General features: G+C 64.8%; 203 protein-coding genes, 1 tRNA gene and 4 pseudogenes. 115 read left to right on the top strand and 93 right to left on the bottom strand.

Annotated features, from left to right (window positions below):
- Positions 1-100: 100 nt before the first annotated feature.
- Positions 101-412, bottom strand: coding sequence for a hypothetical protein (locus tag BMY25_RS12465; protein ID WP_092496979.1), 312 nt, complete (start codon positions 410-412; stop codon positions 101-103).
- Between the two features lie 239 nt (positions 413-651).
- Here BMY25_RS12465 and BMY25_RS12460 point away from each other — a divergent pair, with 239 nt between their 5' ends.
- A complete protein-coding gene (locus BMY25_RS12460; RefSeq protein ID WP_177176848.1) occupies positions 652-1,485 on the top strand; it encodes a hypothetical protein in 834 nt (277 codons plus the stop codon).
- 10 nt (positions 1,486-1,495) lie between these two features.
- Here BMY25_RS12460 and BMY25_RS12455 read toward each other — a convergent pair whose 3' ends face one another.
- Positions 1,496-1,879, bottom strand: a complete 384-nt coding sequence (locus BMY25_RS12455) for a hypothetical protein (protein WP_092496975.1) — start codon at positions 1,877-1,879, stop codon at positions 1,496-1,498.
- A 118-nt stretch (positions 1,880-1,997) separates the two neighbouring features.
- Here BMY25_RS12455 and BMY25_RS20470 point away from each other — a divergent pair.
- The 7 genes and pseudogenes from BMY25_RS20470 to BMY25_RS12425 form a co-directional block, all read left to right on the top strand.
- Positions 1,998-2,129 (top strand): annotated as a pseudogene (locus BMY25_RS20470) (IS5/IS1182 family transposase); the annotation flags it as partial.
- A gap of 121 nt (positions 2,130-2,250) precedes the next feature.
- Positions 2,251-2,697, top strand: coding sequence for a hypothetical protein (locus BMY25_RS12450; protein WP_092496973.1), 447 nt, complete (start codon positions 2,251-2,253; stop codon positions 2,695-2,697).
- A 57-nt stretch (positions 2,698-2,754) separates the two neighbouring features.
- The gene (locus BMY25_RS12445) at positions 2,755-3,390 is read left to right on the top strand and encodes an HD domain-containing protein (RefSeq protein ID WP_092496971.1); all 636 of its coding nucleotides are present in this window, start codon (positions 2,755-2,757) and stop codon (positions 3,388-3,390) included.
- A gap of 122 nt (positions 3,391-3,512) precedes the next feature.
- A complete protein-coding gene (locus BMY25_RS12440) occupies positions 3,513-3,812 on the top strand; it encodes a hypothetical protein (protein ID WP_092496969.1) in 300 nt (99 codons plus the stop codon).
- A gap of 87 nt (positions 3,813-3,899) precedes the next feature.
- Positions 3,900-4,889, top strand: coding sequence for a cation diffusion facilitator family transporter (locus BMY25_RS12435; protein ID WP_092496967.1), 990 nt, complete (start codon positions 3,900-3,902; stop codon positions 4,887-4,889).
- Positions 4,890-4,917: 28 nt separating this feature from the next.
- Positions 4,918-5,085 carry a hypothetical protein gene (locus BMY25_RS20850; RefSeq protein ID WP_177176847.1) on the top strand — a complete coding sequence of 56 codons (168 nt, stop codon included), beginning with the start codon at positions 4,918-4,920 and terminating at the stop codon, positions 5,083-5,085.
- Positions 5,086-5,098: 13 nt separating this feature from the next.
- Positions 5,099-5,461, top strand: a complete 363-nt coding sequence (locus BMY25_RS12425) for an ADP-ribosylation/crystallin J1 (protein WP_092496963.1) — start codon at positions 5,099-5,101, stop codon at positions 5,459-5,461.
- A 259-nt stretch (positions 5,462-5,720) separates the two neighbouring features.
- Here BMY25_RS12425 and BMY25_RS12420 read toward each other — a convergent pair whose 3' ends face one another.
- Positions 5,721-6,245 carry an MbcA/ParS/Xre antitoxin family protein gene (locus BMY25_RS12420; RefSeq protein ID WP_092496962.1) on the bottom strand — a complete coding sequence of 175 codons (525 nt, stop codon included), beginning with the start codon at positions 6,243-6,245 and terminating at the stop codon, positions 5,721-5,723.
- A gap of 196 nt (positions 6,246-6,441) precedes the next feature.
- Here BMY25_RS12420 and BMY25_RS12415 point away from each other — a divergent pair, with 196 nt between their 5' ends.
- Positions 6,442-6,804 carry a hypothetical protein gene (locus tag BMY25_RS12415; protein WP_092496961.1) on the top strand — a complete coding sequence of 121 codons (363 nt, stop codon included), beginning with the start codon at positions 6,442-6,444 and terminating at the stop codon, positions 6,802-6,804.
- Between the two features lie 35 nt (positions 6,805-6,839).
- Here the strand turns inward: BMY25_RS12415 and BMY25_RS12410 are convergent, their stop codons facing one another.
- Together BMY25_RS12410 and BMY25_RS12405 are read right to left on the bottom strand one after the other, a co-directional pair.
- Positions 6,840-7,274, bottom strand: coding sequence for a cupin domain-containing protein (locus tag BMY25_RS12410; protein ID WP_143061967.1), 435 nt, complete (start codon positions 7,272-7,274; stop codon positions 6,840-6,842).
- Positions 7,275-7,730: 456 nt separating this feature from the next.
- A complete protein-coding gene (locus BMY25_RS12405; protein WP_092496959.1) occupies positions 7,731-8,795 on the bottom strand; it encodes a serine endopeptidase in 1,065 nt (354 codons plus the stop codon).
- A 192-nt stretch (positions 8,796-8,987) separates the two neighbouring features.
- On the opposite strand from BMY25_RS12405, the gene BMY25_RS20465 reads away from it, so the two are divergent.
- Complete coding sequence (locus tag BMY25_RS20465; protein WP_177176846.1) at positions 8,988-9,128, top strand: hypothetical protein; 141 nt, start codon at positions 8,988-8,990, stop codon at positions 9,126-9,128.
- Positions 9,129-9,132: 4 nt separating this feature from the next.
- On the opposite strand, the gene BMY25_RS12395 is transcribed toward BMY25_RS20465, so the two are convergent.
- From BMY25_RS12395 to BMY25_RS12330, 11 genes and pseudogenes are all read right to left on the bottom strand, one after another.
- Positions 9,133-10,467 carry a type II toxin-antitoxin system HipA family toxin gene (locus tag BMY25_RS12395; protein WP_092496958.1) on the bottom strand — a complete coding sequence of 445 codons (1,335 nt, stop codon included), beginning with the start codon at positions 10,465-10,467 and terminating at the stop codon, positions 9,133-9,135.
- On the bottom strand, positions 10,467-10,829 hold the full coding sequence (locus BMY25_RS12390; protein ID WP_092496957.1) for a helix-turn-helix domain-containing protein: 363 nt from the start codon (positions 10,827-10,829) through the stop codon (positions 10,467-10,469). Before BMY25_RS12390 ends, BMY25_RS12395 begins: the two co-directional genes overlap by 1 nt.
- Before the next feature lie 106 nt (positions 10,830-10,935).
- On the bottom strand, positions 10,936-11,427 hold the full coding sequence (locus BMY25_RS12385) for a hypothetical protein (RefSeq protein ID WP_092496956.1): 492 nt from the start codon (positions 11,425-11,427) through the stop codon (positions 10,936-10,938).
- 47 nt (positions 11,428-11,474) lie between these two features.
- Positions 11,475-12,020: a hypothetical protein gene (locus tag BMY25_RS20460; RefSeq protein ID WP_238858305.1), complete on the bottom strand. Its 546-nt coding sequence runs from the start codon at positions 12,018-12,020 to the stop codon at positions 11,475-11,477.
- Positions 12,021-12,383: 363 nt separating this feature from the next.
- Positions 12,384-12,566, bottom strand: a complete 183-nt coding sequence (locus BMY25_RS12370; RefSeq protein ID WP_143061965.1) for a hypothetical protein — start codon at positions 12,564-12,566, stop codon at positions 12,384-12,386.
- Positions 12,567-12,727: 161 nt separating this feature from the next.
- The gene (locus BMY25_RS12365; protein ID WP_092496952.1) at positions 12,728-13,327 is read right to left on the bottom strand and encodes a hypothetical protein; all 600 of its coding nucleotides are present in this window, start codon (positions 13,325-13,327) and stop codon (positions 12,728-12,730) included.
- A gap of 1,438 nt (positions 13,328-14,765) precedes the next feature.
- Positions 14,766-14,926 (bottom strand): annotated as a pseudogene (locus BMY25_RS21160) (VOC family protein); the annotation flags it as partial.
- Between the two features lie 527 nt (positions 14,927-15,453).
- Entirely contained in the window at positions 15,454-15,648 is a 195-nt protein-coding gene (locus BMY25_RS12340; protein ID WP_092496949.1) for a hypothetical protein, read from the bottom strand.
- A complete protein-coding gene (locus BMY25_RS20845) occupies positions 15,645-15,782 on the bottom strand; it encodes a hypothetical protein (RefSeq protein ID WP_177176844.1) in 138 nt (45 codons plus the stop codon). Before BMY25_RS20845 ends, BMY25_RS12340 begins: the two co-directional genes overlap by 4 nt.
- Positions 15,783-15,920: 138 nt before the next feature.
- A complete protein-coding gene (locus tag BMY25_RS12335; protein WP_092496948.1) occupies positions 15,921-16,607 on the bottom strand; it encodes a hypothetical protein in 687 nt (228 codons plus the stop codon).
- Between the two features lie 27 nt (positions 16,608-16,634).
- Positions 16,635-16,994, bottom strand: coding sequence for a hypothetical protein (locus tag BMY25_RS12330; RefSeq protein WP_092496947.1), 360 nt, complete (start codon positions 16,992-16,994; stop codon positions 16,635-16,637).
- A gap of 454 nt (positions 16,995-17,448) precedes the next feature.
- Here BMY25_RS12330 and BMY25_RS12325 point away from each other — a divergent pair, with 454 nt between their 5' ends.
- The 6 genes from BMY25_RS12325 (at position 17,449) to BMY25_RS12295 (ending at position 20,285) form a co-directional block, all read left to right on the top strand.
- A complete protein-coding gene (locus tag BMY25_RS12325; protein WP_092496946.1) occupies positions 17,449-17,904 on the top strand; it encodes an N-acetylmuramidase domain-containing protein in 456 nt (151 codons plus the stop codon).
- Positions 17,901-18,188, top strand: coding sequence for an XRE family transcriptional regulator (locus tag BMY25_RS12320; protein ID WP_177176843.1), 288 nt, complete (start codon positions 17,901-17,903; stop codon positions 18,186-18,188). Before BMY25_RS12325 ends, BMY25_RS12320 begins: the two co-directional genes overlap by 4 nt.
- Positions 18,185-18,520 carry a hypothetical protein gene (locus BMY25_RS12315; protein WP_092496944.1) on the top strand — a complete coding sequence of 112 codons (336 nt, stop codon included), beginning with the start codon at positions 18,185-18,187 and terminating at the stop codon, positions 18,518-18,520. The genes BMY25_RS12320 and BMY25_RS12315 overlap by 4 nt, the downstream gene beginning before the upstream one ends.
- Positions 18,521-18,585: 65 nt before the next feature.
- A complete protein-coding gene (locus BMY25_RS12310; protein WP_092496943.1) occupies positions 18,586-18,963 on the top strand; it encodes a hypothetical protein in 378 nt (125 codons plus the stop codon).
- The gene (gene lysC / locus BMY25_RS12305; RefSeq protein ID WP_143061964.1) at positions 18,960-19,280 is read left to right on the top strand and encodes an Rz1-like lysis system protein LysC; all 321 of its coding nucleotides are present in this window, start codon (positions 18,960-18,962) and stop codon (positions 19,278-19,280) included. Before BMY25_RS12310 ends, lysC begins: the two co-directional genes overlap by 4 nt.
- A gap of 603 nt (positions 19,281-19,883) precedes the next feature.
- On the top strand, positions 19,884-20,285 hold the full coding sequence (locus tag BMY25_RS12295; RefSeq protein WP_092496940.1) for a hypothetical protein: 402 nt from the start codon (positions 19,884-19,886) through the stop codon (positions 20,283-20,285).
- Positions 20,286-20,484: 199 nt separating this feature from the next.
- Here the strand turns inward: BMY25_RS12295 and BMY25_RS12290 are convergent.
- From BMY25_RS12290 to BMY25_RS20450, 5 genes and pseudogenes are all read right to left on the bottom strand, one after another.
- Positions 20,485-21,006 (bottom strand): annotated as a pseudogene (locus BMY25_RS12290) (3'-5' exonuclease).
- A 334-nt stretch (positions 21,007-21,340) separates the two neighbouring features.
- Positions 21,341-21,637 (bottom strand): hypothetical protein, encoded by a 297-nt coding sequence (locus tag BMY25_RS20455; protein WP_143061963.1) that lies wholly within the window; start codon positions 21,635-21,637, stop codon positions 21,341-21,343.
- Positions 21,637-21,828: a hypothetical protein gene (locus tag BMY25_RS12275; protein WP_092496936.1), complete on the bottom strand. Its 192-nt coding sequence runs from the start codon at positions 21,826-21,828 to the stop codon at positions 21,637-21,639. The genes BMY25_RS20455 and BMY25_RS12275 overlap by 1 nt, the downstream gene beginning before the upstream one ends.
- A gap of 10 nt (positions 21,829-21,838) precedes the next feature.
- Positions 21,839-22,006, bottom strand: coding sequence for a hypothetical protein (locus tag BMY25_RS20840; RefSeq protein ID WP_177176841.1), 168 nt, complete (start codon positions 22,004-22,006; stop codon positions 21,839-21,841).
- 14 nt (positions 22,007-22,020) lie between these two features.
- Positions 22,021-22,422, bottom strand: a complete 402-nt coding sequence (locus BMY25_RS20450; RefSeq protein WP_143061962.1) for a hypothetical protein — start codon at positions 22,420-22,422, stop codon at positions 22,021-22,023.
- A 339-nt stretch (positions 22,423-22,761) separates the two neighbouring features.
- On the opposite strand from BMY25_RS20450, the gene BMY25_RS12265 reads away from it, so the two are divergent.
- Positions 22,762-23,523 carry a hypothetical protein gene (locus tag BMY25_RS12265; RefSeq protein WP_143061961.1) on the top strand — a complete coding sequence of 254 codons (762 nt, stop codon included), beginning with the start codon at positions 22,762-22,764 and terminating at the stop codon, positions 23,521-23,523.
- A gap of 53 nt (positions 23,524-23,576) precedes the next feature.
- On the opposite strand, the gene BMY25_RS12260 is transcribed toward BMY25_RS12265, so the two are convergent.
- Together BMY25_RS12260 and BMY25_RS12255 are read right to left on the bottom strand one after the other, a co-directional pair.
- Positions 23,577-23,849: a hypothetical protein gene (locus tag BMY25_RS12260; protein ID WP_092496933.1), complete on the bottom strand. Its 273-nt coding sequence runs from the start codon at positions 23,847-23,849 to the stop codon at positions 23,577-23,579.
- Between the two features lie 236 nt (positions 23,850-24,085).
- Positions 24,086-24,162: transfer RNA gene (locus tag BMY25_RS12255), tRNA-Pro, on the bottom strand.
- Positions 24,163-24,315: 153 nt separating this feature from the next.
- On the opposite strand from BMY25_RS12255, the gene BMY25_RS12250 reads away from it, so the two are divergent.
- The 3 genes from BMY25_RS12250 (at position 24,316) to phoA (ending at position 26,934) form a co-directional block, all read left to right on the top strand.
- Entirely contained in the window at positions 24,316-24,867 is a 552-nt protein-coding gene (locus tag BMY25_RS12250) for a 3'-5' exonuclease (protein WP_092496932.1), read from the top strand.
- Between the two features lie 73 nt (positions 24,868-24,940).
- On the top strand, positions 24,941-25,363 hold the full coding sequence (locus BMY25_RS12245; RefSeq protein ID WP_092496931.1) for a GFA family protein: 423 nt from the start codon (positions 24,941-24,943) through the stop codon (positions 25,361-25,363).
- A gap of 137 nt (positions 25,364-25,500) precedes the next feature.
- A complete protein-coding gene (gene phoA / locus BMY25_RS12240; RefSeq protein ID WP_092496930.1) occupies positions 25,501-26,934 on the top strand; it encodes an alkaline phosphatase in 1,434 nt (477 codons plus the stop codon).
- 89 nt (positions 26,935-27,023) lie between these two features.
- On the opposite strand, the gene BMY25_RS12235 is transcribed toward phoA, so the two are convergent.
- The 3 genes from BMY25_RS12235 to BMY25_RS12225 all read right to left on the bottom strand — a co-directional run bounded on the left by BMY25_RS12235 (position 27,024) and on the right by BMY25_RS12225 (position 32,274).
- Positions 27,024-27,455 (bottom strand): lysozyme inhibitor LprI family protein, encoded by a 432-nt coding sequence (locus BMY25_RS12235; RefSeq protein ID WP_092496929.1) that lies wholly within the window; start codon positions 27,453-27,455, stop codon positions 27,024-27,026.
- Between the two features lie 76 nt (positions 27,456-27,531).
- Positions 27,532-28,203, bottom strand: coding sequence for a toll/interleukin-1 receptor domain-containing protein (locus BMY25_RS21455; RefSeq protein WP_092496928.1), 672 nt, complete (start codon positions 28,201-28,203; stop codon positions 27,532-27,534).
- Between the two features lie 273 nt (positions 28,204-28,476).
- The gene (locus BMY25_RS12225) at positions 28,477-32,274 is read right to left on the bottom strand and encodes a vitamin B12-dependent ribonucleotide reductase (protein ID WP_092496927.1); all 3,798 of its coding nucleotides are present in this window, start codon (positions 32,272-32,274) and stop codon (positions 28,477-28,479) included.
- Positions 32,275-33,124: 850 nt separating this feature from the next.
- Between BMY25_RS12225 and accB the strand changes: the two genes are divergently transcribed.
- Genes accB through BMY25_RS12205 form a run of 4 tightly spaced genes read left to right on the top strand, consistent with a single transcriptional unit; the run spans position 33,125 to position 36,180 of the window.
- Positions 33,125-33,595, top strand: a complete 471-nt coding sequence (accB, locus tag BMY25_RS12220; RefSeq protein ID WP_092496926.1) for an acetyl-CoA carboxylase biotin carboxyl carrier protein — start codon at positions 33,125-33,127, stop codon at positions 33,593-33,595.
- 21 nt (positions 33,596-33,616) lie between these two features.
- Entirely contained in the window at positions 33,617-34,978 is a 1,362-nt protein-coding gene (accC, locus tag BMY25_RS12215; RefSeq protein ID WP_092496925.1) for an acetyl-CoA carboxylase biotin carboxylase subunit, read from the top strand.
- A 21-nt stretch (positions 34,979-34,999) separates the two neighbouring features.
- Positions 35,000-35,590 carry a leucyl/phenylalanyl-tRNA--protein transferase gene (gene aat, locus BMY25_RS12210; RefSeq protein ID WP_092496924.1) on the top strand — a complete coding sequence of 197 codons (591 nt, stop codon included), beginning with the start codon at positions 35,000-35,002 and terminating at the stop codon, positions 35,588-35,590.
- 59 nt (positions 35,591-35,649) lie between these two features.
- Entirely contained in the window at positions 35,650-36,180 is a 531-nt protein-coding gene (locus BMY25_RS12205; protein WP_092496923.1) for a VOC family protein, read from the top strand.
- A 59-nt stretch (positions 36,181-36,239) separates the two neighbouring features.
- Here BMY25_RS12205 and BMY25_RS12200 read toward each other — a convergent pair.
- The 4 genes and pseudogenes from BMY25_RS12200 to BMY25_RS12185 all read right to left on the bottom strand — a co-directional run.
- A pseudogene (locus BMY25_RS12200) lies at positions 36,240-36,698 on the bottom strand (DUF2155 domain-containing protein); the annotation flags it as partial.
- A 50-nt stretch (positions 36,699-36,748) separates the two neighbouring features.
- Positions 36,749-37,522 carry a class I SAM-dependent methyltransferase gene (locus BMY25_RS12195; RefSeq protein WP_092496921.1) on the bottom strand — a complete coding sequence of 258 codons (774 nt, stop codon included), beginning with the start codon at positions 37,520-37,522 and terminating at the stop codon, positions 36,749-36,751.
- A gap of 11 nt (positions 37,523-37,533) precedes the next feature.
- A complete protein-coding gene (locus BMY25_RS12190) occupies positions 37,534-37,914 on the bottom strand; it encodes an NADH:ubiquinone oxidoreductase subunit NDUFA12 (RefSeq protein ID WP_092496920.1) in 381 nt (126 codons plus the stop codon).
- A 75-nt stretch (positions 37,915-37,989) separates the two neighbouring features.
- On the bottom strand, positions 37,990-38,748 hold the full coding sequence (locus tag BMY25_RS12185) for a DsbA family protein (RefSeq protein ID WP_092496919.1): 759 nt from the start codon (positions 38,746-38,748) through the stop codon (positions 37,990-37,992).
- Positions 38,749-38,895: 147 nt separating this feature from the next.
- On the opposite strand from BMY25_RS12185, the gene BMY25_RS12180 reads away from it, so the two are divergent.
- Positions 38,896-39,507 (top strand): LysE/ArgO family amino acid transporter, encoded by a 612-nt coding sequence (locus BMY25_RS12180; protein ID WP_092496918.1) that lies wholly within the window; start codon positions 38,896-38,898, stop codon positions 39,505-39,507.
- Positions 39,508-39,519: 12 nt separating this feature from the next.
- On the opposite strand, the gene BMY25_RS12175 is transcribed toward BMY25_RS12180, so the two are convergent.
- Positions 39,520-39,969, bottom strand: a complete 450-nt coding sequence (locus BMY25_RS12175) for a hypothetical protein (RefSeq protein WP_143061959.1) — start codon at positions 39,967-39,969, stop codon at positions 39,520-39,522.
- A 193-nt stretch (positions 39,970-40,162) separates the two neighbouring features.
- On the opposite strand from BMY25_RS12175, the gene BMY25_RS12170 reads away from it, so the two are divergent.
- A complete protein-coding gene (locus BMY25_RS12170; RefSeq protein WP_092496916.1) occupies positions 40,163-40,933 on the top strand; it encodes a DUF1499 domain-containing protein in 771 nt (256 codons plus the stop codon).
- Here the strand turns inward: BMY25_RS12170 and BMY25_RS12165 are convergent.
- The gene (locus tag BMY25_RS12165) at positions 40,900-41,823 is read right to left on the bottom strand and encodes an MBL fold metallo-hydrolase (protein WP_092496915.1); all 924 of its coding nucleotides are present in this window, start codon (positions 41,821-41,823) and stop codon (positions 40,900-40,902) included. The genes BMY25_RS12170 and BMY25_RS12165 overlap by 34 nt on opposite strands.
- An 83-nt stretch (positions 41,824-41,906) precedes the next feature.
- Here BMY25_RS12165 and BMY25_RS12160 point away from each other — a divergent pair, with 83 nt between their 5' ends.
- Positions 41,907-42,497: a biotin transporter BioY gene (locus BMY25_RS12160; RefSeq protein WP_092496914.1), complete on the top strand. Its 591-nt coding sequence runs from the start codon at positions 41,907-41,909 to the stop codon at positions 42,495-42,497.
- 17 nt (positions 42,498-42,514) lie between these two features.
- On the opposite strand, the gene BMY25_RS12155 is transcribed toward BMY25_RS12160, so the two are convergent.
- The 9 genes from BMY25_RS12155 to BMY25_RS12115 all read right to left on the bottom strand — a co-directional run bounded on the left by BMY25_RS12155 (position 42,515) and on the right by BMY25_RS12115 (position 51,375).
- Entirely contained in the window at positions 42,515-43,543 is a 1,029-nt protein-coding gene (locus BMY25_RS12155; protein ID WP_092496913.1) for a dipeptide ABC transporter ATP-binding protein, read from the bottom strand.
- Positions 43,540-44,514 carry an ABC transporter ATP-binding protein gene (locus BMY25_RS12150; protein WP_092496912.1) on the bottom strand — a complete coding sequence of 325 codons (975 nt, stop codon included), beginning with the start codon at positions 44,512-44,514 and terminating at the stop codon, positions 43,540-43,542. The genes BMY25_RS12155 and BMY25_RS12150 overlap by 4 nt, the downstream gene beginning before the upstream one ends.
- Before the next feature lie 88 nt (positions 44,515-44,602).
- Positions 44,603-45,175: a hypothetical protein gene (locus tag BMY25_RS12145; RefSeq protein ID WP_092496911.1), complete on the bottom strand. Its 573-nt coding sequence runs from the start codon at positions 45,173-45,175 to the stop codon at positions 44,603-44,605.
- 3 nt (positions 45,176-45,178) lie between these two features.
- A complete protein-coding gene (locus BMY25_RS12140; protein ID WP_092497013.1) occupies positions 45,179-46,072 on the bottom strand; it encodes an ABC transporter permease subunit in 894 nt (297 codons plus the stop codon).
- 40 nt (positions 46,073-46,112) lie between these two features.
- A complete protein-coding gene (locus BMY25_RS12135; protein WP_092496910.1) occupies positions 46,113-47,120 on the bottom strand; it encodes an ABC transporter permease subunit in 1,008 nt (335 codons plus the stop codon).
- Positions 47,121-47,210: 90 nt separating this feature from the next.
- Positions 47,211-48,815 carry an ABC transporter substrate-binding protein gene (locus tag BMY25_RS12130; RefSeq protein ID WP_092496909.1) on the bottom strand — a complete coding sequence of 535 codons (1,605 nt, stop codon included), beginning with the start codon at positions 48,813-48,815 and terminating at the stop codon, positions 47,211-47,213.
- Positions 48,816-48,955: 140 nt separating this feature from the next.
- Positions 48,956-49,366 carry a DUF2000 domain-containing protein gene (locus BMY25_RS12125; protein ID WP_092496908.1) on the bottom strand — a complete coding sequence of 137 codons (411 nt, stop codon included), beginning with the start codon at positions 49,364-49,366 and terminating at the stop codon, positions 48,956-48,958.
- 34 nt (positions 49,367-49,400) lie between these two features.
- Positions 49,401-50,231, bottom strand: a complete 831-nt coding sequence (locus tag BMY25_RS12120; protein ID WP_238858304.1) for an AraC family transcriptional regulator — start codon at positions 50,229-50,231, stop codon at positions 49,401-49,403.
- Positions 50,232-50,289: 58 nt separating this feature from the next.
- Positions 50,290-51,375: a magnesium transporter CorA family protein gene (locus BMY25_RS12115; RefSeq protein WP_092496906.1), complete on the bottom strand. Its 1,086-nt coding sequence runs from the start codon at positions 51,373-51,375 to the stop codon at positions 50,290-50,292.
- A gap of 156 nt (positions 51,376-51,531) precedes the next feature.
- Here BMY25_RS12115 and BMY25_RS12110 point away from each other — a divergent pair, with 156 nt between their 5' ends.
- From BMY25_RS12110 to BMY25_RS12090, 5 genes are all read left to right on the top strand, one after another.
- Positions 51,532-52,971, top strand: a complete 1,440-nt coding sequence (locus BMY25_RS12110; protein ID WP_092496905.1) for a YihY/virulence factor BrkB family protein — start codon at positions 51,532-51,534, stop codon at positions 52,969-52,971.
- 37 nt (positions 52,972-53,008) lie between these two features.
- Positions 53,009-53,377, top strand: coding sequence for a hypothetical protein (locus tag BMY25_RS12105; RefSeq protein WP_143061958.1), 369 nt, complete (start codon positions 53,009-53,011; stop codon positions 53,375-53,377).
- Positions 53,378-53,574: 197 nt separating this feature from the next.
- Entirely contained in the window at positions 53,575-54,921 is a 1,347-nt protein-coding gene (gene glmU / locus BMY25_RS12100; protein WP_092496903.1) for a bifunctional UDP-N-acetylglucosamine diphosphorylase/glucosamine-1-phosphate N-acetyltransferase GlmU, read from the top strand.
- Between the two features lie 74 nt (positions 54,922-54,995).
- Positions 54,996-56,822, top strand: a complete 1,827-nt coding sequence (gene glmS, locus BMY25_RS12095) for a glutamine--fructose-6-phosphate transaminase (isomerizing) (protein ID WP_092496902.1) — start codon at positions 54,996-54,998, stop codon at positions 56,820-56,822.
- Positions 56,823-56,885: 63 nt separating this feature from the next.
- Entirely contained in the window at positions 56,886-57,626 is a 741-nt protein-coding gene (locus BMY25_RS12090) for a DUF502 domain-containing protein (protein WP_092496901.1), read from the top strand.
- On the opposite strand, the gene recG is transcribed toward BMY25_RS12090, so the two are convergent.
- Positions 57,564-59,663, bottom strand: coding sequence for an ATP-dependent DNA helicase RecG (recG, locus tag BMY25_RS12085; RefSeq protein ID WP_092496900.1), 2,100 nt, complete (start codon positions 59,661-59,663; stop codon positions 57,564-57,566). The two genes, BMY25_RS12090 and recG, sit on opposite strands and share 63 nt — an antisense overlap.
- A 117-nt stretch (positions 59,664-59,780) precedes the next feature.
- Here recG and BMY25_RS12080 point away from each other — a divergent pair, with 117 nt between their 5' ends.
- Positions 59,781-60,077, top strand: coding sequence for an FAD assembly factor SdhE (locus tag BMY25_RS12080; protein WP_092497011.1), 297 nt, complete (start codon positions 59,781-59,783; stop codon positions 60,075-60,077).
- Positions 60,049-63,591: a transcription-repair coupling factor gene (gene mfd, locus BMY25_RS12075; protein WP_092496899.1), complete on the top strand. Its 3,543-nt coding sequence runs from the start codon at positions 60,049-60,051 to the stop codon at positions 63,589-63,591. The genes BMY25_RS12080 and mfd overlap by 29 nt, the downstream gene beginning before the upstream one ends.
- Positions 63,592-63,609: 18 nt before the next feature.
- Here the strand turns inward: mfd and BMY25_RS12070 are convergent, their stop codons facing one another.
- Complete coding sequence (locus tag BMY25_RS12070) at positions 63,610-64,344, bottom strand: cytochrome c biogenesis CcdA family protein (protein WP_092496898.1); 735 nt, start codon at positions 64,342-64,344, stop codon at positions 63,610-63,612.
- A 225-nt stretch (positions 64,345-64,569) separates the two neighbouring features.
- Between BMY25_RS12070 and BMY25_RS12065 the strand changes: the two genes are divergently transcribed.
- Positions 64,570-65,244: a malonic semialdehyde reductase gene (locus BMY25_RS12065; protein ID WP_092496897.1), complete on the top strand. Its 675-nt coding sequence runs from the start codon at positions 64,570-64,572 to the stop codon at positions 65,242-65,244.
- A 126-nt stretch (positions 65,245-65,370) separates the two neighbouring features.
- Entirely contained in the window at positions 65,371-65,676 is a 306-nt protein-coding gene (locus tag BMY25_RS12060) for a hypothetical protein (protein WP_092496896.1), read from the top strand.
- 68 nt (positions 65,677-65,744) lie between these two features.
- Here BMY25_RS12060 and BMY25_RS12055 read toward each other — a convergent pair whose 3' ends face one another.
- Positions 65,745-66,995: a YeeE/YedE family protein gene (locus BMY25_RS12055; protein WP_092496895.1), complete on the bottom strand. Its 1,251-nt coding sequence runs from the start codon at positions 66,993-66,995 to the stop codon at positions 65,745-65,747.
- A 104-nt stretch (positions 66,996-67,099) separates the two neighbouring features.
- Here BMY25_RS12055 and dusA point away from each other — a divergent pair, with 104 nt between their 5' ends.
- The gene (dusA, locus tag BMY25_RS12050; protein WP_092496894.1) at positions 67,100-68,101 is read left to right on the top strand and encodes a tRNA dihydrouridine(20/20a) synthase DusA; all 1,002 of its coding nucleotides are present in this window, start codon (positions 67,100-67,102) and stop codon (positions 68,099-68,101) included.
- A gap of 78 nt (positions 68,102-68,179) precedes the next feature.
- Here dusA and BMY25_RS12045 read toward each other — a convergent pair whose 3' ends face one another.
- Both BMY25_RS12045 and BMY25_RS12040 read right to left on the bottom strand, forming a co-directional pair.
- A complete protein-coding gene (locus BMY25_RS12045) occupies positions 68,180-68,599 on the bottom strand; it encodes a PRC-barrel domain-containing protein (RefSeq protein ID WP_092496893.1) in 420 nt (139 codons plus the stop codon).
- A 75-nt stretch (positions 68,600-68,674) separates the two neighbouring features.
- A complete protein-coding gene (locus tag BMY25_RS12040; RefSeq protein ID WP_092496892.1) occupies positions 68,675-69,472 on the bottom strand; it encodes an adenosylcobinamide-GDP ribazoletransferase in 798 nt (265 codons plus the stop codon).
- Between the two features lie 99 nt (positions 69,473-69,571).
- On the opposite strand from BMY25_RS12040, the gene cobT reads away from it, so the two are divergent.
- Complete coding sequence (gene cobT / locus BMY25_RS12035) at positions 69,572-70,621, top strand: nicotinate-nucleotide--dimethylbenzimidazole phosphoribosyltransferase (RefSeq protein ID WP_092496891.1); 1,050 nt, start codon at positions 69,572-69,574, stop codon at positions 70,619-70,621.
- 15 nt (positions 70,622-70,636) lie between these two features.
- Here cobT and BMY25_RS12030 read toward each other — a convergent pair whose 3' ends face one another.
- On the bottom strand, positions 70,637-72,124 hold the full coding sequence (locus BMY25_RS12030; RefSeq protein WP_092497010.1) for a sensor histidine kinase: 1,488 nt from the start codon (positions 72,122-72,124) through the stop codon (positions 70,637-70,639).
- Positions 72,125-72,420: 296 nt separating this feature from the next.
- On the opposite strand from BMY25_RS12030, the gene BMY25_RS12025 reads away from it, so the two are divergent.
- The gene (locus BMY25_RS12025) at positions 72,421-72,909 is read left to right on the top strand and encodes an Lrp/AsnC family transcriptional regulator (protein ID WP_092496890.1); all 489 of its coding nucleotides are present in this window, start codon (positions 72,421-72,423) and stop codon (positions 72,907-72,909) included.
- 36 nt (positions 72,910-72,945) lie between these two features.
- On the opposite strand, the gene BMY25_RS12020 is transcribed toward BMY25_RS12025, so the two are convergent.
- The 5 genes from BMY25_RS12020 to mobA form a co-directional block, all read right to left on the bottom strand.
- A complete protein-coding gene (locus BMY25_RS12020; RefSeq protein ID WP_092496889.1) occupies positions 72,946-73,818 on the bottom strand; it encodes an NAD(P)-dependent oxidoreductase in 873 nt (290 codons plus the stop codon).
- 16 nt (positions 73,819-73,834) lie between these two features.
- Complete coding sequence (locus BMY25_RS12015) at positions 73,835-74,599, bottom strand: ABC transporter permease (RefSeq protein WP_092496888.1); 765 nt, start codon at positions 74,597-74,599, stop codon at positions 73,835-73,837.
- Positions 74,599-75,336 carry an ABC transporter permease gene (locus BMY25_RS12010; RefSeq protein ID WP_092496887.1) on the bottom strand — a complete coding sequence of 246 codons (738 nt, stop codon included), beginning with the start codon at positions 75,334-75,336 and terminating at the stop codon, positions 74,599-74,601. The genes BMY25_RS12015 and BMY25_RS12010 overlap by 1 nt, the downstream gene beginning before the upstream one ends.
- A gap of 82 nt (positions 75,337-75,418) precedes the next feature.
- Entirely contained in the window at positions 75,419-76,201 is a 783-nt protein-coding gene (locus BMY25_RS12005; protein WP_092496886.1) for an ABC transporter substrate-binding protein, read from the bottom strand.
- A 152-nt stretch (positions 76,202-76,353) separates the two neighbouring features.
- Positions 76,354-77,082 carry a molybdenum cofactor guanylyltransferase MobA gene (gene mobA, locus BMY25_RS12000; RefSeq protein WP_238858303.1) on the bottom strand — a complete coding sequence of 243 codons (729 nt, stop codon included), beginning with the start codon at positions 77,080-77,082 and terminating at the stop codon, positions 76,354-76,356.
- A gap of 103 nt (positions 77,083-77,185) precedes the next feature.
- Here mobA and apbC point away from each other — a divergent pair, with 103 nt between their 5' ends.
- Positions 77,186-78,391 carry an iron-sulfur cluster carrier protein ApbC gene (gene apbC, locus BMY25_RS11995; protein ID WP_092496884.1) on the top strand — a complete coding sequence of 402 codons (1,206 nt, stop codon included), beginning with the start codon at positions 77,186-77,188 and terminating at the stop codon, positions 78,389-78,391.
- Here the strand turns inward: apbC and BMY25_RS11990 are convergent.
- Together BMY25_RS11990 and moaA are read right to left on the bottom strand one after the other, a co-directional pair.
- Entirely contained in the window at positions 78,378-79,544 is a 1,167-nt protein-coding gene (locus BMY25_RS11990) for a patatin-like phospholipase family protein (RefSeq protein ID WP_238858302.1), read from the bottom strand. The genes apbC and BMY25_RS11990 overlap by 14 nt on opposite strands.
- Positions 79,545-79,694: 150 nt before the next feature.
- The gene (moaA, locus tag BMY25_RS11985) at positions 79,695-80,729 is read right to left on the bottom strand and encodes a GTP 3',8-cyclase MoaA (protein WP_238858301.1); all 1,035 of its coding nucleotides are present in this window, start codon (positions 80,727-80,729) and stop codon (positions 79,695-79,697) included.
- A 129-nt stretch (positions 80,730-80,858) separates the two neighbouring features.
- Between moaA and BMY25_RS11980 the strand changes: the two genes are divergently transcribed.
- Complete coding sequence (locus tag BMY25_RS11980) at positions 80,859-81,218, top strand: gamma-butyrobetaine hydroxylase family protein (RefSeq protein ID WP_092496882.1); 360 nt, start codon at positions 80,859-80,861, stop codon at positions 81,216-81,218.
- 75 nt (positions 81,219-81,293) lie between these two features.
- Here the strand turns inward: BMY25_RS11980 and BMY25_RS11975 are convergent, their stop codons facing one another.
- Together BMY25_RS11975 and hpf are read right to left on the bottom strand one after the other, a co-directional pair.
- On the bottom strand, positions 81,294-81,938 hold the full coding sequence (locus tag BMY25_RS11975; RefSeq protein ID WP_092496881.1) for an outer membrane protein: 645 nt from the start codon (positions 81,936-81,938) through the stop codon (positions 81,294-81,296).
- Positions 81,939-82,193: 255 nt separating this feature from the next.
- Positions 82,194-82,583: a ribosome hibernation-promoting factor, HPF/YfiA family gene (hpf, locus tag BMY25_RS20835; protein WP_177176838.1), complete on the bottom strand. Its 390-nt coding sequence runs from the start codon at positions 82,581-82,583 to the stop codon at positions 82,194-82,196.
- A gap of 277 nt (positions 82,584-82,860) precedes the next feature.
- On the opposite strand from hpf, the gene BMY25_RS11965 reads away from it, so the two are divergent.
- Entirely contained in the window at positions 82,861-84,000 is a 1,140-nt protein-coding gene (locus BMY25_RS11965; RefSeq protein ID WP_238858300.1) for an alpha/beta hydrolase, read from the top strand.
- A gap of 154 nt (positions 84,001-84,154) precedes the next feature.
- Here BMY25_RS11965 and BMY25_RS20830 read toward each other — a convergent pair whose 3' ends face one another.
- The gene (locus BMY25_RS20830) at positions 84,155-84,301 is read right to left on the bottom strand and encodes a hypothetical protein (protein WP_177176837.1); all 147 of its coding nucleotides are present in this window, start codon (positions 84,299-84,301) and stop codon (positions 84,155-84,157) included.
- A gap of 68 nt (positions 84,302-84,369) precedes the next feature.
- Positions 84,370-84,855, bottom strand: coding sequence for a hypothetical protein (locus BMY25_RS20440; RefSeq protein ID WP_143061956.1), 486 nt, complete (start codon positions 84,853-84,855; stop codon positions 84,370-84,372).
- On the opposite strand from BMY25_RS20440, the gene BMY25_RS11950 reads away from it, so the two are divergent.
- Positions 84,854-86,431, top strand: coding sequence for an aldehyde dehydrogenase (NADP(+)) (locus BMY25_RS11950; protein WP_092496877.1), 1,578 nt, complete (start codon positions 84,854-84,856; stop codon positions 86,429-86,431). The genes BMY25_RS20440 and BMY25_RS11950 overlap by 2 nt on opposite strands.
- A 123-nt stretch (positions 86,432-86,554) precedes the next feature.
- Here BMY25_RS11950 and BMY25_RS11945 read toward each other — a convergent pair whose 3' ends face one another.
- The 3 genes from BMY25_RS11945 to BMY25_RS11935 form a co-directional block, all read right to left on the bottom strand.
- Positions 86,555-86,716: a DUF1127 domain-containing protein gene (locus tag BMY25_RS11945; RefSeq protein ID WP_428976967.1), complete on the bottom strand. Its 162-nt coding sequence runs from the start codon at positions 86,714-86,716 to the stop codon at positions 86,555-86,557.
- Between the two features lie 155 nt (positions 86,717-86,871).
- Positions 86,872-87,666, bottom strand: coding sequence for an SDR family NAD(P)-dependent oxidoreductase (locus tag BMY25_RS11940; RefSeq protein WP_092496876.1), 795 nt, complete (start codon positions 87,664-87,666; stop codon positions 86,872-86,874).
- A gap of 62 nt (positions 87,667-87,728) precedes the next feature.
- A complete protein-coding gene (locus BMY25_RS11935) occupies positions 87,729-88,253 on the bottom strand; it encodes a GNAT family N-acetyltransferase (protein ID WP_092496875.1) in 525 nt (174 codons plus the stop codon).
- 170 nt (positions 88,254-88,423) lie between these two features.
- On the opposite strand from BMY25_RS11935, the gene BMY25_RS11930 reads away from it, so the two are divergent.
- Complete coding sequence (locus BMY25_RS11930; RefSeq protein WP_143061955.1) at positions 88,424-88,672, top strand: hypothetical protein; 249 nt, start codon at positions 88,424-88,426, stop codon at positions 88,670-88,672.
- A 65-nt stretch (positions 88,673-88,737) separates the two neighbouring features.
- Here BMY25_RS11930 and BMY25_RS11925 read toward each other — a convergent pair whose 3' ends face one another.
- Both BMY25_RS11925 and BMY25_RS11920 read right to left on the bottom strand, forming a co-directional pair.
- Complete coding sequence (locus BMY25_RS11925; protein WP_487312990.1) at positions 88,738-89,514, bottom strand: SGNH/GDSL hydrolase family protein; 777 nt, start codon at positions 89,512-89,514, stop codon at positions 88,738-88,740.
- Positions 89,454-90,641, bottom strand: coding sequence for an OpgC family protein (locus BMY25_RS11920; protein ID WP_143061953.1), 1,188 nt, complete (start codon positions 90,639-90,641; stop codon positions 89,454-89,456). Before BMY25_RS11920 ends, BMY25_RS11925 begins: the two co-directional genes overlap by 61 nt.
- A 430-nt stretch (positions 90,642-91,071) precedes the next feature.
- On the opposite strand from BMY25_RS11920, the gene BMY25_RS11915 reads away from it, so the two are divergent.
- The 3 genes from BMY25_RS11915 to BMY25_RS11905 all read left to right on the top strand — a co-directional run bounded on the left by BMY25_RS11915 (position 91,072) and on the right by BMY25_RS11905 (position 93,742).
- Complete coding sequence (locus BMY25_RS11915) at positions 91,072-91,818, top strand: class I SAM-dependent DNA methyltransferase (protein ID WP_177176836.1); 747 nt, start codon at positions 91,072-91,074, stop codon at positions 91,816-91,818.
- A gap of 133 nt (positions 91,819-91,951) precedes the next feature.
- The gene (locus tag BMY25_RS11910; RefSeq protein ID WP_092496870.1) at positions 91,952-93,460 is read left to right on the top strand and encodes a sensor domain-containing diguanylate cyclase; all 1,509 of its coding nucleotides are present in this window, start codon (positions 91,952-91,954) and stop codon (positions 93,458-93,460) included.
- Positions 93,461-93,547: 87 nt separating this feature from the next.
- Positions 93,548-93,742 (top strand): hypothetical protein, encoded by a 195-nt coding sequence (locus BMY25_RS11905; protein WP_092496869.1) that lies wholly within the window; start codon positions 93,548-93,550, stop codon positions 93,740-93,742.
- A gap of 149 nt (positions 93,743-93,891) precedes the next feature.
- Here the strand turns inward: BMY25_RS11905 and BMY25_RS11900 are convergent, their stop codons facing one another.
- From BMY25_RS11900 to BMY25_RS11890, 4 genes are all read right to left on the bottom strand, one after another.
- Complete coding sequence (locus tag BMY25_RS11900; protein ID WP_092496868.1) at positions 93,892-94,113, bottom strand: hypothetical protein; 222 nt, start codon at positions 94,111-94,113, stop codon at positions 93,892-93,894.
- 139 nt (positions 94,114-94,252) lie between these two features.
- Positions 94,253-94,633 (bottom strand): BA14K family protein, encoded by a 381-nt coding sequence (locus tag BMY25_RS11895; protein ID WP_092496867.1) that lies wholly within the window; start codon positions 94,631-94,633, stop codon positions 94,253-94,255.
- 380 nt (positions 94,634-95,013) lie between these two features.
- A complete protein-coding gene (locus tag BMY25_RS20825) occupies positions 95,014-95,181 on the bottom strand; it encodes a hypothetical protein (protein ID WP_177176835.1) in 168 nt (55 codons plus the stop codon).
- A 17-nt stretch (positions 95,182-95,198) separates the two neighbouring features.
- Positions 95,199-96,050, bottom strand: coding sequence for an XRE family transcriptional regulator (locus BMY25_RS11890; RefSeq protein WP_092496866.1), 852 nt, complete (start codon positions 96,048-96,050; stop codon positions 95,199-95,201).
- 156 nt (positions 96,051-96,206) lie between these two features.
- On the opposite strand from BMY25_RS11890, the gene BMY25_RS11885 reads away from it, so the two are divergent.
- Together BMY25_RS11885 and BMY25_RS11880 are read left to right on the top strand one after the other, a co-directional pair.
- Positions 96,207-96,872: an HAD family hydrolase gene (locus tag BMY25_RS11885; RefSeq protein WP_092496865.1), complete on the top strand. Its 666-nt coding sequence runs from the start codon at positions 96,207-96,209 to the stop codon at positions 96,870-96,872.
- A gap of 93 nt (positions 96,873-96,965) precedes the next feature.
- Complete coding sequence (locus tag BMY25_RS11880; RefSeq protein ID WP_092496864.1) at positions 96,966-99,173, top strand: hybrid sensor histidine kinase/response regulator; 2,208 nt, start codon at positions 96,966-96,968, stop codon at positions 99,171-99,173.
- Positions 99,174-99,197: 24 nt separating this feature from the next.
- Here BMY25_RS11880 and BMY25_RS11875 read toward each other — a convergent pair whose 3' ends face one another.
- From BMY25_RS11875 to BMY25_RS11860, 4 genes are read right to left on the bottom strand one after another with little or no spacing between them, the layout of a single operon-like run.
- On the bottom strand, positions 99,198-99,980 hold the full coding sequence (locus BMY25_RS11875; RefSeq protein WP_092496863.1) for a proteasome-type protease: 783 nt from the start codon (positions 99,978-99,980) through the stop codon (positions 99,198-99,200).
- 27 nt (positions 99,981-100,007) lie between these two features.
- Positions 100,008-100,817, bottom strand: coding sequence for a transglutaminase family protein (locus BMY25_RS11870; protein ID WP_238858299.1), 810 nt, complete (start codon positions 100,815-100,817; stop codon positions 100,008-100,010).
- Between the two features lie 7 nt (positions 100,818-100,824).
- The gene (locus tag BMY25_RS11865) at positions 100,825-101,769 is read right to left on the bottom strand and encodes an alpha-E domain-containing protein (RefSeq protein ID WP_092496862.1); all 945 of its coding nucleotides are present in this window, start codon (positions 101,767-101,769) and stop codon (positions 100,825-100,827) included.
- A 1-nt stretch (position 101,770) separates the two neighbouring features.
- Positions 101,771-103,168, bottom strand: coding sequence for a circularly permuted type 2 ATP-grasp protein (locus BMY25_RS11860; RefSeq protein ID WP_092497000.1), 1,398 nt, complete (start codon positions 103,166-103,168; stop codon positions 101,771-101,773).
- Between the two features lie 202 nt (positions 103,169-103,370).
- On the opposite strand from BMY25_RS11860, the gene BMY25_RS11855 reads away from it, so the two are divergent.
- The 4 genes from BMY25_RS11855 (at position 103,371) to BMY25_RS11840 (ending at position 105,810) form a co-directional block, all read left to right on the top strand.
- Positions 103,371-104,396, top strand: a complete 1,026-nt coding sequence (locus BMY25_RS11855; protein ID WP_092496861.1) for an aldose epimerase family protein — start codon at positions 103,371-103,373, stop codon at positions 104,394-104,396.
- Between the two features lie 68 nt (positions 104,397-104,464).
- On the top strand, positions 104,465-104,776 hold the full coding sequence (locus tag BMY25_RS11850; RefSeq protein WP_092496860.1) for a polyhydroxyalkanoic acid system family protein: 312 nt from the start codon (positions 104,465-104,467) through the stop codon (positions 104,774-104,776).
- 114 nt (positions 104,777-104,890) lie between these two features.
- Positions 104,891-105,106 (top strand): hypothetical protein, encoded by a 216-nt coding sequence (locus BMY25_RS11845; RefSeq protein ID WP_143061952.1) that lies wholly within the window; start codon positions 104,891-104,893, stop codon positions 105,104-105,106.
- A gap of 281 nt (positions 105,107-105,387) precedes the next feature.
- A complete protein-coding gene (locus BMY25_RS11840; protein ID WP_177176830.1) occupies positions 105,388-105,810 on the top strand; it encodes a hypothetical protein in 423 nt (140 codons plus the stop codon).
- 39 nt (positions 105,811-105,849) lie between these two features.
- On the opposite strand, the gene BMY25_RS11835 is transcribed toward BMY25_RS11840, so the two are convergent.
- A complete protein-coding gene (locus BMY25_RS11835; protein WP_092496858.1) occupies positions 105,850-106,248 on the bottom strand; it encodes an Ig-like domain-containing protein in 399 nt (132 codons plus the stop codon).
- Positions 106,249-106,444: 196 nt separating this feature from the next.
- Positions 106,445-106,882 (bottom strand): GlcG/HbpS family heme-binding protein, encoded by a 438-nt coding sequence (locus BMY25_RS11830; protein ID WP_092496857.1) that lies wholly within the window; start codon positions 106,880-106,882, stop codon positions 106,445-106,447.
- A gap of 183 nt (positions 106,883-107,065) precedes the next feature.
- Between BMY25_RS11830 and BMY25_RS11825 the strand changes: the two genes are divergently transcribed.
- Both BMY25_RS11825 and BMY25_RS11820 read left to right on the top strand, forming a co-directional pair.
- The gene (locus BMY25_RS11825; RefSeq protein WP_177176834.1) at positions 107,066-107,431 is read left to right on the top strand and encodes a dihydroneopterin aldolase; all 366 of its coding nucleotides are present in this window, start codon (positions 107,066-107,068) and stop codon (positions 107,429-107,431) included.
- 132 nt (positions 107,432-107,563) lie between these two features.
- Positions 107,564-108,904 (top strand): UDP-glucose dehydrogenase family protein, encoded by a 1,341-nt coding sequence (locus BMY25_RS11820; protein ID WP_092496855.1) that lies wholly within the window; start codon positions 107,564-107,566, stop codon positions 108,902-108,904.
- A 63-nt stretch (positions 108,905-108,967) separates the two neighbouring features.
- Here BMY25_RS11820 and BMY25_RS11815 read toward each other — a convergent pair whose 3' ends face one another.
- On the bottom strand, positions 108,968-109,378 hold the full coding sequence (locus BMY25_RS11815) for a Plus-3 domain-containing protein (RefSeq protein ID WP_092496854.1): 411 nt from the start codon (positions 109,376-109,378) through the stop codon (positions 108,968-108,970).
- Between the two features lie 71 nt (positions 109,379-109,449).
- Positions 109,450-110,538, bottom strand: a complete 1,089-nt coding sequence (locus BMY25_RS11810; protein WP_092496853.1) for a PQQ-dependent sugar dehydrogenase — start codon at positions 110,536-110,538, stop codon at positions 109,450-109,452.
- A 168-nt stretch (positions 110,539-110,706) separates the two neighbouring features.
- On the opposite strand from BMY25_RS11810, the gene BMY25_RS11805 reads away from it, so the two are divergent.
- The 5 genes from BMY25_RS11805 to BMY25_RS11785 all read left to right on the top strand — a co-directional run bounded on the left by BMY25_RS11805 (position 110,707) and on the right by BMY25_RS11785 (position 117,084).
- Entirely contained in the window at positions 110,707-111,285 is a 579-nt protein-coding gene (locus BMY25_RS11805) for an NnrU family protein (protein WP_092496852.1), read from the top strand.
- 112 nt (positions 111,286-111,397) lie between these two features.
- Entirely contained in the window at positions 111,398-112,063 is a 666-nt protein-coding gene (locus BMY25_RS11800) for a protein-L-isoaspartate O-methyltransferase family protein (RefSeq protein WP_092496851.1), read from the top strand.
- 158 nt (positions 112,064-112,221) lie between these two features.
- A complete protein-coding gene (locus BMY25_RS11795) occupies positions 112,222-113,619 on the top strand; it encodes a TolC family outer membrane protein (protein WP_143061951.1) in 1,398 nt (465 codons plus the stop codon).
- A 112-nt stretch (positions 113,620-113,731) separates the two neighbouring features.
- Positions 113,732-114,253: a PopZ family protein gene (locus tag BMY25_RS11790; RefSeq protein ID WP_238858298.1), complete on the top strand. Its 522-nt coding sequence runs from the start codon at positions 113,732-113,734 to the stop codon at positions 114,251-114,253.
- 119 nt (positions 114,254-114,372) lie between these two features.
- Positions 114,373-117,084, top strand: a complete 2,712-nt coding sequence (locus BMY25_RS11785; protein WP_092496848.1) for a valine--tRNA ligase — start codon at positions 114,373-114,375, stop codon at positions 117,082-117,084.
- A gap of 102 nt (positions 117,085-117,186) precedes the next feature.
- Here BMY25_RS11785 and BMY25_RS11780 read toward each other — a convergent pair whose 3' ends face one another.
- Positions 117,187-118,077 carry a 1-acyl-sn-glycerol-3-phosphate acyltransferase gene (locus BMY25_RS11780; protein ID WP_092496847.1) on the bottom strand — a complete coding sequence of 297 codons (891 nt, stop codon included), beginning with the start codon at positions 118,075-118,077 and terminating at the stop codon, positions 117,187-117,189.
- A gap of 132 nt (positions 118,078-118,209) precedes the next feature.
- Between BMY25_RS11780 and BMY25_RS11775 the strand changes: the two genes are divergently transcribed.
- The 8 genes from BMY25_RS11775 to lpdA all read left to right on the top strand — a co-directional run bounded on the left by BMY25_RS11775 (position 118,210) and on the right by lpdA (position 129,077).
- Positions 118,210-118,791, top strand: a complete 582-nt coding sequence (locus BMY25_RS11775) for an AprI/Inh family metalloprotease inhibitor (protein ID WP_238858297.1) — start codon at positions 118,210-118,212, stop codon at positions 118,789-118,791.
- A 92-nt stretch (positions 118,792-118,883) separates the two neighbouring features.
- Positions 118,884-120,044: a cell division protein ZapE gene (gene zapE, locus BMY25_RS11770; RefSeq protein WP_092496846.1), complete on the top strand. Its 1,161-nt coding sequence runs from the start codon at positions 118,884-118,886 to the stop codon at positions 120,042-120,044.
- A gap of 119 nt (positions 120,045-120,163) precedes the next feature.
- On the top strand, positions 120,164-121,126 hold the full coding sequence (gene mdh, locus BMY25_RS11765) for a malate dehydrogenase (RefSeq protein WP_092496845.1): 963 nt from the start codon (positions 120,164-120,166) through the stop codon (positions 121,124-121,126).
- Between the two features lie 13 nt (positions 121,127-121,139).
- A complete protein-coding gene (sucC, locus tag BMY25_RS11760; RefSeq protein ID WP_092496844.1) occupies positions 121,140-122,339 on the top strand; it encodes an ADP-forming succinate--CoA ligase subunit beta in 1,200 nt (399 codons plus the stop codon).
- A gap of 1 nt (position 122,340) precedes the next feature.
- Positions 122,341-123,225, top strand: coding sequence for a succinate--CoA ligase subunit alpha (sucD, locus tag BMY25_RS11755; protein ID WP_092496843.1), 885 nt, complete (start codon positions 122,341-122,343; stop codon positions 123,223-123,225).
- Between the two features lie 100 nt (positions 123,226-123,325).
- Positions 123,326-126,292: a 2-oxoglutarate dehydrogenase E1 component gene (locus BMY25_RS11750; RefSeq protein ID WP_092496842.1), complete on the top strand. Its 2,967-nt coding sequence runs from the start codon at positions 123,326-123,328 to the stop codon at positions 126,290-126,292.
- Between the two features lie 36 nt (positions 126,293-126,328).
- The gene (odhB, locus tag BMY25_RS11745) at positions 126,329-127,591 is read left to right on the top strand and encodes a 2-oxoglutarate dehydrogenase complex dihydrolipoyllysine-residue succinyltransferase (protein ID WP_092496841.1); all 1,263 of its coding nucleotides are present in this window, start codon (positions 126,329-126,331) and stop codon (positions 127,589-127,591) included.
- Positions 127,592-127,667: 76 nt separating this feature from the next.
- Positions 127,668-129,077, top strand: a complete 1,410-nt coding sequence (lpdA, locus tag BMY25_RS11740; protein WP_092496840.1) for a dihydrolipoyl dehydrogenase — start codon at positions 127,668-127,670, stop codon at positions 129,075-129,077.
- Positions 129,078-129,284: 207 nt separating this feature from the next.
- Here the strand turns inward: lpdA and BMY25_RS11735 are convergent, their stop codons facing one another.
- Complete coding sequence (locus BMY25_RS11735; protein ID WP_238858296.1) at positions 129,285-130,235, bottom strand: tyrosine recombinase XerC; 951 nt, start codon at positions 130,233-130,235, stop codon at positions 129,285-129,287.
- A 235-nt stretch (positions 130,236-130,470) separates the two neighbouring features.
- Positions 130,471-131,445, bottom strand: a complete 975-nt coding sequence (locus BMY25_RS11730; protein ID WP_092496838.1) for an omptin family outer membrane protease — start codon at positions 131,443-131,445, stop codon at positions 130,471-130,473.
- Positions 131,446-131,673: 228 nt separating this feature from the next.
- On the opposite strand from BMY25_RS11730, the gene gltX (BMY25_RS11725) reads away from it, so the two are divergent.
- Complete coding sequence (gene gltX / locus BMY25_RS11725) at positions 131,674-133,053, top strand: glutamate--tRNA ligase (RefSeq protein ID WP_092496837.1); 1,380 nt, start codon at positions 131,674-131,676, stop codon at positions 133,051-133,053.
- Here gltX (BMY25_RS11725) and BMY25_RS11720 read toward each other — a convergent pair.
- Positions 132,965-134,089: a DUF2865 domain-containing protein gene (locus BMY25_RS11720; RefSeq protein ID WP_092496836.1), complete on the bottom strand. Its 1,125-nt coding sequence runs from the start codon at positions 134,087-134,089 to the stop codon at positions 132,965-132,967. The genes gltX (BMY25_RS11725) and BMY25_RS11720 overlap by 89 nt on opposite strands.
- 168 nt (positions 134,090-134,257) lie before the next feature.
- Between BMY25_RS11720 and BMY25_RS11715 the strand changes: the two genes are divergently transcribed.
- The 5 genes from BMY25_RS11715 to cimA all read left to right on the top strand — a co-directional run bounded on the left by BMY25_RS11715 (position 134,258) and on the right by cimA (position 139,449).
- The gene (locus BMY25_RS11715; RefSeq protein WP_092496997.1) at positions 134,258-134,758 is read left to right on the top strand and encodes a CreA family protein; all 501 of its coding nucleotides are present in this window, start codon (positions 134,258-134,260) and stop codon (positions 134,756-134,758) included.
- A 78-nt stretch (positions 134,759-134,836) separates the two neighbouring features.
- On the top strand, positions 134,837-135,619 hold the full coding sequence (locus BMY25_RS11710) for a calcium-binding protein (RefSeq protein ID WP_177176833.1): 783 nt from the start codon (positions 134,837-134,839) through the stop codon (positions 135,617-135,619).
- A gap of 322 nt (positions 135,620-135,941) precedes the next feature.
- A complete protein-coding gene (cysS, locus tag BMY25_RS11705; RefSeq protein ID WP_092496834.1) occupies positions 135,942-137,342 on the top strand; it encodes a cysteine--tRNA ligase in 1,401 nt (466 codons plus the stop codon).
- Entirely contained in the window at positions 137,339-137,833 is a 495-nt protein-coding gene (locus tag BMY25_RS11700; RefSeq protein WP_092496833.1) for a GFA family protein, read from the top strand. The genes cysS and BMY25_RS11700 overlap by 4 nt, the downstream gene beginning before the upstream one ends.
- Complete coding sequence (gene cimA / locus BMY25_RS11695; protein WP_092496832.1) at positions 137,830-139,449, top strand: citramalate synthase; 1,620 nt, start codon at positions 137,830-137,832, stop codon at positions 139,447-139,449. The genes BMY25_RS11700 and cimA overlap by 4 nt, the downstream gene beginning before the upstream one ends.
- Positions 139,450-139,490: 41 nt before the next feature.
- Here cimA and BMY25_RS11690 read toward each other — a convergent pair whose 3' ends face one another.
- Complete coding sequence (locus BMY25_RS11690) at positions 139,491-139,772, bottom strand: PilZ domain-containing protein (protein WP_092496831.1); 282 nt, start codon at positions 139,770-139,772, stop codon at positions 139,491-139,493.
- Between the two features lie 2,172 nt (positions 139,773-141,944).
- On the opposite strand from BMY25_RS11690, the gene BMY25_RS11680 reads away from it, so the two are divergent.
- From BMY25_RS11680 to lpxB, 39 genes are all read left to right on the top strand, one after another.
- The gene (locus tag BMY25_RS11680; RefSeq protein ID WP_092496829.1) at positions 141,945-143,834 is read left to right on the top strand and encodes an ABCB family ABC transporter ATP-binding protein/permease; all 1,890 of its coding nucleotides are present in this window, start codon (positions 141,945-141,947) and stop codon (positions 143,832-143,834) included.
- A 60-nt stretch (positions 143,835-143,894) separates the two neighbouring features.
- Complete coding sequence (locus BMY25_RS11675) at positions 143,895-144,629, top strand: phosphatidylserine decarboxylase (RefSeq protein ID WP_092496828.1); 735 nt, start codon at positions 143,895-143,897, stop codon at positions 144,627-144,629.
- Positions 144,629-145,429 (top strand): CDP-diacylglycerol--serine O-phosphatidyltransferase, encoded by an 801-nt coding sequence (pssA, locus tag BMY25_RS11670; protein WP_092496827.1) that lies wholly within the window; start codon positions 144,629-144,631, stop codon positions 145,427-145,429. Before BMY25_RS11675 ends, pssA begins: the two co-directional genes overlap by 1 nt.
- A 69-nt stretch (positions 145,430-145,498) precedes the next feature.
- Entirely contained in the window at positions 145,499-145,720 is a 222-nt protein-coding gene (locus tag BMY25_RS11665) for a hypothetical protein (RefSeq protein ID WP_092496826.1), read from the top strand.
- 700 nt (positions 145,721-146,420) lie between these two features.
- Complete coding sequence (locus tag BMY25_RS11655; RefSeq protein ID WP_092496824.1) at positions 146,421-146,786, top strand: NADH-quinone oxidoreductase subunit A; 366 nt, start codon at positions 146,421-146,423, stop codon at positions 146,784-146,786.
- Entirely contained in the window at positions 146,786-147,349 is a 564-nt protein-coding gene (locus BMY25_RS11650; RefSeq protein WP_428976966.1) for a NuoB/complex I 20 kDa subunit family protein, read from the top strand. The genes BMY25_RS11655 and BMY25_RS11650 overlap by 1 nt, the downstream gene beginning before the upstream one ends.
- Positions 147,350-147,351: 2 nt before the next feature.
- On the top strand, positions 147,352-147,990 hold the full coding sequence (locus BMY25_RS11645; protein WP_092496822.1) for an NADH-quinone oxidoreductase subunit C: 639 nt from the start codon (positions 147,352-147,354) through the stop codon (positions 147,988-147,990).
- A gap of 61 nt (positions 147,991-148,051) precedes the next feature.
- Positions 148,052-149,242: an NADH-quinone oxidoreductase subunit D gene (locus tag BMY25_RS11640; protein ID WP_092496821.1), complete on the top strand. Its 1,191-nt coding sequence runs from the start codon at positions 148,052-148,054 to the stop codon at positions 149,240-149,242.
- Positions 149,242-150,264, top strand: coding sequence for an NADH-quinone oxidoreductase subunit NuoE (gene nuoE, locus BMY25_RS11635; RefSeq protein WP_092496820.1), 1,023 nt, complete (start codon positions 149,242-149,244; stop codon positions 150,262-150,264). Before BMY25_RS11640 ends, nuoE begins: the two co-directional genes overlap by 1 nt.
- Positions 150,265-150,267: 3 nt before the next feature.
- Entirely contained in the window at positions 150,268-151,575 is a 1,308-nt protein-coding gene (gene nuoF / locus BMY25_RS11630; protein ID WP_092496819.1) for an NADH-quinone oxidoreductase subunit NuoF, read from the top strand.
- Positions 151,576-151,731: 156 nt separating this feature from the next.
- Complete coding sequence (gene nuoG / locus BMY25_RS11625; protein WP_092496995.1) at positions 151,732-153,828, top strand: NADH-quinone oxidoreductase subunit NuoG; 2,097 nt, start codon at positions 151,732-151,734, stop codon at positions 153,826-153,828.
- 12 nt (positions 153,829-153,840) lie between these two features.
- The gene (gene nuoH / locus BMY25_RS11620) at positions 153,841-154,902 is read left to right on the top strand and encodes an NADH-quinone oxidoreductase subunit NuoH (RefSeq protein WP_092496818.1); all 1,062 of its coding nucleotides are present in this window, start codon (positions 153,841-153,843) and stop codon (positions 154,900-154,902) included.
- Between the two features lies 1 nt (position 154,903).
- On the top strand, positions 154,904-155,116 hold the full coding sequence (locus BMY25_RS11615) for a hypothetical protein (protein ID WP_092496817.1): 213 nt from the start codon (positions 154,904-154,906) through the stop codon (positions 155,114-155,116).
- Between the two features lies 1 nt (position 155,117).
- Complete coding sequence (gene nuoI, locus BMY25_RS11610) at positions 155,118-155,609, top strand: NADH-quinone oxidoreductase subunit NuoI (RefSeq protein ID WP_092496816.1); 492 nt, start codon at positions 155,118-155,120, stop codon at positions 155,607-155,609.
- Between the two features lie 104 nt (positions 155,610-155,713).
- Positions 155,714-156,328, top strand: a complete 615-nt coding sequence (locus BMY25_RS11605) for an NADH-quinone oxidoreductase subunit J (RefSeq protein WP_092496815.1) — start codon at positions 155,714-155,716, stop codon at positions 156,326-156,328.
- A 2-nt stretch (positions 156,329-156,330) separates the two neighbouring features.
- Complete coding sequence (gene nuoK / locus BMY25_RS11600) at positions 156,331-156,639, top strand: NADH-quinone oxidoreductase subunit NuoK (RefSeq protein ID WP_092496814.1); 309 nt, start codon at positions 156,331-156,333, stop codon at positions 156,637-156,639.
- Between the two features lie 3 nt (positions 156,640-156,642).
- Complete coding sequence (gene nuoL / locus BMY25_RS11595; RefSeq protein WP_092496813.1) at positions 156,643-158,754, top strand: NADH-quinone oxidoreductase subunit L; 2,112 nt, start codon at positions 156,643-156,645, stop codon at positions 158,752-158,754.
- A 12-nt stretch (positions 158,755-158,766) separates the two neighbouring features.
- Positions 158,767-160,284, top strand: coding sequence for an NADH-quinone oxidoreductase subunit M (locus BMY25_RS11590; protein WP_092496812.1), 1,518 nt, complete (start codon positions 158,767-158,769; stop codon positions 160,282-160,284).
- Between the two features lie 17 nt (positions 160,285-160,301).
- Positions 160,302-161,738: an NADH-quinone oxidoreductase subunit NuoN gene (gene nuoN, locus BMY25_RS11585; RefSeq protein WP_428976965.1), complete on the top strand. Its 1,437-nt coding sequence runs from the start codon at positions 160,302-160,304 to the stop codon at positions 161,736-161,738.
- Positions 161,739-161,741: 3 nt separating this feature from the next.
- On the top strand, positions 161,742-162,566 hold the full coding sequence (locus BMY25_RS11580) for a biotin--[acetyl-CoA-carboxylase] ligase (protein WP_092496811.1): 825 nt from the start codon (positions 161,742-161,744) through the stop codon (positions 162,564-162,566).
- Between the two features lies 1 nt (position 162,567).
- Entirely contained in the window at positions 162,568-164,241 is a 1,674-nt protein-coding gene (locus BMY25_RS11575; protein ID WP_092496810.1) for a ribonuclease J, read from the top strand.
- Between the two features lie 558 nt (positions 164,242-164,799).
- Positions 164,800-166,125: a proline--tRNA ligase gene (proS, locus tag BMY25_RS11570; protein ID WP_092496809.1), complete on the top strand. Its 1,326-nt coding sequence runs from the start codon at positions 164,800-164,802 to the stop codon at positions 166,123-166,125.
- A 163-nt stretch (positions 166,126-166,288) separates the two neighbouring features.
- Complete coding sequence (locus BMY25_RS11565; RefSeq protein ID WP_092496808.1) at positions 166,289-167,518, top strand: lipoprotein-releasing ABC transporter permease subunit; 1,230 nt, start codon at positions 166,289-166,291, stop codon at positions 167,516-167,518.
- Entirely contained in the window at positions 167,515-168,228 is a 714-nt protein-coding gene (locus BMY25_RS11560; RefSeq protein ID WP_092496807.1) for an ABC transporter ATP-binding protein, read from the top strand. Before BMY25_RS11565 ends, BMY25_RS11560 begins: the two co-directional genes overlap by 4 nt.
- A gap of 295 nt (positions 168,229-168,523) precedes the next feature.
- Entirely contained in the window at positions 168,524-171,991 is a 3,468-nt protein-coding gene (dnaE, locus tag BMY25_RS11555; protein ID WP_092496991.1) for a DNA polymerase III subunit alpha, read from the top strand.
- A gap of 278 nt (positions 171,992-172,269) precedes the next feature.
- Complete coding sequence (gene rpsB / locus BMY25_RS11550; protein WP_092496806.1) at positions 172,270-173,157, top strand: 30S ribosomal protein S2; 888 nt, start codon at positions 172,270-172,272, stop codon at positions 173,155-173,157.
- Between the two features lie 35 nt (positions 173,158-173,192).
- The gene (tsf, locus tag BMY25_RS11545) at positions 173,193-174,119 is read left to right on the top strand and encodes a translation elongation factor Ts (RefSeq protein WP_092496805.1); all 927 of its coding nucleotides are present in this window, start codon (positions 173,193-173,195) and stop codon (positions 174,117-174,119) included.
- A 108-nt stretch (positions 174,120-174,227) separates the two neighbouring features.
- Positions 174,228-174,950, top strand: a complete 723-nt coding sequence (pyrH, locus tag BMY25_RS11540; RefSeq protein WP_092496804.1) for a UMP kinase — start codon at positions 174,228-174,230, stop codon at positions 174,948-174,950.
- Positions 174,951-174,975: 25 nt separating this feature from the next.
- Entirely contained in the window at positions 174,976-175,527 is a 552-nt protein-coding gene (frr, locus tag BMY25_RS11535) for a ribosome recycling factor (RefSeq protein ID WP_092496803.1), read from the top strand.
- 76 nt (positions 175,528-175,603) lie between these two features.
- A complete protein-coding gene (locus BMY25_RS11530) occupies positions 175,604-176,320 on the top strand; it encodes an isoprenyl transferase (RefSeq protein WP_092496989.1) in 717 nt (238 codons plus the stop codon).
- Positions 176,313-177,164: a phosphatidate cytidylyltransferase gene (locus tag BMY25_RS11525; protein ID WP_238858294.1), complete on the top strand. Its 852-nt coding sequence runs from the start codon at positions 176,313-176,315 to the stop codon at positions 177,162-177,164. The genes BMY25_RS11530 and BMY25_RS11525 overlap by 8 nt, the downstream gene beginning before the upstream one ends.
- Entirely contained in the window at positions 177,161-178,330 is a 1,170-nt protein-coding gene (gene dxr / locus BMY25_RS11520; protein WP_092496801.1) for a 1-deoxy-D-xylulose-5-phosphate reductoisomerase, read from the top strand. The genes BMY25_RS11525 and dxr overlap by 4 nt, the downstream gene beginning before the upstream one ends.
- 30 nt (positions 178,331-178,360) lie before the next feature.
- Positions 178,361-179,500, top strand: a complete 1,140-nt coding sequence (gene rseP, locus BMY25_RS11515) for an RIP metalloprotease RseP (protein ID WP_092496987.1) — start codon at positions 178,361-178,363, stop codon at positions 179,498-179,500.
- A 233-nt stretch (positions 179,501-179,733) separates the two neighbouring features.
- Positions 179,734-182,007: an outer membrane protein assembly factor BamA gene (bamA, locus tag BMY25_RS11510; RefSeq protein WP_238858293.1), complete on the top strand. Its 2,274-nt coding sequence runs from the start codon at positions 179,734-179,736 to the stop codon at positions 182,005-182,007.
- Positions 182,008-182,063: 56 nt separating this feature from the next.
- Positions 182,064-183,155, top strand: coding sequence for a UDP-3-O-(3-hydroxymyristoyl)glucosamine N-acyltransferase (gene lpxD, locus BMY25_RS11505; RefSeq protein WP_092496799.1), 1,092 nt, complete (start codon positions 182,064-182,066; stop codon positions 183,153-183,155).
- Positions 183,145-183,618, top strand: a complete 474-nt coding sequence (fabZ, locus tag BMY25_RS11500) for a 3-hydroxyacyl-ACP dehydratase FabZ (protein ID WP_092496798.1) — start codon at positions 183,145-183,147, stop codon at positions 183,616-183,618. The genes lpxD and fabZ overlap by 11 nt, the downstream gene beginning before the upstream one ends.
- Positions 183,611-184,414, top strand: a complete 804-nt coding sequence (lpxA, locus tag BMY25_RS11495) for an acyl-ACP--UDP-N-acetylglucosamine O-acyltransferase (RefSeq protein WP_092496797.1) — start codon at positions 183,611-183,613, stop codon at positions 184,412-184,414. The genes fabZ and lpxA overlap by 8 nt, the downstream gene beginning before the upstream one ends.
- Positions 184,401-185,267 (top strand): LpxI family protein, encoded by an 867-nt coding sequence (locus BMY25_RS11490; RefSeq protein ID WP_143061949.1) that lies wholly within the window; start codon positions 184,401-184,403, stop codon positions 185,265-185,267. Before lpxA ends, BMY25_RS11490 begins: the two co-directional genes overlap by 14 nt.
- A gap of 11 nt (positions 185,268-185,278) precedes the next feature.
- On the top strand, positions 185,279-186,442 hold the full coding sequence (gene lpxB, locus BMY25_RS11485) for a lipid-A-disaccharide synthase (RefSeq protein WP_428976964.1): 1,164 nt from the start codon (positions 185,279-185,281) through the stop codon (positions 186,440-186,442).
- Between the two features lie 48 nt (positions 186,443-186,490).
- Here the strand turns inward: lpxB and gltA are convergent, their stop codons facing one another.
- Positions 186,491-187,780, bottom strand: a complete 1,290-nt coding sequence (gene gltA / locus BMY25_RS11480; protein WP_092496795.1) for a citrate synthase — start codon at positions 187,778-187,780, stop codon at positions 186,491-186,493.
- Between the two features lie 154 nt (positions 187,781-187,934).
- Positions 187,935-189,353, bottom strand: coding sequence for a glutamate--tRNA ligase (gltX, locus tag BMY25_RS11475; RefSeq protein ID WP_092496794.1), 1,419 nt, complete (start codon positions 189,351-189,353; stop codon positions 187,935-187,937).
- Positions 189,354-189,441: 88 nt separating this feature from the next.
- Between gltX (BMY25_RS11475) and BMY25_RS11470 the strand changes: the two genes are divergently transcribed.
- On the top strand, positions 189,442-191,745 hold the full coding sequence (locus BMY25_RS11470; RefSeq protein ID WP_092496793.1) for a ComEC/Rec2 family competence protein: 2,304 nt from the start codon (positions 189,442-189,444) through the stop codon (positions 191,743-191,745).
- Here the strand turns inward: BMY25_RS11470 and lexA are convergent.
- The 4 genes from lexA to BMY25_RS11450 form a co-directional block, all read right to left on the bottom strand.
- Complete coding sequence (gene lexA, locus BMY25_RS11465) at positions 191,731-192,450, bottom strand: transcriptional repressor LexA (RefSeq protein ID WP_092496792.1); 720 nt, start codon at positions 192,448-192,450, stop codon at positions 191,731-191,733. The two genes, BMY25_RS11470 and lexA, sit on opposite strands and share 15 nt — an antisense overlap.
- A gap of 110 nt (positions 192,451-192,560) precedes the next feature.
- Positions 192,561-193,409, bottom strand: coding sequence for an SDR family NAD(P)-dependent oxidoreductase (locus tag BMY25_RS11460; protein ID WP_092496791.1), 849 nt, complete (start codon positions 193,407-193,409; stop codon positions 192,561-192,563).
- Positions 193,410-193,514: 105 nt separating this feature from the next.
- Positions 193,515-195,755 carry a glycogen debranching protein GlgX gene (glgX, locus tag BMY25_RS11455; protein ID WP_092496790.1) on the bottom strand — a complete coding sequence of 747 codons (2,241 nt, stop codon included), beginning with the start codon at positions 195,753-195,755 and terminating at the stop codon, positions 193,515-193,517.
- 93 nt (positions 195,756-195,848) lie between these two features.
- Positions 195,849-196,343, bottom strand: a complete 495-nt coding sequence (locus tag BMY25_RS11450) for a GFA family protein (RefSeq protein ID WP_092496789.1) — start codon at positions 196,341-196,343, stop codon at positions 195,849-195,851.
- A 122-nt stretch (positions 196,344-196,465) separates the two neighbouring features.
- Between BMY25_RS11450 and BMY25_RS11445 the strand changes: the two genes are divergently transcribed.
- Positions 196,466-196,666 (top strand): hypothetical protein, encoded by a 201-nt coding sequence (locus BMY25_RS11445; protein ID WP_143061948.1) that lies wholly within the window; start codon positions 196,466-196,468, stop codon positions 196,664-196,666.
- A 91-nt stretch (positions 196,667-196,757) separates the two neighbouring features.
- Here the strand turns inward: BMY25_RS11445 and BMY25_RS11440 are convergent, their stop codons facing one another.
- The 7 genes from BMY25_RS11440 to BMY25_RS11410 form a co-directional block, all read right to left on the bottom strand.
- Positions 196,758-197,951, bottom strand: a complete 1,194-nt coding sequence (locus tag BMY25_RS11440) for a molybdopterin molybdotransferase MoeA (protein ID WP_092496787.1) — start codon at positions 197,949-197,951, stop codon at positions 196,758-196,760.
- A gap of 2 nt (positions 197,952-197,953) precedes the next feature.
- A complete protein-coding gene (gene moaC / locus BMY25_RS11435) occupies positions 197,954-198,430 on the bottom strand; it encodes a cyclic pyranopterin monophosphate synthase MoaC (protein ID WP_143061947.1) in 477 nt (158 codons plus the stop codon).
- 2 nt (positions 198,431-198,432) lie between these two features.
- A complete protein-coding gene (gene trpC, locus BMY25_RS11430) occupies positions 198,433-199,257 on the bottom strand; it encodes an indole-3-glycerol phosphate synthase TrpC (protein ID WP_092496786.1) in 825 nt (274 codons plus the stop codon).
- Between the two features lie 3 nt (positions 199,258-199,260).
- Positions 199,261-200,286 (bottom strand): anthranilate phosphoribosyltransferase, encoded by a 1,026-nt coding sequence (gene trpD / locus BMY25_RS11425; RefSeq protein WP_092496981.1) that lies wholly within the window; start codon positions 200,284-200,286, stop codon positions 199,261-199,263.
- Between the two features lie 23 nt (positions 200,287-200,309).
- Positions 200,310-200,915: an anthranilate synthase component II gene (locus BMY25_RS11420; protein ID WP_092496785.1), complete on the bottom strand. Its 606-nt coding sequence runs from the start codon at positions 200,913-200,915 to the stop codon at positions 200,310-200,312.
- Between the two features lie 102 nt (positions 200,916-201,017).
- Entirely contained in the window at positions 201,018-201,428 is a 411-nt protein-coding gene (locus BMY25_RS11415; RefSeq protein WP_255365503.1) for a low affinity iron permease family protein, read from the bottom strand.
- Between the two features lie 107 nt (positions 201,429-201,535).
- On the bottom strand, positions 201,536-201,893 hold a 358-nt coding region (locus tag BMY25_RS11410; protein WP_177176831.1), incomplete at its 5' end, for a transposase.

Here is a 201,893-nt window from a genome sequence, read left to right as displayed (position 1 = left end):
GCAGGATCCCGATGATCTGCTCTTCCGTGAATCTCGCTCGCTTCATTCCGTCCGTCCGTCCTTTCAAGGGCCGGACTCTAACGCCGCGTGGAGGAAATTCTTAGGGGCAGGTCAGCTCGAAACCTCCGGTCATGAGCCTTTGGCGGGAGGGATGGATCAGGGCAGACGAAAGCATCTGCTCCTGGGTCTTCAACCGAAGTGTGAACACTTCGAACTTGAAGGCGATGTCATGTTCTACGACGGTCACCAGCAACGGAGGCATCGATCCCCGGAGAAGCCATAGTCCCCATACAAGCTCCGGATAGCTCTCCGGCAAGTCTGCCTTGGCGAGGCAGTACCCGGTCAGCGAATCGTGCAACGAGCGCAGATCGTCTGGGGAGGCTTCTATGAAAATCGGAGGCGCTTCAATCATGGCGGTCTTGTACCATGGTTGCGGAGCTGAGCGCCTACCGTCGGGCCTAAAGTTCAGTCCGAACAGACTACCGAAGCCAAGAGCACCTGTAGCATCGAAGGCGAGCGAGATCGTCGCCGTAAGATGGAGGCTATGAAAGAGTCAGCATGATACGGGTACAAACGGTTACGCGCCGAGAGAAGATTACGTTGTCCAGGCAACCTCAGTCGGATCACAGCTGGGAAGCGCGCGCAACCTCGTTGCGTCAGGAGAAAGCCGCAAGCGTAGCGATCCTGTCCGCCATCTTCTCGGTTCTGGCTTCCCTGGCGGCGTGGGTGGTCGTGCTCGTCCCGGGAGGCGACGTCCGTGGCAGTCCAGTGTTCTGGTTGCTCGCCATTCCGGTCATGTGCTGGACGACGCCGCTGCTCGGCTACCGGGCTTGGGCTGTGAAGACAGTCAGGCTCGCCTTCCTCGTAGCACCCCTGCTTGCCATGAGCGCACTCTTAGCCGCTCCCTATTTCCGTGTCGTCGGTTCCCTAGGCACGCATCCTGCGATGCTGATCATCCTGGCCGTAACGGTTTTGCTGTCGGCCGTAGGTCTGCTCGTATTGCGCCGCTCCAGCCTTCCGGGCGGCACACGACCCGCTGCGTACCTCCCGCCCGGAACGCCCCCGAAGGGAGTGCGTCCGATGACGGCCAGCATGAGGAGCATGCTTGCCGTGGGCTCCCTTTCGCTCAGCGGTGTGCTGGTCAACGGCGTGTTCTTCAGCATCGTGGCGTCGCTAGACCCTGTGGCAGGAGATTTCAACTTGCCCTGGCCTGCCGCGCTTCCTGTCGGGCTGTCGATCGTCGCGGGCACAATGACGATCCGCGGCAGCCGTGGCCTGATCCGTGATCAACCTGAAGCAACGCGGCGCTTGCGCCAGGGCTGGACGTTCGGGGCTGCCGGGACCTGCCTGCTACTGGCTCTTGTCTGGATCTGGCCCGCGGAGCTCGCTGGGAAACTGGCGCTGAGCATCTTCATGGTACCCATGGCGGTCGGAGCCGTGTGGGGGCGCGAAGTGCGTCTGCGCAACTACGTCGTAAACTCATAAAGCGAGCGGGCTAGATCGAACGGATGGCGGCTATTTGAATCCAGACCCACTCAGGATTTTTGTCGTCCTCCGCCCATATCTCGATCGGCATCGGTCCTTGGGGGACAGGAACGTTCAAGTATCGAAAAGCGCTACTATCCGTGAGAGTTACCACGCCGCTTTGGGCGTTGATCGATCCGCTGAACAGCTTCTTATTTGCGGTCTGGCAGGCCTCATCTGTAATGGTCACGATTGATGCGCCATCGACATAGTGCATGACCCAGAACGCTAGGCAGTCATCGGTTGCCGTAACGAACACGGCATTCGTTTCCGACGGGATCGAGACGAGCGATCCAGAGTCGGCCAAGAAGAGGACTCCATGCGCTGTGTCCATTTGCATCTCGAACCTAGCCATGCGTCGGCATCTCCATCGTTTCGCTCAATGAATCACCTTCCCGTGCCAGTTGAAAGGTGATTCAGCATCGGCATGACCCGATACGATCTGACCGACTTCGAGTGGCGCGTGATCGAGCCGTTTCTTTTCGAAGTCGAAGAACTTCCGCCGCGTCGCCACCCGCTACGACAAGCTCCCCGCCAAATTCTTCGCCATGGTCCAACTCGCCTCGATGCAGCTGTGGCTCCGTGCTAATAATGTTACACCCTAGCAGCTTCGGAGAAGCGGAAGTGCGATGACTTGACACGGATTTCGCGGACGCTTCGCCGCTGATACCAGGAGGCATGACAACAACTGCGTCACGTCGCGGCGCGTACAGATCTGGAAGTCAGATGGACAAAAAGATTCTTGCGGAAATCGTAAACGTCTTGAACTTCGATGCTTGGAACTACACGGTCTTTTTGGACTTCCGCGAAGTGTCCTTGCCGGAGCCCACCGAGACAGCGGTCATCATCAAAACGGCTTTTGGCGCAGAAGCAACACTCGGCGGCATCAAAGACGTTGAAAAGACGTCCGTTTGGCCCTTCGTGAAAGACGCCTTGCTCTATACGGGTGACTATGCCCATGGCCCCGCCGCCGCAACAATGCAATCAGGGAAACTGCTCGCTTTGCTTGAGGATCTTGAAGGCGAGGTCTGTGACCTTGTAGCCGTTGCGAGCAGCATAAAGTCGTTTTGGATGAACGCAGGGCACCCAGCATACCCAGTGTTCTGGGACTTCGCCGTTCTGTTCTCAAGCAAATCGCGCGCAAGCATTCTGATAGGGTCGAGCTCCGATTGAGAGCGCGAAGTGCCTCCGCCTAGTTTGCTGGCTTCGAGAAGCGGAAAGGGAGGTGACATGAACAGCGAGCTTCGTGTTCGGTTTGCGTCATTGTGGACCCGTACGGTCGGTCCAACGAGAGTGGATGCGGCGTGGCACTCGCTTGAGGAAGGCTATGGCAGCCCCAATCGGCATTACCACAACTGGCGGCACGTAGAAGCCTTGCTGGGCGGGCATGACGCAGTCCGGTCCCGGACGGAGTTCGCAGTCGCCAATGCGGATGTGATCGACCTGGCGATCTTCTTCCACGACGCAATCTACGATCCCGACCGCCAGGACAACGAAGCCCGAAGCGCCGCTCTGCTCTTGAATAGTGCGGCGGCCGCATCTGATCGAGAAGGCGTTGGTCGAGCAGACGACATGATCATGGCCACCGCCGATCACGGCCCGAGCAAAGATCCGGCAACTCAGCTCCTCCTGGATCTCGATCTCGCGATCCTCGGCGCGCCGCGTCCGGAGTACGACGCTTATGTCGCTGCCATCCGACGTGAATACGCTGAGATCCCCGACGACGCTTGGCGAGCGGGCCGCGGGGCCGTCCTCGACCGTTTCCTGGCCCGACCGCGTCTCTATCTGACCGACTACTTCCGCAACAAACTGGAATCCACAGCACGGACGAACCTGGCCTCAGAGGCGGCGTCTCTTCGATCCTGATTGAAGGCGAAGGGACTCCTGCGAGGTGAGGGTTCCCGCGGCTGAGTCACTGTCGCGCACGCCATCGTTGACGCCTCATTCCGCCGTCGGCCTGCTGATCTTAGGAACGGAGATCAACAGCAATGAATTCGACCCGGCAGATGCAAGAAGACGTCCTTAAGGCGGTACGAGCCCTTGAGTACACGGGAGGGTACCAGAACCTGCATCTCGAACCTCTTGTTGGACTTCCTACACGAGCCACTGGGTCAGGCGCCTCTCTGGAATCCAACGTTCGCTACACCTTCGCCCTGCTGTTCGACTCTGGCTTTATCGATGGCAACTGGGACAGGGAGCATTCCCCTAACGTCGTTCAGGTGCGCTCGCTCACCGCGAAGGGTGAGCAGGCCGATCAGCGGCTGAATCAGGGCGGATCGATCTTCTGATCAGATCTGGCGCTGAGCGTTGGCCCTACCGGCATGTTGCCAATACCCGACAGATAGGGCTCCTTAGGTCATCAACCAGGAGCCCTCATGTCTGCCCACGCTTCCAAGCGCGCCCTCTTTGCTGCCCTTGCCGCTAACGCCGGGATCGCCGTCGCCAAGTTCGCAGGCGCGGCCTACACCGGATCGTCGGCCATGGCTTCGGAAGGGATCCACAGCCTGGTGGACACGGGCAACCAGCTTCTCCTGCTGTTCGGCATGAAGGACTCCAGCCGACCCGCGGACGCCTCCCATCCCTTCGGCTATGGCCTGCGGCTCTACTTCTGGGGCTTCGTCGTCGCCATGGCGGTCTTCGCCCTCGGCTCCGGCGTCGCGATTTACGAAGGCGCCGAGAAGGTCGCCCATCCGCAGCCGATCGAGAACGCCTGGGTCAACTGCGCGATCCTGATCTTTGCCATGCTGCTGGAAGGCTCCTCCCTGCTGGTCGCCATGCGAGAGGTCCGGGAGGAGTGCCGGCGCCGCGGCACCGCTTTGTTCGAGACCATCCGCACCCACCGGGACCCGACGATCTTTGCGGTGGTCTACGAGGAGACCGCAGCGCTGGCCGGGCTGGTGGCCGCGCTTGTCGGCGTAATCCTGGCGGTCGTGCTGGACAAGCCTGCATTGGACGGCTGGACGTCGATCGTCATCGGTCTGATCCTGGCGGCCACGTCGCTCAGCCTGGCGCGCCAGTGCTACGTGCTGATGACCGGCACAGCGGCGGATCCCACTATCGAGGAACGCCTGCGGGAGATCCTGGCGCGAGTGAAGTGCATCGAGCACGTCAACGAGGTCCGTACCATGCACTTCGGTCCGTCCGAGGTCCTGGTGCTCGTCTCGGCCGACTTCGCCAATGACACGCTGGCGGGCACGGTGGAGACCATCGTCTCTGACGTCGAGGACGGCATCCGCGAAGAATTCCCGGAGGTACGCCGGGTCTACATCGAGGCCCAGTCGTCGACCCGCCATGTGGAAGCGCTGGAAGACATCGGCGAAGATGTCGATGCGCTGGAGCGAGAAGAGGACGAGGAGGCGGCCTGAGGGCGATGCAGCAGGGGAGGAGGATAAAGTGACCACTCTGGATACGTTCGCAGCAGTCGGCGCTGGACTCGCCTTCCTCCTCTTCGTCGCCTCTGTCTACGTCGGCTCCCGCGAGGTGCGCGAGTTACGCCGGACCACAGGCGATAGGAGCATCCTGACCTTCATTCTGGGGCTGGAATTCCTACGTCGGCAGTGACACACCTGATCGTATGAGCGAACCGACAACGACATTGTGGAGGCCCGTAGGGCCGAAAGAGCTGGAGCTGATCGAGGCCTCCGGGATGACGGCGTTCCCGCCTCGCTTGCCCGATCAGCCGATCTTCTATCCCGTGCTGTCTGAAGACTATGCGGTGAAGATCGCGCGGGATTGGAATGTGCCCGCCAGTGGCTCAGGTTTCGTCACGCGCTTTGAAGTGCGATCCTCTTACCTGGCCGAATATGAGGTCCAGGAGGCTGGTGGACGTTCGCATCTCGAATACTGGATTCCGGCCGAGCACATGGCGGCCTTCAACGTTGCGATCGTCGGTAAGATCAAGGTGATCCGGGAATTCCGAGAAGCGGCTCAAGGCTGACTTGTCGAAGATTCTAACAATGGCGATCGTGGCCGGATCCACCGGCCGAGTGCTCGTACTGCAATGATGGTCGCGGCATGCACTCGAAGGACTCGGGGCGGAATGGCCTCATCTCGATCCTTATGATGACCGAGATGCGGCGTTCAAGGCCGCATCCGATCTGAAACGGGCTGACATGAAACCCTGCAGGTCCTGCGATCCCTGACCAACGAGGAGTCCGATCAACCCTGGATCGGCTCCATCAGTTCAGGAGCCATCGTCAGGTCACGACGATATCAGCGTCTGTGTAGGGGTGGAAGTCGTGATCGACCTCATTGGGAGACATGTAGAGCCCGTCCCGAGCCCCGTCCAGAAAACGCCGAACTGAAAGCAGGCCGTCCTGCGTACCGCTTGCGACCAGATCTACCGGAGGCCGACCAGAGAAGGGCGCCGCGGTATGGGGAGTTCGAAGCCATGCAACACCGTCGGCCTCGTCCTCGTGAAGAACGCCCAGAGCCTGGTGGATCCAAAGCGTGGCAGAAATGCGGATCAAGACGTCGACGTCGAGCGTGATGTCGCGGTGTTCTCGGACAGCTTTCAGCCAACGATAGTAGGTCGAACGAGATGGTAGGCCGAGAACCAGAAGTCGTTGCGTCTCGTCCAGCCTCCACAGATCTGCGATCATCAGGAATGTCCGGAGACCCGGAGAGCTAAGGCGGCGGCGGTTCGATGGCTGATATCGCTTCGCATCCCGAACGGATGAGTTGCCGCCGATCACTGATGTCTCTGTCGCGAGTTCCGGCATGAGCAAACCCTGTGTCTGGATTCGAATGTCGTCCGAAGCTAGCCAGACGGCAAGAACGCCGCAACATCCTAGAACCGATCGTCTATGTCTTGGAAGGGTCGGAAGCTGCCCAACATTCGAGATGGGACTCGGTCCATGAGAGCGGTGCCTAGAAAGACGGATTATAGATCAGCAGCTTCCGACGTGAGATCACGACATGCAGACGCCCGCGCAGATACTTGAACGACTGAAGCCGCTGTCCAGTATCGAGGGATACGATACGGTCGACCGGTTCTTACGCGATCCAGGGACCTATTTGGAAGAGAGCAAGTCCGACGGGCGGGTCACGGTCAAAATGGTCGATCATGCTTGGGGAACACGGCTTCAGATCGCGCGGAAGAAGGGACTAAGGCCTCTACCCGGTTGCGAGCATCTGGTTCAATCTTTGGCCCGCTTGCCAGATGCGATGATCCTCAAGGTTGTGATCCTTCTGGGGACGAGCATGATCGGAGCTGTTTGGTTCATCGAGGAGAACCAGGAACCTGTAGGATTTGTGGTCGGAGAACTAACGACCCTTTGAGATCGCCCACTGACTGACCCCAAATGGCCGATTGCTTACGCAAGTGGCTGGCCCGGCGTTCCAGCCGACCCCTGATATGTCGGATGCACATAGATCGTACGCCATGGCCCGACTGCGCAGCCGAAGATCACCGCGTCTTCGTGCGATCCGTCGAAGTGAACGGCATGCGCGGGCACAATCACCAATGATCCCGCTGGAAATGCCTGGAGCAGGCTTTCGTCCTCGATGTTCCCGTAACCGAGATACAGCGTGCCCTTGGCGACAAAGACCCTGGCCGTCTGGGTATGCCGATGCGGCGGATCCCAGAACCCGGCGGGAATGGAGAACGCATAGGTGAAGGGGTCGCCGTCTTGGCCACGGACGCCCTCAAGAAGAGCGTATTTGCTCCCGTCCTTCGCGATTTCTTGCCAGGCGACGGTATCCGGATCCCAACTCGTGTTTTGCATTTTAAGCTCCCTTCCGTCCAACATAGGGAGCATCGAAAATGGACAGCCACCCGTTTCTTGCTCCTGACTGCGGAGCCAGTCGTACAGACGGCGGCCATGCCCCACAGGAAGAACTTACCCTTGCTGTTCGACTAGTATTCCATGGACGTTCGACCCTATCGAACATAGGTCGAGAAGTTTTCACTCCACGAGAAGCAGAATATCGGGTATGTACTGACTATCGCGGGACCTGCCGTGATGATGCTGGCGGCCTATTGAGCGGTGCAGCGGGGCCGCCAGCACCTCCTCGCCTGACCTGAGTACATCATGTCGGATGATCTCTTCCTCGCCCAACTGGCTCTTCCGCATTCATCCGACATGCAGTGTAGCCAGGGATGAACGATGCAGCGGAGCGGGGCATTTCCCGATCGGGAAACTTCGTACGGTGAGCAGATCGAAACCGTTGGGCTTGTCCCGATCGGGAAATTCCGCTTCCTGACATCACTCCGCCAAGGCCAGACCATCCGTCGGCACGGTAGAGGGCGCACCGCATGCCTGGCAGTAACGCGCGAAGGCACTCTTGCGGGTGTTGCAGGTCCGGCAATTCTCGAAGATGCCGATGCCGCAATGCGGGCAGAAGGTAACCTCGCCGCTGCTCAGGTTCACCGACCGCTCGCAGCCGGGGCAGACGCTCTTGGCCAGGCGGTCGTTTGCGGTGTCGTAATCCAATTCCTTGCGGCGGAGACTGTCAGGCTGCTGCTCTGCCGCCTTCTGCCGGGCTAGGTATTGGTTCAGCGCGACGATAACGCTTCGGCCAACGACGACGGTGAGGACCAGGCCTACGGCGTAACGGACATAGCCGCCGTAGCTCGGCAGGTAGGGCACGAGCTCGACGAAGAACGTGAACACCGCGAAGAAGATGAAGCCCCAAGTGAACGGCCACCAGGCGCCGTTCCGCTGCGTGCGGAAGAGCCAGAAGGCGATGAGGAGCAAGGGCAGGGTGAGCGCCAGGCGATAGCCGAAAACCCGGAACTCGGTCTTGCGAAGCTCCACCTCCAGCTGCTGGTCCGCCGCTGTCTCAAGCCCAGCCAATCGCGCCTGCGCGGCATTCCTGCTTTGCTGGGCATCGAGCGATTTCTGGTTCTGGGCGTCGACCGCGTGCTGCGCGTCCTCCTGCTCCTTCTTCAGGGTATCCAGAGCATTGGTGCGAGCGATCAGTTCGCTGTCCTGCGAGGGAAGGTTGGTCGCCTTGCGGGTTTCCAGCCAGTTGGCGAAGGTGTCGCGCGCATTCCTGTAGGTACTCTGCGCGGCCTCCAACAGGAGACTGGACCGTTCGAGCTCCGCCGTAGCGACCGCCTCCTGGCCCCGCGCCCCTTCGATCGCCAACCGCAACGGCTGGGCAGCAGACTGGTCGAGGAGGTCCTCGCGACTGAGTTGCCGGTCAACATGGGGCAGGTCGCGGATCAAGAGCCCGCCGAAGCCGACCAGGAACACAGCGAAGACAACGGCAACCAGCCAGAGCCCGCGCTGAAACCACTTCTCGGAAAGCCGCCCGGACCTGCTCATCCTGTTCCTCGACTTTGCGGCCGTCCTATCTATGCAACATGGCCCATTTCAATGGGTGACACACCGACCAGCGCAGGTCGACACGCCTGGTCCGCCGACGTCGAACAAGGCTCCAGAGAGTGGCAGGCAATCAGAAAACATGACCTCGTGAGCTAGGATATCGCGCTGATCATCTTCGCCTTCGGGGTCGTCGTGATCGCGCTCGACTATGTCCGGATCGGCCGCGTGAAGCCTGCTCTCGATGCGGCGATGGAGAAGAGCCAGGCGAACGCACATCTGGTCGGCAATGCCGTCGCCGTCATCGACACGCTGCTAGGCCAAGGCGAGTTGTAGGTTCTTAGAGCGAGGGTCCGCTATTGAAATCCAAAGCTTCGTCCTCGTTCTGGCGGGAAGCACTCCCCTCCGGTGCTTTGACAAGCGCTCGCGCCTCTAACGCCTCTTTGTGATCGAAAGCGGGCTTGTAGATGTTGATCTCAGCGCCGTTCATTCCAGCCTGGCGAGCAAGCCCTTGCCAGTTGCCCTCGATCGTGTGGGCCATCTCCCCGATAAGCTTGGCAGCCGCGTCCTCGCTCAGCTCGAAATAAAAGGCGTAGTCCATCAGCAGCGAGATCGAAGCGTCCGGCACGGCCGGATCTCCAATCGCCGTTTTCAGCTCCTTGAAGCGCTCTGGTGCTGGATTCACGTCGAAGACGGGCGAAAGTTGCCATTGGCCGTTCCCCTTGTAGAGAAAACCATGGTTTTTCAGGTGATCATCAACGTTTGAGACGAGGATCGTGAACGCGATCCGGCTGAACAGCTCTCGCAGCTCGCCTGGGGGCGTCAACGCGTTGACCCGAATTGCGTCTGCAAGCTGCACATAGCTGCTGCCAACGGCCACGTTCGCTTCCAGCATGCTTTGAGCTGACAGGTAGGAAGCTCGGCCGCCACTGGCAGAGCGGTCGAAGCGCTCGATGACGGCCACGGGAAGACCCCCGCTCATCTCCACCCTGGCCGCTGGCGTTCTCAGGCCACAAAGCTTCGCCAGGTTCAGTGTCATGACCTCCGCACGCTCTACCGGGTATGTGTCATGCCTGGAAGTGAACTTCGCGATCGTCAGTCTGCCATCATGATCGATGACCGAGCACTTTGGGCGAGCGCCACCAAGCGCCGTTCCGATCTGTCGTACGCGCCGCAACGCCGTCATCTCCGGTTCATCCTTCTCGGCCTCGGAGATCAAGTGGCCTAACTGATCGAGATGCAGAAGGGGTGGAATTGGATGACGGCCGCTTGGCTCCGAAGCCAGGAAGGGTGCTCCTTCTTCCGTTCGAAGGCGCAGCGCGCCGATGCGGCTGAAATCGTCTACCGTCATGAGGATGTCGATCTCCGTCAGCGGTGCCGATCGATCTCCCCTTGTCCTGGCATCTTTGCGGATGATGTTGCGGCCCCACGAGTCCGGCGTCGTGTCGGCAAGCGGCGGCGGCAAGGGCGAAGCATGTTCATTCGCCGCCTTGAAAAACATTTGCCCTGGATTGAGCGGCATGCCTGGCGCCAGGGCGAAAGCGCGCGGGTGGTTGAGCCAGCTGTCGAAATACTCGAAAACCGAATGCTCACGGCCGCCCGCGCTCTCGAACCAAAGGGTTCCAACCTCCTGAGCAGTGTCACCAATGCAAACTTGGAGCTTGGTCTGCGCCATCAGAACCACACCGGCTGACCAGTGTCGGCCGCCTCTGGCTTCTGGATCTCGGACGCGTCCGGCCGAGGCCGGCGCGTACCCTTCGGCCGAACTCGCTTCGGGAGCTGCGCAACATCGCGGGCAAGTCCGATATCGTCGCTAGCAATGTCCATCAGCTTCGACAAACGCCCGTTTTCACCCAGCGTCAGCAGCACCATAGCCAAGACGCTGAGCGCTACGCCGCCGTCACCCTTTTCGAGGCGACGGATGGTAGCAACATTGACGCCAGCGCCCTCAGCCAGGCGCTGCTGCGTAAAGCGTCGCTTTTTGCGCGCGATCGCGATGTCATCACCGAGCTTTCTAAGCTCAGCTTCCATACGCATTGAAGGGATCGGGTTCTTTTTGATAAGATGTATATATAAAGCCTTACAGGCGAAAAGGCTACATATTTAGCGCCTTAGCAAGCCTGGTGCGTTATCCAAACCATAATCAGCGTCGTTGTCCATAACGGGTTCTGAACGACCAGCGCGGCTGGACGAGCGGCTCGGGCGAGATCACGCTCGACACGTCCTGCATGTAGGTGGTGGCGATCTTCTCCGCGTTGAATTTGAGGCTGCCGGTCGCGGCATCGACGAACTTGCCGACGGCAAAGGCCACGCCCTCGTTCTTGCGGACGATGCAGAACACGTTGGCATAGCTTTTCAACAGGCTGCTGTTGGCGATCTGCGCCACCGTCCGCTTGGCGATCATCTGCATGGACACATTGCCGATGCTGCCGAGCAGGAACGATCCGATGACGACGCAGGCGGCGGCGAACAGCTCGCCGGCTTCCTTGTCGGCCTGCTTCTGCCTGTCCAGCGTCTCCTTATAGGCGGCATAGGCCTTGGTGTAGGCGCCGACATAGGGATTGCCGACGATGATGCGCCAGTCATTGTCGGCGATCGTCAGCTGCTGGGTAAACCGGGTAAATCGTTCGCTCACAGTCGCGGTTCTTGTTCAGGCATCCCTATCCGGCCCGCCAGCATCCTTCAGCGGGCCGGCCAATCGGCGGCGATGCAGGTGAAAACCTGCTTGGCGCTATCCCGGTCGGTGGCGGCGCCGAGCCGGTCCTCGCAACCTGCCTTCAAGCGATCGAACTTCGTGCCATCGGCATGCCGATAGGCTTCCAGGGTCTGCGTCATCTGCTTGTTCTCGGCAATGGCGCGATCGTTTTCGGCGATGAATGCGTCAGGATCGGTTGTCGCCGAAGCCGAGGCGGTCGGCGGCGGCGCGGCGGCGGGCGATGGAGCGGATACGGTCGCGGTGGCGATGTCATTCCCGGATGCCTCGCCAGACGGCTGCGGCTGGAATGCCGCCAGTGTCAGCGCTGGCAGCAGCAGGGCGAAATATCCCGGTCGTCGGATCATGCTTCCTCCCCTTTGGCACACCCGGCGGGGGGTGCGGCATTCTGTGCATAAACGCAATCGACGGTGCCGCATCTGGTTCCATCGGCGGGGTGGACCGGAGTCCTGGCGCGGCGGGCAGACCATGGCGGGCCGGTCGAGCGCAGGAACCGGCCGGGTCTGGCGCAACATGCTCGATCGCTTCGATGAGAGCGCTACCTACGCCCTTGCCTCTGGCCGCTGGATCGACGAACAGCCTCTTCATCTCCACTGCGCCTTCCGAGATCCGGATGTATCCACCGCAACCAAGAGCCAAGCGTCACTTCTGGCGACAAAGAATCGGACGTCGGCCTGGAGAAGCTGTGACAGCGTCATCCCGGAGCGATCGTCATTCGGGTAAAGCCGCCTCGACCTCTCGTCCGCCTGGGCCAGGAAGCGGAAGACGTCTGCTTGATCGGGAGTTTCGCGCTCTACAGTCAGCAGCATGGCGCTCCAATGAAACCTGAGCGAGCGGCTCAATTGGACACTTATCCCGCCACGAGGTGCTCAGAACGTTCAGCCACCTTCGGGAAAAGGATAGCTTGCCAGAAGTTGACGCCCGATCGCGAAGGCACGCGCGTCACCGCGCTCCATCAGGGCACTGGCAACCACCCGGGCGCGGGATGCCACGCTATCGAGAGCCGATAGGTCCACGTTGTCGAGAACACGAACTCGATAGAGGTTGACCGCCTTCTCCAAGAGGGCCTCCCCCCGCGAGCAATCCACAAACTTCTCGGGAACGGCGTGACGCATTCTTCTGCTTCTTCAACCGAAACAAAGTGACACCTACAGGGAACGACAAAGCCAGAGATGACGCTCCGTGCTGGATACCGAAGAAGCAGATCCTCGGTGCAACTCCGCTATCGGAGCTTTTGCTCCCCAGCCGAGCTCGCTACCCAACCCTGTGGCAAACGATGACCAGGCTGATCCGGGAAGCGCCTAGCGTATTCTTCGCGAACGCGTCGCTCCCGCCAGACGGGGCCGCCAACATGCCACTCGGCCGCCTCGGCACCGAAGTCGGCTGTCAGTCGTTGCGGGATATGATGCTCCGCATCCCAAGCGGCGATCACCTCGGCATCCTGGATGGCTGGGTCGTCCGGAGTCGTCTCGAACTGCCGTGTACCTCCCGACCAGACGATCACCTTGAATGATGCTGGCGGCCACTGCACCCGCAATGTCGGCTGGTGAAGCACTTCCGGAAGCGCGAAGCGCCCGAGCTTCTTCCAATGGCCGGAGCGCAGGGCGCGACCGATCGACGGACGCGAGACGCTGACCACAGCCATGATCGGTGAACTCAGGATCTCGTCCGGGGATGCAACGGTTCGATCCCGGCGGGCAAAGAAGGCGACGTTCTTCTCGGCCGTGACCTGACCGTAGTACAGCCAATCGCTTTCTCCGCGGACGGCGTACAGCGTCCCGGTTGTCAGGTCGGCTCTTGCCTTGGGGTCAGAAGAGGACATAGGGCGGGCGTTCTCAGTTGCTGGTCAGAGCCGAAGATCGGCACAGCCTCTATCATGCGGCGCAGAATAGCGGTTCGAGGCGTGTGTGCTGAATGCAAGTCATTGACCCGATTGCGTTTACCCCAATCGCACTCAATTTCGAACGCAATTGGGGTAATGCTTGAAGAATCAGAGAGATAGGCATTCCTGCCGTTCCGCATCTGTGCGCCCAAGGCTACAGGAAGAGCCTTTTTTGAGAGGCAGTTGGAAAACTATAAGATCGGCGGTGCCTTTCCAGGTCCTGCATCTCTCAGCGTGAACGGCGGCGCATGCCTAAGGATAGATCCACGTCCAGCAAAACGTCATCCGTCGGTAAGCGGGTGGGCGGCTTCGTCTACATCCACCGATCGGCCGCCGACCTGCTTTCGGATACTGATCGACAACTCCTGGCCGCAGCGACGTCTCAGATGCAGGACTTCGACTGGAACGTCTGCAAGGTCGGCACGGGTGCCGTATCGCTCCTGCGCTATGAGGACTTCGACAAGGCGCCGTTCCCCGCTCTCCTGGCGCCCGCCGCTCCGACCTATTACTCGACGCGGGAGAACCCGCCCATCCTGCACCGCAAGGAGCTTCTCCTTCCGCCGGATGATCCACGTCGGGAGCGTTTCGCCGCCCTGACGCGGGACGCGGAAGCGGCGTGCCGCTTTGAGGAGGCACAAGGACGGAGTTCAAGGAGCTTGGCAGGAGCAGCTAGACAGTGTCAGACTGATGGTGCCCGAGCATCGGCTCGCGTTTTCCGGTGACGGACCTACACATCGAGGTCGAGCGGCATAAGAGGAGGCATGATGTTCTTCGCAGAGATCACCAGGGATGGTATAGCGTTTTGTGCCTTCGAGACCGAGCGCGAAGCATCCGAATGGATCGTTGATGAGCTCGGATCCGATTACAGTAACGACTTCTGGGTGGGCAATAACGGTAAGCTACACTGTTCGGGGCGTTCTCTCGACTTCAGTGCGATTGTCCACAACAGTCTTGAGCATGCGATTACCTCTAACGCGGCAATAGATCCGGAGGCTATGCCCACCGTATTCCGGGCTCTCTGCGATGCAGTCGAAATAGCTCAGGACGCTTACTAACGCGCGCTCCATATCGGGGCGTTGAACTTTTCCTCGCGTTGTCTGGATGAAGCGACGCTTTCTACTGCGATGCGGTCTGAAAAGTGATTGTCCCCTGATGGGGAGTTTGCCCGCTAGACCTTGGATCGTGGCCGAATTTTACCGGGCCGATCGTTCGTACTGCAATGATGGTCGTGGCATGCACTAGAGGAACTCGGGGCGGAATGGACGCTGGTTCGGTCCCTACGATGACCGGGATGTAGTGTTTAAGGCCGAAGCTGATCTGAAAGGGACTGATATGAAACCCTGCCGGACCTGTGATCCCTAACCAACCCCGGAGCTGATCAATCCTCGGCCGGCTCCATCAACTCGATCCGATTGCCGAATGGATCGCTGACGTAGCGCCTTTCGAACCTTCCAGGGATTCGTCCTCCTTCACCTCGCACCCAGCCTCTTCAAGCCGTCGGCTCAGCGACTACAGGTCGGAGACGATGAAAGCCGGGTGAGGGTCAACCCCCGCCGACGCCTCCGATCTGCCCAGTACCGCTTAGAGGTCTCGACCGCTGCCGGACCTGGATGGCCCCTCGACGGTGACTGTCGGCCCGGACGTTTCTCTCTCTGTCCACGCGAGATGACCAACACCGAGACGGAGCGGGGAGTCGCAAACTCCCGGGATGCCAGCGACACCTTTAGGAAGTCTCTCGCCGTCGGAACGGACAGGGATCGAGCGTGCATCGACCTAAGTTGCTTGGAGCTCCGTACAGAGCAGTGGCTTCGTTCGCTGACCGCTGTCGAGAGGCATCGCCTCCGGTCGGCAGAAAGAATAGCGCCTACGCTACACCTCTACGAGGCGCGCGACCTTCAGGGTGTCCGACGAGCGCCCTTGGTGATCTCTCCTCAGGACCTGCAAGCTGACGAAAATTGCCGGACGTGGGCGATAACGTCCGTCTGCGGCTTAACAGACGCCGTTGCTTGATACCTGCGGCGTTGGGGAGGATGGCAACGTGAGGCACGGGCTGAGAGATCGGCACGTCAGCGGTCGTATGTCTTCCCGCCCGTACTAATCTTGTACAGGGTCTCCGAGTAAGGGCAGGCGTAGCAAACCTTGTCCTCCTGCACCATCCGGCTGGCCACCATCATCCGGCAGATCAGGCTGACGCCGCCCTCGGTCCGCTCACACCGGCCATCGGCGCCGTTGATTAAATAAAGCCGCTTGGCACGCGTCATGCTGATCGTCCGGCCTCTGGGACGGCATCGATCGGCTGGATCACGAAGACGGTGAGTGCCTGCCAAGCTATCAGGCCAAGCACCTCCAGAATGCCCAGAACGTAAAGCGCGATGATGCCGCCGCGCGACCTCACTGGTCGCATCCGATAATCTGCCCCGTCGGCGTGATAGTGCACTAGTGGCGTCCGCTCCATCGTATGTGCCACCCGCGGCTTCTCGGTTGTTGTTTGCCAGCGTGAACTTCAGAAACGCTGACCTTCTCCGGAGCCGTGTCACTTGGCCCTGGTATAGATTCCGGTGAATGAGACGCCAGCGCCGCCACAGGAACCGTTGTCTCGTACCGTCAGGAAAGGCCCACGTCGTAGCATTCGAACCTCACATATACCTTCATCGGCTACGTCGTAGGGCAAAGTCTCGTCTTCGTCGCCCATACCGAAGGCCAGTACTCCGCTGATCGGCTCGATCTTCCCTTCGATCTCGCCCGTGTTGATCGCGCCGCGGCGGACGCGGTCTGGATCCGACGCTCCGTATGTCGCACTTCCGCTGACAACCAGCTTGCTGCCTTCGCCAGGCTGGATGGTGATGTCCTTCTCAGGTCCAATCCAGTGTCCGGCAAACTCATCCGACATGAAGCCGAGCGCCTTTGTCGGGATCCACCCGACAGTCGTAGCGCCCTTCGCGCCGACATAGCTGGCGCAGGTGAATTCGCCTTCTGTCTTTCCGGTGAGGACGGTGTCGCCAGGAACAACAAAGGTCGGCAACTGACAGAGGCTGCCCAAAGCCGGGCAACCGTTCTTGAATTCTCCGCTTTGGACGAAGTGAACCCGCTTATCTGGTGTCTTGACGGTCGCCGTACGGGATGCGTCAACAAGGACGTCTTCAAGGTCACATGCGGCCGTCGCAGCCGAGGGTAGCGCCACAGCCAAAACCGCTACAATGAGGCAGGCTTTCATGCTCATTCTATTACCCCCAGTCTCACGGACACATCACTGATGCCCGGCATTCAAGATTTTCAGAAGCTCCTTGAGTGTGCCGTCGAGATTGGGATGCTCTCCGTGCAGACTGACGCCACTGAGGACCAGCGTGTTGTCATCATAGGACAGAGCCAGAAAGAACTTCTGAACGTCGCCACCGTGCCCTGGACAGAAGTACAGGAGGTGCTGCTCGTCCAGGAGATCCTGCTGGCACTTCCTCTTAGGGAAGATCCGGAAAAAGTCCTTGGCTGTCCCGAGATCATTCGGCTCGGAGGTGAATGCTACGATTGACCGATCCTCGATTGGAACCGCCAGCGCCGGGGAAGTCAGAAGACCAAGGCAGGCAAAGGCCGCCAGCAGACGCGACTCCATAGATCACTCCTCCGGGAGTTGTATTTTGATGGATTCGTCTACCACATAGGAGCGGCCGCGAACTCTCGATTTCTACGCCGCCCGATCATTCTACGCCGCGGCGGCGGAGCCGCGACTTTGACGCATGCGTTCTTCTTTGTTGTCATCAGAACAAAGAGGGAGCAAGCGGCGGGTGGGCATGGGTTTTTCGAAACCATTGGGGCGGTACTGAGCGGCGGGCACCCGAGCCCGTCTGATCCTCGTCATCTCTGGCAACCAGCTCAGGCGCCTGCTCCGGTGCCCGTTGCTGTCCCCGTGCCTCGTCCGACAACTCCGGCGCTACGCTTCGTGTCGCAGAACCCGGCCCGCCTGACGGCCGAGGACTTCGCCATGGTCGCTGAGGAGTACAGCCTCCAGCCCGCCCATCTGATCGCGATCGCGAAGACGGAAACGAACGGCAGGAGATACCTGGCCGATGGTCGCCCCCGTGCCTTTCGAGTCCTACGAGTTCCATAAGAGGACAGGCGGCGCCTTCGATCGCGGCTCTCCGAACCTCTCTACGCCCTCGTGGGACCAGCACACGTATGGCGTTGCGGGAGCCCACCAGTACGACCGACTGGCGCAGGCGATCTCCTTGAACGAGGAGGCGGTCCTGCAGTCCACCTCCTGGGGGCTCTTCCAGCTCATGGGCTGGCATGCCGCGGAGTGCGGCTGCGAAACCGCCGTCGCCTTCGTGGAGGGCATGGTCGACGGCGGGGAGATCGAACACCTCCGATCTGCCGTAGCATGGATGAATGCCGCAGGACTCCTTCCGTATCTCAAGCGCGGCTCCTGGGCCGAGGTGGCTCGCCGCTACAACGGCGCAGGCTACGCGAAAAATCACTACGACACGAAGCTTGCGGCCGCGTTTAAAGCGGCGGGGGGTCGATGATGGGAGGTTCCACTCCAATCCTTCCAAATCGCTACCAGTGCGTGTCCGCCCAGGCGGCGAAGGACGTCATCGGCGGCGCCCTGGCGAACGCGATCCAGGCCCGGCGCCTGAAGCCCTCACAGGTCGCCGCGTCGTATTCGCGGATACGGGCAGGGGAAGTCGGCAAGATCTTGGACGGCGACTGGCAGGTGTTCGGCATCAACCGCCTCATGGCCATCGGCGAGGCCCTGGGCGTCCAGGTCGAGATCCGGGCTAGCGGGTCCGAGGAGAGGGCCGCCGCATGATCGAGATCTCCGAAGCTGCCACCACATCGACGGCGCCGAAGGCCTCGACCGTCCGGAAGGTCGCCCTGCCGTCGCCCAAGGCTCGAACCTTCACGAAGCGCTTCATCGTCTGCTGCACCTGCGCGCTCTTCGTGGTCGCCGCCGGAGGCACGTTCTTCTCTTACGCCGAAGCCCCGAACCTCGTCCGCGAGCTCGGCGTGATCACGTTCGCTTACCTCGGCGCCTACGTGTCCGTGGGCCATCTCGACTGGAGGGCCTACCTGGATCACACCACGGAACTCCTCACCGGACGGGGCAGGGGGCGCACGCCTCCGGTTCCGTTCCTGGCGTAGCAGACCGTGGCGCCGGACCCTGCCGCCGTCGATCCTGCGACCGCCGTCCGTCCTGGAGAACCCTCATGATCTCGCTGTTCTCAAACATCGGCGGAAAGATCCTGGGCGCCGTGGTCGTGCTGTCTGTCTTGGTGGCGGCATGCTTCTACGTCTGGCACCTGCACGATGCCCTGAGCGCCGCCAGGACCGCCACGGCCGCCGCCCAGCACCAGGCCGACCAATACCGCCAGCTGGCGGCAGACAACGCCGTTGCGGCAGCCGCCGCCAAGGACGACGCGTCCAAGGTCCAGTCAGCCCTGGATGCCGAACGCCAGGCGGCCGACGCCCGTGAGGACGAGATGTCTGCGTTGCGCAGCGAAATCGACCGCTCTCCGGACAGCGAGGACGCGGCCGTGGCTCCCGTCCTGGACAAGGCCCTGGACGGGCTGGGGAGACGCCGATGAACCCGAAACCGATTACGGGAACCCCGAAACGCATTATGAGCGGGTCCTTCCACCCGAAACACGTTACGGTAGCAGTTGTCCTGCTGGCGGCCCTGTCCTCTGGAGCCTGTGCAACCAAGCCCGCCGACCCGCCGATCCGCGTCGTCTACCAACGCCAGGAGCTTCCGTCGACGCTGCTGTCGTGCAAGGCTGAGCCTGCTGTCCCGGCCAAGCCGCGGACCCAGAAGGCGGTCGCACGCTATGTCGTCGCGCTGGCGGACGCCGGGGCCGATTGCCGGGGGAAGGTGGCTGCAGTCCGCCAGGCTGTCGTCAAGTGACCCGCGTCCTGGCGCTCGATCTTGCAACCAACGCAGGCTGGGCTGTCGGCGCCGGACAGGAAGTTTTCTCCGGCGCCGTCAGACTTCTCCGAAGGCATCCCCGGCTCCGGAGCTATCCGCCATCCAGAGATTCTGCTGAGGGCGCACACAGTGATCAGCGGCCTGATCCGGGAGCATGGCGCCCAGGTCCTGGTCACGGAGGAAGGCTTCTCCCGAGGTCGGTCATCCCAGCTTCTGCACCGTCTCCTGGGCATCGCCCAGCTTGCCGCAGCACAGGCGGGGATTCCGCATCTTAGCCTGAATGTATCTTCGGCGCGGCTCCGGGTCCTGGGCCGTGGCAACGCCACCAAGGACGACGTCATCGCTTGGTGCCAGGCGGGAGGTAACGAGCCAGCGACAGATGATGAGGCGGACGCCAGGCTCCTTCTGGCCGGACTGGTCGTCGGCAGGCGCCAGGTGCCAGCCAGAAAATTACCCCCTTCGCGTGAAGAATCGACCTCAATCGGGGTAATGCGTGTAAGATCAATGTTTTAGCGAGACCCATTTCAGTGGGTTGATTTCCGGTGTTGCGTCACGGAAATTGCCTATCGGAAGGGGAGAGAAATGTGGCTGGTCCTATACTTCACCAAGGAAGGCGGCTCCGCGGCCTGGACCGAACATGATGCGGAGATCGCCGCAGACATGTCGCTCACATCACGGGACTTCCAGTGGACCGCCTCGAAGATCTCTGACCAAGCCTTGAGAGCCGTCGAGCAGGCTGGTCTGGTCTATGACACGGTGCGTGGCCTCACTTGTGAAGATCCCGATGTGATCGTCTCCTCGTTCGAGCCTGGGATCTCTCCGCGGCTACGGGGTGCAATTCAGGTCGCTCTGGCGCACGCAGGTGAACTTGCTGATCTCAGGACACCTGAAGAGCTACCTGACGTCGGATCGGCCGTCGACGGCCTTGAGGCCTGCATCCGAGACTATCTCGACAGCCTTCCGCCACCTCCGGAGGTGGCATAACCGGACGAGGATATCGGGGGTCGATAAGAGAGCTGATCACCGGGCGGGGATAAGGAGGCTATCTGTCGGCACAGGGAGGGAGGAGGAGTCCTCCTGGAACTCCGAAAAGACTCCTGACGTCGAGCCGTGACAACGAAAAACCCCGGAACTCTGGGGTTTCTGGATTTCGAACCTGAAGCCGGGCTGCCGAAACGGAGGCTCAATTCCTGTGCCGCACGATCCGGTAAGCCTCTATCACCTGTTTCACCTGGTGCTTGCAGTCATCCAGGGGAGAGTGCTTCACCCCCTCGAACGGCACTTCCGGTACCCCCCCAGCAAGCCAGAAGAGAGTTCTGGTATCGCGGCCCGCTCGGTGTCCCCACAGCGGGGGAATCCCCTCTTTATAGAGCGCATGGGAGAGAATGGGCAGGTCGAAAGTCAAGCCATGAGACCAGACCATCGTTTCGGAGCCGATCAGGGGATGCGCCCAGGAATGGAATTCGCGCAACACTTCAGCCGTCGGCTTGATGGCTTGGTCCATCATCGACCGAAGGCCTTCTCGTTGACCGTCATCAAGCCACCAGCGCAGCGTTTTTCAGTCGGCCGGGGTTCGTTCAAGGTCTGGAATGCGGTAGTCTTCGAAGGTCGCGCCGACCTGTCCGTTCTCCGGGTTGAAGACGCAGGCACCGATGGCGGTGATCGGCGCGTCCATGTTCGTGGTCAGAGTCTCAAGATCGATCATCAGGTGATCAGCGACGCCGTTATGCCGTGTGGTGTCGAGCATTATGAGTCTCCCTTTCATCTACGGAATGGAGCTGCGGGGGCGGCCTTCGGAGTCGCTTGCTCCTCGGCCATGTCCGCTCTCCCGTGTCTGGAAACCCACAACTCCTCGGCCTGCTGCCTGGCGGCCACGTCCTCCGGACTGCTCGCCCGGCACCAGCCAATACCGGGCCTTGGGGTGGACCCCGTGAACGTCGGGAAGTGGACTGCCTGGACACCTTCGGGTGAGGTCTGCCAGAGTCTCCAGACCTCCCGTCTGGGCGTCTAGGCGGCCATCTGCGCGGTGTTCCTGCGGGTCACCATGCGTGTTCCTCCCGCTCGCGGTGATCAATCCGACGTTCAATGCGCTTGAGGAGATCGCCTCCTTTTACCAGGAGTCCCTGATCGGCCAGCGTCGAGACGGCCTGATCTCTGGCCATCGACCGCATGCGAGCGATCACCTTGTCTGGAGCCGGCCGACCGGAGCTGCGCTGAACGCCGTATCGCTGCACGGTCTCGACCGTCTTTCCGAGCAGTGGCGCGAGTTCCTCGGCCGTCAGCCCGATTGACCGCTTCAAGTCCTGGAACTCTCGATGTCGTTTGAAGTCCTGCATCACTGTCCCTCCCGGCTTTGCTTCTGCTTCCTGGCGACCGCCGCCTGTCGCTCCTCCTCGACGAATTCCGCGAACGCCTTGAAGGCGTCTTCGCAGTGCATCTTCTCCTGGTCCGGCGGCCAAGCTCGCGAGGTGTCCGGCACTTGGTGCCACTCACCGCCCGCGTAGGACCATTTGATCTTGCGTGACATCCTGGTCTCCTCAACCGCAGAAGGTGACGGCATGGTCCGCCAGGCGGACACCCACGTCCCAGCCGGGATGGTCACCGCCAGCCGCCATTGCTGCTTCCCGGTCCGGGTATTCGCCGATCTCGGCACCCGAGGGGTCCGACAGTACCCAGGCGACGATCTCGTTCTCGATTTGTTCCATGATACAGCCCCCGTTCAGAAGTGGTTGTGATGGCGGTGCTCGCCTTCGAACGCACGCCTCCAGTCGCGATAAGCGCGGGCGGAGTCCCCGCGCTCGTGCTTCTCGTCGAGAGCTTCCTGGCGGGCGTTCTGGTCCGCCCAAGGTTTCCGGTAGACGCCGTTCGAGTAGAGATTCCGGCCCTTGATCCGGGTCTTCGTCCCGTCGCCCAGGAGGATGGTGAAGGTGTGCTGCTGCTTCGCGGAACCATAGGAGTCCGAGATGATCTTCCCCGTCACACGCTCAAAACCCTCGAAGCTGGCGCGTCGGTACGATCCGCTGAAGATCGCGCGATAGAACCGGACTTCGTCACCCCGACAGGCGTCGCCAGTGCAGCGAATGCTGTATTCTTCGTCTCCGCAATAGTCTGAACTCTGCATCTTTCTGGTCCCCGTTTACCCGGCGACCCCCGCCGCGGATGACAGAAGGATTTTGCAGAGGTCCTGTCGGCGCAAGGGGTGGTGGCATCCGCCGACGGCCCCCTGGGAGATCGTTCGTTGACGAAGCCGCCTAGTTGCGTGGGTTATCGAGCGGATCTGCCCGCAGATTTTTTTTCAAGGAGCCTGTCGGCGGTCGATGTCGATTATCTTCCGTGACGCGACGGCCAGCATCTGTGCCGCCGACGACCCTTCTCGCTTGCAGGCCTCCGCCATATTCCTTGGCTGTGGACGCCGCCGAGGGGTTGGCGGTTGAACCAGGGGGAAATGATCATGAGAGGCATGCTGATCGCCATCGCGCGGGCCGTGAAGAACGCCATGCGCAGCGTCGTCAAGGCTGTGCTGCGAGGTGGCCAGATCACCTGGGAGCGTGTCTTCAAACCAACGGTCGAGAGTGCCCTGGACGTGGCCGACGCGGTCCTGTCGGCGCCTGGCGCCATCGCAAAGGGCCTGGTCTCAGGCGGCCCGGGTGAGGGCAATGATCCGCAGTCGGTCCAGGACGTTAAGCGTCAAACGCGGTTGCCGTCTGACGTCCCGGGTTCGACGCAGCGGTCGAGGCCGCGGCCGGACCTGGAGATGCCTTCAACGCTCACGGTCGGCCCTGACGGCCTGCTTTACCGCCGTGAGATGACCGAGCGCGAAATGGAGAAGGCTGCGGCCGACATTCGCTCCGCCGACGCCACCTACAAGCAGTTCATCATGGCGTCGACGGACAAGGACCGCGCCCGCGTCGACCTGTCCTGTTTCGAGCTGAAGACCGAGCACTGGCTCCGGTCTCTCAACGCGGCCGAGCGGCACCGTCTTCGGTCTTCTGATCCGATGGAGCAGAGGCTTCACGTCTACGGCGGCCGCAACATCGCTGGCGTACGGCAGGCGCCGACGCTGATCTCTCCTGCGGCGGTGGATAGGATGGAAGCGGCTGCCGCCACGGCGCCACGGCAGTCATTCCAGGATCGCGTCCTGGAACTGCGCGGCCGTCGTGAGCGAGAACTCGACGAGGAGGTGGAGCGGCAACTTCCGCCCGTCCTCCTGGCGGCCTGTTGACGGTAGGTGCAGGGCCAGAATCAGAAAGCCCCGGCAGGTCCGGGGCTTTCTTTTCAAGACGTGAGGATGTGGTGCAGGAGAAGGTACTCATTGGCTTGTCGGCGGGCGGCCGACACCTCGCTACGAAGCCGGGCGATCTCTCGGTTGGCCGCCGCCAGCGCTGCCTCCGCTGCATCGGCTCGGGCCTCCTGCGCCTGGGCCTCGCGGACCCAGCCCCAGGCGACTTGCTGAAGGTTCTGACGCTGAGCATTCTGATACCCTCGGCGGGCGCCGTTAAGGGCAGCGAAGCCGACACCCATGATGCCTGCCGTGAAGGCTTCGTCCATTCCTGCGACTGGATTGCTACTCATGATTCGAAACTCCCCACCCCGTCGGTTGCCCGCCAAGGGAAAGATGAGCTCACGGGATTACCGCGTCAACGGATTTGTCGTGTATCTGCAGTCACTTGGTTAAGGCCAAGCGATCGAGGAGGGGGGTGGACTGACCCGCCAACGGATCTATCGTTTCGTTGGCGGTATCATTGGCGGGAGTTTCGGGCCTCCCGCTAAGTCCTTGAAATCATTGGTCGGAGCGAGAGGATTCGAACCTCCGACCCCCTCGTCCCGAACGAGGTGCGCTACCAGGCTGCGCTACGCTCCGCCAAAGTGGGCTTCGTATAGCGCCCGCTCTCGCGGTGCGCAAGCCGTCTCTTTCATGTTCTTCACAGGCAGTTATCAAAGTGGGGATGAAAATGGACGGTCGTTGAAACCTCCCGCGCATATCGCGGCTTGTTCCTGCGAACGAGGGAACGCGATGCTTGTCTTCTTGGATTTCGAAGCCTCTTCGCTTGGCAAGAAGAGCTACCCCATCGAGGTGGGTTGGGTCTTCGAGGATGGCCGGGAGGAGGCGCATCTCATCCGGCCCGCGCCGGACTGGATCGACTGGGACGACGAAGCCGCGGCAATTCACAACATCACGCGGGAGATGCTGGTGGGCGAGGGCACCTCGCACGTGGTGGTGGCGGAGCGGATGGCGAGCGAACTGGGCGGGCACCGGCTTTGCGCCAGCGCGCCCTCCTGGGATGGCAAGTGGCTGAGTGCGCTCCTGCGCGCGGGCGGCCGGCCCCGCCACGAGCTGCGATTGGAGAAAACCGACGATGTGCAGGCCGAGACGGCACGCTCCATGCTTCTTGCGCGGGGCGTGGTTCCGAATGAAATCGCGGGGTTGACGGCGGAGATCCTCGCCGCCGCCCGCGCCGAAGCCGAGCAACGCGTGCCCCGGCACAGGGCGCTGGAAGACGCACGGCAGGAACTCGCGACCTGGCGGGAGGTGCGGCGGCTGGCGGAAGCGGCGGAGTTGTTGTGATAATCGGCGGCCAGGTGATAGTCCCGGCATGGCGACGCATGCTTCGTCACCGAAGCGGGCAAGGGAGGCGACGTTGAACTACGACATCGACCAGATCGAGGGGGCCTGCCATTGCGGCGCGGTGCGCTTTCGCGTGAAGCTGACGGATGGGCTTCACACGGCGCGGCGTTGCACCTGTTCCTATTGCCGGATGCGCGGGGCGGTCGCGGTCTCGGCAGCGGTGGGCGATCTGGAGATTCTGCAGGGCGCCGACGCGCTGACGCTCTACGAGTTCAACACGCACGTCGCGAAGCATTATTTCTGCTCGCGCTGCGGTATCTACACGCATCACAAGCGCCGCTCCGACCCGAACCTCTTCGGCGTCAACGTCGCGTGCCTTTCCGGGATCAGCCCCTTCGATTTTCCCGAGGTGCCGGTGAACGACGGCGTGACCCATCCACAGGATAGCGGCAGTCATCGTGTGGCCGGGGTCCTGAAGTTCATCCCGACGGAATAGACCCTCGAAACGCGCCCGATCGTGCGTTCAAGGCCGCTTTAGCCTCGGCTGCGGCTGTCATCAAACCGTGACCTGCTCGGGACAGAAGGGCGTCAGCGCGCATTTCTCGCGCCTTTTCGAACCCGGAGCCGGACACCATGGCCAATCGTAATCTTCTGAGGACAACTTTTTCGTCCGTCATCCTGCTGGTTTCCGGCGCGGCCGTGGGCCATGCGCAGGAGCCTGCTTCGGCCAATGCGACGACGGTACGCGCGGCGCAGGGCGACCTGAAGGCGCCCGGCGGCGCGCGCCGTCTCAGTGGCGATGCGACGGAGGCCATGCGGGCGGCGCTCGTCACCGGCCCGGCGAAGAACGTGATCCTGCTGATCGGCGACGGCATGGGCGATTCGGAGATCACGCTCGCCCGCAACTATGCGGAAGGCGCCGGCGGCTTCTTCAAGGGGATCGACGCGTTGCCGGTCACCGGACAGTACACGCACTATTCCCTGCACAAGGATACAGGCAAGCCGGACTACGTGACCGACTCCGCCGCGTCCGGCACAGCGTGGTCCACGGGCGTGAAGAGCTATAACGGCGCGATCGGCGTCGATGTGGAAGGCAAGCCGCACCGGACGATCCTGGAGCTGGCGAAGGCCGCCGGGCTTGCCACGGGCGACGTATCCACCGCCGAGTTGCAGGACGCCACCCCGGCCGTGCTCGTGGCGCATGTCACGGACCGCAAATGCTATGGCCCCAAGGCCACGACCGCGAAGTGTGCCGGCAACGCGCTGGAAAAGGGCGGCGCGGGCTCCATCGCCGAGCAGATGCTGAACACGCGTCCGGACGTGATGCTGGGCGGCGGCGCTGAAACCTTCAACGAGATCGCGACGGCCGGCGAGTGGCAGGGCAAGACCCTGATGGATCAGGCGCAGACGCGCGGATTCAAGGTCGTGAAGAACGCCGACGAGCTGAAGGCCGTCACAAAGGCCAACGGGGACGCGCCGGTGCTCGGCCTCTTCGCGCCTAGCAACATGCCCGTTCGCTGGAACGGCCCGAAGGCCAGCCTGCATGGCAATCTCGACAAGCCGGCCGTGACCTGCGAGCCAAATGCCGAGCGCACCGCCGCGATCCCGACTTTGGCCGACATGACGGGCAAGGCGATCGAGCTCCTCAGCACCAACGAAAAGGGCTTCTTCCTGCAGGTGGAGGGCGCGTCCATCGACAAGCAGGACCATGCCGCCAATCCCTGCGGCCAGATCGGCGAGACGGTGGACCTCGACGAAGCCGTGCAGAAGGCGCTGGAATTCGCCCGCAAGGATGGTCACACTCTGGTCGTCGTCACGGCCGACCACGCCCATTCCAGCCAGATCGTCGAGCCCGACACCAAGGCGCCGGGGCTGACGGAAGCGCTGATGACCAAGGACGGCTCGGTGATGGCGGTGAGCTACGGCAATTCCGAGACCGACTCGCAGGGCCATACCGGCACGCAGCTTCGCGTCGCCGCCTTCGGTCCGGGCGCCGCCAACGTCATGGGCCTGACGGACCAGACGGACCTCTTCTTCACCATGCGCGATGCGCTCAGCCTGAAGTAAGCCTCAAGCCGCACAGGCAGTTCAGAGAGCCCGTCGCCTCCCCGGAGGCGGCGGGTTTTCGTTTTGGCGGTTGGCGGTGTCCGGCGGTGTCACGGACCGGTGGCGAGGACCCGGAGATAGGATTCCAGCCGCAGCGCCCGTTCGCGCGTCAGCGCCATGACCTCGTCGGCCTGCATCGGGACATACATCGTGCCCTGCAACGTCTCGAACAGCGCGCTTTGCGTCTTGCGCTCACTGTCGCGGAAGGCGAGCCACGCGCGCTGGGAAAGCTTCAGCTTCTCCGCGGCCGGGGCGGCCAGCGCCTTTACCAGCGCGCCATAGGCCTTGTTCAGCCGCCGATCATAATCCTTCGCCGCAGTATCCTCGCAATCGGTCATGCCGGCGGTCGAGGTGCCACGATCGCTGTTGAGGCAGGCGTCCAGGGTTTTGGCTGTCGGGTCTTCCGGCGCGTCAGAGGCGGCGAGCGCCGGCGTGGCGGCGGTGAGAAGAAGGGCGGCGAGAGCGGGGCGAATAGGGATCATCAATTAACCTGCAACGCCGTTCGGCCGAAGATCAAACCCATTCTCGCGAGCCAAGATTGCGAGTAGCCGAATCTAATTAGGCAGTTTTGGAGTTTGGGCGCTGAGTACGTGTAGCTGCGGAGCGCTTTGAAGCTGTTTTTGTCGGAGCGCCGGCGATGCCTTTCCTGGGCGATGTTGGTTTTGCGCCAACTTGCCCGGCAGGTTTACCGAGGCCGCTAGACTTCGGTCTTTGCCGTCGCTTGTCTGTCTCTCGGGAGAGGGGAGGCTTGCTCGCCTGCTCAGCTACAACGGCTGCGACCACTCGACGTAAACCGGCTGCGATATCTTCGTAAGCTGAGTCTCTATTCTTCCACTCGGTTACCGACTTGCCGTCTTTCGGAAGCGATCTATACCGCACCATCTCAGTATGCTTCCACTCGCAGGGGCGAATGATCGCAGCAACTACATGCATGGTCTTTCGCTGGCGTCGGCGGAGCGCGTACTGGTACTCTATGTCGAAGCAGTAGTGAGATGCTAGGTAATCGGGGCTGACCAAGGCCACGAACACGTTGGATTGCCGCAAGGCTTTCCGGATCTCTGGAGTGAGTTCTCCCCCTTCGAGGATGTCGTGATCCCACCAGAGGGAAATGAGTCCTTGGCGCTTCAACGGAGCGAGGTGCGTCCGCAGCTTGTCCCAGTGAACTTCGTCCTTGTGAGAGTACGAGACGAAGACATTCACAGTGTTCTTTGTCTCGGGCAAACGGATCATCTCCGCCGGCTTAGTTCACCAACCTTTTGCAAGGTCAGTGCGTTTGCAGCGGGGGCAATGAATGCGCCCGAGCTGAGTTTCGCGTCGTTGAGCCTCCTGTATCTCCTCTTTCGTGAGAACAGTTTCTTCGAACCGGTTGCCGCAATTGTCGCACCGAAAGCGAACTTGGGATGGCATCGCCGCTACTCCGTTACGGGTGAACTCTCTTCCGCTTCCACTCCTGATAAGGTGCCTCCGCGTAAGCCGCGGAGGCATCTGTTATCGTCCTGTTTCTCAGCTGCAGCCGCTCGTGGAGCCGCAGGTGTCGCACTTCAGGCAGGTGCCGTTGCGGACCATCGTGAAGTTGCCGCACTCCGAGCAGTTCTCGCCCTCGTAGCCCTTCATCCGGGCTTCCGCGACCTTGGCCGCCTTGTTGGCGCGGGCATGATGCTCGGCGTCGTGCTGACGGTCGTGCTCGTGCTCATGATGGTGCTCGTGAGCCTCGAAGCCGGAGATCTCCGTTTCCGGCGCCAGTTCCCGCTTGAAGGCGGTGTTGCCGGAAACCGCGACCGCGATCGAACCCGGAGCCTTGGCGACAGCCACGGCCGGAGCGAGCGTCACGCCGCCTTTGCCCGCGGCCGAACCACCGGCCGAGCCGCCATTGCCGCCGCCGAAGCCCTTCGGCTCGCCGGAGACCAGCTGCAGCGAAGTCTGCCGGCCCCGGGTGTAGCCGCTGGAAACCGGAGCCGCGTTCACCTGCCGATCGTCGGCGACGCCGCGGCCGATGGTGGTGGAATGCGTGTCGTCGGGGGTGACATGCGCGAGGTCGTGGCGGCTGAGATAGGAGACGGCCAGCTCGCGGAACACGTAATCCAGGATCGACGTGGCGTTCTTGATCGCGGCATTGCCGGAGACCATGCCGGCCGGCTCGAAGCGGGTGAAGGTGAAGGCCTCCACGTATTCCTCGAGCGGCACGCCGTATTGCAGGCCCAGCGAGATCGCGATGGCGAAGTTGTTCATCATCGCGCGGAAGGCGGCGCCTTCCTTGTGCATGTCGATGAAGATCTCGCCGAGGCGGCCGTCGTCGTATTCGCCGGTGTGGATATAGACCTTGTGGCCGCCGACGATCGCCTTCTGGGCATAGCCCTTGCGGCGGTCCGGCATCTTCTCGCGGGTGCGGACCTGGCGCTCGATGATGCGCTCCACGATGCGCTCGGCCGCGATCGCCGCCTTGGCCGGGGCGGGGGCCGCGATCAGGGCTTCCATCAGGTCCTCTTCCTCGTCCTCCTCGTCGGCGATAAGAGACGCGTTCAGCGGCTGCGACAGCTTGGAGCCGTCGCGATAGAGCGCGTTGGCCTTCAGGGCGAGGCGCCAGGAGAGCATGTAGGCCTCCTTGCAATCATCGACCGTCGCGGAGTTCGGCATGTTGATGGTCTTGGAGATCGAGCCCGAGATAAAGGGCTGCGCCGCCGCCAGCATGTGAATGTGGCTGTTGACCGAAAGGTAGCGCTTGCCGAGGCGGCCGCAGGGATTGGCGCAATCGAAGACGGCGAGATGCTCGTCCTTCAGCTCCGGCGCGCCTTCCACGGTCATCGCGCCGCAGCAGAAGATGTTGGCGGCGTCGATGTCCTTGCGGGAGAAGCCGATGGCGGCGAGCAGGTCGAACGACATGTCGTTCAGCTGCTCGTCGGTGAGCTTCAGCACGTCCTTGCAGAAGTCCTCGCCCAGCGACCACTTGTTGAAGGCGAACTTGATGTCGAAGGCCGCACCCAGGCCGCCTTCGAGCGCCGCGATCTTCTCCTCGGTGAAGCCCTTGGCCTTCAGCGTCTCGTGGTTGACGCCGGGCGCGTTCTTCAGCGTGCCGTGGCCGACCGCATAGGAGATGATGTTGTCGACCTGCCTCTGGTCGTAGCCGAGCGTGGCGAGCGCTTCCGGCACCGCGCGGTTGATAATCTTGAAGTAGCCACCGCCGGCGAGCTTCTTGAACTTCACCAGCGCGAAGTCCGGCTCGATGCCCGTCGTGTCGCAATCCATGATCAGGCCGATCGTGCCGGTCGGCGCGACGACGGTGGACTGGGCGTTGCGGTAGCCGTGCCATTCGCCGAGCGCCAGCGCCTGGTCCCAGGCATGGACGGCGCGGGCGGCGAGGTTGTCGCCGTTGCCGCCGAGCGTCTTCAGCGACGAGTGGTCGAGCGGCACGGGCGTGACATGCAGCTTCTCGTAGCCGGCGGTCTCGCCACGGGCGGCGCGGGCATGGTTGCGCATGACCTTGAGCATGACCTCGCGGTTGCGCTCGAAGCCGGCGAAGGGCCCGCGCTCCTTGGCCATCTCGGCCGAGGTCGCATAGGACACGCCCGTCATGATCGCGGTGATTGCGCCGCAGATGGCGCGGCCTTCCGCCGAATCGTAGGGAATGCCGGAGGTCATCAGCAGGCCGCCGATATTGGCGTAGCCGAGGCCCAGCGTCCGGTACTCGTAGGAGAGGCGGGCGATTTCCTTGGACGGGAACTGCGCCATCAGCACGGACACTTCCAGAACGACGGTCCACAGGCGCGTGGCGTGCTCGAAGGCGACCGTGTCGAACTCCTGGCCGTTCTTGCGGAACTGCAGGAGGTTCATGGAGGCGAGATTGCAGGCCGTGTCGTCCAGGAACATGTATTCCGAGCACGGGTTGGAAGCGCGGATCTCGCCGTCGTTCAGGCAGGTGTGCCAGTCGTTGATCGTGGTGTGGAAGTGAATGCCCGGATCGGCGGACGCCCAGGCGGCATAGCCGATGCGCTCCCAGAGATCGCGGGCCTGCAGGGTCTTGGCGACCTTGCCGTCGGTGCGGCGGATCAGGTTCCAGTCGCCGTCATTCTCAACGGCGTTGAGGAAGCCGTCTTCCACGCGCACGGTGTTGTTGGAGTTCTGGCCGGCAACGGTCAGGTACGCCTCGGAATCCCAGTCGGTGTTGTAGACGGGGAATTCGATGTCCTTGTAGCCCTGCTTGGCGAACTGGATCACGCGCTGGACGTAGTTTTCCGGCACCTGCGCCTTCTTGGCGGCGCGGATCTCGCGCTTCAGGGCGGGGTTCTTCGCGGGGTCGAAGCAGTCGCCCTCCGGCCCGTCGCAATTGACGCAGGCCTTCATCACGGCGCTCAGGTGCCTTGAGACGACCTTGGAACCGGTGACGAGAGCGGCGACCTTCTGCTCTTCCTTCACCTTCCAGTCGATGTAGGCCTCGATGTCGGGATGGTCGATGTCGACCACGACCATCTTGGCCGCGCGGCGCGTCGTGCCACCGGACTTGATGGCGCCGGCCGCGCGGTCGCCGATCTTCAGGAAGGACATCAGGCCGGAGGACTTGCCGCCGCCGGACAGCCGCTCGCCTTCGCCGCGCAGACGCGAGAAGTTGGAGCCGGTGCCGGAGCCGTACTTGAAGAGGCGGGCTTCGCGCACCCACAGGTCCATGATGCCGCCCTCGTTGACGAGGTCGTCGCCGACGGACTGGATGAAGCAGGCATGCGGCTGCGGATGCTCGTAGGCCGACTTGGACTTCACTAGCTTGCCGGTCTCGAAGTCCACGTAATAGTGGCCCTGGCCGGGGCCGTCGATGCCATAGGCCCAGTGCAGGCCGGTGTTGAACCATTGCGGCGAGTTCGGCGCGGCCTTCTGCGTCGCCAGCATGAAGCGCAGCTCGTCATAGAAGGCCTGCGCGTCGGCCTCGCCGTCGAAGTACTGGCCCTTCCAGCCCCAGTAGGTCCACGCGCCGGCAAGGCGATCGAAGACCTGGCGCGAATCGATCTCGGAGCCGTAGCGCTCGCCGGCGGGAAGGGCGGCCAGCGCTTCCGTGTCGGCGACCGAGCGCCAGAGCCATGAGGGGATGGAGGTTTCCTCCACCTTCTTCAGGCGGGCGGGGACGCCGGCCTTGCGGAAGTACTTCTGGGCGATGATGTCGCTGGCGACCTGGCTCCAGGAGGCCGGCACCTGGATATCGGCCAGGCGGAAGACGATCGAGCCGTCCGGGTTGCGGATTTCGCTGGTGGCGGTCCGGAACGCGATCCCCTCGTAGGGCGACTGGCCTTCGCTCGTATAATGCCGCTCGATCCGCATGTTCAGCCTCGTCGTTGGCAAGCACTACATATGGTGCTTCAGCCGAGTGTTATCCATAAATCTTGCGTTTGTCTAAATGGCGGACGTGCAAAGGCGTTCGGCGGGAACAGGGGTTCCGCCGCTTGACGCCTTACGCAACTGACACGCTGATCAAGACACTCGCCCCCGATTTCGCGGGGCATGCCGGAAGCTACTGGTAGTGAGGCCGAGGCGTCAAGAACGTCTAGTTCTGGGGTTTGGCGGTTTCCCGCTGTCAATATCTAGATTTTTTTCTTCGCTCGGATTGGGGGGCGAACGGACAATGCGGACGGGACTTCGGGGATAAACGCCTAAGCCCCTGATTTCACGTGCGAGTCTCGCGCCGTCAGCCGGTGGATAAGTCTGAACGAAGCATGTTGCGATTTTGAGACAGCCGCTTTGCCTCTGCACGAGATGCCTCTATAAGGCGCACATCGCGCCTCGAACTCGCGCAAACGGAATCCGCAACGGGCCGGAATGGCGCTCTCGCACTCTCCTGATCTTCGCACCCTTTCCCGATCCCCGGCGCCCGCCGGCGGAATCGTCCGGCCGTACGCGGCCTGCCGCGCCCGGGAGCAGGGCAGGAGTGATTCGAGCGGGTCGCACAGTGCCGCTTCGCCGTTCTCCTTCATCGTGAAGAGATGGGCGAAGGGAGCCGCGGCCGGGTCGACGGTTGCCGCGAAGATTTCACAAGACTTGCCCGGATCGCCTTTGACGCAAAACTTTCACCCTTTCTATCGCGGCGAAGGGCGTTATCTGCGATACCGGCGCGAACCTTCACCTGCTGACCACCGGCGTGCCGGTGGTTGAGGACTGGATAAACGGATCAGGCATGGCTGATAAGAAACAGAGCGTGGACAAGGAACTCATTCGGGACCTCGCGTCCCTGTTGAATGAGACGGACCTCACCGAGATCGAGGTCGAGCAGGACAATCTCCGCATCCGCGTCTCCCGCATGAACCGTGGGGGAGCGGCGCCGCAGATGGTCTATGCCGGCGCCCCGCCCGCATCGGCCCCCGCTGCCGCCTCACCAGCCGCGGCCGCGCCGGCCGCAGATCCGGCACGCCACCCCGGCATGGTTCCCTCGCCGATGGTCGGTACGCTCTATCGCGCCTCCGCGCCCGGTTCGAAGCCATTCGTGGAGGTCGGCGACACGGTCAAGGAAGGTCAGACCATCCTGATCGTCGAAGCCATGAAGCACATGAACGAAGTGGCGAGCCCGCGTTCCGGCAAGATCACGTCCATCCTCGTGGATGACGGCCAGCCGGTCGAATACGGCGAGCCGCTGATGATCATCGAATGATCCGCATCCGCCGGTAACCTGATGTTCAAAAAGATCCTCATCGCCAATCGCGGCGAAATCGCCCTCCGCATCCTGCGCGCCTGCAAGGAACTCGGGATCGAGACGGTGGCCGTGCACTCCACCGCCGACGCGGATGCGATGCATGTGCGCCTCGCCGACGAAAGCGTCTGCATCGGCCCGCCCGCCGCCAGCGAGAGCTACCTCAACATTCCCCGGATCGTCGCCGCCTGCGAGATCACCGGGGCCGAGGCTGTGCATCCCGGCTACGGCTTCCTTTCCGAGAACGCGCGCTTCGCCGACATCCTGGACGCGCACGGCATCGCCTTCATCGGCCCTTCGGCGGACCATATCCGCATCATGGGCGACAAGATTCAGGCGAAGGAAACCGCGATCCGCCTCGGCATTCCCGTTGTGCCGGGATCGGAGGGCGCGCTTCGCGACGAGGCCGAGGCTCAGGCCGTGGCCGACAAGATGGGCTATCCCGTGCTCATCAAGGCGGCGGCCGGCGGCGGCGGTCGTGGCATGAAGGTGGCCGAGACGGCCGAGGACCTGCCGAAGGCGCTGGCAACCGCCAAGGCGGAAGCCCGCGCGGCCTTCGGCGACGATGCGGTCTATCTGGAAAAATACCTTTCCAAGCCCCGCCACATCGAAGTGCAGGTCATCGGCGACGGCAAGGGCAAGGCCGTGCATCTGGGCGAGCGCGACTGCTCGTTGCAGCGCCGCCACCAGAAGGTCTGGGAAGAGGCGCTCGCCCCGACGATCACGCCCGAAGAACGCGAGCGCATCGGCGGCATCGTGGCCAGCGCCATGGCCGGGCTCGGCTATTCCGGCGCGGGCACCATCGAGTTCCTCTACGAGAACGGCGAGTTCTACTTCATCGAAATGAACACCCGCCTGCAGGTCGAGCATCCCGTGACGGAAGCGGTGACCGGCATCGATCTCGTCGTGGAGCAGATCCGCGTCGCGGCGGGCGAGGGGCTTTCCTTCAGCCAGGAAGACGTCAAGTTCGCCGGCCATGCCATCGAGTGCCGCATCAATGCGGAGAACCCGCTGACCTTCGCGCCGTCGCCGGGCCGGATCACCTATTACCATCCCCCGGGCGGTCTCGGCGTTCGCGTCGATTCCGGGGTCTACCAGGGCTATGCCGTCCCGCCGAACTACGACAGCCTGATCGGCAAGCTGATCGTCTATGGCCGCGACCGGCAGGAAACGCTGGCGCGCCTGCGTCGCGCGCTGGACGAGATCGTCGTGGACGGCATCCAGACCACGGTGCCGCTCTTCCGCGATCTCGCCAACGAGCCGGACATCATCGCCGGCAATTACGACATCCGCTGGCTGGAAACCTATCTGGCCGGGCGGCGCGAGGCTCTGGCCGGAGCCTGAAGCGTGCCGACATTGGACCCGATGGACGAGATCACCCCCGAACTCGTTCTTCGGGCCTATGCCTACGGCATCTTTCCCATGGCCGAATCAGCCGACGACCCGACCCTCTTCTGGGTCGAGCCGAAGCTGAGGGGGGTCATCCCGCTCGATACCTTCCACGTTCCGCGCCGGCTGGCGCGGACCGTGCGGGCCGGTCCCTTCGAAGTCCGATTCGATACCGACTTCGAGGGGGTCATTTCCGGCTGCGCCGCGGCACGGCCGGACGCGGATGAGACCTGGATCAATCCCGCGATCCGCGAGCTCTACGGCGCGCTCTTTCGCAGCGGCCATGTCCATACGGTGGAAACCTGGCGTGAGGGGCGGCTCGTGGGCGGCCTCTACGGCGTCCATCTCGGCAGCGCCTTCTTCGGCGAGAGCATGTTCTCCTTCGAGCGCGACGCGTCCAAGTTCGCGCTGGTAAAGCTGGTGGAGCGGCTGAAGGCCCACGGCTTCACCCTGCTCGACACCCAGTTCGTCACCGAGCACCTTTCCCAGTTCGGTGCGATCGAGATACCCCGGGCGGAGTATAAGCGCCGCCTGCAAAAGGCACTTACGATCGAATCGACGTTCTGAGGGAACCCGGCCGCGACCTCCGTCTTGGAACAGGGGGAAGCGGACTTTGGGGGGAGCCGATGAGCAGCGCGAACAATCTGCGCGGGATCGACCATATCGGCGTGGCCGTTACGAACATCGAGGAAGCCACCGAGTTTCTTGTCACCGCCTTCGGCGCCGAAACCATCTATGAAACCCTGCCACGGGGCGCCGACCCGCAGCAAGGGCCGGAGGCTGAGGCGAAGCTCGGCCTCGCGCCGGGGGCGAAGGTTACCGCCATCCGCATGCTGCAGCTCTGCCGGGGACCGGGGATCGAACTCTTCCAGATCAGCGCGCCGGACCAGCGGCCGCCTGCGCGGGCGAGCGATCTCGGACTGCAGCATCTCGCCATCTATGTTGAGGACATGAACGCGGCGACGAGCCGCTTCGCCGCTGCCGGCGGCGAACTCCTGACCGGACCGCATCCTCTGCCGCCGCTGGAAGCCGGACGCGGCAACGTCTTCCGCTACGGCCGCACGCCATGGGGCATGACGGTGGAATTCATCACCTATCCCTCGCCGCAGGGCTACTGCGAGGAAACGCCGCTCAGGCGCTGGACGCCCGAAGAATAACGCGGACGGCGGGCCCGCCGCCCAACGGGCGATCAATCCTCGGGCGCGCCGGCCTCGGGGGCCGCCTGCGGCGTGGTGTCGGTTCCGACGGGAGGAGCTTCCATCTGCTCCTGCGCATTCGGGTTGTCGGTCGATTCCTTGGACATCTGCTGTTTGCAGTCCACGAGCCAGACGTCGTAGACGGGATGCTCGACGGCATGGAGGCCGGGGCTCGCGGCGAACATCCAGCCGGTGAAGATGCGCTGCACCTTCCCCTCAAGCGTCACCTCGTCCACGTCGACGAAGGCCGTTGTCTGCGCGGGCTCCGTCGGCGGGCGCGTATGGCAGACCTTGGGCGTCACCCGGAGGGCGCCGAACTGCACGGTCTCGTCGATCCGCACGTCGAACTTCGTGACGCGGGCGGTGATCTTGTCGAGGCCTTCGAAGACCGCCACGGGATTCTTGATCGGCTCGGCCGATGCCGGGGAGGCGGCGAGGAGGGTCAGCAGGACACCGGTGGCGGGGAGAAGGTTGCGCATTGATCCAGATGGTTGGGCGGGATCGTCCCGCGGGTAAACGGCAGAACCGGTCAGCCGGGAAGCCGGGCGATGAACCTCAGTCGGACGTAATCGGCCGTCCAGTTGCCGGCGCGGTCGCAGAGCGAGGGCTTGAGCGCCCGGAGCACCCGGTCGTAGGCTTCCTCGCGCCGCTCGCCGAACTGGTCGAAAAAGGGAGCGCGCATGGTTTCCAGCCAGCCGCGCGCGCCGGTGGGCAGCGGCGTCGGGCGCGCGAACCGCGCGATCTTCTCCACCTCGAAGCCTCCGGCCCGCAGCATCGCGGAATACTCGTCCTCGGTCGGATAGAACCAGGGTCCGGCGATATCCACATCGCCGCCCATGGCGTCACCCACGGCGCGCATCGCGGTGGAAAGCGCCGCCACGTTCATATGGCCGCCGAATTCGGCGACAAATCGACCGCCGGGCTTCAGCGCCCGCGCCACGCCCGAGACGACCGCCTCGGGCCTGAGCATCCAGTGCAGGGCGGCATTGGAGAAGACCGCATCGAACTCGCGCTCGAAGGCGAGGGCGTGGCCGTCCATCAAGCGTACGTCCAGCCCGAGCTTGCGCGCGGCCTCGACGAAGTTATCGCTGGCGTCGACGCCGACGACATCGGCGCCGGCCTGCACCAGCTTCACCGTCAGCGCGCCATCGCCGCAGCCGAGATCCAGGATCCGTTCGCCGGGCCCAGGCGCGAGCCATTCAACCACGCCGGCGCCGAGATCCGACACGAAGCGCGTATTTCGCTCGTAGGTGTCCGCCGACCAGGTCTGGCGCGATGTCGGCTCGGGATGCGAGGTGGCCACGATCTAGCCGCTCAGGGCGTCCAGGCGTCGTAGTCGCCGGTCACCTCGGGGCGTCGCTCGCCGGAGAGCATGGAGCCCTTCGGCCGGTACGCGGCGGGCGTGCCCGTCAGGTTGGCGAGGTGGGGCTTCTGCCAATCGTGCGCACGATAATTTTCCTGCGGCGGGGCGATATCGGTCTTCTTGGTCATCCAGCCGTACCAGCCCGGGGGAATGCGGGAGGCTTCCACCTCGCCGGAATAGATCACCCAGCGGCGCCCGATGGAGGGATCCTGATAATAGCTGTTGCCGGCCTCGTCGGTGCCGACCAGCTGTCCCTTGCGCCAGGTGTAGAAGCGCGTACCGATCGTTTGACCGTTCCACCACGTGACGAACTGAAGAAGGAAGGCTTTCATATCTGCTCCCGAGCGAGGCCAAAGAGGCAATAGCCCTTCGCGTCGCTGAAATAAAGCATTGCGAGCCGGTTCGGTTCAGCAGCTCGTATTGCCGCAGCTCCGCACGGCGGCGATCTTTTCCTGCAGCGCGTCGAAGCCGACCGCGCCGGAGATCTCCTCGTTGCCGATCACCCAGGACGGCGTCCCGGAAATCCCGAGCGCATCCGCGATCTGGCGCACCTCGGCGAAGTTCTGGTCCACCTCCGGCTTGGCGGCCTGCTTCTGCAGCGCGGCCGTATCGAGGCCGAGATCCTTGGCGACGGCGAGCGCCTTCTGCGTGCTGGCATTGCCGTTGCGACCGAGCAGCTCGACATGGAAACGGGGGTATTCGTCGGGGAAGAGGTCCTTCACCGCGACGGAGATGCGCGCCGCGTCGAGCGAGCCCTGCGACAGGATCGGGAATTCCTTCATCACGACGCGGAGGTCGGGGTTCGCCTTCACCAGCGCCTGCATGTCGGGAAGCGAATGTTTGCAATAGCCGCAATTGTAATCGAAGAACTCGACCAGCGTGACCTTGCCCTTGGGATTGCCGATCACCGCCTGGTTGGTGGAATCGAAGATCTTGTCATGCAGCCCGGCGATCGCCTGGGTCTGCTGATCCTTCTCCTGCTCCTGCTGGCGGGTCTGCAACTTCTGGATCGCCTGCGCGATCACTTCGGGATGGGCGAGCAGGTAATCGTGGACGATGCCTTCGATCTCGCTTTTCTGCGGAGCGCTGGTCTCAGCCATGGCGGGCAGCGGGGCAAGGCTCGCGGCGAGCGCTCCGGCGGCGACGATGTTCAGAAGGCGGCGCATGAAGAGGCTCCTGTGAGCGGCGGCAACGCGACAATTTTCGGATCGGGCGATAACAGGCTTCTCTATAGCCTGAATCGCGGCTTTATGCAGGCCGGGGGTTTCGCAACGTGAACGAAGCCTGATCGAACTCCAGAACAGGGGACTACCATGTCGGGCGCCGGCTTGAGCGGTTTCCTGCTGGGCGCCAGCCTGATCGTCGCGATCGGGGCCCAGAACGCCTTTCTTCTCCGGCAGGGGCTGATCGGCGGGCCGGTCTTCGTGCTGGCGCTGATCTGCGCGCTCTCGGATGCCTTGTTGATCGCCGCCGGCGTCGGCGGATTCGGCACGCTGGTCGCGAGCTCGCCCTTGCTCCTGGAAGCGGCGACGCTGTTCGGCGCGGCGTTCCTGTTCGTCTACGGCGCGCTGGCATTCAGGCGCACCCTGCGGCCGGAAGCGCTGAAGCCGGCGGGCGAGCGCGGTGGAACCGCGAGGCAGGCGGTGCTTGCCTGCCTTGCCTTCACCTTCCTGAATCCGCACGTCTATCTGGATACGGTGCTGCTGGTCGGCAGCCTTTCCGCGCAATTCAGGGGCTGGGGCCGGCTGGCCTATGGCGCGGGAGCGGCGCTCGCCTCCTTCGTCTGGTTTTTCGGGCTCGGCTATGGAGCGAGGCTGCTGGCCCCGCTCTTTGCCCGCCCGGTGGCCTGGCGCGTGCTGGATTTCCTGATCGGCCTCGTGATGTGGGCGATAGCCCTCACGCTGCTCCATCGGCTGGCGACCTGAAGGGAGCCCCGGTCAGGATTGCTGGCGGCGCGGCTGCGAAGGCCGGCGCGGCGCATAGATGCTGTCGCGGAGCGGGGCGAGAAGCGCCCGATCGGCGGAGAGCTTCTCCATCACCGCGATGGAAGCCCGGGCGAACGCGAGGAGCGGCGCGTCGATCTCGCCTTCCTCCCGCACCATTATGGCCCCGCCGGTGCGGCTGGCGCAGAGCAGGACGCCTTCGCCCGCGTTCATCCGCAGCACGGCATGGGCACGAACTTCATCGCCCTGAGATGTTTCCGGCAGGGTGAAGACGACTTCGGCATCCAGGCTGCGCGCCGCGCCGCGCACGATCTGCGTCCAGGATTGCTGGCCCGTATCGGCCGCTTCGAGCGCCAGCTTGAGCTGCAACGCAGCCGGGAGGGACAGCGCTTCCGTGGCCGCGTCGGCGGCGATCTGGTCGGTCTTGTTCATCATCGGTACCATCAACCATTCCGTGACGTCGCGGAGACGATTGACTCGCGAATCAGGCAGAACGGAGGAAGAAAGGGGTCATCCGCATGATTGTCGCCTGCGCGCCCGGCACCGACCCGAATCGGCGCCCGCCATTCCGGCTCCTTCCCAGCGGGCACGGCGGCGGGCCCGCCCGATATTTCGCGCCGGCCCGCGCGGCCGTCGCATGAGGGGCCGTGTCGTCATTCCGCGATCCCACGCCGCCACATGGAGCGGGCGCATCGGCGCGCTGTCGTTGCCGGTGCTGACGCTTGCCAGCCTTGGCTATCGGTTCGGCCCCATCCCGGACGTCGCCATCCTTCCGGTGCTGGCGCTGGGATTCGGCCTCGCCATCGTGTCGCTTTGCCTGGCTGCCTACGCCTTCGTGTCGATCTGGTTTACCGGAGGCTATGGCGCCGGGCGGGCGTTTTCCGGCGTCGTCTTTTCGCTCCCGGCCCTGGCCTGGCTGGGACTGGCCGGCTATGGCGCATCCATCGCGCCGCAACTCAGCGATATCAGCACCGACCTCGTCGATCCCCCGGCTTTTACCGCCGCCGCCATCGCGCCACCCACGGCCGGAGAGCTTGCGGCGCAGGCGAAGGCCTATCCGGATGTCGGCGCGCATGTGTTTCCGATCGGACCGGAGCAGGTCTATGACGCCGTGGAAACGCTGGTGCAGAACCGCGGCTGGCAGATCACGGCCGACATTCCGCCGGATGACGGCGACGCCAGCCGCATCGAAGCCGTGGCGACCTCTCTGGTCTTCGGCTTCCGCGACGACGTGGTGATCCGAATCGAGCGCACGGCCGGCGGAACGCGTGTCGACATGCGCTCCCGCTCGCGGATCGGCACGCACGATCTCGGCACGAATGCGAGGCGGATCAAGGCCTTCTTCGGCGAGCTGGACCTGCTGCTGGAAGGTGGCTACACGCCCGACCGCTCGCCTGCCCGTTCGTAGCTGCCGTCCAGTCCGGTGCCGCTCACCGCTCGCACCAGGCCGCGCTCGGCGAGGTGCTCGAGATGGGCGAGCGTGGAAAGCGAGGCGCTTCGGTGAAGCTTCGGATCGAGGTCGCGGTAGATCGCCGCCACCATCTCGGGGATCGTTCGATCGCCGTCCGCCAGTCGCTGGAGGATCGCGCGCTCCCGCATCTTGCGATGGGTGCGAAGGCCCCGGACCAGCCGGTGCGGATTGGCGAGGGGACCGCCATGGCCGGGCAGGTAAAGCGTCTCCGGCCGTTCCAGCAGGCGATCGAGCGAGGCCATGTAGTCGCGCATCGAGCCGTCCGGCGGAGCGACGACGGTGGTCGCCCAGCCCATCACGTGGTCGCCGGGAAAGAGGACACCATGCTCCGGCAGGGCGAAGGCGAGATGATTGTCGGTGTGCCCAGGCGTGGCGACCGCCTCGATGACGAAGCCGCCAGCCTCGATGCGGTCGCCGTCGCCCAGAACGCGGTCCGGCCTGAATGCCTCGTCCGCGCCGGCGTCGAGCGTCGCATTCTCGTTCGGAGCCGCGGCGCGGGCGAGCCGGTGAGGGCCGCCGCCGGCGACCAGGGCCCCGGTCTTCTCCGCCAGAAAGGGAACGCCGGCGGAATGGTCGTTGTGGGTGTGCGTGACCAGGATATGGCTGACCGTCCGGCCATCGATCGCCCGCAGGACCGCATCGAGATGGACCGGGTCGTCCGGTCCGGGATCGATCACGACGAGCGTCTCGGTGCCGAGCAGATAGGTGTTGGTGCCGGTGAAGGTGAAGACGTTCGCGTTGGGAGCGGTGATGCGGACAATGCCGGGAAAGGCCGGCACGGCCTCGCCATGACGGGGGTTGAAACCCCGGTCGAAAGAAAGCGCCATGGCTATTCCGTCCTGTTGCTTGTCTTGCCGGATTCAGCGGCCCTCTTTATAGGGTCGAAGGAGTGTTTGGAAGGAATCGAGACATGAACGCGGTTGCTTATACGGGGGCTCTGGTGTCCCGGGTGCTTCCGGCCTCGCGCAATCAGCGACTGGCCATGAGCGCGGGTTTCGCGCTGCTGGGATCGCTGGTGCTCACGATCGCCGCGAAGACCGTTGTTCCCTTTGTCCCCGTGCCGATGACGCTGGGAAGCCTTGCGGTCGTGGCGATCGCGGCGGCTTATGGATCCCGCCTCGGCGTGGCGACGATGCTGCTCTATCTGGCCGAGGGCGCGATCGGTCTGCCGGTCTTTGCGGGAACGCCCGAAAAGGGCCTCGGGCTGATGTACATGGCCGGCCCCACGGGCGGCTATCTCGTCGGCTACCTGCTGGCGACCGCGCTGGTCGGCTTCCTTGCCGAGCGTGGCTTCGACCGTAATCCGCTGAAGCTCTTCGGCGCGATGCTGGCCGGCGATATCCTGATCTTCGCTTTCGGCGCCATCTGGCTTGGCACGCTGCTCGGCTGGGACAAGCCGATCATGGCCTTCGGCGTCACGCCCTTCCTCTTCGGCGATCTCGTGAAGATGGCGCTGGCCGCCTGCATCTTCCCGGCGGTGCGCAACCTGATCCGCCGCTGATCTTCTGACGGAAAGGCTCAGGCGAGCCTTTCCGCTCCAAGCTCCGGCGTCGCGCCATTCACTGTCGCGGCGCCGGGAATCCAGCCCTGCTCGATCCCGTGGCAGGCCACCAGCGTCGGTCCCGCCTGGACGAGTTCCGGCCGCACCGGAACGCAGATCTCCGGCCTGACATGCGGGCAGCGGGGATGGAACGGGCAACCGCTCGGCGGATTGAACGGCGACGGCAACTCACCCTTCAGCTTGATGCGCGTCTGCGCCCGGGCCGGTTCTGGCACCGGTGTGGCGGAGAGCAAAGCGCGCGTATAAGGATGCTGCGGCATCTCGAAGATCGCCTCGACGGGCGCGATCTCCACGGCGCGGCCGAGATACATCACCATCACCTTGTCGGCGACGAAGCGGACGACCGAAAGGTTGTGGCTGATGAAGATGTAGGTGAGGCCGAGATCCTCCTGCAGGTCGGACAAGAGGTTCAGGATCTGCGCCTGGATCGATACGTCGAGGGCCGAAACCGGCTCGTCCAGCACCAGGATCTTGGGCTCCATCATCAGCGCGCGGGCGATGGCGATGCGCTGGCGCTGGCCGCCGGAAAACATGTGGGGGTAGCGCCCGTAGTGCTCGGGGCGAAGGCCGACGCGGGTCAGCATGTCGAGCGCGCGCTGCCGCCGTTCCGCTGCCGGGATGTTCGTGTTGATCTCCAGAGGTTCTTCCAGGATCGTGCCGATCTTCTGGCGCGGATTGAGCGAGCCGTAAGGGTTCTGGAAGACGATCTGCACCTTGCGGCGAAGCGCGGCCGGATCCGAACGGCCGGCGGTCACGTCCTCGCCGTCGATGATGAGGCGGCCGGCGCTCGGCTCCTCGATCATCGTCAGCAGGCGGGCGAGCGTGGACTTGCCGCAGCCGGATTCGCCGACGACGGCCAGCGTCGTGCCGGCCTCCACGCTGAACGAAGCATTGGCCAGCGCCTTCACGGTCGCGGGCTTGCGGAACGCCCCACGCCCCACTTCGTAGTGGCGGGCGAGGTCGGTGGCTTCGAGGATGGCCGTCATGCGGCTGCCTTTTCGGTATTGCGGGGGTAATGGCAAAGCGCGCGCCCGAGTTCGATCGGCTGGTGCGGAGGCACGACTTCGCGGCACATCTCGGTCGAATAAGGGCAGCGCGGATTGAAGACACAACCGGTCGGCCGGTCGCCCTGGCCGGGCACGACGCCCGGGATGGCGGGCAGGCGATTGCCGATCGCCCGCTCGGGCAGGGCACGGAGCAGCGCCTCCGTATAGGGGTGATGCGGCGCGCTGAAGAGGCCGGCGACCTGCTGCCGCTCGACCTGTTCGCCAGCATATTGGACGATGACGCGATCGGCGGTTTCCGCCACGACGCCCATGTCATGCGTGATCAGCGCCAGCGCCATGCCGGTCTCGTTCTTCAGCGCCACGAGCAGATCGAGGATCTGCGCCTGGATCGTCACGTCGAGCGCCGTGGTCGGCTCGTCGGCGATCAGCAGCTTGGGATTGCAGGAGATCGCCATGGCGATCATCACGCGCTGGCTCATGCCGCCGGAAAGCTGGTGCGGGAAGGCGGAAAGGCGCCGCTCCGGCTCCGGCATGCCGACGAGTTCGAGCAGCTCCACCGAGCGGCGGTGACGCTCGCCGCGCGAGAGGGAGGTGTGCGTCTTCAGCATCTCGCCGATCTGGAAGCCGACGGTGAAGCAGGGATTGAGGCTGGCGATCGGCTCCTGGAAGATCATCGCGATCTCCCGGCCGATGATCCGCCGCCGCGCCCTGGAGGACATGGTCAGCATGTCCTGTCCCTCGAAGGCCAGCCGGTCGGCCGTGACCGTCGCGGACTTGGGCAAGAGGCCCATCACCGCCAGCATGCCGACGGACTTGCCGGAGCCGGATTCCCCCACGATCGCCATGATCTCGTTGGGCTCGATGGAAAGATCGACACCGCTCACGGCCTTGAACGGACCGGACGCCGTATCGAACGTCACTGTCAGGTTTCGGACTTCGAGAAGGGGCATTCAGCGACCTTGGAAGTGCAGCGGCAAGCCGCTATATTGCATGACATGAGAGAAAACGCAGACCACAAGCCGAAGCCCATCAGCGGGCTTAACGGACCGAAGCCGAGCTACTGACCGGCCTCGACGCGCCCAGCGATGCCTCCAGCGCCTCGCAGGCCTGTTCCGCCATGACCCGCCAGTATCGCATCAATTCGATGTAATCGGCGTACATGGCGATCTGCCGTGCGCTTTCCAAGGACCGGAAGCGCTCGCCGCGCAGGTCCTCGATGAACCGCTCCACCAGCTGCACCTGCCGGAAATAGAGCACCACGGGATCGATCGTGCGCTCGGGCAGGATGTGGATCTCCTTCACCACGTTCGGGAAGACGAGGGGCCCAGCGATCCGTGGCACCATGGGCGCATAGGCCCGGCCGTGCTGCTCGGCGGCTGCATATTGCGCGCGCACGTGCTCCAGGTCTCCCGCGAGATCCAGCGTTGCCAGATGGTGCCGCTCGCTGCGGATTTCCGCCAGAAGCGCGATCTGGAAGTCGCGCACCTTCTCGTCGCGGCGCACCGTCTCCAGCCGCCGCGTCATCCGGTACGAGACGAGCCACCCGATGATCGCGATCAGCGACGATATGATCGCCGCCGTGACCGCCGGACCGGCCCATTCCGCGGTCAAGCATCAGCTCCGCTTCAGCTTCGGGTCGAGCGCGTCACGCAGCCCGTCGCCGATCAGGTTCACGGCGAGCACCGTGATCAGGATGGCGAGGCCCGGGAAGGTCACGACCCACCATGCGCGCAGGATGAACTCGCGCGCTTCCGCGAGCATCGTGCCCCATTCCGGCGTCGGCGGCTGCGCGCCCATGCCGAGGAAGCCCAACGCGGCGGCGTCGAGGATCGCCTCGGAGAAGGAGAGGGTGGCCTGCACGATAAGCGGCGCAAGGCAGTTCGGCAGGATGGTCTTCAGCATCAGCCGGACCGGCCCCGCGCCGGCGACGCGGGCCGACACGACGTAATCCTTGCCGGCCTCCGCCATCACGGCCGCGCGGGTCAGGCGCACGAAATGCGGGATCAGCACGAGCGCGACGGAGATCATCGCGTTGACGAGGCCCGGACCCAGAACCGCGACCAGCACCAGCGCCAGGAGCAGCGACGGGAAGGAGAGGATCACGTCCATGACGCGCATGATGACGATGTCGATCCAGCCGCGGAAATACCCGGCGACCAGGCCGAGCAGGATGCCCCCGACCAGCGAAATCCCCACGACGACCACGCCGATGAAGAGCGAGAAGCGCGCGCCGTAGATGAGGCGGGACAGGAGATCGCGGCCCACCGCGTCGGTGCCCAGGAGATAGGTGGAACTGCCGCCCGCCTCCCATGCCGGGGGCACGAGCAGGGCGCTGCGGTCCTGCATGGCGGGGCCGTGCGGCGCGATCAGCGGGGCGAAGATCGCGACGACGACGAGCAGGACGAAGAGGGCCAGCCCGAGAACGGCGCCGCGGTTTTCCGCGAAATAATGCCAGAACTCGCCGAGCATCGCCCTGCGCGCGTCGCGCGCGACCTTCTTCAGCGGCATGTCGGCCCGGGTCGGATTTGTGGTTTCGACCATGATGACCTCAGCGGTGCCGAATGCGGGGATTGACCAGCCCGTAGAGGAGGTCGACCACGAGATTGACGATCATGATGATGCCGGCGATGAGGATCAGCCCGCCCTGCACGACGGGGTAATCCCGGCGAAACACCGAATCGACCATCCACTTGCCGATGCCGGGCCAGGAGAAGATCGTTTCCGTCAGGATTGCGCCCGCCATCATCATGCCGACCTGCAGGCCGATCGTGGTGATGACCGGGATCAGCGCGTTGCGCAACGCGTGGATGCCGACGACGCGGAAGGGGGAGAGCCCCTTGGCGCGGGCGGTGCGGACATAGTCCTCGCCCAGCACTTCCAGCATGGCGGACCGGGTCTGCCGCGCGATGACCGCGAGCGGGATCGTGCCGAGCACGATCGTCGGCAGGATCAGGTGGCTGACGGCGGAGGTGAACGCGCCCTTCTGCCCGGAGAGCAGCGAGTCGATCAGCATGAAGCCGGTGACCGGCTTGAAGAAATAAAGGAGGTCCATGCGGCCGGAAACGGGCGTCCAGTGGAGGATGCCGGAGAAGAAGATGACCAGCAGCAGCGCCCACCAGAAGACCGGCATGGAATAGCCGACGAGTGCGGTGCCCATCAGGCCCTGGTCGACGACCGAGCCGCGCTTGACGGCCGCGAGCACGCCGGCGGGCACGCCGATGATCACGGCGAAGACGATGGCGCAGACCGACAGTTCCAGCGTTGCCGGAAACAGCGTGATGAACTCCCGCAGCACGGGCCGGCGCGTCACGATGGACTGACCGAAATCGCCATGCAGCAGATTGCCGAGATAGTGGAAATACTGCGTCCAGATGGGCCGGTCGAACCCGTACTGCATCGCCACCTGATGGTAGCGCTCGGGCGTGATGCCGTGCTCACCCGCGAAAATCAGGATGGGATCACCCGGCAGGAGACGGATAAAGCCGAAGGCGACCAGCGAGACGCCGATGAAGGTCGGGATCAGGAGCCCGACGCGTGTGGCCAGAAAACGAAGCATCGGAGCCCTTGGGGCAATCAGCGAAAGAAACGCAATGCGACAAAAGTAACCGGGGCGCGAGAGAGCGCGCCCCGGAAACGTGTGAAAGGCTTATTCGGAAATATCGACGCCTTCGAAAATGTGCGTGCCGAGCGGGTTGATCTTGTAGCCCGTCACCTTCTTGCTCATCGGCATGAAGGTCTGCGAGTGATCGAGCACGTCCCACGGTGCCTGATCCTTGAAGACGACCTGCGCCTGCTCGTAGAGCTTGGTGCGCTCGGCCTGATCGGCCGTCGTCTTGGCCTTCTGGATCAGGTCCTCGAACGGCTTGTAGCAATAGTTCGCGGCGTTGTTGGAGGTGCCGACACCATCGCAGCCGAGCAGCACGGCCAGGAAATTGTCCGGATCGCCATTGTCGCCGGTCCAGCCGAGGATGACGGCGCCGTCACGCTTCTTGTCGGCGACGCGCTTCAGGTACTCGCCCCACTCGTAGCTGACGATCTCGGCCTTGACGCCGACCTTGGAAAGGTCGGACTGCATCAGTTCGGCGGCGCGGCGGGCATTCGGCATGTAGGGACGCGAGACGGGCATCGCCCAGATCTTCATGCTGAGGTCCTTGACCCCGGCGTCGGCCAGCATCTTCTTGGCCTGGTCGGGATCGTAGGGGGTCTCTTTCACGTCGTTGTTGTACGACCACATGGTCGGCGGGATCGGGTTCTTGGCGACGGTGCCGGTGCCCTGGAAGACCGCGTCCACGATCGCCTTCTTGTTGATCGCCATGTTGAGGGCCTTGCGGACCTCCGGCTTGTCGAAGGGCGGCATCATGGTGTTGTAGGCGAGATAGCCGACATTCAGGCCAGCCTCGCCCTCGACCTTGAGGTTCGGGTCGGCCTTCAGCTTCGCCACGTCCGCCGGGCTCGGATAGGCCATGATCTGGCACTCGCCGGCCTGCAGGCGCTGCACGCGGACCGCGGGGTCCGTGGTGATGGCGAAGACGAGGTCGTCGATCTTCTGCTTGCCGCGGAAATAGTCCGGGTTGGCCTTGTAGCGAATGACGGCATCCGGCTGGTAGGCGACGAACTGGAAGGGGCCGGTGCCGATCGGCTGCTGGTTGAAGAGCTCGGGCGTGCCGGCCTTCATCAGCTGGTCGGCGTATTCCTTGGAGACAATCGAGGCGAAGTCCATCGCAAGGTCGGCCAGCATCGGCGCTTCAGGCCGGTTCAGCACGAACTTGACGGTGTAGTCATCGACCTTCTCGACGCTCTTCAGCAGCTCCGGCATCGACATGGAGGAGAAATACTCCCAGTTGCCGCCGGCATAGCTGAACCATTTGTTGTCCTTCTTCCACTGGCGCTCGAAGGAGAACACAACGTCGTCGGCGTTCATGTCCCGCGTGGGCGTAAACGTGTCGGAGGACTGGAACTTGATGCCGTGGCGCAGGTGGAAGGTGTATTCCTTGCCGTCGGCCGACACGTCCCAGCTTTCAGCGAGGCCGGGAACGACCTTCGTCGTGCCGATGTCGAATTCCACGAGACGGTTGAAGACGGCGCGACCGGACGCGTCGAAGCTCGTGCCGGAGGTGTAGAGCGCGGGATCGAAGCCCTCGGGGCTGCCTTCGGAGCAGAAGACCAGCGTCTTGGCGGATGCGCCCGCCGTTGCGGCGGCGATCAGGCCGGCGCCAAGCAAGGCAGCGGTCGCGAAACGTTTGAAACTCATAGGTCCTCGCAGAGGCGGGAAGAAAAGCGAAGACTGCTTCGGATCTCCTTCGCCGTAAAGCCGCAAATGCTCCGAACGATTACCGTCTGTGAAAGCTGTTGAACTTTGCCGGCAAAACAACGCGTCGGTTTCAGCATCCCTCAGGGATGAAGAACGGCGCCCTTGGTTGCCTTGTCGACGTCCTTTCTCGGGCCCCGGATCGCGAGGCCGACGAGATCCGGCGCGTCGGCCGGTTCGGCTGCGAAGACCTCGCGGTTCGCCGCGTCGTGGCCGGTGGAAAACATCGCCCGCACGTAGACTGCCCGGGTGAGGTCGCGCTCGATGCTCTGGCGCCAGGCGCGCTGCAGGACGTCGGAGCTGGCCGCGAAGATCAGCATCGGCTGGCCGAGCAGGGCGGCATGCCGGCGTCCGGCCGCGTCGCGGTAGGGTTCGCCCATGGCTTCCGGCGCGGAGCCGGCGATGCCGGTCGCCAGAAAGGCCGTCACATTCAGCTTCTGCCACATCGCGAGATCCTCCAGAACGAGGATCGCCACCTTCGTATCGAAAACCATTCCGGTACCGCTCTGCTGTTCGGAAAGGCTCGGTCTATTCCCCGGCCGGAACGAAGTCTGGAACGCCCGTGCAACCCGCGCGGTATTCGGCAGGGGTGAGGCCGTAGGCGCGGCGGAACCAGCGGCCGAGATGGCTCTGGTCGGAGAAACCGCAGGCTGCCGCCACGCTCGCCGGTCGCATGCCCGCCTTGAGCAGCCGTCGCGCCTGCGTCAGCCTGATCTGCACGAGAAAGGCATGTGGCGAGGTGCCGTAGGCGGCGCGGAAGGCGCGGGCGAGCTGGAAGCGGTTCTCGGCCCCCGCGCGGCGGGCGAGTTCGTCCGCCCCGAATTCGGCCGTCATGTCGTCCTGCAGGCACTCGCGGGCGCGGCGGGCGATGACCGGGCTGGCCTGATGGACGGACAGGTCCTGCTGGCCGAAATGACGTTTCAGACCGGCAAGCACGGCATCGAGCGCCGCATCGCGAACGAGCCGCTCGGAAGATCCGGCCAGTAGCGCGCAGGTCCGGTGAATGGCTGCCGCCAGCCGTGCGTCGTCGGAAAGCGTGGCGCGAAAACCCGGCTGGCCCCGTGGTCGCGTTGCGATGTTGTCGCTCAGCCCGAGCCCGCCGTTCAGCCAGGGCTGCGGGATATAAAGCATGCTGTAGGAGAAGCCCTCCGGCGTGACGGCCTGTCCGTCATGCATCTCGCCGGGCTCGATCAGGATCACGCGTCCGGCCGTGCTGCGCTGCCTTCGGCCCCGGCAGAAGAAGTCCTGCACGCCGCGATGGGTAACGCCGACCAGCCATTCTTCATGGTGGTGCATGTCGTAGGCATGGCCGAGGAAACGCGCATGGATCGCTTCCACGCCGCTTGGCCCGTCACGCACCAGTCGAATTCGGTCCTGCCTGCTCACGGGCCTCACGTTACCCGCCCCAGGACGATTCCTAAAGCCAGCCGCGCCGCTTGAAATAAAGACACGGCAGCACCGCGGAAACCACCATCACGCAAAGGGCTAGGGGGTAACCGAAGTGCCAGTCCAGCTCCGGCATCACCTTGAAGTTCATCCCGTAGATGCTGGCGATCAGCGTCGGCGGCAGGAAGGCGACGCTGGCGACGGAGAAGATCTTGATGATCTGGTTCTGCTCGATGCTGATCAGTCCCAGCGTCGCGTCGAGCAGGAAGGAAATCTTGCCGGACAGGAAGGTGCAGTGGTCCGCCAGCGATTTCACGTCCCGCGCCACGGTCTTCAGCCGCGCCCTCAGCTGCTTGGGGAACTGGATCACCTCGCTGGCTGAGGCATAATCCACGATGCGGCCGACGGTGAACATGCTCTCCTTGGTGCGCGAGGTGAGGTCGCCGTTGCGGCCGATCTCGTGCAGCAGCGCCTGGAAATCGCGCGTTTTCATCGGCCTGCTGCCGGTATTGTGCTGGAAAACGCGGTGGGAGAGCTGGTCCACGTCGGCATTGATCCGCTCGATGAAATCTGCCGCGCGGTCGACGATCATTTCCAGGAGGCTCACGAAGATCGTGTCGCCGCCCGCGAGCCCGCCGCCGTTCGGCTGCGGCTGGATCGGTAATTGCTCGGTATTGGGCGGGACACCCCCGCCGGCCGCGTCCCCGGCGGCCTGCGCATCAGGGGCGGGGATGGACGCCGGGACAGGAGCCGAGGACTTCTTCGTGCGTGTCGTGAAGGCGCGGATAAAGGAAGGATCGGAATAGCGGACCGTGACGAAGGTCGACCCGGAAAGGATAAAGGTCACGGGTGCCGGATGCAGCCCGTGCTCGTTGTCGCCGGTCAGCACGACGGCCGTCATGAACAGGCTGTCCTTGTCGCTGTAGAGGCGCGACGAGGCCTCGATTTCCGCCATCTCTTCCTTGGTGGGGATATCGATGCCGAACGCTTCTTCCAGGAGGCGCTCTTCCTCCCGGCTGGGGTTGAAGAGGTCCGCCCAGACGACATCCTTCGGGAGCGGCTTGCCCGGATCGATCCGCTTCAGGCTGCCGTTCTCCGTCCCGTAGAGATTGAGCATTCTTCAGGGCTCCGCTTTTCGGGTGAAGGTTTGGCCGAGCGTCCTGCGGTTTGCAAGCCGGCGGCGGAGGCTTCCCCGCGCCCCAGTGACGCGCCCCGGTGGAACATTCATCGTTCATGCTGGTTACCGGGTTGAACTGCAAAGCGGGCTAAGCAGATGGCATCCTCCAATCAGACGCGGTCAAACAACGATCGGGGGCGCACCGCCGAAACCCCGTCCGAGATCCCGGCCGCCGGCTGGAAAGACATCCTGCTGCGGGTGAAGGAGCAGATCTCGGAGGATCGCGTCTCGCTGGTTGCTGCGGGAACGACGTTCTACCTCTTGCTGGCGCTGTTCCCGGCCATCGCCGCGATGGTCTCCATCTACGGGCTCTTCGCCGACGCCTCGACCATCGGCGATCACCTGAACTCCATGAAGGGCGTCGTCCCCGATTCCGTGATCGACATCGTCGGCACGCAGGTGAAAAGCCTGACGAGCCAGGGCGACAAATCGCTCGGCTTCGCCTTCGTGATCGGCCTTGTCCTGGCGCTGTGGAGCACGAACAGCGGCGTGAAGTCGATGTTCGAGGCCATGAACATCGCCTACAACGAGCGTGAGAAGCGCAGCTTCGTCATGCTGAACCTGCAGAGCCTGATCTTCACGGTCGGCGGCGTGATCTTCGCCGGAGTGTTCGTCTTCCTGGTCGGCATCCTACCGGCGATCATCGAGATGGTCGGCTTCGGAGACGCCGCGCAGACGGCCGTTGCGATCATCCGCTGGCCGGTGCTTCTGGCGGTCGTGCTCCTCGCCATCGCGCTGCTCTATCGCTATGGCCCGAGCCGCGACCATCCGGAATGGCGCTGGGTGACCTGGGGCAGCGTGGTGACCGCCGTCATCTGGCTGCTCGCCTCGGTGCTGTTCTCCTGGTACGTCAAGAACTTCGCCAATTACAACGCCACCTACGGTTCGCTGGGCGCGGTCATCGGCCTCCTGATGTGGACCTGGGTGTCCGTCTTCGTGCTGATCGTCGGCGGTGAGCTGAACTCCGAGATCGAGCACCAGACCGAGCATGACACCACCGTCGGCATGGCGCGCCCCATGGGCCAGCGCGGCGCAGTCATGGCCGACACTCTCGGCTCCACCGGCTCCGGTGCGGGCAAGGGCGACGATTACGACGAGAGCGGATGGAGCGACGAGGGCCAGGGCGAAGGCGGGCGTCGCGGCGGCCAGGGGAAAGGCAAGGGGCTGGATCTCTCATGGGCGCCGCTCGCCCTCGGTGCTGCCGGAGCGGTGCTGGCCTTCGATCTTCTTCTGCCCAGCATCCGTCGCGCCGGCCGCTCCACCCGCTCGGAGCTGGGGCATCAATCGGCCAACCTGCTGCGGCAGGCCGGGCTGATGAAGCCGGCGCCCGCGCCGGAACCGCCCCCGCCGCCGACCCTGCGCGAGCAGATGCAGCGCGTCCGCAATTCGCGCCGCCTCAAGCGCATCCGCAATTCCCGCCAGGTTCGTCGCGCCGAAGCGGAACTGCACTCCTGGGTGGACGAGGCGGCCAATCAGGCCCGGATCGTGCGCCGCAAGGGGCTGATCGCATGGCTCAAGCGCATCTTTTCGCGCTGACCCGCGTTTGCAGCAGAGAACACACAGAGGGATGACCATGTCAGAAACTAACGGGTTCGGAGATTACGTCCGCCACGAGGAAGAAGTGCTCGGCGAAGATACGGAAGGCTCGGCCGCTTCCACGCCCCCGCGTTCCGGTTCGCAGGCGGGGCGCAAGCGCCAGGGTTCCGGTCAGGACGCCGCCAAGGGATCCGGCCAATCCGGCGCGCGGTCCGGTGGCCAGTCCAAGCCGCGGGCAAGTGGCCAGGGTTCCGGTGAGGATAAGGGCCAGTCCCAGCAGCAGGGCCTGCTTTCCTCGGTGCAGAGCGATGTCATGGCCTCGGCTCGGTCGCAGCCGCTGACGACCTTCTTCCTGGCGGTGCTTCTCGGTTACATCTTCGGCCGGCTGCGGATCCTTCCGTTCTAAGGGACCGCAACTGCCCTCGCTTCCCGGCCTCGCATGCTCGCGCGTGCGGGGCCGATCTGTGTCCAGCCTCGGCCGGGGCTCGTTCTGCTGACGGAAGATAGGCTTTCGGCAGCCCGGCGCAGGTTCTATACGCTGGACAGCGATTCACCGCGGGTTGGGCGAGCCCGCGAACAAAGCCAGAGGAGCAGGGTGCCGGTATGCGTGAGAGTCTAGCCGTGGTTCTGGCTGCCGGCGAGGGAACGAGAATGCGCTCGGCCCTGCCCAAGGTGCTGCACCGGATCGGGCACCTGCCGATGGTGGGGCACGTGCTCAAGACGCTCGGCAGCGCGGGCATCGACCGGTTGGCGGTCGTCGTCGGGCCCAATCACGGTGCGGTCCGCGCCGCCGTGGGCGAGCTGGCGCCCCATGCTTCCATCCACATGCAGGAACAGCGGCTCGGGACGGCACACGCGGTGCTCGCCGCCCGGCCGGAACTCGAACATGCGACCGACGACGTCCTGGTCGTCTACGGCGATACCCCGTTCGTCACGCCCGAGGCGATCGCGCATCTGCGGGCCGGACTGGCCGAAGGCGCGTCCGTCGTGGTCGCCGGCTTCCGGCCCGAGAGCCCGAAGGGCTACGGCCGCCTCGTCATGGAAGGCGAGCGTCTCCTCGCCATTCGTGAGGAAAAGGACGCGAGCGAGGCGGAGCGGCAGATCACGCTTTGCAATGCCGGCATGATGGCCTTTCGCGGCGACGTCGCGCTGGCGATTCTCGACGCGATCGGCAGCGACAACGCGCAGAAGGAATTCTACCTGACCGACGCGGTGGAGGTGGCGAACGATCGAGGACTTCGGGTGGACGTGGCGGAGATCGCCGCCGACGAGGTCTTCGGTATCAACGACCGGGTCCAGCTTGCCGGCGCCGAGCAACTCTTCCAGGCGCAGCGTCGCCGCGCCGCGATGGTGGAAGGCGCGACGCTGATCGCACCGGAAACCGTGTTCTTCGCGCATGACACTGTGCTCGGCCGCGACGTGACGATCGAGCCCAACGTCGTCTTCGGGCCGGGCGTCACCGTGGCGGACAATGTCGTCATCCGTGCGTTCAGCCATATCGAAGGCGCGCAGGTCGCTTCCGGCGCGACGGTGGGGCCGTTCGCGCGGCTGCGTCCCGGCGCGGAGATCGGGGAGGGTGCCCATATCGGCAACTTCGTGGAGATTAAGGCCGCCACGGTCGAGACCGGGGCCAAGGTCAACCACCTCACCTATATCGGCGACGCGCGGGTCGGAGCGAAGAGCAATATCGGCGCCGGCACTGTCACCTGCAATTATGATGGCGTGAACAAATTCCGCACCGACATCGGCGCGAACGCCTTCATCGGCTCCAATTCCTCGCTGGTCGCCCCCATCGCCATCGGCGACGGCGCCTATGTCGCTTCCGGCAGCGTGCTGACCGAGGACGTGGAAGCCGATGCGCTGGCGTTCGGCCGGGCGCGGCAGGTGGCGAAGCCCGGCCGGGCGGCGGTTCTCCGCGAAGCGCAGAAAGATCGCCGCAAGCCGACATAATCGGAAACCGTCTTTGATTTTAACAGGCTGTTTGCGTCGGCTAGGCAGGATCGGGTTTTCAGGAGAGCGGATCGATGTGCGGCATTGTCGGAATTCTCGGGCGTGAACCCGTCGCGCCGCTCATCGTCGATGCGCTGAAGCGGCTGGAATATCGCGGCTACGATTCCGCCGGCGTCGCGACGCTGGAGGCGGGAGAACTCACCCGCCGCCGCGCGCAGGGCAAGCTGGTAAACCTGGAAGCCCGGCTTCGCTCCGAGCCGCTGTCGGGCCTTTCCGGCATCGGGCACACCCGCTGGGCGACGCACGGCAAGCCGACGGAAGCGAACGCGCATCCGCATGCGACCGACCGAGTGGCAGTCGTTCACAACGGCATCATCGAGAACTATCAGGCGCTCCGCGCCGAGATCCGCGCCGCCGGCCGCACGCTCTCCAGCGAGACGGACACGGAGGTGATCGTCCATCTCATCACCATGGCGCTGGATCGCGGAATGAAGCCGGTGCAGGCAATGAGCGAGACGCTCACCAAGCTGCAGGGCGCCTTCGCGCTGGCGGTCCTCTTTGCCGGAGAGGACGACATGCTCGTGGCGGCCCGGCGTGGCAGCCCGCTGGCGATCGGCCACGGCGACGGCGAGATGTTCCTGGGCTCCGACGCCATCGCGCTCGCGCCCTTCACCAATTCCATCACCTATCTGGAAGACGGCGACTGGGCCGTCGTGACACGCCGGTCCGTGCAGATCTTCGACGAGGCCGGCACGCTCGTCAGCCGTCCGATGACGCGGTCGGTCGCGGCGAGCCTGACGGTGGACAAGGGCAACCACCGGCATTTCATGCTCAAGGAGATCTACGAGCAGCCGGAAGTGATCTCCCATACCTTCGGGCATTATCTCGATTTCGCGGAGAGCCGGGCCGAGCTGCCGGAAGGCGCCGGGATCGACTTCACGACGGTCGAGCGGCTTTCCGTCTCCGCGTGCGGCACGGCCTATTACGCCGGGCTGATCGGCAAATACTGGTTCGAGCGGCTGGCGCGCATGCCGGTCGAGATCGATGTGGCCTCCGAATTCCGGTATCGCGAGATGCCGCTGAAGCCGGGTGGCCTTTCGCTGTTCATCTCCCAGTCCGGCGAGACGGCGGACACGCTGGCATCGCTGCGCTACTGCCGGCAGGCGGGCCAGCGGATCGCGGCCATCGTCAACGTGCCGACCTCCACAATCGCGCGAGAGGCCGACTTCGTGCTGCCGACCATGGCCGGGCCGGAAATCGGCGTCGCCTCCACCAAGGCTTTCACCTGCCAACTCTCGGTTCTCTTCTCGCTCGCGATCGCCGCCGGCCGCCAGCGCGGCTTCCTCTCCGAAGCGGACGAGCGGCGACTGGTGCAGGCCGCCGTGGAACTGCCGCGCCTGGCCGCCCATGCGCTGAAGCTCGAAGGCCGGATCGAGCGTCTGGCCAAGGAACTCTCCAAGGCCAAGGACGTGCTTTACCTCGGCCGCGGCACCAGCTTCCCGCTGGCGCTGGAAGGCGCGCTAAAGCTCAAGGAGATCTCCTACATCCATGCCGAGGGATACGCCGCCGGCGAGCTGAAGCACGGCCCCATCGCGCTGATCGACGAGACGCTGCCGGTGATCGTGATTGCGCCGTTTGACGCGCTTTTCGAGAAGACCGTCTCCAACATGCAGGAAGTCGCGGCGCGCGGCGGCCGGATCATCCTGATCACCGACGAGAAGGGTGCCGCGCACGCCTCGCTGGAAACGATGGAAACGCTGGTCCTGCCGGATGTCGCGCCGGAAATCGCGCCGCTGGTCTATTCCATTCCCGTGCAGCTGATCGCCTATCACACGGCTGTGTTCATGGGGACCGACGTCGACCAGCCGCGCAATCTGGCCAAGTCCGTCACGGTGGAATAGGCTTCCCCCTGAGGCGCTTCGCCGCAGCCGGTCCGGCTGCGACCTCGCCCGATGGGAGACCGAATGGATCTGGATGAACTAAGAAAGCAGGTCGCGCCGCCACCCCGGCGATCCTGGCTCCGGATCCGCCTGCGCAACTATTTCCTGACCGGCATCATCGTCGCCGCGCCGATCGGGATCACCTTCTATCTGACCTGGGCCTTCGTGCACTGGGTCGACGTGCGGGTGAAGCCGCTGATCCCGCGCGCCTACAATCCCGATAATTACCTGCCGTTCTCGGTGCCCGGCGTCGGCGTGATCGTCGCCGTCCTGATGCTGACGCTGCTGGGCTTCCTGACCGCCAACCTCGTCGGGCGTTCGGTCGTCTTCTACGGGGAATTCCTGCTCGACCGTACCCCGCTGGTGCGCAACGTCTACCGGGCGCTGAAGCAGCTCTTCCAGACGGTGCTGTCGGAGTCAGGGCGCTCGTTCCAGAAGGCGGGGCTGATCGAGTATCCGCGGCGCGGCGTCTGGCGGCTGGTGTTCGTTTCCACCGAGACGGATGGCGAGATCGCGCACCGCCTGCCGAAGGACGAGGACTTCATCACCGTCTTCGTGCCGAACACGCCGAACCTCACGACCGGCATGGTGCATTTCGTCCGCCGCAGCGAACTGACCATTCTTGACATGACGATAGAGGAGGCGGCGAAGCTGACGATCTCCGCCGGCCTCGTCACGCCGGAATGGCAGGGGCCGACCTCTTCAGCCCGCCCGCATGAGACGCACGGCATCGTCGCGGCCGAAGAGATAAAGGAGCAGGCGTAAGGGCTCCGCGCGCGGGCTGGTGAAATCCGGGTCGCGGCTGAGCGCCAGCTTCGCCTCGTCGCGGGCGAGCGGCAGCAGGTCGCCATGCAGCTCCGCCTGCGCGATGCGGAAACCGGGCATGCCGGATTGCCGCGTGCCCAGCACGTCGCCTTCGCCACGCAGCTTGAGATCCTCCTCGGCGATGCGGAAACCGTCCTCCGTCTCGCGCATGACGGTCAATCGAGCCCTCGCCACTTCGCCCAGCGGTGTCTTGAAGAGCAGGAGGCAGGTGGATGGCTTGGTTCCGCGTCCGACGCGGCCGCGAAGCTGGTGGAGTTGGGCCAAGCCGAAGCGTTCGGCATGCTCGATCACCATGATCGTGGCATCCGGCACGTCGACGCCGACTTCGATGACGGTCGTTGCCACGAGCACGCGCACGTCGCCTGAGCGGAAGCTCTGCATCACGGCCTCCTTCTCCGCCGCGCCCATCTTGCCGTGGACGAGGCCGACAACAGGACCGAAGACCTGCTGCAGCGTGACGAACCGTTCCTCGGCGGCGGCGACGTCCAGCACCTCCGATTCTGCCACGAGCGGGCAGACCCAGTAGGCCTTGTCGCCGGACGCGATGGCGCTGCCGATCCGGGCGACCACTTCGTCCAGCCGGTCCAGAGAGACGGTGCGCGTGTCGATCGGCTGCCGCCCCGCCGGCTTTTCCGTCAGCTTGGACACATCCATGTCGCCGAAATAGGAAAGCACCAGCGTGCGCGGGATCGGCGTCGCCGTCATCACCAGCATGTCCGGCGTTTCGCCCTTCGACGTCAGCGCGAGACGCTGGTGCACGCCGAAGCGATGCTGCTCGTCCACCACGACGAGGCCGAGATCGTGGAACTCGACGCTCGCCTGGAAGAGAGCGTGGGTTCCGACGACGATCTGGATCTCGCCGGACGCGATGGAGGCCAGCGTCGCGTTGCGCTCGCTCGCCTTGTCGCGACCGGTGAGGAGCGCCGAGCGTAGCCCGGCCGCCTCCGCCATCCGGCTGATCGTGGCATAGTGCTGGCGGGCAAGGAGGTCGGTCGGCGCCATCAGTGCGGATTGGGCGCCGGCTTCGGCCACATCGGCCATGGCGAGCATGGCGACCAGCGTCTTGCCCGCGCCGACGTCGCCCTGCAGCAGTCGCAGCATACGGTCTTCGGAGGCCAGGTCCGTCTCGATCTCGCCGATGGCTTCGGTCTGCGAGCGGGTTGGCGAAAAGGGCAGGGCGGCCAGCACGCGATCGCGGACCTGGCCGGTGAAGCTCCAGGAACGGCCGCGTCCGCGCTTCACCGATCCTCTGACAAGCGCCAGCGCGATCTGGTTGGCGACGAGTTCGTCGAAGGCGAGGCGCTGCCACGCGATTTCCGCTTCCTTTTCTCCGGCCAGCGGATCGGCACGGTGCACCAGTGTCATCGCGTCGCCGAAAGGCGGCCAGTCGCGGCTGGAAAGCACGTCGGCGGATAGCCATTCCGGCAGGGTCGGGAGCTTGTCCAGCGCGCCGCCGACCGCCTTGCGCACAATCTTGGGAAAGAGGCCGGCGGTAAGGCCGTAGACCGGCTCGATCTCCGGCAGGTCCTCGGCCCGCTCGGGGGAGACGATGTAATCGGGATGCGGCATTTGCGGCCGCATGTCGAACCATTCGAGGCGGCCGCTCACGATGCGCCGCTCGCCGATGGGAAGCGTCTTCTTGAGCCAGTCCGGCCGGGGATTGAAATAGATCAGCTGCAGCGCCGCGCCGCCGTCGGAAAGAATGATCCGCCACGGCGCGCGCGATCCGGGCGGCGGCATGTCGTAGCGCTCCACCGTGCCTTCGACTGTGACCACGCCCGCCTGCGGCAGTTCGAAGAGACGAGGACGCGCCCGGCGGTCGATGATTCCCGTCGGCAGGTGGAACAGCACGTCGCGCACCGTCGCCGCCTCGATGCCGACGCCCACCGCGCGCGCCAGCAGCGGCTCGACCTTCGGGCCGACGCCCGGCAGCGTCTTCAACGGGGCAAACAGCGGATCGAGGAGAAAAGGGCGCATGGACGCTCAACTTTGTAGAGGAGAAGCCGCCTTGTCTTGCCCGGCCTCCGCCCGATCTATAGGGAAAGGCGGAGCCAAGCCAAGGGCTTCCACCATTATCTCAACGCAAGGCAGGCCATGACCGGAACGCAGCGAACAAGCGAGGGGCTGGACCCGCGCCGTCGTCGGGTGCTCATTCGCTCGTGGCGGCGGGGCATGCGCGAGATGGATCTGCTGCTCGGCGGCTTCGCCGATGACCGAATCGCCGATCTTACCGATGCCGAGCTCGACGACTTCGAAGCCTTGATGGAGGCGCCCGACGGCGATCTCCTGGACTGGTTCACCGGCAAGGTTGACGTGCCAGAGACCTACGACACCCAAGTTTACCGGGACATTTTCGCTTTCCATGCCCGCAAAGCCGATCAGACTCACTAAGGATACGCCCAACCCGATCGCCGATCTGGGCGATCTGTTCCGGCGACACGATTCCGTGGCGCTTGGCGGCGTGCCGGATGGGCTGGAAGGCCGCATCCTGGCCGAACTCGCGCGAGGGCAGAAGACGATCCTCTTCGTCGCCCGCGATGCGCGCCGCCTGCAACTGGTGGAGCAGGGGCTTTCCTTCTTCGCGCCCGCGATTCGGACGCTGAGCTTTCCCGCGTGGGACTGTCTGCCCTACGATCGCGTCTCGCCGACGACGGATATCTCCGCCCGGCGCATGAGCACGCTTTACCGGCTGGCGTCGAAGGACCTGCCGGACGCGCCGACGGTGATCTTGACGACGGCCAATGCCGCCATCCAGAAGATCCCGGACCGCGAGAGCGTGCTGGCGCGCGCCTGGGGGGCCAAGTCCGGCTCGGTCGTGAAGATGGACCAGCTGGTCAAGTGGCTGGAATCCAACGGCTACGAGCGCACGCCCACGGTGCGCGACATCAGCGAATATGCCGTGCGCGGTGGCATCGTCGATCTGTTCCCGCCGGGGCTGGCCAATCCCTTCCGCCTCGATTTCTTCGGCGACACGCTGGAGACGATTCGCCCCTTCGATCCCGCGACGCAGCGCACCACCGGCCAGATCCCGCGGCTCGAACTCGTGCCCGCCAGCGAGGCGATCCTCACCGAGGAGACGATCAGCCGCTTCCGCCAGAATTACCGCGCCGCATTCGGAGCCGTGACCGGCCTCGATCCGCTATACGAGGCGATCAGCGAAGGCCGCCGCTTTGCCGGGCAGGAGCACTGGCTGCCCTTCTTCTACGAGCGGCTGGAAATGCTGTTCGACTATTTGCCGGACGTGCCCGTCGTGGTGGATCACCTCGTCGCGGAGGCGCTGAAGGAGCGGCTGGGCGAAGTGGAGGACCATTACCGGTCGCGCCGCGAAGCCATGGGGCAGGGCGGCGTCACCGGTGCCGCCCCCTACAAGCCGGTGCAGCCGGAAAGCCTCTATTTCACGGAAGATAGCTGGCGTTCCACGCTGGCCGACATCCGCCACGCCGTGCTCAGTCCGTTTGCGCAGCCGGAAGGCGCCAATGGCACCAATATCGACATCGGCGGCCGCACCGGTCGCTCCTTCGCGGCGGAACGCGCGCAGGAAGACGTCAACGTCTTCGATACGCTGGTCTCGCATCTGGCCGACCTTCGCCGGCAGGAAAAGCGGATCGTGCTTGCCGCATGGAGCGAGGGCGCGCGCGACCGCCTGGGCCAGGTGCTGCTCGACCACGGCATGGGGCAGCTCCGCCCGGTGGAAAGCTTCGCCGACGTTCAGGGCCTGCCGCAGGGCTCCACCGCTCTGGCCGTCCTGCCGCTGGAATCCGGATTCGAGATGCCGGACCTCGCCGTCATCGGCGATCAGGACGTGCTCGGCGACCGGCTCGTGCGCAATACGCGGCGCAAGAAAAAGGCGTCGGACGCGCTGAAGGAGGCGTCGAGCCTCAACGCCGACGATCTCGTGGTCCACGTCGACCACGGCATCGGCCGCTTCGTCGGGCTGCGTACGATCCAGGCCGCCGGCGCGCCGCATGACTGCCTCGAACTCGTCTATGCCGGCAACGACCGCTTGTTCCTGCCGGTGGAGAACATCGAGCTCCTGACCCGCTACGGGCAGGAGGGGACAGAGGCCGATCTGGACAAGCTAGGCGGCGTCGGCTGGCAGAACCGCAAGGCGAAGCTGAAGAAGCGCATCCGCGACATGGCGGACGCGCTGATCAAGACCGCCGCCGCGCGCCTCCTGAAGACCGCGCCCGAACTGCCGCCGCCCTCCGGGCTCTATGACGAATTCGCCGCGCGCTTCCCCTATGACGAAACGGACGACCAGATGTCGGCGATCGACGCCGCGCTGGACGATCTCGTTTCCGGCCGACCGATGGATCGCCTCGTCTGCGGCGATGTCGGCTTCGGCAAGACGGAAGTGGCGCTTCGTGCTGCTTTCGTCGCCGCCATGAACGGCAAGCAGGTGGCGGTCGTCGTGCCGACGACCTTGCTCGCCCGCCAGCACTTCCGCACCTTTACCGAGCGCTTCCGCGGCCTGCCGCTGAAGATCGAGCAGGCTTCGCGTCTCGCCGGCACGGCCGGTCTGGCGCGCACCAAGAAGGGTCTGACCGACGGCACGGTCGATATCGTGGTCGGCACGCACGCGCTGCTCGGCAAGGCCATCGAGTTCCGCGACCTCGGCCTTCTCATCATCGACGAGGAGCAGCACTTCGGCGTCAAGCACAAGGAGCGGCTGAAGGATCTCCGGGCGGACGTCCACGTCCTGACGCTTTCCGCGACGCCGATCCCGCGCACCCTGCAACTGGCGCTGACGGGCGTGCGCGATCTCTCCATGATCGCAACCCCGCCGGTCGATCGCCTCGCCGTGCGGACGTTCATCTCGCCGTTCGATCCGATGATCGTGCGCGAGGCGCTGATGCGCGAGCGTGTGCGCGGCGGACAATCGTTCTATGTGGTGCCGCGCGTCTCCGATCTGGCGGACGTGAAGAAGTTCCTGGACGAGAACGTGCCGGAAGCTCGCGTCGCGGTCGCGCACGGCCAGATGGCGCCGGGCGATCTCGACGACATTATGAACGCCTTCTACGAGGGGCAGTACGACATCCTGCTGGCGACCACGATCGTGGAATCCGGCCTCGATATCCCACGCGCCAACACGCTGATCGTCCACCGCGCCGATATGTTCGGGCTGGCGCAGCTCTACCAGATCCGTGGCCGCATCGGCCGGTCGAAGACGCGCGGCTATGCGCTCTTCACCGTTTCCGCCAACATCCCGATGACTCCCGGCGCGGAGCGTCGGCTCAAGGTGCTGCAGTCGCTGGATACTCTGGGTGCCGGCTTCCAGCTCGCCAGCCACGACCTCGATATTCGCGGCGCGGGCAACCTTCTCGGCGAGGAGCAGTCCGGCCAGATCAAGGAAGTCGGCTACGAGCTTTACCAGCAGATGCTGGAAGAGGCGGTTGCCAGCCTGAAGTCCGGCGAGGACGAGCAGATCGCCGACGATCGCTGGTCGCCGCAGATCACGCTGGGCACCGCCGTCATGATCCCGGAAAGCTACATCCCGGATCTGCAGCTTCGGATGAGCCTCTACCGTCGTCTGGCCGATCTCGACGACGCGGCCGCCATCGATTCCTTCGGGGCTGAGATGATCGACCGCTTCGGTCCGCTGCCGGACGAGGTGGAGCACTTGCTCAAGGTCGTCTACGTCAAGGCGCTCTGCCGCCGTGCCAATGTGGAGAAGGTGGATGCCGGGCCGAAGGGCGTGGTCGTCGCGTTCCGCAAGAACGAGTTCGCCAATCCGGCGGGGCTCGTTCGCTATATCGGCGAGCAGGGCACCATGGCGAAGCTTCGCCCGGATCAGCGCATCGTCTTCATCCGAGACTGGAAGACCGGCGACGATCGGCTCAAGGGTGTCGCGACGGTGCTCACGCGGCTGGTGCGGCTGGCGGAGAACAACCCGAAGGCCGCCTGAGCGGTCTTCATCGGGTTCTCAGCCGACCTTCGCAAGTGCCGGGAACCACTCCAGAAGCCAGTAGGAAAAGGTGCTCATCTCGCCCGTCATGAAGAGGATGCCGGTGAGCACCAGCAGGCCGCCCATGACGCGCTCCACCTGATGCAGATGCCGCCGGAAGCGGGAGGCCCACCGCAGGAACAGCGGCGAGAAGGCCGCCGCGATCAGGAACGGCACGCCGAGGCCCAGCGAGTAGACGAGGAGCAGCATGGCGCCGCGCGCGACGGTCTGCTCCGAGCCGGCCACGAACAGGATCGCCGCCAGCACAGGGCCGACGCAGGGGGTCCAGCCGAAGGCGAAGGCGAGGCCCATGAGATAGGCGCCGAGCACGCCCGGCGGCTTGCGCTGCACCTGCACCCGCGCCTCCCGATAAAGGAAGGCGATGCGGAAGACGCCGAGAAAGTGCAGGCCCATGACGATGATCACGGCGCCGGCGACCAAGCCGAGAATGTCGAGGTGGCGCGCCACGGTCTGGCCGATTGCGGTCGCCGTCGCGCCCAGCAACACGAACACGGTCGCAAAGCCCAGGATGAAGCCGACGGCCGAGAGCACGACACGGCGCGCGGTGCGCGTATTGGGTCCGCTTTGCTCCAGTTCCTCGACCGACACGCCGGCGAGGTAGCAGAGATAGGGCGGGACGATCGGCAGCACGCAGGGGGAAACGAAGGAGAGCAGGCCTGCCGCGAAGGCGCCGAAGACGGAAACGTTCAGCATGAAGACAAGAACTCCGGACCTGCTGCGGGCGCTCGTGGCGGGGCGGCCCGAAACGCGTTCCAACCTTCCTTAGCGCCGACGCGCGGCGGGCGCTACGGTCCGCGCATGTGACCGTTTCCTCCACAGGGACAATACGTCCACCGATATCGTCTACTTTGAATTTGAAGGAACCCTCGCCCGAGTCTAGCGTCGGTTACACCTAGGGTGTTGCCGAAAGAATCGAAGATGACGCTGCAAGTTGCCGAAAATACTGACATCGAGCTTGAGCACCGCAAGGCGCGCGAGGCCATCCTGCGCGTTCGCCACGAGGTTGCCTCGGCCGATCCCGACACGCTGCGCATGCTCTTCACCGAAGCGCGCACGCATAATGGCTGGCTGGACCGGCCGGTGACCGACGAGCAGCTTCATCAGGTTTACGAACTCGCGAAGTTCGGCCCCACCGCGCTGAACCTCCAGTCTCTTCGCATCCGTTTCCTGCGCTCGGCCGAGGCCAAGGAAAAGCTCCGGCCCGCTCTGTCGCCGAACAATGTAGACAAGACCATGTCGGCCCCGGTCGTCGCGATCTTCGCCTCCGATACGGAATTCTGGCGTCATTTCCCCAAGACCTTCCCGCATAATCCGGCGGTGGCCGGCCTTTTCAGCGACAACCAGGAGGCTGCCGTCGGAACCGCGACGATGAACGCGACGCTGCAGATCGCCTACTTCATCATCGCGGCGCGCGCCGTGGGGCTGGACTGCGGTCCGATGGGCGGTTTCGACAAGGCGAAGGTGGACGAGGCCTTCTTTGCCGGTACCACGCATCGTTCGCTGCTGGTCTGCAATCTCGGCTTTGGCGATCCGGAAAAGGTCTTCCGCCGTCTCCCGCGGCTGGACTTCGACGAGGTCGCCGAGGTCCTCTGAGAACCCGAGCCAGCCCCGCGCGGAGCTGATCGATCGACACGAATATGCGGGTCCGCCGGACCCGCCGCATGGAACCCGCAGAACCCTCCGAAGATTGTTCTCCCCGAAAGAAGCGGGAGATTCGGAATGAAACGACAGGTTTTCGGGATGCTTGTGGCCGCGACCGGCCTCGTCGCAATGACGGCGGGCGCCGGCGTCGCGGTCGCGCAGACGAGTTCCACCACGACCGTCACGACGGACGCACCGCCGCCTCCGCCGCCGCCGGGCACGACGACCGTGATCACCACGGAGCAGCCGGCCCCGCCGCCTCCGCCGGCCGTTGGCATGACCTGCAACGTGAACGGTCACACCTACAAGCTGCCGCGCCCCTCCGCGATCGGCGGCCCCTGCATCGCCGAGACCGGCGAGCCGGGCCGGGTCATCGAACCCTGATCCGACGAACCGCCGAAAAGGAAAGGGCGCCCGAGGGCGCCCTTTTTCGTAGCCGATCGCGGTCTGGCTCAGGCTTCCGCGTGCGATGCCGCAGGACGGATGCGCTCGACTTCCAGTCCGAAGAAGGGCCTGATCCAGGTGCCCACGATATTGCCGATGAAGGCGAAGACGAGCCACAGCCAGCCATGCAGGCTGGAGGACACGATGCCGGAGAAGTATGCGCCGATATTGCAGCCATACGCGAGCCGGGCGCCATAGCCGAGCAGCAGGCCACCGAAGATCGCAGCGACGATCTGCCGGGCCGGGATACGCCAGACCGGGGCGAAGCGGCCGGCAAGACCGGCGGCGAGCAAAGCGCCGAAGATGATCCCGAGATCCATTACGGAGGTCACGTCGTTGAAGATGCTGCTGTGCAGGGCGGCGGCGGCGCCCGGCTTCGACCAGTAGCCCCAGCTTTCCGGCGCGAAACCGATATGGCCGGCGATCTTGGAGCCCCACAGCGCGAAGGCGGAGGTGACGCCCCACGGCTTGCCGGCGATGGCGAGCGTGGCGAAGTTCAGGAGGGCGAGCGCCACCGCGCCCGAGACGACCGGCCACGGACCGGAGAAGAAGCGGGCGAGGCCCCGACGCGGGGACGGATTCTGCTGGATCAGCTGGCCGTGCCGTCGACGCTCGGCCACGACGGTGACCACCGCGATCGCCGCGAACAGGACGAGGCTGAAGGCGAGCGCCGGCCAGGCGCCCCAGCTCTTCACCAGCGAGACGGCGGGCAGCGCGGGCAGGGAGCTCCACCAGGGCAGGTGATAGGCGCCGACCGCCGATCCCACGATGAAGGCCGCGAGCGTGACGATCATGCGGGTCGAGCCGCCGCCCACCGTGTAGAGCGTGCCGGAGGCGCAGCCGCCGCCCATCTGCATGCCGACGCCGAAGAGGAAGGAGCCGACGATCACGGAGACGCTGAGGGGCGATACGTTGCCGGCAACCGGATGGCCGAACAGCGTACCCGCGCCGAGCGCCGGGAAGAAGAGCAGAGAGCCGACCGCCAGCATCACCATCTGCGCGCGCAGGCCCGCGCCGCGCCGGTCCGCGATGAAGACGCGCCAGGCGGAGGTGAAGCCGAAGCTCGCGTGGTAGAGGACAAGACCCAGCGCGCCGCCGAGAATGTAGAGCGCGCTCTGGCGACCGTTGAAGCCGGCATAGAGGTAGACGGCGCCGGCCACCAGCACCAGAAGCGCGAAGACCACGACGGACGGTTCGATCGAAAGCGGCGACGCTGGCCGGCGGGCCGCCAGCACGGAGCTGTCGTTTGCAACTGACATGATGACCTGAGAGTGGAACGAATGAATTCAGTAGCCTAGATAAGGGCGCGCCGACTGTTTCGGAACGAACAGCGTTCCACATCCCCGCTCCGCATGAGAAAGAAATGCCTCGTTATCCCGCGCACAAGCTAGCCGTTGCTCCGATGATGGACTGGACCGACAGGCACTGCCGGTTCTTTCATCGCGGGCTGACGCGCGAGGCCTTGCTCTACTCCGAAATGGTGACGGCCGAGGCGATCCTGCATGGCGATCGCGAGCGCCTGCTGGGCTTCTCGCCGAAGGAGCAGCCCGTCGCGTTGCAACTCGGCGGCTCCGATCCCGCCAAGCTCTCGGTGGCGGCGAAGGCAGGCGAGGCGTTCGGCTACAGCGAAATCAACCTGAATGTCGGCTGCCCGTCGGACCGGGTGAAGTCGGGTTCCTTCGGCGCCTGCCTGATGCAATCGCCGGATCTTGTCGCCGAGTGCGTCGGCGCGATGAAGGCGGCGGTCGACGTGCCGGTGACGGTGAAATGCCGGATCGGCGTGGACGACCAGGATCCCGAGGAGGCGCTGGACCGGCTGGCGGATGCGGTGCTGGCCTCCGGTGCCGATGCGCTCTGGGTGCACGCGCGCAAGGCGTGGCTGCAGGGCCTCTCGCCGAAGGAGAACCGGGAAATCCCGCCGCTCGATTACGAGCGTGTCTATCGCCTCAAGGCGCGGCTGCCGCATGTCTTCGTCGGCATCAACGGTGGCATTGCGGATCTGGATCAGGCGGAAGCGCATCTCCGGCATGTCGACGGCGTCATGCTTGGCCGCGCCGCCTATCACAATCCAGCCCTGCTCGCCGAAATCGACCGGCGCATCTATGGGGCCGCGGAGGCTGACGCGGATGTGTTCGCGGCGGCGGAGCGGATGATCCCTTACGTGGAGCGGCATATGCGGGCGGGCGGTCGGGTCGCCAACGTCACGCGGCACATGCTGGGCCTTTTCCAGGGGCGGCCGGGCGCGCGCCGCTGGCGTCAGATCCTCACGGTGGACGGCGCCAGGGGCGATTCCGGCCCGGAGGTCATCGAGGCGGGGCTGCGGGCCATCGCGCCGGCGGCCGAAGAGGGCGAATGCGCCGCCTGAAACGGAAACGGCAGCCCGGAGGCTGCCGCTTCGATCAGATCCAGCCGACCTTAGGCCGCCGACCTTAGCCCGCCGACCTTAGAAGGTCGGGTAGGGAATGCCGTAATAACGGTAGAGCTCGTCGTTATAGACCTTGTCCGTCCAGTTCGGCTCCTCGCCGGCGGGATAGCGGGGCGCGTTGTCGAGCTGGTCCGGGTCGATGTTGACGACATAGCCGCCGAGCCGCGTGTCGTAGGTCAGAGCTTCCCACGGCACCGGCCGGTAATCCTCGCCGATGCCGAGGAAGCCGCCGAACGACATAACCGCATAGGCCACGCGGCCATTGAACTTGTTCAGCATGATCGTACGGATCGTGCCGATCTGGTCGCCCTCGCGGTTGTAGACGGCGGTGCCCTCCACCTTGTCGGCCGCGATCAGGTTGGACGTCTCGTCCGTGCTGATCGGCTCGTTCGTGCCCGGAACGTTGCTGCCCGGATTGGGGGTGAGTTCGGTCGGCATGCCTGCCTCCTTCTGTTTTCCTCGCGGAATTAACGGACCAGCGGCGGGGTCCGTTCCGTTCGTCCGAGGCTCCGCTCAGCCGCCGAAAAGGGCCGGCCAGAACGTCGCGAGCCCGGCAAACAGCAGCGCCTCGGCAATCTGCTGGCTGGCCCCGATCGTATCGCCGCTATGCCCGGCGATCTGGTGGCGGCAGAGCGAGGTGAAGCCCGCGACACCCGCCGCCAGCAGTGCCAAGCCGAGAATGGCGCTGAGGCCGAAGATCGCGAGCAGGGGGATCGCGGCAACGATGCCGAAGCCCGTGGCGATGACGACGGAGGCGCGGTCCGGTACTCCGGCGGCGACCGCCAGCCCGTCATCGCGGGCCGGCGGCAGGGCGCGCCAGTGCCAGATCGCGGCGGCGCGGGAGATGGCGGCGACGCAGAGGAGCGCGACGGCGCCTTCCCAGAAGACGAGGGAAAGGCTGGCAAGGCCGGCCACCCGGATCAGGCCGGTGAAGAACAGCGCCAGCGCGCCGTAGCTGCCGATTCGGCTGTCGCGCATGATCTCCAGCTTGCGCCCGCGCGTGCGGCCGCCGCCGAAGCCGTCGGCACAATCGGAAAGTCCGTCCTCGTGCAAGCCGCCGCCGAGCCCGGCCGTGGCCGCCAGCGTCAGGGCGGCCGCGATCGTCGGCACCATGTGCGCGGAGCGGAGCAGCAGCAGGAGCAGCGCCGGAACGATCGCCAGAATTACCCCGGCCAGCGGCCAGGCGCCGATGCTGGTGCCCAGATCGAACGGCCGATCGTGCTCCGTCCGGATCGGCAGGCGGGAGAAAAAGGAAAGGCAGGCCCGGACATCGCCCGGGAGCCGGAAGAGGCGGCTTGTCGTCTCGCGCATCTGGCCAAACCCCGAAATCACGTCAAAAAGGACTTGGGTCCGGGCCGGCTCCGCCTATAACGGGCCGAAATCCGAAAGCTTCCCAGTACTGGACCTAACATGGCCTTCTCGGCATCCGGCTTGCCCTTCGACGATATCCGCAACCTTTTCGACGAGATGCCCGGGCCGGACGAGCATGCCGCCGAGGATATCCGCGAGCGCGAGGCGCAGCTGACCAAGCCGGCCGGCAGCCTCGGCCAGCTGGAAAGCCTGGCGGAATGGATGGGCACCTGGCAGGGCCGCAGCCGTCCGACCGTGACCCGGCCGCTGATCGCCGTCTTTGCCGCGTCGCATGGCATCGCCGCGCGTGGCGTCTCGGCCTTTCCGCCGGAGGTGACGCATCAGATGGTGCAGAACTTCGCCAGCGGCGGGGCGGCGGTCAACCAGCTCTGCACGACCTACGAGCTCGGCCTGAAGGTGTTCGAGCTCGCGCTCGACTATCCCACCGGCGACATCGTCGAGACCGACGCTATGGACGAGAAGGGCTGCGCGGCCACCATCGCCTACGGGATGGAAGCGATTTCCGGCGGCATCGATCTCGTCGGGCTGGGCGAGATGGGCATCGGGAACACGGCCGTCGCCGCCGCGATCTTCCACGCTCTCTACGGCGGCGAGGCTGCCGACTGGGTCGGGCGTGGCACCGGCGTCGACGATGCCGGGCTGACGCGCAAGGCCGAGGCCGTTGCCGCCGCGGTGGGCCGCATCGGCAGCACTCGCGACCCGCTGGAAATCCTCCGGCGGCTGGGCGGGCGCGAGATCGCGGCCATGGTCGGCACCATCATCGCGGGCCGGATGGAGCGCGTTCCCGTCATCGTGGACGGTTTCGTGACGACCGCCGCCGCCGCCATCGTCCATGCGATGCGGCCCGATGCGATCGACCATTGCCTTTTCGCCCATTGCTCGGCGGAAGCGGCGCATGGCGCGGTCCTTCAGCGTCTTGGCCGCAAGCCGCTGCTGGATCTCGGCCTGCGCCTCGGCGAGGGCACGGGCGCGGCGATCGCTGCCAGCATCGTCCGGGCGGCGGTCGCGACCCATGCGGGCATGGCGACCTTCGGAGACGCGGGCGTCGCGGAAAAGGGCAGCGAGCCCCGGCCTCCTACGACTCACTGAGGTCGGCGGAACCGCTCAGGCGCTCATGCGAAGCCGGTTCGGCCGCTTGGGCTCCTCCCGGCGAGCCGGGCGCGCGACGGCCGGCGCGAAGGGCGACACCACGCGCTTGGCGGGCAAGGTAACGATAGCTTCGGTGCCGACGCCCAGCTGGCTGCGCAGCGTGAAGTTGCCGCCATGCAGGTCCACCAGGGCCTGCACGATCGGAATGCCCAGCCCGGTTCCCTGCTCGGCATTCTTGATCGAGACGGAACTCTGGCCGAAGGCGGAGAGGACGACGGGGATCTCGTTCTCTGGGATGCCCGGCCCGTTGTCGCGGACGGAGATATATTGGCCGCCCGCCTGCGTGCGCCCGACCTTCACCGTGATCTCGCCATCCGTCGGGGTGAACTTCAACGCGTTGGACATCAGGTTCAGCACGATCTGCCGGATCGCCTGCTCGTCCACCACGATCTTCGGCATGGCCCGGTCGTAGACCTCGAGGACGCGGATGTTCTTGTTGCGGGCGTGCAGTTCCAGCAGCGAATGCGCGTCGCGTGTGACGGCGACGAGCGAGATGAGCTCTTCATTCAACTCGCGCTTGCCGGCCTCGATGCGCGACAGATCCAGGATCTCGTTGATGATCTTCAGCAGGTGCTGGCCGCTGTTGTGAATGTCGTCGAGATAATCCTGATAGGCCGCGTTGCCGACGGGGCCGAGCATCTCGCTCCGCATCAGTTCGGAGAAGCCGAGGATCGCGTTCAGCGGCGTGCGCAGCTCGTGGCTCATGGTCGCCAGGAACTGCGATTTGGCGTTGTTGGACGCTTCCGCCCGCCGCCGGGCTTCCTCCGAGACGGCCTTCGACTGCTCCAGCTCGGCGAAGAGCGCGTCCTTTTCCGCGCGATAGGAGAGTGTCTGAACATGCTGGCTATAGAGATGGCTGCTCAGGTGCAGGAACAGGATCTCGGCGCCGAGCGTGCAGAGCGCGATCATGACGTTGAAGAAATTAGGGTCGATCATGTGCGCCAGCGCCATGCAGAGCGTGATCGGCAAGGTGGCGGCGACCGCAGCGGCGGGAATCGTGGAGGAGAGCAGGGCACCGATCGCCAGTACGACGATCACGGCCGCCAGACGCACGATCTCCAGGCCGCCAGCCATCTGCATGCTGGCGCTTTGCGGGATCAGGAGGGGAAAGGCCGCCCAGCAGAGGCCGTAGGCGAGATCGCGGCGCACGAAGCGCCGCCGGGCATCCGCAACGTCCTTGCTGTCGGGCAGTTCGCGCAGCAACCGGCGGCATCCCTGCAGCGCGTAGGCGTGGGTGAGCAGCATCACCGTTGCCCAGACGAGCGCCGTGCGCGGATTGCCGAGCAGGCCGATCGCCACGCCCATCACGAGGATCAGCGCGGGAATGATCAGCGCGGAGGATTGCCGGTCGGTCGCAAACTGCGCGGCCATCTCCTGCTCGAAATGAAACAGGCCGTTGCGGGGATGATCGAGGACGCGCACGTCGCCGATCAGGGCGCGCATGATCATCCGACGGCGAACCGTCCGGGAGGAAAACTCAGCGCGGGGGAGCGGGGGATGGTCCTGCTCTGGAATCATCGCGGGTCCTGCCGGTTGAACCGGTTTTCTAAGCCGGGAAGTCTTAATATTCGCGCATCCCCCATGGTTAAGCATTCGCATCGCCTGCTGTAATCGGAGCGGCATCGGGGTTTGTGGCGCCGGAGAAAGTCCGGGAAGAGGCAAGTCGAAGAGCGGCAGAACTTGACGGATTTGCGGCGCCGTCGCAGAGAAACCGCTTCAAACGGTTTGAAAGTACCCCGATGGATCGCCTCGATCGCATGATCCTCACCATCCTCCAGGAGGATACGACTATCCCCGTCGCGGAGATCGGCCGGCGCGTCGGCCTTTCCACCACGCCCTGCTGGCGGCGCATCCAGAAGATGGAGGAGGACGGCGTGATCAAGCGGCGGGTCGCCGTTCTCGATCCCGCCAAGGTCAACGCCAAGGTGACGGTGTTCGTCTCCATCGTAACGAACCAGCACAACGAGGACTGGCTGACCCGCTTCGCCCGGATCATCTCGGAATTTCCGGAGGTGGTCGATTTCTACCGGATGAGCGGCAACATCGACTACCTGCTCAAGGTCGTGGTGCCCGACATCGAGGCATACGACACCTTCTACAAGAAGCTCGTCTCGCGCATCGACATCACCGACGTGTCATCGGCTTTCGCCATGGAGCGCATCAAGGAAGCGACGGCGCTGCCGTTGTCCTACATGCAACTCGACGCGGTCGCGAAAGCCAGCAAGTAGGAAGAGAGGGCGCCCCGGGAAGGCGCCCTTTCGCTGTCAGCCGTTGCCGAGCCGCTTCAGGAGGCTCGACGTATCCCAGCGACCGCCGCCCATGGCCTGCACGTCGCCATAGAACTGGTCCACGAGCGCCGTCAGCGGCAGGGTCGAGCCGTTGCGCCGCGCCTCATCCAGCACGATCGCAAGATCCTTGCGCATCCAGTTCACCGCGAAGCCGTGCTCGTATTCGCCACGGATCATGGTCTTGTGGCGATTCTCCATCTGCCAGGACTGCGCCGCGCCCTTGGAGATCACCTCCACGACCTTCTCCAAATCGAGGCCGGCGGTCTGGCCGAAATGAATGGCCTCCGACAGGCCCTGAACGATCCCGGCGATGCAGATCTGGTTCATCATCTTGGTGAGCTGGCCGGCCCCTGCCTCGCCCATCAGGCCAATCTTGCGGGCATAGGCCTCCATCACCGGCTCGGCCTTCGCGAAAACCGCTTCCTCGCCGCCGACCATCACCGTGAGCACGCCGTTCTCGGCGCCTGCCTGGCCGCCGGAGACGGGCGCATCGAGGAAATGGAAGCCACCCTTCCTCGCCGCTGCGTCCAGTTCGCGCGCGAGTGCGGCGCTGGCCGTCGTGTGGTCCACGAAGACCGCCCCGGCCTTCATCCTCGAGAAGGCGCCGCCTTCCGCCGTGGTAACGGAGCGGACGTCGTCGTCATTGCCGACGCAGCAGAAGACGAAATCGCAGCCCTCGGCTGCCTCGCGCGGCGTCGGAGCCGAGCGGCCGCCGAATTCGGATACCCATTTTTCCGCCTTCGCGGTGGTGCGGTTATAGACGGTGACGTCGTGCCCGCCCTTTTTCGCGAGGTGGCCGGCCATGGGGTAGCCCATGACGCCGAGCCCGATAAAGGCGACTTTGGCCAAATCCTGCTCCTGTACTTCAGTGTGTCGCGGGACCCGCTTGCGTGACCGCGCGCTCCACGTGCTCGGTCCGGTCGCTGCGGCGGAGGTAGCGCGTCAGCCGCGCTTCCAGCCGGTCCCAGATCCGCCGCAGGATTTCTACCAGTACGAGGTAGAGCACCGCGGCATAAAGATAGACGCGCATGTCGAAGGAGCGGGCAAAGCCCAGCCGCGTCTCGCCCATGATGTCGAAAACGGTGACGACGCTGGCGACCGCCGATCCCTTGATCATCAGGATCACCTCGTTGCCGAGCGGGCGAAGCGCCACGACCGCCGCCTGCGGCAGGATCACTCTCCAGAAAGCCACGCTCCGGGAAATGCCGAGGGCATAGGCGGCTTCGTGCTGCCCGCGTGCGACGGAGCGGATCGCGCCGCGATAGATCTCCGCCTGATAGCCGGCGGTGTTCAGCGTCAGCGACAGGGCGGCGCAGTTGAAGGCGTCGCGGAAGAACCACCAGAGGTCGATCGATTGCAGGGCCGGGCGGAACTGGCCGGCGCCGTAATAAATCAGAAAGAGCTGCGCCAGGAGCGGCGTGCCGCGAAAGAACTGGACGTAGCAGAGGGAAAGTCCCCGCAGGAGCCGGCTTTTGGAGAGCCGGGCCAGCGCCAGGGGCAGCGCCAGCGCGATGCCGCAGCAGATTGAAATCAGCACCAGTTCGATGGTGATCTGCAATCCGTGCAGAAGCCGCGGGCCATACTGGACCAGGAGGTCCGTTCCGATGAAGGCTTGGAGCCAGGCGAGCATCAGGCGAGCGCCCCGCGCTCGTTCGTGCGCCGCCCCTGTCCCCGTTCCGCCCAGCGCTCTATGGCGACGATGCCGAACGTCGAGATGATCGACATCACGAGATAGAGCAGGCAGGCGACGAGATAGAAGGGGAAGGGCTGCTTGGTCACATGCACGGCCAGCGACGTCTGGCGGAGAAGGTCGGCCAGCGCGATCACGGAAACCAGCGACGTATCCTTCAGGAGGTTGAGCCAGAGATTGGCAAGGCCCGGAAGCGCCAGCCGCAGCAGCTGGGGAACGATGACCAGCAACATCGTCTGCGTCCGGTTCAGCCCGATCGCGTGGGCTCCTTCCCACTGGCCGCGCGTGATGCCCTGGAAAGCGGAGGCGAAGACCTCGCTGGCATAGGCCGCGAAGACGAGGCCCAGCGCGATCATGCCGGCGAGGAAGGCGCTCGCCTGGATCTGCACGTCGGAGGAGATCAGGCCCACGAGCTTCTGCACGACGAGCTGGCCGCCGTAATAGATCAGGAAGAGGGTGAGGAGTTCGGGCAGGCCGCGGAAGACGGTGGCGTAGATGCTGGCGAGGCCATGCACCCAGCGGCTTTTCGAGCGCTTCATGAGCGCGACGCCGAAGCCGACCAGCAGGCCGAACGGAAGCGTCGCCAGCGCCAGCCGGATCGTCAGCCAGGCACCGGCCAGGATCTCGTCGCCCCAGCCGGTCGTTCCGTAGGAAAAAAGCTTCAGAAGGTCAGCCATGCGGCCCGAATTCCCCAATCATCGGCATGGCGGCCCTTTTCCGGAGGACAAAGGGAGGCGGCGAACCGCCTCCCGGACGACCTTATTTGTCCCCGTAGATGGAGAACGGGAAGTACTTGGCGTTGATCTTGGCGTAGGTGCCGTCGGCGCGAATTTCGGCCAGCGCCTTGTTGACCTTGTCCTTGAGGCCTTCGTCATCCTTGCGGAAGGCGATGCCGATGCCGTCGCCGACGTATTTTTGCTCGGTCACGTCCTTGCCGACGAAGTCGCAGCACTTGCCGGCATCCGTCTGCAGCCACTGATAGGCAACGAACTTGTCGGCGACCGCGACGTCGAGGCGGCCGTTGCCGAGCTCGAGATTGGCCTCGTCCTGCGTCGGATAAAGCTTCACGTCGGACTTGCCGTAGAGGTCCTGCAGGTAGTTGGCGCTGATCGTGGAGCTCTGCGTGCCGATCGTCTTGCCGGCGAGCGAGGCGGGCGAGATGTCGGTGAGCTTCGCGTCCTTCGGAGCCATGAAGGCGATCGGCGAGGTGTAGTACTTGTCGGAGAACGAGACGATCTTCTTGCGCTCGTCGGTGATCGACATGGAGGAGAGAACGGCGTCGAACTTGTTGGCCTGGAGCGCCGGGATGATGCCGTCCCAGTCCTGCACGACCCACTCGCACTGCACCTTCATCTTGTCGCAAAGGGCGTTGCCGATATCGATGTCGAAGCCGACGAGCTTGCCGTCGGCCGAGGTCTGGTTGAAGGGCGGGTAGGCGCCTTCCGTCCCGAAGCGAACCTTGGTCCAGTCCTTGGCGCTGGCCACCCCGGTGGCAAGCACCATGGCGGCGGCGGCGAGAGCGAGGCTCCTGAAAAACGACATTCGACATCCCCTTTGGTGTCGCGGGCTTTTCGTCGGGCCCACGCGTTGCCGCAATTTCAACCAGAAATTAAAATCGTGCAATGGGGGTTCTGGCCGGCTTCAAGAACATCGCAGGGATCTTGCGTCCCGCCGCTCTCAGGCATCGATGGACCTCAGGTGTCGATCGTGCGGGCGATCGAAGCGGCTTCTTCCGCATCCTCGGGCGTATTGACGTTGAAGAACGGGTCCACCTCGATGCCTCCGGCGCGGATATTGTCGAAGGGCACGTTGATCCGCAGGTAGCGGTCGGCAAAGGACAGGATTTTGGCGCCGTCACTTTGCTTCTTCAGAAAGGCTTCCAGCTCGTCGGCCAGCGCGATGGGCCAGAGCGCGAAGACCGGATGCGTACCGGCGGGGGAGGCGGCCATGGCAACCGTGTCTTCGTCGCGCCCGCAGCCGGCGCCGAGGTTGCAAACGAGATCGCCGGGGAAAAATGGCGTATCGGCCGCGGCGCTCACCATGAAGCGGGCCCGGGGGCAGCTGCAGACCGCCCAGCGCATGCCGGCGAGGATACCGGCGAGCGGACCGAGATTGCCGTCCAGCGTGTCCGGGATGACCGGCAGGCCGAACTCGGCAAAGCGCGCCGGGTCGCCATTGGCGTTGATGGCGAGACAGTCGACCTGCTCGCGCAGACGCGTGACCGCGCGGGCCAGCATGGACCGGCCGGCAAGGGAGAGCAGCGGCTTGTCGCCGCCGCCCATCCGCCGCGACAGGCCCCCGGCGAGGATAATCCCGGCAACCGGCAGCTTTGCGTCCGCTTGCTCGGCGGTAGAAGGATTCGTCATGGCGCTAATGTCTGCGCTGCAAGGGCTTTCGGCAATCCCCATCGCTTCGCGCGGCACGTCATCTGCCGCTTTATAGCGCATTCGTTGCGGAACGGCTTTGATCTGGCCCGCCGGCGCAATATGTCAGGTTGGAATTCTTACAGACTCTTGGACGTATTTCATGGCTGTGATCGACAGGGACCGGGTGCTCGACGAGCTCCGGAGGATAAAGGGACCGGACGGGACGGGTGACCTCGTCGGCCTCGGGCTGGTTTCCGACGTGATCGTCTCGGACGGGAAGGTCATGTTTTCCATCACCGTTCCGGCCGAGCGGGCGCGGGACCTGGAGCCCTTGCGGCAGGCGGCGGAAGCCGCCGTGCGAGCGATCCCCGGCGTGCAATCCGCGATGGTCGCGCTGACGGCGGAGCGGCGGGGCGGTGCCGGAGCGCCGACCCCCAGGCCAGCTCCCGCGGCTCCCCCGGCCGGTCGCGCCGCCTCGCCCGGCCATTCCGGTCACTCCCATGCCGCTCCGGCCGCGCCCGCCAGTCGCGGCGCCGGCGGTGGCAATCCCCCCAAGGCCGGCGTTCCCGGCGTGGGCTCCATTATCGCGGTCGCTTCCGGCAAGGGCGGCGTCGGCAAGTCGACCACCGCGATCAACCTGGCGCTGGGGCTGCAGGGTCTCGGCCTCAAGATCGGCCTGCTCGACGCCGATATCTATGGCCCCTCCGTGCCGCGCCTGATGCAGCTGAAGGGCCGGCCGGAACCGCTGGAAGGGCGCATGCTGAAGCCGCTGGAGGCTTACGGGCTGAAAGCCATGTCGATCGGCTTCCTGGTGGAGGAGGAAACTCCGATGATCTGGCGCGGGCCGATGGTGATGTCCGCGATCACCCAGATGCTGCGCGAAGTCGCCTGGGGCGAGCTCGACGTGCTCGTCGTCGACATGCCGCCCGGCACGGGCGACGCGCAGCTCACCATGGCGCAGCAGGTGCCGCTTGCCGGCGCGGTGATCGTTTCCACGCCGCAGGACCTGGCGCTGATCGATGCGCGCAAGGGGCTCAATATGTTCCGCCGCGTCGACGTGCCGGTGCTCGGCATCGTGGAGAACATGAGCTATTTCGTCTGCCCGCATTGCGGCGAGCGGTCCGATATCTTCGGCCATGGCGGCGCCGAGCACGAGGCCAGCCGCATCGGCGTGCCGTTCCTGGGTGCCGTGCCGCTGCATATGGATATCCGCGCCAATTCCGACGCCGGCACGCCGGTGGTGGTTTCCATGCCCGACAGCGAGCATGCGGCGATCTATCGTCGGATCGCGGCCAATGTGGCGCAGCGGCTGGTGGCCGAGCAGGGGAGCCGCAGGCCCGCCCCGCGCATCGTCATCGAGCAGTAGCGACCACGGGCGCCGGCTTGCCGACATTCGGCAATTCCGGCGCCGCCTGCCAGAATGATCCGGTACGGCCTTTCTCCCGGCCGTACTGGAAGATATGGCGCATGTAGTCCGTATCGAAGCCGGTTGCGCCGTCTTCCGGCTGGTCCTTGCCGATATAGGTCAAGTGGAAGCCGATTCCGTTCGCCTTCGCGAACCGGTAGGTCTGGAACAGCGTGCCGCGACTCTGGAACTTGCTGATGCTGGCGTAGGAACGGCCGGCGATCTCGATGGTCTTGTCGGGCACGACCTTGAAGTCAGGATCGACCTTGTTGTTCATGATCACATAGATATCGGCGCCCTTGCGCGCCCGCGCCGCCTGGGCGCCCTGCAGCAGCATCGCGTCCGGCAGGGTGAAGATCGGCGTCGTCACCGCGCCATCCACATGCATCTCCCGGAAGTGCTTGCCGCCGGCTTCCGCCTCGATCAGCGTCGGCGGGAAGACGATCGGGATGCTGGCTGATGCCACGAGCACCTTCCGGAACAGCGACAAGGCCTGCGGAGACCCGCTGTCGGCGATAGCGCCCATGTTCCAGATCACGCCCCGCTGGGCGTCGAGATCGGTGGTGAGCACGAGCAGAACGCGGCCCTTGCGATATTCCTCGGCGACAGCCGCGAGCATCCTGCCATCCACGTTTCTGTTCACGAGGTCGCGAAGGTGCTGGTTGCTGAAGACGCCGGCGCCGAAGATCGCGTTCAGCGGCTGGATGTCGGCCAGGAGGTTTTTGGCATAGCCGTCGGTGAAGAGTTTCTGCAGCCGGTCGTCATACTGGGGGCCGAGGAAAGCGAAGGGCGCGATCAGCGCGCCGGTGCTGACGCCGGACACGACGTCGAATGGGGGGCGCTTGCCGGATTCGGCCCAGCCCTTGAGAATGCCGGCCCCATAGGCTCCGTCGCCGCCGCCGCCGGAAAGTGCGAGATAGACGAACCGGTGGTCCGTTTCACGGGCCGCGATCCGCTCAATCGGCATCAATTTGTTGAGATCGGCGAGCGAGGCATCCGCCCAGATGCGGATATCCGGTCCCATGCCGTGGACGGTGGCCTTGGCTTCGTCCGCAGCCGTGAAGCTCGTCCGTGGCACCGCGGCGCAGGATGCGAGGAAAACGCTCAGCGACACGGCTCCGACCTTCGAAAGTCGGCGGAGATTTTCCGTCAGGTCAGGACGCAAAGGGAATCTCCCGAAAGATGGAGTCCCTTCACCAGTAACCCAGCCGGCGCGGCAGTCCAGCGAACCCTTGCCGCATGCTGTCGGATATCTGAACGGCGATCAGCCGCCGGTGACGCTCATGTGGCGGGAAACGCTGGGCTGCTGGGTGGCGCGATCGATGACGAAATCGTGCCCCTTCGGCTTGCGCGTGATCGCCTCGTCGATCGCACGGGACAGGAGTTCGTCGCCCTCCGAGGCGCGAAGGGGCGCGCGAAGATCGGCGGCGTCTTCCTGGCCGAGGCACATGTAGAGCGTCCCCGTGCAGGTCACGCGCACGCGGTTGCAGCTCTCGCAGAAATTATGGCTCATCGGCGTGATGAAGCCGACCCGTCCACCCGTTTCGGAGAGTCGGACATAGCGCGCCGGGCCGCCGGTCTTGTGCGGGATCTTCTCCAGCGTGAACTCTTCGCCGAGCTGTCGGCGCACCTCGGAAAGCGGCAGGTATTGGTCGGTCCGGTCGCCCTCGATCTCGCCAAGGGGCATGGTTTCGATGAAGGTGATGTCCATCCCCTCGCCGTGGGCGAAGCGGATCATGTCGGAAATCTCGTGCTCGTTGACGCCCTTCAGCGCCACGGCATTGATCTTGATGGCAAGGCCGGCCTTCTGCGCCGCGCGGATGCCGGTGAGAACGATGCCCAGGTCTCCGCGCCGGGTGATGGCCTTGAACTTGTCGGGATCGAGCGTGTCGACCGAAACGTTGACGCGGCGCACGCCCGCGTCATGAAGACCGGCCGCGTAGCGTTCCAGCTGCGAGCCGTTGGTCGTCAGCGTCAGTTCGTCGAGCTCTCCGGTGCCAATATGGCTACCGAGCGTTTCGAAAAGCTGCATGATGTTCCGGCGGACCAGCGGCTCGCCGCCGGTGATGCGGAGCTTGCGCACGCCCTTGCGCAGGAAGGCGCGGCAGAGACGCTCCAGTTCCTCGATCGTCAGCAGTTCCTTCCGGGGCAGGAAGGTCATGTGCTCCGACATGCAATAGACACAGCGGAAGTCGCAGCGATCCGTGACGGACACCCGAAGATAGCTGATCGCACGGCCGAAGGGATCCACGAGCGAGCCGTTCGTCGCTTCCGCATTGTCCGTCAGTCTCTGAAGCACGATCGTCCGTTCCTCATCGCTCCAGGGCTGCTTGCCCCGGAAGCCGTTCCGTCTCATGTAGGCCGGGACGCCCTCGGGTTAAAGCCTTGTGGCCCGCGTCAGAAGTTTTGCCGCACTCAGGAGTTCCCCTTGTCAGATCCGTGGCCGACGGAATTACGCCTTGCCAAGGATGGTTCGACCCTCACCATCGCGTTCGATACCGGAGAGGTCTTCCCATTCCCCGCCGAATATCTCCGGGTAATGTCGCCCTCCGCCGAGGTGCAGGGCCATTCGCCCGACCAGAAGAAGATGGTCAGCGGCAAGGAAAAGGTCGCCGTGATCCGCATCGACCCCGTGGGCAATTACGCGGTGAAGCTGACCTTCGACGACCTGCACGATACCGGCCTCTACACCTGGGGCTACCTGCTCAAGCTCGGGCGCGAGCGGGAGACCCTCTGGGCGGGCTATCTGGCGGAACTGGCGGAAAAGGGACTTTCGCGCTCGCGCTAGCGGCAGCCCGGAAGAAGCCCCGAAAAGAAAAAGGCCCGGACATGCCGGGCCTTTCCGATCGAAGATCCGCCGATCTCAGAACTTGTAAGCGATGCCCGCCAGCACCGAGTTGGTGTCGGCGTCGCCGTGACCGCGCACGCCGGAAACCGTGACGTCCTGCTTGGCATAGTCGGTGTAGCGGTATTCGACTCGGGCGAGAATGTGGTCCGTGACCATGGCTTCCACGCCGCCGCCGACCGTCCAGCCGTAATCGCCGACATTTTCCTTGTCGCCGTTGAACTTGGCGCGCAGTTCCGTCGCGGCGAAGCCGCCGGTGCCGAACAGCATGACGCGGTCCATCGCGTAGCCGACGCGGCCGCGGATCGTGCCGTTCCAGCCCTGACGGAGGCTCAGGCCGGCTTCGGACGCATGGGTATCGGAGTAGCGCGCATCCACTTCCGCGCCGACCACGAAGTTGCCCATCTGGTAGTTGTAGCCGGCGAACACGCCGCCATCGACGCCGTCGCCATCCAGGTCCACACCGCCGAGATCCGTGTTCAGGCTGGCATTTGCCCAGGTGTAACCCAGCAGCGCGCCGAGATAGGCTCCCGTCCAGGTCTGTGCCGGAGCCACCACCGCGATCGGCGCGGGGGCGGTTTCATGCATCGGGAGATCGGCTGCGAGAACCGGACCGGCGACCAGAGCGAGCACGGAAGCAAGCGTGAGGGAGGAGATGCGCATCGGATATCCCGCTATTGGATGTGAGGCGAAGGGTGACAGGTGAAACTGTTACTTCGTCTACACCTTAAGAGTTAATGAGCGGAAACGACCGACTAACCGCAGCTGTCTGGGCTGAGGCGATGGCGGCTTTTCTGTCTATGTTGCCCTCCGGCAACATTCTTTCTTTCATCGCGTGCGTTTCATTTTCCGCGCAACCGCAGGTCGCACAGGGAGGGGCGCGACTGACCTATGCCGCGCCCCTCGTGAAGTCCGCCGCTATTCCTCTTCGTCGGAAGCGGTGGCGGCGTGATTCCCATCCCTGAGCAGGGCGTCCTTGTCGGTTCGCTCGGGCTTGTCTTCGCGCAGTTGCCGCTTGGTCCGCCGCAGCTGCTTGGCGACCTTGTCAAGCGCGGCGTTGAAGGCAGTGTAGATGTCCCGATCCTTGGCTTCCCCGTTCATGGGAGCGAGCGAGCCCATCTGCATCGTCACGGTGCAACGGAACAGGGTGCCATCCTTGTTGAAGTGCACCGCGGCGTTGTTGAGTTGCCCGAGATATTTGGACGACAGTCGCTGAATGCTCTCCGTCGCATGGGCCGGAAGGGTGTCGCCGAGATCCACCTTTGAACTCTGCACCCTGATTTCGGTCTCCGTCACCTGCGGCTGCATGTGGTCTGTCCTCCTTGGGATGTGCCTTGGCGAATAAAGAGATGATGTCGCGCCGGCCGACGAAGGCAAGGCCGTTGTGACACTGGACGGCTCCGCGCGGGCCGCGAATTTCCGAAATGTTATTATACTGCAGACAGTTAGCCGATGCAGAAACAACATCGAAGGCGACGCCGGCTGCGGGAACGGATCGATGGAGCTTTCGTTGTCGCGACGGCGGTGAGGGCAGGGCGCTCCTTCTTCTCTCGACCGTTCGGATCGACTGAGAAGGGAATCATCGATGATGTTCACCTGGAATCGCGCACTTTCAGCGCGGCTGAAGACTTCGTGCGCGCCCTTGACCGTCGCCGCGGCGTTTACCGCGATGCTGGCCGCCGTAACCGTCGGGAGTGCGGCCGCTGCCGAGCCGGCCAAGGCTCCCGCGCCTTCCGCCGCCGAGGCCTCGCAGGCGAGCGGCACGCTGAAGCGGGCCGATGCGGACGAGCGGCTCGTTCTGGAGAAGCTTCAGGCGTTGGGCGCCAAGGGCGTGCATGAACTCAGCGTGAAGCAGGCGCGCTCGCAACCCACACCCGCCGACGCCGTGAAGGCCGTGCTGAAGGACCAGGGGCAGGGCACCGACCCGGCGCCGGTCGCGGCGACCAAGGACATCACGATTCCGGGCCCCGGCGGCGACATCAAGGCCCGCGTCTATACGCCGTTCGGCGACGGTCCCTTTCCGGTCGTGCTCTACTTCCACGGCGGCGGCTGGGTGATCGCCGACATCGACACCTATGACGGGTCTGCACGCGCCATCGCTCGCGGGGCCAAGGCCATCGTGGTTTCAGCCCACTATCGCCAGGCGCCGGAACACAAGTTCCCGGCCGCGCATGAAGACGCGATCGCCGCCTACAAATGGATGGTGGAGAATGCCGGCTCGCTGAACGGCGACACCAAGCGCATCGCGGTGGCGGGCGAAAGCGCCGGCGGCAACCTCGCGGCCAACGTCGCGATCGCCGCGCGCGACCAGAAATTGCAGACGCCGGCGGCCGAAATCCTGATCTATCCGGTGGCCGGCACGAATACCAGCACGCCGTCCTACGACAAGAACGCCGAAGCGATGCCGCTCGGCAAAGCCGACATGGAATGGTTCTTCGACAAGACTCAATCCGGCCCGGGCGACAAGAAAAACCCGATGCTCGACCTCGTCCACGCCGACCTGCACGGCCTGCCGCCGACGACGATCATCACCGACAGCATCGACCCATTGATGTCGGAGGGCGAGATGCTGGCGGACAATATGAAGAAGGCCGGCGTGAAGGTGACCTACAAGAATTTCGAGGGCGTCACCCACGAGTTCTTCGGCATGACACCGGTGGTCAGCAAATCCGCCGATTCCCAGATGCTGGTTGGCGATCAACTTCAGCAGGCATTCGGGGAATAAGCGAAAGGGCGAGGGCGTTTGAACGCTCTCGCCCTCACGAACGCAGTCCCATCGGGCGCTAAGGACCGCATCGCGGGAACGACGTCACGCCGCTCCTGAAGTGCATACGGGCCACGGCGAAGAATAGTTTCAGACGGTGCGCGTTTGTCGTGGCTCAGCCGCTGAGCCAGCACCAGATCACGGCGAAAGCGGCAAGGGCTATCGCCAGCCGCGCGCCCTGCTGGAAGACCCATTCCGGTATCAGCCCTCCGGACCGGCTTCTCCGTTCCACCCTCGCCTGCAGCGACATCAGGAGGGGCATGGCATCGGCAGACGGTAGACCGGCATCTGCCGTGCGCCCGTTATTCAATTCACGCGAGTTGGCCATGGCTAGCGGTCGAAGGCGCGGGAAAGCTGATCGCTGACATTTTCCAGCAGGGATCGCGCCGTCTGCGCTTCATCCAGCGCCCGTGCCACGCCGTAGCTGATCGGAATGATCATCAGCAGCGTGAAGGTCATCGAGACCATGCGCCGGCGGAGGCGGCGATGACGTCGCTGACGGACAAGGGTCTCGTCGCGCCGCATCGAGCGCTGAAGCATGATGATTTGCTGGCTCGTCGAGGAGAGGCTGCTCTCTCCGAGATCCCTGTCGAACGAGTTCACCGGCGCCCCCACACGCGAAAAGATGTTCGCGTGGGAAGTACAACCGTAAATTGCACAAAGCAACCCTTGTAGGTTGTGCTGCGTGAAAACCGGAAGCCGCCGGATGCCGCTGTTTTCCGGAAAAGAGGACAGTGGCGGGCGACGCCACGGGTTTCTCGTGCCGTTCGGGCGGTATATGCCTAGCCAAACAGAACCGAAAAGGATGAGCAGCATGGCACTGCATGGGGAGATGTTGGTCGGATCATCGGCGCGGCGGGGGACTTCCGGGTCGCTGCGGGGCTTCGATCCGTCCACGGGTGAAAAGCTCGATCCTGCCTATGGCGGAGCGACCGCACAGGATGTGCAGGAAGCCTGTCGGCTGGCGGCCGAGGCTTTCGACACCTATCGCGAGACGAGCATCGAGGAGCGCGCGCGCTTCCTGGAAGCCATCGCGCAGAACATCCTGGATATCGGCGACGAACTGGTCGTCCGCTGCATGGCCGAGAGCGGTCTGCCGCGCGGTCGGCTGGAAGGTGAGCGCGGACGCACCGTCGGGCAGCTTCGCCTCTTCGCCGAGGTCCTGCGGGACGGTGGCTTCCTCGATCTCCGCATCGATCCGGCGCAGCCGGAACGAAAGCCGCTGGCGCGGGTCGACCTCCGTCTGCGAAACATCGCGGTCGGGCCGGTCGCGGTGTTCGGCGCGAGCAATTTCCCGCTGGCCTTCTCCGTCGCCGGTGGCGACACGGCTTCGGCGCTGGCCGCCGGTTGCCCGGTGGTGGCCAAGGCGCATTCCGCCCATCCCGGAACGTCGGAGTTCGTTGGCCGCGCCGTGCAGAAGGCCGTCGCCGATTGCGGACTGCCGGAAGGCGTGTTCTCGCTGATCTTCGACAGCGGCTATGAAGCGGGCCAGGCGCTGGTGGCCGATCCGCATATCGCGGCGGTTGGTTTCACGGGGTCGCGACGCGGCGGCATGGCGCTGATCAAGATCGCCCAGTCGCGGCCGGAGCCGATCCCGGTCTACGCCGAGATGAGCAGCATCAACCCGGTCGTGCTCTTCCCGGGCGCACTCGCCGCGCGGGGTGCCGACATCGGCAAGGCCTTCATCGCTTCGCTGACGCTGGGCTCGGGCCAGTTCTGCACCAATCCCGGCCTCGTGCTGGCGGTGGAAGGCAAGGGGCTGGACGCCTTCGTCGATGCGGCCGCCTCTGCCTTGCAGGAAGCGCCAGCCGGTACCATGCTCACCCCCGGCATCCATGCTGCCTATTCGGAAGGCGTCGAGGCGCTCAGCAAGCATGCACGGGTGAAGACGCTGGCTCGCGGCCTCACCGGCGGCCCCTATCAGGGGCAGGCGGGGCTTTTCAGCACGACCGCTTCCGACTTCCTGAAGGATCCGGCATTGCAGGCCGAGGTGTTCGGGGCAACCGGGCTCGTCGTGCGCTGTGCCGACGAGACGGAGCTGCGGCAGGTTCTGGAGAAGCTGGAGGGCCAGCTCACGGCTGCCCTGCACTTGGAGGCGTCCGACCATGAGAGCGTGCGCCGGCTGCTGCCGCTGCTGGAGCGCCGCGTGGGCCGCATTCTGGTCAACGGCTTCGGCACGGGCGTGGAAGTGGGACATGCCATGGTGCATGGCGGGCCGTTCCCGGCAACTTCGGACGGCCGGACGACCTCGGTTGGCTCGCTGGCGATCCGGCGCTTCCTGCGCCCGGTCAGCTATCAGGATCTTCCGCAGGATCTGCTGCCCGCATCGCTGCGCGACGACAATCCGCTGGGCCTGTCGCGTCGGCTTGACGGCAAGCTCGTCCAGCCCTGATCAGATGTCGTTCTGGAGGGGCGGCCGCGGCCGCCTCGAAGGCCCGTAGGCTGGCCCTGAAAAAGCGAAGGCCGGCGACGCTGAACGTCACCGGCCTTAGTAGACCCGGACTGCGCCGCCTGATTAGAGGCGGGAAGCGTCGCGAGCGATGCGGCTGATATCGCCACGGTTGATACCGAGGTCGCGCAGTTCGCGGGTGTTCAGGTTTTCCAGCTCGCGCTTGGTCACCTGAAAGCGGCGCCAGCGGCGGTAGTTCTCGTAAAGGCTGTTCATCGGGCGGGCCATTGTTCTGCTCCGTTTTGCATCGTTTCGATGCTCAGGATGTAGGCGAACGCCACTGATTTGTGCAGTGCAGCGTTTCGCATGGCTGCGCTGCTTCTTTTGCAGGTCCGGTTAATCGGAGATGGCGAAGGTCCGGCCATCTCGGTGCGAGACGGGCCTCAGCTTTCGTAGCGCGAGGCGATGCGATCGCGCGAAACGTTGGCCCATATCTTTTGCTCGGCCGCCTCGTAGGCCTCCCAGTCCCGAATATCCGGCAGCGACGGAATGCACACGAGCTCGTTCATCTCGAGTGCCCGGAGCGACGCGCGAACCAGATCCGGGGCCATCATGACGCGCTCCGGCGGGAAGTTGGCGAGGTCGTTGCCCGCGATCTCGTGGAAGTCCGTCGCGATCACGCCGGGGATCAGAAGCTGCACCTGAACGCCGCTCCCTTGGGATTCCAGCTGCATGTGGCGGGTGAAAGCTGCGACGTAGATCTTGGACGAGCCGTAGCCGGCATTGCCCGAAAATTGCGCAAACATCGTGCCCGAACCGATATTGATGATCGCTCCGCGCCCACGACGGCTCATGTGCTGCAACGCGGCATTGGACAGGCGGCTGAGCGCGAGAACGTTGACCCGCAGCATTGCGTCCAGCGCTTCCAGATCGAGCTCCGCCACCTTCCCCCGCGCGGCATAGCCGGCATTGTTGACGAGCATGTCGACCGCCGGATCGCGAGCCAGCCGATCGCAGACCGCCTGCACACCCTCGGGCGTGCCTAGATCGACCGGCAGCACCTCCACATCCACACCGTGCGCGCTCCGGATTTCGGCCGCGAGTACACGCAGGCGGTCCTCGCGGCGGGCGACGACCACGAGGTCGTGGCCCTTGGCGGCGATCTGCTCGGCATAGCTCTTGCCGATGCCGGAGGAGGCGCCGGTGATCAGGGCGATGGGGCGTTCGTTGAGCGGCATGCGGGCTCCTTTCCGAGAAACCGGGTAAAACCTGGGGAGCGGTAAAGTTCCGGTGAAACGTTTCAATCGCGGGACAGGACGAGCCGCATCAGCCGCTCGTCCACGTAGCGGTCGCCGATCTTCAAGGCGTTCGGCTCCAGCCCGTACTCGGTAAAGCCGGCGCGGCGATAGAGGGCGACTGCCGGATGATTATCGGCGCTGACCGTCAGGCGCAGTTCCTCGACCTGATCCCCGGCTTCGGCAACAAGCTGCCGCAACAAAGCGCCGGCCATGCCGAGGCCACGCGCCTGCGGGCGGACATAGACGCCCCAGACCAGACCCCTGTGCCGGCTCTTCTCGCGGTCGGAGACGAACAGCGCCACCGTTCCGCAAAGGGTGACCCCGTCCGGTCGGAACGCGCCGATCACCAAGTTGCCTGCGAGCCGGCCGGCGTACCATGTGAGTGCGTGGCCTTGCTCCTCGGCGGCGGTCGAGCCGAAGGCTTCGGGATGTCCTTCCAGGGCCTCCAGCCGCAAGGCCCTGAACGCCTCGGCATCGGCTGCAGTCAGGCGGCGGATGATGAAAGGGCGGTCGGATCGATTTTCCATGACACGTCGTTGCCGAAGAGGGCGCTGCTCGCTCCCTTAGCACGAACCGGTGAGATGCCTCACCGCGGCAAGCTGTTATAAAGCTGCAACGCTGTCTCTTTTCCCAAGTGCGAATCACCCGGTGACGACCGGAGACGATCACGCACGCCCAGAAAGATCGGGATATTCAGATGAGAATGATCGGAAAACCGTTTGCCCTCGCCACCTTGGCCGCTCTTGTTTGCTCCGCGGCCGTCGCGCCCGCCTGGGCCGGTGCGGCGAAGGAAGTGCCGGCGCAGGACTCCCGCATCGCCCATGACTGGCAGCGCGCCAAGAACCGGCACATGGGCCACGAGGTCTGCTGGACCGACCTCGTGCACACCAAGACCAAGGCTGGTTGGGTGGCCGAGAAGGTCAAGCACTGCGCGCCTCAAGGCTGACTGAGGCCGGCCTCGGCACGCCGCCTGAGCGCGGCCGGCTCCGCTTCAGGGACCGGACGGGTAGGCTATTGCAGCGAGGCCTGCACGATGGTCTCGGCGATCACTTCCGACAGGCAGGGTTTCAGGATCTTGCCGGTCGGAGCAGGCCGCGAGCGCTCGCGCTCATCGTTCCAGTGCTCCATCAGCGAATAGCGGCGCACAAGGTTCAGGTTCCGGGTCTTGGCGACGTCGCTGAGCTCGCGCACGATCCGCTCGTAGACGCTTTCGTGCGCGACATCCGGCACGAATGGCGGATCGACCAGCACGAGCCTGACGTCATGCGCGCGCAGCCACGCGGCAGCGTCGCCGATCACGTCGCCGAATTCGCCCGGATCGGTTGACGCCATGGCGTCGGGCGTACCGACCTGCCAGACCACGAGGTCCGGATCGGTCGCCGAAACCTCGGCTCGGATATGCTCGAATTCGTCTTCAGCACGCTCGGATGCCCTGCCGTCATCGCGCACCTCGAAGCGGACGCCGGGCAATCGCTGCTCGAGGTCCTGCTTCAGTTGCTCCAGTTGCGGGTTGGAGACGGCAGGCGTGACCGGCGGACCCAGCACGAGAACGCGCACCGAGCGTGGCCTCGCGCGGGGCGACTTGGCGGGCCGCAGAAGGCTTGGCACCAGGGCGTCAGGAACGCGGCAGATCTTCGAAACGCCCGCGAGTGCCTGACCGTTTCCGGGCAACAGAAAGCCACCGCCGATCAGAGAAGCGGCGGCGGCGAGGATCCTCAATTGCCGGATCAGCCCGCGGAAGCGGCGACCTGGCCCTGAGGGCGCTGATTTAACCCGACACGATACCATTCAAGGACGCCGGCTAGGCCCATCTGCAAGAGAATTCCAGTAACGATCATTACCACGTCGGTCGTGGGGTCACCACTGCCCACCATGCGCAAGATCTGCCCGACCAGGCTCAGGACCGTGCCGAAGCAGAAGACCGGAAGCGAATGCTGGCCCATCAGGATAACCGGCCTGAGGTAAGCCGTGGAGCGCAGCCAACGTTCCATCGGCAAGTAGCTGGCGAGATAGGCCAGTGCGAGCACATGGAGCAGACGCGGGAGGAGCAGGTTGGTCTTGTCGAATTCCCACATGAACCGGGGCAGGGGCCAGAGATCCCATTTGATGTAGAAACCGGCCTTGATCCAGATGCAGGCCATCACCGTATAGAACGCCGCCAGCGCGAAGAGCAGGCGATTGCGCGGCAGCGGAGCGCCCCGCACCAGCGAGATGCCGACGGCAAGCCCGATCGCGAAGATGAACTGCCAGGCCAGCGGGTTGAAGAACCAGCCATCCGGGAGCGGATAGCTCGGCAGCTTCAGCGCCAGTAGCTGGGTGCCGACATAAAGCGCACCGGAGAGGGCAAGCATCCAGCGCACGCTCTTGCTCGCAATCAGGATCAGCACGGGCGAGACGGCGATCAGGACGATATAGAGCGGCAGGATGTTGAGATAGGAGGGCTGCAACCCGAGCGTCGCGAGACCGATCAGTCCCTGCACGGGCGAGGCGACGAACACGTCGAAATGCATCATCTCCAGGAGCCGGACATCGCCGGTCTGCTGCGCCGCGAAGCCCATGATCGCGGCCATGGCGATCACCAGCACGATGTGGGCGCTGTAGAGGTGGAACGACCGCATCCAGATTTTGAGGGTCTGAAGCAGGCGCTGACCCGACTGGAAACGGCGGAAATAAGCCAGACCCGCCGCCGCGCCCGCCAGGAAGACGAACACCTCGGAGGCATCGGAAAACCCGAAATTCCGGCTGGTGAACCGCTCCAGCGGATTTCCGGGAATGTGATTGATGAAGATCGTGATCAGGGCCAGACCACGCCAGAAATCGAAGGAGAGGATGCGGCCGACCCGCTTCGCCGCACTCTTGTCGGGCGTCGCGATCGGAGCGGAGGGCACCTGTTCGAGATCAGGCTTGGCATTCATTGTCGCGACACGCTCCACGCTCTACGGCTGCCGCCGTGGCACAACGTTCCTCGGTGCCCATGACGGCATTTCGAAGGCGCGTTCCATCAAATCCTCGGGTGCGGTCACGCCGGCACGATTAACCGGCGGGCGCAGCCATCGACGGCTGCGCCCGGCAATTTAGCTGCCTTAACGTGGCCGGAACAATGAAGTTCATTTCAGTGAAGACGATTCCCGGCAAAACGGCAACGGCGTGTCGCCGAAAGCCCGGCCGGGACGACGAACGGCAGGACCGGGCGGCGCGCCGGACTTGTCACCGCGCGGGTGGTCCGCGAACGATCTACTCTCGAATAAACTTGAGCGTGCTCTGGATATCTGTTGGCTTGCGGCCGCCGCGCCGCCCTTTCGCGGCCTCCCCGAGCAATGAGTTCCACAGGTTCGAATGTCAGAGTTGTCGATTTACGATCTGCCGCCCGTCTACGACGTCATCATGGGGCCCGGGCCTTGCGAGCCATTCTATCGGGAGCAGGCACGGCGGAGCGGAGGGCCCATTCTCGAACTCGCCTGTGGCACGGGCCGGCTGACGATCCCGGTGGCGGAGGAACGAGACGACGTTACGGGGCTCGATATCTCGCCTTCGATGCTGGCATCGGCCCGGGGCAAGGCCAATGAGGCGGGCGTTTCCATCCAGTTCGTGAAGGGCGACATGCGGTCCTTCAGCTTCGAGCGGCGATTCGGGATGGTCTTCGTTTCGTGCAACTCGCTCGCCCATCTTCTCCGGGCGGAAGACATGCAGTCCTGCCTGCGCGCCATCCGGACGCATCTCCTGCCGGAAGGGATCTTCGTCTTCGATATCGTCAATCCCGACATCGTCACGCTGGGCCGGTCCTTTGCCGATCCGGTGGAGCAGGACTGCGAGATGTCGGCGGACGAAGGAGGCGGGGAGGACCTGACGATCCGCGAGCGCCTGACCTATGATCCGGTCGCGCAGATCCGAACCGCGCACTGGCGGCTGCTGCGCGCCGGGCATCCCGACCGCGATCTCTCGCCGCTGCATCTGCGCCAGATCTTTCCGCAGGAATTGCCGATGCTGCTGAACGCGGCCGGGCTGCGGCTCGATGAACGCTTCGGCGACTTCGAGGGCGGCCGCTTCACCGCCGAAAGCGCCAATCAGGTCTGCGTGGCGCGTCCCGTCTAGAACCAAGCGACGAGGCAAGGCCGGTCCTGGCGGCGCCTTGGCTTTTGCCGCACCTGCACGTAGAACGACTACAAAGGAAACGGCAGCACGTTTGTCGTGTCGGCCTGCCTTTGCAACCGATCTCGGGCTCTCCATGCAGCTTCATGACGCCTCTCCCCGCGCCGGGGACGCCCGTCGCAGCGACGATGCGGAGATGTTCGATCTCGCGCCCGTCTCACTCTGGCTGGAAGATTACAGCGGCATCAGGATCCAGCTCGAGGAATGGCGCCGGGCAGGCGTGACCGACCTGCGGGCGTTTCTGGAAGCGGACGATGCACGGGTCAGGGCCTGCTCGTCGCGGATCGAGATCCTGAAGGTCAACCGTCGGACGCTCGCGATGTACGAGGCCACGGATATCCGTCATCTCGTGGAGAATATCGGCCGGATCCTCAGCAAGGACATGCTGAAGACCCACATCGAGGAACTCGTGCAACTCTGGGAGGGCAAGAGCGAGTTCAACAGCCATACCGTGAACTACACCTTGTCCGGCGCCCGCCTGGATATCCAGCTCAAAGGCGCGATTCTGCCGGGCCACGAGGAGAAGTGGGATCGGGTGCTGGTCGCCATCGAGGATGTGACCGGCCGCGAAACCGCGACGCGAAAACTGGCGCAGAGCGACGCCTATGCACGCGGTCTCTTCGAACATTCCCCGATCTCGCTGTGGGTGGAGGATTTCAGCGGCGTCAAGACTTTGCTCGACGAGGTTCGCGAGCGGGGCATCTCCGATCTTCGGGTTTTCACCGATGTGCATCCGGAATTCATCGAACGCTGCATGGCCGAGATCCGGGTCCTCGACATCAACCGTCACACGGTCGAACTCTTTGGCGCGGAGAGCAAGCCGGCGCTGCTCAAGCGGCTCAGGGACATCTTTCGTGACAGGATGATCCAGCCTTTCCGCGAGCAGCTCGTTGACTTGTGGGACGGCAAGCTCTTCCAGCGCCGTGAAGTCGTGAACTATTCGCTGGCCGGTGACGAACTGCACCTGCACATGCAGTTTTCCGTGCTGCCCGGCCACGAGCGGGACTGGTCGTTGGTGCAGGTCGCGCTGACCGACATCACCGCGCGAAAGAGGGCGGAAGCCTATCTGGAATTCCTCGGCAAGCACGATGTGCTGACCAAGCTCTACAACCGTTCGTTCTATGTCGACGAACTCAACAGGCTGGAGCGGAAGGGGCCGTTCCCCGTCAGCGTCGCGGTGATCGACCTGAACGGCCTCAAGGCCGCCAACGACCAACTGGGCCATGGCGCTGGAGACGCGCTACTTCGCCGGGCGGGCGAGGTGCTGAACGAAGTCGTGGAACGGCCCTGTCACGCCGCGCGGATCGGCGGCGACGAGTTCGCCCTGTTGATGCCGGGGGTGGGCGAAGAGGAAATGTCCGTCCTCGTCGAGACCATCGACAAGCTGGTGGCCATCAACAATCAGTTCTACTCGGCGACCGAACTCAGTCTTTCCATCGGCACCGCCACCGCCGAGCCGGGGGAGCGACTGGAAGCGGTGGTAAAGCGGGCGGACCTTGCGATGTATCAGGCCAAACGGGCCTTCTACGCGCGCGCCGGCACCGAGCGGCGGTTAAAGGTGCCGGGCACACCCATTTCGCCCTGAACGGGTGGGGGAGGCTTCGCGCGGAACCATTCGAAGCATCCCGCGTTGGCACAGACATTCGGACGATCATCAAGCAGGAGCAGCGCCTTGCCTTACGATCCGAAGACTCTCGATCCCGATCGGACGCCGAAGATCGAGGAGAGCAGCGTTCCCGACAGCCGTGGCGACTATCGCGGCGCTTATGGCTACGGTCGCCGGGCACATGGCTCCGACCCCAATGCGAGCTACGGCTTCCAGCCCTCCGGCAAAACGCTTTCTCCCCGCATCCTTCGACGGTCGTAGGCTTCCGTCATCGGTGTTGGCTACGTTCAGGCTGTCGGTCGCCGAGGCCTGTTCGACGTCTGGCAAAGAGGCGGCTGAAGAACCTGCATCCCGAACGAGCGGTCAGGTAGCTGAGCCCTTTTACCGTCACTCCCGTCCGGTTTTCGCGTTTAGGGCGTCGTTAGTCCGAGTTCGCCCACCAGAGTGCGCACCGCACGCGCGGTTTCCAGCCTTTCCTGCAGCTCGAACTCGACCGCCAGCGACAGTGCTGCCGTGTCGACGGGCTCGTTGCTGCGAATGGCGTCCAGGAGGGCCGCGGCGGCGACGCGACGATCGTACGATCCATCGTTCAGGACGACGCCGAGCAGGGCAGTCACGTTGCTGTCGATCACGGCTGAAATCCCCTTTTCCAGCTAAATGTTCATTAGCCGGGAAGGGTTGCGTCGGTTTGTCCGATATTCGGCAGTGTCAGCCGGTTCGGGTAAAGAAAAAACCCCGCCGAAGCGGGGCTTGTTTCTCGATTGTCTGCTTTTATTGGCAGAAATGCCGGAGGCCGTCATATCCCAGGAACGTGCCCGAGGCCGGATCGAACGAGCGATACCGCGACGAGCAGTAGGAATACCACGCGGGCGAGCGGGACGGCGCGGACTGGTAGACGACCGTGGGTGCGGCATAGACCGGGGCGGGGGCCGCGTAGACGGGACCACCCGCGAGCTGGCTGCCGATGATTGTGCCGGCCGCAAATCCCGCGATGCCGGCGCCGGCAGCGTAACCGCCGCCCCAGCCATGGTGGTGATAGTAGCCACCGCCGTACCCATGGTTCCAGTACGGTTGCGCCTGGGCACCGGCGGGAATAGCGATTGCTGCAACGGTCACGGCGAGCGCTGCGGCGAGCGACTTGATCAAGCGCATCGAGGTTTCTCCAATCAGGTCCGGGCCACCGCCCGGCTGCTCCTTATATGGATATGAAACGCGCCCGGTTCATTTCAGTTCAAGCAGATGTGTTTGGAAGCACCGATTCCGCCGGACCCAGGCAAAGCTGGTGCGCCCACCAGATCGACCAGATGATGGATGAGAAGACACCGACCCCCAGAACGGGGAGGATGATGCTGCTTGCCGTCATTGTTCCCTCCAGATCTTCGGTCGGGCACCCCACCGCGCCCGCCGAATGTTTCTGAAAAGTTAACAACAATTTTAACGAGGGCAAGATAGCTCGTGCCGTCCCGGCAAGGTTTTCTTCACCACTCTTAAAAGTCGTGGTTACCGCGTCGCCTTCGCGGTCAGTTCGAGGCTTACGCTTCGCGCTCCGCCTCGGTGCGCTCCTCCACCTGCCGCCGCAGATCCGTGATCACGAGGGCCGCGGTGCGGAGAAGCGTCTGGAGTTCCAGGCGGGACAGCCCGTCCAGCGTTTCCGCCGCGACCACCAGTTGCTCGGCGATATCTTCCTGCAGCTCGCTCAAGGGCGACTCCTGTGCTGTCAACGGCGGGTGCGGAAGCTGAACATGCCGACATGCCGGCCAAGGATGCCGATCTCGTCGAGCAGACGCTCCTGCGGGAGATATTGCTCGTTTTCAGCCGAAATGCGCACGCGGATCTGTGGCTCCCCGCGCCGCGATACAACCTCCAGCCTGCGGATGACGATCCCGCCGAATTCGTCGGCAAGCGCATAAAGGCCCGGCGGCGAGGGCACGTTATTGGCCAGATCGACCAGCGCGATGTCGCCTTCGTCCAGAACAGGGGCCATGGAATCGCCGCGCACCGGCACGCAGCGAAGCTGGCCGGGATGGAGGTTGAGCGCGTTCAGGATCCAGTCCGGCAGACGCCACCAGTCCCGCGCGCCTTCCGGCAACGCACCGCTTTCGTCGATGCCTGCTCCGGGCACCAGGGCCGCGGTCGCGTTGCTCAGGGGAATGTTGAGGTCGAGTTCCAGCACCGCGTCCGACGGACCGAACACCGCCGGCGACGGCTCGGCGGCGAAGGAGTCCCCGGTGGAAGGGGGCTGCGGGGCGGTGAAGGACGGCCGGGGCTGTTCCACCTGCGGCGTGAGGGGAACGGGCGCCGACATCGGAGCGGGTGCCGACGCTGGCGCTTCATCCGGCTCGGCCAGGAGCACGGCCCCGGGAGGAGGCGATGCGGTCCGGTCGCCCTCGGCCCGGGTCAGGGCTTCCAGGATCAGCGGAATGAAACGTGAGTGCTTGGTTATGCCGCGCTCGATGCGGTCGACATGCTGCTCGGAGGTGCCGGCGGCCTGTGCGAGCTGGTCGAGCGACCAGCCGAGAACCGTACGCCGCTCATTGATGCGGCTACCCAGAATGCTTGCGTCTGCCATGGCCCAGACCTGACATGGGCAGGGGGGCAAAGTCCAGCGTGGTTAAGAAACTGGTTTCTCTCGGCCCTTAAGAAGACCGCAACCCGCGTCGAAAACGCTGGCGCAACCAACGCGGACGATCCCGGTTACGCCACCTCATCACAGCAGGCGGAGTGAATGTTCAAAGCGGTCATCTTCGACATAGACGGCACACTGGTCGATTCGGTGGATCTTCATGCAGAGGCCTGGGAAGAGGCGTTCCGCCGTTTCGGCTTCTCGATCCCGGCCGAGAAGATTCGCGGCAAGATCGGCAAAGGCGGCGACCAACTGCTGCCGGATTTCCTCGATCAGAGGTTGATCGCGCGTTTCGGTTCGGAGATCCAGGCGTTTCGGACCGACCTCTTCGCCCGCAAGTACATGGACCGCGTTCATCCGTTTCCCGGCGTCCGCGATCTCTTTTCCGCTCTCCGGGCTCGCGGTTTCCGGCTGGTCCTCGCATCTTCAGGCAAGGAGGACGAGGTGAAGCGTTATCAGGAGATCGCCGGCATAACCGATCTCGTGGACAGCGCCACGTCCTCCGACGACGCCGAGCATTCCAAGCCGGCGCCGGACATATTCCAGGCAGCGCTCGCCAGGAACGGGCTGCAGCCGGACGAGGCCGTGGTGATCGGGGACTCGCCCTACGATGCGGAAGCGGCCACCCGTGCCGGTATCCAGGCCATGGGCGTGCTCTGCGGGGGCTTCCCGGAAGAGGACCTGAGGGCGGCCGGGTGTCACTGGATTTTCCAGGATCCCGCTCATCTCCTGGCCGAACTGGATCGCTCGCCGCTCGGAACCGCGTGAGCCGCTTCCTGAGCCCGGTTGCAAACCCCGGGGGAGCATGATCTTTAGCCGAGATCATAGTTCCTCCCCGAAGCAGTCGGTCCGCACATTGGAATGACGAAGAGCTCCCCGTCCGCGCGCGAGAAAGGGAAGACCGGGCCTCTCTGGCTCCTGGGCAAGGCGCAGGAAAGCCGGCCGATCGCCATCGTCCTGCTGGCAGGAACCATCGTGCTGGTCGCCCTGATCGCCGCGACGGTCGCGGCGGCGCTGGATCGGCGCGCCGCCGATATCGCCGCCGCCCGGCGGGAAATGATCACGACGGACACGCTTCTGGCGGAGGACACGGCGCGTTCGCTGCAGAGCGTGCAGCTCGTCCTTTCCAGCATCGCCGACTGGATCGCGAGCCAGGGCATTACGACGGCCGAGCAATACGAGGCCCAGATGGCGGGCCGCGACACGCACGACCTCCTGGCCCAGAAGATCGCCGGCGTGCCGCAGATCGACGCGGTCACCATGATCAACACGCGGGGGAAGCTGATCAACTTCTCGCGGACCTGGCCGATTCCCGACGTCGACGTCGCCGACCGGGATTACTTTCTGGCGCTCAGGGATAATCCGACGGACAAGCCGTTCCTCAGCGTTCCCGTCGAGAACCGGGGCAGCGGGACCTGGACGATCTATCTCGCCCGCCGGATTACCGGCCCTTCGGGAAACTTCGTCGGCCTCGTACTCGGCGCCATCCTGCTCGATCATTTCGAGGACCTTTACAGCTCGCTGCCCCTGACCACGGGCGCGGCCATCGCGCTCTGGCGAAACGACGGCACGCTGCTGGCGCGGCATCCGCCGTCTCCCGTGGGTCAGAAGCTGCCGGTGGAGGCGATCGAGGCGCCCGCCGGCGAGGGCATCTTCACCTCAAGCTTCTCGGTGGGCCGGCGCGAGCCGATCCTTCGCCTGATCGCCTCCAAACGGGTCGCCGGCTATCCACTGCTGGTCAACGTCACCCGGCCGATGTCGGAGGTTCTTTCGCCATGGCGGCGGCAGAGCGTCTTCATCGTCGCGGCCGGACTGCTTTGCATGGCAGCCGTCACCGCGATCATGGCAGCGCTGATCCGCCAGTTCCTCGCCTACGAGCATGTGGCCGCGGCCGTAGCCGACCGCGAGCGCGCCATCATGGATCGCGAGAAGGTCGAGCAGCAGCTCCTGCAGGCGCAGAAGCTGGAAGCCGTGGGGCAGCTGACCGCCGGCATCGCGCACGACTTCAACAATCTCCTGACGGTGATCCTCGGCGGGGCCGCGACGGCGCAGAAATTCGCCGGCGACCATCCGCGCCTGAACCGCAGCCTCGGCAATATCCGGCTTGCGGCGGAGCGGGCGGCGAGCCTGACGGCGCAGCTGCTGGCCTTCGCGCGCAAGCAACCGCTACGCCCCGAGGTGCTTCCCGTGGCGGCGCATGTGGAGGCGGCGGCCAGCCTGCTGGAGCGCTCGATCGGCGCCGGGATCCGAGTGGAAACGGAGATCGCGCCAGATATCTGGCACATCACCGCCGATCCGAGCCAGCTGGAGCTCGCGCTCCTGAATGTCGGCCTGAACGCGCGCGACGCGATGCCGAATGGCGGGCTGATCCGCTTCGAGGCCCGCAACATCGTCCTGCCGGATGACGACGGCGTGCCGCAGCAATATGTGTCGATCTCGGTCCGCGATACCGGCACGGGCATTCCGCCGGAGATCCGCGACCGGGTGCTGGAACCGTTCTTCACCACCAAGGAGATCGGCAAGGGGAGTGGCCTCGGCCTCAGCCAGGCCTTCGGCTTCGCCACGCAGTCCGGTGGCCGGATGCGGATCGAGAGCGAGCCGGGATCGGGCACGATGATCGTTTTCAAGCTGCCGGCGGTGGTCGCTGCGGCCGCCGAGGTTCAGCAGGCGTCCGCGCCGGTTCCGACGGACGTTACCTGGTCCGGCCGCGTTCTGATGGTGGAAGACGATCCGGCCATCGGCGAGATGGTCGGCGAGACGCTGCGGGAGGCCGGCTACGACGTGACGCTGGCGATAACGGCCCCGGACGCGCTGCTGGCGATGGGACGCGACCCGGCCTTCGATCTCGTTTTTTCCGATATCATGATGCCCGGCGGCATGAATGGGGTCGAGCTCGCGCGCGCGATCCGGCAGGCGCATCCGTCGCTGCCCATCCTGCTCGCCACCGGCTACAGCGAGGCGGCGAGCAATCGTTCGGCGCGGGAATTTCCGCTGATGACCAAGCCCTACGACATCGGCGAGCTGCAGGCGCGGCTCGCCGCCATGATCCTGGAAGCCAAGGGGGCCTGAGTTCCCGTCTTAAGCGCGGGGCGATCAGCCGCGGCGCGAGGAGGCAACCTCGACCGGCGGCATCAGCGTGTCTGCGCCCTCGTACTCGTCGATATGCACGAAGGCGTCCCGCAGCGCTTCCGACCAGGCCGTGGAGAGCTTCTTGAAATAGGCGTCGTCCTCCTGAATACGGCGCCTCTCGCTCACTTCCAGCGCGTCGCGGCGATAGATCAGGATGTCGATCGGCATGCCGACGGAGAGATTCGACCGCAGCGTGGAATCGAAGGAGAGCAGCAGCAGCTTGGCGGCGACGCCGAGGCGCATGTCGGGCGAGGCGACACGGCCGAGGATCGGCTTGCCGTATTTGTGCTCGCCGATCTGGAAGTAGGGATTGTCGGGCGTCGCTTCGATGAAGTTGCCTTCCTTGTAGATCTGGAAGAGCCGCGGGTCTTCGCCACCGATCTGCCCGCCCAGAATGAAGGAGGCGCTGAAGAGGCCCGGATTGTCTTCGATCTCCTGCTTGTCCACGCGCCGCACCTCGCGGATGGCGGCGCCGACCACGCGCGCGGCCTGAAACATCGTGGTGACGGAGGAAAGCGACGGCCGCTCGGGGTCCGGCGGCGTGGAGATGCGTTCGCTGAGGATCGACACCACCGACTGGGTGAAGGCGAGGTTGCCGGCCGTCAGCATGATGAGGACGCGGTCACCCTTCAGTTCCCAGACGTGCATCTTGGAAAAGGTCGCGATGTTGTCGACGCCGGCATTGGTGCGGGTGTCGGAGGCGAAGACGATACCCCGGTCCAGGCGGAAGCCGACGCAGTAAGTCATCTCGGGACCTGTGGTGTTGAAGGAGGGCTATTGCTGCTGCTGTTGTTCGACGACAACGTCGACCGCCAGCGTCTCGTTGCCTCCGCCCCGGCGCGTGCCGACGATCGGCGCGGCATAGCCGGCATCCAGCCCGCAAGCCAGGCGGACATAGCGGTCGGTGGGGCAGACATTGTTGGCGGGATCGAAGCCGACCCAGCCGAGATCCGGCACCCAGGCTTCGGCCCAGGCATGGTTGGCCTCCGCCGGTTCCTCGTTCTCCAGATGCAGGTAGCCCGTCACGTAGCGGGCCGGGATGCCGATCCGCCGCGCCGCCGCGATGAAGATGTGCGCGTGGTCCTGGCAGACGCCCTGGCCGGCGGCGAAAGCCTCGGCCGCGCTTGTGCCGGAATTCGTGGCGTCGATGACATAGGTGACCTGCTCGGCGATGGCTTCCAGCAGCGCGTGGAGCTTCGACAGCGGGGTGGCGGCGAGGACGCCGTCTGCGAGCCCGGAGATCTCGTCGGACGGATCGGTCAGCGGGGTCGAGCGTAGAAAGGTCGCCGGGCTCGCCGCTTCGCCGAGATGTCCCGCGACGCCGCCATTGTCCCGGGTTTCCACGATGCCGTGGGCGGTGATCTCCACCGTTTCCGCGCCATGGCTGTAGGCGATGAGGTGCGTGCGGTTGCCGAAACCGTCGACATAGGTCGCGGCCTTCTCGAAGCCGGGCGCGTCCACCGTCCAGTGCAGCACGTTCTGCCAGCGATTGCTGACCGGCGTCAGCCGCAGCCGCTGCACCGTGCATGTCCCGGACTGGTCGTAGGTGTAGCTTGTCGTGTGGCGAATGCTGAGGCGCATCATCGACCCATCATGCGAAGTGGTAGTCGCGGGAGATTGTCTCCGTCAGTTTGTTGTTGCTGACGATGAAATCGGTGAGGAATTCGTGCAGCCCGTTCTGGAAGATGTCGTCCATGCGGCCGTCGCGCAGGGTCTTGCGGCACTCCACGATGCTCTCTTCCGACTCCTTGCGCTCGCCGTAATGGAGGCTCAGTCCCTCTGCGGTGATCTGCAGCTGGTCGTAGCAGAAGCGCAGCGAGCGCGGCATTTCCGGCCGAAGGATCAGGAATTCCGCGATGTTCCAGGGCAGGAGGCGCTCGTTGAAGACGTGCCGGTACGAGCTGTGCGCCGAAACGGCGCGCAGGATCGTCTCCCATTGAAAGGTGTCCACGTCGCCGCCGATACCCTGGTTGTTGGGGAGCAGCAGGAAATATTTCACGTCGATGATGCGGGCGGTGTTGTCCGCCCGCTCGATGAACGCGCCGAGCTGGCTGAAGAAGAACGTATCGTCGCGCAGGATGGTGCCGAGCAGCGCGCCGCGGAAAAGCGATGTGCGCTCGCGGACCCAGTCGAGGAAATCCGGCAGTCGCTCCGGCGTCATCTCCGCCGGTTTGATCTTGTCGAAGGCGAGCCAGGTGCCGTTCAGCGCTTCCCACATGTCGCGGGTGAGCTTGGTGCGGACGGAACGGGCGTTGGTGCGGGCGAGCCGCAGGCAGGTGCGGACGGAGGAGGGATTGTCCTCGTCGAACAGCAGGAACTCCAGCGCCTTGCCGCCCCCCGCGTCGCCGTATTTCTCCTTGAAGGGCCGGTGGATGCCGGCGCTGGTGAGGGTGGAAAGCCATTCCTCGCGATGGCCGTCGCCGGTGTCCGGCGTGAGCGTGATGCGAAAGCCCGCTTCCGCGAGACGGGTCATGTTTTCCGCCCGCTCCATATAGCGGGACATCCAGAAGAGGCTGCTTGCCGTGCGTCCGAGCATGTCAGTCCCTCAGCACCCAGGTATCCTTGGTGCCGCCTCCTTGCGAGGAATTCACCACCAGCGATCCCTTTTGCAGCGCCACGCGGGTGAGCCCGCCCGGCACGATGCGAACCTTGTCGCTGACGAGGACGTATGGGCGCAGATCCACGTGGCGCGGCGCAACGCCGGATTTCGTCAGCGACGGGCAGGTGGAAAGCGCCAGGGTCGGCTGGGCGATATAGTTGCTGGGCCGCGCCAGCAGCTTCTGGCGGAACGCCTCGATCTCCTTGCGGCTGGAAGTCGGGCCGACGAGCATGCCGTAGCCGCCGGAGCCGTGGACTTCCTTCACCACGAGCTCGCCGAGATGCTCCAGCACGTATTTCAGCTCCTGATCCACCCCGCATCGATAGGTCGGCACGTTGCGGAGGATAGGCTTCTGCCCGGTATAGAACTCGATGATGTCGGGCACGTAGGTGTAGATCGCCTTGTCGTCTGCGATGCCGGCGCCCGGCGCGTTGACGATCGTCACGCGCCCGGCGCGGTAGAGATCCATCAGGCCGGAGACGCCCAGCGCCGAATCCGGCCGGAAGGTGAGGGGGTCGAGGAACGAATCGTCCAGCCGGCGATAGATCACGTCCACCCGCTGGCGGCCCTGCGTCGTCCGCATGTAGAGGTGGCCGTCCTCGATGAAGAGGTCCTGCCCCTGCACCAGCTCCACGCCCATCTGGTCGGCCAGGAACGAATGCTCGAAAAAGGCCGAGTTGTGGATGCCGGGCGTCATGACGACGATGGAAGCGTCGCCGCTCTTCACGCCCGATGGCGCCACGGCCTTCAGCGTGCGACGCAGAAGCTCGGGATATTGCGAGACGGGCGCCACCCGGTGCTTGGAGAAGAGCTCCGGGAAGAGGTGCATCATCGTTTCCCGGTTCTCCAGCATGTAGGAGACGCCGGAAGGCGTGCGCAGATTGTCTTCCAGCACGTAGAAGTCGTTCTCCGCCACCCGCACCACGTCGACGCCGATGATGTGGCTGTAGACGTTCAGCGGCGGCGCGTGGCCGATCATTTCCGGCAGGTACGCCTCGTTTCGCAGCACCAGCTCCGCCGGGATGCGGCCGGCGCGGATGATCTCCTGCCGATGATAGATATCGTAGAGGAAGGCGTTCAGCGCCCGGACGCGCTGCTCGATGCCGCGCTCCAGGGTGCGCCACTCGGACGCGGAGATGATGCGCGGCACCAGGTCGAACGGGATCAACCGCTCGAGCGCATTCTCCATTCCGTAGACGGAGAAGGTGATGCCGAGGCGACGGAAGATCGAATCGGCTTCTTCCTGCTTTCGCTTCAGCCCGGACTTGGACTGGGCACTTAGCCAGTTATGAAGCTCGGAATAGGGTGGGCGAACACTCCCGTCGGCCCCGAGCATCTCGTTGAAAATCGCCTTTGACGTGTCTTCTGCCGAAATCTGGACTTTCACAGAACCCGCCGTGCCTAAGGTTTGAATAATAAGCTAGAGAACAGGCAAATAACCGTCACGCAAAAACATTGATCCCTGCCCGCCTTTTTTTCAGGCAGGAATTATCGGATGGGCAACCAGGCGGTTGTCGGAGCGGTGCAAGGAGAGGTTGATGAGCGAAGCGGAATTGGGAACGCGCCGTGAGTTCGGCACGCTGGCCGACGGCACCGTGATCGAGGCCGTGGCGATCGGCGCCGGGCCACTGCGGGCGGAGGTGATCACCTGGGGCGCGGTGATCCGCGACGTGCGCTTCGAAGGCGTGGATCATCCCCTCGTGCTGGGCTTCGAGCGGCTGGAGGATTACGTCGGGCAATCGCCCTATTTCGGCGCAACGGTCGGCCGCTTCGCCAACCGCATCGCGCGCGGCCGGTTCAAGCTGGACGGCGAGATCCACGAGCTTCCCTGCAACGACGGCGACAACCATCTGCATGGCGGACCCCACGGCTTCGGCACGCGGGTCTGGACGATCGAGAGCCTGACGCAGAGTTCCGTGCTGCTGAAGCTCGTCTCCGCCGATGGCGATCAGGGCTATCCCGGCGAAGTGACGGCCGAGTGCAGCTACGAGGTTTCCGCCGACGGCACGCTGATCGTCAGCTATAGCGCCAGCACGGACCGGGAGACGGTCGTGAACCTGGCGCAGCATACCTATTTCAACCTGGACGGCGCGCCCACCATTCTGGACCACAAGCTCCAGCTTGCCGCCGACGCCTATCTGCCCGTCGACAGCGGCTACATCCCGACCGGCGAGTTGAAGCCGGTGGAAGGCACCCCCTTCGACTTCCGTTCGCTCCGGGTCGTCCGGCCGGAAGGCGCGGAGGCCACGCCGCCCTACGACAACAATTTCTGCCTTGCCGCCCATCGGCGGCCGGAGCCCGCCTTCGCCGCGCGGCTGGAGGGCCGCGACGGCACGCTGTCGATGGAGCTTTGGACGACCGAGCCCGGCGTGCAGTTCTACGACGGCTTCCAGATCGCGGTCACCGCGCCGGGGCTGGGCGGGCGGACCTATCCCAAGCATGCCGGCCTCTGCCTCGAAGCGCAGCTCTGGCCGGATGCTCCGAACCAGTCGGATTTCCCCAGCGCGACATTGAAACCGGGCGAGACATACTGGCAGCGAACGGAATTCCGGTTCAGGGCTTAACCCCATACCCATACAGACAGGGGGCCTTCGTCGATGACGGGGCCCCAATAGCAGTTCAGGAGTTCAGAATGGCCAAGCCCGTCGTTGTCGATGTCCAGCATAGTCTCGGTCAGGCCGAAGCCCGGCGCCGGGTGGAAAAGGGCTTCGGCAGCGTGCGCGACCAGATCGCTCCCAAGGGCCTCGCCGTGGAAGAGCGCTGGGAAAACGACCAGCTGCTCTTCAAGACGGGCGCCTTCGGCCAGAACATCGCCGGGCGCATCCAGGTGCTGGAGAACATCATCCGCATCGAGGTCGACCTGCCCTGGCTCCTTGCATCCATGGCCCAGCCGCTGACGGCGAAGTTGCAGGGCGTCGGGCAATTGCTTCTGGAAAAGAAGTAACCGGACGGGAGCAAGGCCGGGCTGCTGCGCCCTGACCATAAAAACCGGGCGCGAATCTGAACCGGAAGGCGTTTACTGGCGTTTTACCTCAAAATGAAAATGAGGGAGGGTGCCATGGACGTGCGTATCTCGGACATCGAGTACTTCAGGGACGAGGAGCATATCCTCCGGCGATTGGCCTGTGCCCTCGTCGTCCACTGGGATCAGCTCCCCTGGAACGTGCAGGAAGAGCTGATCGGCAGCGCCGCCTCCATGATGAACACCGTGGAGGTCCCGGCCTGCGGCGAGGAAATTCGCGAGTTCATCGCCAACCACCGGCTTTCCGCGTAACGCGAGGCGCTCCGACCGCGCAAAAAGAAGGGCCGCTCGGAGCGGCCCAAGTGATGGGAGGAAATCGCCCTGAGGGGCGGCAGTGCAAGCACTGCCGCCGAATAACGGACGGGCATTGCACAAGTTCCGTCCCTGGTGGATTGAAGTGCATACCTGCTGCGAGGACCCGGCGTTCATGGCTCCTTTACGCGGGCTGGGCGCATTGTGACGCACGGCGAGGACGAACCGAAACTCAATACGCTTCCGGCCGTTCCTGTCGCAAAGAAGAAGCGGAGTCGATCATGAGGAAAGCGACGCTCGGCGCGGCCGTGACGTTGGGAATGCTGAGCCTTGGGCTCGGCGGATGCGTTTCGGGAGGCTACGGCTACTCCTATGAGACCTATGGGCCGGCCTATCCCGTCTACTACGATTACGGACCCTATTACCGCGTGGACGGCGCCTACGGCCCTTATCGGCACGGCTGGCACGGGCGGGACTGGCACGGTCGCGGCGATTGGCGTGGCCAGGGCGGCCCGCACGGTCCGGGTGGCCGTGGTGGTCCGGGCGGACCCGGTGGACCCGGTTCCGGCCGCGGCGGTCCGCAGCCCTGGAATGCCGGCAATGGACCCGGTGGCGGCAGCGGGCCGGCTTCCGGAAATCGGGCCTGGAATGCTCCGGGCAACCGGGGCGGCAATGGCGGCGACCGGGTGTTCATCCCCCATTGAACGAAAAGGCCCGGATCGCGAGATCCGGGCCTTTCTGGTTCAGGGAGCGACCTGAACCGTCACCTTGTGCTGCTGTGTCTGGCCGGAAGGGGCGCGGACCTCGATGGTCATCTCGTCCGTGCCGGAAAAACCGGCGCTCGGCTTGTAGGTTGCGGAATAGCCCTTGAGGTCGACGTTCGGGCACTTGGCGGCTGCCGAACCGTGAACCTTGCCCTGCTGCAGCGTGACCGTGCCATGATGCGGCACGGCGGGCATGCCGATCTTTAGTTCGGCCGGCGTGCAATTCGGGCCGAGAAGCGCGAACACGCCGACGCGGACGGGCTTGCCGGCCGAGGTCTGGAAGTGATCCTGGACGACCTGCTGCTGCGCCGAGGCCGTTCCGAGGAAAGCCGCGAGGCTGGCGGAGGCGAGGGCAAGGCGAAGAAGCGTTTTCGGCATGAGGGACCTTTCCAGTCGATATCTGCCACCCAGGCCCCTTTATAGGGCGCTCCGGGGAACGCGGCGAGGCCGGACCGGGTGAGGGGCCGTGGCCGGGCCGTTTTCACCGCCGGTCAGCGCCGAGAGGGCAGGGCCGAAGGGCAGCGCCGAGAACAAGTCCGAGGCCGGGGATGGCGAGGATCTGGGTGGGCCGCGATCAGTCCGCGCCGGGATCGCCCTTCAGACCGGCGGCCACGATGCCGGCGAGCGCCGCGGCTTCGTCATTGTCGGAAGTGTCGCCTGAAATGCCGACCGCGCCGATCAGCGAACCCGCCTCGTTCTTCACCAGAACGCCGCCGGGCACCGGCACCAGCGCGCCGCCCGCCACATGCGAAACGGCGGCCACGAAGTAGGCCTGCTCGTTCGCACGCTTGTTGATGGAGCGCGAACCGATTCCGAGCGAAAGAGCGCCGAAGGCCTTGCCATGCGCGATCTCGTAGCGCTTCAGGCTGGTGCCTTCCTGCGAGGCAGCCGCCTTCACCGTGCCGCGAGCATCCAGCACGACGACACAGAGCGGCTTCAGTCCGTGGTCGCCGGCGTGCTGCAGCGCCCCTGCGATGATCGCCTGCGCGGCGTCCAGCGTGATCTCGGTCATGGCTGTTCCCTACGTTTGATCTGGTCGTCGATCCGGCCTTCCGCTCCGACCCGCTCGGAGGCATTGTGCGGGGCGCGCAACCGGACAAGTGGCCTGTCCTAGGCCGCAACCCGATGCCGGGGCAAGCTGCAAGCCGGATACCGCATCCATGGCCGCCCGGGAGGGGGCCAGCAGGAGGAACGATTGACCACCCGCGACAGGATCTTCGTGCGCGATTTCGTGCTGCCCGCCGAGATCGGCATCTACGGGCACGAATTCGGCCGGACCCAGAAGGTCCGCTTCAACGTGACCGTCGAGCTTGCCGGCAGCACCCGCGGCGCGCGCGATCTCACCACGGTGATGTCCTACGACATCGTCACCGACGCGATCCGGGCGATTCTCGCGCGCGGGCATATCCAGTTTGTCGAGATGCTGGCGGAGGAGATCGCCGACGCCGTGCTGGCGGACGAGCGGGCGGCCTGCGTCCATGTGCGCGTGGAAAAGCTGGAGATCATCGACGGCGGCGTGGGTGTCGAGATCGTGCGGGAGCGCCGCGCGCCGGGGGGCTGACCGTCGCTCGTCCGGCTGAAATGCGGAGCTTCCTGCCCGAACTTGCCGCTCAGATGTTGCTCATGACGGACGGAGTGGGCTATCGGCAGGCACTGAGGGCCTCGCGCCGAGATCGTTCGAAAGAAGTCGCCCATGCGCATTGTGTTTGTCGGAGCAGGTTACGTCGGACTGGTGTCCGGAACCTGCCTTGCCGATTTCGGCCATGACGTCGTCTGCGTCGATAACGACGAGAGCAAGGTGGATGCCCTCCGGCAGGGCCGCATCCCGATCTACGAGCCGGGGCTGGACGATCTCGTCGCCCGCAACGTGCAGCAGAAGCGGCTTTCCTTCTCGACCGACCTCGGCGAGTGCGTCCGCACCTGTGACGTGGTCTTCATCGCGGTGGGCACTCCGTCCCGGCGCGGCGACGGCCACGCCGACCTGTCCTACGTCTATGCGGCCGCCCGCGAGATCGCCCGGCACATCGAGGGCTTCACGCTGGTGGTCACCAAGTCCACCGTGCCGGTCGGCACCGGCGACGAGGTGGAGCGCATCATTCGCGACGAGCGGCCGGATGCGGACTTTGCCGTCGTGTCGAACCCGGAATTCCTGCGCGAAGGCGCGGCGATCGAGGATTTTAAGCGCCCTGACCGGATCGTCATCGGGATCGAGGACGAGCGCGCCCGCGAGGTTGCAAACGAGATCTACCGGCCGCTGTCACTCAATCAGGCGCCCATCCTCTACACACGCCGCCGCACCGCTGAGCTGATCAAGTACGCGGCCAACGCGTTCCTCGCGACCAAGATCACCTTCATCAACGAGATGGCGGATCTCTGCGAGGCGGTTGGCGCCGACGTTCAGGACGTCGCCCGCGGCATCGGGCTGGATAACCGGATCGGGCGCAAGTTCCTGCACGCCGGTCCCGGCTTCGGCGGCTCGTGCTTTCCCAAGGACACGCGCGCGCTGGCCGAGACGGCCCGCCAGATCGGCAGCCCGGCTCGCCTGATCGACATGGTCATCTCGATCAACGAGGACCGAAAGCGGCAGATGGCGGAGAAGATCGTCGCGGCCTGCGGTGGCTCCGTCGAAGGCCGCACCATCGCGGTGCTCGGTCTCACCTTCAAGCCCAACACCGACGACATGCGCGAGAGCCCGTCGATCGACATCATCTCCGCGCTGGTGGAGAAGGGGGCCAAGGTCCGCGCGCACGATCCGGAAGGCGCGGAGCAGGCACGCAAGGTGCTGCCGGATATCGAATACGCCGACGAGCCCTATGCCTGCGCGGCCGGGGCCGATGCGCTGGTCCTGATCACGGAATGGGACGTCTACCGCGCCCTCGACCTGACCCGGCTCAAGGATCTCCTGGCACAGCCGGTGATCTGCGACCTCCGCAATGTCTACAAGCCCGCCGAGATGGCCCGCCGCGGCATTCGCTATTACGGCGTCGGCCGGGGCGAGCTTCGCGATGAGGAACAGCTGACGGTCGGCGAGTAACCCGCCAAATAAAAAGGCGAATGGCACCGGCCATTCGCCTTTTCGCTTCTCTGAAGCTGCGGATCAGCCCCGGCTGTCGCTGACGTCGCCCTCGGTCCAGCTATCGGAAAGTATCGGATCGATCTGCCCGCCGGGCGTTCCCTCGCCGTTGATGACGTTCAGCCAATCCTTCACCTGTTCGGCGGTAAAGCTCTGGTCCGAAAGGTCTTTCTCCTCGATATGCACGGTGATGTCGTCGTGCAGGAGCTCGTGGGTCTCGCCGGAATAGGCGGCCGCATCCTCGCCGTCCGCCGTCTGGATCTGGTAGTCCGGATCCTGCCCGGATTTCGGCGCGATGCGGAGCACGAGGCGATCGATGGCGAAGCCCAGAGTCTTGGTCGTCTCCTGGAAATTCCTGAGGACGCCGGTGATCCAGGCCTCCGGCCCGTTCAGCGGTCGATCCGTTCCCGGCAGGCGAAAATCAATCCCGGCCATTGAATGCTCCTTGCGAAATCTCCCGGGGAAAAGCGGAAAGAAGCCAATCCGTTCCGAAAGCCCGCCGCTGCTTAGCCGCCATAGCTGATCCGGTAGATCAGCCCCGCCTCGTCGTCGGAAACGGCCAGCGACCCGTCGCGGAATTCCTTCACGTCCACAGGCCGGCCGAGCTTGCGGCTGCCCTGCAGCCATCCCTGGGCGAAGATCTCCTCGCTCTTCGGCTGCCCGTTCTCGAAATGCACGCGCACGACGTTCGCGCCGTCCGGCTCGGTCCGGTTCCAGCTGCCGTGCTGGGCCACGAAGACGTCGCCTCTGAAGGCGGCGGGGAACATGGCGCCACGGTAGAAGTGCATGCCGAGCGCCGCGACATGGGCCTTGAACGCGTGCGCCGGCGGCGTTTGCTCGCGCGGCGGCTTCTTGTCCGCATAGCCCTTCAGCCTGACCGTGCCGCCGAAATAGGGAAAGCCGTAGAAGTCACCGACCTTGCGAACCTCGTTCAGTTCGTCCGGCGGCGTGTCGTCGCCCATCGTGTCGGCGCCGTTATCGGTGAAGAACATGGTGCCGGTGGATGGCTGCCAGTCGAAACCGACGGAGTTGCGCACGCCGCTGGCCACCGTTTCCTTGTCCGAGCCGTCGGTGTTCATGCGGATGATGGAGCCTTCCAGCCCCTCCGGCTGGCAGATGTTGCAGGGCGAGCCAATGGCCACATAGAGCTTCCCGTCCGGCCCGATCCCGGTATAGCGCCAGCCATGATGCGCCTTGTCGGGCAGGTCGAGCAGGTCTTTCCGGCCGTTCCGCTGAATGGAGCCGTCGGCGGCGATCGGCCACGACGAGACCTTGTCCTGCAGGCCGACATAAAGCCGGTCGCCGTGGCAGGCGACTCCGTTGGGAGAATGGAGGTCGGAGGCGATCCGGGTCGCCTTGCCACCGCCGCTGCCATCCGGGCGCACGGCATAGATCGATCCGTCGCGGGAGCTGACGATGAGGTTGTCGCCGCAATTCGCGATGGATCGCGCCTCCGGCACCTCCGCGTAGACCGCGATTCGGAAGCCCTGCGGCAGCTTGATGCGTGACAGGATCGATTGCGTGTCCGCGGCCGACGCCAGGGAAGCGCCGAGCAGGACGAAGGCGCCGGCGAGAAGGTGGGGCATGAGCTTCATCGGTGATCTCCGGGGCTGAAAGGTTCGGCGGCGGCGCTGGAGTGCGGGTCCGGTCAGAAAACTGGGGAGAAGGTCCGGCGTGGGGAGGGATTGGGCGCGACCAACAGGCGGCTTGCAAGCCTCACGAAGCTCCGATAGCCCGATGAGGTAGCTTTCAGCGGTTCTGCCATGCCTCTCCTCATTATCGGCCTGATTCTCTTTCTCGGCAGCCACTCCGTGCGGATCTTCGCACCGGCCTGGCGGGAACGGCAGATCGAGCGCTTCGGGAGAGGCCCCTGGCGCGTGATGCACTCCGTCGCCTCGCTGGTCGGCCTGATCCTGCTGGTCTGGGGCTATCAGACCGCCCGGCAGGATCCGACCGTCGTCTGGCTTCCTCCCTATGGGATGAACCATCTGGCGATCCTGCTGAACTTCTTCACCTTCGTCCTGTTCGCCGCCTATTTCGTGCCGGCCGGCCGGCTCAAGCCTGCGCTGGGCCATCCGATGGTCCTGGCGGTCAAGGTCTGGGCGCTGGCGCACCTGCTCGCGAACGGGACGCTGAACGACATCGTCCTCTTCGGCGCGTTCCTGGTCTGGGCGATCGCGGACTACGCGCTCCTGCGCCGCCGCGACCGGCAAAGCGGGATCGTCCGGGTGCGCGGGCCGGTCCGTAACGACATCCTCGCCGTCGTGCTCGGCGCGGTGCTCTGGGCCGTCATCCTGTTCTGGCTGCACCGGGCGGTAGTCGGAGTGAGCCCGCTCTACTAGTGCCCGTAAACAACAGTTCGGTTGCATTACGGATTTGTGTGCGCCGCGTCATCTTGTGCTTGGCTGGCCGCCCCATTAGAAACTCCGCAACATCTTGGGTTGGGGTACAGCCATGACGGATTTCGCGACGCTCCGGCAACGGATGGTCGATAACCAGATCCGGCCGAGCGACGTCACGGATCACGAAATCATCCGCGTCTTCTCGACCGTGCCACGGGAACTGTTCGTCCCTGAGGACGAGCGGCCCTTCAGTTATGCCGATCGCGATCTGAAGATCGCGTCAACGCCGGGCGGCGACCGCTACATGATGGCACCGAGCCAGTTTGCCCGCCTGGTGCAGGCCATGGGGCTACGCCGTGATTCGGTGGTCCTCGTCGTCGGGGCGGGCAGCGGCTATTCATCCGCCGTGCTGTCCCGGCTCGTCGGCGGCGTCGTCGCGCTGGAGGAGAACGATTCGCTCGTCTCCGCAGCGGAGGGCGCATTGAAGGCGCTCGGCACTCCGAATGTCGCCATCGCCCAGTCTCGGCTGGTGGATGGTTATCCCTCCAGCGGTCCATACGATGCGATTCTCGTCGATGGAGCGGTGGAGGTTCTTCCGGACGCTTATGTCCGGCAGCTCAAGCCGGGTGGCATCCTGGCTCTCGTCAAGCAGGAAGGCCGGCTCAGCCGGGCAATGCTGTACGAGCGTGTGGGCGATCAGGTGGCCGGGCGCGTTCTTTTTGACGCCTGGGCGCCAATTTTGCCCGGCTTCGAACGGAAGCCGGAATTCATATTCTGATTCGCTGATTTTGTCCTTCGGTCGGAAGTGGCTGTTGCAATTCAGCCTCGGTTGCTTCCGAATTCCGTGGACCTCCAATTCAACCCCGCCCGATGTGAGCGAGAGATGTTAATAAACTCTCAACTGCCTCGGTTGGTAACGCGTGAGCGAGGGTGCCTGTGTCCCGTCATATTCTGACACTCCTGATTTCCGTCAGTGGTCTTGCCGTTTCGGCGCTGGCCCCTGCACATGCCGAAACGATGGCCCAGGCGCTGGCATCGGCCTACGCCAATAACCCGCAGATCAACGCGGCTCGCGCCGGATTGCGGGCCACGGACGAATACGTGCCGCAGGCCAAGGCCGCGCTCCGTCCGCAGATCTCGGCCTATACGACCGGCACCGCGAATACGACGCGCACTCAGAGCCCGAGCACGTCCGGCGTTCCGGTCACCGCGAACACGTTTCAGTACTCCAACGGTCTTCAGGCAACGCAGACCCTGTTCCAGGGGTTCCGCAATCGCAATGCGATTAATGAGGCGGACGCCAACGTCCTGTCCTCCCGCGCAAGCCTCGAGAACACCGTCCAGACGGTTCTCTACGATGCGGCGCAGTCCTACCTCAACGTCGTCTACGATCAGGCGGTGCTGCAGCTGAACCGCAACGACGTGACCTATCTCCAGCGCGAGCTTCAGGCGGCCGAGGATCAGTTCAAGGTCGGCGAAAGCACCCGCACCGACGTGGCGCAGGCCCGGTCGCAGCTGAGCACCGCGATCTCCAATGTTTCCTCGGCGGAAGCCACGCTGAAGCAGGACCAGGCGACGTACCGGCAGCTCGTCGGCCACGACCCGGTCAATCTCCGTTCCGAATTTCCCTTTGAGAGCCGGCTGCCGAGATCCGTCTCCGAAGCGGCCAATGTCGCGATCAAGGAGCATCCCTCGGTGCTCTCGGCGAGCTATGCCGTGGATGCAGCGAACTTCGCCGTGAAGCAGGCGGAGGGCCTGTTGTTGCCGACCATCACCCTGCAGGGCACGGCCGAGCACACGGGCGGCAGCGTCAACGAACTCGGCCAGAGCAGCCACCAGTTCACCAATGAGGCGCAGGTCGTCGGCCAGATCTCGATCCCGCTTTATGCCGGTGGTGCCTACGCCTCGCAGATCCGCCAGGCCAAGGAAACGCTGGGCCAGCGCAAGATCCAGGTCGATCAGGCGCGCGATCAGGTGCGTCAGGCCGCCGTGGCTTCCTTCGGCAATCTCGCCGCCGCGAAGGCTTCGATCACCGCCGCGACCGCTGCGGTCCAGGCCGAGCAGATCGCCGTCTCCGGCGTGGAGGAAGAGCAGAAGGTCGGGCAGCGCACGCTGCTGGACGTCCTGGACGAGCGCCAGAACCTCCTCAACGCCCAGGTGCAGGTCGTGTCGGGCCAGCGCAACCGCGGTCTTGCTTCCCTGGCGCTGCTGCAGGCGACCGGCCGTCTCGGGCTCGATCACCTGAACCTGCCCGCGACCGCCTACAAGCCGCAGTCCCATTACCAGGCGGTGAAGGACAAGTGGGGCGGGCTCCGCACGCCGGACGGCCGCTGACGGAGAAAGCTGTGCCCAGCGGCTCTTCTGGCCGCGGGGCGCCTCTCCGGTGATGTAAGGTTTTTTTGCCATTCGCAGGCGAATCAGGCGGCGTCGGTAGCGGAGAGTAGAGATGGCAAACCAGAGTGCGGCGTACGAGCCATCGATGGAAGAGATCCTGGCTTCGATTCGCCAGATCATTTCCGAGGACAGCGAGGCGGCTTCCGCGCGGGATGCCGGGCAGGCTCCCGCCCAGCCGGCTCGTTCGCGCGGTGCGGAAGGGCGCACCTTCGAGGCGGCCCGGCGGGCGTCCGGGGAACTTGGCATCTTCGCCGAGCCCCGTCCCGTTGAACAGGCCCCCATCGCCGTCGCCCACGCGGAACCCGATGCAGGACATGAGATGATGGATCAGGAATCAGGCGGTCATCCGCACCAGGAAACGTCGCTGATCTCGCGGGAAGCGGATCAGCAGGTGTCCGGCGCCTTCAGCGACCTCGCGACCTTGGTGTTCACGCAGAACGCGCGCACGCTGGACGATGTGGTTGCCGACCTCCTGCGTCCGATGCTGAAGGACTGGCTGGACGAGAACCTGCCGCCGCTCGTGGAGCGGCTCGTGCGCGAGGAAATCGAGCGGGTTTCGCGCGGTCGTCGCTGAGATTTTTCGACGGTTGCCTGTTGAAGCGCGCCCCTCGGCGCGCTTCATGCTTTTTTGCGTTGTGTTGACACCTGCGGACGCCCTCAGTTTAACGGCGGCCTGCCATCGAGAGTGGGCGAATGCTAGACAAGACCTTTGATGCCGCAAGCGTTGAGCCGGAAATCCGCGAGCGCTGGGAAGAAGCGGGTGCCTTCCGCGCCGGCGCCGGCGCCGGCGCCAGGCCGGATGCCGAAACCTTCTGCATCGTCATTCCGCCGCCGAACGTCACCGGTTCGCTCCACATGGGGCATGCCCTGAACAACACGTTGCAGGACGTGCTGGTCCGCTTCGAGCGGATGCGCGGCAAGGATGTGCTCTGGCAGCCCGGCATGGACCATGCCGGCATCGCGACGCAGATGGTCGTGGAGCGTCAGATGGCGGCGCGCGGCGAACCCGGCCGCCGTGAGATCGGTCGCGACGCGTTCCTGGAAAAGGTCTGGGCGTGGAAGGGCGAGTCCGGCGGCGCGATCGGCAACCAGTTGAAGCGTCTCGGCGCCTCCGCAGACTGGTCGCGCGAGCGCTTCACCATGGACGAGGGGCTGTCCCGCGCCGTGGTGAAGGTCTTCGTGCGGCTGTTCCGGGAAGGCCTGATCTACCGCGACAAGCGACTGGTCAACTGGGACCCGAAGTTCCTGACCGCCATCTCCGACATCGAGGTGCAGCAGGTCGAGACCAAGGGGCACCTCTGGCATTTCCGCTATCCGGTGGAAGGCGAGGCCGACCGCTTTATCACGGTCGCGACCACACGCCCTGAAACCATGCTGGGCGACACCGCCGTCGCGGTGAACCCGGAGGACGAGCGCTATCGCGATCTCGTCGGCAAGCACGTCGTACTGCCTCTCGTCGGCCGCCGCATTCCGATCGTGGCGGATTCCTATGCCGATCCGGAGGCCGGATCCGGCGCGGTGAAGATCACCCCCGCGCACGACTTCAACGATTTCGAGGTCGGCCGCCGGCATCAGCTGCCGGTGATCAACATCATGGACCCGGAAGCGAGGATTCGCATTTCCGGCAACGAAGCGTTTCTGGAAGGCTTGCCGGAAAGCGCGGAACTCGCTGAGACGATCCGGGCCGTGGATGGGCTCGACCGGTTTGCCGCCCGCGAGGCCATCGTCGCCATGATGCAGGCGAGGGATCTCGTGCCTGCGATCGAGGACCATCCGCACGTGGTTCCGCATGGTGACCGCTCCGGCGTGCCGATCGAGCCGTTCCTCACCGACCAGTGGTATGTCGACGCCAAGACTCTCGCCCAGCCGGCGATCGCCAGCGTCCGCGAGGGTCGGACGGTCTTTGTCCCGAAGAACTGGGAGAAGACCTATTTCGAGTGGATGGAGAACATCCAGCCGTGGTGCATCTCGCGCCAGCTCTGGTGGGGCCATCGCATTCCCGCCTGGTACGGCCCCGACGGCCATGTCTTCGTCGAGACCACGGAAGAGGAGGCGAGGGCGGCCGCGTCCAGCCATTACGGCCACGAGGCGGAACTGATCCGCGACGAGGACGTGCTCGACACCTGGTTCTCGTCCGCGCTCTGGCCCTTCTCGACGCTGGGCTGGCCGGACCAGACGCCGGAGCTCGCCCGATATTATCCGACAAACGTCCTGATCACCGGCTTCGACATCATCTTCTTCTGGGTCGCCCGGATGATGATGATGGGCCTGCACTTCATGGAGAAGGAGCCTTTCGGCACCGTTTATCTCCATGCGCTCGTCCGTGACGAGCATGGCGCCAAGATGTCGAAGTCCAAGGGCAACGTCATCGATCCGCTGGAGCTGATCGACGAGTTCGGCGCCGATGCGCTGCGCTTCACGCTGGCCGCCATGGCCGCGCAGGGTCGCGACATCCGCCTCGCGACCTCGCGGGTGGCCGGTTATCGCAACTTCGGCACCAAGCTCTGGAACGCCGCGCGCTTCTGCGAGATGAACGAATGCCGGCCCGCCTCCAACTTCGATCCGGCTTCGGCGTCGCAGACCGTCAATCGCTGGATCTTGACGGAAGCGGCGGAGGCCGCCGCCAAGGTCACATCCGCGCTGGAGGGCTTCCGCTTCAACGATGCGGCGGACGCGATCTATCATTTCGTCTGGGACACGTTCTGCGACTGGTACGTGGAACTGATCAAGCCCCTGCTGGGGAGCGGCGACGAGGCGGCCAAGGCTGAGACGAGGGCGACCGCCGCCCATGTTCTCGGGCTGATCCTCAAGCTTCTGCATCCGTTCATGCCCTACATGACGGAGGCGCTGTGGGCCGGGCTGGCCGGGTCGGATGCCGGCGTGCTGGCGCTGACGCCCTGGCCGGCTGCGGAATTCGCCGATGCCGACGCGGCCGCCGAGATCAACTGGCTCGTCGACCTCGTGACATCGGTCCGCTCGGTCCGCTCGGAAATGAACGTGCCGCCGGCCGCCAAGATGCCGCTGGTCGTAATCGGCGCGTCAGCCCTCACCGCCGAGCGGCTCAAGCGGCAGGCGCCCGTGCTGGAACGGCTGGCGCGGCTGGCTTCCATCGAGGCTGCGGACGCAGCTCCCAAGGGTGCGGCACAGATCATCCTCGGCGAGGCGACGCTGGCGCTGCCGCTCGGTGGCGTGATCGACCTTGCGGCCGAGGAAGGCCGTCTTTCCAAGGAGATCGTCAAGGTGGAGGGCGAGATCTCGCGGCTGGACAAGAAGCTCTCCAACGAGAGCTTCGTCGCCCGCGCGCCGGAAGACGTCGTCGCGGCCGAACGGGAGAAGCGGGAGGAATACGTCTCCTCGCTGGACAAGCTGAAGATCGCGCTGAAGCGCATCCAGAGCGCCGAATGAGAAAGGCCGCCCGGAGCGATCCGGGCGGCCTTTTCGTTGGAAGCTCGGGAGGGCAGGGCCTCGGGCAGCCCCTGTCGCGGCCTTGAGCTCGGGAGCCGGAGCCTAGAAGGGCGCCGCTGCGTCTCGTGCGAGGCTGTGGACGGTATAGTCCTGCAGGGCGGCGGTCATCTCGGCGGGATCGCCCTCGGCGATGCGCTCGGCCGCGATCATCGGGCCGAAGCGGATGCGAAAGGTCTTGCCCCGCTTGTTGAGGAGTTCGTTGAACACGGTCATGTCGCGCAACTCCGTGTTCCAGTTGGCGAACCAGTAGAACAGGCTGGAATTGCGCGCCTGGACGTTCACCGGCAGGACCGGGACGCCGTACTTGCGCGCCAGCGTCACGGCGGAAACCTGCCACGGTCGCTCGTTCAGCTTGTTGTCCTTCCAGAAGGCGATGCGGCCGGACGGAAAGATGACGACGGCGCGACCTTCCCGAAAGGCGCGGGAGGACAGGCGCAGCGTTTCCTTGGCCTTCGTATGGTTGCGGAACTCCTCGCGCCATTCCACCGGGATCAGCACGTCTGACAGGCGCGGGTTGACGCGGACCGCATCGCGATTGGTGAAGATCGCGATGTCCGGACGGGTCGGAAAAAGCGCATCATAGACGGCGACGCCATCGGCGATCCCCGTCGGGTGATTCGCGGCCAGCACGAAGCCGCCGCTCCTGGGAATGTTCTCGCGGCCCTCGATCCGGAGGTCGAGATGCAGAAGCTCGCTCAGATATTCCATTGCCGGGCGGGTCGGCAGCGGAGCCAGCCTGTCGGCCATCTCTACGGCCTCGTCGTAGCGCAGGATCTTGTGCAGGAAAGGCCGCAGAACCGGCCAGAATCGGCTGTGGACGATCTTCGTGCCACGCTCCGCGATCAGCTGGTCGACGATGTGCGGCTGAGGGTCCGTGCCCGCTATTGGCACCGCAACGGACTGTGCTTTTCCGGCCTCACCGAAATCTGACATTCATGCGATCCGTTGCGTTCGTGAGAAAACGGGGTAGATGGTGCCGGTAGTCGGGTCAAGAGGTCCGGTCCAGGCGGAGACGCCATCTGAAGGTGAAATGTCCCAATCTGGGGCACAATCAAGGAAGCAGCGATGCGGCTCAGAACAGATATGATGATCTTTGTGGCGGCCGCGAGCCTTGGTCTCGCCGGCTGCCAGAGCGCTTCGCCGGCATATCAGCCGGCTCCCCCGCCCCCGATGGCCGCGCCGCCGCTCGCGGCCGTCCCCGCCCAGCCGGTTTCGCGCAACACCCTGCCGCCGCCGGAGGCTTCCATGCAGGCGCCCGACGCACCGATGGCAGGCGGTCCCGCCGACCAGACGATGCAGCCGGGCACCCAGGTCGCCTCGCTGCCGCCGGCCCAGTCCGCGGCTTCCGGCTCGGGCGGTGGCGCCTCGGTCGGCCGCACCGATCTGCTCGGCGGCTGGAAGCTCTCTTCGGCGGGCGATTCCTGCCAGCTGTTCATGTCGCTGACCACGTGGTCCGGCGGCTACCGCGCCACGACGCGCGGCTGTAACGGCCCGGCGCTGAAGGGCGTCTCGGCGTGGAGCCTGGACGGCAAGCAGGTGCGCCTGATCGACGACCAGGGTGCGACCGTGGCGCGGCTCTATGCCTCGTCCAAGACGCAGTTCAGCGGTGAAACCCAGGCGGGAGCGCCGGTTTCGTTCGCGCGTTAAGAGAAAATTGACATATTTCGGCGGGCGATTCGTCGCCCGCCGCTTGTATCTCCCGTGTCCTCTCACTAATCCCGCCGTCAAAGGAGATTTGAATGCGAGACACTGTGGAGGGGCGCTACGAAGCGCTTGCCCAGCAGGGGGCGATTGAGCCGGATCCGGCCCAGCGCGGCCTGGTTCGCGAACTCGACGCCTTGCTGAACCGCTTTGACGATTGTCAGGAGCGCAAGAAGGGCGCCCTTGGCTGGCTGTTTTCCCGCCATCCGGATCCGATCCGGGGGCTTTACATCTGGGGCTCCGTCGGGCGCGGCAAGACACTGCTGATGGATCTCTTCTTCGAGATCGCTCCGGAGAAGCAGAAGCGGCGGGTGCATTTTCACGCCTTCATGTCCGAGGTGCATGGCCGGATCTTCCGCTATCGCCAGAAGATGAAGGCGAATGAGGGGATGGCCGCCGATCCGATTCCGGTGATCGCCGGTGAGATAGTGGCGGAAACGAACCTGCTCTGCTTCGACGAATTCTCGGTGACCGATATCGCGGACGCGATGATCCTCGGGCGCCTCTTCGAGCAATTGTTCAAGAGCGGCGTCGTGATCGTCGCCACGTCCAACGTCGTGCCGGACGAACTCTACAAGGGCGGCCTGAACCGGGCTCTGTTCCTGCCCTTCATCGATCTCGTGCGCGAGCACATGGACGTCTTCCACCTGACCTCGCCGAAGGATTTCCGCGTGGAGAAGGGGCGGTCCGATCCGCTCTACATCACGGCGGGAACCGCCGAGGATGCCGAGTGCCGCATGCGGGGCTTCTTCAAGAAGCTGACGGGCTGCACCCGTGGCACGCCCCGGGAGCTCATCAACAAGGGACACCCGATCGAGGTGCCGGAGGCGGTGGGCGGCGTCGCCCTGTTCCGCTTTGAGGATCTCTGTGCCCGTCCGCTCGGCGCGTCGGATTACCTGGAGATCGCGCGGAACTACCACACGCTCCTGCTTTCCGATGTGCCGGTGCTGGACGAGACGCGTCGCAACGAGGCGAAGCGGTTCATCAACCTCGTCGATACCCTCTACGATACCCACACCAAGCTGATCATCTCGGCCGCGGCGGAGCCCAACGATCTCTGGGAAGGATCGCAGGGCACGGAGAATTTCGAGTTCGCGCGAACCGCCTCCCGGCTGACGGAAATGCGGTCGGAGCAATATTTCAATACCGGGCACGCCGTGGACGCGCCGGCCAGGGCCGAGGCCAAGTCCTGCGCATGAGCTGACCGACGAAGGGTGAAGGTCGACCGGCCTTTTCCTTGCCAAGGAGAGTCAAAGGCGCTAACTGCCCTCGCAAGGTCGTGGCTTACCTCACCCTTACGTAAACGGAAGGCGTCTGAATGGCCCGTAGAAAGATCGCCCTGATCGGCTCCGGTCAGATTGGCGGAACGTTGGCACACCTGATCGGGCTGAAAGAGCTCGGCGATGTCGTGATGTTCGACATCCAGGAGGGTGTGCCCGCGGGCAAGGCGCTGGACATCGCCGAATCATCTTCCGTGGACGGGTTCGATGCCCGCTTCTCCGGCTCCGCGTCCTACGAGGCCATCAAGGACGCGGACGTGGTGATCGTGACGGCAGGCGTGCCGCGCAAGCCCGGCATGAGCCGGGACGACCTTCTCGAGATCAACCTCAAGGTGATGGAGCAGGTCGGCGCGGGACTGAGGAAATACGCCCCCGACGCCTTCGTCATCTGCATCACCAATCCGCTCGACGCCATGGTCTGGGCGTTGCAGAAATTCTCCGGGCTGCCCGCCAACCGCGTGGTCGGCATGGCCGGCGTGCTCGATTCTTCCCGCTTCCGCTATTTCCTCGCCGAGGAGTTCAACGTCTCGGTGGAGGACGTGACCGCCTTCGTGCTGGGCGGCCATGGTGATTCCATGGTGCCGCTGACGCGGTACTCCACCGTCGCCGGCATTCCGCTGACCGATCTGGTGAAGATGGGCTGGGTGAGCGAGAAGCGGCTGGCCGAGATCGTTAAGCGCACCCGTGACGGCGGCGCGGAGATCGTTCAGCTCCTGAAGACCGGATCGGCATTCTATGCCCCGGCCGCCTCCGCCATCGCCATGGCGGAGAGCTACCTGAAAGACAAGAAACGTGTGCTTCCCTGCGCAGCGCAGCTGCAGGGGCAGTATGGGGTCGACGGCATGTATGTCGGCGTTCCCGTGGTGATCGGTGAAGATGGCGTGGAACGCATCATCGAGATCGATCTCAACCGTGACGAGAAGAAGATGTTTGACGAATCCGTGCAGTCGGTCCGCAGCTTGACCGCCGCATGCACCAAGATCCAGCCGGCGCTGGCCTGAGGAAGGGCTGTCCATGAATATTCATGAGTATCAGGCAAAAGCGATTTTGAAGTCGTTCGGAGCACCAGTCTCCGCCGGTTTCCCCGCTTTTACCCCCGAAGAAGCGGCCAAGGCCGCCACCGATCTTCCCGGCCCGCTTTGGGTCGTGAAGTCCCAGATCCACGCGGGCGGCCGCGGCAAGGGCAAGTTCAAGGAGTCCTCGGCCGGCGAGAAGGGCGGCGTCCGCCTTGCCAAGTCGATCGACGAGGTCCGTGAATTCGCCTCGCAGATGCTGGGCAGCACGCTGGTCACGCATCAGACCGGGCCGGAAGGCAAGAAGGTCAACCGCATCTACGTCGAGGACGGCTCCGACATCGAGAAGGAGTTCTACCTCTCGCTGCTGGTCGATCGCGCCACGGCGCAGGTGGCCTTCGTCGTCTCCACCGAGGGCGGCATGGACATTGAGGCCGTCGCCGAGCACACGCCGGAGAAGATCGTGACCTTCTCCGTCGATCCCGCGACCGGCTTCCTGCCGCATCACGGCCGGCACATCGCCAGCGCCTTCGGGCTGAAGGGCGATCTCGCCAAGCAGGCAGCCAAGGTCGGCGCCACGCTCTACAAGGCGTTCGTGGCCAAGGACATGAGCCTCCTCGAAGTCAATCCGCTGATCGTCACCAAGGACGGGCGCCTGGTCTGCCTGGACGCCAAGATGGGCTTCGAGGACAACGCGCTCTTCCGCCATCCCGACGAGGTCGAACTGCGCGACCTGACCGAGGAAGACGCCAAGGAGATCGAGGCCTCCAAGTACGAGCTCTCCTACATCGCTCTCGACGGCACGATCGGCTGCATGGTCAACGGCGCCGGTCTTGCGATGGCGACCATGGACATCATCAAGCTCTACGGCGAAGAGCCGGCGAACTTCCTCGATGTCGGCGGCGGCGCTTCCAAGGAGAAGGTCACCGCGGCCTTCAAGATCATCACCTCCGATCCCAACGTGAAGGGCATCCTGGTCAACATCTTCGGCGGCATCATGCGTTGCGACATCATCGCGGAAGGCGTGCTCGCGGCGGTGAAGGAAGTGGGCCTGCAGGTCCCGCTCGTGGTGCGCCTGGAAGGCACCAATGTTGAGAAGGGCAAGGAGATCCTGCGCGACTCCGGCCTGAACGTCATTCCGGCAGACAACCTCGACGATGCGGCTCAGAAGATCGTGAGCGCGGTGAGGGGAGCGAAGTAAGATGTCCATCCTCGTCGACAGCAATACCAAGGTCATCTGCCAGGGCATCACCGGCTCGCAGGGCACCTTCCACACCGAGCAGGCTATCGCCTACGGCACCAAGATGGTCGGCGGCGTGACGCCCGGCAAAGGCGGCCAGACCCATCTCGGCCTGCCGGTCTTCGATTCGGTCGCGGAAGCCAAGTCCGAGACCGGCGCCACCGCGTCGGTGATCTACGTGCCGCCGCCGTTCGCGGCCGACTCGATCGCCGAGGCGATCGCCGCCGAGATCGAACTGATCATCTGCATCACCGAGGGCATCCCGGTGCTCGACATGGTGAAGGTGAGGCGCGCGCTGTCCGGCTCCAAGAGCCGGCTGATCGGGCCGAACTGCCCGGGCGTGCTGACGCCCGGCGAGTGCAAGATCGGCATCATGCCCGGCAATATCTTCAAGCGCGGATCGGTGGGTATTGTCTCGCGCTCCGGCACGCTTACCTACGAAGCGGTGTACCAGACCACCCAGCAGGGCCTCGGACAGTCCACGGCCGTCGGCATCGGCGGTGACCCCGTGAAGGGCACCGAGTTCATCGACGTGCTGGACATGTTCCTGTCCGACGACGAGACGCAGTCGATCATCATGATCGGCGAGATCGGCGGCTCGGCCGAGGAAGAGGCCGCGGAATTCCTTCGTCAGGAAGCGAAGAAGGGCCGTTCCAAGCCGATGGTCGGGTTCATCGCGGGCCGTACCGCTCCTCCCGGACGTCGCATGGGCCATGCTGGCGCCATCATTTCGGGCGGTAAGGGCGGCTCGGAAGACAAGATCGCGGCAATGGAAGCGGCCGGCATTCGCGTGTCGCCTTCGCCCGCCAAGCTCGGCGAGACGCTCGTCGAGGTCTTGAAGCGTTAATACCCAAAGGCCGGGGGGAGACCCGGCCATCACCGGGGCCGTCGCCAGGGGGGCGGCGGCAGGCGAGAGGCACGGGGCCGAGAGGCTTCCGCGACGAAAAATGGCACGGCAAGAAGCAAACGAAGCCTTTCAGCTTTCCTCGTTTCTGTATGGCGGCAACGCTGCCTATCTCGAAGAACTTTACACCCGCTTCCAGCAGGACCCGTCCTCGGTGGACGCGGAGTGGCGCGACTTCTTCTCCACGCTGAAGGACAACAAGGACGAGGTTCTGGCGGAAGCGCGCGGCGCGCCGTGGAAGCGTCCGGACTGGCCGATCGTCGCGAATGGCGAACTGGTTTCCGCCCTGGACGGCAACTGGCCGGCCATCGAGAAGCATGTCGGCGACAAGATTCAGGCCAAGGCCCAGGCGCAGGCAAAGACCTCCGGCGCCGAGATCAGCCCCGACCACGTGCAGCGCGCGACCCGCGACTCCGTGCGGGCGATCATGATGATCCGCGCCTACCGTATGCGCGGCCACTTCCATGCCAAGCTGGATCCGCTGGGCATTTCGCAGAACCGCGAAGACGCCGAGCTGCAGCCCGCGACCTACGGCTTCACCGAGGCCGACTACGACCGCAAGATCTTTATCGACAACGTTCTCGGCATGGAATTCGCGACCGTTCGCGAGATGCTGGAGATCCTGCGTCGCACCTATTGCTCCACCCTCGGCGTGGAGTTCATGCACATCACCTCCGCTGAGGAGAAGGCCTGGATCCAGGAGCGGATCGAGGGCCCCGCCAAGGAGATCACCTTCACCGCCGAGGGCAAGAAGGCGATCCTGAACAAGCTGGTCGAGGCCGAGGGCTTCGAGAAGTTCCTCGACGTCAAGTACACCGGCACCAAGCGTTTCGGCCTGGACGGCGCGGAGGCGCTGATCCCGGCGCTGGAGCAGATCATCAAGCGTGGCGGCCAGCTCGGCATCCGCGAAATCGTGCTGGGCATGCCGCACCGTGGACGCCTCAACGTGCTGTCCCAGGTGATGGGCAAGCCGCAGCGCGCGATCTTCAACGAGTTCAAGGGCGGTTCGTCCACTCCCGACGAGGTCGAGGGCTCCGGCGACGTGAAGTACCATCTGGGTGCTTCGTCGGACCGCGAGTTCGACGGCAACCAGGTCCACCTGTCGCTGACCGCCAACCCCTCGCATCTGGAAATCGTCGATCCCGTGGTGCTCGGCAAGGCTCGCGCCAAGCAGGACCAGCACGAGGACAAGAAGCGGGTGCAGGTGCTGCCCGTGCTGATGCACGGCGATGCGGCCTTCGCCGGCCAGGGCGTCGTGGCGGAGTGCTTCGGCCTTTCCGGCCTGCGCGGCCACCGCACCGGCGGCTCGCTGCATTTCATCGTCAACAACCAGATCGGCTTCACGACCAATCCGCGCTTCTCGCGCTCCTCGCCCTATCCGTCGGATGTGGCGAAGATGATCGAGGCGCCGATCTTCCACGTGAACGGCGACGATCCGGAAGCGGTGGTCTTCGCCGCCAAGGTGGCCGTCGAGTTCCGCCAGCGCTTCCACAAGCCTGTCGTGATCGACATGTTCTGCTACCGCCGCTTCGGCCACAACGAAGGCGACGAGCCGTCCTTCACGCAGCCGTTGATGTACAAGGAAATCCGGCATCATCCTTCCACGCTTGAGCTTTATGCCAAGAAGCTGGAAGGCGAGGGCCTGATCTCCGCGCAGGATCTCGATGCTCTCCGCGCCGAGTTCCGGCAGAAGATGGACGTCGAGTTCGAAGCCGGGCAGGCCTACAATCCGAACAAGGCCGACTGGCTGGACGGCGCGTGGTCGGGCCTGACCACCCCGCAGGCGGGCGACGAGCGCCGCGTCGGCGACACGGCCGTGACCAAGAACGACCTGACCGCCCTCGGCACGCGCCTGACCCGCATCCCCAAGGACTTCAAGGTTCACCGCACGATCCAGCGCTTCCTCGACAACCGGAAGGGCATGATCGACAGCGGCGAGAACATCGACTGGTCTTTCGGCGAGGCGCTGGCTTTCGGTTCGCTGCTCAAGGAAGGCTTCAAGATCCGCCTGTCCGGGCAGGACGTCGAGCGTGGCACTTTCTCGCAGCGTCATTCGGTGCTCTACGACCAGGAGACGGAGAAGCGCTACACCTCGCTGAACCATCTGGGCGGCGAGCAGGCCCATTACGAAGTCATCAACTCGATGCTCTCCGAAGAGGCGGTGCTCGGCTTCGAGTACGGCTACTCGCTGGCGGAACCGAACGCGCTGACCCTGTGGGAAGCCCAGTTCGGCGATTTCGCCAACGGAGCGCAGGTCGTGGTCGATCAGTTCATCTCGTCGGGCGAACGCAAATGGCTGCGCATGTCCGGCCTCGTGATGCTGCTGCCGCATGGCTACGAAGGGCAGGGCCCGGAACACTCGTCGGCTCGCCTGGAGCGCTATCTCCAGATGTGCGCCGAGGACAACATGCAGGTCGCCAACTGCACGACGCCGGCCAACTACTTCCATATCCTGCGCCGGCAGATGCACCGCAGCTTCCGCAAGCCGCTGATCCTGATGACGCCGAAGTCGCTGCTGCGCCACAAGCGGGCGGTTTCCAAGGTGTCGGATCTGGCGGAGGGCTCCACCTTCCATCGCCTGCTCAAGGACGATGCGGAGACGCTGGCGAATCAGCCGATCAAGCTGGCAGAGGACAGCCGCATCCGCCGGGTCGTGCTGTGCAGCGGCAAGGTCTATTACGACCTCTACGAGGAGCGCGAGAAGCGCGGCATCGACGACGTCTACATCATGCGCGTCGAGCAGCTCTATCCGTTCCCGCTGAAGGCGCTGGCCGAGACGCTGGCCCGCTTCCGCGACGCCGAGATCGTCTGGTGTCAGGAAGAGCCGCAGAACATGGGCAGCTGGTTCTTCGTCGAGGCGCGCATCGAGGCGTCTGTCGAGCTCGCCAAGCTGCCGGCACGCAACATCCGCTATGCCGGTCGTCCGGCGGCGGCCGCGACGGCCGTCGGCAAGATGTCGGCGCATCTGAAGCAACGCGATCAATTCTTGGAAGACGCACTGGGCGGCTGACGTCAGCACTGCCGGCAACCACGACGGGAAGAAGACATGGCAACGGAAATCAAGGTCCCGACGCTCGGCGAATCGGTGACCGAGGCCACCATCGGGCAATGGTTCAAGAAGGAAGGCGACAGCGTTCAGGCGGACGAGCCGCTGGTTGAGCTGGAAACGGACAAGGTCACCATCGAGGTGCCGGCGCCGAGCTCGGGCAAGCTCTCCTCCATCGCGGTGAAGGAAGGCGAGACGGTCGAGGTCGGTGCGCTTCTGGGTCTTCTGAGCGAAGGCGCCGGCGGCACTGCGGGAACGGTGAATGCCGGGCCCGAGCAGCCCGTCGAGCGCCCGGCCGCGAAGGAAGCCGAGCCCGCGAAGCCCGTTGCGACTTCGCCGGCTCCCGCCACGGCCAACGGCCCGGCGCACACCGACATGCCGCCGGCTCCCTCGGCGCGCAAGCTGATGGAAGAGCAGAACGTTTCGGCCGATCAGGTTTCCGGTTCCGGCAAGCGCGGCCAGGTGCTGAAGGGCGATGTCCTGTCAGCGCTGCAGAACCTTTCTTCCGCAACTCCCGCTTCCGCGCCGGCACAGGCCCGGGCTCCTTCCCCGGCAGCCGACGAGCCGCGCGAGCAGCGCGTCAAGATGACGAAGCTACGCCAGACCATCGCCCGCCGTCTCAAGGACGCGCAGGCGAACGCGGCCATGCTCACCACGTTCAACGATGTGGACATGGGCGCGGTGATGGAACTGCGGAAGCAGTACAAGGACCTGTTCGAGAAGAAGCACGGCACCCGCCTCGGCTTCATGGGCTTCTTCGTCAAGGCGGTCTGCGCCGCGCTGAAGGAAGTGCCGGCGGTGAACGCCGAGCTCGACGGCCAGGACCTGATCTACAAGAACTACTACCACATCGGTGTGGCGGTCGGCACCGACAAGGGTCTCGTCGTGCCGGTGGTGCGCGATGCGCAGGACCTGTCGATCGCCGGTGTCGAGAAGACCATCAGCAACTTCGGCAAGAAGGCGCGTGACGGGCAGCTCACCATGGCCGACATGCAGGGCGGCACCTTCACGATCTCCAACGGCGGCGTCTACGGCTCGCTGATGTCGACGCCGATCCTGAACGCGCCGCAGTCCGGTATTCTCGGCATGCACCGCATCGAGGAGCGTCCGGTGGTCCGCAACGGCCAGGTCGTCATCCGCCCGATGATGTATCTGGCGCTGTCCTACGATCACCGCGTGATCGACGGCAAGGAAGCGGTGACCTTCCTCGTCAGGATCAAGGACGCGATCGAGGATCCGCAGCGCCTGGTTCTCGATCTCTGATCGACGGGTCCGCTACAGTTCGAATGACATCGTAAAAGGCGAGCCTGGCTCGCCTTTTCAACATGAGGAAACCGCCATGGCAGGAAGCTACGATCTCGTTGTTATCGGAACAGGCCCGGGTGGCTATGTCTGCGCCATTCGCGCCGCGCAGCTCGGGCTGAAGGTTGCGGTGGTCGAGAAGCGGGCGACGTATGGCGGTACCTGCCTGAATGTCGGCTGCATTCCCTCCAAGGCGCTGCTGCACGCCTCCGAGATGTTCGAGGAAGCCGGTCATGGCTTTGCCAAGCTCGGCGTGAAGATCAGCGGCCTGGAGCTCGACCTGCCGGGCATGCAGGCTCACAAGAACGACACGGTGAAGGCCAATGTCGACGGCGTGGCCTTCCTGTTCAAGAAGAACAAGGTCGAGACCTTCCGCGGCACCGGCAAGATCAAGGGCGCCGGCAAGGTCGAGGTAACGGGCGAGGACGGCTCGAGCCAGACGCTGGAGACCAAGAGCATCGTCATCGCGACCGGCTCTGAATCGGCAGGCGTTCCCGGCGTCGAGATCGACGAGAAGCGCGTCGTCACCTCCACCGGGGCGCTGGAGCTGGACAAGGTTCCGGCCAGGCTGCTGGTCGTGGGCGCCGGCGTCATCGGACTGGAGATCGGCTCCGTCTGGCGCCGTCTCGGCTCCGAGGTGACGGTGGTCGAGTTCCTCGACCGCATCCTGCCGGGCATGGACGACGAAGTCGCCAAGCAGTCGCAGCGGCTGCTGGCCAAGCAGGGCATGACGATCAAGCTCTCCACCAAGGTGACCGGCATCGACACCTCCGGCAGCGACCTGAAGGTCAGCGTCGCGCCGGCCAAGGGCGAGGGTTCGAGCGAGACGATCGACGCCGACGTGGTGCTCGTGGCGATCGGCCGGCGGCCCTACACCGAAGGCCTGGGCCTGGAAGAAGCTGGCGTGCAGTTCGACGACCGCCGCCGTGTCGCCGTCGACGCGCATTACCAGACCAACGTGCCCGGCATCTACGCCATCGGCGACGTGATCGCCGGCCCGATGCTGGCGCACAAGGCCGAGGACGAGGGCGTTGCCGTCGCCGAGATCCTGTCGGGGCAGAAGGGCCACGTGAACTACGAGGTCATTCCGGGCGTGGTCTACACGATGCCGGAAATCGCGGTCGTCGGTGCTTCGGAAGAGATGCTGAAGGCTGCGGGCACCCAGTACAAGGTCGGCAAGTTCCCCTTCACGGCGAACGGCCGGGCGCGTGCCATGGGTCACACCGACGGTTTCGTGAAGGTGCTGGCCGATGCCAAGACCGATCGCGTCCTGGGCGGGGCCATCGTCGGCGCCGGTGCCGGCGAGATGATCCACGAGATCGCGGTGCTGATGGAATTCGGCGGGTCGTCCGAGGATCTCGCCCGCACCTGCCACGCGCATCCGACGATGTCCGAGGCTGTCCGCGAAGCCGCCATGGCTGCCGGGTTCAAGCCGATCCACATGTGATCGGAGACGGTCTTCGGAACTGCCATTCCGAGATCGAGGAAGCCGCCCTTGGGGCGGCTTTTTTCGTCTGGGAACACCACGCAAAAAAAGACGCCGGCGCTAAGGCCGGCGTTTTAAAAGTGTAACTTGGACTGGATATGCGACGATAACGGTGCATCTTCGAATTGGTTCAATCACCGTGTCGTGAATGTTCGTTTGGTTCGATTCCTAGCTGGCCGAAGCACGGGGGTGAGCCCGGCGATAGACGTCGAGGAGCCGGTCGGTATCCACCCGCGTATAGGTCTGCGTCGTCGAGAGACTGGCATGTCCGAGCAGTTCCTGGATGGATCTCAGGTCGCCGCCGCCCCCGAGAAGATGCGTCGCGAAGGAATGCCGGAGTGCATGCGGCGTGGCCGACTTCTCCAGCCCGAGCGCGCCACGTAGCCGCTCGATGGCAAGCTGGATGATGCGTGGCGAGAGCGGGCCGCCTTTGGCGCCGCGAAACAGCGGATCCGCGCCCTGCGGCTCATAGGGGCAAAGCTTCAGGTAAGCCTCGACGGCGCGGCTCACGGCGGGAAGCACCGGTACGATCCGCTCCTTGCCGCCCTTGCCGACCACCCGGAGCGTCTGTCGCCCGCCGACCGGAGCATCCGCGGCGGAGATCGCCAGGGCTTCCGAAATGCGGAGCCCGCAGCCATACAGCAGGGTGAGGACCGCCGTGTCGCGAGCGCCGATCCAGGGTTGCTCGGCCAGCATGTCGGCATTCGCGACGACCGCCCGGGCATCGGAGACGGTAAGGGCGCGCGGGATGCTGCTTGGCTGCTTCGGCGCGCGCACCAGCGTGAAGGCGCTGCTCGCGGCCAGTCCGCGCTTTTCGCAAAACCGGGCGAAGGAGCGAAGGGCCGCGATCTGCCGCCCCAGAGTGCGCGCGCCCGCGCCGTCCCGCCGCCGCTGCGCCATGAAGGCGCGAAGATCGGCGAGGCGAAGCGCGGAAAGATCGGAAAGGGCTGGCGGGGAACCGATGTGACCGGTCAGGAAGGCCAGAAACTGCCAGAGATCGCGACGATAGGCCTCCAGCGTCTTGTCGGAAAGGCGGCGCTCGCCGCCGAGATGAGAGAGCCAGTCCGTCAGCGCGAGGACGGTGTCAGGCGCGGCATTTACCAGAAACGTGTCCGTCAACTGCCATCCGCTCCGGGTACAGGGTCCTCCATGGACCTTGTTTCGCAGAGTGCGTCGAAGTCGGTAAAGACAAGGTGGATGTGGGCGGCCGCGACGCAGTTCCGCACCGCGTCGGGATCTTCGAGGCCGGTCCGCGCCCGTTCGCAGATGATTTCTCTCGGGCAGGGGAAGCAAGCCCCGCATGGCTCGTCTGGAGTGTCCGGGGCGCTGGAGCGGTCGGCGTCCCCGGCTGGTCTCAGAAACGGTAGCGGGCGGACAGGCTGACAGCCTTGGTCGCCAGCGACTGCGCCGCGACCTGCCCCTGTTCGCTGGCCGTGTAGCCGGTGGAGATCTGCTCCAGCCGGGTCTTGCCCTTGCCGCGGAAATATTCCTCGTACTCGAAGCCGGCGACAATGCTGAAGGTGCGCGTCACGTCGTAGGACGCTTCCAGCTTGGCGGCGACCATCGACATGTCATCGATCGTGTCGTGGAATTCCAGGTCGCGCAGCCAGTGATGGTCGTCACCATGCGCGGTGACGAGCGTGCTGCCGAGGATCGTGCCCTTCAGGCCGAAGCGGCCGATCCGGGCGCTGGCGGTCATGCCGAGATACGGCGTCTCGTAGCTCTGCTTGTAGCTGATGCCGCGGCCGCCCGGCAGGTCGCCGGTCGAATCGCGGAAGCTGTCGACGGAATAGATATAGCTGCCGCCCCGGGCGCTCCATTTCAGGTCCGTCGCGCGATAGCCGATCATCGCGCCCAGCGTGTAGTTCTGCTGCTTGATGAAGTTCCAGCCGAGATTGGCGTCGAACTCCCAGGCATGGTCGAAGTCGGTGTCCGGGCTGATCGAGCGATGCGTCCAGTCATTGCGGCCGTACTGGCCGTCGAGCCAGTCGTAATCCGTCATGGAACCGCTGTCTTCGACCGCCACCCAGCCGGAAAGATTGGCGAAGAGGCCGCCGGGCGTTTCGCTGTGCAGCGCGGCGTTGATCGTGGTCGCGTGCTTGATGTCCCAGTCCAGCTCGGAAATGTGTTCGCCCGTCGCAGGATCGCGGACGAATTCGTGCGCCTTCCCCTCCATGACGCCGCCGCCGAGAGAAACGCTGAAGTTTTCGCCGGAATTCTCGTAGATGCCCGGCCGCAACTGCATGTCGGCAGCAAGCGCAGCGCCGGGAACGGAGCAGAACAGGGCGCCAAGGAGAAGGCGGGAGACAAGGGATATTTGCACGGGCATGGTGGATCCGCAGCGAGGAGCAGGCGAATCCTTCTTTCGATGAATATGCTTAACGACGCGTAACTTTGCGGGAAAATCTCAACCTGCGGCTGTCCGGGTGCGGCGTTGCCGAAACGGTGCTGCCGGGGTAAACGGCGCGCATCCCGCGTTTTCTCGACGGGCTGGCCTTTTTCAGGCCGCCGGGCAGATCGCCCGCCCAGAGGCCCCGACCACAGGCAATCGTCCGTCATGACCGTGAAAGTCCGCTTCGCTCCCTCGCCGACCGGCAAGCTCCATGTGGGAAACGCCCGCCCGGCGCTCTTCAACTGGTTCTTTGCCCAGCGGCAGGGCGGGTCGTTCCTGCTGCGCTTTGACGATACCGACCGGGAGCGGTCGACCGAAGCGTTCGCCGAAGGCATCCTGCGCGACCTGGACTGGCTGGGGCTCAAGCCCGACCGGATCGAGCGGCAATCGGCGCGGCTTGCCGAATATCAGGCGGCGGCGGAACGCCTGAAGGCGGAGGGCCGGCTTTATCCCTGCTATGAGACCGCGGACGAACTGGAGCGGCAGCGAAGCCGCCAGCGGGCGAGGGGGCTTCCGCCGATCTACGACCGCCGGGCGCTGAAGCAGACGGATGAGGAGCGCCGCGCGCTGGAGGAAGAGGGCCGGCGTCCGCATTGGCGCTTTCTTCTGCCGAACTTTTCCGACGACCCGTTTTCGCCCTCGCGCACGGAGGAAAGCTGGCACGACCTCGTGCGCGGCGAGCAGGCGATCGACCTTGCCTCCATGTCCGATCCGGTGCTGGTGCGCGAGGATGGAACGTTCCTCTACACGTTGCCCTCCGTCGTGGACGACATCGAATTCGGAATAACGCATGTGATCCGGGGCGAGGACCACGTCACCAATACCGGAGCGCAGATCGCGCTCTTCAAGGCCCTGGGCGCCGAGGCGCCGGTTTTCGGTCACCACAATCTGCTGCAGTCGGAAGCGGGCGAGGCCCTGTCGAAGCGGCTGGCGTCACTGTCGCTGCAATCGCTGCGCGACGAGGGTATCGAGGGGCTGAGCGTCGCGATTTTCGCCACGCTGGTCGGCACCTCCGAGCCGATCCGGGCGCTCGGCTCCATGAGCGAGCTCGCCGAGCTGTTCTCGCTCGACAAGGTGAGCCGCACCACCGCCCGCTTCAGCCACACCGAGTTGCTGGCGTTGAACGGCCAGCTCGTGGCAACGCTTCCCTATGCTGCCGTGGCCGAGCGCCTGTCGGTGCTGGGCGTCGCGGCGGAGCCGGCGAAAGCGGAAGCCTTCTGGGAGGCGGTGCGCGGCAATTGCGGAACGGTGGCTGAGGCCCTCGACTGGTGGCATGTCGTCGCCGGGCCAGTCGAGCCCGTCGTGGCGGACGAAGACCGGGATTTCCTGTCGGAGGCCGCCTCGCTGCTGCCCGCCGAACCCTGGGACGGCGCGACATGGGGCGCCTGGACCGGAGCCCTGAAGCAGGCGACCGGTCGGAAGGGCCGCAGTCTCTTCATGCCGCTCAGGCTCGCGCTTACCGGTCTTGCTTCAGGGCCGGAGCTAGCGGCACTTTTACCTGTGATTGGCCGCCCCAGTACCTTGGCCCGACTGAACGGATCGTAGACGCCGAGCTAGCGGGAGCGGTCGAGGCTGCCGGGCCGGCATCGGCGGCCCGGACTGTCGCGTCGTCGCCGGCCGGGGCGGGGTTCGTAGCGGCTTTCTTTGCCGCGTCGGGCAGGGAGCCTGCGGGCGAGGATTGCGGACCGGACGAGGTGCCCGGCTCGGTCGAGATCACGGAATAGGACCTGGTGGTGGAGGCCGCCTTGCAGGTGCATGTGGCCTTCAGCTGCTTGCGATAGGCGAAGGCGGCCTTCAGATCCCCGTAGGGCTTGCCGTCCAGCGAAACCATGTCCTTCACGTCCTGCCCGGGATTGGCATAGACGTAGAGGGCCGCGTCTGCTCCGGGGCAGAGGGACTGGCATGTTGCCTCGTCGTCGGCGAAACGGTCGCGCGTCGTGGAAAAGCTGATCGGGAAATAGTAGCCGTCGCAACCACGGACGCAGAGCGTCCGAAACGTGTTGCCGGCCAGCGACATCGGCCCGGAGATGCGGGAACTCGACGCCAGCGGGTCGCGCGCGGGATCCGGGGGGATGCCCTGCTCCTGCGATGCATGGAGCGGCGCGGATCGCTCGTCGTCCTCGTTTCCGCCGCCTGTCCTGCCGCCAGGCCCGTCCATGTCGCAGCCCTGATTATAGAGCGCGCTTTGCAGGCCGCGAAGCCGCGCCTTTAGGTCGCCCGTGGACTGCCCCCGCCGCAGGCGATCCAGCGTGACGAGGTTAGCCTCCATCCTGCCGATGCGTGCGACCAGCGGACCGCAGATGGACGCCGGTCGCCTCTGGTCATAGAAGCTGCGGTCGCCGAGACAGCCCTGATCCTCGGCGTCGGCCCGCGCATCGTCGAGAACGGTCAGTTGTTCCTGGAAAGCGGCTTCATAGCGCGTCCGCGCGCCGCGCGAGCCGTCGACCATGGCCTGAATGCGAAGCGCCTCGCCGGAAAGATCCTGGCAGGTGGCGGCCGCGACGGGGGAGGCCAGAAGCAGCGCGCCGAGGATCAGCCCCGCCGTGCCGGCCTTGCCGGCAACTCCGCCTGCGCTTCCCATATCGTCCTCGTTACCTCCGAATGCTCGAAGCTTCTATCACAGCCTCGGTCCGGCAAAAGTACGGCAAAGTTGCCGGGAGGGATGCCGAACGCGAGGCTGCCCCTACAAGACCGCTTCGTCCCACCCCATTTCCGTTGCGCCGGCCATGTTCCGGTGCTGGAGATCAAGATGCGCCTGCTCGCGGCCCTTTTCATTCTGCTTGGCCTTTCCGCCCCCGCTCTGGCGGATGGCCCCGACCTCATCTTCAAGAAATCCACCGTGTTCAAGCTGCTCACGCCCGACAGCAAGCTCGCGGTCTACGGCGTCGACGATCCCGTGGTGAACGGCGTGGCGTGTCACTACACCGTGCCTGAAAAGGGTGGCGTGTCCGGCATGCTCGGCGTGGCGGAAGAAGTATCGGACATCTCTCTGGCCTGCCAGCAGGTCGGGCCGATCTCGTTCAAGAGCAAATTCGAGCAGGGTGACGTGGTCTTTCGCGAGCGCCGCTCGCTGATTTTCAAGAAGATGCAGATCGTGCGCGGCTGCGACGTCAAGCGGAACGTGCTGGTCTACCTCGTCTATTCCGACAAGATCGTGGAAGGCTCGCCGAAGAACTCCACTTCCAGCGTCCCGATCATGCCCTGGGGCGACCAGCCTGCGCAGAAGTGCAGCGACTGGGTGACGAACTGATCCGGCTCAGCCGAAAGTCTTAACGGGTCGTCAATGAATCCCCCGATATGGTTACTGAAATCTTTCGGGGGATGGAACGTGGCGAATGTAATCACCGGCACTTACATGCCGGATACGCTTTATGGCACCGACGGCTCGGACTTCATCTATGGCAGCTACGGCGCAGACCTGATCTACGGCTATGGCGGAGACGATACGCTCTCCGGTGCCAATGACCCCGACACGCTCTATGGCGGCGCGGGCAACGACCTTCTGCTCGGCGGCTACGGCACGGACCTGCTGTTCGGCGGCGACGGCGCGGACATCATTTACGGTAATTTCGACGCCGACAAGATCTACGGCAATGCCGGGGACGACGTGCTCTACGGCGGCACCGGCGAAGACGTGATCTACGGCAACAAGGGCAACGACAGCATCTATGGCGGCGTCGACGACGACAAGCTGTATGGCGGTCAGGGCGCAGACATGCTGAGCGGCGGCTACGGCGCGGATGTCGTCTACGGCAATCTCGGCAACGACGTGATCTACGGCAACCAGGACGCCGACATTCTTTACGGCGGGCAGGGCGACGACATCCTCTATGGTGGGCTTGGCGCCGATACGTTCTACGGCGGCCTCGGCAACGACACCCTGGTCGGCGGCGCCGATGCGGACCTGTATGTCTTCTCCAACAACAACGGCAACGATGTAGTGGGCGACTTCAGCTTCGTGCAAGGGGACCGGCTGGATCTGCAGGGCCAGAGCTACACGACCAGTTCCACGTCCGACGGTTCGACCGAGCTTTCGCTCTCCGGCGGCGGCAGCGTGACGCTCTCCGGCGTTGCCCTCGGGAGTTTCGATCCAAACTCCGTGGTGGGCTGATCGCCTTACTCATGGGCCGTCCGCCTTGGGCCGATACGCCGGCGACCATACCTGGAAACAGCGAGCAGGGTCCTCCCGCTCGCTGTTCACGTATTTGGCAGGCTGCGATCCTGCGCGTGTCACCGAGCGGCGGTCTCGCCGAGGCTTGACGCAATTCACCGGGCAGGCAATATGCGCGGCATGAACAGCCTTGTGAATTCCGGCGCCATCCGCGCCGTTTGCATTTCTGGAATTCTCATTAGCTAGCAATCTGCTGGCTGGAGCTGTTCGCGCGTCCTCTCAAGATCGATCCGAACAAGCCGGCCAAAGGCCGAGGTTTGATATGGGCGATCAGAACGGTTTCCGCGGGCTTCGGCTCACCAACACGATGACGCGGCAGAAGGAGGATTTCGTCCCCTTCGATGCCGACAACGTGCGCGTCTATGTCTGCGGCCCCACCGTCTACGATTACGCGCATATCGGCAACGCCCGGCCGATCATCGTCTTCGACGTGCTCTACCGGCTGCTCTGCCGGCTCTACGGCGCTGATCACGTCACTTATGTCCGCAACGTCACGGATGTGGACGACAAGATCAATGCCCGCGCGGCGCAGGAGGGGATCTCGATCCGTGAGCTGACGGAGCGCACGGTCAGGCAGTTCCATGCCGACATCGATGCGCTCCGGGCGCTGCGGCCGAATGTCGAGCCCCGCGCGACCGACCACATCGAGGAAATGAAGACGATGATCGCCGAGCTGGTCCAGCGCGGTCACGCCTATGTCGCCGCCGACCACGTGCTCTTCGACGTTCCGTCGATGCCGGATTACGGCCGCCTTTCCAATCGCTCGCTGGACGAGATGCAGGCCGGCGCGCGCGTCGAGGTGGCGACCTACAAGCGCGATCCGATGGATTTCGTGCTGTGGAAGCCGTCGCGCCCCGGCGAGCCGGCGTGGCCGTCGCCTTGCGGCATAGCGGTGGACGGCCGCCCCGGCTGGCATATCGAATGCTCCGCCATGTCGGAGAAGCATCTCGGCCCGACCTTCGACATCCATGGGGGCGGCATCGATCTGGTCTTCCCGCATCATGAGAACGAGCTTGCCCAGTCACGCTGCGCGCATGGCACGCCGCTCATGGCCAAGGTCTGGCTGCACAACGGCTTCCTTCAGGTGGAGGGCGAGAAGATGTCGAAATCCCTCGGCAACTTCACGACAATCCACGATCTCCTGGCGGACTGGCCGGGCGAGGTTCTGCGCCTCAACATGCTGCGCTCGCACTACCGCCAGCCCATCGACTGGACCGTGAAGGGGCTGGAGGAAAGCCGCAAGGTGCTGGATCGCTGGTATGCGGTGGTCGGCGACGTCGAGCCATGGACCGGCGCCAACCCGCTGATGGACAAGATCGCCGCGCCTCTACTCGACGACCTCAACACGCCGATGGCGATCACCGTCGCGCATGGCATCGCCGATGAGGTTGCCGACGACCATGAGGGCGACGACCGCTCCATGTTCAAGTCTGCGCTGAGCCTGCTGGGTCTTCTGGAAGGCACGCAGAGCAAGTGGCAGAGTTGGCGCCCGGCGGGCGTCACCATCGACGAAACCCGCGTGGCGAAGCTGATCGCCGGTCGCGCGGAGGCACGCAAGACAAAGAACTGGGCCGAGGCCGACCGCGTTCGCGGCGAGCTGGACGCCATGGGCGTCGTCCTCAAGGACGGCGCGGAGGGAACGACATGGGAGCTGAAGCGATGAGCGAAGAACGGTTGACCGGGGGCTGTCAGTGCGGAGCGGTGCGCTATGCGCTGCATGCGTCGATCGGCAATCCGTGCATCTGCCATTGCCGCATGTGCCAGAAGGCGTTCGGCTCCTATTTCGCGCCGCTGGGCGGCGTGCCGCGCGACAAGTTCGAACTGACGCGCGGCGAAATCGCCACCTTCATGAGCTCCGACGCGGCCGAGCGCGGCTTCTGCCGGGATTGTGGCACGCCGCTGACCTTCCGCTATCTCTCCGAGCCTGAAATCAACGTGTCGATGGGATCGCTCGACGATCCGTCATCGGTGCGGCCCGTCCTGCAGGTCGGGACGGAAACCCGCGTGCCTTGGTTCGCCGAGCTGGCGTCGTTGCCGGCAGCATCGACGGACGAAAGCACCGCGCCCGACCGCTTGCAGGCTATCTGCAACGGCAATCATCAGCATCCGGACCACGACACCGCGGACTGGCACGTTCCCGGACAGCGGGGATGAGCCGCGAGCGTCTCTACCTCTTCGACACCACGCTGCGCGACGGACAGCAGACGCCGGGCATCGACTTTTCCGCCGAGGACAAGGCGATGATCGCCCGGATGCTGGACGATCTCGGCATCGACTATGTCGAGGGGGGGTATCCCGGTGCCAACCCGGCCGATACGAGCTTCTTCCGGGAAAAGCGCACGAAGCGCGCGGCCTTCACCGCCTTCGGCATGACCAAGCGGGCCGGGCGCTCGGTTGAGAACGATCCCGGCGTGCAGATGCTGCTGCAGGCCGAGGCCGACGCGATCTGCTTCGTCGCCAAGGCCTGGGATTACCATGTCCGCGTCGCGCTCGGCTGCACCGATGAGGAGAACCTCGACGGCGTGCGCCAGACGATCGAGGCTGCGGTCGCGCATGGCCGCATCGCCATGCTGGATTGCGAGCACTTCTTCGACGGCTACAAGGCGAACCGGGACTATGCGCTGGCCGTGGCCCGGACGGCGCTTGAGGCCGGCGCGCGCTGGGTCGTGCTCTGCGACACCAACGGCGGAACGCTGCCGCACGAGATCGACGCGATCGTCCGCGACGTGGCAAGCGTCGTGCCCGGCGAGCGTCTCGGCATTCACGCCCACAACGACACGGGGCAGGCGATCGCCAATTCGCTCGCGGCCGTCCGCGCCGGAGCCCGGCAGATCCAGGGCACGCTGAACGGGATCGGCGAGCGCTGCGGCAATGCCGATCTCGTGACGCTGATCCCGACCCTGATGCTGAAGCCGCTTTACCGTGACGCTTTCGAAATCGGCGTGACGGAGGAGGGGCTTCGCGGCCTGACGCACCTTTCCCGCGCCTTCGACGAGATGTTGAACCGCGCGCCCAACCGGCAGCAGCCCTACGTCGGGTCTTCGGCCTTCGCCACCAAGGCCGGCATCCACGCCTCCGCTCTGTTGAAGGAGCCGGAAACCTACGAGCATGTGCCGCCGGAAGCGGTCGGCAATCGTCGGCGCGTGCTGGTTTCGGATCAGGCGGGCAAGTCGAACCTCGTCGCCGAACTGGAGCGTTTCGGCATTGATTTCGACCGCCGCGACCCGCGCCTCGACGGTCTGCTTTCGGAGATCAAGCAGCGCGAGGCGCAGGGCTATGCCTATGAGGGCGCGGACGCCTCGCTGGAACTCCTCGCCCGCCGCCGCCTCGGCAGCGTGCCGACCTTTTTCCGCGTGGAGGCTTTCCGCGTGAACATCGAGCGCCGCTACGACGCCCATGGAGAGCTGAAGACCTTCTCGGAAGCCGTGGTGAAGGTGAATGTCGGCGGCGATATTCGAATGTCGGTCGCCGAAGGCAGCAATGGTCCGGTGAACGCGCTGGACCTCGCGCTGCGCAAGGACATGGGCGAGCTCAACGCCTATATCGACGACCTTGAGCTTGTGGACTTCAAGGTCCGCATCCTGAATGGCGGCACCGAAGCGATCACCCGCGTGCTGATCGAAAGCAGGGACGGGCAGGGGAATCGCTGGCTGACGGTCGGCGTCTCGCCCAACATCATCGACGCCTCGTTCGAGGCGATGCTCGATGCCGTGAATTACAAGCTGCTGAAGGCCGGGGCCGCCGACGGGCTGGCGGTGGCGGCCGAGTAGCCGGGCATCGATGTTGGCGGCGCATCGCCGCCGGCGGCTCTCTAGCGGAAGTGCGGCGGGATCGGTCCCGCTTCGCCCGTGAACTGGATACCCGCGTCGAGGCTGCGCTGCCAGGCCCGGCGCGCCGGGATCTGGGTCTGGTCGCTGATGTTGAGGAAGATGAAGGTATCCGGCAGCGCGATCGGCCCGTTGAAGCGGATGCGCGCGCCTTTTTCGTTCACGTCGCGGATCACGCAGTCGATGGTGCCGCGCTCTTCGAGCACGATCCTGCCCTGCTTCAACACCCGCCGTCTCGGCAGGCGGCGCTGTTCGTCCGCTTCCATTCTGGTCGTCCTGCTTTTTCGAGGCGTTTTTACGATGGATTGCGCCGCTCGCCAATGCCGCCGCTGCTTGTGAGTGGTCCGGTGTTTCTCTAAAGATTGCGTGAAATCGGCCACAGTGCCGCACCACGGATCGGAATGGCATGCCCCGCCCCCTTGTCTATCTGACGGCCGCGTTTCTGCTGGTCCTGCTTGGCGGGGGCGCCTGGCTGATCGACGCCCGGCAGGGTGAGCCCGCAACGCCCGCATCCGCTCTGGCGATGGCTGGCCCGGTGCCCGGCGGCACGGCCGAAGCACCGGCGGAAACCGGGTCGGTAACCTCTCCGCCCGACGGACCCGCCGCCGCGCCTGCTAGGTTGGCGCAGTCCAGCGCCGGCGGCGCGCCGGGAGCCCCGGCGGCCGCAACCCCGCCGGCGCCCGGTTCTCCTTCCGGCGCGATCTCAGGTCCGGCAACCGGTACGGCCGCGGATCCTGCCGCCGGTACGGCCACGCTGCCCGGAGCCGCGGCCGTTCCCGGCAGTGACGGCTCGCCCGTGCTCGACAGCGTTCGCACCGATCTCGACGGCAAGACGACGGTGCACGGCCATGCCCGGCCCGGCGCCGCCGTGGAACTGCTCGCCGACGGCACCGTCGTGGCAAGCGGTGCGGCCGACGCTACCGGCATGTTCGTGCTCACCCCGGAGAAGCCGGTGACGACCGGCGCGCAGCTCTCCCTCCGGCTCGCCGAGCCCGCGCCGGCTGGCCAGCCGAGGGCTGAAGCATCGCCGGCTGCACCATCCGCCGCACCTCCTGGCGCTCCGCCGGCTGCCACCATCGCGTCCGGCGGCGCTCCGCAAACCGGTGCACCTGCTGAGGGAACGGCACCGGCTTCCGCAGCGCCGCAGACGGCAAATCCGGCAGCAACGGCACAGGCTGGGCAAGGCGGCGATCCGACGGCGACGACGGTCGAGCCTCAGGCTGCAATGCCAGCACCTGCCGGCAACGGCGGTCCCTCTACCGGAACCCTTCCCGACAGCGCTGCTTCAGGCGCCGCTTCATCAGGGAGCGGCAAGCCGGCAGAACCCGCTTCGCCCGCGCTGACGACGGATTGGCAGCCATCGGCCGCATCCGGACCGGACGCTTCGGACATTGCCGATCGGCCTGCAGCCTCTGCGCAACCGGGCACGCAGGCGGCGGCTCCGACGGCCCCGTCTTCGCCTGCATCCGAGTCGCGCAGCTCGACGACGCAATCGGCCCAGCCCGAAGCGCGATCCGCTTCCGCCGCCTCCGACGCGAAGAACCCGGCCGAAACTCCGGCAGCTGCCTCCGAGCCGACATCCGGTGCGACTGCCTCGGCATCGACAAACCCATCGAACGGCTTGCCTGCCGAGATCGCACCGGCTCCTGCCGCACCACCGCCGGCAACCGCTCAAGAAGTTGCGCCTGCGTCTCCGCCCTCGACGACCGCTTCGGCTCAGGCAACGACGGCTCCGGTCACCACGCAACCGGAAAACACCTCCACCCCGCCCGAAGCAATGACGCCAACCGCGTCGACGAGTGGCTCTTCTGCCGCGGCGCCGGCAACTCCTGCCGCCCCGTCGCCGACCCCGGCCCAGACCCAGACAGTCACGTCGCCGGCGAACGAAGCTCCCGTTCAGCCTTCCCAGCCGGCCGCTCCCGCACCGGCGGCATCCGCGGCTCCTGCTGCGCCTGCCGTCTTGCGCGAACCGACTGCTCAACCGGCAACGCCCGCCACGCCGGCGCAGCCCGCGCCGCAATCCGCCCCTCCCACCGCGTCATCGGCAGGCGCAGGGGCCCGCGCGACCCTCCGCACGATCACGGTGCGGCGCGGGGATTCGCTCTGGCGAATCGCGCGGCGGCTCTATGGGCATGGGCGGACATACAAGGCGATCGTCGCGCAGAACCGGGGCAAGATCCGGCATCCCGGCCTGATCTATCCCGGCCAGGTCTTCGCACTTCCGGCGAATGAGCAAGTCCGCGGTGCGCGCGCGTTGAAGCGGTCCCCGCGTCGGAGGTAGCCGCCAACCCCTCGTTCGAGGCGGGCCGTCTCGCCCGGAGGGCAACTTGCTGCCTTGAAGGAAGGGCGCGTCGGCCTTACCTGTCCGCGCCTGAAGTGAATTCCCTCCCGTCGGCGTCCCCGGACGCGCCCTGCCAGAGCCGGAAAGCCAGAACCGTATGCCTAAAGTCTCCGCCGAGCGGGGCTCGACCTTTGAGACCCTGAAGAATCTCTGGCCCTATATGTGGCCGTCGGACCGGCCCGACCTGAAAATGCGCGTGATGGTCGCCATTCTGGCGCTGCTCGCGGCCAAGGTGGTGACGGTTCTCGTTCCCTATTTCTTCAAGTGGGCGACGGATGCGCTGGTCGGAAAGGCGGATACACCCGGCTATATCCCGGCCATGATCGCCGCGCCGCTCGCGCTGGTCGTGGCCTACAATGTCGGCCGCATCATTTCCGTCGCGCTGAACCAGATCCGCGATGCGCTCTTCGCCCGCGTCGGTCAGCATGCGGTTCGCCAGCTCGCCTTCCGCACCTTCATCCATCTGCACGAACTCTCGCTGCGCTTCCATCTGTCGCGGCGCACGGGCGGCCTGTCCCGCGTCATCGAGCGCGGAACCAAGGGCATCGAGACGATCGTGCGCTTCACCATCCTGAACTCCATCCCGACCGTGGTGGAGTTCGCGATGAGTGCCTACGTGATCTGGCACCAGTTCAACGTCTGGTATGTCGTGATCATCGCCGTCACCGTGTGGCTCTACATCTGGTACACGGTCAAGGCGAGCGACTGGCGGATCAACATCCGCCGGGAGATGAACGATTCCGACACGGACGCAAACTCAAAGGCCGTCGATTCGCTCCTGAACTACGAGACGGTGAAGTATTTCGGCAACGAGCGCCGGGAGGCGAGCCGTTTCGACAGCTCCATGGCCATCTACGAGGCGGCCGCAACCCGCACCTGGACCTCGCTCGCCTGGCTCAATCTCGGGCAGTCCGTGATCTTTTCGGTCGGCACGGCCGTCTGCATGGTGCTGTCCGGTCGCGCCGTACTGAACGGCACGCAGACGATCGGCGATTTCGTGCTGATCAACTCGCTGCTGATGCAGCTCTCCATTCCCCTCAATTTCATCGGCTTCGTCTATCGCGAGATCAAGCAGGGGCTCGCCGACATCGAGGAAATGTTCCTGCTTCTTGAAGTGGAGCCGGAAGTGAAAAACCGCGCCAACGCTCCGCTGCTGGACGTTTCAGGCGCCAACATCCGCTTCGAGGATGTGCATTTCGCTTACGATCCGAATCGCGAGATCCTGAAGGGAATCAGCTTCGAGGTGCCCGCCGCCGCGACGGTGGCGATCGTCGGGCCGTCGGGCGCGGGCAAGTCCACGATCTCGCGGCTGCTGTTCCGCTTCTACGACGTGACGTCCGGTCGCATCACGATCGACGGGCAGGATATTCGCGCCGTCGAGCAGGAGAGCCTTCGCTCCGCGATCGGCATGGTTCCGCAGGATACCGTGCTCTTCAACGATACGATCGGCTACAATATCCGCTACGGCCGCTGGGAAGCCTCGGACGACGAGGTCCGTGAAGCCGCTGGAATGGCGCAGGTCGACCATTTCATCGAGCAGCTTCCCGAGGGCTACGATACGCCGGTCGGGGAGCGCGGGTTGAAGCTTTCGGGCGGCGAGAAGCAGCGCGTCGCCATCGCGCGGACGATCCTCAAGGCGCCGCCGATCCTGATCTTCGACGAGGCGACCTCGGCGCTGGATACCGCCACCGAGCAGGAGATCCAGCAGGCGCTGGATCTCGTCTCCCGTGATCGCACCACGCTGATCATCGCCCACCGCCTGTCCACGGTGGTCAACGCCGATCGGATCATCGTGCTGCAGGACGGGCGTATCGCGGAGCAGGGCACCCACGGCGAACTCATGCTGCGCGGCGGCCTTTATGCCCGCATGTGGGATCGCCAGCGGGAAGCCGACGCGGCGGCGGAACAGCTCCGCCGGACGCGCGAGGAGGAAGAGGCCCTGGCCGCCAGCGAAACGGCCGCCAGCGAAACGCAAGCGGCGGAATAGGGCATGCAAAGCCAAGGCAGGGTGATGGATATGCGGCGGGGGAACGGCTAGAACGGCCCCATGCTGCTTCCCCATTCCATCACCGACGCCGTTCCGTATATCCACCGGGAAGGCCGTCTCTTCATCGCGATCTCGCTGATCGCGGCGATTCTCCTCGGCCTGCTGTGGTCTCCGCTGTTCTGGATACTGATCATCCTGACCGGGTGGATGTGCATCTTCTTCCGCGATCCCGTGCGGGTGACGCCGCTGGCTTCCGACATCGTGGTGAGCCCGGCCGACGGCCGGGTCGAGCCGATCGTGGAAGCCGTGCCGCCGCCGGAGCTCTGGATGGGCCCGGAGCCGCGCGTCCGCATTTCCGTGTTCATGAATGTCTTCGACTGCCACATCAACCGGGCGCCGGTGGGCGGTTACGTGCTGCGCCGCGCCTACAAGCCCGGCAAGTTCCTGAGCGCCGATTTCGACAAGGCCAGCGAGGCCAACGAGCGGAACGGACTGGTGATCGAACTGCCGAACGGGGAGCGAATCGGCGTGGTGCAGATCGCCGGTCTCGTTGCCCGCCGCATCCTGTGCTGGAGCAAGCAGGGCGAGAACCTGGAGCAGGGGGCCCGCTTCGGCATGATCCGCTTCGGCTCGCGGCTCGACGTCTATCTTCCCCCGGGGGCCGAGGTGGCCGTCCACGAGGGGCAGCGGGCGGTCGCGGGTGAGACGATCCTCGCCCGTCTGACGGATGGCTCGCCGATCACGGCGGAGTTTCTCGAAACGCGGGCCGCCCGGTTGCCGGTGCGGATCGACTGATGCCGGGCCCCTTCGGCCGGGTCGGCTCCTCCCGCCGGGTGAAGCCGGTACCATTCCGCGCGGCCTTGCCCAATCTCGTCACGCTGCTGGCGCTCTGCGCCGGGCTGACGGCGATTCGCATGGCGATCGAAAACCGCTTCGAGATGGCGGTGACGGCGATCATCTTCGCGGCGCTGCTCGACGCGGTGGACGGGCGTGTCGCTCGCCTTCTGAAGACGACGTCGCTTTTCGGCGAGCAACTCGATTCGCTGGCGGACTTCGTGGATTTCGGGGTCGCCCCGGCGATTCTCCTTTATGTCTGGCGGCTGGAGGATCTGGGCTCCCTGGGCTGGATCGCCGCGCTGGCGCTGGCGATGTGCGCCGCCCTGCGGCTCGCGCGCTTTAACGCCGCACTTTCGAGCGAAGAGCCGCCCGCATGGCAGAAGGATTTCTTCGTCGGCGTCCCGGCACCGGCGGCGGCCGTCGCGGTCCTGCTGCCACTCTGCCTGGACCAGACAGGCATTTCCGTGCCCCATGCGGCGGCCGGGCTGGTCGCGCTCTACACGGTCGTCATAGCGTGTCTCATGGTCAGCCGGCTGCCGACCTTCTCCGGCAAGCGCATAGGGACGCGGATTCCGCGGGAAAATCTGCCGTGGGTGCTCGTGGTTGGCGTGGTCGTGGTGGCGCTTCTCGCCAGCTATACCTTCGCGATGCTGGCGGTGGGTGCGATAGCCTATCTCCTGCACCTGCCTTTCGCCTGGCGGGCCTGGCACCGCAAGGCCGCGGCGGCGGAGATTGAAACGCAGGAAGCCGAGGCATAGCTTGATGCTCGCTTCCGCCGGATGCTTTCCGGGCGTGATCGGGTCGAAAGCAGGGCAGGAGGGACGAGCATGAAGATCGGAGTTCGCAAGCCGAGCATCCGCAAGAGCATCGCGGCGCGGACCTCGCTCAAGCGCACCGTCCAGAACGAACTGGGGCTCAAGGCCCCGCGCGGTTATGGCTGGATCACACATCCCCGCAAGGCGCTGTACAACCGCATCTACAACAGGACGACCGTCAGCTTCTGGAGCCTGCTTTCCCGTTTCATCCGGGCCATGACCAGCGGGCGCTGACAACCGCCGACAGCGCTGGGAACCGTTCGGCGACGCCGCAGGTTCTCCAGTCGTGCCAGCATGGAAGTGCGGCACAGGGTTGGAGGAACTCATGCATCTCAGGCAAACGGTCGCGGTGATCGGTGCTGCTCTGACGCTCGGCTGCTCTTCGGCAGCCTTCGCGGACGCGGGCATCCGGACGGCCCCGGCATCGAATCATGCACAGGAAGCTTCCGCGGCTTCGCTGCTGCAACTGGCTCAGTGGGATCGTGATCCCGACGACCGCCGGGGATGGGGGCCGCCGCCTCCTCCTCCGCCGCCGCGGGGCGACTGGGATCGTGAGAGGGACTGGCGCGACGGCCCGCCGCCTCCCGGACGCACCTGCAGCGTGGACGGGGAATATTTCCGGATGCGCCACATGCAGCCGATGGGATCCCGGTGCTTTATCCCGGGCTATGGCCCCGGCCACACCGTTCGCTAAGAAGAGTCATGAGGCCGGCCACAGCGCCGGCCTCATCTGCGTCGAAGGCCTGCCTGATTTACCACACCTGTCCAAACGTTCGGGGGGAGGTTCACTCTTCGGCTTGCAGTCTCTTTAGAGGAGGTCTAGTGCAATGCAGCGAGACAGGCAGGCCGCGTCTTCGCGTCGCGTCGAGACTGGTTTCCTCAACCGGTCGGAACGATTAGACAAAGCCTGGAACAACAAATAACGGGATCACAGATGGAAACGCTCCTCCAGAGCTACATGCCCATCGTCATCTTTATCGCCATTGCCCTTGTGATCGGCGGGGCGTTGCTGGTTACTCCTTTCCTCGTCGCCTACAGGAACCCGGATCCGGAGAAGCTTTCCGCCTACGAGTGCGGCTTCAACGCGTTCGATGACGCGCGCATGAAATTCGACGTGCGCTTCTATCTCGTTGCGATCCTGTTCATCATCTTCGATCTGGAAGTGGCGTTTCTGTTTCCCTGGGCCGTCGCGTTCAGGCATATCGGCTGGTTCGGTTTCTGGTCGATGATGGTTTTCCTGGCCGTCCTGACGATCGGCTTTATCTACGAATGGAAGAAGGGCGCTCTCGAATGGGATTGATGAGCAAAGGCCTGGTCGTTGATGACGCCCATCCGCGCGGTCCCGTAGCGAAACCCGCCGGTCAAAAAGATCCGTTCTTCGAGGAAGTGAACGACGAACTCGCCGACCGCGGCTTCATTACGACCTCCGTGAACGAGCTGATCACCTGGGCCCGTACTGGCTCCTTGATGTGGATGCAGTTCGGTCTTGCCTGCTGCGCCGTTGAGGGCCTCATGCAGGCATCCGGCCCGCGCTATGACATGGAGCGGTTCGGTGTCGCGCCGCGAGCCTCGCCGCGCCAGTCGGACGTGATGATCGTCGCCGGCACGCTGACCAACAAGATGGCTCCGGCTCTTCGCAAGGTCTACGATCAGATGCCCGAGCCGCGTTACGTGATCTCCATGGGATCGTGCGCGAATGGCGGTGGTTACTACCACTATTCCTATTCCGTCGTTCGTGGCTGTGACCGCGTCGTTCCGGTGGACGTCTATGTGCCGGGCTGCCCGCCCACGGCCGAGGCGTTGATCTACGGCGTTCTGCTTCTGCAGAAAAAGATCCGCCGCACCGGCACGATCGAGCGTTGATCATGAGTGAGAGCGTTGCAGAGAATGAGGTTCTCGGTGCCGTGTCGACGCGCGTTTCCGCCGTCCTCGGCGATCGGATCCTCGATCACGCCATTGCCTTCGGCGACCTTTCCATCAAGGTCGGTCGGGATGATATTCTCGATGTGCTGACGCTGCTGCGGGATGATCCCGATCTGCAGTTCATCTGCTTCATCGATATTTGCGGCGTGGACTGGCCCGCGCGCGAGAACCGCTTCGATGTCGTTTATCACCTGCTGAGCCCGCGTCGGAACGCGCGCATCCGCATCAAGGTGGAAACCGACGAGCGCACGCCCGTTCAGTCGGCCACCGCGATCTATCCCGCTGCCGACTGGTTCGAGCGCGAGGCGTACGATCTCTTCGGGATCCTCTTCTCCGGCCATCCGGATCTTCGCCGGATTCTCACCGATTACGGCTTCAACGGCTATCCGCTCCGCAAGGAGTTCCCGCTGACCGGCTTTGTCGAGGTTCGTTACGACAACGAACGCGCACGTGTCGTCTACGAGCCGGTCAAGCTGCCGCAGGAATTCAGGAATTTCGACTTCCTGTCGCCGTGGGAAGGGCCGGACTACGTGCTGCCCGGCGACGAGAAGGCCGGCGACACGACGGTGAAGTCTGGATAGGTCGCTCTTCGCCGGGGTGCGAGCCCCAAGCGAATGGAGCGAAAGAGCGAGAACTGAGACTATGGCCGAAGCGGACGTCCGCAACTTCAATATCAACTTCGGGCCGGAGCATCCTTCGGCTCACGGAGTGTTGCGTCTGGTTCTCGAACTCGACGGCGAGATCGTCGAGCGTGTCGATCCCCATATCGGACTGCTTCATCGCGGCACCGAGAAGCTGATCGAGTACAAGACCTATCTCCAGGCGATGCCCTACTTCGACCGGCTGGATTATGTCGCGCCGATGAACCAGGAGCACGCCTTCTGCCTCGCGACAGAGCGGCTTCTCGGTCTGGAAGTGCCGCGCCGTGGGCAGCTCATTCGCGTGCTGTACTCCGAAATCGGTCGTCTGCTCTCGCACATCATGAATGTGACCACCCAGGCGATGGACGTCGGTGCGATGACGCCGCCGCTGTGGGGCTTCGAAGAGCGCGAGAAGCTGATGCTCTTCTACGAGCGCGCTTCCGGTGCCCGCATGCATGCCGCCTATTTCCGTCCGGGCGGCGTTCATCAGGATCTGCCCAACCAGCTGATCGACGACATCGAAGCGTTCTGCGATCCGTTCCTGAAGGTTCTCGACGATACCGAGGGCCTCTTGACCGAGAACCGTATCTTCAAGCAGCGCAACGTCGATATCGGCGTGGTCAGCCTGGAAGATTGCTGGCGCTGGGGTTTCTCCGGCGTCATGGTGCGCGGGTCCGGCGCGGCATGGGATCTCCGCAAGTCGCAGCCGTACGAGTGCTACGACGAGATGGAGTTCGATCTCGCGATCGGCAAGAATGGCGACTGCTACGACCGCTATCTGATCCGCATGCACGAAATGCGGCAGTCGGTTCGCATCATGCGCCAGTGCGTCGATAAGTTGCGGTCCGCCAATGGGGCAGGGCCGGTCTCGTCGGTGGACGGCAAGGTCGTGCCTCCGTCGCGCGGCGAGATGAAGCGCTCGATGGAATCGCTGATCCATCACTTCAAGCTCTACACCGAAGGCTTCCACGTACCGGCTGGCGACGTCTATGCCGCGGTCGAGGCGCCCAAGGGCGAATTCGGCGTGTATCTCGTGTCGGATGGCACCAACAAGCCGTACCGCTGCAAGATCCGCGCTCCGGGCTATGCCCATCTTCAGGCCATGGACTTCCTGTGCCGTGGCCACATGCTGGCCGACATTTCCGCCGTGCTCGGCTCCCTCGATATCGTCTTTGGTGAGGTTGATCGCTGATGGCCGTCCGCCGTCTTCACGAAGAGCAGCCGGAGGCGTTCGCCTTCACGGCCGACAACATGAACTGGGCCGAGGCGACGATCCGGAAGTTTCCGGAAGGGCGCCAGGCCTCGGCCGTCATTCCGCTGCTGATGCGCGCGCAGGAACAGGAAGGCTGGGTTTCCAAGCCGGCCATCGAGAGCGTCGCCGAAATGCTCGGCATGCCGACGATCCGCGTCCTCGAGGTCGCGACGTTCTACACGCAGTTCCAGCTGCAGCCGGTTGGCCGAAAGGCACACGTGCAGGTCTGCGGGACCACGCCCTGCCGTCTGAGCGGTGCGGAAGACATCATCCGCGCCTGCGAGCGTCGCATCGCCCATCATCACCATGAGCTGAGCGCCGACGGCGATTTCTCGTGGGAGGAGGTCGAGTGTCTGGGTGCCTGCGTGAACGCGCCGATGGTGCAGATCGGCAAGGACAATTACGAGGACCTGACGGTGGAGTCCTTCGAGGCTCTGCTCGACGGCCTTGCCACCGGCAATCCGCCGAAGCCCGGCCCGCAGAGCTCGCGCCATGTCTCCGAGCCGATCACCGGCCTCACCGCGCTGACCGACATTGACTACGACGCGCTTGAGCACGCGCAGGCCGAAAAGGAGCGGGCGGCAGGAACGCCCGCCGCCGCTCCCGCTGGCGAGCGCACCATCGACGCCAATGCGCCGGAAAGCGCTGCGGTGGCTCCCGACGCGCCGAAGACCGGTATCAGCGAGACGGCCGGCGGCGAGCAGTTCGAATCCGAGCAGCGCCGTCGGGAAGGCAAGGTCGATCCGGCCTCGTCTCCGAGCACGACGTCCCAGCCGGGAGCCGCCAACCAGGAAGTTGGCCGCGTCGATCCTTCCGGCCGTTCCGACCAGGCAGCATCGAATGCCATGGCGAACCCGGGCGCCGATGCCGCACGGCCGAAGGAAACACCGGCCGAGCGCACGCCCGCTAGGGAAGACCATGAGCGGCCGGGCACGCGCACCGACACAGATACGGGGGAGTGATCCATGCTCGCTGACAAGGATCGCATTTTCACCAATATCTACGGGCTTCGCGACAAGAGCCTGAGCGGTGCCAAGTCCCGGGGTCTCTGGGACGGCACCAAGGGCATCATCGAGAAGGGCCGTGACTGGATCATCGACGAGATGAAGGCGTCCGGCCTCCGTGGACGCGGTGGCGCCGGCTTCCCGACCGGCCTGAAATGGTCGTTCATGCCGAAGCAGTCGGACGGGCGTCCGCATTACCTCGTTGTGAACGCCGACGAATCCGAGCCCGGCACCTGCAAGGACCGCGAGATCCTTCGCAACGATCCGCACCATCTGGTGGAAGGCTGCCTGATCGCCTCCTTCGCCATGGGCGCGCATACCGCCGTTATCTATATTCGCGGCGAATATATGCGCGAGCGTGAGGCGCTGCAGCGTGCGGTCGACGAGGCCTATGACGCCCGGCTGATCGGCAAGGACAACATCCACGGCTGGGATTTCGACATCATCGTCAGCCACGGCGCCGGCGCCTATATCTGCGGCGAGGAGACGGCGCTGCTGGAAAGCCTGGAAGGCAAGAAAGGCCAGCCGCGCCTGAAGCCGCCGTTCCCGGCGAATGTCGGCCTCTACGGCTGCCCGACCACGGTGAACAACGTCGAGTCGATCGCTGTCGCCCCGACCATCCTGCGTCGCGGCGCGGGATGGTTCTCCGCCATCGGGCGCGCGAATAACGTAGGGACGAAGCTCTTCGGTCTTTCCGGCCATGTGAACACGCCCTGCATTGTGGAAGAGGCGATGAGCATCCCCTTCCGTGAACTCGTCGAGAAGCACGGCGGCGGGATTCGTGGCGGCTGGGACAACCTCCTCGCCATCATCCCCGGCGGCGCATCCTGCCCGGTGATCCCGGCGGAGCAGTGCGAAGACCTGATCATGGATTTCGACGGCACCCGCGCGGTGAAGTCGTCCTTCGGGACGGCCGGCGTGATCGTGATGGACAAGTCGACCGACATCGTCCGCGCGATTACCCGCATCGCCTATTTCTTCAAGCACGAGAGCTGCGGCCAGTGTACGCCGTGCCGCGAAGGCACGGGCTGGATGTGGCGGGTGCTGGAGCGCATGTGCCGCGGCGAGGCGGAGAAGCGTGAGATCGACATGCTCCTGGAGGTGACGACCCAGATCGAGGGACACACGATCTGTGCGCTCGGCGATGCGGCGGCCTGGCCGGTTCAGGCGTTGATCCGCAACTACCGCCACGTGATCGAGGAGCGGATCGACCGCTATACCTTTAACTCCAAGCCGGATCCCTATCCGGTGATGCAGGCGGCCGAGTAGGCCGGGGCGGTCGCGGAAGCGCGGCCGCAGAATGTCTCGGTCTTTCCGTCGGCAAGGGTCGGCGCGGAAGGCTGGATGCAAGTTGCGGGGGTCAGCGCGATGCCTTTGGGCCGCTCTGCACCGCTCGCCAGGGACGGGTGAAGAGTGATGGCTGATCTGCGCAAGATCAAGGTCGACGGCAAGGAAGTCGAGGTGCCGGCCCACTACACGCTGCTGCAGGCGTGCGAGGAGGGCGGCGCCGAGATCCCCCGTTTCTGTTTCCATGAGCGGTTGTCGATCGCCGGCAATTGCCGCATGTGCCTTGTCGAGCTGAAGGGCGCGCCCAAGCCGGTGGCTTCCTGCGCCTATGGCGTGCGCGATTGCCGCCCCGGCCCGAACGGCGAGCCGCCGGAAGTGCTGACCAGGTCGCCCATGGTGAAGAAGGCGCGGGAAGGTGTGATGGAGTTCCTCCTCATCAACCATCCGCTTGATTGCCCGATCTGCGACCAGGGCGGCGAGTGCGATCTGCAGGACCAGGCGATGGCCTACGGCGTCGACACCTCGCGCTTCCACGAGAACAAGCGCGCGGTGGAGGACAAGTATATCGGTCCGCTCGTGCGGACGATCATGAACCGCTGCATCCAGTGCACGCGCTGCGTGAGGTTCACGACGGAAGTCGCTGGCGTTGCGGAGCTTGGCGCGATCGGCCGCGGCGAGGACATGGAGATCACCACCTATCTGGAGCAGGCGATGACGTCCGAGCTCCAGGGCAACGTGATCGATCTCTGCCCGGTCGGCGCGCTGACCTCCTATCCCTATTCCTTCAAGGCTCGGCCCTGGGAACTGACCAAGACCGAGTCCATCGACGTCATGGACGCGCTCGGCTCCAACATCCGCGTCGATGCGCGCGGTCGGGAAGTCATGCGCGTGCTGCCGCGCCTGCATGAGGGCGTCAACGAGGAGTGGATCTCCGACAAAAGCCGCTTCATCGTCGATGGCCTGCGCACCCAGCGTCTCGACAAGCCCTATGTCCGCGTTGACGGTCGCCTGCGTCCTGCGTCCTGGAACGAGGCCTTCGCCGCCATCGCCGAGCGCGTGGGCGCTGCGTCGCCGAGCCGCATCGGCGCGATCGCCGGCGATCTGGCGACGGTCGAGGAGATGTTCGCGCTGAAGCTCTTGATGGAAGCGCTCGGGTCCGCCAACATCGACTGCCGCCAGGATGGCGTTGCGCTCGATCCGGCCGACGGGCGCGCGAGCTACCTCTTCAACTCGACGGTAGAGGGCATTGAGGCAGCGGACGCGCTCCTCATCATCGGCTCCAACCCGCGCCGGGAAGCTCCTGTTTTAAATGCGAGAATCCGCAAGCATTGGCGCCTGACCGGCATGCCGGTCGCGGTGATTGGAGAGGCTGCGGATCTCACCTACGGCCACGATTACCTGGGTGCCGGCGCCGACACGCTGTCGCGCCTGGCTTCCGGGGAACTGCCCTTCCTCGACGTGTTGAAGAACGCCGAGCGGCCGATGATCATTCTCGGCGCAGGGGCACTCACGCGCGGCGACGGCGCGGCTTTGCTTCGCGCAGTGGCCAAGCTCGCCGCCGACGTCGGCGCGAACGGCGAGAGCTGGAACGGTCTCAACATCCTCCACACCGCCGCGTCGCGCGTCGGCGGACTCGACATTGGCTTCGTGCCGGGGCAGGGCGGCTCGGGCGCCGGTGCGATGCTGGCGGGCGCCGGACGTGGCGAACTGGACGTGATGTTCCTGCTCGGCGCCGACGAGTTCGAAATGGCGGCGCTCGACCAGAGCTTCGTCGTGTATATCGGCACGCATGGAGATGCGGGCGCGCATCGCGCCGACGTGATCCTCCCAGGTGCCGCCTATACGGAAAAAAGTGGCACCTACGTCAATACGGAAGGCCGCGTGCAGGTGGCGAACCGCGCCGCGTTCCCGCCCGGCGATGCCCGCGAAGACTGGTCCATCCTGCGCGCGCTTTCCGCCGTGCTCGGCCAGACGTTGCCGTTCGACTCCCTCGCCCAGTTGCGTGCCCGGCTTTATTCCGCGCATCCGCACATGGCGGCGGTCGACGAGATCGCGCTCGGCAGCCCCGCCGATATCGCTCGCCTCGCCGGCGCGGCGGGCGGATCGCTGGAAGGCGCCAGTTTCGTCAATCCGGTCCAGGATTTCTATCTCACCAATCCGATCGCACGAGCTTCGAAGGTAATGGCCGAATGTTCGGCCCTTCACCTCGGGCCGCGCGCCGAAGCTGCCGAATAGGCGGAGCAGACAATGCACGGTTTCGTTGGCGGTTATCTCATTCCCGGCCTCCTGATGGTGGTCGAAAGCCTTGTCGTGATGGTGGTCCTGCTGGTCTGCGTCGCGTTCCTGCTCTATGGCGATCGCAAGATCTGGGCCGCCGTCCAGATCCGGCGCGGTCCCAACGTCGTCGGGCCGTTCGGCCTGATGCAGTCGTTTGCGGATCTCCTGAAGTTCGTGCTGAAGGAGCCGGTCATTCCGGCGCCCGCGAACAAGGCGATCTTCCTGCTGGCGCCGCTGGTGTCCTCCGTGCTGGCGCTCTCGGCCTGGGCGGTGATCCCCTTCGCTCCGGGCTGGGTGGTGGCGAACATCAATGTCGGCATCCTTTACGTCTTCGCCATCTCCTCGCTCGAGGTGTACGGCGTGATCATGGGCGGCTGGGCGTCGAACTCGAAATACGCCTTTCTCGGCGCGATCCGCTCGGCTTCGCAGATGGTGTCCTACGAGGTGTCCATCGGCCTGATCATCATCACCGTCCTCCTTTGCGTCGGTTCGCTGAACCTCAGCGACATCGTGCTGTCGCAGCAGGTCGGTCTCGGCACGATGCTCGGCCTGCCGAATACGTTCCTTGACTGGCACTGGCTCAGCCTGTTCCCGATGTTCATCCTGTTCTTCATCTCGGCTCTGGCCGAGACGAACCGGCCGCCCTTCGACCTGCCTGAAGCGGAATCGGAACTGGTTGCCGGCTACATGGTGGAATATTCCTCCACCCCGTATCTGCTGTTCATGCTCGGCGAATACGTCGCCATCGTCCTGATGTGCTCGCTGACGACGGTGCTGTTCCTGGGTGGCTGGCTGCCGCCGCTGAACTTCGCTCCGTTCACCTGGGTTCCGGGCATCATCTGGTTCGTGCTGAAAGGCTGCTTCGTCTTCTTCATGTTCGGCATCGTGAAGGCGATCGTGCCACGTTACCGTTACGATCAGCTGATGCGCCTGGGGTGGAAGGTCTTCCTGCCGATCTCGCTTGCCTCCGTCGTGGTGGTGGCGCTGGTCCTGCAGCTGACGGGTTGGGGCGGCGTCCCGACTGCGGGCTGATATGTCGGCCGTCGATATCGGAGCCCTCGTCGGGTTCTGCTTCGCGGCGGTCGAGTTCGTTCTGTTCGGCATCTTTCTCCGGCGCGCCAAAGCGCGGGAGGAGACCGGACGCGGTCCACGCGCGCTGAACTGGCTGCGCTGGGCACAACTGGTGATCTATCCTGTGATCGGCAGCCTCGTGGGGGCGGCCGTCACAGGAAAATTTGGAGGCTGACATGGCCAGTCTGGCGCAGAGCGTCAATTCGGTACTGCTGAAGGAGTTCTTCTCCGCTCTGGCGCTAGCCATGCGGTATTTCTTCAAGCCGAAGCCGACGATCAACTATCCCTTCGAGAAGATGCCGCAGAGCCCGCGCTTCCGCGGCGAGCACGCGTTGCGCCGCTATCCGAACGGGCAGGAACGCTGCATCGCGTGCAAGCTTTGCGAGGCTGTCTGCCCGGCGCAGGCGATCACCATCGAGGCCGGACCGCGTCGCAACGACGGCACCCGCCGCACCGTTCGCTACGATATCGACATGGTGAAGTGCATCTATTGCGGCTTCTGCCAGGAGGCCTGCCCGGTCGATGCGATCGTGGAGGGGCCGAACATGGAGTTCGCGACGGAAACGCGCGAGGAACTCTACTACGACAAGGAACGGCTGCTCGATAACGGCGATCGGTGGGAGCGGGAAATCGCCCGCAACATCTCGCTCGACGCGCCCTACCGGTAGACCTTGTTGTCGCGCCTCAACCGGTGGACGCGACAACAAGGCTTGGTTATGAAACCTGCGGCCTGCGTCGCATTCACCACACGGCCACAGCTGCGGAACGCACAATGATCCTCCAGCCGATCTTCTTCTACATCTTCTCGATCGTGACCGTGGCATCGGCCTTCATGGTGATCTCGTCACGCAATCCCGTTCATTCCGTCCTGTTCCTGATCCTCGCCTTCTTCAACGCGGCCGGGCTCTTCATCCTTCTGGGCGCCGAGTTCCTGGCGATGATCCTTGTGGTCGTTTATGTCGGCGCTGTGGCGGTGCTGTTCCTTTTCGTCGTCATGATGCTGGATATCGACTTCGGAGAGTTGCGACAGGGCGTGCTGCAATATCTGCCGGTCGGCGCGGTGATCGGTCTGATCCTGCTGGTTGAGCTGGTGACGGTGCTGGGAGGGGTGGTGATCTCTCCCGAGGTGAGCGCCGGGGCCGCGGCGCCGATCCCGCCGCTGGAGCAGGTGTCGAACATCGCCGCCATCGGCGCGGTGCTCTATACGCGCTACCTCTTCTTCTTCCAGGTTTCCGGGCTGATCCTTCTCGTCGCGATGATCGGGGCGATCGTGCTGACGCTGCGTCATCGCGAGACGGTGCGCCGCCAGTCCATCGCCAACCAGGTCGCGCGTAATCCGGCAAGTGCGGTCGAAGTCGTTCAGGTCAAGTCGGGCAGGGGGATCTAGGGATGACCATCGGTCTCGGACATTATCTTACGGTTGCCGCCGTGCTCTTCACCCTGGGCGTGTTCGGCATCTTCCTGAACCGCAGGAACGTGATCATCATCCTGATGTCGGTGGAGCTCATCCTGCTCGCGGTCAACATCAACCTGATCGCCTTCTCGGCCTTCCTGCACGACCTCGCGGGACAGATCTTCGCGCTTCTCGTGCTGACGGTCGCCGCCGCCGAGGCCGCCATCGGCCTTGCCATCCTCGTCGTCTTCTATCGAAACCGCGGCTCCATCGCCGTGGAAGACATCAACCTGATGAAGGGCTGAAGCGTGTATTCAGCAATCGTCTTTCTTCCGCTGCTCGGCGCGATTCTCGCGGGGCTGATCACGATCTTCGGCGCGGCCGGCCGTCACCCCGGTGGTGAAACGGGCCACGGCGACGAGGATCACGTCACGGATGCCGTCGGTTCGGAGCATGGCCATGGCGCCCCGTCTGTCCACGGCGATGCGGCCGCGGTCCATGTCGCGCACCACGAACCGCATGACCATCACGTGCCGGCAGCCGTCGGTTCCCGGGCCGCCGAGATCGTCACCACGGCCCTGCTGTTCGTCAGCGCGATCCTGTCTTGGGTGGCCTTTTTCCGCGTCGGCGTCGGTTCGCATGAACTCTTTACCGTGCCGGTGCTGTCCTGGGTTCATTCCGGCAATCTGGTTGCCGACTGGACGCTCCGCATCGACACGCTGACAGTCGTCATGCTGGTGGTCGTCAACACCGTGTCGACGCTCGTGCACCTATATTCCATCGGGTACATGAGCCACGACGCGAACCGGCCGCGGTTTTTTGCCTATCTGTCGCTCTTCACCTTCGCCATGCTGATGCTGGTGACGGCCAACAACTTCCTGCAGATGTTCTTCGGCTGGGAAGGCGTGGGTCTCGCTTCGTACCTGCTGATCGGCTTCTGGTATCATCGCCCATCCGCCAATTCCGCGTCGATGAAGGCTTTCATCGTGAACCGCGTCGGCGACTTCGGCTTCGAACTCGGCATCTTCTCCATCTTCGTGCTGTTCGGCTCGATCGATTTCGACACCGTGTTCGGCAATGTCGGCGCGGTCGCCGGCAGCAGCGCAGCCCTGCACATCTTCGGTCATGATTTCAGCGGCCAGGCGGCGATCACAGTCGCCTGCCTGCTGCTCTTCATGGGCGCGATGGGCAAGTCCGCGCAGGTGCCGCTGCATACCTGGCTGCCGGACGCCATGGAGGGGCCGACGCCCGTATCCGCGCTGATCCATGCGGCAACAATGGTCACCGCCGGCGTCTTCATGGTGGCGCGTCTGTCGCCGATCTTCGCCTTCGCGCCCACCGCGCTCATGGTGATCACGGTGATCGGGGCGTTCACGGCCTTCTTCGCCGCCACGATCGGGCTCGTGCAGAACGACATCAAGCGCGTGATCGCCTACTCGACCTGTTCGCAGCTCGGCTACATGTTCGCAGCTCTGGGCGTAGGCGCGCCGTCGGTCGCGGTGTTCCACCTCTTCACGCACGCCTTCTTCAAGGCGCTGCTGTTCCTCTGCGCGGGCGCGGTGATCCATGCCGTCTCCGACGAACAGGACATGCGGAAGATGGGCGGCCTCCGCAAGAAGATCCCGATCACCTACGTGGCGATGATCATCGGTACGCTGGCGTTGACGGGCTTCCCATTCACGGCGGGCTATTATTCGAAGGACGCGATCATCGAGTCCACCTACGCATTCGGCGGCAATGTCGGCGGCTTCGCCTTCGTGCTCCTGAACGTGGCGGCGATCTTCACCTCCTTCTATTCCTGGCGGCTGATCTTCATGACCTTCCACGGCGCGCCCCGCTCGTCGCAGGAAGTACAGGATCATGTCCACGAGAGCCCGCAGATCATGCTGGTTCCGCTCTACGTGCTGTCCATCGGCGCGCTGCTCGCCGGTGTCCTCGGTATCGGCTACTTCGTGGAAGGGGGCTACGGCGCCTTCTGGAAGCATGCGCTGGTGCTGGGCGAGGGCAACGAGATCCGCGAAGCCATGGAGCACACGCCGTTCTGGGTAAGCTCGCTGCCGTTCGTGGAAATGGTGATCGGTTTCCTCGTGGCCTTCTGGTTCTACATCGCGAACCCGCGCGTTCCGGCGGAACTCGCCCGCGAGCACCAGGGGCTGCACCGCTTCCTCTTCAACAAGTGGTACTTCGACGAACTCTACGACCGGATCTTCGTGCGTCCGGCCATGTGGATCGGCCGCTTCCTGTGGAAGAGGGGCGACGGTTGGCTGATCGACGGCCTCGGCCCGAACGGCGTCTCCGCCCGTGTGCTGGACATCACCAACCGCGTGGTGCGCCTGCAGACCGGGTACTTGTATCACTATGCCTTCGTGATGCTGGTGGGCGTCGCCCTCCTGGTCACGTGGATGATGTTCACGCGCTGAGGATCGAAAGATATGCAAACCTGGCCGATCCTCTCGACCGTAACCTTTCTGCCGCTCATCGGCGCCGCGATCATGTTCTTCCTGATCCGCGGCGACAGCGAGGCGGCGCGGCGGAACCTGCGCAGCGTCGCCCTGGCGACGACCGTGCTGACCTTCCTGGTCTCGATCCTCATCTGGACCGGGTTCGATAGCGCTAATCCCGGCTTCCAGTTCGTCGAGCAGGCCAACTGGGCGGGCGGCTTCATGTCCTACCGGATGGGCGTGGACGGCATCTCCATGCTGTTCGTCATCCTGTCGACGTTCCTGATGCCGCTCTGCATCCTGGCGAGCTGGCGCTCCATCGAGCATCGGCTGAAGGAATATCTGATCGCCTTCCTGATCATGGAAAGCATGATGATCGGCGTCTTCTGCGCGCTCGACATCGTTCTCTTCTACGTGTTCTTCGAAGCCGGGCTGATCCCGATGTTCCTGATCATCGGCGTCTGGGGCGGCCCGCGCCGGGTCTATGCGGCTTTCAAGTTCTTCCTCTACACGCTGCTGGGCTCGCTCTTGATGCTGCTGGCGATCATGGCGATGTACTGGCAGGCCGGCACGACCTACATCCCGGACCTGATGACCCACCAGTTCCCGGCGCACATGCAGATGTGGCTGTGGCTCGCCTTCTTCGCGTCCTTCGCGGTCAAGATGCCGATGTGGCCGGTTCATACCTGGCTTCCCGACGCGCACGTCGAGGCGCCGACGGCGGGCTCGGTGGTCCTGGCCGCCGTGCTCCTGAAGATGGGCGGCTACGGCTTTCTGCGCTTCTCGCTGCCGATGTTCCCGCTGGCGAGCGAGTACTTTGCGCCGCTGGTCTACACGCTCTCTGTGGTCGCCATCATCTACACCTCCCTCGTCGCGCTGATGCAGGAGGATATGAAGAAGCTGATCGCCTATTCGTCGGTGGCCCATATGGGCTTCGTGACGATGGGTATCTTCGCGGCGAACACGCAGGGCGTGCAGGGCGCCATCTTCCAGATGCTGTCGCACGGCCTGGTTTCGGGCGCGCTCTTCCTCTGCGTCGGCGTGATCTATGACCGGATGCACACGCGCCAGATCGCGGCCTATGGCGGGCTTGTGAACCGGATGCCGGTCTATGCCTTCACCTTCCTGCTCTTCACCATGGCGAATGTCGGTCTGCCCGGCACCTCGGGCTTCGTGGGCGAGTTCCTGACCTTGGTCGGCACCTTCCGTGCCAATACCTGGGTGGCGGTCTTCGCCACGACCGGGATCATCTTCTCCGCGGCCTACGCGCTCTGGCTTTACCGGCGCGTGGTCTTCGGGGTGCTCGACAAGGACGCTCTGAAGAGCATCCTCGACATGAGCGTGCGGGAAAAGGCGATCCTGATTCCGCTGATCGTGCTCACCATCCTGTTCGGCATTTATCCGCAGCCGATCATGAAGGTGACCGGGCCGGCGGTCGAGCATCTGGTTTCCCAATATCAGGCGGCGCTCGACAGCAGCGCTCCGAAGACTGCGCTTCTGGCGCGCTGACGGATTTCGAGGCTCCCATGATGGATGTTGCTGTCTTTCCAAATCTCTCGCCGGCTCTGGCGGAGATCGTCCTCGCGGTCGGCGCGATGTTGCTGCTGGTCTTCGGCGTGATCAGGGGGGAACGCTCCACCCGCACGGTGACGGTGCTCGCGGTGCTTCTGCTGATCGTTGCAATCGTGATCGTGGCGGCTGTATCGCCGGCAGCCACGACCTTCGGCGGCAGCTTCAAGCTCGACGCCTTTGCCCGCTTCATGAAGATCGCGGCGCTCGCAGGCTCCGGCTTCGCCATCTCAATGTCGGTGACTTACTCCCGGCGTGAGGGCTTCGAGCGGTTCGAATACCCGGTGCTGATCCTGATCGGCACGATCGGCATGCTGCTGATGATTTCGGCGAGCGACCTGATCAGCCTCTATCTCGGCTTGGAACTGCAGTCGCTCGCGGCCTACGTCGTGGCGGCCATCCATCGCGACAACGCGCGCTCCACCGAAGCGGGCCTGAAGTACTTCGTGCTGGGCGCGCTCTCGTCCGGCATGCTGCTTTACGGCGCGTCGCTGGTCTACGGCTTCACCGGGCATACTCAGTTCGATGGCATTGCCTCGATGCTGGTGCACGGCCGTTCGCTCGGCCTCGTGATCGGGTTGGTCTTCCTGCTGGCCGGCGTCGCCTTCAAGATCTCCGCCGTGCCGTTCCACATGTGGACGCCCGACGTTTACGAGGGCGCCCCGACCGCCGTGACCGCCTTCTTCGCCTCCGCGCCGAAGCTCGCCGCCATGGCGCTGCTGGTCCGCGTGGTCGAGGAGGCGTTCCGCCCGATCACGGCCGACTGGCAGCAGGTGATCGTCTTCATTTCCGTCTGCTCCATGGTGCTCGGTTCGTTCGCGGCTATCGGCCAGCGCAACATCAAGCGCCTGATGGCCTATTCCTCGATCGGTCACATGGGATATGCGCTGGTCGGCCTGTCCGCCGGCTCCGCCCAGGGCGTGCAGGGCGTGATCCTCTACATGGTCATCTACATGAGCATGACGCTGGGCGCGTTCGCCTGCATCCTGTCCATGCGCCGCAATGGCGAAATGGTTGAGGACGTGGCATCGCTGGCCGGACTGGCGCGCTCCCAGCCGCTGGTGGCCTTCGTTTTCGCGGCGCTGATGTTCTCGCTGGCGGGCATTCCGCCGCTGGCCGGCTTCTTCGCGAAGTACTACGTGTTTCTGGCGGCGATCCAGGCGAACCTCTTCACCCTTGCGGTGATCGGCGTCCTGAGCAGCGTCGTCGGTGCCTTCTATTATCTCCGCATCGTGAAGATCATGTATTTCGATGAACCGGAGCATGCCTTCGAGCCGGCACCCGTGGAACTTCGCGCCGTGCTCGGCCTGTCCGGCATCTTCGCGCTGTTCTTCCTGTTCTTCATGTCGCCGCTGGTGGTGGCTGCGGGGATTGCCGCCAAGAGCTTCTTCTAGGGCATGACTTTCACGCTCGGGCCTTCGGCTATGGCCGACGGCTATCGCCTCGATGTTTTGGATACCGTGGGCTCAACCAACGCCGAAGCGTTGGCTCGGGCCCGCGCGGGTGATCGGGGCCGACTCTGGATAACCTCGCACAGGCAGACGGATGGGCGGGGGCGACGTGGCTCCCACTGGCAGAGCCCGGAGGGCAATCTGGCCGTCAGCCTGTTGCTGGTACCGGATGCGCCTGCCGAAATGGCCGCCACGCTGGGCTTCGTCGCGGGGCTCGCGTTGAGTGACGCGCTCGGCGCATGTGCTCCCGATGTCTCCACGCTGATGGCGCTGGACGGAAACGACGGCGCAGAGGGCAGCCGCTTTCGCTTGAAATGGCCGAACGACGTGCTGGCAGGCGCGGCCAAGGTTTCCGGCATCCTGCTGGAGGGAACGGCAGCGCCGTCCGGCCGACAAGCCGTCGTCGTCGGCATCGGCGTCAATGTCGCGCATGCTCCGGCCGATCTGCCGTATCCCGCGGCTTCGCTGCAGGGGCTTGGCGCCGATGTGACGGCGGAATCGCTTCTCCGGGTGCTGACGGATGCGTGGGTCGCGCGCGAGCGTGTGTGGGATTGCGGACGAGGTTTCGGCGCTATTCGGGCGGCATGGCTGAAGCGCGCGGCCGGCCTGGGCGCACCGGTGGCCGTGCGGCAGGGAAACGAAGTGCTCAGGGGCATTTTCGAGACGATCGACGACGACGGCCGCCTCATCGTGATGACGGATGAGGGCGGGAGAAAAACAATCAGTGCGGGCGACGTGCATTTTGGCACCGCCGCGACAGAAAGAGGCTGAGATGGCAGGCGAAGACGAACTGGTTTTCGTGCCGCTCGGCGGCGTGGGCGAGATTGGGATGAACCTTGCCCTGTACGGCTTCGGACAGGGAAAGAACCGGTCCTGGCTCGCCGTCGACGTGGGACAATCCTTCGGGCATGACGACCTTCCGGGTGTGGACGCGGTTCTGCCCGATGTCCGCTTTCTTGTGGAACGGAAGAAGAACCTCCTCGGCATCGTCATTACGCACGCGCATGAGGATCATTTTGGCGGCCTCTTCGATCTTTGGCCCCGGCTGGGCGTGCCCGTCTACATGACGCCGTTCACAGCGGGCCTGCTGGAGGCGAAGCGGTCGGGCGAGCACAACGCGCCGAAGATCCCCGTCACCGTCGTGAACCAGGGCGAAAGCTTCGAGGCCGGTCCGTTCAAGGTGGAGTTCGTGCCGGTTTCCCATTCGGTGCCGGAGGCGAATGCACTGGCGATCACCACGCCTGCGGGCAAGATCGTCCATACCGGCGACTGGAAGCTGGATCCGACGCCCGGCACGGGCAGGGCGACCGATGAGAACCGGCTGGCCGAGCTTGGGCGCGAAGGCGTACTGGCACTGATCTGCGATTCCACCAATGCCGTGCGCGAGGGCATCAGCCCCAGCGAAAGCGAAGTGGCGCTGGTGCTTGAACGGATGATCGCGGAAGCCAAGCACCGGGTCGCGGTGACGACGTTCGCCAGCAACATCTCGCGCATCCGCTCCGTGGCGGCAGCCGCGCAGCGGGCAGGGCGCGACGTGGTTATCATCGGCCGCGCCATTCGCCGTGCCGTGGATGTCGCGACTGAACTCGGGCTTCTGGAAGGGCTTCCCCCATTCCTCGACCAGGATGCCTACGGCTATCTCCCGCGTGAGCGCGTCGTCGCGCTGATGACGGGAAGCCAGGGCGAGCCGCGCGCCGCCCTCTCGCGGATCGCCTCCGGCGATCACCGGGCCGTGGCGCTGTCGGCGGGGGATCGCGTGATCTTCTCCTCGCGGCCCATTCCCGGCAACGAACGGGCGATCGGCAGCATCATCAATGCGCTGGTGGATCTAGGGGCCGAGGTCGTGACCGACCGCGACGGCCTCGTTCACACGTCCGGTCACCCCCGTCGCGACGAGCTTCGGCAGATGTACGACTGGATCAAGCCGCAGGTCCTCGTGCCCGTCCATGGCGAGCCGCTGCACCTTCAGAAGCAGGCGATGCTCGGCCGCTCCGTCGGAATTCCGCATGTGGTGGAAACGCGTAACGGTCGGATGACGCGGCTATGGCCGGGCAAGCCTGAGCGACTGGCCGACGTCACCTCCGGGCGGCTGTTCCGGGATGGCAACATCGTGTCGACGCCGGATGCGAGCGGTGTCGCCGATCGCCGGCGGCTGTCGTTCCTTGGCGTGATCTCCGTCTCCGTCGTGCTGAGCGACAGCGGCGAGGTGCTGGAAGATCCTGCGTTGGCGGTTCTGGGCATTCCCAAGGCGGATGCCTCGGGCAAGCTGCTCTACGAGATCGCGCAGAAAGCCGTCGACGACGCGCTGGACGGCATGTCGAAGGCGAGAAAGCGGGATGCCTCCGTCATCGAGGAGACGGTTCGGCGAACCGTCCGCGGCGAGATCGAAACCGTCTGGGGCAAGAGGCCCACGGTGATCGTCCACGTCACGCATGTGAGCGACTGACCACAGGAACAGGACGCGTGTTCACCCGACCGGGGCCGATCGGCTCCGGTCGTTTCGTTTGCGCTGGCTGAGAGAACGGGCGACGCTCGCCTCGATGGGGAACACCGAACCGGGCCGCGTTGATGAAACGGGGCAGGGCTTCAGTAGCCGTGAATAGACGCCGGCTTGGCCGGGGTCTTTCGAGCAGTCATGAAGGCAGGGAAGGGAAAAGGCCAAGGCCCAAAAAAGAAAGAGCAAGGCGTTGCCTTGCTCTCAATTGCGATAAGTCAAGCATCATCGAGCGTTTTACATGGTCGCCCTGATGAAGTCCTCCCAAGACTTGGACCGCAGTGGATCGGTGCAGGTGCACTCTGTTGATGACCTTAAGCTAGACCAGCATTTCCGTCTTGTCACGCCCTTTGTCATGGCAATGCCATCTTTTTTAGCGGGGATTGCACAAAAGAGATGCAGTTTTCGCCGGGGACCCTCTCGGCGCAACAACCGGCCTTGCATTACGCCGGACTTGCCAAGGCCGCTCCTTTACGGTTTGTGTCTGCGACCTCAGAGAACGACTCGAAGATGCTGCTCTCCAAATATTTTCTGCCGATCCTCAAGGAAGACCCCAAGGAAGCCGAGATCGTCTCGCATCGGTTGATGCTGCGTGCCGGAATGATCCGGCAGCAGACGGCCGGCATCTATTCCTGGCTGCCGCTCGGGCTCCGCGTGTTGGAGAACGTCGCGCGGATCGTGCGCGAGGAGCAGAACCGCGCGGGCGCGCTGGAACTTCTGATGCCGACGATCCAGTCGGCCGATCTCTGGCGCGAAAGCGGCCGTTATGACGATTACGGCAAGGAGATGCTGCGCATCGAGGACCGTCACGAGCGCGAACTCCTGTTCGGGCCGACGAACGAGGAGATGATCACCGACATCTTCCGCAACACCGTGCGTTCCTATCGCGACCTGCCGCTGAACCTCTATCACATCCAGTGGAAGTTCCGCGACGAGGTGCGTCCGCGCTTCGGCGTCATGCGCGGCCGCGAGTTCCTGATGAAGGACGCCTATTCCTTCGACGTGGACGCGGAATCCGCTCGCCACGCCTATAACCGCATGTTCGTGGCCTATCTGCGCACCTTCAAGCGGCTCGGCCTGACGGCCATCCCGATGCGTGCCGATACCGGTCCGATCGGCGGCGACCTCAGCCACGAATTCATCATCCTGGCCGAGACGGGCGAAAGCCAGGTGTTCTGCGACCAGGATCTTCTGACGCTCGATCTGCCCGGCGACGACACCGACTTTGCCGCCGATCTCTCCGGCGTCGTGTCGAACTGGACGACTCCCTACGCGGCGACGGAGGAAATGCACGACGCGGACGCTTTCGCGGCGCTGCCGGAAGCGCGGCAGGTATCCGCGCGCGGCATCGAGGTGGGCCACATCTTCTATTTCGGCGCCAAGTATTCCGAGCCGATGAAGGCGCGGGTAACAGGACCCGACGGGGTGGAGCGGCCGGTCCATATGGGTTCCTACGGAGTCGGCGTGTCGCGCCTGCTTGGCGCGCTGATCGAAGCGAGTCACGATGAGGCGGGAATCATCTGGCCGGACAGCGTGGCTCCCTTCAACGTCGGCCTGATCAACCTCAAGCCGGGCGATGTCGCCACGGACGAGATTGCAGCCGGCATCGTCGCCCGACTCGAATCCGCCGGATTGTCGGTGCTCTACGACGATACAGATCAACGCGCCGGCGCGAAGTTCGCGACCATGGACCTGATCGGACTGCCCTGGCAGCTGATCGTGGGGCCGAAAGGGGCAGCCAAGGGTGAAGTTGAAATCAAGCGTCGCGCAACGGGTGAGCGGGAGACTCTCGGGATTGACGCTGCCGTCAATCGGCTCGTTCACGAGACGGCGTAGCCCTATCCCGGCGAGCAAGAGCGACGCGGGCCCGGATCAAGCGGGCCAACGCGGGACGGGCCAACGCGGGGCGGGCCGGGGCGGAGCGCGGCAGGGGCGTGCCCCTGCGCCCGAGCCGGTCGGCCTGGTGCCGGCCACGCGGCCTTTTTCCGTGTTCGAGTGGATGCTGGCCTTCCGCTATTTGCGTCCGCGGCGGAAGGAAGCGTTCATCTCCGTCATTGCCGGCTTCTCGTTCCTCGGCATCATGCTGGGCGTGGCGACGCTCGTGATCGTCATGGCCGTCATGAACGGTTTTCGCGGCGAGCTCCTCGACAAGATCCTCGGCATCAACGGCCATATGGTGCTGCAGCCGACGGATACGCCGCTGACCGACTACAACGCGACGGCCGACCGGCTGGACAAGCTGCCCTTCGTGCGCATGGCGATGCCCATCATCGAGGGGCAGGCGCTCGCCTCCGGCACCACCAGTGCCGGATCGGGCGTGCTCGTGCGCGGCGTTCGCGGCGAGGATCTGCGCAAGCTCAGCAAGGTCGCCGATTCCATCAAGAACAACGGCACGCTTGACGGCTTCGACGATTCCAGCGGCGTGGCAATCGGCTCGCGCCTGGCGGAAAGCCTCGGGCTGCAGGTCGGTGACAAGATCACGCTGATCAGTCCGCGCGGCGCGGTGACGCCCATGGGCGTGGCGCCCCGGGTGAAGGCCTATCCCGTGGTGGCGATCTTCGAGATCGGCATGTCGGAATACGATTCCACCTTCGTCTTCATGCCGCTGACTGAGGCGCAGGCCTATTTCAACATGCCCGACCAGGCGGGGGCGATCGAGGTCTATACCGATAACCCCGATAACATCGCTTCCTATCGGGACGCGATAGAGAAGGCCGCGGGGCGTTCGGTTCTGTCCATCGACTGGCGGCAGCGCAACGCCACCTTCTTCTCCGCGCTGGAGGTTGAGCGGAACGTCATGTTCCTGATCCTGCTGCTGATCGTGCTGGTGGCGGCGCTCAACATCATTTCCGGCCTCACCATGCTGGTGAAGGACAAGGGGCGCGACATCGCGATCCTGCGGACCATGGGCGCTACACGTGGCGCGGTACTCCGTATTTTCTTCATCACGGGGGCGATGATCGGTACCGTCGGCACCTTCGCCGGGCTGGCCATGGGCACCCTGATCTGCCTCAACATCGAGCGGATCAAGGATTTCGTCTCCTGGCTGACGAACACCGACGTGTTCAATCCGCAGCTTTATTTCCTGTCCAACCTGCCGGCGGAGATGAACGCCCGCGAGACGACCGAGATCGTTCTCATGGCGCTGGCGATCTCCTTTCTTGCGACCATCTACCCTGCGTGGCGGGCGGCCAAGCTCGATCCCGTTGAGGCCCTGCGTTACGAATGAGCGAATCCAAGGTGGAGACGGATCACCCCTATGCTCTGACGCTCGATGGCGTCAGTCGGTCCTACAGCACGGCGGCCGGGCCGTTGAATGTGTTGCAGAACGCCCATCTCCGCGTCTCTCCCGGCGAGCTGGTGGCGCTCGTCGCGCCCTCCGGCTCCGGCAAGTCGACGCTGCTGCACATGGCGGGCCTGCTGGAGCGGCCGGATTCCGGCGAGGTGATGATCGGGCCGCTGCGCACGTCGGAGCTCAAGGATCCCGCGCGCACGGCGATCCGTCGAGGCGAGATCGGCTTTGTCTACCAGTTCCACCATCTGATGCCGGAATTCTCCGCGCTGGAGAATCTCATGATCCCGCAGCTGATCGCCGGTCTTTCCCGCAAGGAAGCGGCGGCGCGGGCGATGGAACTGCTCGCCTACCTCCGGGTGGACCACCGCGCCTCGCACCGACCTTCGGAGCTTTCCGGCGGTGAGCAGCAGCGCGTCGCGATCGCGCGTGCCGTCGCCAACGCGCCGCGCCTGCTCCTGGCCGACGAGCCCACCGGCAATCTCGATCCCAAGACGTCCGACCACGTCTTCCTGGCGCTCAGCACGCTGGTCCGACATTCCAACGTCGCGGCGCTGATCGCCACGCACAACCTGACGCTGGCGCGACGGATGGACCGGGCGATCACGCTGCGCGACGGCGAGATCGTCGCCGCTGACCTTTCGTAAACCATAGAACAGGACGAGAACAAAATTCGGTTGCGGCTCAATCCGGGATGTGGAACATATAGTGAACACATAAAGGAGAGAGCAATGACCTGGCTGATCCGCGAAGCGTGTTCCTTTGTTGCCGTGGCCGTTCTAATGGGCAGCCTTGTCGTCTGGGCCGGTCTCCTCGGCGGCATCGCCTGATCCGCCGCCGGTCCGGCGAGGTCGCTGGAAAGCGGGGACGACCGGTCCGAATCGCTGGACCTCGCGGCTTGCGCCTGACATGGATCGGGTCGAGCTTTTCAGGGAGAGGGCGATGCCGGGCGGCCCCGATTTCATCCACCTCAATTGCCATTCCGCTTATTCGCTGCTGGAAGGTGCCTTGCCGCTGGGCAAGCTGATCGACCTGGCGGTGAAGTCGGAGATGCCGGCCCTCGGCATCACGGATACGGCGAACCTCTTCGGCGCGCTGGAATTCTCCGAGAAGGCCGTGAAGGCGGGGCTGCAGCCGATCGTCGGCTGCAAGTTGCCCGTGCGCTTCGAGGTCGAGGACGAGCGCGAGGCGATGCGTCCCGGTCAGCAGAACCGCACTCGCCGCACCGCGCCGATCTTCCTCTTCTGCGCGTCGCCGCAGGGCTATGCCGACCTGATGAAGCTCGTCTCCCATTTCTATGTGGGCGAGGATGGGCGCGGCGAGCCTGTGTCGCTGGCGCGACTGCAGGAGGCATCGCGCGCGCTGATCGCGCTGACGGGCGGCCATGACGGTCCGCTCTACCATCCGATGGCAGAGGGCGAGGGCGAGCTTGCCGCCACCCGGCTGGAGAACCTCAAGAACATCTTCGACGACCGCCTCTATGTCAGCCTCGAACGGCACGGCATGGATGTGGAGCGGGACGCGGAAGCGGGCGTTGTGGATCTCGCCTACGCGATGGATCTGCCGCTGGTGGCGACCAACGAGCCCATGTTTCCGAAGGCCGAGGATTATGAGGCGCATGACGCCCTGTTGTCGATCGCGGACGGCCGCCTGATTTCCAGCGACGACAGGCGGCGGCTCACGCCGGAGCATCATTTCGCCTCGCAGGCCGAGATGAAGCGCCGCTTCCAGGATCTGCCGGAAGCGCTTGAAAACACGGTGGAAGTGGCGCTACGCTGCCATGCGCGCGTGCGCACGGTGAACCCGATCCTGCCGCGCTTCGCCGCAAAGGCGGAGGATCCGGAAGCAGCCGAGCGCGAGGAGGCCGCCGAGCTTTGCCGCCAGGCCGAGGAAGGCCTGATCGCCCGCCTGGACAAACTCGGCACCGCGCCGGGTCTGACGCGCGAGGATTACGAGAAGCGGCTGGAATTCGAGCTTGGCATCATCACCAAGATGAAGTTCCCCGGCTACTTCCTGATCGTTGCCGACTTCATCAAGTGGGCCAAGCAGAACGGCATTCCCGTGGGGCCGGGCCGCGGCTCCGGCGCGGGATCGGTCGTCGCCTGGGCCCTCACCATTACCGACCTCGATCCGCTCCGCTTCGCGCTGCTCTTCGAGCGCTTCCTCAATCCCGAACGCGTCTCGATGCCTGACTTCGACATCGACTTCTGCCAGGACCGGCGCGAAGAGGTGATCGGCTACGTGCAGAAGCGCTACGGCTCCGACCAGGTGGCGCAGATCATCACCTTCGGAACGCTGCAGGCTCGCGCCGCGCTTCGCGACGTCGGGCGCGTGCTGGAAATGCCCTACGGGCAGGTGGACCGGCTTTCCAAGATGGTGCCGGCCGATCCCGCCAATCCGGTCACGCTGGCGCAGGCGGTGGCGGATGAACCGCGCTTTGCCGAGGCCCGGCAGGAAGAGCCGGTCGTCGACCGTCTCCTGACCATCGCGATGAAGCTGGAGGGTCTTTACCGCCACGCCTCGACGCACGCCGCCGGCATCGTCATCGGCGATCGCCCGCTGGATCAGCTGGTGCCGCTCTACCGCGATCCGCGCTCGGCGCTGCCGGTCACCCAGTTCAACATGAAGTGGGTGGAACAGGCCGGGTTGGTGAAGTTCGACTTCCTCGGCCTGAAGACGCTCACGACGCTCCGCCGGGCGGTGGACCTCATCGCGCGGCGCGGCATCGACATCGATCTGTCCGCGTTGCCGCTGGAGGATAAGAAGACCTTCGAAATGCTGGGTCGCGGCGAGACGGTCGGCGTGTTCCAGCTGGAAAGCCAGGGCATGCGGCGTGCGCTCGCCGGCATGAAGGCCGACCGCTTCGAGGACATCATCGCGCTCGTGGCGCTCTATCGCCCGGGTCCGATGGACAACATCCCGACCTACAACCGCCGCAAGCACGGCGAGGAGGAGCCGGACTACCTGCATCCGCGACTGGAGCCGATCCTGAAGGAAACCTACGGGGTCATCATCTACCAGGAACAGGTGATGCAGATCGCGCAGACGCTGTCCGGCTATTCGCTGGGCGACGCCGATCTGCTGCGCCGCGCCATGGGCAAGAAGATCAAGGCCGAGATGGACGCCCAGCGCGCCCGCTTCGTGGAGGGCGCCGTCACGCACGACGTCGTCGAGGCCGATGCCAGCATGATCTTCGATCTCGTGGCGAAGTTCGCAAGCTATGGCTTCAACAAGTCGCACGCCGCCGCCTACGCGCTGGTCGCCTACCAGACGGCGTATCTCAAGGCGAACTATCCGGTGGAATTTCTGGCCGCGTCCATGACGCTGGACATGGGCAACACCGACAAGCTGAACGAATTCCGCCTGGAAGCGCGGCGTCTCGGCATCGACGTCATCCCGCCCGACATCAACCGCTCGCGCGGCTTCTTCGACGTTGCGGACGGAAAGATCGTTTATGCGCTCTCCGCGCTGAAGGGGGTCGGCAGCCAGGTGATCGAGCACATCGTGGAGGTGCGCGAGGGGGGACCCTTCCGCGGTCTGGACGATTTCGTCGGCCGCATCGATCCTCGCATCGTCAATCGCCGTACCATGGAATGCCTCGTCCAGGCCGGTGCGTTCGATCGGCTGGAGCCGAACCGCTCGCTGATCTTCGGCAATGTCGGGCGCCTGCTCGCCGCCGCGCAGGAGCGGGTGCAGCGTGTTTCCTCCGGCGTCGGCGATCTCTTCGGCGAAGCCGGCAGCGCCCCGGCCGTCACGCTGGCGGAGGTGGAGGCCTGGACGCCGACGGAGCGGCTGCAGCGCGAGTTCACCGCGATCGGCGCCTATCTTTCCGCTCACCCGCTCGACGAATATCAGGACGTGGTCAAGGCGCGGGGCGGGACGACCTGGAAGGCCTTTTTCGAGCGTCTCCGAAGTCAGCGAAACCTCGGCGGTCTGCTTGCCGTCACGGTGGTGCAGCGGGTGGAGAAACGCACCAAGACCGGCGGCCGGCTCGGTATCGTTACCCTGTCGGATCCGACCGGCCAGTTCGAGGCGACGGTTTATCAGGAGCGACTTTTCGAGTGGCGCGAGCAGCTTGAGCCCGGCCAGTCTCTGATGATGCAGATCGGCGCGGAATTCGATCCGGAAACGGAAGACCTGCGCGTGCGCATTCTCGGGTTGGAGCAACTGGAGGCGGTGGCCGCCCGTCGGAACACGTCGTTGCGCGTTTTCCTCGACCGCCCCGCCTCGGTGGAGCGCCTGCAGAATCGCCTGAACGAACCGGGCGAGGGCAGCGTCTCGCTGATTCTTCTTTTGGATCAGGAAGGGCGCGAAGTGGAGATGAAGCTGCCCGGCCATTACCGGGTGACACCCCACATCGCCGGCGCCATCAAGGCGCTGCCGGGCGTGGTGCAGGTCGAACTTATGTAGAAGACGTCGGCGCCGGGGGTGCGGCGCCCGCGTCACGGGCCTTTCGCCTGCTCTTTCCACGACGCGCGTTATGGCACGGTCGTCTAAGGCGCGGTCGAGTGCGTTGTGCGCCGGCAGTCATCGCACCGGGTGGGGACCGCGTGAAGAGCCGCCGGAAGCCGTTGCAGTTTCCGCCACTTTCCCCTATATGGGCGCCATCTCACACGCGGGCTCAAGCTTTGGCTTTCCGGTGGCAGCAATGCCCGACCGGCCCGCGGAGGTTAAACCGGAGAATAGAAATGGCGCTTCCCGATTTCACGATGCGTCAGCTGCTTGAAGCTGGCGTTCATTTCGGTCACCAGACCCACCGCTGGAACCCCAAGATGTCCCAGTACATCTTCGGCGAGCGAAACAACGTTCACATCATCGACCTCGCCCAGACGGTCCCCATGCTGCACCGCGCGCTGCAGATGGTCAGCGACACCGTCGCCAAGGGCGGTCGCGTGCTCTTCGTGGGCACCAAGCGTCAGGCCGCCGATGCGGTCGCCGATGCGGCTCGCCGTTCCGCCCAGTACTACGTCAACTCCCGCTGGCTCGGCGGCATGCTGACCAACTGGAAGACGATTTCCCATTCGATCGAGCGTCTCCGCACGGTGGACCGCATCCTGGAGCAGGGCGCGCAGGGTCTCACCAAGAAGGAGCGCCTGACGCTGACCCGCGAGCGCGACAAGCTCGAGCGCGCACTGGGCGGCATCAAGGACATGGGCGGCGTTCCCGACCTCCTGTTCGTGATCGACACCAACAAGGAATCCATCGCGATCGCCGAAGCGCGCCGCCTGGGCATTCCGGTTGCCGCGATCGTCGACACCAACTCCGATCCGGACGGCATCAACCTCCCGGTCCCCGGCAATGACGACGCCGGCCGTGCGCTCGCGCTCTATTGCGACCTGATCGCCCGCGCCGCGCTCGACGGCATTTCGCGCAGCCAGGGCGATCTCGGCATCGACCTCGGCGCTTCGGAAGAGGTTCCCTACGAGCCTGCTCTGGAAGACGAAGGCTTTGAAGCCGAGGCGCCCGCCGCTGAAGCTCCGGCTGCCGAGGCTGCCGCTGTCGAGGCGCCGGCCGCCGAGGCGCCGGCCGCCGAGACCAATGCTCCTGCCGCCGAAGGCGAGCAGGCGAGCGCCTGATCCGGCGCTCGGAAACGACAGAGAGGATTTACGGTATGGCCATCACAGCGCAGACAGTCAAAGAACTGCGTGAGAAGACCGGCGCCGGCATGATGGACTGCAAGGTCGCGCTGACCGAGACCAATGGCGACATGGAGGCCGCGATCGACTGGCTTCGCGCCAAGGGTCTCTCCCGCGCTGCCAAGAAGTCGGATCGTGTTGCCGCCGAGGGCCTGATCGCGGTTGCCGAGCAGGGCACCAAGGCTGCGATCATCGAGCTCAACTCGGAGACGGACTTCGTCGCCCGCAACGAGCAGTTCCAGGCCCTGGTGGTCGGCGTGGCGCAGGCCGCGCTCGCCACCGACGGCTCGCTGGATGCGGTGAAGCAGGCGAACCTCGCTTCCACCGGCAAGACGGTCGAAGCGACCGTCTCCGAGGCGATCGCCACGATCGGCGAGAACATGACGCTGCGCCGCACGGCGGTGCTGTCGGTCTCGCAGGGCATCGTAGCGAGCTACATCCATTCCGCGGTCGCTCCCGGCCTCGGCAAGATCGGCGTGCTCGTCGCGCTTGAATCGACGGGTGACGCGGCTCAGCTGGCAACCGTGGGTCGTCAGATCGCCATGCACATCGCGGCGGCCAATCCGCTGGCGCTCGACGTCGACCAGCTCGACCCGACCGTGGTCGAGCGTGAGCGTCACGTGTTTGCCGAGCAGGCTCGCGAGTCCGGCAAGCCCGAGGCGATCATCGAGAAGATGGTCGAGGGCCGCATCCGCAAGTTCTACGAAGAGTCCGTGCTGCTGAAGCAGGCCTTCGTGATCGACCCCGACAAGACGGTCGAGGCCGCGGTCAAGGAAGCTGAAAAGGCTGCCGGCGCGCCGGTCAAGCTTTCCGGCTTCGTGTGCTTCCGCCTTGGCGAGGGCATCCAGCGCGAAGAGGCGGATTTCGCGGCCGAAGTGGCGGCTGCCGTCGGAACCCGCTAAGCCCCGTCCAAACGAGATCGCGAGGGCGCCGACGTGACATGTCGGCGCCCTTGTCGTATGCGGACTTCAGATCACCTGCGGCGCGGCCGCCAAACCCCAGCGAGATCCATGCCTCCCAGGCCAAAGCCCAAGCGCATCCTTCTGAAACTCTCGGGCGAGGCCCTGATGGGCGACCAGCCTTTCGGGATCGACGACAAGACAGTGGCTGCCTTCGCGGCCGAGATTGCCGCCGTTGCGCGCGCCGGGACCGAGATTGCGGTCGTGATCGGCGGCGGTAATATCTTCCGCGGCCTCGCCATTGCGGCGAAGGGCGGGGACCGCGTCACCGGCGACCATATGGGCATGCTGGCGACCGTCATGAACGCGCTCGCGCTCGAAGCGGCGCTGGTGCGCGAGGGGCTGATGGCGCGCGCGATGTCTGCCATCGAGATGCCGTCGATCTGCGAGACCTACATCCATCGCCGGGCGGCGCTTCACATGGAGAAGGAGCGCATCGTGGTCCTGGCCGGGGGCACCGGCAATCCCTTCTTCACCACCGACAGCGGCGCGGCGTTGCGTGCCCTGGAACTGGATTGCGACGCGCTCCTGAAGGGTACGCAGGTGGACGGCGTCTATTCCGCCGACCCCCGCAAGGACCCGGATGCGGTGCGGTACGACCACGTGAGCTTCACCGACGCGATCAGCCAGGGGCTGGCCGTCATGGACACCGCCGCATTCGCCCTTGCCCGCGACAACAGCTTGCCGATAATCGTCTTCAACATTCACGAGCCGGGCGCGCTCAGCCGTATCATCGCCGGCGAGTCCGTCGGCACGTTGGTATCCGCCGGCTGACGGCGACTGGAACTGGAAGAAAGCTATGTTCGATATCGCCGACCTGAAACGACGCATGCAGTCGACGCTCTCCGTCCTGAAGACCGAACTTTCGGGACTGCGGACCGGCCGTGCCTCGGTGAACCTCCTCGACCCGATCGTCGTCAGCGCGTACGGCGCGCAGATGCCGCTGACGCAGGTGGCCAACGTCACCGTACCGGAATCGCGCATGCTCGCGGTTCAGGTCTGGGACCAGCAGGTTGTCGGCGCCGTCGACCGGGCGATCCGCGAGTCCAACCTCGGCCTGAACCCGATCATGGAAGGCACCACGCTACGCATTCCCATCCCGGAGCTGAATGCGCAGCGCCGCCAGGAGATGGTGAAGGTCGCCCACAAATATGCCGAACAGGCGAGGGTGGCGGTGCGTCATGTCCGCCGCGACGGCATGGATACGCTGAAGCGCCTTGAGAAGGACAGCGAGATCAGTCAGGACGAGAGTCGGACGCAATCCGACGTCATCCAGAAGGCGACCGACGAGGCGATCAAGGAGATCGACGAGATGGTGAGCGTCAAAGAGCGCGAAATCGTCCAGGTCTGATCGCAGGCGAGTCAGGAAAGCGCAGGGGGCGGGCGGACACGGCATGCGCGGGCAAGCCAACGAGATGAAACCGGTGATGGCTTCCCCGGGCGTGCCTCGTCATGTTGCAATCATAATGGATGGCAACGGACGCTGGGCGCGTGCACGCGGTCTGCCGCGCGCCGAGGGGCACCGGCGCGGCGTGGAAGCGTTGCGCCGCGCTGTGCGGTTTGCGGCTACGCGGGGCATCGATTACCTCACGCTGTTCTCCTTCAGCTCGGAGAACTGGTCGCGGCCGGCCTCCGAGGTGGGCGAGCTTCTGGATCTCCTGCGGCTGTTTATCCGCCGGGACGTGGCCGACCTGAAGCGCGACAATGTCCGCATCCGCGTGATCGGCAACCGCGAAACCCTGCCGCCCGACATCATCGCGCTGCTGCAGCATGCCGAGCGCGAAACAGCGCTGTGCACGGGATTGCATCTGGTGGTCGCCTTCAATTACGGCTCGCGTGACGAGATCACGCGCGCCGTGCGCCGGATCGCGGAGCGGGTGGAGCGGGGCGAACTCCGGGCGTCCGACATCGACGCGGCGATGGTCGAGCAGGGGCTCGACACGGCCGGCATTCCCGATCCCGACCTGATCCTGCGCACCTCCGGCGAGCAGCGGGTTAGCAACTTCCTGCTCTGGCAGGCCGCTTATTCCGAATTCGTCTTCCTGCCGGGTCTCTGGCCGGATTTCGACGATCCGCAATTCGAGGCCGCGCTGGAGCAATATTCGTGTCGCGAGCGGCGTTACGGAGGCGTCGTCAGTGCCTGAGCCCGTCGCTGTGGAAGCGGGGCGCACGTCCAATCTCCGGTTGCGCGTTCTCTCGGCGATGGTCCTCATCCCCGTGGTGCTGCTCGCCGTCGCCTTCGGCGGCCTGTCGTTTCTGGCGCTCACCATCATCATGGCGGGTGCCGCGTTCTGGGAATGGTGTGAGATTACGGACCCGAAGGGCCCGGTCTGGGTCCGGGTCGTGACGAATGCGGGCCTCCTCGTGGGCATCTGCTTTGTCGGATATCACCATCTCGCCTGGGCGGCCCTTCTGTGGCTCGCGGTCTTCGTGGTCCTGATACTCCTGGCTTTCCGGCAACGTCGCGCGGGCTGGATGGCGGTCGGTCTCCTTTATGTCGCGATCCCGAGCGGCGGGCTGCTCGTCCTCCGCGGTGCGGGGATAGGCTGGTACCCGATCCTTTTCCTGATGCTGGTCGTATGGGTCACGGACACGGCGGCCTATTTCGGCGGCCGGTCTCTCGGTGGTCCCAAGCTCTGGCGGAGGGTGTCGCCGAAAAAGACGTGGTCGGGCGCTCTCTCGGGCCTCGCCGGGGCCTTGATCGTGGCCGCCGTCCTTTCCGCTTCAGTCCATTGGCGGGCGGACGCCTTGCTGGTCGCGGTTCTGCTTTCCATCGCCTCGCAATGTGGTGATCTCCTGGAATCCGCAGTGAAACGGAAATTCGACGTGAAGGATTCCGGCACGCTGATTCCCGGCCATGGCGGCGTCCTCGACCGGATCGACGGCCTTTACGGCGCGGCTGCCTGTGCCTGGCTTCTCGCGAGCGCGGGATGGGCCGGCGGGCTCTTCGCCACGCCTCTTCTTTCCGCAGCGGGAGCGGCTCCATGACGCAAAGACGGGTTACCGTTCTCGGGGCAACCGGATCGGTCGGCAGCAGCACGGTCGACGTGCTCGCCGGCGACCCCGAATCCTTCGCGGTGGTGGCGGTCACGGCGCAGACCAATGCGGCCAAGCTCGCCGAAATCGCAAAACGGCTGAAGGCGAAGCGCGCGGTCGTGGGCGACCCTTCCGCCTACGAAGACCTTCGCGCCGCGCTGGAAGGCACGGGCATCGAGGCCGCCGCGGGCGCGTCGGCGCTGGACGAGGCGGCCGCGATGCCGACCGACGTCGTCCTGTCCGCCATCGTCGGCGCTGCCGGGCTGAAGCCGACGGCGGCTGCGGTGCGGGCGGGTCACGACGTCGCGCTCGCCAACAAGGAGTGCCTGGTCTGCGCCGGCGAGGCCTTCATGGATCTCGCGCGCCGGCACGACGCTAACATCCTGCCCACCGACTCCGAGCACAACGCAATATTCCAGCTGATCGACGGCACCGACGCTGCCGATATCGGCTCCTATACGCTGACAGCCTCGGGCGGACCTTTCCGGACTTGGGATGCCGAAGCGATTGCTTCAGCCACCCCGGAACAGGCGCTGAAGCACCCGACCTGGTCCATGGGCGCGAAGATCTCGATCGATTCCGCCACCCTGATGAACAAGGGTCTGGAGTTGATCGAGGCGCACCACCTCTTCGGTATCGCGCCTGACCGGCTGCGGGTACTCGTCCATCCTCAGTCGCTCGTCCATGCGATGGTGACTTTTCTCGACGGCTCCATCCACGCGGAGCTTGGCGCGGCGGACATGAGGCGGCCGATTGCGCATTGTCTCTATTGGCCCCGGCGATCGCGCACCCCAATTAAGTCTCTCGATCTTTCCGCGGCTCCGTCCCTGAGCTTCGAGCAGCCGGATCCCGAGCGCTTTCCGGCGTTGCGACTGGCGCAGGAGGCGCTGCGGCGCGGGCAGGGTGCTGCGACCGTGCTGAACGGCGCGAACGAGGTGGCCGTGGCGGCCTTTCTCGGGCATCGTGTTCCGTTCGGGTCGATCGCGCGCATCGTCGAGGAGACGCTGATGGCGGCCGATCGGGAAGGCCTGTTGCAGGTGCCGGCAAGCGTGGAGGCCGCGCTCGTGCTGGATGGAGAGGCCCGGCGCCTCGCCGTCGACGTTCTGGAACGACAATAGAGTGCCTTCGGCACGCACGAGGACATGATGATGGAGTTCCTGCAGCAGATCTGGACGGTGATCTCGGGCTCCGTCGTACCCGCCCTGGCGGTCCTGTTGGTCGTCGTCTTCGTGCATGAGATGGGACATTTCCTCACGGCGCGCTGGTGCGGCATCCGCATCGCCGCCTTCTCGCTTGGATTCGGACCGGAACTTGCGCATTGGGTGGATCGTCGCGGCACGCGGTGGCGCCTCGCCGCAGTGCCGCTCGGCGGCTACGTCCGCTTCGAGGGTGATGACAACGCTTCCAGCACGCCGGATTTCGACGCTCTGGAACGCCTGCCGGCAGAGACCAAGCGGGGCCTCTTCCATTTCGCGCCGCTCTGGAAGCGCACCGCCGTGGTCACGGCCGGGCCGATCGCCAATTTCATCCTGGCCATCCTGGTGTTCGCGGCCCTCTTTGCCACGATCGGTCGGCCCGTCAGCCTGCCGCGTGCGGATTCGGTTGTCGCTGGAAGCCCGGCGGAGAAGGCCGGCTTCAAGCCGGGCGACCTCGTCCTGTCCATCAACGGAGAGGCCGTCGATTCCTTTTCCGAGATGCAGGAGATCGTCAGTCTTTCCGCCGGATCTTCCTTATCAATCCTGATCCAGCGTGCGGGCGAGAAGCTCACGCTCACGGCGACGCCGGAACGGCGCGAGATGCCGGACGGGCTGGGCGGCACCCAGCGCGTGGGTGTGCTCGGCCTTTCCCGGACGCTGTCGGCCGGCGACGTGGACTACCGTCGTTATGGTCCCATCGCGGCATTAGGGCAGGGGGTGGACCAGACGTGGGACATCATCCATCGCACGCTCACCTACGTCGGGCGGCTCTTCGTCGGGCGCGAAAGCCCCGACCAGCTGAGCGGGCCGGTCCGGGTCGCCCAGGTGTCCGGCGTGGTGGCGCATGCCGGCGGCCTGCCGGCGCTGATCCATCTCGGCGCGATTCTGTCCGTCAGTATCGGGTTCATCAATCTCTTCCCCGTTCCGATGCTCGATGGCGGCCACCTGCTTTTTTATGCGATCGAGGCGATGCGTGGGCGTCCGCTGAGCCGCGCCGCACAGGAAGTGGGATTCCGCATCGGCTTCGCCATGGTCGTGCTGCTCTTCGTCTTCGTGACCTTTAACGATCTCTCAAGACTCGGCGGCTCGTAAGCCTTTTTGGGCGTTTCGTCGTGGCTGAAAGGCCACGGCGGGTTGAAAAGCTGGAGCGGCCCACGGGTTCGGATTGAATGCTTTCACAAAGACTGCCATAGGGGAGTCTGATGCGAGTCAGACCAAGGTCCTTAGGCATCCTCGTGGTAACAGCGACCGGGCAAGCACGGCTTATGAAAACAGCGTATCTCAGGGCGACTTTCAGTGCCCTCACGGTTGCGGCAGTCGCGTTCTTGGCGGCCCCCGTCTTTCCGGTCCTCGGGACAGCGTCGACGGCGCAGGCCGCGACCGTCAGCCGAATCGTCGTCAACGGCAATCGTCGTGTCGATGCTGAAACGGTGAGGGCCTACCTTCAGATCCAGCCCGGCAAAAATTTTGGTCCCTCGGACGTCGATCAGTCCCTGAAGACCCTCTTCGATACCGGTCTGTTCTCCGACGTGAAGATCAACCAGAGCGGGGGCGCTCTGGTCGTGTCCGTCGTCGAGAACCCGACGATCAACCAGATCGCGTTCGAGGGTAACAAGAAGTACAAGGACGAGCAGCTCAACACCGTCATCGAGTCCAAGCCGCACGCGGTCTTCACTCAGGCAAAGGTGCAGGGCGACGTCCAGAAGATCCTGGAGCTCTATCGCCGCGCCGGTCGCTTCGAGGGTTCGGTCGATCCCAAGATCATCAACCTCTCCGAGAACCGCGTGAATCTGGTCTTCGAGATCAACGAAGGTCCGAAGACCGGCGTCTCGAGCATCAATTTCATCGGCAACAAGATCTACGGCAATGCCAAGCTGCGCTCGGTCATCTCGACCCGCCAGAGCGGTATCCTGAGCTTCATTCGTTCCAGTGACGTCTACGACCCGGATCGCCTAAATCAGGACTCCGACAAGCTGCGGCAGTTCTACACCAGCCATGGCTATGCCGACTTCCAGGTTGTCTCGTCCGTCGCCGATCTCGATCGCGAGCGGAACGCCTTCTTCATCACCTTCACGGTGGATGAGGGGCAGCGTTACCGGTTCGGCAATATCGGCGTGGAATCCACGATCCCCGACGTCCAGACGGCGTCGCTGCAGCGTGCGATCATCCCGCACCAGGGTGATGTCTACTCCAGCAAGGACGTGCAGGACTCGCTTGAGGCGATCACGCTGAAGCTTGCCGAGTCCGGCTACGCCTTCGCCCAGGTTCGTCCGCAGATCGATCGCAACCCCGAGACGAAGACCATCGGTGTCACCTTCATCGTGGACGAGGGTGCGCGCGCCTATGTCCAGCGGATCGACATCCACGGCAACACGCGTACACGTGACTACGTGATCCGCCGTGAGTTCAACATTTCCGAAGGCGATGCTTACAACCGCATCCTGATCGATCGTGCCGAGCGCAAGCTCAAGAATCTCGGCTACTTCAAGTCGGTCAAGGTCACCTCGCACCCCGGCGACACCGCCGATCGTGTGATCGTGGACGTCGCGGTCGAAGAGCAGCCTACCGGTGAGCTCTCCTTCGGTGCCGGTTACTCGACCAGCGATGGCATCATCGGTGACGTGTCGGTGTCGGAGAAGAACTTCCTCGGTCGCGGCTACCTCGTGAAGGCCGGCATCGGCGGCGGGTCTTCCACCCGTACCTACGAGTTCGGCTTCACCGACCCCTACTTCCTGGGCCGTCACATCTCGGCCGGCTTCGATGTGTTCCGTCGCGAGTACGACAGCAACGACTACCGCTCCTACGACTACAAGGAGACGGGCGGCAACCTGACGTTCGGTCTGCCGGTCACCGACAACTTCACCGTGCAGCTCGGCTACCAGATCGAGAAGCAGGAAATCAGCGTCGACGACAGCGACTGCTCCGATGGCAACGTGTCTCTCGCCATCTGTCAGGCTCGCGGCGATGCTTGGATCTCCTCGGTGAACTACTCGCTGATCTACAACACGATCGACGACATTCGCGATCCGCATAAGGGCGTCTACGCAAAGTTCACGCAGGAGTTCGCTGGCGTCGGTGGCGACGTGCAGTTCCTGCGCTCGACCGGTCAGGCGACCTACTACCGGCAGCTGCTTGAGGACGCCGATGCCGTCGGCTTTATCAAGGTGCAGGGTGGTAACATCACCGGTCTTGGCGACGATGTCCGACTGCTCGACTCCTTCTTCAAGGGCGGCGAGACGATCCGCGGCTTCGAGTCTTCGGGTATCGGTCCGCGCGACCACAACACCGACGACGCGCTCGGCTCGAAGAACTTCGTTGCCGGAACCGCTGAGGTCGATTTCCCGATCCCCGGCCTGCCGCGTGATCTCGGGTTCAAGGCCGGCCTCTTCGTTGATGCCGGTACTGCCTGGGGCACCGACGCCGACGTGGCCTCGGGTGACAAGATCGATGACGAGAACACGATCCGCTCGTCGGTGGGTGGCTCGATCATCTGGGCCTCGCCGCTGGGGCCGCTTCGCGCAGACTTTGCCTACGCGACCACCAAGGCCGACTCCGACAAGACCCAGGTCTTCCGGATCGGCGGCGGAACCCAGTTCTAGGACTAAGTACCCGGGGCGCCTCTGGCGCTCCGGCTGCGTTTTGCCGGAAGAGTTCGATGCGTGATACCCGCTTCTTTCCGGCTCCCGAACCGATGCGCCTCGACCAGCTTTCCCGGCTGATCGGGGCGCCTCTCGTCAGAGGGGAGCCTTCTCTTGAGGTCACGGGGGCAGCGCCGCTTGAAGCGGCCGGTCCCGGCGATGTGACCTTTCTCGATAATCCCAAATATGTCCGGCATCTTGCGACGACCTCCGCGGTCGCCTGCATCTGCTCGCCGCGCCACACGGCCCGCGTGCCGGAAGGTGTGGCTGTTTTGGAGACGCGCGAACCTTATCGCGCCTATGCCTGCTACCTCGCGGCCGCCTTTCCCAAGGCGCTCAGGCCACAGGGCGCCTTCGGCGGAAATGCCGTCGGTCTGGGCGAACGCCATGACGGAACAGTCCATCCCGGCGCCAAGCTTGAGGACGGCGTCATCGTCGAGTTCGGTGCGGTCGTGGGGCCGGGTGTCGAAATCGGTCGCGGTACGATCATCTCCGCCGGAGCGGTGATCTGCGAAGGCGTGGCGATCGGCCGAGACTGCTCGGTTGGGCCGAACGCCACCATTCAGAACGCGCTGCTTGGCAACCGTGTCATCGTTCATCCCGGCGTGTGTATCGGTCAGGACGGATTCGGCTTTGCCATGAGCCCGCGGGGGCACATGAAGGTCGCACAGGTCGGGCGCGTCATCGTCCAGGACGATGTGGAGATCGGTGCCAACACGACGATCGACCGGGGTGCGAACCGCGACACGGTGATCGGCGAGGGTACCAAGATCGATAACCAAGTTCAGATCGGGCACAACGTCCAGATTGGCCGCCACTGCGTGATCGTCTCCCAGGTGGGCATCTCCGGTTCCTCGACGCTGGAGGACTTCGTCGCCATCGGCGGGCAGACCGGGGTCAACGGTCACGTCACCATCGGCATGGGCGCGCAGATCGCCGCTGTCAGCGTCGTCCATGGCGACGTGCCGCCAGGCGCGCGCTGGGGCGGCGTGCCGGCGCGACCGATCGGGGAATGGCTGCGCGAGATCGCGGCAAGACAGAAACAGGGGGCTACCGCGGCAGCAGACAGGAAGAAGCCGGCGGCAGGAGCAGAAACAGATGGACAGTGAAGTGAAGACCCTGGAGACGGCTGACATCTTCAAGCTGATGTCGGCGATCCCGCACCGTTACCCGTTCCTGATGGTGGACCGGATCCGGGATATCCAGGGGGACGAGTCCTGCATCGGCATCAAGAATGTCACGATCAACGAGCCGCACTTCCAGGGGCACTTCCCCGGTCATCCAGTGATGCCCGGCGTCCTGCTGATCGAGGGCATCGCCCAGACCGCGGCGGCGCTCTGCGCGTTCAATCAGGGGCTGGATGGACGTCCGCGGCTGGTCTATTTCATGACCATCGACAACGCCAAGTTCCGAAAGCCGGTGGTTCCCGGCGACGTGGTGGAATACCACGTCAAGAAGCTTCGCCGCCGCTCCAACATCTGGCGTTTCGGCGCAGAGGCGATCGTTGACGGAACCAAGGTCGCGCAGGCCGAGATCAGCGCGATGATGCTGGAAGAGACGTCAAGTGAATGAGATCCACTCCACCGCAATCGTAGCCTCGGGCGCTCGGATCGGGGAGGGAGTGAAGATCGGACCGTTCTGCGTCGTGGGCGAGAACGTTTCGCTCGGGGACGGCTGCGAACTCAAGAGCCATGTCGTTGTCGAGGGACGCACGAGCGTCGGCGATCGGACGCGTATCTTTCCCTTCGCTTCGCTCGGCCACCAGCCGCAGGATCTGAAATATCGCGGCGAGGAATCCACGCTCAGCATCGGTTCCGACTGCCTGATCCGTGAAGGCGTGACGATGAACCCCGGTACGACCGGCGGGCGCATGACGACCACGATCGGCAATCGTTGCGTGTTCCTGACGAACTCGCATGTGGGTCATGACTGCGCGGTCGGTGATGGTGTCATCCTCTCCAACAACGTCATGCTGGCGGGCCACGTGTCCCTCGGTGAAGCGGTGATTGTGGGTGGCGGTGCTGCGATCATCCAGTTCACCCGTGTCGGCGATCACGCCTTTGTCGGCGGCATGGCGGGCGTCGAGAACGACGTCATCCCGTTCGGTTCCGTGCTTGGCAACCGGGCCTATCTCGGCGGCCTCAACCTGGTGGGCCTCAAGCGGCGCGGTTTCTCGCGGGACGCGATCCATGCGCTTCGCCATGCCTACCGCGAGCTCTTCCACTTGGGCGAGGGCACGCTGAAGGATCGCGTGGAGAAGGTCGCTGCTGAATACGCGGATCAACCGGACGTGCAGCTGATCGTGGCCTTTCTTCGCGAGGGTGGCGAGCGCGCGGTCTGCACGCCGCGAGATCGTGCCGAAGCCTGACGCCGCGTCCGGCATGGCGGCCGACGCAACGATCGCGATCATCGCCGGCAGCGGTGCCTTGCCGCCGCTGGTCGCGGCAGCTGCCGTCCGTTCCGGCCGAGCACCGGTGGTGATGGCGATTGCGGGGGAAGCGGATCCCCTGAGCTTTGCCGGCCTCCCCGTGCACATTATCCGCTGGGGCGAGATCGGCAAGCTCTTCCAGACGCTGGCCGGTGCAGGGTGCCGGCAGGCGATCTTTATCGGTGCCATCGGCCGGCGGCCCGACTACCGGACCATTCGGCCCGACTTTGGCGCCGTGATGCTGATCCCGCGCATCATCCGCATGATGCGGAGCGGCGACGACGGCATGCTCCGGGGCGTGGCCCAGATCTTTGCGGAAAAAGGCGTCGAGCTGGTGAGTGCGCTCGATGTCGCGCCCGAGCTCAGTCTTGGCGCCGGCTGCGTCACCCGGGTGGAGCCGTCCCCCGACGCGCTTGAGGATGTTCGCAAGGCGGCCGATGCCGCGCGTGCCATCGGCGGGCTGGATATCGGGCAGGCGGCGGTTGCCATGGGCGGCCGGGTCGTCGCGCTGGAGGGTGCGGAAGGCACGGACGGGCTGATGGCGCGGCTGGACGATCTCCGGAAGTCGGGACGGATTCCCTCCGAAGGCGGTGTGCTCGTGAAGTGCGTGAAGCCCCGGCAGGATCCCCGCATCGACCTGCCGACCATCGGCCCGGAAACGGCCCGTCGCGCAAAGCGGGCTGGGCTTGCCGGTGTCGCGGCTGATGCAGGGCGCACGTTGATGGCCGGGCGCACGGAAACACTGGCCGCCTTCGAGGCTGAAGGCCTCTTTCTCTACGGCCTTTCGGAATGAATGGAACGATCATGAATCGCCCGCTGAAGATCGCGCTGGTCGTCGGCGAGGAATCGGGCGATCAACTCGCCGCCCCGTTGATGGAAGCGATCCGGGTGAAGCACCCGGATGCCGAGTTCTACGGCGTGGCCGGTGACCGAATGCTCGCGCGCGGAGCCAGGACGGTGTTTCCCGTCTCCGATGTTGCCGTCATCGGCATCGGCGCGGTGGTGAAGCATCTCCCCCGCATCTTTCGCCGGGTCCGCGAGGCCGTGACGGCGATCGTCGCGTGGGGGCCGGACATCCTCGTCATCATCGACAGCCCCGGCTTTACCCATTCGGTGGGCGAGCGGGTCGCGAAGCGGCTGCCGGGCCTCCCGATCGTTGACTATGTCTCGCCGTCCGTCTGGGCGTGGAAGCCATGGCGGGCCGCGCGGATGGCCCGCTTCATCGACCATGTGCTGGCGCTGCTTCCCTTCGAGCCGGAGGTGCATCGACGCCTCGGCGGTCCCGCATGCACCTATGTCGGTCATCCCCTGATCGAGCGCCTGAACGAACTGCGAGCCGCTCCGGGCGAGCGTCGACCTCTGGATGAGGGACCGGTGTTACTGGTATTGCCGGGTAGCCGCCGCAGCGAGATCGAGCGGCTGATGAAGCCGTTCGGAGAAGCGCTTGCGCTGATCAGGCGGGAGATCTCCGGCGTCAGGGTGGTGCTGCCGGCTGTGGCGCGGTTGGAAGCGGAGATCCGGGCGCGCGCGGCGGAATGGTCGGTGCAGCCGGAGATCGTTGTCGGTGAGGCGGCGAAGTTCGCGGCGTTCCGTCAGGCCCATGCGGCGCTCGCCGCGTCCGGCACGGTGACGCTTGAACTCGGTCTTGCCGGCGTTCCGATGGTGGTCGCCTACCGGGTCGACCCGATCGCGCGCATGCTGAAGCGCTTCCTCAAGGTTCAGTCCATCGTGCTCGCCAACCTCGTGGTGGGCGAGAACATCGCGCCGGAATTCCTGGACGAGGCGGGGTCGCCAGCCGTTCTGGCGAAGGAGACGGCGGCACTCCTGCGAAACACGCCCGCTCGTCGACGGCAGCTCGACGGCTGGCGGCGTCTCGATGAACTCATGACGTTTCCGCCCGGCGAGCATCCCAGCGAAAAGGCGGCGAGCATTGTCCTCGAAACCCTGGCAGCCAAGCGGCGCACATAAAAAAGCCGGCCCGATGGGCCGGCTTTTCTGTTTGCGGGAAGCTGCCGATCAGCGCGAAGCGATAGGCGAGTACTCGCGCTTGGTCTTGCCGTCGTAGAGCTGGCGCGGACGGCCGATCTTCTGCTTCGGATCCTCGATCATCTCCTCCCACTGGGCGATCCACCCGACGGTGCGCGCAAGCGCGAACAGCACGGTGAACATCGTGGTGGGGAAGCCGAGGGCCTTCAGCGTGATGCCGGAATAGAAGTCGACATTCGGGTAGAGCTTCTTCTCGATGAAGTACTCGTCGTGAAGCGCGATGCGCTCGAGTTCCATGGCGACGTCGAGAAGCGGATCGTCCTTCGCGCCGACCTCGGCAAGAACCTCGTGGCAAGTCTGCTGCATCAGCTTGGCGCGCGGATCGTAGTTCTTGTACACGCGGTGGCCGAAGCCCATCAGGCGGAAGGGATCGTTCTTGTCCTTGGCGCGGCCGATGAACTCCGGGATGCGGTCGACGCTGCCGATTTCCTGCAGCATGTTGAGTGCCGCCTCGTTCGCGCCGCCATGGGCCGGACCCCAGAGGCAGGCAATGCCGGCCGCGATGCAGGCGAAGGGATTGGCGCCGGAGGAGCCCGCCAGGCGGACGGTCGAGGTGGATGCGTTCTGCTCGTGGTCGGCATGGAGGATGAAGATCCGATCCATGGCGCGCGCGAGAACGGGGTTCACCTTGTATTCCTCGCAAGGCACCGCGAAGCACATGTGAAGGAAGTTGGCGGCGTAGTCGAGATCGTTGCGCGGGTAAACGAAAGGCTGGCCGATCGAGTACTTGTAGGCCATGGCAGCCAGCGTCGGCATCTTCGCGATCATGCGGATCTGCGCGACCTGCCGATGGTGCAGGTCATGGATGTCGGTGGAGTCATGGTAGAAGGCGGAGAGGGCGCCGACCACAGCCACCATGATGGCCATCGGGTGCGCGTCGCGGCGGAAACCGGTGAAGAAACGCGACATCTGCTCGTGGACCATCGTGTGACGCGTGACGCGTTCCACGAAATCGGCCTTCTGCATGCCGCTCGGCAGGTCGCCCTTCAGGAGAAGGTAGCAGGTTTCCAGGAAGTCGCCCTGTTCGGCGAGTTCGTCGATCGGGTAACCCCGGTAGAGGAGCACGCCTGCGTCGCCATCGATATAGGTGATGTCCGACTCGCACGAGGCCGTGGACGTGAAGCCCGGATCGTACGTAAAATGGCCGGATTTGGCGTAGAGGGTGCTGATGTCGATAACGGAGGGGCCGACCGAGCCTTCTTTGATATCGAAGTCCCAGCTCTTCTCGCCGATAGACAGCGTGGCTTTAGATTCGCCCATGCGATACCTCTTTTGGATCGACACGGAGCAGAACGCGGATATTCGGTTCTTCGTTGCTCAGGAAGAGCAGTCCGTGCGGTTTGAGAGTGCACGGACTGCCTAGACCCTTTTCTGTTGCGCTGCAAGGCAACCGAAAGGTGTTTGCAAGGGTCCCTTACAGTGCCTGATCGCGAATGCGTGCGAGGCTCTCCTGGCGCCCCAGTACGAGCAGCACATCGAAGATTCCGGGCGACATCGTGCTGCCCGTGAGAGCGGCCCGAAGGGGCTGCGCCGCCTTGCCGAGCTTGATGCCTTCCCGTTCCGCGAAGGCGCGAACGGCGGCTTCCAGGGCCGGGATTTCCCATTCCGCCGCTTCCAGATCGCTCGCCAGACCGCGCAAACGCCCGCGGGAATCGCCGTCGAGCAGGTCGGCAGCCTTGGGCTCCAGCGCGAGCGGTCGCTCCGCCCAGAGGAACGCGGCGGAGTGGATAAGCTCCACCAGCGTCTTGGCGCGTTCCTTCAGACCGGGCATCAGCGCCAGCAGTTTCGACCGCGCCGCATCATCGAGCCTGGCCGCGATTTCCGGGCCGCCCTCGATCTCCGGCAGGATCGCCTCGATCGCCTTCACAAGCTCGGCATCGCCGCTGTTGCGGATATAGTGGCCGTTGACGTTCTGCAGCTTCACGAAATCAAAGCGGGCAGGGCCCTTGCCGACAGCATCGAGCTCGAACCATTCGGCCGCCTGCTCGCTGGTGAAGATCTCGTCGTCGCCATGGCCCCAGCCGAGGCGGGAGAGATAGTTGCGCAGCGCTTCCGGCAGGTAGCCCATGGCGCGGTATGCTTCCACCCCCAGCGCGCCGTGACGCTTGGAAAGCTTGGCGCCGTCGGGCCCGTGGATCAGCGGGATGTGCGACCATTCCGGCGTCTGCCAGCCCATCGCGTCATAGATAATGCCTTGCCGCGCGGCATTGGTGAGGTGGTCGTCGCCGCGGATCACGTGGGTCACGCCCATGTCGTGGTCGTCGACGACGACCGCGTGCATGTAGGTGGGCGTCCCATCGGAGCGCAGGATGATGAAGTCGTCGAGATCCTTGTTGGGGAAGGCGACGCGGCCCTGCACGTGATCCTGGACCACGGTTTCCCCTTCCTGCGGAGCCTTGATGCGGATCACCGGATCGACACCGGCCGGTGCCTCCGAAGGATCGCGATCGCGCCAGCGGCCGTCATAGCGTGGCGGACGACCCTCGGCGCGGGCCGTCTCGCGCATGGCGGTCAGCTCTTCCGGCGTCGCGTAGCAATAATAGGCCTTGCCGGCGGCCACGAGTTCGCGCGCGACTTCGGCATGACGCTCGCGGCGCTCGAACTGCGAGATCGGCTCGCCTTCCCACGTCAGCCCGAGCCAGGTCAGCCCCTCGATAATGGCGTGGATCGCGGCATCGGTGGAGCGCTCGCGATCCGTATCCTCGATGCGCAGCAGCATCTTGCCGCCGTGCCCCTTGGCATAAAGCCAGTTGAAGAGGGCGGTGCGGGCGCCGCCGATATGCAGGAAGCCGGTGGGGGATGGCGCGAAGCGCGTGACGATGGTGTCGGCCATGGATCTTTGAATTGTCTGGCTGGGAAGATTGCGGCTTGTGTAGCATAGACCAAGAGGGGCGCAAGCGCGCGGCCGGAACCGGGCAATCTTGGATCTGCAGGGCACGAAACGAAGGATCGAGACGGCCGCCAGGCGCTGGCTGCCGCGCTTCGCCGCGCCCCTGCGACGGCAACGCCTCGCGTGGCGGCTGGAGGATCTCGCGGGCAACGTCGCCGGCCTCTTCGAGCGCGAGCTTGAGGGGCGGGCCGGTTTTCTCTGGCTCGCCGTCATCTTCGGGCTGGGTGATATCGGCTATTTCGCGCTGCCGCGCGAGCCGATGCTGCCGGCTCTCATCCTGGCATCCGCCGTCTTCGCGGTCTCCGCCTTCCTCGCGTTCCAGCGCGGAACCCGGCACCGCTTGCTGACGGTGATCGCAGTGCTTCTTGCCGGCGCGACCGTGGGAAAGCTGCGGGTGGAGCGACTGGAAGCCCCGCAGATTGAGCGCGTGATCACTGCCGATATTTCCGGGCGCGTGGTGGAGGCCGACCACAAAGACGGACGGCGACCGCGCGTGGTGCTGGACCGGCTGGTGATCCAGGGTCTGCCGACCGCGCGCACGCCCGGAGCCGTCCGGCTGACACTGTCGCCGAAAGCCGAGTTGCCGGATGCCGGAGATCGCGTCGCATTGAAGGCGCGGCTGATGCCGCTTGCCGGCCCCTCCATTCCCGGCGCCTACGATCCCCGCGCCAGCGCTTTCTTCAGTGGGATCGGCGGCAGCGGGTTCGCCTTCGGCAAGATGCGGGTGTTGCCGGACGCAGGCGGCGGCTCGCCCGGTATCTGGATCGAACGCCTGCGCGGCTGGCTGCTCGAACGGTTGAACGAAAGCTTGCCGGCGGATACGCGGGGCATGGCCGGCGCCTTGCTGGTCGGGGAGCGCGACGGAATTACGGCGAAGGTCACGCAGGACCTTCAGGCGGCGGGTCTCAGCCACGTACTTTCAATTTCCGGCGTTCACATGATGGTCGTGGCCGGGGCCGCCTTCTTTGCCGTGCGCGCGCTGCTGGCGCTCTGGCCGGGGCTGGCGCTGAACCGGCCGATCCGCAGCTGGTCCGCAATTGCCGCGCTGGCTGTCATCACGATCTATCTCGCGCTTTCCGGGGCCGCCGTCTCCACGGTGCGGGCCTATGTGATGGCGGCCGTCGTGTTTCTGGCCGTGCTTGTCGACCGTCCCGCACTTTCCATGCGCAACATCGCCCTTTCCGTCTTCATCGTGCTGGCGATCCAGCCGGAAAGCATCCTGGGGCCGAGTTTCCAGATGTCCTATGTTGCGGTCGCCGGCCTGATCGCGGCATGGGCCGCATGGAGCCGACGGGAGCGGACCGAAATCGCGGCGGACGGATCCGTTCTGCCGGGGCTTGCGGCATTCAGAAAGGTGAAGCGCGAGGTCTTCGCCATCGGCATGACGACGCTCGTCGCCAGCGCCGCGACGGCGCCGATCGCCGCCTACCACTTTCAGGAGTTCTCGCCTTATTCTCTGCTCGGCAACCTGCTGGCAATGCCGGTCGTGGACTTCGTGGTCATGCCGGCGGGGCTTGTTGCCCTGCTGGTTATCCCGTTCGGACTGGAGCAGGTACCGCTCTGGTTCATGGGACATGGCATTCGGATCACGCAGGATCTGGCCGCCTGGGTCGGCACCCTCCGGGGCGCGACGATGCTCACTCCTTCGATCCCCACATTGAGCCTCGCCATCGTCATGGCCGGATTTCTCTGGCTGGTCCTGTGGCAGTCCCGCTGGCGCCTGCTGGGCTTGCCGCTGATCGCACTCGGCTTCGTGCTGATGCCATTGTTGCAGCGCCCGCCGGATCTCGTCGTCACACCGAACGGCAGAACCGTCGCCGTCAGGCTGGACAGCGGAGCGCTCGGTGTCGCGGGCAGCCGGCCGGGGTCATTCGCCATCGAGCAGATCCTCGGCAAGGAAGGCCCGGCTCGCCCGCCGTCCGATCATCTTCGCGACGGCTGGTCCTGCGACAGAGAGGCGTGCGTCGCCATCGCCCGGACTGGCGTGACCGTCTCGCAGGTGCTCGATCCTGCCGCATTCGCGGAGGAGTGCGGCCGCGCCGACATCATCGTGACGCCGCTTGAGGCTCCGCCCCTTTGCGCGGCGCGGCTCATCATCGACGGTCCAAAGCTGAAACGGACTGAAGCGCAGACCGTCCGCTTCAAGAAAGGGGAGGAGGGACAAGCCTCTTGGCCGCAGCCCGCAGCCTGCATCCGCGACCCTGGGAGGGGCTTGTTCCATCAGAGCCGAAGCGCCAGGTTCGCAACGCCGTCGGGCAGCGGACAAGCGATGAGCGCGAGACCGATACCGCCGACGCCACGGACGCCAGGGAGGCACCGCTCAGTAGCGGCGTAACAATCCCGTAAGCCGGCCCTGGATTCGAACACGATCCGGCCCGAAGATCCGCGTCTCGTAAGCCGGGTTCGCGGCTTCGAGCGCGATGGAGGCGCCCTTGCGGCGAAGTCGCTTCAGCGTCGCTTCCTCGTCGTCGATGAGGGCAACGATGATGTCGCCGGTATTCGCGGTATCCTGTTTGTGGATCACCACCGTATCGCCGTCCAGGATGCCGGCCTCGATCATGGAATCGCCGCGCACTTCCAGCGCGAAATGTTCGCCACCGGCCAGCATGTCGGGCGGAACCGCGATGGTGTGACTGTGCGTCTGGATCGCGGAAATCGGCACGCCCGCAGCGATGCGGCCCATCACGGGGATCTCGAAGATCTCGCCGGGAAGGGCTGGATCGAGACGCGGAGGAGGGGCGGGTTCCGGCGACTTGCCGAGGCGTCCTTCGATCACGCTCGGCCTGAAGCCCTGCTGCCGGATCTCGGCGGGGCTGGGTGCCATCGCCTCCGGCAGCCGGATCACGTCCAGCGCGCGGGCCCGGTTCGGGAGGCGCCGGATGAAACCGCGTTCTTCCAGCGCCGTGATCAGCCGGTGGATGCCCGACTTCGATCGAAGGTCCAGAGCGTCCTTCATCTCGTCGAACGAGGGAGGGATGCCGGTTTCCTTCAGGCGTTCGTTGATGAACAAAAGAAGTTCGAGCTGCTTGCGCGTGAGCATGAGATCCTCGGCCGGACGGGTCGTGATCCGTGTACAAATCACGAACGAACGCTACATGTTCACCTCGTGTTCTGCAACCCCAGTCATACGCCTGATTGGCTAAGAGATCGCTAATCCTTCATGTAGCTCGCGAATTCGTCCTTGTAGTCGGGATGCCAGCGCGACAGGGCAGGCCGATTACGGATCACGTCGTCCATCGTCCAGCGCATGCGCTTCTCGTCCGTGGCCCGCGTCACGTCGTTGTCGGGGCAGAGAATGTAGAAGTCGCCCTTGCCGAGCGCCGGCAGCATGAAGTCCACGACCTGCTCCGACGTCCAGGCGGCAACCGGCTTCTCGGTGACGCGCTTGCGGGTGAAGCCGGTGAAGGTGAAGCCGGGAATCAGGAGATGCGCGGTCACCTGGCAGCCCTCGATGCCACGGAGGTCGTGGGCGAGCGCTTCGGTCGTCACCTTGATGCCGGCCTTGCTGACGTTATAGGCCGTATCGCCCGGCGGGGTGGTTATGCCCTGCTTGGAGCCGGTGTTGATGATGGCGCCCGGCGTTTTCGCGGCGATCATGTCGGGGGCGAAGACCTGGATGCCGTTGATGACGCCCCAGAGGTTCACGCCCAGCGTCTTCTGCCAGGCATCCGCGCCGCCGAGGAGCTTGCCGCCACCCTCGCGCCCGGCATTGTTCATCAGGACATGCACGGCGCCGAAAGCCTGGTAGACGCGGCTCTTCAGCGCCTCGATGTCCTCGCGCCGACTGACATCCGTGAGCACCGCGAGAACATCCTGCGGTACGGCAGCCACATTGGCGACCTGCGCGCGGGCGGTTTCCAGCGCTGCCTCGTCGATATCGGCAAGCGCGACCTTCATGCCGAAGCTGGCGAAGCGTTCCGCCGCGGCAAGGCCGATGCCGCTGGCGCCTCCCGTGATCACGGCGACATGGCCGGGGGCGAGGGCGGGATGGTCAGTCATGATGATTCCTCGGGACAGGAGAGGGATGCTTTTCTAGATGCGCTTCTGCGCGAAAAAGCAAAGGGCGCCTCGCGGGCGCCCTTTGTCGGATCGATGCGGCTCGGCTCAGAGCTTATCGGTCGGGATCGGATCTTCCGCCACGTCCAGCAGGGCGCCGATACCGGCACGAAGCGGACGGTTCTTCTTCGTCGATCGCGAGAGGACGAAGAGGAGGAGCGAACGACCGGTCACCTCGTAGGTCTCGCCGAAGGCATGCGGCTCGTCTTCGATGCGGTCCGGCACGTTGGTGTCGATCAGGCAGCGCCAGTTCTCGCCTTCCGGCACCTCGGGCAGCGTGAACTCCACCACGTCATGGTAGGAGTTCATGATCAGCAGCAGAGTGGCGTCATCGCCCCGCTTCTTGATGCCGGTCGGTTGCGCGCGGCCGTCGAGGACGAGGCCGAAGCAGCGGGCGTTGTTGTCGTTCCACTGCTCGATCGTCATCTCCTCGCCGTTGGGCGAGAGCCACGTCACGTCCTTGACGTCTAGTTCCTCGTTGTACTCGCCGATCAGGAAACGGCCTCGATGCAGGATCGGGTAGGCGCGCCGGATCGAGATCAGCTTGCGCACGAAATCGACCATCTGCCGGCCATCTTCCGAGATGGACTTCCAGTCGATCCAGTTGAGCTCGTTGTCCTGGGCGTAGGAGTTGTTGTTGCCGTTCTGCGTGCGGCCGAACTCGTCGCCCGCCAGGATCATCGGCGTTCCCTGCGACAGGAGCAGCGTCGCCAGCATGTTGCGCTTCTGGCGCTCGCGGGTCTCGATGATCTCCGGATCGTCGGTCGGGCCTTCCACTCCGTAATTATAGGAATGGTTGTCGCTGTGGCCGTCGCGATTGTCCTCGCCATTCGCCTCGTTGTGCTTCTCGTTGTACGAAACGAGATCGTGCAGCGTGAAGCCGTCATGGGCGGTGATGAAGTTGACGCTCGCCCAGGGCTTGCGACCACGGCGGTTGAACAGGTCGCCGGAACCGGTGAGCCGCGCGGCGAGATCCGGCAGCTTGCCTTCGTCGCCTTTCCAGAAGGCGCGGACGGTATCGCGGTACTTGTCGTTCCACTCCGCCCAGCCCGGCGGGAAATGGCCGACCTGGTAGCCGCCGGGGCCGATATCCCAAGGCTCGGCGATGAGCTTGACCTGCGAGAGGACGGGATCCTGCCGGCAGCTGTCGAGGAAGCCGCCGCCCTCGTCGAAGCCATAGGGTTCGCGGGCGAGAATCGTCGCCAGATCGAAGCGGAAACCATCGACGCGCATCTCGGTCGCCCAGTAGCGCAGGCTGTCGGCGACCATCTGCAACACGCGGGGATGGCTGAGGTTCAGCGTGTTCCCGGTGCCGGTGTCGTTGATGTAATAGCGCTTCTGGTCCGGCAGCAGGCGGTAGTAGCTCGCATTGTCGATGCCCTTCATGGAGAGCATCGGCCCCATCTCGTTGCCTTCGGCGGTGTGGTTGTAGACCACGTCGAGGATGACCTCGATGCCGGCGGCATGGAACTGGTTCACCGTCTCCTTGAACTCGTTGACGAAGGGCGAGTGCAGGTAGCGCGGCTGGGGCGCGAAGAACGCGATGGTGTTGTAGCCCCAGTAGTTCCGCAGGTCCTTCTGGAGCAGGTAGTCGTCATCGACGTAAGCGTGGATTGGCAGGAGCTCGGCGGAGGAGATGCCGAGCTGCTTCAGGTACTCGATGACCTGCGGATCGGCGAGGCCGGCGAAGGTGCCGCGGATTTCTTCCGGCACATGATGGTGCATCTTGGTGAAGCCGCGCACATGCATTTCGTAGCCGATGGTGCGGTCCCACGGCACTGAGGGCTTGCGGTCGGTGCCCCAGGTGAAGGCGGGATCGATGACCCGGCACTTCTGCACAAAGGCGGCGCTGTCGCGATCATCGAAATCGAGGTCCTTGTCCGGCGAGCCGACCTTGTAGGGGAAGAGCTCCGGCGCCCACTTCAGTTCGCCGACGAGCTGCTTGGCATACGGATCGATGAGAAGCTTGTTGGGATTGAAGCGATGGCCGACATCCGGCTCGTAGGGGCCGTGCACGCGATAGCCATAGACGGTGCCGGGACGGGCGTCCGGGAGATAGCCGTGCCAGACTTCGTCGGTATATTCCGGCAGCTCGACGCGCTCCAGCTCGGTTTCTCCGTCATTATCGAAAATGCAGAGTTCAACCTTGGTGGCGTTGGCCGAGAAAAGGGCGAAATTGACACCCAGCCCATCCCATGTCGCACCGAGCGGATAGGGGCGGCCTTCCCGGATGCGGGACTTGTTGATCATTGTAGCGGATCGCTCCATCGTGGTGGAACTGACGTCCATAGGTATCCCCTTCGGCTGAGCCGGACAAACGGCGGGACATGATCTAAGTTCCGGCCGGGCGGGCGTCGTTGCGTTAATCTTTCGGGGACAGGATCAGTCGATCCAGAGACCCCGGGTCCTGTGCCAATCCTCGATCGACTGATCCGGATATTCCTCGAAACACTGGTCTTCCGGGCCCACGTCGGGCTCGACCCAGCTGGCTTTGTATTTCAGCATCAGATGGACCCGGGAAGGCGGCGTCGGCAGGTCGGTATCCAGTGAAGAAGCGTGGGGGTGGATGAGGTCCGGCCATTGCGGGTCGTAGAGCCAGAGCGCGGACCCGCATCGGGTGCAGTAGTTCCGCTCGCCGGTGCTGGTTTCGCAGTGACCGCCGTCGCGCTCGATCTCTGTCCGGTAGACACCCAGCGCTTCCCGGCCGCTTACGTCCAGCGTCTTCGCATTGCCCATGATGTTGATGGCGAAACCGCCGCCACCCGCCGTCTTCCGGCAGATCGAGCAGTAGCAGAGCTGGTAGGGATAGGGCGAATGGCTCTGCAGCTGGTAGGAAACGGCGCCGCAGCGGCAGGAGCCTTTCAGCAGATCAGTCATGGCGTACCCCGGTGAATGAATTCAGCAATCATTGGGAGAAAATTAGGATTTGCTATTCGCCGAATGATTCGGTCCAATAGAGGTATCCTCAATTCCCGTCGTGCACGGTGGAGGAATTCAGCATGACCGATATCGTTCAGGACAGCGTCAAGATTGCTGTCGAAAAAGCCCGTAATTCCGGATCTGTCCTTCGTACCGGTATTGAGGCCAAAAAAATCGCCGCGCTCCCCGGGGCGGAGCTCGCTCCCAAGGAGATCGTGGTTGCGCTGGTTCGCGCGGCCGCGGCTTCCGGCGTCGCCATTCAGTTCACGCCACTGGAATAGACGTTCGGTTTCCGCCGGCTGAAGACGACCACAGACCGTCCGCGAGAACGGTTGGCGAAGCCGTCCGACCGAAAGGCGACGGCCCGGAAGTTCAGTCCAGCGGCATCAGTGGAACGAGGGTGCCTTCTTCCGCAGCCTCGGCGAGCGGTGGGCGCACGATCAGCGCATCGGCAGCGGCCAGCAGGCCAAGCATGGAAGAGTCCTGCCGGCTGAATGGAAAGACCACGCGCTCTCCGTTCTTGAACTCGGTGCGCGCGCGCACGTAATCCTGCCGGCCGTCATTCGCGGGCATCGCGGTCCCAAGCCGGGCGGTGACCGGCGGCGTGGCGCTGGTATCGCCCAGCATGGCGCGGATCAGCGGCTTCAGGAACAGGGTTGCGACCACCATCGCGGAGACTGGATTTCCGGGCAGGCCCAGGACCTGCTGCTCGCCAAGGCGGCCGACGATCAGCGGCTTGCCCGGCCGCATGGCGATCTTCCAGAAGTCGAGCGTCATGCCCATGCGGGCGAGCGTACCCTGCGCGAGATCGTGGTCGCCGACCGACGCGCCGCCGATCAGCACAAGGATATCGGCCCCGGCGCCCCGGCGGATCGCCGCCTCGATGGCATCCATATCATCCGGCGCGATGCCGAGATCCAGGGGCTCGCCGCCGGCTTCGCCGACAAAGGCCGTGAGGCCGGGCCCGTTGGAGGAGACGATCTGGTCCGGCCCGGGCTCGGCGCCGGCCGGCACGAGTTCGTCTCCGGTGGAAAGCAGCGCCACGACGGGCCGCCGACGCACGGGCAGCGCCGCATGGTTCATCGCGGCGGCCAGCGCAATAGCCCGCGGATCGAGCCGCCGACCGGCCTTGAGGAGGATATCGCCGGCCGCGAAATCCAGACCCTCGGCGCGGATGTGCCGGCCTGCCTGAGCGGCTTCCTGCACGACGACGATGTCGCCGCGCCGCTCCGTGTTCTCCTGGATCAGGACCGTGTCGGCGCCCGCAGGAACAGGAGCGCCGGTGAAGATGCGGACGGCTTCGCCGACGCCGACGCTGCCCTCGAACCGCTCGCCCGCGCGGGATTCGCCGACCACGCGAAGTTCCGCCCCGGCAGCCGCGTCGGCCGCGCGAAGGGCATAGCCATCCATGGCGGAGGCGGCGAAGGGTGGCTGCGTGCGGGTGGCGGCAATGTCGTCCGCGAGAACGCGGCCGGCAGCCTGCGCCAGCGGCAGCATCTCGGTCTCGGTCGGTGCCACGCCGGAAAGAAGGCGTTCCAGCGCATCGGCGACGGGAAGCAGGGCCATGTCTACTCCGCCCGGTACGTGCCGGAGCGGCCGCCGGTCTTTTCTTCCACGCGAATCCCGGTGATCCGCATCGCCCGGTCCACCGCCTTCGCCATGTCGTAGATGGTGAGACAGGCCACGGAGACCGCGGTCAGCGCCTCCATTTCCACGCCGGTCTTGCCGTCGAGCTTGGCGAGCGCCGTGACGCGCAGGCCCGGCAAGGATGCGTCCGGTTCGATATCCACCGACACCTTCGTCAGCGCCAGGGGATGGCAGAGCGGGATCAGTTCATGCGTGCGCTTGGCGGCCATGATGCCGGCAATCCGGGCCGTGGCGATCACGTCGCCCTTCTTGGCATTGCCGGAAAGAATGAGATCCAGCGTCGCCTGCTCCATGACGACACTGCCCGAGGCGATGGCCGTGCGCGTCGTGACGTTCTTCTCCGCGACGTCGACCATGTTGGCCGCGCCGGAAGCGTCGAGATGGGTGAGTTCGCTCAAGGTCACTCCACGGTGGAAGTGGAAACCGCGGCGGCCGACGGGGCGAGCAGATCGCGCGTCGCTGATGCGACATCCTGCTGCCGCATCAGGCTTTCGCCGATCAGGAAGCTCTTGATGCCGACGCGGTTCAGCCGCTCGATATTGGCGGGGGTGAAGATCCCGCTTTCGCCGACCACGAGACGGTCGTCGTCGACTTGCAGGGCCAGCCGCTCGGAGGTCGCGAGGTCCGTCTCGAAGGTGCGCAGATTCCGGTTGTTGATGCCGATCAGCGGCGAGGAGAGACGCAGCGCCCGATCCAGTTCCTCTTCGTCATGCACCTCCAGAAGCGCGCCGATGCCGAGTTCGAAGGCGGCATCCTCGATGGCCTTCGCCTCGTCGTCGCTGAGCGCCGCCAGGATGATCAGGATCGCGTCGGCGCCCCAGGCGCGCGCCTCGTAGACCTGATAGGGCTCGAACATGAAGTCCTTGCGCAGCACCGGCAACGAGCAGGCCTCACGCGCGGCGACCAGAAACTCCGGCGCACCCTGAAACGAGGGCTTGTCCGTGAGCACGGACAGGCAGGCCGCGCCGCCTTCCTCGTAGGCCGCCGCCAGGGCCGGCGGATCGAAATCCGGCCGGATCAGGCCCTTGGACGGGCTCGCTTTCTTGATCTCGGCGATCAGTCCCGCACCGATGCGCTCGACAGCCAGTTCAAGCGCGCCCTGAAAATCGCGCGGCGCATCCTGTTCGGCGATCCGCACCTTCAGCTCCGGCAGCGGAGCCGCACTTTTCGCGGCGGCGATTTCCTCGCGCTTGTAGGCTTCGATCTTCTTCAGGATATCGGCCATGAATCACCCGTTGGAGACGGCGACGAGCCGCTCATAGGCCGCCTTGGCGCGGCCGGTATCGATACTCTCGCGCGCCTTCGCCACACCCTCGGCAAGAAGCTCCACGCGGCCGGCGACCATCAGGGCGGCGCCGGCGTTCATCGTGACAACGTCCCGGTAGGCGCCGGGTTCACCATCGAGGACGGCGCGGAGCGCGCGGGCATTATGCTCGGCGTCGCCGCCGACGAGTTCCCGCGGCTGGGCCACGGCGATGCCGACGTCGGTGGGGTGGATCTCGAAGGTACGGATCGCGCCGTCCTTCAGTTCAGCCACGTAACTGGTGCCGGTCGTGCTGATCTCGTCGATCCCGCCCGTCTCGCCGAAGGCGCCGTGCACCACCCAGGCGCTTTCCGCGCCCACCGCCTGCAGGACCTTCGCCAGCGGCTCGATCCACTCGCGGGAAAACACGCCGAACATGTAGCGCTTGACGTTGGCGGGGTTGCAGAGCGGTCCGAGCAGATTGAAGATCGTGCGCGTTCCCAGTTCCACCCGGCTGGGGCCGACGTGGCGCATGGCGGCATGGTGGTTCGGCGCGAACATGAAGCCGATGCCGGCCTCATTGATGCAGCGGGAGATGGTTTCCGGCGGTATGTCCACCTTGACGCCGAGCGCGGTCAGCACGTCCGCCGCGCCGGAGCGGGAGGAGAGGGCGCGGTTGCCGTGCTTGGCCACCGGCACGCCCGCGCCGGCCAGCACGAAGGCCGAGCAGGTGGAAATGTTGTAGGTGCCCGAAGCGTCGCCGCCGGTGCCGACGATATCCACCGCGCCCTCGGGCGCGACCACGGGCGTCATGCGGCTGCGCATGGAGGACACCGCGCCGGCGATTTCGTCCACCGTCTCGCCCCTGACGCGGAGTGCCATGAGGAATCCGCCGATCTGGCTGGGCGTCGCGTCGCCCGACATCATGATGTCGAACGCACGGCGCGATTCGTCCCGGCTGAGAGTCCGCCCCGAGCCGAGCTTGGCGATCAGCGCTTTCAGGTCGGGCAGGGGCGCGGGCACTGGCACGGGTATCATGCCGCCGTCTCGCGTCCGGTCGTCTCGTTGAAGGTGCGGGCAAGCTCCAGGAAATTGCGGAGGATGCGGTGCCCATGCTCGGAGGCGATGCTCTCCGGATGGAACTGGACGCCGTGCACCGGGTGGGCGCGATGGCTGACGCCCATCACCACGCCGTCCTCCGAATGAGCCGTGGCGAGGAGATCGCCCGGCATCGTCTCCGGCCGGATCGTCAGCGAATGATAGCGCGTGGCGTTGAAGGGGCCGTTGATGCCGTGGAAGACGCCCCGGCCTTCATGCACGATCTTGGAGACCTTGCCATGCATCAGGCTGGGGGCGCGGATCACGTCGCCGCCATAGGCCTGCCCGATCGCCTGGTGGCCGAGGCAGACGCCGAAGATCGGCACCGTGCCGGCGGATTTCTCGATCACGTCGAGGCAGATGCCGGCCTCGTTGGGGGTGCAGGGGCCGGGCGACAGCAGAATGGCTTCCGGCTTCAGCGCGAGCGCTTCCTCCGTGGTGATCTTGTCGTTTCGCACCACCTTCGGCTTTGCGCCGAGTTCCCCCAGATAGTGAACGAGGTTCCAGGTGAAACTGTCGTAATTGTCGATGACCAGCAGCATGGCGGGACCCTGTCTGTTCCCCTTGGATTAGGACCGGGACATGCCGGGGTCAAGGAAAGGTCGGGGTCGGGATGCGGTCCGGTCCTTAGAGCCGGTGAGGGCTCACCCGGCGGCGGCGGCGGCCCGGCGCGCGCGGTCGTTGGCCCGCTCCTCCGCTCCGTCGGCCGCTTCCTCGATCTTGGCGCGGGAGACGCAGCGGTCGCGGATCTGGTCCAGTTCTTCCTGCGTCAGGTGCTCGATGCCGATGAAGGCATTCTGCGCGGCGCTGGCCCGGATCAGCTCGTCCAGCTTGGCCTGGATCGCCGCTCCGTCGCGGTTCTGGGAATTCTGGATCAGGAACACCATCAGGAAGGTGACGATGGTCGTTCCCGTATTGATGATCAGCTGCCAGGTGTCGGAATAATGAAAGAGCGGGCCACTGACGGCCCAGAGCACCACGACGACGCAACAGATCATGAAAGCGCTCGGTCGTCCCATGGCGCGGGCGACGAGGCTGGCAAATTCACTAAACACTTCCGGTTCCACCCAAGGCCGTTTCGGCGTCTAAACACCGATCTAGCACAAGCGTTCAAGATGCCAGTGCGGCACTTGCGCTCGTCCGGCCCGACTGGGCGACGCGCCTAGGTCGTAGACTCATAAGCTCTCAGCCATAGGCGTGTTGAGGCGATCAGGACGGCTGCGAGAAAGTTTCGGGCGAGCTTGTCGAAGCGCGTTGCGACACGGCGGAAGTGTTTGAGCTTGCAGAAGAACCGCTCCACGAGGTTGCGCCGGCGGTAGAGGGCTGGCTCAACGGAGCGCTGCACACGGACCCGGCTCTGGGTGGGGATATGCGCCTGTCCGCCTGTTTTGGCGACAAGATCGAGGATGGCGCGGCTGTCATAAGCGCGGTCCGCAACGAGTGCTCCGGCTGCGGGCAGGCCGACCAGCAGGTCCGGAACGGCGGTTTTGTCCGAAGCCTGGCCGGCGGTGATCAGCAGC

The sequence above is a fragment of the Faunimonas pinastri genome (assembly GCF_900110915.1).
Lineage (GTDB): Bacteria > Pseudomonadota > Alphaproteobacteria > Rhizobiales > Afifellaceae > Faunimonas > Faunimonas pinastri.
Note: the sequence above shows the minus strand (reverse complement) of the source record. Positions and strands in the feature narration are given on the sequence as shown.

Bases quoted from the DNA above. Each gene is read 5' to 3' on its own strand.
- BMY25_RS11975 (WP_092496881.1), bottom strand. From the start codon at position 81,938: ATGCGCATCTCCTCCCTCACGCTTGCTTCCGTGCTCGCTCTGGTCGCC.
- phoA (WP_092496930.1), top strand. From the start codon at position 25,501: ATGGCCAATCGTAATCTTCTGAGGACAACTTTTTCGTCCGTCATCCTG.
- gltX (WP_092496837.1), top strand. From the start codon at position 131,674: ATGACCGTGAAAGTCCGCTTCGCTCCCTCGCCGACCGGCAAGCTCCAT.
- fabZ (WP_092496798.1), top strand. From the start codon at position 183,145: ATGGACAGTGAAGTGAAGACCCTGGAGACGGCTGACATCTTCAAGCTG.
- BMY25_RS12150 (WP_092496912.1), bottom strand. From the start codon at position 44,514: ATGCCCCTTCTCGAAGTCCGAAACCTGACAGTGACGTTCGATACGGCG.
- BMY25_RS11830 (WP_092496857.1), bottom strand. From the start codon at position 106,882: ATGACCGAGATCACGCTGGACGCCGCGCAGGCGATCATCGCAGGGGCG.
- BMY25_RS20440 (WP_143061956.1), bottom strand. From the start codon at position 84,855: ATGCTGCTCATCCTTTTCGGTTCTGTTTGGCTAGGCATATACCGCCCG.
- BMY25_RS11690 (WP_092496831.1), bottom strand. From the start codon at position 139,772: ATGGAAGCGGACGAACAGCGCCGCCTGCCGAGACGGCGGGTGTTGAAG.
- BMY25_RS12165 (WP_092496915.1), bottom strand. From the start codon at position 41,823: ATGGCGCTTTCTTTCGACCGGGGTTTCAACCCCCGTCATGGCGAGGCC.
- lpxD (WP_092496799.1), top strand. From the start codon at position 182,064: ATGCGTGATACCCGCTTCTTTCCGGCTCCCGAACCGATGCGCCTCGAC.
- BMY25_RS11450 (WP_092496789.1), bottom strand. From the start codon at position 196,343: ATGACTGATCTGCTGAAAGGCTCCTGCCGCTGCGGCGCCGTTTCCTAC.
- BMY25_RS11940 (WP_092496876.1), bottom strand. From the start codon at position 87,666: ATGCCGCTCAACGAACGCCCCATCGCCCTGATCACCGGCGCCTCCTCC.
- BMY25_RS11775 (WP_238858297.1), top strand. From the start codon at position 118,210: ATGCGGCTCAGAACAGATATGATGATCTTTGTGGCGGCCGCGAGCCTT.
- glmU (WP_092496903.1), top strand. From the start codon at position 53,575: ATGCGTGAGAGTCTAGCCGTGGTTCTGGCTGCCGGCGAGGGAACGAGA.
- recG (WP_092496900.1), bottom strand. From the start codon at position 59,663: ATGCGCCCTTTTCTCCTCGATCCGCTGTTTGCCCCGTTGAAGACGCTG.
- BMY25_RS11605 (WP_092496815.1), top strand. From the start codon at position 155,714: ATGATCCTCCAGCCGATCTTCTTCTACATCTTCTCGATCGTGACCGTG.
- BMY25_RS20830 (WP_177176837.1), bottom strand. From the start codon at position 84,301: ATGCCCCTCCTGATGTCGCTGCAGGCGAGGGTGGAACGGAGAAGCCGG.
- BMY25_RS12155 (WP_092496913.1), bottom strand. From the start codon at position 43,543: ATGACGGCCATCCTCGAAGCCACCGACCTCGCCCGCCACTACGAAGTG.
- lexA (WP_092496792.1), bottom strand. From the start codon at position 192,450: ATGCTCACGCGCAAGCAGCTCGAACTTCTTTTGTTCATCAACGAACGC.
- BMY25_RS11640 (WP_092496821.1), top strand. From the start codon at position 148,052: ATGGCCGAAGCGGACGTCCGCAACTTCAATATCAACTTCGGGCCGGAG.
- BMY25_RS11850 (WP_092496860.1), top strand. From the start codon at position 104,465: ATGGCCAAGCCCGTCGTTGTCGATGTCCAGCATAGTCTCGGTCAGGCC.
- BMY25_RS11700 (WP_092496833.1), top strand. From the start codon at position 137,339: ATGAGCGAAGAACGGTTGACCGGGGGCTGTCAGTGCGGAGCGGTGCGC.
- BMY25_RS20460 (WP_238858305.1), bottom strand. From the start codon at position 12,020: ATGTTGCGCCAGACCCGGCCGGTTCCTGCGCTCGACCGGCCCGCCATG.
- lpdA (WP_092496840.1), top strand. From the start codon at position 127,668: ATGGCAGGAAGCTACGATCTCGTTGTTATCGGAACAGGCCCGGGTGGC.
- aat (WP_092496924.1), top strand. From the start codon at position 35,000: ATGGACGAGATCACCCCCGAACTCGTTCTTCGGGCCTATGCCTACGGC.
- BMY25_RS11930 (WP_143061955.1), top strand. From the start codon at position 88,424: ATGAGAATGATCGGAAAACCGTTTGCCCTCGCCACCTTGGCCGCTCTT.
- frr (WP_092496803.1), top strand. From the start codon at position 174,976: ATGTTCGATATCGCCGACCTGAAACGACGCATGCAGTCGACGCTCTCC.
- BMY25_RS11885 (WP_092496865.1), top strand. From the start codon at position 96,207: ATGTTCAAAGCGGTCATCTTCGACATAGACGGCACACTGGTCGATTCG.
- BMY25_RS12235 (WP_092496929.1), bottom strand. From the start codon at position 27,455: ATGATCCCTATTCGCCCCGCTCTCGCCGCCCTTCTTCTCACCGCCGCC.
- BMY25_RS12275 (WP_092496936.1), bottom strand. From the start codon at position 21,828: ATGTCACGCAAGATCAAATGGTCCTACGCGGGCGGTGAGTGGCACCAA.
- BMY25_RS12435 (WP_092496967.1), top strand. From the start codon at position 3,900: ATGTCTGCCCACGCTTCCAAGCGCGCCCTCTTTGCTGCCCTTGCCGCT.
- BMY25_RS11730 (WP_092496838.1), bottom strand. From the start codon at position 131,445: ATGCCCGTGCAAATATCCCTTGTCTCCCGCCTTCTCCTTGGCGCCCTG.
- BMY25_RS11835 (WP_092496858.1), bottom strand. From the start codon at position 106,248: ATGCCGAAAACGCTTCTTCGCCTTGCCCTCGCCTCCGCCAGCCTCGCG.
- proS (WP_092496809.1), top strand. From the start codon at position 164,800: ATGCTGCTCTCCAAATATTTTCTGCCGATCCTCAAGGAAGACCCCAAG.
- BMY25_RS12325 (WP_092496946.1), top strand. From the start codon at position 17,449: ATGGTCGCCCCCGTGCCTTTCGAGTCCTACGAGTTCCATAAGAGGACA.
- BMY25_RS11445 (WP_143061948.1), top strand. From the start codon at position 196,466: ATGACCGATATCGTTCAGGACAGCGTCAAGATTGCTGTCGAAAAAGCC.
- BMY25_RS12330 (WP_092496947.1), bottom strand. From the start codon at position 16,994: ATGGAGTCGCGTCTGCTGGCGGCCTTTGCCTGCCTTGGTCTTCTGACT.
- BMY25_RS11615 (WP_092496817.1), top strand. From the start codon at position 154,904: ATGTCGGCCGTCGATATCGGAGCCCTCGTCGGGTTCTGCTTCGCGGCG.
- BMY25_RS12070 (WP_092496898.1), bottom strand. From the start codon at position 64,344: ATGCTGAACGTTTCCGTCTTCGGCGCCTTCGCGGCAGGCCTGCTCTCC.
- BMY25_RS11750 (WP_092496842.1), top strand. From the start codon at position 123,326: ATGGCACGGCAAGAAGCAAACGAAGCCTTTCAGCTTTCCTCGTTTCTG.
- BMY25_RS11780 (WP_092496847.1), bottom strand. From the start codon at position 118,077: ATGTCAGATTTCGGTGAGGCCGGAAAAGCACAGTCCGTTGCGGTGCCA.
- BMY25_RS12010 (WP_092496887.1), bottom strand. From the start codon at position 75,336: ATGGCTGACCTTCTGAAGCTTTTTTCCTACGGAACGACCGGCTGGGGC.
- BMY25_RS11675 (WP_092496828.1), top strand. From the start codon at position 143,895: ATGCTGCTTCCCCATTCCATCACCGACGCCGTTCCGTATATCCACCGG.
- BMY25_RS12250 (WP_092496932.1), top strand. From the start codon at position 24,316: ATGCTTGTCTTCTTGGATTTCGAAGCCTCTTCGCTTGGCAAGAAGAGC.
- nuoI (WP_092496816.1), top strand. From the start codon at position 155,118: ATGGCCAGTCTGGCGCAGAGCGTCAATTCGGTACTGCTGAAGGAGTTC.
- BMY25_RS12185 (WP_092496919.1), bottom strand. From the start codon at position 38,748: ATGCGCCGCCTTCTGAACATCGTCGCCGCCGGAGCGCTCGCCGCGAGC.
- rpsB (WP_092496806.1), top strand. From the start codon at position 172,270: ATGGCGCTTCCCGATTTCACGATGCGTCAGCTGCTTGAAGCTGGCGTT.
- BMY25_RS11590 (WP_092496812.1), top strand. From the start codon at position 158,767: ATGCAAACCTGGCCGATCCTCTCGACCGTAACCTTTCTGCCGCTCATC.
- pyrH (WP_092496804.1), top strand. From the start codon at position 174,228: ATGCCTCCCAGGCCAAAGCCCAAGCGCATCCTTCTGAAACTCTCGGGC.
- BMY25_RS20840 (WP_177176841.1), bottom strand. From the start codon at position 22,006: ATGGAACAAATCGAGAACGAGATCGTCGCCTGGGTACTGTCGGACCCC.
- BMY25_RS11565 (WP_092496808.1), top strand. From the start codon at position 166,289: ATGCTGGCCTTCCGCTATTTGCGTCCGCGGCGGAAGGAAGCGTTCATC.
- BMY25_RS12440 (WP_092496969.1), top strand. From the start codon at position 3,513: ATGAATTCGACCCGGCAGATGCAAGAAGACGTCCTTAAGGCGGTACGA.
- BMY25_RS11865 (WP_092496862.1), bottom strand. From the start codon at position 101,769: ATGCTCGGACGCACGGCAAGCAGCCTCTTCTGGATGTCCCGCTATATG.
- BMY25_RS12405 (WP_092496959.1), bottom strand. From the start codon at position 8,795: ATGAGCAGGTCCGGGCGGCTTTCCGAGAAGTGGTTTCAGCGCGGGCTC.
- accC (WP_092496925.1), top strand. From the start codon at position 33,617: ATGTTCAAAAAGATCCTCATCGCCAATCGCGGCGAAATCGCCCTCCGC.
- BMY25_RS12265 (WP_143061961.1), top strand. From the start codon at position 22,762: ATGCTGATCGCCATCGCGCGGGCCGTGAAGAACGCCATGCGCAGCGTC.
- glmS (WP_092496902.1), top strand. From the start codon at position 54,996: ATGTGCGGCATTGTCGGAATTCTCGGGCGTGAACCCGTCGCGCCGCTC.
- BMY25_RS11845 (WP_143061952.1), top strand. From the start codon at position 104,891: ATGGACGTGCGTATCTCGGACATCGAGTACTTCAGGGACGAGGAGCAT.
- BMY25_RS12225 (WP_092496927.1), bottom strand. From the start codon at position 32,274: ATGCGGATCGAGCGGCATTATACGAGCGAAGGCCAGTCGCCCTACGAG.
- BMY25_RS11950 (WP_092496877.1), top strand. From the start codon at position 84,854: ATGGCACTGCATGGGGAGATGTTGGTCGGATCATCGGCGCGGCGGGGG.
- BMY25_RS12170 (WP_092496916.1), top strand. From the start codon at position 40,163: ATGAGGGGCCGTGTCGTCATTCCGCGATCCCACGCCGCCACATGGAGC.
- BMY25_RS11440 (WP_092496787.1), bottom strand. From the start codon at position 197,951: ATGGCCCTGCTTCCCGTCGCCGATGCGCTGGAACGCCTTCTTTCCGGC.
- nuoN (WP_428976965.1), top strand. From the start codon at position 160,302: ATGATGGATGTTGCTGTCTTTCCAAATCTCTCGCCGGCTCTGGCGGAG.
- BMY25_RS11925 (WP_487312990.1), bottom strand. From the start codon at position 89,514: ATGGTATCGTGTCGGGTTAAATCAGCGCCCTCAGGGCCAGGTCGCCGC.
- dxr (WP_092496801.1), top strand. From the start codon at position 177,161: ATGACGCAAAGACGGGTTACCGTTCTCGGGGCAACCGGATCGGTCGGC.
- BMY25_RS11860 (WP_092497000.1), bottom strand. From the start codon at position 103,168: ATGCTCGGGGCCGACGGGAGTGTTCGCCCACCCTATTCCGAGCTTCAT.
- BMY25_RS11575 (WP_092496810.1), top strand. From the start codon at position 162,568: ATGGCAGGCGAAGACGAACTGGTTTTCGTGCCGCTCGGCGGCGTGGGC.
- BMY25_RS12395 (WP_092496958.1), bottom strand. From the start codon at position 10,467: ATGGCGCAGACCAAGCTCCAAGTTTGCATTGGTGACACTGCTCAGGAG.
- BMY25_RS11910 (WP_092496870.1), top strand. From the start codon at position 91,952: ATGCAGCTTCATGACGCCTCTCCCCGCGCCGGGGACGCCCGTCGCAGC.
- sucD (WP_092496843.1), top strand. From the start codon at position 122,341: ATGTCCATCCTCGTCGACAGCAATACCAAGGTCATCTGCCAGGGCATC.
- mdh (WP_092496845.1), top strand. From the start codon at position 120,164: ATGGCCCGTAGAAAGATCGCCCTGATCGGCTCCGGTCAGATTGGCGGA.
- BMY25_RS12105 (WP_143061958.1), top strand. From the start codon at position 53,009: ATGTCAGAAACTAACGGGTTCGGAGATTACGTCCGCCACGAGGAAGAA.
- BMY25_RS12015 (WP_092496888.1), bottom strand. From the start codon at position 74,599: ATGCTCGCCTGGCTCCAAGCCTTCATCGGAACGGACCTCCTGGTCCAG.
- hpf (WP_177176838.1), bottom strand. From the start codon at position 82,583: ATGCAGCCGCAGGTGACGGAGACCGAAATCAGGGTGCAGAGTTCAAAG.
- BMY25_RS11530 (WP_092496989.1), top strand. From the start codon at position 175,604: ATGGCTTCCCCGGGCGTGCCTCGTCATGTTGCAATCATAATGGATGGC.
- BMY25_RS12260 (WP_092496933.1), bottom strand. From the start codon at position 23,849: ATGGACGAAGCCTTCACGGCAGGCATCATGGGTGTCGGCTTCGCTGCC.
- cobT (WP_092496891.1), top strand. From the start codon at position 69,572: ATGGCCTTCTCGGCATCCGGCTTGCCCTTCGACGATATCCGCAACCTT.
- BMY25_RS11800 (WP_092496851.1), top strand. From the start codon at position 111,398: ATGACGGATTTCGCGACGCTCCGGCAACGGATGGTCGATAACCAGATC.
- BMY25_RS12045 (WP_092496893.1), bottom strand. From the start codon at position 68,599: ATGCCGACCGAACTCACCCCCAATCCGGGCAGCAACGTTCCGGGCACG.
- BMY25_RS11820 (WP_092496855.1), top strand. From the start codon at position 107,564: ATGCGCATTGTGTTTGTCGGAGCAGGTTACGTCGGACTGGTGTCCGGA.
- BMY25_RS20450 (WP_143061962.1), bottom strand. From the start codon at position 22,422: ATGCAGAGTTCAGACTATTGCGGAGACGAAGAATACAGCATTCGCTGC.
- lysC (WP_143061964.1), top strand. From the start codon at position 18,960: ATGAACCCGAAACCGATTACGGGAACCCCGAAACGCATTATGAGCGGG.
- BMY25_RS11645 (WP_092496822.1), top strand. From the start codon at position 147,352: ATGAGTGAGAGCGTTGCAGAGAATGAGGTTCTCGGTGCCGTGTCGACG.
- BMY25_RS11650 (WP_428976966.1), top strand. From the start codon at position 146,786: ATGAGCAAAGGCCTGGTCGTTGATGACGCCCATCCGCGCGGTCCCGTA.
- BMY25_RS12110 (WP_092496905.1), top strand. From the start codon at position 51,532: ATGGCATCCTCCAATCAGACGCGGTCAAACAACGATCGGGGGCGCACC.
- cimA (WP_092496832.1), top strand. From the start codon at position 137,830: ATGAGCCGCGAGCGTCTCTACCTCTTCGACACCACGCTGCGCGACGGA.
- gltX (WP_092496794.1), bottom strand. From the start codon at position 189,353: ATGGCCGACACCATCGTCACGCGCTTCGCGCCATCCCCCACCGGCTTC.
- BMY25_RS11870 (WP_238858299.1), bottom strand. From the start codon at position 100,817: ATGATGCGCCTCAGCATTCGCCACACGACAAGCTACACCTACGACCAG.
- cysS (WP_092496834.1), top strand. From the start codon at position 135,942: ATGGGCGATCAGAACGGTTTCCGCGGGCTTCGGCTCACCAACACGATG.
- BMY25_RS11720 (WP_092496836.1), bottom strand. From the start codon at position 134,089: ATGGGAAGCGCAGGCGGAGTTGCCGGCAAGGCCGGCACGGCGGGGCTG.
- BMY25_RS11855 (WP_092496861.1), top strand. From the start codon at position 103,371: ATGAGCGAAGCGGAATTGGGAACGCGCCGTGAGTTCGGCACGCTGGCC.
- BMY25_RS11785 (WP_092496848.1), top strand. From the start codon at position 114,373: ATGCTAGACAAGACCTTTGATGCCGCAAGCGTTGAGCCGGAAATCCGC.
- BMY25_RS11945 (WP_428976967.1), bottom strand. From the start codon at position 86,716: ATGGCCCGCCCGATGAACAGCCTTTACGAGAACTACCGCCGCTGGCGC.
- BMY25_RS12040 (WP_092496892.1), bottom strand. From the start codon at position 69,472: ATGCGCGAGACGACAAGCCGCCTCTTCCGGCTCCCGGGCGATGTCCGG.
- BMY25_RS12410 (WP_143061967.1), bottom strand. From the start codon at position 7,274: ATGTTGGACGGAAGGGAGCTTAAAATGCAAAACACGAGTTGGGATCCG.
- dnaE (WP_092496991.1), top strand. From the start codon at position 168,524: ATGCCGGGCGGCCCCGATTTCATCCACCTCAATTGCCATTCCGCTTAT.
- BMY25_RS12030 (WP_092497010.1), bottom strand. From the start codon at position 72,124: ATGCGCGCCCTGATCGGCGACGTGCGCGTCCTCGATCATCCCCGCAAC.
- BMY25_RS20455 (WP_143061963.1), bottom strand. From the start codon at position 21,637: ATGCAGGACTTCAAACGACATCGAGAGTTCCAGGACTTGAAGCGGTCA.
- lpxB (WP_428976964.1), top strand. From the start codon at position 185,279: ATGAATCGCCCGCTGAAGATCGCGCTGGTCGTCGGCGAGGAATCGGGC.
- BMY25_RS12090 (WP_092496901.1), top strand. From the start codon at position 56,886: ATGGATCTGGATGAACTAAGAAAGCAGGTCGCGCCGCCACCCCGGCGA.
- BMY25_RS12335 (WP_092496948.1), bottom strand. From the start codon at position 16,607: ATGAGCATGAAAGCCTGCCTCATTGTAGCGGTTTTGGCTGTGGCGCTA.
- BMY25_RS11895 (WP_092496867.1), bottom strand. From the start codon at position 94,633: ATGCGCTTGATCAAGTCGCTCGCCGCAGCGCTCGCCGTGACCGTTGCA.
- accB (WP_092496926.1), top strand. From the start codon at position 33,125: ATGGCTGATAAGAAACAGAGCGTGGACAAGGAACTCATTCGGGACCTC.
- BMY25_RS11920 (WP_143061953.1), bottom strand. From the start codon at position 90,641: ATGAATGCCAAGCCTGATCTCGAACAGGTGCCCTCCGCTCCGATCGCG.
- BMY25_RS12455 (WP_092496975.1), bottom strand. From the start codon at position 1,879: ATGGCTAGGTTCGAGATGCAAATGGACACAGCGCATGGAGTCCTCTTC.
- BMY25_RS12060 (WP_092496896.1), top strand. From the start codon at position 65,371: ATGAAACGACAGGTTTTCGGGATGCTTGTGGCCGCGACCGGCCTCGTC.
- BMY25_RS11460 (WP_092496791.1), bottom strand. From the start codon at position 193,409: ATGACTGACCATCCCGCCCTCGCCCCCGGCCATGTCGCCGTGATCACG.
- BMY25_RS12295 (WP_092496940.1), top strand. From the start codon at position 19,884: ATGTGGCTGGTCCTATACTTCACCAAGGAAGGCGGCTCCGCGGCCTGG.
- BMY25_RS12080 (WP_092497011.1), top strand. From the start codon at position 59,781: ATGACCGGAACGCAGCGAACAAGCGAGGGGCTGGACCCGCGCCGTCGT.
- BMY25_RS11680 (WP_092496829.1), top strand. From the start codon at position 141,945: ATGCCTAAAGTCTCCGCCGAGCGGGGCTCGACCTTTGAGACCCTGAAG.
- BMY25_RS12125 (WP_092496908.1), bottom strand. From the start codon at position 49,366: ATGGTTTTCGATACGAAGGTGGCGATCCTCGTTCTGGAGGATCTCGCG.
- pssA (WP_092496827.1), top strand. From the start codon at position 144,629: ATGCCGGGCCCCTTCGGCCGGGTCGGCTCCTCCCGCCGGGTGAAGCCG.
- BMY25_RS12180 (WP_092496918.1), top strand. From the start codon at position 38,896: ATGTCGGGCGCCGGCTTGAGCGGTTTCCTGCTGGGCGCCAGCCTGATC.
- tsf (WP_092496805.1), top strand. From the start codon at position 173,193: ATGGCCATCACAGCGCAGACAGTCAAAGAACTGCGTGAGAAGACCGGC.
- BMY25_RS12140 (WP_092497013.1), bottom strand. From the start codon at position 46,072: ATGCCGCTGAAGAAGGTCGCGCGCGACGCGCGCAGGGCGATGCTCGGC.
- BMY25_RS11840 (WP_177176830.1), top strand. From the start codon at position 105,388: ATGAGGAAAGCGACGCTCGGCGCGGCCGTGACGTTGGGAATGCTGAGC.
- BMY25_RS11890 (WP_092496866.1), bottom strand. From the start codon at position 96,050: ATGGCAGACGCAAGCATTCTGGGTAGCCGCATCAATGAGCGGCGTACG.
- nuoF (WP_092496819.1), top strand. From the start codon at position 150,268: ATGCTCGCTGACAAGGATCGCATTTTCACCAATATCTACGGGCTTCGC.
- BMY25_RS11935 (WP_092496875.1), bottom strand. From the start codon at position 88,253: ATGGAAAATCGATCCGACCGCCCTTTCATCATCCGCCGCCTGACTGCA.
- BMY25_RS11875 (WP_092496863.1), bottom strand. From the start codon at position 99,980: ATGACTTACTGCGTCGGCTTCCGCCTGGACCGGGGTATCGTCTTCGCC.
- BMY25_RS11665 (WP_092496826.1), top strand. From the start codon at position 145,499: ATGAAGATCGGAGTTCGCAAGCCGAGCATCCGCAAGAGCATCGCGGCG.
- nuoH (WP_092496818.1), top strand. From the start codon at position 153,841: ATGCACGGTTTCGTTGGCGGTTATCTCATTCCCGGCCTCCTGATGGTG.
- BMY25_RS12415 (WP_092496961.1), top strand. From the start codon at position 6,442: ATGCAGACGCCCGCGCAGATACTTGAACGACTGAAGCCGCTGTCCAGT.
- trpC (WP_092496786.1), bottom strand. From the start codon at position 199,257: ATGGCCGATATCCTGAAGAAGATCGAAGCCTACAAGCGCGAGGAAATC.
- BMY25_RS12465 (WP_092496979.1), bottom strand. From the start codon at position 412: ATGATTGAAGCGCCTCCGATTTTCATAGAAGCCTCCCCAGACGATCTG.
- sucC (WP_092496844.1), top strand. From the start codon at position 121,140: ATGAATATTCATGAGTATCAGGCAAAAGCGATTTTGAAGTCGTTCGGA.
- mfd (WP_092496899.1), top strand. From the start codon at position 60,049: ATGCCCGCAAAGCCGATCAGACTCACTAAGGATACGCCCAACCCGATC.
- glgX (WP_092496790.1), bottom strand. From the start codon at position 195,755: ATGGACGTCAGTTCCACCACGATGGAGCGATCCGCTACAATGATCAAC.
- BMY25_RS12160 (WP_092496914.1), top strand. From the start codon at position 41,907: ATGAACGCGGTTGCTTATACGGGGGCTCTGGTGTCCCGGGTGCTTCCG.
- dusA (WP_092496894.1), top strand. From the start codon at position 67,100: ATGCCTCGTTATCCCGCGCACAAGCTAGCCGTTGCTCCGATGATGGAC.
- BMY25_RS11655 (WP_092496824.1), top strand. From the start codon at position 146,421: ATGGAAACGCTCCTCCAGAGCTACATGCCCATCGTCATCTTTATCGCC.
- BMY25_RS12310 (WP_092496943.1), top strand. From the start codon at position 18,586: ATGATCTCGCTGTTCTCAAACATCGGCGGAAAGATCCTGGGCGCCGTG.
- BMY25_RS11965 (WP_238858300.1), top strand. From the start codon at position 82,861: ATGATGTTCACCTGGAATCGCGCACTTTCAGCGCGGCTGAAGACTTCG.
- BMY25_RS11810 (WP_092496853.1), bottom strand. From the start codon at position 110,538: ATGAAGCTCATGCCCCACCTTCTCGCCGGCGCCTTCGTCCTGCTCGGC.
- BMY25_RS21455 (WP_092496928.1), bottom strand. From the start codon at position 28,203: ATGATCCGTTTGCCCGAGACAAAGAACACTGTGAATGTCTTCGTCTCG.
- rseP (WP_092496987.1), top strand. From the start codon at position 178,361: ATGGAGTTCCTGCAGCAGATCTGGACGGTGATCTCGGGCTCCGTCGTA.
- BMY25_RS11580 (WP_092496811.1), top strand. From the start codon at position 161,742: ATGACTTTCACGCTCGGGCCTTCGGCTATGGCCGACGGCTATCGCCTC.
- BMY25_RS12205 (WP_092496923.1), top strand. From the start codon at position 35,650: ATGAGCAGCGCGAACAATCTGCGCGGGATCGACCATATCGGCGTGGCC.
- BMY25_RS12135 (WP_092496910.1), bottom strand. From the start codon at position 47,120: ATGCTTCGTTTTCTGGCCACACGCGTCGGGCTCCTGATCCCGACCTTC.
- BMY25_RS12320 (WP_177176843.1), top strand. From the start codon at position 17,901: ATGATGGGAGGTTCCACTCCAATCCTTCCAAATCGCTACCAGTGCGTG.
- BMY25_RS11790 (WP_238858298.1), top strand. From the start codon at position 113,732: ATGGCAAACCAGAGTGCGGCGTACGAGCCATCGATGGAAGAGATCCTG.
- BMY25_RS11815 (WP_092496854.1), bottom strand. From the start codon at position 109,378: ATGGCCGGGATTGATTTTCGCCTGCCGGGAACGGATCGACCGCTGAAC.
- zapE (WP_092496846.1), top strand. From the start codon at position 118,884: ATGCGAGACACTGTGGAGGGGCGCTACGAAGCGCTTGCCCAGCAGGGG.
- gltA (WP_092496795.1), bottom strand. From the start codon at position 187,780: ATGGGCGAATCTAAAGCCACGCTGTCTATCGGCGAGAAGAGCTGGGAC.
- BMY25_RS12390 (WP_092496957.1), bottom strand. From the start codon at position 10,829: ATGCGTATGGAAGCTGAGCTTAGAAAGCTCGGTGATGACATCGCGATC.
- BMY25_RS12425 (WP_092496963.1), top strand. From the start codon at position 5,099: ATGAGCGAACCGACAACGACATTGTGGAGGCCCGTAGGGCCGAAAGAG.
- BMY25_RS12055 (WP_092496895.1), bottom strand. From the start codon at position 66,995: ATGTCAGTTGCAAACGACAGCTCCGTGCTGGCGGCCCGCCGGCCAGCG.
- BMY25_RS12445 (WP_092496971.1), top strand. From the start codon at position 2,755: ATGAACAGCGAGCTTCGTGTTCGGTTTGCGTCATTGTGGACCCGTACG.
- nuoE (WP_092496820.1), top strand. From the start codon at position 149,242: ATGGCCGTCCGCCGTCTTCACGAAGAGCAGCCGGAGGCGTTCGCCTTC.
- BMY25_RS12130 (WP_092496909.1), bottom strand. From the start codon at position 48,815: ATGAGTTTCAAACGTTTCGCGACCGCTGCCTTGCTTGGCGCCGGCCTG.
- BMY25_RS11715 (WP_092496997.1), top strand. From the start codon at position 134,258: ATGCGCCTGCTCGCGGCCCTTTTCATTCTGCTTGGCCTTTCCGCCCCC.
- BMY25_RS12365 (WP_092496952.1), bottom strand. From the start codon at position 13,327: ATGTCCTCTTCTGACCCCAAGGCAAGAGCCGACCTGACAACCGGGACG.
- nuoK (WP_092496814.1), top strand. From the start codon at position 156,331: ATGACCATCGGTCTCGGACATTATCTTACGGTTGCCGCCGTGCTCTTC.
- BMY25_RS12175 (WP_143061959.1), bottom strand. From the start codon at position 39,969: ATGGTACCGATGATGAACAAGACCGACCAGATCGCCGCCGACGCGGCC.
- BMY25_RS12025 (WP_092496890.1), top strand. From the start codon at position 72,421: ATGGATCGCCTCGATCGCATGATCCTCACCATCCTCCAGGAGGATACG.
- BMY25_RS12190 (WP_092496920.1), bottom strand. From the start codon at position 37,914: ATGAAAGCCTTCCTTCTTCAGTTCGTCACGTGGTGGAACGGTCAAACG.
- BMY25_RS12450 (WP_092496973.1), top strand. From the start codon at position 2,251: ATGGACAAAAAGATTCTTGCGGAAATCGTAAACGTCTTGAACTTCGAT.
- BMY25_RS12420 (WP_092496962.1), bottom strand. From the start codon at position 6,245: ATGCCGGAACTCGCGACAGAGACATCAGTGATCGGCGGCAACTCATCC.
- BMY25_RS11560 (WP_092496807.1), top strand. From the start codon at position 167,515: ATGAGCGAATCCAAGGTGGAGACGGATCACCCCTATGCTCTGACGCTC.
- BMY25_RS11805 (WP_092496852.1), top strand. From the start codon at position 110,707: ATGCCTCTCCTCATTATCGGCCTGATTCTCTTTCTCGGCAGCCACTCC.
- BMY25_RS12115 (WP_092496906.1), bottom strand. From the start codon at position 51,375: ATGCTCAATCTCTACGGGACGGAGAACGGCAGCCTGAAGCGGATCGAT.
- BMY25_RS12315 (WP_092496944.1), top strand. From the start codon at position 18,185: ATGATCGAGATCTCCGAAGCTGCCACCACATCGACGGCGCCGAAGGCC.
- BMY25_RS12065 (WP_092496897.1), top strand. From the start codon at position 64,570: ATGACGCTGCAAGTTGCCGAAAATACTGACATCGAGCTTGAGCACCGC.
- odhB (WP_092496841.1), top strand. From the start codon at position 126,329: ATGGCAACGGAAATCAAGGTCCCGACGCTCGGCGAATCGGTGACCGAG.
- BMY25_RS12340 (WP_092496949.1), bottom strand. From the start codon at position 15,648: ATGACGCGTGCCAAGCGGCTTTATTTAATCAACGGCGCCGATGGCCGG.
- BMY25_RS12005 (WP_092496886.1), bottom strand. From the start codon at position 76,201: ATGTCGTTTTTCAGGAGCCTCGCTCTCGCCGCCGCCGCCATGGTGCTT.
- apbC (WP_092496884.1), top strand. From the start codon at position 77,186: ATGGCTGTGATCGACAGGGACCGGGTGCTCGACGAGCTCCGGAGGATA.
- BMY25_RS11420 (WP_092496785.1), bottom strand. From the start codon at position 200,915: ATGCTGCTGGTCATCGACAATTACGACAGTTTCACCTGGAACCTCGTT.
- BMY25_RS11880 (WP_092496864.1), top strand. From the start codon at position 96,966: ATGACGAAGAGCTCCCCGTCCGCGCGCGAGAAAGGGAAGACCGGGCCT.